We start from the raw sequence: 202,826 nt of genomic DNA, 5'->3' as shown, positions 1-202,826 counted from the left end.
CATTGTGCCGAAGGTAACGTAAACGAGCCAGCACCTATACACATGCTGAAGAACATTTAGAAGAACCCGCACCACATGCGGGTTCTTCTGCGCTATAAATATACTTCAACTTTTTTCATCAGTGGAAATTTTACGGCATATATTTCTCAGCAATGCTGGTGACATATCCGTCTTTTTTAGTGATCACACATGGGGGCATAAAATCAGTATATTGCTTGAAATATTCGATAAACTCCTGCTTGCTTACTTCTTTTAGAGCACCTGAATTAGCATCAACTATAGAATATTTGGTATCCTCTGTAACCTCTAATGGATCGGTATACGTATATTTGTTGAGGATATAAAATCCATTAGGCATATCATCATCTGGATTAATATTCAACCCTTTAAAGCGAGCGGAATCCTCCATTGTTAGCCATTCAATGTTATCAAAATCAAAGGAATGATTCTCCAGGCTAAGATTAAAAACATAGCCTATTAATATACTCTCGGGCGTGATCGCAAAATCATCAGCTGTAGCCTCATTGTCCACCACAAGCTGATCCAGCTTAACATGCTGACCCATTCCAATATCATTGCTTATATAATTCATTGCGACCTGTAAAGGATCAAGTTGTGCTGGCTCCTCCCCCTCATCAGCTAATGTCTGCAGACGGGCATAATATTCAGCTATCGTAACATCGGTTTGAGGTGTATTGTAATACTCATTTCCGTTCGAATCCTTCCAGCGCTCTACACTCCAAATCCCTGAAGCGCCTTGAATAACAGGTTGGGATAACAACAGTTGGCTTGTTTCGCCTGTAGTTAAGGGGAATTTCACTAGAATATGCTTCCCACTATAAGTTTCATGCGGAAGCTGATGGTTTGCTTCAAGAAACACACGCACTGCCATTTCTTGACCGGCTGGTGAAGACATATCATTCTCTCCGCTCCTGATGACGCCCAGATACTGCGGTGTTGAATTCATAATGGAAAAAATAAGTATCGGCTTTCCCATGCTTCCTTCTTCGGTAATAAATCCATCGACCATATTTTCCGTCATCGTCAGCTTAGTTGGATCATCCGGTTTCAAGCGATATTCTAAACTCCAAATTTCCAAGGGTGTTGCAAGCAGTTCGTCTAATGACGCTATTTTTTCAAGCTTAGTAATTTGACTATCAATTATTTTAATATCTGTACTGTTCTCATAGCTGGTAATGTTCTGCTCCATAAATTGCTCGGCATAATCCTTTACGGTTAATGGATCATTTTTTGGATTACTTATGAGCCCGACACACAGTGCAGCCACGACTAAGATTGCGACTAAAATAACCCAAAAGGCTGGTTTTTTATAATTCAGAATATTTTTAATTCGTCCTTTTGTGTTGCTCTCGCCAAAGGCAAGTGGCGAACCACCCATAAACCGTCTTCCAGTAGATAAGGACAAAAGTGATGTCGAATATTCCTTTTTAATTCCACTGCCCATCTGTCTTATGACGCTTTCGTCACAGGACTTCTCCATATCATCACTCATCAGATAAAAAGCAAGCCAAACCAATGGATTAAACCAATGTACACACAGAACAGCGAACGCTAAAGGTTTTATCATGTGGTCGCACCTGTGTATGTGCACTTGCTCGTGTTTGATGATATAAGCTTTTTCATGATCGGAAAGACCGTTTGGAAGGTATATTCTAGGCTTAAAGAAGCCGAATACAAAAGGTGTGGAGATGCCGTTATGCTCATATACATTTTCGAAAAGTGGGGTTGCGTCTCTTAAGTTTCGTGAAAGTCGAATAGTAGTAACAATGCAGTAAATGAGCAGCAGCACAATCCCAATCAACCATAGATATTGGACAATGTTAATCCACACATCTGAAGGATTTGAAGGGATGATACCACTTGGTACAGCAGATGTATAGGGGATAGGTACGGGTGATATATTATTTACGGCTTGCTCGGATGTGTTGATTACATTTGGGATTTGAGGCGTTTGTGTGTATAGCTTATTTAGAGGTGAGTTCTGGACTTCAGAAGGGATAAAACTATATATACTCTCCATCGAGAACGGACATAGAAGTCGGAACAAAACCACAGACCATAAGGCAAAGGAGAATATTTTGGGAACTTTTCTTAAGAACAGCCGCGCCACGATGATAAACACAATCACATAACTTCCCGTAATGCTCATGTTTAAAATAAGTCCAAACAGCTGAGCCACCGTTACTCCTCCTTATGCTCATGGATTAGTCTTAGAACATCATCAATTTCGCTTTCACTTAATTTCCGACTCTTTGTAAAAGCAGCCAAAAATTTGGGTAACGAACCGCCGAAGGTTTCCTTCACAAACGCCTTGCTCTGCTCCGCATAAAAGTCATCCTTTTTAATAAGAGAACCTACCACACCATTATCATTTTTAACAATCTCTTTAGCTTCAAGTCTTTTTAACATCGTATACGTCGTAGATTTCTTCCAGTTGAGCTCGGATTCACATAACTTCACCAGATTCCCTGAAGGAATCGGTTCGTGGTCCCATATTAATTCCGCAAATTTCCCTTCCATTTCGGTCATTCTGAGATCCTTCAACCTTGCACCTCCCGTTGGTCTACAATTCCTAGACCTTCCATTTGAATTAGAGTTTACAACTTGTAGACCGTTTTGTCTACAAAATATTTCCAGCAAAAAAAAGAGACTCTGTCTTTGTAAACATCGCCTCTTTGCTACCTTTATTAAGGGTAAAACACAGATAAGTCACGGAACAATAGTCCGCCCTCTTCTAGTCTGTTCAGCTCCTCTTCTACATCAGTTACAATATGGCTTTCTCGCTCATGAGCTGTATTGATTAACCACGGTTGCCCCTGTCTTAAAAAACAAAGATCATCAGGCACCCTAGTCTGCACCCATGAGTATAAGCTCGTAGAATAGGATAGTAAAATATCGACCGCATCCGGTGAACATCTAAAAAAATAAACATCTGCGTAATGTCCCATAAGCCGAGTTCCCGGCCAATAATCATCTTTGACGATCTCTTTGAGAAAAGGCTCTAACCGTTCCAATAGTTCATATCCTTCTGGCTCTAACTCCATCTGATCACGTTTGACCAAAATAAATTCATCACACACTTCCATAGCTACCTGTATCAGCGTCTTATAGGCCTGACCCGTTGGGTCCTGCAAAATAGTATTTATAATAATGTCCGCCCCTTACGTATTTGTATTATTTAAATACTCCTGATGCATCCTTCCCCAGCCACACATGCTATCCAAAACAGTAATTAGTGATTTGCCATGTTCTGAAATACTATATTCCACCCTCAATGGAAGCTCATGAAAAATCACACGATCGATAAGTTGATCCTCTTCAAGCTCCCGTAGTTGCTTAGTTAATGTCCCTTGAGAGACCTCTGGAATAATCCGCCTGAGTTCGCCAAATCGTTTGGTACCATCTATCAATAAAATAAATAAAATGAGCGGCTTCCACTTTCCACCGATCTTATCAAGCGTTGTAAGCACTCCGGCCAATCTCGGCTCCAGTAAATCCATGTGATCATCTCTTTCGATAGTTATTCTATTTAACAGCTAGTACGATCAATCGTACCTAGTACGAAAAAAGTGCGTACTGTGCAGAATTTCTTATATACCTAATAATAAAAAACAGAACTTAAAAGTCCATTTAACTATGAACGGAGTAGATAAAAATGTCCAGGAATTCATTAAAAAACCAGCGAATCGTCATTATCGGAGGAAGCTCCGGAATTGGGCTCGCGACTGCCAAACAAGCGGTTGAACAAGGCGCATATGTCATAATCGCCGGGCGTTCACAAGAAAAATTAGAAAAAGCCCAACAATTTCTAGGGTCCGAATCTAACGAAATTCATTCGCTTGATAATCAAAATGAAGAAGACTTAAAGTCATTTTTCGAAAAAACCGGCAACTTCGATCATTTGTTCACTCCCGGCGCCTCCTATGTTAGAGGACCAATTACTTCAAGCTTAGAGATTGCTCATAGCTGCTTTAATGCAAAGTTCTGGCCTCAGTATAATGCTGTGAAATACGCGATCCCCTATATAAACGCAACAGGCTCTATTGTTCTGATGTCTGGCGCATTCGGCCAACGACCACTTGCCGACGGTGCCTCCTATGCAGCTTGTAACGGCGCGATTGAGAGTCTGGGAAAAGCATTGGCTGTAGAATTGGCTCCTATTCGAGTAAATGTTATCTCCCCAGGCACCATTCATACCAACTTTAATTGGATAGGAGCAGAACAAGAAGCTAGAGACAAGTCCTACGATGAATATACAAATATGAATATCCTTGGCAGGGTAGGACATGCCGACGAAGCAGCACATACAACCCTTTATTTGATGACTAATAACTATACTACGGGAAGCACCCTATTTCCTGATGGGGGTTATATTTTACGATGAAAAATAAAAAAGCCCATATATTTGTGGGCTTTTTTTAATAAACTTAATCCTATGTAAGCGCCTGAATCGTTCCTCACTTGTTTCTTAATTAGGAATAGTATACTTTTTCTACTTTATATAATGTATGCTCGATAGTTGGGCAGAGATCGGCATCTACTTTATAAAATTTAACTCGAAAGTATAAACTTTTCAGAAAGTTCTTTATATTATTTTTTTGCCTAAAGGCAGGAAGAAACTCTGAACTTTTCTCCACATCACCAAAACTTTGAATCCATTGCTCTACATCAGTCTGACTAACTATTTTTCTATTTAAAATACTAATTATGGGTCTTACCATTCTCTCATCTTCCCCATCGGAGTAAATTCGATCTGTTATGATCATCTTTTCATAAACCAAATGGAGAATCGTTTTGAGGTCATTGTTATCCAGTTCGGAGCTTTGAGCTAAATCATCTAAAGCATCTGCTGCATGGGCTATGGCATGAGCCCAGCCCTTTTCTTCATCATACCCGCGGTAATCTCGCTCTTCTTGTACATTGTAAAATACTTTCTCTTTTATCTGATGAATTTGCTCTCTTGAGAGAAATGGTGATTCTCTATGTCTCTCTAAGACGAGTGGTATGACTAGCATTGAGAAAGATCGAGTAAAGACAGCGTCTGTATTTGTTTCACCAAGCTTAAAATGCAAATGGTTATGATCCAAAATAACTGGAAGAAGTTGTTCTAGTTCATTTGCAGTTAGAGAATTACCAGGAATCCAATGTGATAAGATTGTATAAATCAGGTCATCACGCAGCTCGGCATCCACAGAACCGATGTTATGTATCATTTCTTGTATCAACTGGTTGGTATCGGGAGGTGCTTGGTAGCCATTTTCTTTTATTACTATCAACTTTTCTTTTAAATTCATTTTACACACTCCTACTAGAAATTTCCGTATACAGCGCAATAGCGCGACAATTAACAGAGATATTAGTTTATAAAATGTCACACTATCCTTTCGGGTTGTTGGTATTTATCATGGTACTATATATAGTATTATGGGCAAACTTTTATTGTTAAGCGACACCCTTTTCACATTTTAGAATAGCCTATTCAATAACCAACCAAAGGTGGTACGAAAATGAACCAGAAACTAGGTACAACAGATTCTAAGCATCGTGTTATCCCCTTTAAAGGCGTCCTCAATTTCCGAGATATGGGCGGATACACCACCTCAGATGGCCGTAGAGTCAAATACGGTTTGTTTTTTCGATCAGCCGAATTAACAGGAATGACCGATCAAGATATAAAACTCTTAAAATCACTGGGGATAAAGACCATATTTGATTATCGGGGAATAGAAGAAATCCGTTTAAAACCAGATCCAGTCATTCCAGGAGTTAATAACATTTGTGTACCTGCACTAAAGCAAGAGGTGCCTGGAGACATGAGAGATGTGGTTCGTTCTGGATTCCTTGAACATTTTACGACAGACTTTTTGGTTAATATGTATTTGGATATGGCCTTTAATAACCCTTCCTTCAAACGACTTATGGCAACTATTATGCTTCCAGATGAATTCAGTATCCTGCATCATTGTGCCGGTGGAAGAGATCGCACTGGCGTAGGATCAGCATTCATCTTCCTGGCACTTGGGGTTCCAAGAGAGACGATTATAGAAGACTACTTGCTCTCCAATCAGACACTTGGTCCTTTGAATGAGCAAATAAAAAAGCAAGCCTCACAGCATTTGTCACCTAAGGAAGTCGATACTGTTATGGCTGCGCTTATACTGCGCAGAGAATTCATGGAAGCCATTTTCTCTGCCATCGACGCGCGTTATAAAAGTGTAGAGATTTTCCTCGAACAGGAATTCGGCATGACTGCTGATAAGCGCAAGCAGCTACAAGCCTACTGTTTAGAAGCTTAATAACTTATTGAGCCATGGACTAATCCATTAAGATAGCGATTAAAGTAGAAGAAGCGTAGCTCTTTAAGAGCTACGCTTCTTTCCATTTAATACTGACGTTCTTCCTCGTAGGATACAAACAACATTCTACGCTGTACATCCATCAACGATTTAATCACCCAAGTTGCGATCACAGAAACGACGAGTCCCGCTACAACATAGGAAATGTATTGCTGAGATAATGTCCAGTCGATATTAAATAAGGCAAACACACTATTCTCCAAAATATTCAAATCCATCGTTTGCAAGAAAATCTGATGTAACACAGGTAGTGTGATCAGACCGAGCGCAGCCGCTACCACAGTTATCGTTAATGAGAAGAAGATAATGCTGGATACGAATCGTCCCATAATCAGCATAATGTTACGTGCAAACTTTGAACCATCAAAGCCTAACTTCATGCGTTGCAGGAAGCCCGCTCCCTCTTGCTTCATATCCGTTCTACGCTCTTCATTCGGTCTTGGAATATCCAGTAGTGATCTTACTAGCTCTTGCTCAAATTTCACAATGTAGTCTAACCCTTTAGCTACTGCGAAAAATAAGGGAATACCGATAAAAATTGGTGTTAACGCAATGGATAACGCTAACCCTGTCACCATAAACACGAAATATACTATCGTAATCGGCAAAGAGATTATAAAATACAACATACTCCGATAGGTCTTGGGACTTGATCGACGTTTGCCTGGTTTAGATTGTGATTTCGATTCTACGGGAATCTGCATGGAATCTACCGCTCCGATCGGCATTGTATACAACTTATCATTCATTTCTTATGTCCTTCCTCTCACGTTATCAATTAATCTCATTATACGTGAGAATAAGAAGGCTCAAAACAGTCTTAGGACCGGAGTCTTACCAGACTAAAGGCTAGGATGGCTTTAGACCGGTAACAGCTACAAGCCCAGCTTATTTCCCTTCTCGAGCCGCACGATCTGCTGTTCTCCGCTATCTGCCAGCTCTCTGAACTGGTTAATGGTTTCACGCATTTTAGGAAGAGCTTCCTGCTTATACGTACTTATCGAATCTAAAGCAGATAGCACATCTGTAAATGCCTGTTTTAAAGTATCTACAGAAATGCTAGATTCTAGAGATTGCTTATGAATTGCTGCTCCTTGATCTTTCAGCATTTTTGAGGTGCCACTTATTAGCGTGTTGGTTGTTTGATTTAGGAGTTCAATCTTTTTCAAAACGATTCGTTGATTGTAGAGTGCACTAGCCACCGTAACGGAGATTTTCAGGGCAGAAACTGTAACATTTCTGGCTCTGTCTACCCCTCTGATTAACTCTTTGTTATTTCGAATTACTACTTCGATAGCCATAATTCCCTGCTGATTCACTACCAGCATTTGTTGCAAATCCATCACTCGCTGACGAAGTGGAAACAATACTTCCTCTGTGATGAACTTTACCCTTTCTTCGTCCTCATTGCGTAGCTTAGCTGCATCTAGCTGCGCCTCGATCTCCTGATCCATCAGCATGCCTAGCTGAATTTCCTTCTGTAATTTTTTAGTGAGCTCTCTAAGTGATTGCTGCTCGAACTCTAACGTTGTGTTATCGTTTTTCAATACGGTCTTACCTTTATCTAAAGAAATGATAATATCTGAGATTACAGCGTCTGCCTTTTGATACTTCGCGAAATAACTCCGTAATGGATTAAAGAACTTGCCTAGAAGACCACTTTTAGCAAAATCCACAGCGCTTGGGTCTAGATCTTTCAACTGGAGATTGAGCTCTGTTAAACCCTTAGCAACTTGCCCACCTTCATCCCCTGTTTTCGATAAATTCCCGACAGAAACTTGTAAAAGAGAGTTCTTGTCTGAAGATGATCTCATGGTGCTCATTCCGAAGCTGTCTATGGATTGCAGTACTTCTTTTCGTTTATCCAATGACTCTAAATCCAGCTCCAAAATCGTTGAGACATTGGTTATGGCCATTTCTTTCAGTTGCGTTACTTCCTCTGGCTCAGGTTTAACCTGAGCTTCAATCGCGGATTTCAATTTCTCTGGACTTACCACTTCCATCGTGAAAGACATAGAACCCCTCCTAACAAATTTAACTTACATTTGGACATTAAGTAGATTACCGATTTTATAGACTACGTCATCTGTATCCGCATTGATGTTAGCTGCTTCATTAATACTTGAAATGCTCTCCAGTGCTTTAATATTTGCGTTGTAGCCAATGGTGTAAATCGGAATTTTGTAGGTTTCAATTAAGCCCCTGATATCATTCAGTGAATGACCTTCATTCGTCTCTCCATCACTTAATACAAAGATTAATGGTTTGATTTCCGGGTTTATCTTCATTTCGTCTTGAAGCATTTTGAGCGCCACCACAATTCCATCAAAAGTCGCTGTTCCCCCATTCGCCTGAAGACCATCTATCGCCCCAACAAACATCGACTGCTGATTCGTGTCATATTTGCCAATTGGAAGATTTATCGTAACGTTATCGGAGTAGGAAACAAAACCAATACTATTATCTTTGCCTAAGTATTTCTGTCCATTTAATAATGATTGCTTTAAACGATTTAAAGGCTCCCCGTTCATGCTACCTGAAACATCGGCTACAAATACTGCTGCAATGGGCTTATTACCGTTTTTCTTCTCTTTCCACAGCTTTTGCGCCGAGGATAATAGATTTCCATCCACTGGATTAACTTCCGAATGATAGTCATTCAGTCCGTTAAAGCCTTTTTCCTCACCTAAACGCTGGTATTTATCCTTTTCAACAAACTCCGCGAATTTTTCAATAATGTCCAGCTTCTCTTGTGGTAGATCACCTAATGCGTAAAGGGGGCTGTCATGTCTTACACCAAAAGGAGTAAATACATAGCTCCCCTTCAGTTCAGGAGCATTTGCGAAAATTTGGTACTCTAAGACAAATGCATCCAGCTTTCCAGTTTTAGCCGCTTCGCGCATTTGTAAAGTCGTCGACGCGAGAAATGGGACATTGGCTTGGAATTTCTCAAAGCCCTGAACCGCTTGTTCTCCAAGCAAATTAGAACTGTCAAACGTCCCAAGTGCAGTCACAAGAAAGTTCAGACCTGTTGAGCTGGCAAAAGGATCCGTATAGCCCATAGATAATTCATTATTCGCTATTGCATCTGTGATCGTCTTGACGTTCAAAGAACCGTATTTCTCGACTAACTCATCATATTTCGTTTTGTTCGTAACAATACCAGCAACATTGCCAATCAGACGATTGGTTATAAGCTGCGTTTTGATGCCGTTTGCTTTCACCATCTCACCCCATAACTCATTGGATGGTGTAAACGCATCTGGTATATATTTACCAGACCTTATGTAATCCGTCGCTGTTCCTGAAGCAATATTGCGAATTTTTACTGAAACAGGTAATCCGTTCACTTCTATATTCGAACTATTAAAATCTGTCGCCACTTCATTAAGCCATCCATCATTACCCGTTCCTGATTTCTCTGTGGATGAAAAGATTTCGACAAAGCTATCCGTTGTATTGGTTACTGATATAGGAAATTTAGAAATATCCGGCAAGGAATCACCAATCGCTACAGGATCAAGGTCGATTTGTCCTTTGACCTGCTCTGCGGTGTTTACATTAATTTTTTTATAAAGTTTATCCAGTTGTTTACCTGCATCTTCCGTTGAGACCTCACTAGTGGATTTGCCTAAATTAGATGTTAAGGTGATCCCAAAATATACAAGTGCAAAAACGACTACAGTTATAATTCCGAGTACAAGAAATGTTCTCCCTTTCCTAGCCATTCGCATCGCCCTTTCATTGCTTATAGAATTTCGTCTGTTTGATCAATTCATCGATCTCCTTCATACAAGGCATTTCTTCAACATCTTTATAATTCGTGCTGTCTAGTAACGATATTTCAAGTAGCAATTGATCTAACTTCAGCAAAATTTCTTCGTTTGCTCCGAGATACCCCGTTACATAAGCCAAATACTCATGGTAAAGAGCTGTTTTTTTCTGCACCAGTTTTTCTGAGAACTGCGCAGTTCTCTGCTGGCTGGCAAAAAGAGTGAATTCTGAAGCGTCAAAAACACTCAACTTATTAAGAATCCCTCGGATATTCAAATAGAAAAGCTTCTCTACTTCATAACTAACTGCCATAAACTTCTTAAAGCTTAACTCCGACTGCTCAAATCTCTGACCAAGGACAACCATTAACGTGTTTTTCTTCTTTTCCATCCGAATGACCTGATCCAAAGCCAGCGTAATGTCCTTCTTCAGCACCTTTACATTTCTGTATTGCGATAGCGCTGCTATATAATCCTCATGCGTCTTTATCTCTTTTACAGGTGGAGCCACCGAAGGTTTAAACAGCAAATTATAACTTCCATAGAGGACAACGAGAAGACTGATCACTACTAATGTCACGCCAAAGGAGGTCTCTAGAACACTTACTCCCCCAATTTCGAGCCCTAATAGCCCTGGTGACAAAACCATAATATTCACTAACACCACACCAACGATAAGCCCTAATAGCTTTACGGATCTCGCACCGTTCAACATACACACCTCCTTAACCGATCCGGTAACTTTTTCCATCATTTGCTTTATTTTATCAGAAACTACTACGTCATACTCCTTTTATTTACAAAAAAACTAATTTTCCGCAGAGGATCTCTAACCCTTCGTTGATTCACTTCTATATATATGGAAGTATTTCTGTGATTACGTCCGTAATCGCAAAAAAACCTTAACAGGCCCATAGCCCATTAAGGTTAAGAAAACTCATTTATACCCAAGCATCATTCGAATAGCCACGTTGCTCCCAATATCCTGTATGCTCTCCCTCGATCAGTTCAATCCGGTTCAGCCACTTCACAGACTTGTAAGCGAACATTTTGGGGACAATTAGCCGAACCGGCCCACCGAGATCGCTCGGAATCGGTTTCCCGTCATGCATCACCGCGACCATAACATCGTCCATATCCGCCTGCTCCAGCGTAAGGGTATCTGTATATACTCCATCCCCTGAGTAGAATTTCACTGTCTTTGCAGTGGACTTCACACCAGCTAGTTGTAGAAGATCCTTCAGCTTGATGCCCTCCCAGGTATTCTTGTAGACGGACCAACCTGTCACGCAGTGAAAATCACTCACTTGAACCTCCCGTTGTAATTGAACGAATTGCTCCCAATTCCACGTATAGCTCTGATCAACAAGTCCATCTACCTTAAAGGACCAATTATCATTTGTGAACTCCGGAATAGGAGTTACTGTATAGACACGGAACTGACCCTGTGACCCACCTCCAAGTGGCGGTGATGATGCCGCCAGTGGCTGTGGTGCAGGCAACAGCTGATTGCGATCATTTTCAATTAATTTATCGATCGTTTCGCTGCCGCCGATGTTTCCAATCGAGCTACCTAACCATTTTACAAATGAGGGTCCGATTGTAAGGGCAAGCCCTACACCGATCGTCCCTCGAATGAAAGCTCTACGTGTATAGACTGGCTGCGGAGTATTCTGAGATGTTGTAATGACATTCCCCTCGCTCTTGATGGTCCGACGATTCGGCTCCTTCAGCCACTTCACACGAGTCAATGAGTGATAGATAATGTAAGGCAGTCCAATCCATGTCAGGACATCATGAACGACCAATGCAAGATTAGATACTTGCGGTCCTACCGCACGAAATTGCCATAACAATACGCCAGAAACGAACCACCCAAGCAACAGAAAAAGCACAACAAGTACATTAAACCGCTGCCAAGGTTTTTCCTTTAGCTGTTTCCAATGTTTACTGGCCAGCAGAAGATAATAGATCACTGGAAGGATAGATGCGATTCCTACCACAATATGCAAGCCTTTAATCCATACCCTGCCTTCACCAAGGAAACCTCGCCAGAAACCGCCTACTAGCACAAGCCCAGTCAAGGCCAATATCACGACGATCCAGCCGTTCCAGGTGTGAAGTGAACGCAGCTTTTTCCCGTATCCCTTGCGTAGCCGACCAAGTATATCACTCATAGCTTAGCCTCCTCCTCATGTGTATGATCCCGAATCCGAATTAATTTAGTCCAATAAGGTTAGAAAGGACTTTGATGCAGCAGAGAGAGGAACCCCTCGAAGCGTCGCTATCCCGATGTTACGCTCCGGAAATGGCGGATCTAAAGGAATTTCTACAAGCTCCCCACTTTTTAATTCTTCCTTTACATAATCACGAATAACAAAAGCTAAACCAAAGCCACGCAAAGCGAACTGAACAAGAAGATCTACACTGCCAAGTTCAAACTCTGGTGTTATCGTCACATGATTGGAGGCAAGAAACCCATCTATGTACTTTCTTGTGCTGCCTCCTGGCTCTAGAAATAATAATGGGTACTGCTTGATGTTTGAAAGCGGCATTGTATTATCCGCTAAATGACGGAAGCCCTTGCCTCCTACAAGACAATCTTGGAGCCGTGTACTCTTACGAAATTCAATCTGTTTGTCTGATGCCGGTAAGCTAACGATACCGAAATCAATTTTACCTTCTTTTAAAAGCGTGAGCGTTTCCGGTGTTGTTCGATTCGTAATATGAATACGTACGCTAGGATATTGTTCATGATATTGCTCGAGATAAGATAACAAGTAATATTTGCAGAGGGTATCACTTGCACCGATATGAATCTCCCCGCTATTTAAATTGTTCATTTCAGCTATCGCCCGCTCACCCATCTCCACATTCTGAAAGGCTTGCTCAATGAATCGCAGCAGTACTTTTCCTTCTGTTGTTAGATCCACCCCTCTAGAGGTACGAAAAAATAAGGGTCCGCCCATTTTTTCTTCCAATTGCTTAATCGTGTGACTCACCGCTGGTTGTGTGATATTCAGCCGTTCTGCTGCCGCAGTTAAGCTGCCTGTTTGTGCTACCCAATAAAAAGAGCGATACCATTCCAAGTTAATGTCCATTCCCAAGTAATTACCTCACCTTATAATAGATATTACATATATCAATTTTTCTAATGTTATATCTAGCATTATACTTAGACCTGTAGCCAATCACAAGCTTGGGAGGTAATTACGTGACCGTAATCGCAATTGTAGGAGCTAACTGGGGAGATGAAGGCAAAGGGAAGATGACGGATGTATTAGCCGCTCAATCCTCCTATGTAGTTCGTTTTCAGGGTGGAAGTAATGCTGGTCATACCATCATTAACCAGTATGGAAAATTTTCGCTTCATATGCTGCCTTCTGGTGTATTTTACCCTTCAGTTACAAACATTATTGGACCAGGAACAGCACTTGATACAGAAGTATTAGTAAAGGAATTGCAGGCATTAGCAGATAGAGGGGTTCCAAAACCGAAGTTGTACGTATCTGAGCGTGCTCAAATCGTACTCTCGATCCATCGTTGTTTTGATGAGCTGGAAGAGGAACGACTTGGATCACAAGGGTTCGGTTCAACCAAGCGAGGGATAGCGCCATTCTACGCGGATAAATATGCCAAGCTCGGCATACAGGTTGCGGATTTATTTGATCCTATCCAACTTGAGAAACGTCTCGAACAATTACTTGCTTCAAAAAACATATTGCTCGAACATTTGTATAAGAAAGCCCCTTTCCAAGTTTCGGAATTAATGGCTCAGTTGCAAAAGGAAGCTGCGCAATTGACACCATACGTTGCCAATACAACAGAAATACTGCAAGAAGCTTATGCAAAAGATGAGACGATTCTGCTTGAAGGGCAGTTAGGCGCTCTGCGTGATCCTGATCACGGGATTTATCCTTACTCTACCTCATCATCGACACTTGCCGGATATGCACCTGTCGGCGCGGGTCTACCTGCGGCTGCCATCACGAATGTTATCGCTGTAACGAAGGCATATTCCAGTTGTGTTGGTGCCGGACCTTTTGTATCTGAATTAGAAGGCCCTGTAGCGGATGAACTTCGCACAAGAGGTGGCGATGCTGGGGAATTCGGAGCAACTACGGGTCGTCCTAGACGTATGGGTTGGTTTGATGCTGTAGCTACACGTTATGGATGCCTGATGCAAGGTGCAACGGAGGTTGTGTTGACCAATCTGGATGTTCTTGGTTATTTGAATGAGATTCCGGTTTGCGTTGCCTATGAACTTGAAAATGGGGATATCACTGACAAGTTTCCAGCAACAAATAAGCTAAACACAGCAAAACCGATAATAACGCATTTATCTGGCTGGAACTGCGATATTTCCCATATCACGAACTTCGACGAGCTGCCAGAGCAAGCTAAAAGTTACGTGGACTTTATTGAAACGTCTATTGGAATACGTATTTCTACTGTTTCTGTGGGACCTAGACGTGATCAGGTCATTCATCGTACGCTGAAATAATTTCATACCCAGCATAGTGTGAAATGTATACTTTCTTATATTTCAAAATAAGGATGCCTAGTTGTACCTACATGCAATATGCATATAGCTGCAACTAGGCATCCTTGCGTTACTTTTTTACACCAATACTGCATCCACTTTCGTCTGTGGTGCCTTGTCACAACGCTTACAGACCTTAACGACTGACCCGTCCGTTTTTCTTTTTGGATAAAGCAGTTTGATCCGTGTGCTCTGACAGACCGGACAAGTCCCCCTCCCCCTGGATGGTAAACTCCATAGTGCATGTCCACGTTTTGACTTTGCCATGAATGAACCCCTCATTTCGGTCAACAATAGTCAACACTTCATTCTGAAAGTGCTTCTTTCAAAAGATATGCTGCAAGGACAGGTTGTATGATTAAAGACGTTCAAAAGTTCCTGTAGAATATAAAAAAGACGCCTTCGAGAATGAAGACGTCCTATTGTTTAGAATCGGATAGATATAGATAACTTAGTTCGTGTAAATCATGGAGACAACACCATTCGTAAAGGTAACATAGTTATAATTTCCATACCGCCAAGTCTCTACAGTAATTCCACTTCCGGATAGACTTGATTTGTCGATAGGGGTTCCCCAGCTTAGTTCTACTTGCTGCTTGGTCATTCCTGTCGAAATTTTACCTGCCTTAATTTTAGCCCATGTTGCATTTGACCATTTATAGATTTTGGTAGGATCAGACGTAAAGAAATACTCTTTGTTTGCTAGAACGCGAGTGACCTGATCATATTCCATATCATAAGTCTCCACAACTTTACCTGATGCCAATTTAAAAGAAATCGCAAACTCATTATCGTCGTTCACTAGAATATCAACAATCGTTGCTTTTTGGAACTTATAGTCGGAGTCAAACTGGTTGAACCAATAAGTCTTTCCGATTAGCTTAGCGAGATCCCCTTGAGATTCTCTTTTAGCTATTTTTAACGTATTTTTCGTATACGCAAATAACTCCGCTTTACCGAAATTGATGTTCAAAGACTCATAATGAGCACCAAAGTCCAACACTGCTCCCAATGAAGTTTTTAAGAGGGTTGCAGGGAATACAGCTCCTCCATCCACGGTTTGCACTTTACCAGACATTTTCACCTTATTCCCATTCACCATAGCAATATCACTGCCTAGCTGAAGCTGGATAGGCAAATCTCCCAGACGAATGCTAAAGGTCTTAGTGGCTGTGTTAGTCTGAATAGTTGCACCCAAGCTCTTAAATGTGGATTGTACAGGCAAATACATCGTGCCACTGATTAATACACCTGTTTCGATGTCCTTATCAGCACTGATAGATACCTTTAACGTTTTGGAATTAGTTCCTGAACGTACGGTTACATTTGTTTCACCAACGGCTATTGCTTTCATTGAGCCATCTGGCAGCTTTTGCAATAAGTAAGGCTTCTCGATCACCATATCTGCTTGAGACAAAGGAACACGATCGGATGAGCCATCTGGCCCTTTTGCAAAAATCTGCACAGGTACCTTGTCACCAACAGTCATCTCCGTATAATCCATTTGAAAAATCAAATCATCCGTGCTAGAAATTGACTGTTCGTTCACTACATTTGTGCTATTTGCATCTGCTGCCTTCGCTGTATGAATTGGACCATACATAGATACTGCTAGTACTGCTGCAATACTCCATTTAATAGCTTTCATTTCCCAAAATCCTCCTCTAGTAAATAAACCATTATTACTTTATCACAATTCCACTATTTTAGTAGATAAAAATGGAAGATTAGTGATCTTATATTTTTATAATGTGTAAATATTATGAAAAATAAAGGGAATCAGATGAATCTACAAGAAATTACAGAGCAAGCATTACAGAGTCTACCATTTATAAACTTAAATTAGGAGTAATCATCTGAGATAACTATTAACAATCATTGTATATGAGACACAAATCAAAGACTTAGACTAGGAGTGTTATGTTCGTGGAATTAATAACTGACAGATTAATATTAAGAGGGTATACAAGCAGTGATTCTTCTTTTTATGAAGAACTAGAACAAAATCCCCTATCCTACAAGTATGAGAACACTGCACCTGATGCCCAACAAATTAAAAATGACTTCCTTTCGATCTTGTCTCAAGCAACAAATGATCCACGGCAATATTATGATCTTGCAATATGTAGAAAGCCGGATATGAAGCTCATCGGTAATATCAGTATCAAGTTAAACTGGGAAGAAATCAGAGAATGGGAAATGGGTTGGGTCCTACTCCCGGACTATTGGAAAATGGGATATGCAACTGAAGCGGTAAAGACGCTGATTGGATACGCTTTTAAATCTCTTAATGTACATAGAGTAGTTGCTTATGCCAATGCAGAGAATATTCAGTCAGAGAAAGTAATGATTAGAGCAGGGATGATTAAGGACGGGGTACTTAGAGAAACTAGATTCTGTAATCAACAATGGTGCAACGAGATTATTTATTCTTCTTTGGAACAAGAGTGGACCTAATATTTAAAGGGAGCTGTCTCATAAGTAGTGAACGCTACTTATGAGACAGCTTTTTTCATATGATAATCCAAGCAACAGGCTCTCACTTGATGTATTAACACTAATTAGGGAAAAACTCCCTATAAATAATCGGTATTCACTAATAATGAATGAAATTAGGGAATTCCTCCCTATAAATTAGGCTAATCCCTTTGATTTTCATCAAATCAGAGGAATTTAAGGGAATTTTTCCCCGATTATCAGTCTACTGACCAATAACCTCTTAATTTTAGGGAGAAATTCCCTAATTGTTCTATTGGGGCTTCACTTGGATCATCATTTGGAACGTCATTTACAGGATAACAAGAAGAGAGCCACTCCCAAGTAGTAAAAAAACTACTTTTGGAACGGCCTCTTTTTTCTTTACACTATCAACTCACGTACAACTTCAACCTCATTCCTGCTTACTTCAACGAATCCAAGGGATGTATATAAGTTCGAAGCACGTTCGTTTTCTATTCGATGCCCAATAACGATTTTGTCGCAATGATGTTCCGCTTTTATAGTTCGAATCAAGGCATCCATTCCGGTTCTACCGAATCCTCTATTCTGAGATTTCTGATCAATCATAAAAGCCATAATCCAATTACTTCCATCCTCTGGATCTACGGAATATACTGAGAAGCCTACCAATTCTTCATCTGCGTATAAAGCCAGCGGAGTCATTCCGCAATAAGCCGATTCTGCTAACCAATAGACTACCGGTACAGGAAAAACTGTTTTTTGCTCATTGGACACCTCTAATTGCGTGCAGGCATACCAGTTATTCTCAGTAATTGTCTTCAGCGCAATATGTGGATGAAAGCCATCTCGAATACGATCACAGATTCCTTCTAATTTCGATTTAAGCTGTAGTGCCCATTCTGGACTAATAGAAACGTCCAAATTCTCTAAACTCCGAAGCAACCTAGCGAATCCATATAAATCAGAGAATCTTTGGAATTCTGGCAATAGCTTGATATATTCATCATCCAGACGCTTTACAGATCTATAGCCATTAATAAAATGATCGATGTTCTTCTTGCTCTCCTCATCATTCTGCTTGGATAGATCTCTCAACGCTGATGTGATATCCATCGCAAACCAGTGATACATAGAGTCATCAAAGTCGATCGCACTATATCGAGATTTCTCTTTCATATAAAAGATATTGTCGGTCTCAAAATCAAAATGGATCAGCCCCGTATGTCCAACGCCAAAAGAGAGCTCACTTAGCCACGCCTCAATTCGTTCATATTCCTTAAGCGCTTTATGCTCCTCGGGGTGTCTTCTTAATACGGATAAAATAAATTGAAGAGAATCGACCCAGCTTTTACGCGCGGGTGTGCTCGGAGCATAAGTTTCGGAGAAATTATGCAGTCGCGCGAGCGTTTGACCCCAATGTTGGAACTGCAGCTCCGACATCTTTTCAAGTGGAACGTACTCCCCCTGGGCTTGTTCAAAAACAACCCCGTGATATTTGCCATTACCAGTTGAAAGGGTCTCAATCCACTTCCCTTGCTTGGAGCGTGCTGGTGCTACAGTCTCATAGCCCTGTTCCAATAAGTACATCATAAAATCTAGTTCAGCCTGAATATTCTCTGCGCTATTATCCTCTTCGTGAGTAAACCTTAAATAATAGTGCTTACTATTCCATTGAAACGTATAAATAAAATTGCTGCTTGCTCTCACAAGCTTCAAAGTTCCAGGCTCATGATTCCAATACTTGATCATCTCTTTGGCAGGTAGATCGTTCTCAGTTCCCCGTAACATATTCATTAATGTCATCATTTCCGATAGTGCCTCCCGTAGTCATTGAGAGGTGTTCTTCCCTTACGAATACTGACCTCTCTCGGACTTCATTGTGGTGTTGTTCGTACTCAAACATCATCACTCCCTTTAAACGGATTAGAGACCTCAGAAAGATTTGACCTTTCTTCTCATCCCTTTAACATTATCGGTAAATTATTCTATTTAATCAAGAGATTTAGATAAAGCCTTTATTATAAGAAGAAAGGGATGGAACCCCGTACTCCCAGACCTGTAATGCCGCACCGATCATTCCACAGGAATTCCCACGATAGGCTGCTTCAATTCGAACCTTATCCAGCATCGCGGGCATCGTTCTCCTGCCTACTTCTCTTCTTATTCCTTCGAATAATAACTCACCAGCTTCAGCCACTCCACCACCAATAACAATGACCTTCGGGTTAAATATATGAATAAATGAAGCGATAGCTGAACCAAGCGCAGCGGTTGTATCTTCCATTACTTCTGTTGCTAGAGGCTCTCCTGATCTCCATCTCGTGATCACTTCCCGTGAATCTAAGTTATAAAGTGGCAAGCTGTGTGTAGTTAGTTTTTCCTGCATGCGACGAGCAATGCTTGTTCCTGAGGCATAATGTTCTAAGCAGCCTCTCCCACCACAAACGCAAGCCGGGCCGTTGAAATCTACAGACATATGCCCTAACTCTCCAGCCCCGCCCCAAGAACCATGAACAAGGCGACCTTCTACAATAATTGCTCCGCCTACACCCGTTCCAAGGGCAAGACAAATAAAATCTTCTACACCTATACAAGAACCTAAATATTTCTCTGTTAATGCCAGTACATTCACGTCATTATCTACGATTACCGGAAGCTGGAACTGATTCTGAAGCCACGCTTTCAAAGCTGTCCCAGCATAGCCAGGAATAAGCTCAGAGGCAGCGCGAATACTCCCCGACTCCCAATCGATTTGTCCTGCAGTTCCTACACCAATCCCTTTAAACTGAATGCCTGCGTGCATCGCATTAACTTCACTCATAAGCTTTTGAATAGCCTGAATAGCTCGGTCCACGGTCTTCGTAAACCCAGCCATTGTACTCAGACTTACAGTATGTACTACATCTCCCTGTGGTGTAACGAGTCCAGCATTAATTTTCGTTCCCCCGATATCCACACCGACCGCATATTCCATTAGAGGATCATAATCTTTTAACATGGACTCGCCTCCTTAAGTCTCAGCAATCGATCACGGCTTTGACATATCGTGAAGTGATTAACTGTGGCCTTGTAATCGCACTTCCTACAACTACATAAGATGCCCCAGCCCTCTTAGCACTCGCCGCATCTTCAGGTGTCCATATACGCCCTTCTGCAACTACCGGAATCTTCACGAACTCGCATAATTGCTGAAGCAAGACAAGATCTGGTCCTTCTTGTTGTGTACTGTATGGTGTGTAGCCCGAAAGTGTTGTACCAATAAAATCTACACCTAATTCTTCCGCTGCCAGTCCCTCCTCCAAGGTCGATATATCTGCCATTACAAGCACACCCATTTGATGGGCATATGCGATTAGTGGCTGAACCGACAATAAGCGACCTTCCCGATTCGTAACATCTAATGCAACAATATCCGCTTTTGCGGACACGATTGCTTTCACCTCATCCAGAGTTGGCGTAATAAATATGGCTGATCCGGGAATATCCCGTTTAATAAGTCCAATGACCGGTACATTTACTTCTTCTTTAATAGCTAGAATATCTGGAACCCCATTCGTCCGAATTCCAATTGCCCCTGATTGAACCGCCGCTCTTGCCATTTTTGCCATTGTATCTCCACCATGAAGCGGCTCATGCTCAAGTGCCTGACATGAAACGATTAGACCTTTCATCGGAAAGATATCGCTCATTCGAGTCATCATTAACCCTATCCCTTCGCTTCAAGAATATACTCTAATATTCTATTGTTGAGAGCTTCCACCCGATCCTGATCCGAAGCCTTGATGGGTAGAAGTGGCATTCTCGGTAGGCCCGTTTCAAATCCACGCAAACTCAGAATTGCTTTACATGCACCATATAATGATGGAAAGGATAATAATTCTACAATGAGATCATTGATGATGAACTGCCATTTCTGTGCCTCAGCCATATCACCTTGCCCATAACATTGTTCAACTTTTAAAAATAGCTCAGGCATAACCCCATAGGTTCCACCAATCCCGCCATCAGCCCCGATACTGCGGCCAGCCAAGTACTGCTCATCCGGTCCATTCAATACTAAAAAATCCTTCCCGCCTGCGGCTTTAAACTGCTGAAGCTCAAATGTGCTCTCCGCCGAAATTTTCACCCCGATCACTTTAACCTGAGCTGCCATCTTGATCAGCAAGCTTTTCGATAATTGAAAACCTGTAGTTTGCGGGATGTGATAGATCATAAATGGAAGCGAGGTGCTGTCAATAATCGCTTGCCAATGACTTTCAACACTATCCGGAGATAGGCGGTAATAGATCGCTGGAACAGCCGATACCGCATGTGCGCCAACTAATTCAGCATGTGCAGCTAGCTCAACACTGTCTCTTGTAGATGGAGCACCTACGTGAGCAATGATCGTAAGCTCATCTCCTACTTCTGCTATGACTGCCTCGAGCATTTGTTTGCGTTCCTCTACCGATTGCAGCATGCCTTCGCCTGAGCTTCCGCCAACATAAAGACCTTTCACACCTGTAGAAGCATAATGACGAGCTAATTTCCGCGCCCCTTCTTTATTGATATTCCCCTCGGCATCATAACTGGAGTACAAAGCGATAATAATGCCTTTAAAAGCTTCAAGATCATATGATTTCATAGATAATAGCCTCCGTCGTTTAAATCACTATTGTTAATTTACGTTGTTATGAGAAACTAACCTTTAACAGCGCCCATCGTAATTCCTTGTGTGAATGCTTTTTGAAACATTAAGAAAATGGCAATCATAGGAATCGAAGCTAACGCAGCTCCTGCCATTAGCAGTCCATAGTTCGTTGTAAATTCACCTCGAAGTGTCGCTACCCCAAGAGGCAAGGTCATCATCGAAGTTGATCTCGTCATAATAAGCTGACTGAAATAATCGTTCCACGAAGTGATGAAGGTGAATATGGCTAGTGCACCAACTGCTGGTTTTAATAACGGTAAAATGATCGTTCCAAATAATCGAATTTCAGAACTACCGTCAATTTTAGCCGCTTCAATCAGCTCACCCGGAATCGTCTGCGCGAACTGTTTCATCAGAAAAACTCCAAATGGCCAACCAATTGCCGGTAAAATAAGCCCTTTATACGTATTGACCCAACCAAAGTCAGCTAACATCGTAAACAGTGGAACGAGAATCACTTGCTTAGGCAATGCCATAGCGGCAACAAACATCGTGAAGATAATTCCTCGTCCTGGAAATGATTTCTTTGCGAGAACATATCCGGCGCAGGAAGAGACAATACAGATCGCAGCCATTTCTGCAAAAGCAATAATAAAGCTATTAAACATCCAGCGTTCTACGGGATTCTTAAATAATTCTGTCCAGTTCTGAAGCGTCGGCTTTAATGGAAACCACTCCGGTGGGATAGTCGTGGCTACCGTTTGAAGTTTAAAGGCCCCTGAAACTACCCAATAAAAAGGAAAGATAAAAAATAGTGTAGCCAATATCAACAGGATGGTAGCTATTATTTTTGGTATTGTTAATTCTTTTTTCCATACGCTTGCTTTCTTAGGCCGGACAATAGGTGCTTTCAGTTCTAGTGGATTTGTAGAATTCATGCTGTCCCCTCCTTAATACTCAACATCGCTGCCAAAGTATTTGAATTGAATGATAGAAATGATCCCAATTACAATTGCGAGTATGACACCCATGGCTGAGGCATATCCGAAATGACCTAACATAAAGGCTTGTTCGTATACACCATACATAACGGTTGAGGTGCTATATACAGGTCCACCTGAGGTAAGGAGTTGAATCAGTGCAAAGCACTGAAAGGTATTAATCGTGGTAATCACGATAATATATAAGTTCGTTGGCATCAGCATCGGCCATAATATTTTCCGGAAAATTTGCCAAGGGGTTGCTCGATCAATCTCTGCTGCTTCAATGTAAGAGGTAGGAATGTTACCAATAGATGCCACATATAAAATGATCGGTTGCCCTACAGAAGTCGTTATTAAAACCACAATAATCGCAAGTAACGCGGTTCTTGTATCCCCTAGCCATGAAACAGGCTCCAGTCCAAACAAACCTGTTAAATAATTCAGAATTCCATAGTTGGGATGATAAATCCAGCCCCACACAACGGTGATACTTACGACCGAAGATACGGCTGGCAAGTAGAACACACCGCGGAAAAATGATCTGGCAAACTCTTTTTTCTTATAGATATTCATTGAAACAAACAGTGAAAAGATAATCACGATTGGTACAGTGATCACTACGAGTAATAAAGTATTTCCCATGGACTTCATGAAATTATCATCTTTAAATAAAGAAATATAATTATCGAGACCAATAAAGCTAAAATCTCTCAACGAGTAATCAAAGAAACTAATATAAACCCCTTTTATCATCGGGTAGGCTACAAACAGAAGAAAAAATCCAAACGCTGGTAATAAGAAAAGATAACTCATCATCCAGTCGCGTATCACATAACCTTTAATTTTGCGTACCGTTGTCCCCACAACCTTCTCCCCATTTCTCTGATGAAAAATAATGATATTTATAAGGTGCGTAGCTTGTAAATATTCATTTTTTTAAAAAGAATAGAGTGCTTCCCGCACTCTATTCTTTTAAACACCATTCACTTTTTATTTCATAGCTGCTTTTGCTTTAGTAATCGCTTCGTTAGCCTTCGTAGCAAAACTATCCAAAGCTTCCTTGCCGGTTGCGCCTCCAGTTAAAGCACGTTGCAATTCAGGGAACCAGAACGTACGAATATCTGCATACCCATCGGCAATCGTTGGTGCATCTGTCGTAAACTTACGAGCATATTCAGCGTATTTATATTCTGGATCGTCATAAAGACCAGTAATCGAATTACGAACCGAGAGACCTCCTGTTTGAATCAAGTTTTTCTTACCCCATACAGGATCATTAGCAATAAAATCAATCAGCTTTTTGGATGCTGCGATTTTAGCCTCATCCCCATTATTGAATACAGCCATACCACCCAGATAAGGCTCAAGCTTAGGTTCCGAACCATCTAGTGTAGGGAATGGAAGGAGAATGTCTTCGAACTGTACCATTTTTTTAGATACGTTCTGTGCTTTTAGTACCGCGGAATAGTTAAGTGTAAAGGCCAATTTCCCTTGCAGGAATAAGTCGTTCACATCAGCAGCCGCAAGTGAAGCTGCACCGGAGACACTGAGTTTATCTTTCGTAGCTTGGACAATCCAATCTAACGCTTTAGCAGCATTATCAGTATTGATAGCGACTGCTGAGTTATCTTCATTTAAGAATCGGGATACCCCTAAGTTAGCAAGATAAGCGCGAGTGCCTTGGTCTCCAGCTTGGCTCTTCGCGAAGAATCCTGTAGGAATAACGTCTGGTGCCTTTTCTTGTACGGCTTCCAACGCCTTTTTATATTCTTCAAACGTCCAGGTTCTATCTTCCTTATCCAGAGGAAGTAAATCTAGCGCGCCAATCTTTTCAAAAATAGACTTATTAACAGCCATCATAAAAGGTGCTGTGTTGATCGGGTACATAAAGATGTTGTTGCCTACACTTGACTGCTTCCAAAAAGCTTCTGAAATATCATTCTTCACTTCATCCGTCACCATGTCGTTAAGCGGTGCAAGCAAATCCTTTTTACCCCAATCGATAATCCGTCCAGGCGCATCATAGATCACATCGGGTGCAGTATTCGAAGCAATTGCGACATTCAGTTTTTCTGGGCCGCCTTCAAAGGTGATCATCTCAAGGTTAACTTTAATTTCAGGATTCTTCTCATTAAAAGCTGCAATGATTTCCTTCTCATACTTGCCTACTTCACCATCTAAAGCTTGAAAGCTCGGAAAATTCCACCAAGTAATTTCTACTGGTTTAGCAGCAACTTCAGTTGCTGCGGGCTCTGTCTTGTCAGCATTATTACTTGGTGTAACTGCTGAATTCGCTGTGTTCGTATTTCCACATGCAACTAACTGTGTACCTAAAAGTGCGACACCAACAATACTCATTAGCCCTTTTTTCATTGCTTTCATGTGCTACCCCCAATTATTTTTTGTGGAATAGAGTACGGCTCTTATTCCTTGCGCTAATCATAAATCAATTGCAAATTCAGGAGAATCCCACTCCTTTTACTTTTAGGGTTCTTTTCTGACATATCCCTTCAAACTGTACCTCTTCAATGTTATAATACATTACACATACCACTTATTAACAATTTAATTTATAATTTTTCACTTTTCCGCCTTAATGTAACCCTTTTAATCTTACATCAAATGACATTTCCTAACGAATGATCCACTATAATTCTAGTCTTCCGGAGGGATTTCATGTACAAACTAATGATTGTAGAGGATGAGCCATTAATTCGAACAGGCTTAAAACATTATTTTGCTTGGGAGGAGCTCGGGGTTCACAACATTATTGAAGCAGAGAATGGAAAAGAAGGCATAGCCACCGCACTACGTGAAAAGCCCGATTTGGTGATCACCGATATCCGGATGCCTGAAATGGATGGGCTTCAAATGATTGAGCAGATTCGTGATCTGCTTCCTGATACATTATTTATCATTTTGACGGGATTCAACGATTTCCAATACGCTCAGAAGGCTATACAACTAGGGAATGTACATGCTTTTTTGCTTAAGCCTTTGGAATACGAAGAAAGCCTTCTAATAATACAAAAATGTATAAACAAGCTTCAGCTAAAGCGGCAAGACCGATTAAAACGTTCCACGCTGGAAGGAGCACAATTTGTAAAACTGTTACTAGAAGAAGAAGATGCAGTAATCGATGATGCTCTAATTCATAAACTATGTAATTTCAACAGTAACTACTATCTTTATCTGCCCTTTGTTTTGACAGGTATCCCTATGAGAGAAAATGCGGAGAAGTTTATTCATAACGCAGTGGGCGAGTATCTGCTTGCCACTACACCGCACTCTATTTTTACATATTCATTAAAGACAAAGCTCTATGGTCTTATTGTATTGGGATCTCCGTCTTCTACTGACAACTTCCCTCTACAAGCTCAAGTGCAGACACGAATTGACCAATATCTGAAGGCGCTTACGCTAGAACATCACCTAGGCCTCTATTTAGTAATAGGTAAGACGACGGAGAACCCTGCACAAATAAATACTTTGCTGCACGAGTCTGATCGAATGTTATATCAACGCTTTTACAAAATAGATTGCAGGTTATTCTATGTGCCACAATGGATAGAAAACTCAAATTCTATGAAACCTTCCCTGATTCAACTAGATGAGAATGATAAGAAACGAATGATTTCCTGCATAGAAAGTGCTAACGAACAAGAGACGCTTCAGCTAATGCACCGTCTGGCTCAAGATATTCTAAGTAAAACTGATGTCTCTTCTCCTGATTACTGGCTCGCATTTCTTCATGAAATCCTAAGTGTTATCATCCGCTTCGCCAATAAAAACCACATCCATATCGAAGGTGTGTACAGCGAAAAGCTCCTGAACCTTACCTTTGTGGATGATTTCGATTCGCTTGAGACGCTTTTCGACTGGCTTGGCAGATGGATGATTCATTTAGGGATTGTTTATACCGAAGGTCTGACGCATAACCACCAACAGGATGTGATCATCTTCGAACATATTAAATCCTTCATAAAAGAAAATATTGATCAAGACGTGACTCTGCAGATGGTAGCAGATCGATTCTTCTATAATCCATCTTATTTAAGCCGCCTCTTCAAGCGGAAACTCGATAAGAACTATATGCGATTTGTAACTGAAATCCGGATGGAATATGCGCAGGAATGCTTAAAAAAACCGGAGATTCTAGTGACCGATGTCTGTACGATGTGTGGTTATAAAAGCTATAAGCATTTCGTTAAAACATTCCGAAGTATCACGAATATGACCCCATCAGACTATAGAAAACAATCAGGCTGGTGACCAAATGATGCAGATTGAGCAACCCAAGCGACGATACCGGATGCGACATGTCAATCGTCAAATTTTCATGCTGATGATCTTGACCATTACCATTCCACTCCTGATCATATCCGCAATCATTTATATCTTTTCAAACCAAGCCGTCAAAAATGAATATCAGAGCAGCTCTAATCTGATCCTTAATAACCTATCATTTAATATTGACCAATATCTTCAAAGCATTGATAAAGGGACACTGAACGCACAGGTAGATAGCCAGCTCCAAACCGCACTGGAGCATTGGACGATCCATAAAGACGACGTCGGAAACGACCTGAATATTCAGTACGGAAACACGATTGAGCATTTCATCAGCGGGATTGAGATGACAATTAAAAATGTGGATAGTGTGCAGATTTTTGCAGGATCGCGTGTATTCTACTCTGCCAATTTCAACCGTGCGGATTATGATGTGAAGGATTATACGCATGAGGATTGGTATTTACAGACCCAGCAGAAAAAAGGCGGGGTGATCCTGTTTGGCAGCCATGTCCCCTTCTATCGCACCAATTCCAAACAATCCGTCATTTCTATCGCCCGGGTGATCAATAAAAAAGGAAGCAAACAGCCCATAGGCGTCATGTTAATCGATATCCGTTTGGATTCATTACGGGAAATCTTAAAGCTCTCGGAGAATAGCAAACGAAAATTCATTATTTTAGACGATAAGGGCGGTAGTGTTTACAGCTCTGATATCATGGAGACGTCACCCTTACAGCCCATCCCTATAGAACCTCAGACGCTTAATACTTTTATGAGCAATGATACGGGGAGCTTTTATGGTACTTTTGACGATAAGGACTCGTACATTAACTTTGTTACGTCTCCCTATTCCAACTGGAAGGTCATTCAGTATATTGATGAAAAAGAAATGACTAAGCAAGCTACTTTTCTCGGAAAAATCATTTTAACCTTAGCGCTCTTGTCGCTTGTCACTGCGATCTTATTCATGTATATCCTATCGGAGCGTGTCACTAAGCCCATTATTCTCTTAAGCCGAAAGGTCAAGCTGGTGGGGATGGGGAACTTTGATGTGGATTTGTATAGTAATCGTCAAGATGAGTTTGGTGTTCTATACAATGGAATCCGTAAAATGGTGAAAGACCTGCAAAATTATATCGAGCGATCTTCTATGGCCAAAGCACAGCAAAAAGTAGCTCAATATGGCGCCCTTAAAAGCCAAATCAATCCACACTTCCTTGCGAATGTACTTGAATCTATTCAAATGAAAGCCATCATTAATGGGCAAAGAGAGATTGGCGAAATGGTGGGGATTGTAGGTAGATTGTTTCGGATTCATATCCAGACCGGAAAGATAACCGTAACCTTGCGAGAAGAACTTGAGCACGTCCGGTTGTATGTAAAGATCCAGCAATTACGTTTCGGGGACAAAATTCAATATATTGAACAGCTAGAACCTAATACCGAAATCATTAAAGTCATGCACTTTTCCCTTCAACCCATCGTTGAGAATGCTATCGTCCATGGACTGGAGTGTCGAAGTGAACCGGGTCTCCTTGAAGTCTCCACGATGATTTCGGGGGATGACATGCTAATTATCGTTAAAGATAACGGAATTGGTATCGATGAAGAGAAACTTAAACAGTTACGTCTTCGTCTCTCTCAACCATCAGACACCCTAGATGAAGATCATATTGGTATAAAAAATGTTCATGATCGTATTCAATTTCATTTTGGTGAACAGTACGGAATTGAAATCACCAGTCAAGTAGGAAAAGGAACGACGGTGGTCCTCCGGCTCCCAGCATAATCCTAAACATTCTGCTCAGTGATTCCTGCTTCAGGATCGAAGGTAAGCATTTTCGTTGCTATTTTATCGATGAAGAAGCGGTCATGACTGACGGTAACTACGGCCCCCGGGAAATGAATGAGTGCCTGCTCCATCACCTGAATACTCGTCAAATCCAAATGATTGGTTGGTTCATCCAAAATAATGACAGCCGCGCCAGAGAGAAGGCATTTCGCTAACGCTACTCTGGCCTGCTGTCCACCTGACAGACTGCCGATCGTTTTGCTCAGATCTATTTCTGAGAATTGCAGCATCGATAAGAATTTGTTCACTTTTTTCCGCGGAGCGTCAAGTCCCAGCCCATACACATTGACGGCATGACTGACAGTATCCTTAACATCCAGTTCATCCCACATGCGATTGAAATAAGCATAGCTAACTCCGCGTTCCCATATCACTTCACCCGTTTCAGGCTCTTCTTGCCCAGTCAATACCTTAATAAGTGTCGACTTCCCGCTTCCGTTAGGCCCCACAATAGCTATCCGATCTTCCTTTTGAATATCAAAGCTAATGTTCTGGAATATCGTCCGACCATCATAGCTTTGTCCAATTCCCTTCACTTCACCAAGCTTGTCCGGAAACCGTAAATTACTATAGATATCGGTGATCAGCACGTTCACTGGATGAGGCTCCACGCGTTTTTTCATATCGGTCAGCTTACGTGATAAACGATCCTTAGAGGATTTTTTGGTCCCGCGAGTTTCAATGGCCTCCGACTCCATAAGCAGCAGCTCTTCTTCCCACTCGAATTGACGATCAAGCACCTTTTTGCGCATCTTCTTTTTACGAACATAGTCGGTGTAATTGCCTTCATATTCCTGAAAATGATAATTCTCGATTTCTATCGTCCGCGTGACTACTCTGTCAATAAATTGCCGGTCATGGGAGACGAGAATCATCGCCCCATTAAAACGGTGCAGCCACTGCTCCAGCCATACGATCCCTTCGATATCCAAAAAGTTAGTAGGCTCATCGAGCAATACGACATCGGGCATTTCAATTAAGACTTTAGCCAGTGCTGCACGGTTCCTCCAGCCTCCCGATAACTCATCAACAGGTTGATGCCGTGATCTTTCATTGAAGCCCAACTTCGTCAGAACAGTGTTGATTTCTACAGATACATTCCAGCCATCCAAATGATCCATTTGTTCAAAAAGCGCTGCTTGCCGCTCTAAAAGTGTATTCATCTGGTCATCATCCGTCACTTGCCCAAGTTGTTCCCCGATTTGGTTAAGCTCCTGTTCGATGAGCGCTACCTGCTCGAAGCACAATTCTAACTCTTGTTGTACAGACAAGGACCCGGAAAGCTCCGAGAATTGAGAGAAATAACTGATCTTCACATTGGGATCTAACTCTACTTTCCCTGCTGTTGGCTCCTCTTTTCCCATCATCAGTTTAAAAACAGTAGACTTCCCCGCACCATTTCGTCCGATTAACCCAATTCGTTCACCCTTGCTCACTCGAAAATATATATCTCGAAAAATCAAAGTATTCTCATATTTCTTAGTTACGTTCTCCATACGGATTACGCTCAAATCTATCACCCCTAGTTCATATAGATCAAAATACAGCTCAGAACACTCAAAGAGCTATTATAGCACTATTTTAAAAAAGGACTTTATAATCATATTTAATCTTCTAGAAAACAAAAAAAGGTCGCTGTCAGCGAACCTTTATCTGCATTACGAATTCCAGCACATTCTCACTCTCATCACTTGTTGCTTATTTTCTCAGAATATCAATATACTCTTCTTTCTCGCGATCAGGCCCCGTATCAAGCTTCAAACGCAAGGATTTCGGGTGATCCAAAACATTACTGCTGAAGTAACTTATAAAGCCATCCTCACTGCCACTACCGCCAATCGAATTATTTTTCATTTCGTGTTTCCCAATCCGTGATGTCAACTCACTAGGCGTCTCTCCAAAAATTTCATTCCTGATCTCCCAATCGGTTTTTAATGCCTCGCTTAACGTAAATTCAACTACTATACTTAAAGGAGATAGCTCCACCTGTGCAAGATTCACTTCATGCCCGTCAATCAAAAAAGGCTGATTTAGAACTACTGTCTCGGTCTTCTGCTCCCAAAATTTCGAATCAATAGCGAAGCTCACCTTTAAACGATCAGAATAGCGCATGTCAGCTAGGTCCGTTCCCGTTTTTGGTTTTGCTAGCATTCCTGGGTCCACTGATGCAATCTGAAAATTCGCCACCAACTCTTTTGGAAATGCTTTATTCTTATCTAGTGGATAGATAGTTTTTCCGAGCCATGTATAAATACTATCCACAGCATGTAAACCCATCCCACCTCTACTCCCATTTTTATCCACTACACTCTGTCCCGTCACAGCATCTGTCAGCCATACACTATTCACATCGTAAATTTCCTGACCATCACTTGTATTCCCTGTATACAGCAGTATAATTTTATTTTCATCAGCGATTACAGCATTTAGAGTGATTTTATATCCGTTTTTCTCAGCACTCTTATTCACGATTTGCACATAATCGTTTCGAATAGCAGATTCTAACGTAAGGGCATCCACATCAGATTCAGCCAACTTTTTAAAAGGCTCCAGTACACCCCAATCACTTGATTCAATACTTGTAGAGGCTTGTTGAGGCATCCATTGGGTTGGATTAAAGAAGAGTAAACCTGCAATCAAAACAGATGCAGTCAGTACAGCCATAGCGCTTCTAGCGAGCACTAGCTTTTTTCCGCGCTTTTTACCTAGTTCGAGTCCTGCTTGAATGGCATAGATTTGTGCGGCTGCACTCTCTTGTTTTTGCTCCTGTGGGATTCGTTCAGCATCGATTAACATGGCAAGCTCCTCCTGACTACTCATGGTTCCAATCACCCCGATTCTTAATGATCATTCTTAACTGCTTGAGTCCTTTATGCTGCCATGTCTTGACCGTTCCTTCAGGTTTATCCAGAATGTTAGCGATTTCGCTTAAGGTCATATCGTTGTAGTATTTAAGCAGCAGCACATGGCGATACTTGGGCTTAACCTGTTCGAGTGCCCACAACATTTCCATCCGATGATGGCCAATGTGCGTAACCCGCTCACCGATTCTCTCGTCTACAAGTGGCATGGAACGTTTTCTGCGTCTTTGTTCATCTATACAGACATAAATCAGGATCCGAATGATCCATGATTTGAACGCTTTGGGATCCTTTAATGTTTTTCTTTTGATCCAGGCCCGGCAAGTCATTTCCTGCATCGCTTCAAGCGCATCATTCCGGTTACGCAAGTAGCTATAGGCAATACTGTATAGTTGTTCTCTATGTACTAATATGGAATCGTAGAAATCCGTCTCGCTAAGTGCATCAAGAATCGTTACTTTCTTCATTTCTGCATTAGTCATTGTCATATCCTTCCCTAGCCCCCTCTCCTAAACCTCTCATAGATTAAGACGGAGAAGGTTTAGAAACGGTTTTTTTTTGTATTAACTTTTTTGGGGCTGAGCACTTTAAGATTATAACATCCTATAAAAAATGAACGATAAATGTTATGATAGATAAAATTGGACATAATCAATAGTACGCACTTAAAAGTACCATAGGCACTAAAAAGTGCCCATACATTGGAGGCTATCATGACAACAACACCAACAACATCATCAACCGTCAAGAAAAAATATAATATTTCTGTTGAAGCCACACTCGAAGTCATCGGAGGAAAATGGAAATGCGTAATTCTTTGTCATTTAACGCATGGCAAAAAACGCACATCAGAATTGAAACAATTGATGCCAGGCATTACTCAAAAAATGTTGACACAGCAGCTTCGAGAGTTAGAGGCTGATGGAATCATCAACCGAATCGTATACAATCAGGTTCCGCCAAAAGTGGAATATGAGCTTAGCGAGTATGGGGATAGTTTAAGCGATATTTTGACTTCTCTCTGTAATTGGGGAGAACAACATATCATTAAGCAGTATGGCGATAAATATGCTGTTCTGGAGGACAACATTTTAAATAAATAATTAGTGGAACCTTAAGTTCACTCTTAATAAACCCCATCCATAATGGTTGGGGTTTTTTGATGATTATATTACGCCATCTCCACCAATAGCAGTTGCTGTAAATGATATGGGTCCAAATATATTTATAGGCAAGTCGCTATCATTCTGAATTACCAGTTCATAGTTGTGGATTCCAATATAAGGACCATCAACCCACTGAACATTTAATTGAATATCAGTAGTTGTAGTAAAACGAAAAAAGGAGCTATAAATATCGACTCCAGCACGTCGGATTAAAACAAGAAATTGGCTATCAGCAAGTGCAGTAAGACTAAAACTACCATTTAACTCGACTCTGCTGGAGAAAGAGGCCGGATTAGCCGGACTAATATTTACTTGCGTGGTGGCTAGACCCGCTCCAGCTCCAGGAATCCCAGCAACCGTTATAGCAGTAGTAAACGGGTCTAACGGGATTTTTGCCTGTGACCCATAACTTATAATTGTCGCCATTGTTCATCACTCCATTTCAAGGTTATAGATTAGTATATTGTGAATCCGCAATGATAGATTGGACTTAATTCCTGATGATTATAAACATTTAAGTTATACCTTTACTAGATTATAAAACCTGGTTCCTTCGAATATCACCCTCTAATTTCCACCTATTGACAAACTCACTCATCAGAATTACAATTACCCAAATATCATGAACAACGCTGACAAAGGGTAAGTAGACAACCGAACATGGACTTCAGAGAGCCGGTGGTTGCTGCGAACCGGTGTCCAGCGCTTGATCGAATGGCCTTTAGAGTTGCTCTTCCGAACCATCTTGCTTGGATGCTGTAGGAGAAGCCGGGGTTCCCGCCGTTATCAAGGGACCTGTATCCGAGATTATCTTTAACCCTCTTTCGTACAGGTAAGAGAAGATCGTAAAGCCAACGAAACGTATGGTAACACGATCAATTAAGGTGGTACCACGACAACTTCGTCCTTATTGGATGAGGTTTTTTTGTCATTTTAAGGAGGTGATGGCCATGGATGATGGCTGGTGGTGGCGATTCAATGTTAATCAGAAGCGACAAAACAGGAGGAATTTAAATGATAAAAGAACGTGTATTAACTGGAGATCGAGTGACTGGAAAGCTGCACCTTGGCCATTACGTGGGCAGCTTACAGAACCGAGTAACTCTACAGGAGCAATATGACACTTTTGTGTTTCTAGCAGATATTCAAGCCCTAACGACTCACTTTGATCGGCCTCAACACCTTGCTCAAAATTTGAATGAAATCACACTGGACTATTTATCAGCGGGTATTAATCCAGATAAAGCAACCCTATTTATTCAATCTATGGTTCCTGAGATCGCTGAGCTGACCGTCCTATTCTCCATGTTTGTTACTGTGAATTCGTTAAGGCATAATCCCACGATTAAAGCCGAATCGAAAAATTCCAGCTTAGATGAACTGTACTACGGTTTTCTTGGTTATCCAGTTAGCCAGGCTGCGGATATAACCTTTTGTAAAGCAACGATTATTCCTGTAGGAGAAGACCAGCTTCCCCATCTGGAGTTGACCCGCAAAATCGTACGTAGATTCAACGAGCTGTACAGCCCCATCCTTGTGGAGCCTAGAGCGCTCATCAGCGGGACGCCAAGACTAGTAGGAACAGACGGCAACGCTAAAATGAGTAAAAGCCTAGGCAATGCTATCGAGCTGGACTCTACAAAAGAAGAGATCACCTTCAAGATCCGTAAAGCCATAACCGATCCAGCCCGTGTTCATAAAAATGATCCTGGGCATCCAGATATTTGTCCCATTTATGCTTATCATCGTGCTGTTCGTTCACATGGCGCCCCAGAAATTCACGATAGCTGCGAAAGTGGCAGTATAAGCTGTTCTGCCTGTAAGCAGCTTATCACGGCAGCTCTAGACCAGCTAATTGAACCAATGCGTGAGCGGCGCTCCTATTATGCTGCCAGACCCAAGGTTGTTGAGGATATCTTATTATCCGGAACTAAGCGTGCCCGCGACATCGCTCAAGAAACGATGTCTGAAGTACGCGGGGCTATGGGCCTTAATTATTTTTCAAAGTAAAACTGATCTCTAAGGGCAATAAAAAAACGCCGGACTCTCTATTGAAGAGAGCGCCGGCTGTATTTATAAGAAAATATTATCTAATATGGATTTCCTCTTACAGCACCCAATTCCCTTTACGGAATACCGGCTCAATCGTACCATCCGCCAATTCTCCATCAATATCCAGCTCAGCAGAACCAATCATGAAATCGACATGCGTTAAGCTGACATTAGCGCCTCTTGCGACAAGCTCTTCATTCGTAAGCTTTGTGCCGCCTTCAATATTGACAGGATAAGCACTTCCCAATGCAAAATGGCAGGAGGCATTCTCATCAATCCCTGTATTGTAGAAAATCCTATTTAAGCGCGAGATGGGAGAATCATGCTGCACTAAAGCCACTTCTCCTAGATAGGATGCGCCTTCATCCGTTGCCAGCAGCGAAGTCAGATGCTCACGTCCGGATTCAGCTTCATATGCTACTACTTTTCCATCTTTAAAAGTGAATGAAAGTCCTTCTACCAGACGTCCGTTCAGATTCAAAGGAAGTGTACTTCTAACTGTACCATTCACACCTGTACGATGCGGCATGGAATAGATCTCTTCCGTTGGCATATTAGCCACGAAATACACGCCTTTATCATTCTCTCCGCCGCCTCCACGCCATAGATGTCCTTCCGGAAGCTCCACATGCAGATCCGTACCCGGAGCGCGGTAATGCAGGCTTTTATAACGCTTAGCGTTCATTCTATCCTGACTTTCTTTCAATTGACCGATATGTTCTCTCCATGCGGCAACCGGATCCTCGCTTCCTACACGATTCATCTGGAATACCGCTTCCCACATCGCTTCCACTCGATCTTCCTCAGGGAGATCGGCGAACACCTTGTTCGCCCAAGCGCGCGTTGGAGCCTTAACGAGAGACCAGCTAATTTTGCTATTACGAGTGTATTTAGAGTAGTTCTTACGAGCAACCGCTGCCGCTTTAACTGCTCTTGACACTTTGGAAGAATCAATGCCATTGAACAATTCCGGATCTGGTACTTTAATATGTAAGATGGCGCCGTTCTCTTCCGCAAACTTCTCCATCATTTCTGCTTGCCACTGTGGATAGTAATCAAAGGAATCTTCTGGAGCTTTTTCGTAACGAATACGTGTAGTCGCTTCATCTTCCCAATCAACAATTACATATTTTGCACCTGCTTCATAGGCTTTACCTACAATCAAGCGAGTAAGCTCTGCCGTTTCAATAGGTGCATGCACCATCAAAACTTGTCCAGGCTGTACATTTACCCCTACTTTTACAACCAGGTTCGCATATTTCTCTAACATGACATCAAAATCTTTCATGAATTCTCTTCCTCCATCTCTATGGTTGCTTTACTGTCGCACCAAAGCACCGGAGCTCCTTAACAGCAGACGGTCAGCTTCACTTCTTATTTTAACGCAAAATGCTTAGAGTTGCGATTCGATATAATAAAGCGGCCCCCATGAAAGGAACCGCTCACGTAAATCCTTATTTTTTATCCACTTGCAGCAACGTTACGGTCTTTAAAGAATAGGTATGCCTAATCTTGTCCTCAGAGATTACGTTAAGCTTGGTCAAACTTGCTACCTTCGCGGGATCTGATTTGGAGAGCATACGCCACACTTCAGGGTCTGATAAGGTTTCATATAGCTTGAGATCATCATATTCTTTGCGATTTTGCATCACAAGCTTCACTTTGTAGCTTCCGATTTCAGTCTCGGTGGCCCCCTGCTCACTGCAATAGCTTAGAATATCCTGCCGAAGCTCTGCCAGTTCTTTTTCGATTTCCTTGTGCTTTTGCTTTAGGCGATAATACTGCTGCACCTTTTTCTCCATCACTTCACGCTCCTCTATAGACATATGTATGCCGAAAGCGCTAAATAAATAAGTTGAGTTCCCTATCATAAAATTTTATAATGAGCCGGGAAAGCTAGTTTGCAGCAGACTACATTATTCCACAAAAACAATGATTCGGCAGGTGACTTATGTTTCATTCTTACTTTTTCCCCATTTCTTATGCCTTTATGTTGTTTCCTATAGCGGCATTGATCTTCACACTCCCATTTTTAATCGTCCAATACCGTAGACACGGCTACATCCATAAGCTTAGAGCTTTAATCTTATACTTATTGCTGCTCTATCTGATGAACGCTTATTTTCTCGTTTTGCTTCCGATGCCTTCCTCAAGACATAATATGGCACCTTTGGGAAGTATGATGCAGCTCGTCCCTCTTCAATTCATACAAGATATTATTGATGGTTCTAAGATCATACCTGATCAGATTTCAACGTATTGGTCGTTACTGCGTGAGCCTGCTTTTTTACAGGTGATATTTAACATCGCTTTGACCGTGCCGTTTGGATTGTTTCTGGGCTACTATTTTCGAACGCGCTGGGGAATGTGTATTCTCTTGTCTTTCATACTTTCGTTATCTTTTGAGGTCACTCAGGTTACAGGCATCTACGGCTTTTTTGATCATCCCTACCGTCTATTTGATGTTGATGATCTTATTACCAACACGCTGGGAGGAATCTTTGGATTCCGAATTGCGATCTGGATAAACGGGTTACTGCCACGTATAGAACAACTGGATACGAATATCGATCGTTCCGCCAAAAGAGTCTCCTATACCCGCAGAGGTATTGCCTTTTTCATCGATAGTATGGTGTGGATCATTGGGTTTGGTGTACTTTATGGATTCGATATAAAAAGTGCTTTCTGGATTGTAACAGGGATTTATTTCATCCTGATTCCAGTTTTCACTGGTGGGCGGACCTTAGGCAAATGGATTGTACGTATTCGGGTGACGAACAGAGGTCATCGGGCTTCTTTCTGGGCGCTTATGATCCGATATGGTCTGCTATATTGGGTAATACTTGGACTTCATGCTATTGTTATCGATTCTGATGTGACGGGGCTTCTATCTTCACCATTGAGAACGGTCGCTTATCTCTTTGTTCTACTGGTCGATTTAGTTTTCTTTACTCATTTAATCATTAAGGTATTCAAAAAAGATGACCAGCTAATCTATGAGAAATTAAGCCGAACCTCGCATGTTATTTCATGGCCTGAGAAAAAATTGCATACCGATGCCTCAAACAGCAGCTCTATAGAGGATTGAAAATCCTCCCATTTATATAGTATTTATACAACGGGATTTGTTATAGAATAGGAAGGTAAGAATTCTCAAAATTCAGGAGATGAATGAATGGAAACTACAAGTAGCTTACAGTTATCTAGAAGTCTTCCAGAAGAGCAGGGCATTTCCTCAGCCGCAATATCCAGCTTTATTGATGCAGTCGAGACGCAAAGCTTAGGTCTGCATAGCTTCATGCTTCTACGGCATGGGTATGTGGTCTCTGAAGGCTGGTGGTCTCCTTATAAGTCCGATCTACCACATATGCTATTTTCCCTTAGCAAAAGCTTCACCTCAACTGCAATCGGGTTTGCGGTTACAGAAAAGCTAATTACGCTTGACGATGCAGTCATCTCCTTCTTCCCTGAAGAGGCTCCTGCGACTATCACTGACAATCTATCCAACATGACAATCAGACATCTATTGATGATGGGTACCGGGCATGTCGTGGATACTATGGACACACTTCATAAAAGTGCAGACGGGAATTGGGTTAAAGCTTTCTTCTCAGTCCCAGTGGAGAAACAACCAGGTACACATTTTCTATATAATACCGGCGCCACTTACATGCTGTCCGCGATCCTTCAACGAGTTACTGGCCAAACACTGCTAGAATATCTAAAACCGCGTCTGTTCGCTCCGCTCGGTATTCACGGAGCAACTTGGCAGTCTTGTCCACGTGGAATTAACACGGGGGGATTTGGCTTAAGCATTACCACAGAGGATATCGCTAAATTCGGTCAGCTTTACTTACAAAAAGGGATCTGGAATAATCAACGAATCCTGCCTGAACAATGGATTAATGAGGCAACTTCCAAACACATTTCCAATGGCGAAGGCGATCATGACTGGGCGCTCGGATATGGTTATCAATTCTGGAGATGCCAACACAGAGCCTACCGCGCCGATGGCGCATTCGGACAACTCTGCGTTGTTCTTCCTGATCAGGATGCGGTAATTGCGATTACTGCCGCCACCCAAAGTATCCAGGGCATTTTGGATACAGTGTGGGAGCATTTACTACCCAACATGAAGGATGCCCCTCTTCCGGAGGACCAAGTATTAGTAAGTAATTTGGCAGACCAATTAAAAAACTTATCAATAGACCCTCCACAATTGCAGCAGTCATCTTCTCTAGAAGATCAAATTAATGGTATAACCTACACACTCGAGGATAACCAATTTTCACTAGCTACTATCTCTATTTCCTTCAACAATGATGAAGCTGAAGTTACTTTAATCACTAAGCTTGGTGAAAAGAATGTCATTCGAGTAGGCCGAGGACAATGGCTCGAAAGCTTTGCACTCATCCTGGAGCCTTTCATGAACCGGATTATGTCCAGCTTTACTTGGTCTGCAGAAGATCAGCTTCAGTTGTCCTTGCTATTTGTTGAAATGCCTTTCTTGATTACACTTGATATTAATATTCTAGAGAACATGTTAATCCTAAAGCAGCGGATTAATGTGAATATGGGACCGCTTGAATTCGATGATATCATCGGAAGAATACAATAGGTATAGTTAGTTAATAAAAGAAAGGCCGCTTTGTCCTGTGCAGGAACTTAGCGGCCTTATATCACTTTTTTTATTCCGAAAAATCAGCTAGCTTCAACATGACTGGGCAATGATCACTACCCATGATCTGACAATCAATTTGAGCATCCATTACATTAGGTGCAAGTCTGGAAGAAGCTAAGAAATAATCAATTCGCCAGCCCACATTCCGCTCTCTCACCTTCGGCATATAAGACCACCATGAATACACTCCCTCCAGCTCCGGGTGAAGATATCTGAATGTATCTATGAAGCCCGACTCTAACAGTGTGCTCATTTTCCCTCTCTCTTCATCCGTAAAACCGGAGTTCCCACGGTTAGCCTTTGCATTCTTGATATCAATATCTTCATGGGCAACGTTTAGGTCTCCACAGACAACAACTGGTTTATGCTTGTCCAGCTCTAAGAGATAATTACGGAAACGGTCCTCCCATTCCATTCTATACTCCAATCGGGACAGATCTCGTTTGGCATTAGGTGTATAGACATTGACCATATAGAAATGTTCGAACTCTAATGTAATGATCCGCCCTTCTTCTTCTTCATCTTCTTCCATCCCATATCTCGCAGAGATTGGCTTGATTTTGGTGAATATTGCCGTACCGGAATATCCCTTTTTCACTGCGTAATTCCAGTATTGTTCGTATTCTTCACCATGCTCCAGTGTAATTTGCCCTTCTTGAAGCTTAGTCTCTTGAACACAGAAGATATCAGCATCTACTTCTTTGAAATAGTCATTAAACCCTTTTTTAACACATGCCCGAAGGCCATTAACATTCCATGATACCAGCTTTATCATCGGCTTTTCTCCTTGCATTTTGCTATAATTATTCTCAGTTTATCATAGTTTTATATCCTAATCATTCAACATCCATGATACAATAACAAAATTGACTCTATCTAAATATTATTTAATACGTGAGGTAAAGAAACTTATGAATGCACCAACACTATTACGAGGGTTTAACTTTTTGTATTTTGCGTTGCTGGCTATGTTCATTCCTTTTCTGCCAGTCTATCTAGGTGAGCAAGGTCTTAATCCGGCGCAAATTGGATTCATTATTGGTACTGGAGGGTTTGTTACTATTATTGCTCAACCCTTATGGGGGATGATCAGTGACAAAACAAGAACGATCCGCAAAGTGCTGTTAATTCTGTTGTTATGTTCTGCGGTGACCGGATACTTTTTATTCGATTCAAGCAGCTACGTGCGACTTATTCTTTTTGCGATGCTGCTCTATTTCTTCTTAATGCCTATCGATCCGCTAGCTGAGAGCCTAAATTTCCGTATCTCTGAAGCAGCTGGAATTAGCTATGGTTCAATACGTACATACGGAGCGTTGGGGTACGGTGTTATGGCCCTACTCACAGGTTATGTGATGAGTTATTTCGGTTCACAAGGGATGGCCTTGCTGTTCGTCGCGATTAGTCTTACAAGCTTTGTGGTCAGCTGGTTCATGCCAGATGCTCCGGTGACCGGTAAACCGGTCACACTAGATAGCCTGAAGCATTTTCTTAGTAACAAAGAAACACTGCTATTCCTCGTACTCATCTTTATTAGCTCCGTTCCCGCACGAATGAACGATACCTTCCTTGGGGTATATATTCGCGAGCTTGGAGGCAGTCCTGAATTAGTTGGTCAATCGTTCTTTATCGCCGCAATGAGTGAAATTATTGTGTTTGCCTTAAGCTTTTGGTGGCTTCGCAAAGGAAAAGAGCTAATCATCATTTCGATTTCTGGAGCCTTTTATTTTCTTCGGTTCTTTATTTCGGCCTGGATTTCTGATCCGCATTTATTAGCCTATCTACAGATTCTACAAATCCTAACCTTCCCGGTATTCTACTCCGCAGCTATTCAGTATCTATATAGTATTGTGCCTGTGGAATGGCGCGCTACGGGTCAAACTGTTTTGGCGCTACTGTTCTTCGGTGTATCAGGTATTCTCGCTTCTTATGCTGGTGGAGCATTATATGAAGCCTTTGGCGGTAAGGTCCTCTACTTAACAATTTCCGTGATGTCATTTATCGGTATGCTGTTCGGATTGATATTGTACAGAATCTATGGTAGTAAACACACCAATAAAAAGAATATAGCCACTCATTAATCTTTCAACAATTAAACGGGTATGTCCCATAGCCTTGTAGACGGCTACCGGACATGCCCGTTTTCTATGAATAAGTATCGTAGTGTCCGTGAAATCAATCTCCTTGTCCCCTATCAAAAAGTGCTAATTCCCCGTGTCATTCGCTCTCCCATCAATAGATTTATCGCATAGTATATCCTATCAAAAGAAAAGGAGGTCGTTACTATGGCCATCGTATTACCGCTTCAATTGTTTGTTTTAGAACCTGTCATTGGCAAATCATATTATGAAAACCTTGCAGGTGGTATTAATGCTGCAGTTACAGTAAACAATATTTCGGACCATCCGGTACAACTAGTATTAACCCGTGTGAATGCTCCAGTTATCACTTACACGATTCCAGCATTCAATAGTCTTACACTGCAAGTTCATGCACTGTTGGTTGCAGCACTCTTAAGCACTGCTGCAGGTACTACATTTGGATTTATTGAAATCTCAACATCAGATTTCTAATAGATTCATTTCACAATGCTCTCTAAAGCATCTCTAGCTGATAGTTCAGCTAGAGATGCTTTTCTATGAACTTCTACCTAAGTCATTCATTCTTTATGTTGCTCCATAAGCTGCTTCAGTTTGATTTCAGTATTTGAATCTGCGGCAGGCGTATAAATACTACAACGTAAATCTGTACTGCCTTGAACCTGTAGTGAGGTTAAATGAAATAACATTTTCCCTGCTTTGGCATGTCTGAATTCCAATAGCACATCTGGAGCAGAGCTAACACGACTTTGTTCCCATATTTCATTAAACGCTGGATGCAGTCCCTTTAATTCCTCGATAAATTCATCGTACCAACGATCCTCTACATATTGTCCGTAATACGCTCTAAAGATGGATAGATATCCACTTACGAATTGTTCCCAATTTACGGCTAAACGTCTGAATTCCTTGCGAACAAATAGCAAACGAATCATATTTCTCTCCTCGATGGGCAGTTTGGAGAAATCTAGAAACACATGTGCTGCAGCCTCATTCCAACCTACAATCCCGCAACGTCGGTCTGAAATAATCGTAGGACAAGTCTTAAGCTCCTGTAAAATTTTCTGCAAAGAAGGACTAATTATTGAGGATTCCTCTTGCTGAAATAGACCATTCCCTGTTCCAGTCTCTAGTGCTAGTGCAAAAAGATACTTCCGCTCATCACTAGTTAACTTTAAGGCAGTTGCAATACAGTCCAGAACAGACGAAGATACTTTAATATCCCTGCCCTGTTCTAGCCACGTATACCAGGTGCTGCTTACCCCTGCTAGCTGTGCAACTTCTTCTCTGCGAAGTCCAGGTGTTCTCCTGCGAGTGCCTTCTGGCAGTCCAACAGAGCCGGGTGAGATCGCAGCACGGCGTGCTTTTAAGAAATCTGATAATGCCTGCAATCTCGTCTGATTAGCCATACGCTTCCTCTCCTCTCTGTTACATTCTTTAGTATAGTACAAATTATACTAGGATAAACGCTAACTTGTAATAGGATAAAATAAGTGGAAAAATACCTATATACACTTCTTGAGGAGGTTCACTATGGAACGCGTAGTTATTACAGGTATGGGTCTAATCTCACCCCTTGGAAATACAATAGAGAAATTTTGGGATCGTCTAGTTTCTGGTGAGTCGGGTATTTCCCCAATCACTTCATTTGATACCTCTAACTTTAAGACAAAGATTGCGGGAATCGTGCATGATTTCGATGCGGAGGCCAGATTTGGCCGCAAAGAAGCACGCAGAATGGATAGATTTAGTCAGTTCGCCCTCGCAGCCGCTGAAGATGCCTGGACACATTCCGGTCTACAGCTTGATAAGATTGACAAGGAACGTCTCGGAGTTTATGTAGGATCCGGTGTTGGTGGAATTCAGACCTTGATGGAGCAAGGGAGTGTCCTAAAGGGGCGTGGACCAGATCGGGTCAGCCCTACTTTAATTCCCATGATGATCTCCAATATGGCTGCGGCGATGATCAGCATTAAATTAGGAGCCTTGGGTCCTACAATGTCTCCAGTAACTGCCTGCTCTATTGGAAATACGGCAATCGGCGAAGCCTTCCGGTTGATCCGTTATGGAGGTGCCGACATCGTAATTGCTGGTGGATCAGAAGCAGCCATTACCGAAATCTCTTTAGCCAGTTTCGGCAATGCCACCTCCTTATCCACTCGAAATGAGGAGCCGATTAAGGCGAGTCGGCCTTTTGACGGGGAACGTGACGGATTTGTTATCGGTGAAGGTGGCGGAATAGTTATTCTGGAGTCACTTTCTCATGCGCAGCGTAGAAACGCCAAGATTCACGGAGAGGTTATCGGTTATGGTGCCAGCTCTGATGCCTATCATATGGTCGCCACCCATCCAGAAGGAATTGGCGCTTATCAAGCGATGAAGCTGGCCCTGAATGAAGCTAATCTCCAGCCCGAAGAGGTAGATGTAATTAGTGCTCATGCCACAAGTACAGTTGTAGGTGACCGCTCCGAGACCCTTGCGATAAAGAAGTTATTCGGTGATCAGGCCTACCAGATTCCCGTAACCGCTAATAAGTCCATGACTGGACACGCCTTAGGGGCGGCCGGTGGCCTAGAAGCCATTGCCCTAATTAAGAGCATTCAAGAAGGAATCATCCCGCCTACCCTTAATCAGAAGGTCAAAGATTCCATCTGTGATCTGGATTATGTCCCGAACATTGCGCGAAAATCTGATCTTACTATAGGTATGTCTAACTCCTTTGGTTTCGGCGGGCATAATGCTGTCATTGTGATTCGAAAGTTTGAAGATTGACCACTCATCCATAAAACGGGGTTCCATATTAGTCATTCTCAGGACTAAGTGGAACCCCGTTTCTACTGCCAATTTCAAAAAAAATCTATTATTCCATCGTTGATACATGGCTCCCCCAGATAGAGATACCTTCCTTGGAAACCGCAGTAAACGTCATAACGTTACTAGCTGTTGCTTCATTCCACACTTTCAGGAATACCCCATTATAAGTAGAACCGTCAATGGTAAGCTCCGCAGTATGATCATCGATAAGCTTCCATTTCCCCTTTACCGCTCCTTTGATCTTACCGCTTTTAGTTAATTCGATCCGCTCCGACTGCACGATATCAGCCGTAATGTCTTTGTTATGGTTTACATATTTATATTCGCCTGAAATTTGCTCTTTCGTGTATTTCTCTATGCTCTCTCCGCCATAGCGGTGCGGGGCTACCACCGGCCAGCCCTCACTGTTCATAAACATCTGATGAACTCTTACCTCATGCTTTTCTCCACGATTCGGGAAGCGTGTATGAAAGATCAGATAATACTTGCCATTCTCTTTATCATAAAACGCTGAGTTATGACCTGGTGATACATATCCTTCTCCACTCACTGGCAGCTCGTCATCCGTATTTAGGAATTCGAAATTCCCCATTAGCTTCACTCCGTAAGGAGCATATGCCGGATCATCGAACAATACCGTAGGAGATCCTTGTGCATTAATCATATCCTGACCCTCAGAATCTTCGAAAGGTCCATCGGGCGCCTTTGAACGAGCTACACGGATGTTATATCCACCGTCTGCAGCCAGACCACCGTAGGATAGGAACAGATAGTAGTAATCCGTTTCCGGACTGTATAGCATATATGGAGCTTCTATCCGAGCATGATTCGCACCCAGGAGCTTTTTGCCATAACCTTGATCTGGTAGCGGGAAGCCTGTATTAGCATCTAGTTCCATAATAAAAATACCACCGGAGTACGAGCCATAGACCATCCACAGCTTCCCTTCTTTATCAAAGAACACGTCCGGATCAACTACATTCGGCTTTTGAGTGGCATCATATATTTCTCCATCATCACCCTTACCCATCATACCTGACTTCAGAATGACGCCCTTATTCTTATAAGGTCCCTCAATATTGTCCGACACAGCTATGCCGAGTGCAGACAACGGGGAATCCCCTTTACAAGCATTATAATACATATAGTATTTGCCATCCGCCAATTGGATAACATCGGGTGCCCATAAGGTATCCGTCTGTGCCCATTTTAATGCTTCCGCAAACTCCTCTTTGACATTAGGAATGAGTACGTTTCCTTCTACCACCCCTGAGGACAGCTGAGTCCAAGACATCAGATCATTTGATTTAGCAGATGCTAAATGAGAACCGAATACATAGTATTTATTATCTGCCATAATAATCGACGGATCATGTACAGATACATTTTTGAAGATTGGCTGCGCAGAGTCAGCTGCGTTATTTGTGTCGATGGAACTGGCTGATTTGTCATTGCACGCGGTTACTGCTAATAATGAAACACTGATCATTGTAGTTATAATTGCTTTTCTCATCGTTATACCCCCTATGTATGCCTTTTCATTTTGAAACGAAAACGAACAATAGTCAATCCTTTTATTTAATTAAGTTCGTATTAATTCATGTTTATTTAAATAATAGTGAACATTCATGCACAAAAAAAACGCCAAGCCATCGAAATGGCCTGACGTTTCCTTTTATATTTTCCGAAGAATAATCTGTTTAATTAGCGCCTTCTTGTACCAAAACCGGCTCTGGATAAGCGTTCTTAAGCACACGTTGTCTATTCTTAACAACTGCCGGCGGTTCCACCTTAGGAGCCATCGGATGCATTAGCCAAGACTTCACCATATGGGTATCCGAAACCTTATACATTGGAGGCTCTTTCTCCATATCGATTTGCATAGCGTAAGTGCTACGTAGTGCAAAAGCATCGCCCTTAGGCGGTTTGATCAAATCTGGAGGCGTACCAGGAATAGCTGTTAGCAAAGAACCTTTGCTCTCTAGACTTGGCATGGAAGCTAACAAGCCCCAAGTATATGGGTGTCTTGGATCGTAGAAGATCTCTTCCGCTGTTCCCATTTCAACAATTTGTCCGGCATACATTACAGCTACACGATCTGCCATTCTTGCTACAACCCCGAGATCATGGGTGATAAAAATAATAGCCGTATCAATCTTCTTCTGCAATTCCTTCATCAAATCAAGGATTTGTGCTTGGATGGTTACGTCGAGCGCAGTAGTCGGCTCATCCGCAATCAGAAGTTTAGGGTTCGCAGCAAGTGCCATTGCAATAACAACACGTTGACGCATACCACCACTGAATTCATGTGGATATTGATTGAAGCGACGTTCTGGAGAAGGAATACCTACAAGATTGAGAAGCTCAATCCCACGTTTATTCGCATCAGCCTTGGAGATGTTCTCATGTTTAAGCAGCACTTCAGTAATTTGTCTGCCGACCTTCATCATTGGGTTCAGAGAGGTCATCGGATCTTGGAAGATCATACCGATCTCTTTACCGCGGATTTTCTGCATCTGCTTCTCTGTCTTGCCAATCAAATCTTGTCCATCGAACAGAATCTGTCCGCGTTTATATTCTCCTGGTGGTGTAGGAACTAGCTTCATAACCGCTTGTGAGGTTACACTTTTACCAGAACCTGACTCCCCAACAATCGCTAGAGTTTCACCTTTATCTACATGGAAGCTAACACCACGGATCGCTTGTACCTCTCCGCCATGTGTTTTGAATGATATCGCTAAGTCTTTTACCTCTAAAAGGCGCTCCATCTTGTCACCCTCTCATTTCCTCGTCAATTATGATAATGATTCTCAGCATGTTGTAAGCAATAAGTATTATTTTATCTAGTTTTAAGGGTTCTAGTCAAGATTTTTCTGAAAAAAATACGGCGAACCTCACACTTTAGTACTAGATCTAATTATTGCGTGCTCAATAGGTGTGATAGTTCCACTTTAAAATACGCAAATCAGAGAATAAGGAAGAACTACTAGGTACTGCTAAATATAATAAATGGTATGGAAGGAATACTGCCATGATTCTAAAGCCCACTATCAAAATATACACGAATAATACAACCAAAGCAAAAGTTACATGGTTATGTGATCAGTAAGTAATGCTTATTATGCATAAATGATCATGAAACAAACGTAGTATCGACAGCGGCTATAGCAAACTTACAGTATCCATATGTACACTCAGCCGTTCAAATATAAGAATTCTCCCCTACTGTTGCTCAGCCTCCCTATCTTTCATATTGTAGTTGTGTCAAAAATATGTTAATTCATGAACCGCTTCCAGCCCTCAAGCAGATTATCATGCGCCCACTTCAGGTGGCCCTGGCTATCGTACTTACGCGAATAACACTCGATGAAGTAAATTAAGTCGATATATAAGTCGTAGAGTTTTTTACGGGCACATTCATTTGGACTGTCGAAACTATCTCCGTAACCTCTGCAGAAATGCTCTGAATTCTCAATATAGCGAAAATAATATTCCATAAGGGGATCGCCCCAAAGTGCCCGTTCCCAATCAATCAATGCAACAATGCGCCCCTCTCGCACAAACACATTGCCATCCCATAAATCCCAATGTATTAGACGAGGCTCAACGACTGCGTCCATAACATGTAAGCGACTTTTGATCTCTGCCTCAACAGATTCTAACGGAATGGGCATTTCTACCTTTAAACGACGTGCATCTTCAAGCAGGTTCATTATCAAATGCTTAAAAGTTTCCCGCCATGAAGTCCCTTTTACGGGTGTGGACGCACTAAATAATCCGAAACGCTCCCCAGGAATTTCATTAATTAAACGGGAATAACGACCTAACTCTTCCTCAATACTCATTCTCTGCTGCGAACTTAGCTCTTCCTTAATTTCATTATAAGGCTGGCCAACTATTTTCTCCATGAAAAAAAACTCACTTGAAATCATTTTTTTACTGTTATCATAAGCGTATACCTCTGGCACAGGTACTGTCCCATTTGACTTCATCAGTCGCATCGCCGCAACCTCTACAGACATAATATCATGCTCGTAACTAAGGGTGTCTGCTTCAGCTGACGGTGCTATCTTAAGAATCATGTCTCTTCCATCTGATAATAAAAGGTCATATGCTGCGTTAAAATAGCCACCTGTCAGTTCAGTACTTCGCTGAATGCTCACATGACTTCCAAAAGTAGCACCTACCAAATCACTCTGTTGCTCTGTCGTTAATTTTGTTTTAGTAAAGCTCTCCAAGATCTCACCACCATAATGAAATAAGTATCAAATAATAAACAACCCTTCTCCATTTGATTGAAAATTGTTAAAATTAGAACAAACGAGTCTCATTAGCCCGCTTTTCATGAAAGAGAGGAAACGATTAACATGATTATTAAACCTAGAACACGCGGCTTTATTTGTACTACCGCACATCCGCAAGGTTGCGCTCGTCAAGTAGAGCGGCAAATCGAATATATCCAGACACAACCCGAAATCAAAGGACCACGCAAGGTGCTTGTCATTGGCGCCTCAACAGGATATGGCCTCGCCTCACGGATTACAGCCGCCTTTGGGGCTGGAGCCAGTACAGTAGGCGTCTACCGCCAGAGCAGCAGCAACGGAGCCCGTACAGCCTCTGCTGGATGGTACAATTCAGCAGCCTTTGAGGAACTTGCAGAGAAAGCTGGACTTCAATCCTACAGCGTAACCGGTGATGCCTTCTCCAAAGAGACTAAGGATAGAACCATACAGCTGATTCGCAGTGAATTGGGACAAGTTGATCTAGTCATCTACAGCGTTGCTTCTGCCCGTCGAACAGATCCTGTGACGGGTGAAGTTTATAACTCCGTAATTAAACCTATAGGCGATACCTACACGAATAAAACCGTAAACTTTCATACGGGTGAAGTCAGTCAAATTTCTATTGAGCCCGCTACAGACAAAGAAATCAATGATACTATTCGAGTGATGGGTGGTGACGATTGGCAGCTTTGGATGGAAGCACTTCATCAAGCCGGAGCTTTGGCCGATCATGCTACCACCATCGCATTCTCATATATCGGGCCGGAGATCACCCAGTCTGTATATCGGAAGGGAACGATTGGACGTGCAAAAGATCATCTAGAATTAACAGCACACACTCTTAACACTCAACTATCAAGTATAAACGGTCGAGCCTATGTAGCAGTTACGAAAGGACTGGTCACACAGTCTAGCTCAGCAATTCCTGTCGTCCCCCTATACACTTCTGCGCTATACAAAGTCATGAAAGAGAAAGAACTTCATGAAGGTTGTATTGAACAAACCTATCGGTTGTTTGCAGAACGTCTTTATGCGATGGAAGGGACTCCTGTGGATGAAGAAGGGCGTATCCGAATCGATGACTGGGAGATGTCCCCGGATGTACAGAATCAAGTGGCTCAAATCTGGGAAGAACTCACGACAAACAATATCTACGAATTGACAGATCTAGAAAGCTACAAACAAGAGTTCTTCCAGTTATTTGGATTTGAGACCGAGGGTGTAGATTATGAAGCTGAGACTGATCCAGACGTAGCGCTTATCAATCAGCGGTAAACAACAATACATTATGTTGGTAACTATTTTCTAGCAGAGGTTAGTGGTTGCTCAAGTGCATACAATTCTTCTTCAATGGAAATCATCTTTTGCTCAATCACTTTACGGGCATCTGCCAGTGCCTGATTAAAAATATGAGGTGAGAGTTCTTTGAGCATAAAATCAAGAAGATTCTCACTTGCTAATTGGCCAATTTCGCTAGATAGCTCCGTTTCAAAATAATCCTGAATACTGGATGTAACTTGTAGTTTGTGTTCTCTCTGTATTTTTATCGGCTGCATGATCGTCCTCCAATTTGTATGGGTTAAATTTCGGATTATTAATACAGGAAAAATGACGTGCTTACGCACGTCATTTTTTATATTCTATGCCCTTAATCTAAACCCACCACATTTCTGCTAGTGGCTCCTCAATTAATACTTGTTGAAGATTACTTACCGCTTTGGAGAAGCCTTCTTCCACAGACATCAATCCATCTTCATGCTCAATACTGACCACATAATCGTATCCTACCAAACGAAGAGCGCTCATAATATCAGCCCAAGTCTTAAGATCATGTCCAAAACCAACCGAACGGAACTGCCATGCACGGTCAAGCATTTTGGTATAGGATTGCATATCTGTTAAGCCATGCATATTAACATTGACTGGATCAATAACTGTATCTTTGGCGTGAAAATGATGGATTGCGCCTTGGCGTCCCAATATATGAATCGCCTGCACCGGATCAATTCCTTGCCACCACATATGGCTCGGATCAAGGTTTGCTCCGATTACCTCACCCGCAGCTTCTCTCAAACGCAGTAAAGTACCCGGTGTGTGAACAGAGAATCCGCCGTGCAGCTCAAGACCAACCTTCACATCATGCTCTGCGGCAAAGGCTCCCCATTCAGTCCAGTAAGGGATCACTTTATTCTCCCATTGCCAATCCAGAATTTCTTGATAATCATTTGGCCATGGAGCTACCGGCCAGTTCGGATACTTGGCACCCTCATGATCACCTGGACAACCAGAAAACGTATTAACGACTGGAACACCTAGCTTCTGCGCCAATTTGACCGAGTTCACAAAATCCTCATGATCCTTCTGGGCAAGCTCTTTTTGTGGGTGTAGGGGATTACCGTGACAGCTCAGTGCACTGATCGTTAATCCACGGGATTCCACAGCATGTTTGAATTCTCTCAATGCTGCCTCATTCTCGAGAAGCATCTTAGGATCACAATGACTGTTACCAGGATTGCCTCCTGTACCAATCTCTACCGCCTTTAGACCTTTGGACGCTACATAATCAAGAGCATCCTCCAGCTTGCGACCCCCAAACAAGACCATAAATACTCCAAGTTTCATTGTAAGTCACCTCTTTTGCAAATAGTTTACTTACCTTCACCATACATATCGAAGTCTTTGAGCACTTGATTCTTCTCAGCAGATTCAAAAATAGCCTCAATCAAATTCTGAACACGCATGACTTCAGCATTCTTAACAATGGGTTCAGCTGTCCCCTCAATTACGGCTGCGAAATTGTCATAGAAGCTAGAACCTAGCTCCGCAGGTTGAGGTAAAGCTTCTGTAATCGTAGCCCCTTCCGAAGGAGGCGCCATCGTTTTAGTTAATCCGACACCTGCACGGATAGGCTTAGGCTCGATCTTTTCGCCTTCATTGTTTCTGGTTACTAAACGTCCAGTTAAAGACCAATCTTCGATAATACCCGTTCCTTCAATACCCTTCACATACCATCTAGGCAGCGTAATAAAGTTAGTTGTCCCAACCTCAACGATAGCTTTTATTCCATTCTCAAATTGCAGGATGGCTTCAAAGCCATCATCTACATCATTGCCTAGAATAAAGCTCAGACTGCTGCTCACACTGATGACTTTGCTATCGATCATAAATAAGAGCTGATCTAATAAATGAACGCCCCAATCCAGCAGCATTCCTCCACCTTGTGCCTTGACATGGCGCCAGTCTCCTGGAATACCATTCGCTCCGTGTACGCGAGATTCAAGCTGGAACAATGAACCAATGGTCTCTTGATCATACATTTTTTTGATCGTTAAGAAATCCTCATCCCACCGTCTGTTCTGATGTACCATGAACACACGTCCTGCTGCATCTGCAGCAGCCAGCATTTCTTGAAGCTCTACCTTCGACATAGCGACCGGCTTCTCACAAATAACATGTTTGCCAGCTTGTAGCGCACGTACAGCGATTACTTTGTGTACATCGTTTGGTGTCGCAATAAGAACAATCTCAACTGCAGGATCTGCTAATACTTCTTCATAACTTTCATATACCTTGTAACCAGCATTAATGGAGTCCGCACGACGTGCTTCAAGCAAGTCGTATGTCCCTACCACTTCAAGGGAGTTAGTCTCCTTAATTAATTTCGCGTGATAACTTCCCATTCCACCAAAGCCAACGATGACTACGGAATGTATCTTTGAGCTCATGACTTCCACTCCTACTTCCCTATTAATTATCTGATGTGCCGTCAAAATACACAGCGCGACCTGTACGTGAAGATTCATAAATAGCTTCCAAGATTTGAGTAACAACGAGGGCCTGCTCAGGTTTAACTACAGGTTCCTTGTCTTCTCTAACCGCCTCAAGCCACAAGCGAGCTTCACGATCAGATTCATTTTCCTGTCCTCCATCAAAGAACGCTACTCCACCAGCAGACAAGTCTACTTTGGTCTCATACAGACGTCCACCACGGTCACCGTTTAGGCGCAGACCATCCTTCATATCTGCACCACCTTCTGTACCTGCAAGAAGCGTCTGAGCTTCTCGATACTCAGATACATTTAGTGCCCAGCTAGATTCAAGTACAATTGTAGCACCATTTTCCATGGTAATAAATCCAAAAGCTGAATCTTCTACCTTAAATTGCTCAGGATCCCAAGGACCAAAGGCATTTCCAGCGTTCTTTCGGTTACTCAGTTTATGGAAAGACGAGCCCATAACACTGCGTGGTTTATAATTATCCATCATCCATAAAGTAAGATCAAGTGCATGCGTACCGATATCGATCAGTGGGCCGCCGCCTTGCTTTTCTTCATCCAGGAACACCCCCCAAGTAGGAACCGCACGACGACGAAGGGCAATTGCTTTTGCATAATAGATTTCACCTAGTTCGCCGTTTTCGCAGAGTGCTTTAAGGTATTCACTATCCGAACGATAACGGTTCTGGTAAGCGACAGACAACTTCATCCCCGTACGCTTCGCAGCATCCAACATTTCTTGTGCTTGGGCAGTGGTTTTAGCCATTGGTTTCTCGCACATTACATGGTTACCTGCTTCCAATGCAGCGATAGTAATCACGGAGTGACTGTCATTTGGTGTACATACATGAACAATATCAAATCCGCCAGCTTTCAAAAGCTCAGTGTAATCTGTATAAACAGCAGCGCCTTCAGCGCCATAAGTCTGAGCGGCTTTCTGTGCACGTTCTTCAACGATATCGCAGAAAGCTACCATTTCAGCATCCTTCTGACGTGACAAACTTGGCATATGTTTTCCATTTGCGATACCACCGCAACCTACAATAGCAATTTTCAACTTATTAGACATTAACTTTTCCTCCTTGATTTGCGTATGCTTTTACCCATTTCAAACTATCTTCTACACTTTCTAATGGTGAACGACTGCAGAAATCCTGCTCTACTACCGCCCACTCCACATTCGCCTGTACAGCTGCATTTAAAATTGCAGTAAGGTTCACTTCACCTTCACCTAGTACTACAGTTTCTGGAGAGCCGTCTTCATTTTTCTTCAAATCCTTCAGATGGATGATCGGCAGTCGACCTGCGTATTTATTGATATATTCAACTGGATCATAGCCTGCATGATGTACCCAGCAAGTATCCATTTCCACTTGCAACAGGTCAGCCGGCACCTCTTCAAACAATCCATCAAAAGCAGTACGGTCACTATCACCATATTTATCTGTTAACTCGAAATCATGATTGTGATACAGAAGTACTGCTCCGCCCGCTTTGCACTTTTCTCCAATAACCTTCAAATTCGCGGCAACCTCTTCATAGTTGCGTTGTTCTTCTGACAAATAAGGAACAATCAAATATGGATTTCCAATCTCAAGATTGTAAGAGATTTCTGCTTCTGTATCATTCAACAATGCGTCATATGGACGATGTGCGCCGAGCGCGACCAGTCCAAGCTCATTTAGCAATTGTTTAACTTCTGCTGCGGTGCGGCCGAAATAGTGGAAAAACTCTACGCCTTTATATCCAAGGGCTGCTACCTTACGCAGTGTCCCTTCAAAATCCTGTTCCAGTTCTTCTCTAAGCGTGTACAATTGCAGACCTATCTTCAGCATTTTCTAATCACTCCAATGGGTTTAGGGTTAGCTTACTAATTCATTTAAACTTCTTTCTGCTGCTCGTCCCCAAAGAGATCAACAGCAGCAATCACTTGAACAATAATGCTGTTGTAGAATTGACTAATCTGATTCCCATTAGTTTCCTTCAACTGCCATTCTTGTTTGCATAGCTAATATCGACTCCGTATAGCGTGGATGGTCGATTTCTTTCTTTATTGCTTAGGTACATAGTAATATGAAAGCGTATATAATAAAATGAATAATATGATTAAAACATGAACAATCTGATTATCATTTCTAGTCATCAAGGAGGACATATGAATCAATCTACTACCTGTCACGTTTTATCCGCTGGATTTTCCTTTCACCGCAAACCTTTCCATATGTCACATAGCCATGGAAATCAGAACTATTTAATTCGTCTGCAAACAGAGGGCCGAAGCCGAGCAATGATCGACGGTGTGATGACACCAGTGGAGAGCGGCGATATCATGCTGTTTGCTCCTAATGATCCTTACTATTTAATTATTGATAAGGAAGAGTATCCTGTAGGTAAGCCGCGGATTGAAAGCGGAGATTATCATATTTTTTGTGAAGGCACTTGGATTGTTGAATGGTGGGAACGTGCTCAGAGACCCTCACTCTTAAGTGTGCCACTGAGTGAGAATTTCCTCGGCTTATTTCGTCAGCTGATTCTTGAGCACAGACGTCTTTCCGATTTCTCACCAGCGATATCTGCCTGTTATTTGCAAATCCTGTGTATGGAAATCGACAGACTCATTACAGATCAGCCAGCGATTACGCCTAAAGGCTATCTAGCTTACCGAATGAAGCAATATGTTGAGGAGCATGCAACCTTACCTTTTCTGTTGGAGGATGTTGCCGCAAATGTAGATATTTCCGTCTCCCGTGCCGTTCATTTATTTAAGGAGGCCTTTGGGACCAGTATTATCAAATATGTAAATGATGTCCGGCTAGAGATGGCAAGAGAACGAATCACCTTCAGTCCAATGCCGCTGGAGCAAGTAGCAGAAACCTGCGGTTTCGCAAACTATACTTATTTTCACCGTGTATTCCGAAGTCGTTTCGGCATGTCCCCTAGACAATACCGTGTACACAGCAGAACTCAAGTATAACAAGAGATAAGGCGAATCAATGAAAATAGGGCTATCCCTAAAGTAGATAAACTCCTACTAGGATAGCCCTTGCTTCTATATTCAAAGCATAGGCATGTTAATGAGATAATTATTCTTTTTGAGCTGAAATAATCAGGAACATCGGTCTGCGATCCTCGTCCTTCATCCACGGATCATTGCTCATCTCATCAGAAGGCTTAGGCTCTTTAACTGCTTTGATAGCAAACCCGGCTCCAATCAAGTCATTGAAATAGGTTGAGATTGTGCGATGATATTTAATCACATTTTCTGTTAAGAATGTCGTTTCACGCAATCCCTCAGACTGATAATGATCTACAGGCCAATGGAGACGATTGCCTTGGTCATCCACATACCAGTCCTGTTCATTTCGAGAAGTAAAGATGGGATGCTCCACTGAAAATATAAAACTGCCGCCTGGCTTAAGGTAAGCATGAACCTTGCGACAGATGGCTTCAAAGGACGCTACATAATGCATGGCCAATGAACTAATGACCATATCAAATTGTTCGCTCGCAAATTCAATATCCTCAATCGGCATCTGGATATAAGAAATAGCTGGATCGTCTGTTTTTCCACGCGCTTCTTGAAGCATTTTTTCAGAGATATCTACGCCAACGACTGAGCTTGCCTGCTGCTCGCGTGCATATAAACAATGCCAGCCAAACCCGCAGCCTAAATCAAGAACACTTTTATTATGTAAGTCTGGGATCAGAGGTTGTAATACATGCCATTCTCCAGCTGCTTTAAGCCCGCCAATGGAACGAGGCATTTGTTTATAGGCTGAGAAGAAATTCGTATCGTCGTATTTATTTTGTTTCATTAGTTACACATCTCCTATCCTTTATGTATTCAATCAGTATATTCTTAGTGATATATTCATTTCAAATGGCCAAACAAAAAGGAGCATCATCTTGGAAGATCCGCTCCTTATATTTATTCTTATTCAGTTGCTGCTGCTTGCTCGGCATTAACCTTACATGCTGTGAAATGGCGCTATAATCCCTATTGGATCTTCGGCTTTGAGCTGCGCACCAGATACCTGAGCGCTCTGCCTTTAACAAGGCTTTTTGAGTCTTGGTTCGTGCCATGTGGCACCACTCTCCTATTCATTGATGAACTATCAGACAGCTATAGTTTAACATAATACAGACTATGAGCGCAGCCAGAATTCCGTTACAATGAGATCACTGCTTGTTTTCTAACTTATCTAAATAGATTCGGAGGTTATTAGTGATGAAATACGATGTTTTGTACGAGGGTGCTTTTGCAATGTTGAAGGTATATTTGGACCCCGGCGAAAGTGTTAAAGCTGAGATGGGCGCAATGGTTGCCATGTCTCCTAACGTAGAGTTAAAAGGAACGGCTGATGGAGGCGTGATGCGGGGTCTGGGAAGAATGCTGAGCGGTGAAAAATTCTTCTTCCAGGAACTCAGAGCTATCCGTGGTCAAAGTGAGGTCCTACTGTCTCCAGGATCATTAGGTGATATCCAAGCTATCGAATTAGATGGTTCTTATAAGCTGTTAGTTCAAAAAGACGGATTCTTAGCCGGAACGGAAGGCATTCAAGTAAATACCAAAATGCAAAATTTAACACGCGGACTTTTCTCTGGCGAAGGCTTCTTCATTGTAGAAATCAGCGGCAGAGGAACGGTATTCCTGTCCTCCTTCGGAGCGATCCACGCCATTAATTTAGCACCAGGTGAAGAGATGATTATCGACAATGGACATCTCGTCGCTTGGCCAGATTATATGGACTATAAGGTAGAAAAAGCAGCCTCGGGTTGGTTGAACAGTTTAACCAGTGGTGAAGCGCTTGTCTGCCGATTCCGCGGAGAAGGTGTAATCCTTGTTCAGAGCCGTAACCCTGGGAGCTTCGGAACGTGGATTAAATCCTTCGTACCCACTCGAAGCTAAAAAATGACATAGGCTTTCCCAAAAAGCAGGATTTCTTTCTTTTAACTGTTTCAAACGCAACATAGCGCTTCTCCGGTTTTTAAGAAGCGCTGCTTTGCGTGCGAATTAAGGAATATCTCCCTATAACTCAGAAATTTCTGCGCATTTGAATACTAATTAGGGAAACTCTCCCTATAATTCAACTGATTTGTTGTGAAATATAGATTTTCCGCCGATTTATAGGGAGGATTTCCCCATTTCCATTCATATTGGCCAATTATCACTACTTTAGACGGAGTTTTTCCCTAATTACTTTCCAAAAAAGAAGCTGCCCTCTAAGCAGTATTCACTACTTCTGAGACAGCTTCTCCTTTTAGTTAGAAAGCGGCTTAAGAAACCGCTTTGTTTGCTTTTTCTTTTTTACAGCCTGTTCGTTTACATGTGTCATAAGTGCCTTTGAAATCAAGGCGGTGATCCGTGACGTTAAAGCCGTATTCACGTTCCACTCTTTTCTCCAGCTCCACTAGCCAGTCATCCTTAATTTCCTCCAACCTGCCACACACGCTGCATATCAAATGATGATGCATGTGAGAATGATCATTCCCCCGCAGATCGTAACGAGCGACTCCATCTCCGAAGTTCATCTTTTCTACAATGTGAAGCTCGCATAAGAGCTCAAGTGTACGGTATACCGTTGCCAGCCCTAAATGCGGATAGCTGAGCTTAACAAGCATATATACTTCTTCTACGCTGAGATGATCTTTCTCATTGTCGAGCAATATGTTCACTATGGCCTCACGCTGGGGCGTTAATTTATATTTTTGCGCCGCAAAAAGCTGACTGATATTTGAAATTTGATCCATTTGATTTCCTACCTTCCCGGAATGATTTAACATCCGTATCCACTGAGACGCACCCATTTATGCATCAAAATATAAAACGTAAATAGTAATCGTTACGATATAATCATATCAAAATTAGTCACGAATGAATAGAGCCTGACATCATTATAACATTTTAGCTCTCTTATCCAAAGTTTCTTTCACCTTTTCCTGCCTATTTTTCTACCAAAATCTACTTTTTCGTGAAATATTGTAGGTTTGACCGCAACCTTTCCATATTTTTCTGCGTTAAAGGAGTTGATAGCGGCCACGAGGCCTATCCTTACAACGAGGTGAAATAAACATGAATATGAAAAAAAGAACATTAGCCGCGATTACAACCGTTACGATTCTCTCCTGCTCTTTGGGTGGCCAAATATTTGCAGCCGGAAACACCTTTAAGGATATTGACAATATAAACGGGAAAGAAAAAATTATTTCTTTAAAAAATCAAGGCTTGATCAAAGGGGTTAGTGAATCCCAATTCTTGCCCAGCTCCAAAGTTACAACAGCACAAGGGATCCAGTTCATTTCGGGTGGTCTCCAGCTTAGTCTTGCGGCTATTGATTTCAACAAAGCTCCCGTTGCTAGTGGCTTGTTCACGAAAGTCAAGGATAAAGCTTGGTACGCTGAAGCCTTTATCAATGCGTATTATAATCATGTCGAGCTTCCTAAGGATATTGATCCAACCAAAACAATAACCAAAGAAGAGTTCACCAATTATCTAGTGCAAGGGGTCGAAGGCATTGGGAATCTGCCGATGATTAATATAGTGCCCGTAGATATCGCTGACGATGCTGCGCTGAATCCTTCTTACCAAGGCAGCATTCAACGTTCGCTTAAATACAAGATCAATAGTTTAGACGCCAATGGGAAGTTTAATCCGAAAAGTGAAATCACTCGCTCCGAAGCTGCGATTATGCTCTATAATGCTTTGGAATTCCTGAAGACCGGTCTGAAATCCTAACCGATAAGCGGCATTCAACTGATCTGATTGAACACACGAAAAAGCAGTCCAGGAATGTTCCTGAACTGCTCTTTTTTGCGACTTAATCTTCTTCTATATCTCTTCTCCACTAATTCTGTTCAGAAATTGCAGCGCACGAGGATGCTGCGGATGCTCAAGAACTTCTTGCGGAGTCCCTTGCTCTAGAATATGGCCTCCATCCATCAGAATGATCCGGTCAGCCACATCAGCAGCAAATTTCATCTCATGGGTCACTATCACCATGGTCATCCCCTCTGCCGCTAACTGTTTTATAACCTTAAGCACTTCCCCCACCAACTCAGGATCAAGCGCAGAGGTTGGCTCATCGAACAACAGCACCTCTGGATCTACTGCCATGGCACGAGCGATAGCTACCCGTTGCTGCTGACCACCTGACAGTTGATGCGGATAAGCATCCGCTTTGTCCGCCAAGCCAACTTTAGTTAATAACTTAAGGGCACGTTCGCGTGCTTCGTCCTTGGATCGCTTCTGGACCGTCACCTGCCCCTCCATTACATTGCCTAGTGCCGTCATATGCGGAAAAAGATTATAGGACTGAAAGACCATCCCTGTTTTTTGACGTAACGCCAAAATGGACTTCTGGGGGATTTTCTTGTTATCCGTGAAATTAATTTTAATATCACTGAGCGATAAGCTTCCTTGATCAGGGACTTCAAGCAGATTAAAGCAGCGTAAAAGCGTTGTTTTGCCTGAACCCGATGGGCCAATAATGACCAGCACCTTGCCATGCTCCATTTCCAGATCAATGCCCTTTAATACCTGCAGCTCACCGAAGGATTTATGCAAATTAAGTATTTCAATCATAATTGTCTCCCCCTTTAGCTCGCAGAGTAACGACTCAGTCGTTTCTCCAAGTAGTTTTGCAGTGCTGACAACACAGAGCAGAACAATAAGTAGAATAATCCGGCTTCCGTATACACCAGCAGAGGCTCATACGTTGTAGAAGCTACCTGCTGCGCAGTTCTAAACATCTCCGTATAGGTAATGATTGCTGCCAATGAAGTGTCTTTGACTAAGCTAATAAAGGAATTCGATAACGGCGGTACAGAAACACGGGCAGCTTGTGGCAGAATAATGCGGCGCAGTGCCTGGGTACGAGTCATCCCAACGGAGAAAGCCGCTTCCCACTGACCTTTATGTATCGACAGAATAGCCGCACGGATGATTTCCGATGAATAAGCCCCTACACTAAGCGTAAATCCAATGGTCGCGGCTATGAAAGGGTCGAGCACAATTCCCACTGCCGGCAAACCATAAAAAATAATAAACAGTTGTACTAACAATGGGGTTCCACGAATGACCCATACATAAAAGCGGGCGATTAGCTTCGGAAGTATCCACGGGGAGAGACGAGCCAGTGCTGTCAATATCGCTAAGATCATTCCCAGTGCAAATGATATCAATGCCAATGGAATGGTAAAAGCCACCCCAGCTTTTAGCAGGGGTAGCAGTGAATCTAAGAAAATTTGTATTTTGCGGTCATCCATTTTTAGACATCCTTTTTTGGCTCCAAGCTGGTTAGCTTCTGAACCCTTGAATTATTTTGAAACGTCAGCACCAAAGTATTTCTCAGAAATCTTTAAGTACGTGCCATCGCTCTTCATTTCAACAATTGCATCACTAACTGCTTTTACCAACTCTTCGTTGCCTTTTAAGAAAACAGCTGCGCTTTGTGAACCGTCTGGAATCTCATCTACTACTTTAATTTTTACATCAGGCTTTTGCTTTTTCAGGTCTAGATAAGACAAACCATCATTTACAGTCGCATCAATACGGCCTGAGGTCAATAGGTCCATCGCTTGATTGAAGCCATCTGTAGCTACAATTTCAGCCCCGTTCTCACGGGCGATATCAGACAGGTTACTGGTCAGAGATTGTCCGGCTTTTTTCCCCTTAAGATCTGCAAAGGTTTTGATATCCTCATTGTTTTCACTCACTATCAATACCGCTTTAGATACGATATACGGTTCGGAGAAATCATATTTCACTTTACGATCTTCATTAATGGATACTTCGTTAAAAATAACATCAAACCGCTTGGCATCCATCCCAGCAAAAATACCGTCCCACTGTGTCTCAAAAAACTCTGGTTCAACACCGAGACGCTTCGCTACTTCCTCAGCAATTTCTACATCAAAGCCGGTCAGTTTGCCCGAAGCGTCATGATAAGTAAAGGGTGCATAGGTCCCTTCTGTTCCTATACGCAATTTGCCGCTAGCTTTAACAGCTTCCAGACTGTTTTGTGCAGTGGCTGTATTTCCAGCATTCGTTCCAGCTGAAGAATTCTTAGACGTACCGGTATTCGAATTATTGCCGCAGGCCGCTACAAACACCACGGTTAACGCCAATAGAATAGTTAAACTTAGTTTTTTCATAATTAATTCCCCTCTCTTTACCCGGAATTCATCCGGTAAATTGTATACTACACTGGCCGCTGTATACCGTCAATGATTTTTTCCGATTATATACATCGGAATTGTAATATTAGGTAAATCTCTACCCTTATATTACCCATTCTTAGAATAATCCTTCACAAGATCCTCTCTTTACATCTCAGAAAGATATGGTATATTTATAAACAAATTAAATATGGACCTGTTATTTCACTAGGGGAGTCGGCCGACTGAGACGGAGCTTCAAGCTCCGGACCCTTGGAACCTGATCTGGATCATACCAGCGGAGGGAAGTGGAGCAGAATTTTCATCCCATGCATTTTAGTGTTCCTATGCAGAATGAACTTTTTGACCCATTTATTTCCCTTCGGAAATGAATGGGTCTTTATTTGTTTACAATCAATCACAAAACTTAAGCATACAAGAAGTTTATCCATCACAAAACGTTTAGGAGGTTCGATCATCACGACAATCCTATCCATTCAAGGCTTAACCTACTCTTTTCCGGAATCTGAACACCCCCCTGTATTTGCAGATCTATCCTTAGATATCAGCAGAGGAGAGTTTGTCTCGGTCATTGGGGCTAGCGGATGCGGAAAAAGCACGCTTTTCAAAACTATAGCAGGCTTGCTCGAACCCACTCACGGGCAAATAATAATTCATTCGAACCCGTCATCCTCTACTCGCTTAGGTCAGATCGCTTACATGCCTCAGCAGGATTTGCTGTTGCCTTGGAGAACCGTGCTCGACAACTGTCTTTTGCCCTGGGAGATTAAACCAACGTTTAGCAAACAACAGACGATCTCTCGCATTCAAGAAATGCTTTCACGTTTCGGTTTAGCCGATGTAGAGAGGGCATATCCCCATGAGCTGTCGGGTGGCATGAAACAGCGAGTCGCATTTCTACGAACGCTTGTAGCTGGTGGCGGGACCGGTCTTATGCTGCTAGATGAGCCGTTTGGAGCGCTCGATGCTATGACCAAACGTGAGATACACCGTTGGCTATTGGAGCTTTGGGATGAGCTGGGTCAAACAGTGATGCTCATCACCCATGATCTAGAGGAAGCGCTATTACTAAGCGATCGGATTTATTTATTGTCTGGAGGAATCCATAGCGAAATCCAGGAGATTGTCGTTGATTTACCGAGGCCAAGACATTACAAGATGAACTATGAACCCCGGTTTATAGCGTTACGGGAAGAGTTGGAGCGGAGACTGTATGCAGCCCATACCTTTTAAAAAATATGTAAACAATTACGTTCCCTTCATTCTACTGCTGTTGTTCATTCTTGTGATCTGGGAGTCAGCTGTTCGTCTTCACTTGATTCCAGCCTTTATCCTACCTGCACCTTCTTCAATAGGCATCGCATTGATCGAACACAGGCAATTACTCAGACCGCATTTATTGGCCACATTGCAGGAAATATGGGTAGGCTTTGTTCTCTCAGTTATTTGTGGTGCACTGCTGGGCACCGGAATGTACTTGTTTCGTCCCCTTGAAAAGGCCATCTATCCGTTCCTTATTATCAGTCAGACGATTCCGTTAATCGCGCTATCCCCCATTTTTATTATGTGGTTCGGGTATACGCTATGGAGCAAAGTGGCTGTTGTGTTTCTAACTGCTTTTTTTCCAGTCGTTGTGAGTACATATGACGGACTTCGTACAAGTGGTCAAGCCTACAAAGACTTATTGTTAACATTTGGCGCCAACCGCTGGCAACTGCTCGTTAAAACCCAAATCCCGCTGGCGCTGCCCTCCTTTTTCTCAGGACTAAAGCTATCCATTGTGTACTCCGTGATTGGAGCGACCATCGGCGAATGGCTCGGCGGCAGCAAAGGACTCGGTTACTTTAGCCGAAGGATGGCCGGAAATTTGCAAAGTGCCGAAATGTTCGCCGCTGTATTTCTGTTATCCGCGCTTGGTATAGTGTTGTTTCTAATGATAGCTCTGCTCGAACCATTATTTTTAAAGAAAAGAGGATCTAAACAATGAATGATTTGAATTTCCAAAGAAAATGGCTTATTCCCGTATTTCTCATATGTTCAGTCCTAATCTTCACCAGCTGCGGAAAAGCATCCAATGTAAGCAATACTCCTGCTAATTCATCTAATAACGAAATTAAACAAACGCACAAGCTGACGATTATGCTCGATTGGTATCCCAATGCCGTTCACTCTTTTTTATATGCAGCTGAGCAGAATGGTTATTTCCAAGAGGAAGGTCTGGACGTAGAGATCCAAATGCCCGCAGACAGCAATGACGCACTGAAACTTGTAGCAGCGAATCAAATCGATTTAGCGCTTAGTTATCAGCCTCAGGTGCTAATGGCACGCAGTGAGAACATTCCAGTACGTTCGATTGCTGCGATTGTGAGACATCCGCTTAATCATTTAATGGTACCTCAGACTGGAGACATTCATAGTCCCAAAGACCTCACAGGTAAACAGATTGGATATTCTTCCATTCCTCTTTATGAAGCCATGATTCGTACGATGATCCAAAACGATGGGGGTGACCCTAAGGCCAGCAAATTAATCGACGTAGGCTTTGACCTTATTCCGGCGATTGCGACGGGGCAAGTGGATGCCATTATGGGAGGGTTCATTAACCACGAACAATTAATCTTGGAAAAAGAAGGACATTCCGTGAACTCGTTCAACCCCACGGATTACGGTGTCCCTGATTATTACGAGCTAGTACTTGTCGCCAGTGATCAAGGAATACAAAATTCTGAGTCCTATTTCAAAAAGTTTCTAAATGCAATTACTAAAGGACAACAATTTGTGCAGGAGAATCCGGAAAAAGCGTTGAATTTGCTGCTTGCACACGAAGATGAGACCTCTCCACTTGATAAGCAAATTGAAGAGAAGAGTCTGGCTATTCTACTACCGCTAATGTATGCGGGTGACCAAGATTTTGGATATCAAGAACCCGCGTCTTGGGAGAAGGTACGACAGTGGCTATCAGACAATGATTTACTGTCTACTGACATCAAAGCTGAGGATGCTTTTATTAATCTTTAAACATTAGCTATTCGCCCATAAAACTTGAGGAGGAATTATCATGTGTTATCTATCCAAAGTACGGGAATTCAATCCCTTGATCCACAATATCACCAATATCGTGGTAGCGAATTTTTCAGCCAACGGTCTTTTAGCGCTTGGAGCCTCCCCCTTTATGGCGGATGCTCACGAAGAAGTGGCAGATATCGCCGCATTTTCATCTGCCGTAGTTCTGAATATCGGCACACTGAATGACTACGCCATTCAATCTATGGTGCTCGCGGGACAATCTGCGAATAAGCACGGCGTTCCCTTAGTTCTTGATCCAGTGGGTGCGGGAGCCACTGCTTATCGAACAGCTGTCACTCAAAAGCTTGTGAATGAGATGCAAATTACCGCTCTACGTGGCAATGTGGCTGAAGTTGCCAATGTCATTGGTGAGAGCTGGTCTATCAAAGGGGTGGATGCTGGTGAAGGTGAGGGCGATGTCGTCGTCTTGGCTGAGACTGCTGCGCGGAAGTTAGATTGTGTGGTTATCATCACCGGAAAAGATGATGTCATCACAAATGGAGATAACACCTACATTGCCAGCAATGGTCACCCTATTCTAACAAAAGTAACGGGAACCGGTTGTTTGCTAAGTGCAGTAGTCGGTGCATTTCTTGCGGTAAGTGAAGGAGCATCTCTTGAAGCAGCAGTTGAAGCTCTCTCCTTCTATGGAGTGGCTGCTGAAATCGCCGCTGAACTAACGGCTGGACAAGGTCCGGGGAGCTTTCAAATCGAGTTTCTAAATCAATTGAGCTTGCTCACAGCTGAAACTTACAAAGATAAATCAAAAATTAAACAACTCAGATAACAACCCTAAGGAGTGAACAGAATGACTATATCCAAAGCTTTAACTATAGCCGGCTCGGATAGCGGTGGTGGCGCTGGCATCCAGGCAGATCTAAAAACCTTTCAAGAGCTTTCTGTATATGGCATGTCCGCACTCACAGCTGTGACAGCCCAAAACACACTAGGAGTTCAGGGCGTATTTCCGTTGACACTGGAAGCTATTACGCAACAGCTTGATTCCATTGGAATTGATTTGAAGCCTGAGGCCGTGAAGACTGGGATGCTATTTAACAGTGACATCATTTGTATCGTAGCAGAGAAGATCCAGCAATATGACTGGCATAATCTTGTAGTTGATCCTGTAATGGTTGCTAAAGGTGGCTCTACCTTGCTCCGGCAGGAAGCTGTTCACTCCTTAATCAGCCATCTGCTGCCCTTAGCATTGGTGACGACGCCCAATATTCCAGAGGCCGAAATGATTACTAACCGAAGCATCACCACCATCGAAGAACGTAAAGAAGCGGCTAAAATCATTCATTCCATGGGCTCTGACTATGTAGTGCTAAAAGGTGGGCATGATACCTCAACTACAGCGGTTGTCGATCTTCTATATGATGGTCAAGAGTTTATCTATATGGAGAGTACTCGGATTCAGACTAAACATACCCATGGCACTGGCTGCACCTATTCAGCAGCAATTACTGCTGAGCTAGCCAAAGGCAAATCCGTTGCTGAGGCCATTCAAACCGCCAAAGCTTTTATACAAGCGGCGATTGAAGATGAGCTGGGCATTGGGGCTGGACATGGACCTACGAATCATTTTGCATATCAGAATAGATTGCGAGGGATGAACCTTGAAGCAAATAGACAGTGATCAACTACGTAATTTATTAAAAGTCTATTTCATTATGGGCAGTGTGAATTGCCTTAAATCCCCAGCCAAGGTATTAAAAGAAGCCGTTGCTGGAGGCATAACAATGTTCCAATTTCGTGAAAAAGGTACAGGGGCATTAACTGCAGAGGTTAGATTTAATTTAGGAAGACGGCTTCAAAAGATATGTCGTGCTAACGGAGTCCCTTTTATCGTTAATGACGATATTGATCTAGCCATCGCCCTTGATGCGGACGGCATTCATGTTGGACAAGATGACACCCCCACGCTAGCAATCAGGCAGCTGCTTGGGGAGGACAAGATCGTTGGTGTATCTGCTCATTCGCTCGCCGAAGCCCAGCAGGCCATTGCAGATGGAGCTGATTATCTAGGGATTGGACCTATTTATCCTACCTCTTCCAAGGACGATGCCCAAGCCGTTCGAAGCACATTAGTCATTGAGGAAATACGAAACAGCGGCATTACGGTTCCTTTAGTCGGCATAGGAGGAATCACAGTGCACAATGCAGCACCAGTACTAGCTGCGGGTGCGGACGGTATCTCCGTTATATCAGCTATTGCGGGCGCTGAAGACATCACCTTAGCCGCCAGAGGATTTGTTCAAGAAGTTAATTTAAGAGGAACATAAGCTCACTCAGCTCTTCTCCGCTCAAATGACGCCATTGTCCTCGCTCCAAACTATCAAGTGTAATATTCATGATTCTTATTCGTTCTAGTTTAAGTACTCTATATCCTAACTCCTTGCACATTCTGCGTATTTGCAGATTAAGGCCTTGAGTTAGGATAATTCTAAACTCATCATCAGCGATCGGGTACACTTCGCAAGGTTTCGTTGTGACCCCAAGTATGTCCACACCGCTAGACATTTCATGTAAGAATTCTGGCGTCACTGGCTTATCTACGGTAACCACGTATTCTTTCTCATGCCCATTTTCGGAACGCATCATTTTGTTTACGATATCTCCATCGTTCGTTAATAAAATGAGACCTTCCGAGTGTTTATCTAATCTCCCGATTGCAAAGATTCGTGAAGGATATCCTACAAAATCTATAATATTCCCAGCCACATCAGGGGCTGCGGTACAGGTAATCCCGATTGGCTTGTTCAGCGCGAGATATACCAGCTCCCCTTTACTAGTCGTTATGGGCTCTCCATCTACGGATACAATATCCTCTGGCTCTATAAGATTATTCGCCTCACAGACAACTCCATTAACCGCGATTCGGCCAGCGGCAATTAGCCGTTTCGTTTCTCTTCTGGAACAAAAGCCAGTCTCGCTTATATATTTATCGATTCTCACAATGAACCTACTTTCTATTCATAAGCTTAGTCATATTTATCCAATAAAAAAACACCTGATTTTAACGATCAAAATCAGATGTTAACCTTCAGGAATAACCCAGTTCAAGGGAGCTATTTGGTGCTTCCGCTTTTTTTCACGTTATTGCCCTTGCTTCCACTTAGATCTTTAGCGCCTGGACCCGTGGTTGGAGCACCTTTTGCAGGTTTAACTGGCTTTGCTGTTTTGTTCCAGCGTGTCCAGCCCTTACTCCCCGTACCTCTGCCCGTGCCGCCACCTTTACTTTTTGCACCCATCATATCACTCCGTCAGTCATTCAGAATTCGTATAGTTTATACACTTCATCTATTTTACCACACTCTCAAACTTTCTGTTTAAGTAATAGCTCAGCTTCGTCTAACGATACTCTGATTAGTATTTAGCATCTTTATTCATTTCATGAATATCAAAGGTATCTTCATGTATTTCAATGGCGATGACAGTACCCTCTTTTTCGAAAAATTGCACATGCCCTAACCGCTTATCCTCCAGCTCCACCCAGCCAGCATCCTCTAATTTATTAAAATAACTGTCAGGCCGGTAAAGACCTTGTTCTCCCCCTATATTATCCAATTCGTACTTTACGCCTATTTTTATATTAGGGTTACTTGAAGTTGTCGTCACTTCGATTTCCTTGGCGTTCTTCGGAATAGGAATTTCAGCATTTATAGAAGATATTCCGTACTCTTGCTCCTCTTGAGTTGATGATGTACATCCACTTGTGAATAGTATTAAAGGTAACCATATAAAAGCTAATAAATATTTATACAGGTATATCAACTCCTTCCCTGACTTATTTCACCAAATCAATCCATTAAAAAACACCCCACCAAAGACTAGGCTTTGATGAGGTGTCTATTTCGAATCCGCTTTATAGCTCATCCAGTTTATTTAGGCTGAATATAACCTTCTGCTTTCAGAAGCTCAGCGATCAATACAGCACCGCCGGCTGCTCCGCGCAGGGTATTGTGGGAGAGGCCCACGAACTTGTAATCATAGATGGCATCTTCGCGAAGTCTGCCTGTCGACACGCCCATACCGTTCTCAATATCGCGATCCAGTTTGGTCTGTGGACGGTTCTCCTCTTCGAAATAAGTAATGAACTGTTTAGGTGCGCTAGGCAGCTCAAGCTCTTGAGGACGTCCTTTAAAACTCTTCCACAGGTTCAAAATCTCTTCTTTGGATGGCTTTTTCTCAAAAGAAACAAATACAGCAGCCATATGTCCATCCGCTACAGGCACACGGATACATTGCGAAGTAATGGTTGGCGCTTCACTTTTTACGATGCCTTCTTCTTGCACGCTTCCCCAGATGCGCAACGGCTCTTGCTCGCTCTTCTCTTCTTCACCACCAATGTAAGGAATTACATTGTCAAGCATTTCTGGCCAGTCAGCAAAAGTCTTACCTGCACCGGAAATCGCTTGGTACGTTGTAACTACAACTTTAGAGGGGTTGAATTCTTTAAGCGCATGAAGCGCAGGCACATAACTTTGAATGGAGCAGTTAGGTTTAACCGCAATGAAACCTGTTTCTGTACCCAGACGTTTTCTTTGCTGCGCAATAACCCCAAGATGCTCTGGGTTAATCTCAGGAATGACCATAGGCACGTCCGGCGTCCAGCGATGCGCAGAGTTATTGGAGATTACTGGAGTACCCGTACGAGCATAAGCTTCTTCGAGCGCTTTAATCTCTTCTTTTTTCATGTCTACTGCGCAAAAGATCAGGTCTACGTCCGCAGCTACTTCTTCTACCTTAGAAGCATCTTGAACCATAATATTCTTCACGTTCTCAGGCATTGGAGTGGATAGTTTCCATCTGCCCTTGGCCGATTCTTCAAACGTTTTCCCAGCAGATTTCGCACTTGCAGCAATTGCAGTTACTTCAAACCAAGGATGATTCTCTAGAAGGGCAATAAACCGCTGACCTACCATACCTGTGCCGCCAACTATGCCGGCTCTTAGCTTTCTTGACATCAGAAAATACACTTCCTTTTGATTAACTGTCCTATTGTGAATAATAGGCTGATAATTAATGATATACGGCTCGGGAACATTTGGCGAGTGTTAACATCAAAATAACATTAAAAAATTTAATATTTTCACTTAAACCAGCCTTTTTCCTTAAAGCGAGTGATCGCTTCAATCCGATTCCCCACATCCAGCTTATCAAGGATAACTGAGATGTAATTTCGTACGGTACCGGTAGTAATGTACAGCTCACTGGCAATTTCTTTCGTATTTTTACCATCGGCGATCAGGCCGAGCACTTCCTTCTCCCGCTGAGTCAATGGATTCACTTCACCGCTGTAGGCTTCATCCATCAGCTCCGGTGCATACATGCGTCTGCCTGCCATAACATTCCGGATAGAGAGTGCAAGCTCTTCACTAGGACTGTCCTTCAGTAAATAAGCGTGAACCCCCGCCTTGAGCGCACGTTCGAAATATCCTGCCCGAGCAAAGGTCGTTAATATCATCGTTTTGCAGCCGCTATTCTTCAAGGCTTCAGCAGCGTCGAGACCACTCATCGCCGGCATCTCAATATCCATAATGCAGATATCCGGCTTAAGCTGCTGAACCATGGCAACAGCTTCTTCCCCATTGCTTGCTCGGCCCACAACCTTCATATCCTCTTCTAAATCGAGCAAAGAGGCCAGCGCCCCGAGTAGCATTCGTTGATCCTCAGCGATTACAATTTTTATCATTATAGGATGACCTCCGGTTCCTGATGCTTAAATGCATTGGGTACTTTAATCACAATTGTAGTCCCGCTATCTCTCACAATATCCATACAGCCATTTACAAATTCAAGTCGTTCTCTCATACCTTGCAGTCCGTGACCTTTAAAATAAAGATCGTTCCCAGGTATTCCTTTCCCGTCATCTTGCACTTTTATGACTAAATCCGTTCGAGAGGGCTTAATCAGAATAGAGCAGGCTTGCGCTCCACTGTGCTTCACAACATTAGTGACTGCTTCCTTTATACACATGCTAAGTACATTTTCCGTAATCAATGAGGTATTGGTTAGCTTCGGATTTCCTTCCAATGTAAAATCAATTTCCGCAGCTGCAAGAAACTGCTGAATATGGATAAGTTCATCTTCAAGCCGAATGCCGCGCATTCGCGTAACCATTTCCCGAACCTCTTTCAGCGCACTTCTCGCCGTTTGTCGTACATCATTGATCTCTGCTTTTGCTTGGATAGGATTAGAGTCGATTAGCTTTCCTGCCAAATCACTCTTCAGACCAATTAATGAAAGCTTCTGACCTAATGTATCATGGAGGTCTCGCGAAATTCGTTGTCGTTCTTCAAGTTTAACGAGTTCGGATATCCGCTTGTTCGCATCCTCCAATTGATCTTGCAACTTGCCTTGATTATTTCGGTTATAGGTACTAATTGGAAGTAGAATCACTGCAATCATACTTACAAGCACAAACGGTAGCTGACTAATAAACACTGAATTACGTGATAGCAGCTCATAATTAATCGTAATGATCGTAGTTAACAGATGAATAGAGTACAGTGTGAAGAAACCCACTCGATTCTGTATGTTCCCAATAAAAAAGGCTAGGAAAAGTGCAAAATACATATATCCGAACAAAAGCGTCATCGTTATAGACACTATAATTTGAACACTCGTCCAGAAATAAACCAACCAGCCCTTAGATACAAAAGAAAGTACATAACAAACAAAAAATACTGCGATCATCAAGATTCCCCAAACTACTTGATAGGTTGAGGAGGAGCGAAATATAAAATAAAACGGTAGAATGTAAAAAACGACCCACACATAAGGGCTGAGACCTGTGCTTTTATGAAAAATATGATGCCACTTTTGCATGACCGCTCTCCTTTTCACCATACATTACTCTCCTTATTCTAGCATAAATTCAGTGGAAATCTGTTGTTTCACTACCCCAAACAGAAAAAGATTAGAGCCACGAATGATTTCTCCGGCTCTAACCTTTCTTTATACTGCTATTTTTTTCGAACCTATAATATTTATTCTCCTTGGAGTCTAGTCTTATGAACTTGTAGGACTTCTGCTGCTGCAGCTGCTACCTTAGGTTTGTTTAGTCTCGACTTCATCTGTTTAAAACTTATGAAGCACTTATTCTCTTCATCCCAAAGACGGAAGTGCAAAGCCTTCAAGCTAGAACTAAGTGTTATAGTCGTCGCTTTTTGCAAGGGTGGCGTGGCATTATGTGCTTTTTCTAAATTATAGTTGGGTACCTTCGGACTTAAATGATGGACATGGTGGAACCCGATGTTCCCTGTAATCCATTGCAATAGCTTAGGTAGCTTGTAATATGAACTTCCCTCTACTGCAGCCATAACATAACTCCACTCCGATTCATTCTCGAAGTAAGAATCCTCGAACTGATGCTGAACATAGAACAACCATATTCCGAGAAAACCAGATACAAAAGCGATAGGCAATTGCACCATGATAAAGGCTTGCCAGCCGATCGCCCAAATAAGCAAACCATAGAGAGCTGCAATAGATACATTTGTTAAATAGGTATTCATCCGTTCTTTACGTCTTGCGCCTTTGGCATTAAAGCGATACTGGATCATAAATACAGCGATAGGTCCTATTCCGAACATCACGATCGGATTACGGTAAATACGGTAGTAAAGACGTTTCCAGAAAGAAGCTGCTTCATATTCGTCAACAGTCATAATCCATATATCGCCAATCCCTCTTTTATCGAGGTTACTAGAGCTGGCATGATGAATAGAATGGCTATGCTTCCACTGTCGATAAGGAACAAGCGTTAATACACCTGTGATCGTTCCGATAATGTCATTTGCTTTACGGTTCTTAAAGAATGAACCATGCGTACAATCATGAAAAATAATAAAAGTTCGAATTACAAATCCTGCTGCAGGAATGGCCAACAATAGGGTGAGCCAGTAGGAAACGGATAAAGAGAAATACGCTCCGCCCCATAACAGCACAAGTGGCCCTAAAGTATTAATGAGCTGTCTTATGCTCGCGTTGCGGTCGTTTTTTTCGTAAGGGGCTACACTTTTTTTAAGACTAGAGAGCTGTGATGTCTGTTTTGTAGTCATCTTTATCGTTTCCTCCTTGATGTGTCTGGCTAAGGATCTTTTTATCTATTCTAAGTATAGGAGATAAAGTGTCATCCTATAAGTCACAAACATCAAGTAAAGGGTATGATAAATGTCATACTTATGCCCTATTTTCATCCCTTTTGCTAATCAATCCATGTACTTCTTCGCTAATTGACCTGCCTCGCATGCTCTTCTCGGTATTCCGTAGGTGTCTGACCACTAGCTTTCTTGAAGACCTGGGTAAAATACCGTGAATCCTGATAACCCACAAGCGGAGCGATCTGATACACCTTCACATTACTACTTTGCAATATATACTTCGCCTTCTCCATTCGACAGTGAGTCACATACTCCAAGAAGGTATAGCCTGTTATTTGTTTAAATAAAGTACAAAAATGACTGACACTAAGATCGGCAAGTTCCGATACTTCTTCAATACTTAAGTCTTTATGATAATTACCCTCGATATAACGTTTTGTCTTCTCGATGGAACTGCGTGTGTCCTCCCGATTTACAGGTTTACTCCCTTGATTCAATCGCACCCCAAATTCTTCCTTCAAAGCAGATATCATTTCAGTCAAGGTAACCAAATGGTGCAGCTTGCTTAGCAATCCATGTAGAGACCAGTCCGAATTTAGATTCAAATGTTCAAAATGTCTGTATAACACAACAACCATCTCCACAAGAAGACGTTCTGCTATTTCTTTAGGAATAGCTTGAGCTTCAATATATAATGCCAACTCATCAAACAAGGATGACATTTGGTTTCTATTCAAGGTACGAATACTCTCTATCAGCGAGGTCTCCAGCTCTTTTGGATATTTCACTTCTGTATTGCCTGCGAAGGCTGTTTCCTCATCTATGAACACCCCGGCAAGTCCAGAATAGAAACGTTGATACAAAGCTTTTGCAGCCAAAGGGTACACTGTGCTTAATTGATCAATGCCTTGTGTACAGCGGCTAATCCCTACTGAGCAGCTTAGCTTGGAATATCTTTTGATCCCTGTAATCAATAGTTCACCGAGTTCTCTTCTGCTCGCGCTTAGAGATCCAGGGAAGAGCAATACCCACTCTCCGTTATGAAAAGGGAAGACTGTAAGTACTCCATGCTCCAGGGACCACTCTTCAACAATATTACGGATCGCAAACAGCCACAGTCGTTTTTCTTCCACACTCCACTGCCCGGTCAACGCAGAATAATCATCCAATTGGACAACAGCCATGAAATAGCCATCTTCAAGTTCGCTATTTTCCAGCCATTTCAGATGCTCTAGAGGTCTTGCATTTCCCAGAGTGATTTCAGCAAACATCCGTTCACGAGCGAGCATTGACAGCATCTGCACGGAATGCAGCATCTGGTCGTTCTCTCTTTGGTCATCCAGTCTTGTTTTCGCTCGGTATAGCATTTCAACCAGTTCGTCATGATCGATAGGTTTTAGCAAATAATCAAAGGCTCCTTGACGCAAAGCTTCTCTCGCATATTCGAACTCCCCGTATCCGCTTATAAAAATAAATACCAGCTTAGCATTCTTTGGCAATACTTCCTTCATCAAAGTGATTCCGTCAATCACAGGCATACGGATATCGCTGATTATAATATGCGGTGTAGTTTCTTCTATTAAGCGGAGGGCTTGTTCTCCATTTCGAGCCTCTCCCACAATTTCCATCTGGAGATCATCCCATGGAATAGCTACCTTTAGACTACGAAGAATAATCGGCTCATCATCTACGAGCAGTACTTTATATTTCTCTTCTATCTCATCCATTCCAGCACCTCCATGCTTATTGAACACTTGAGTTTTGGATCAGATTCCAGTATTCCATCGATGATGCCTGCACTAGCTTTAAAGCATGATCTGCAGACATTTCTTCGTTAATCATTTTTTCGATGACACTTAGGAACATTTTCTTAACTTCAGGTGATAATACGTTATCGTAAGGCACAAAGCTCTTGCGGTTCACTTCCATCATTTCCATCACTTGCGCGAATACCGGACCGGTCTTCTCCGGATCAAAAGCAATACGAATGGATGGAATTCTCAGTCCTTCATATACAATTCGGGTCTGAACTTCCTGCGTGTAAAAAGCCTTCATAAGATCCAAAGCGGCTTCCCGTTTAGCTCCATTTAGTTCGGAGGAAAGACCAATGCCGATGGTATAACCTCCTGCAATCGAAGGCTCCTCTCCTTGCTTCAAAGCAGGAAATGGAATAACGCCTACCTCATTCTGAAAATCAGCTGGAGCCGCACTTCCAGAAAATAAATTGATATCCCAGTTCCCGTTTAAATACATTGCAGCCTTACCGCTTGCAAACAAACTTACTGCATTTTCAGTTGAAAGATCATTAGACTTGGAACTAAAAGCACCTTCTTTTATCCATTGATCCAAATGCTCAAAAGCCTTTAAATAGGCCTCATTCTGAAAGCTCGCTTGATCTTCACCTGTGATTAGCTTCTGGATCAGCTCGGAGCCAGCATAACGATCCATTAAATAATGTGCAAAAATCCCGGCGGGCCAACGATCCTCATTCCCGAGTGCAAAGGGAATGTATCCTCCGGCCTTGAGCCCCAGTATGACATCATCGAGTTCTTGCAGCGTTGTAGGCGCCCCTAGACCCAGCTTATTGAATATAGTCTTATTGTAATACAGTGGTTCAGCGTTTCCTTCAATGGGCAATCCATAAATATGGTTATCAAAGGTCCATAGATGCAGATCCTTGAATTGATTGGTTAGACCGTTCTCTCGGACAAAGTCAGTCAGATCAACAAGACGATTAGAACGCACATATGGCTCTATTTCGGCCCCACCAAATAATACAAACATATCTGGTGGCGTGCCAGTAACCATCTCACTTTTCAGCTTTTGTTCACGGTGTATCGTCTGGTCTAACCCTTCGAAATTAACTTTTATATTTGGATGCGCAATTTGGTATTTATCCACGATCTCTTCAAAGATAGCCAGCAGTGGCCGATCATGCTCTTTGATCCAGAAGTGACGGAAAGTCAGCGTTATTTTTTCTGGTGAATTATCTTCAATCGGTTCATGATCTCCTAAAGTAATAAATAGAACAGCGCCAGATATCAAGACTAGATATATCCACATCCAGCCCCACTTCAATAACCACTTCATGTCAATCTCCCCCTGTTTCCTCTGTATGATCGATTATGGCAGTATTTTTGGTATTCGGATTCGAATCGTTGAACCAAATCCAGGGGATGAACACACAAGTAAGCCATATGGACTGCCGAATCTGATAATCAGGCGCTCATGAACATTCTTAAGCCCTACACCACTGTCACTATATTTCTTCTGGCCGCCTCCCTCGTTATCCCATAGATTCATCATCTTGGCTAAGTCGAAGCCCGGACCGTTATCTTTTACGATAATAATCATATCCGTACCCATTTCATAGGCTGTGATTTCTATAATTCCAGGGTCCTCCATCGGCTCAATCGCATGGTACAATGCATTCTCTACAATGGGCTGAACAATCAGCTTTTGAGTCATAAACGTTCTAAGATTCTCAGGAAGATTTATAATATACGAAAATTTATCCTCGAAACGGAACTTCTGAATATCCAGATAATGGCGAACATGCTCAAACTCCATTTGCAGTGGTATCAGCTCTTGATTCTGACTAATGCTAATTCGCAGCAGCTTGCCGAGTGAAATGACCATTTTACTAATATCTTTATTGCCTTGCAGCACAGCCATTGAATTAATTGATTCAAGTGAATTATAAATAAAATGAGGATTAATCTGCGCCATTAAGGCCTGCATTTCTGCTTCCTTCTTCCGCCCCTGCTCCGTCTGCACCTGTACGATTAACTCGCTGATCTGTGAGCTCATTCGGTTAAAGCCATCAATCAGAAAATCACTTTCATCATCAGCACGATAACGTGTAGTGATAGGTGTAAATATCCCTTGCTTCACCCGCTTCATCCCGTTGACTGCGCTATTAATGCTATAAACGAGTCTTCTAACAAAATAGCGGTCAAATAAAATCGCCGATAACAATGAAACCGTACTCAAAATAATCGCAATATTGCGGATAGAAATGGACTCCGAAGAGATTAGATTCATCGGTGTAATCGCTGCCAAATACCAGTCTTTATTATGTGAAGGGAGGAAGGTTATGAGTGATTGTTCCCCCTGATAGTTATCGATGTAATAGTTTTGTTCCTTGGCATAATCATTTTCTAAAAAAGGGAACTCGGTGCGCTGCCCTATATGTTCACCGGATTTGTTAAAAACTATATTCCCTAGCTTGTTCACTAGCAGAATATCCCCCTTCTTCAGAGTTGCTGCCTCCCAAAAAATCTGATCTAGTAAATCGGGTTTTACGTTCACGACCAAATAGCCGATATCTTCAAGTGAATAATAATCTTTGATCACTCTGGCTTGCACAAGTACCGGATGGCCGGATAATGCTGAACCATTCTCACCGGGTCCTGACCATACAGGGCGCCCCTCCGCACTTTCCATCGCATTAAACCAACTCTGCTTCTTCATGTCCTCAAAGGACATCGGTGCATTGTATTGATAGAGCAGCCGATCTTTACCATATAAACTAAATGAAGTAATCATCGGATGATTAATCAGCAAATTGTTGAGTTCCTGCTTGCGATCATAGGTGAGCACAAAATTAGTCTGCTTAAGCGATTGTTGAATAACCGGTTGTGTGATTGCAGCATTTGTGATCGAGGAGATTTCGCTAAGTGCGAATTTGAGCTTTCGATCCGTTTCGAGCAGTGAAACCCAGTAGAAGTTGCTTGATTTTTTCTCCATAGCGTTAGAGAAATTAACATATGTAACGATCCCCATCAGGATCACTGGAATAAAGACGAGAAGAATAATAGCGAACAAGATTTTCCGGCGGAGCTTCATGGTATTCCCCTTCCCCCTGCTGTCTCTGTTCTCTAGTATTCTTCACGAAACCGCCTATTCCCTGTAAAGACCTAAAAGTAAGATCAGCTCTTGATAGCTCCTGAAGTAAGCCCCGCAATTACCCAACGACTAAATAACAAGAAGACGATTAGCAATGGCAAGGTCGCCGTAAACGTAGCTGACATGATCATTCCATAATCCAGACCGTCACGATTGGAGAATAACTGTTGGAGCGCGATTTGTATTGTAAAATGTTCTTGGTTCTTTAACACGACCAAAGGCCAAAAGAAGTCATTCCATACGGTCATAAAATTCAGTATGCCTAGTGTTGCCATAGCTGGAGTGATCACTGGAATGGCGATGTTCCAGAAGATCCGGAAATGTCCTCCGCCATCAATCCGTCCAGCTTCGATCAGTTCTGTATGTACAGCTGTAGAGATATACTGCCGCATCCAAAAGATCCCAAAAGCATTAACCATTGCCGGAACAATCAGCGCCTTAAAGGAGTCGATCCAATGGAGCTTGGCCATAATGACATAAGTAGGTAACACACCAAGCTGCTGGGGTACAAATAGAGTAGCAATTACAAAGTAGAAAAGAATATTTTTAAACGGGAATTCATATTTAGCAAAAGCATAACCAGCCAATGTACAGAAAAATACGACCGATATGGTTACCATAGACGAGACGAATAATGAGTTTCCAAGGGCTTGGAAGAAATCCGTTTTATCCAGAACCCGCTGGAAATTATCAAAAAATTGGTTTCCAACCGTAAGCAAAGGGGGGACATGGAATACTGCGCCCCTATCATTTGTGCCAACTACAAACATCCAGTAAAAAGGAAAGATGGACACGAGTGCACCAAGAATCAGAATGAGATAAAATCCTACTTTGCCGAAAATCCCAAGATCATCCGGATCTTTTTTTAATAGACGCACAGTACTCACGCTTTACCCCCTCCTGTATCTCCACCCATGCGGCTTGAAACCAGCATATTAAGGACAGAGAATATGATTGTGACCACAAATAGTAGAACTGCTGTAGCCGCCGCCGTACCAAAGAATCCATTGCGGAATGCCTCACTGTACAAATAAGTAACCATAGTGATTCCTTCCTGACGGGTAGATCCAGTTCCTGATTGCCCCAAGAATACATAAGGTTCAGTAAACAACTGCAGCGCACCAATGGTCGAGAGCAAGGTAACGAATACGATAAATGGTTTTAGTAGTGGTAATGTAATGAAGGTTAATTGTTGCCTTCTGTTCGCTCCATCAATTCGGGCTGCTTCATACAAATCTGTAGGAATACTTTGAAGTCCTGATAGAAAAATAATGGCATTATACCCTGTCCAGCGCCACATCACCATAGTTGAAATCGCGATTTTGACTCCCCACCAGCCAGAGTTGAAGGCCACATTATCAAGTCCTAAACCACTGAGCATCCAGTTGATCATCCCGTTGTTCCCAAACAGCGTACTAAACACCAGGGTAACCGCAACGATTGAAGTAATATTCGGCATGAAAAAGAGAACGCGGAACGTTTTTTTGAAACGAGTCATCCCCGAATTCAACAAAACAGCAATCAAAAGTGCCAATAGGATCTGTGGAATCGTACCAAGCAGTCCCATAATTAACGTGTTGCTAAAAGAAATCCAAAAGGTAGGGTCGCTTGTGACCAGCTCATAATTTTTCATTCCTACGAATTTCATAGGATTCAAGGCATCCCATTTAAAAAATGAAAGGTAGATCGTAAAGAAGATCGGATATAGTCCAAATATCGAGAACAGAATAAAAAAAGGAGAGATGAATGTATAAGCGGTGATGCGGCTCCTTCTTTGTTCCGTTAAAAACGGTCGTTTGCTCTCGGCATGCGGACTTGCAATAACAGGTTCAGCCATGACACACCTCCAGGTAATCTAACGTATCAAGCAAAACGTCTTCGGCGTCCTTATAAGGACGGTAATCGTTTATGCGAGAATTAAAGCATAAAGTATTGCGTGAAACTTATACTTTCTTATAATTAAATCCGAATTCACAGAGAATACTGTTCTCTATGAATCCGGACCTTCAAGGCATTGCGCGCTTTCTGTTAGAAGTCTTAGCTGCGTTCAGCTAGCTTCTTCGCTTGTTTAACAGCTTCATCCCACTCTTTAGCCGGATCAGCCTTTTTCTCCAACACGTTTTTCAGTGCATTTTTGAAGAAGGTATCGGTTTGGTCATGAAGTGGACCGTAGTATACCGGTTTTACACGATTAGCTGCTTTACCAAATTCAACTGCCGTTTGTTGACCACCGAAGAATTCATCCTTGAAATCTACGAATGCAGGATCTTCGTACAGGGCAGGAATGGAAGGCATCAACCCTTTTGTCTTGAAGGATTCCAGTTGATTATCCTTGTTATCCATCCAAGCGATGAAATCATAAGCTTCTTTCGAGTGTTTACCTTCTTTAGGCAGGGTCAGGAATGAACCACCCCAGTTTCCAGCACCTTCAGGAAGCTGAGCGATTTTCCATTTTCCAGTAGTATCTGGAGCATTACTCTTAACATTTCCCGCCATCCAAGCCGGTCCCATGACGACTGCAAAAGATCCATCGTTCATTCCTTGGCCCCATTCTGGAGACCAGAGCATTAGATTACTGATCCAACCTTCTTGGATACCTTTAACCGTAAAATCATAAGCTTTGCGAACTTGCGGGTTGGTGTCTCCGATAAAGCTGCCATCCGCTTTGCTGAAGTAGATTTCATCCGCGGATTGGTCACGCAATGCATTAAAGGTAAGATCTGTAAGATCTACAAAAGGCTTACCTGTCTTTTCCTTGAAAGCTTTGGCTACAGCAGCGAATTTGTCCCATGTATCAATGGCTCCGCCGAATCCTTCCGGGTCACTTGGCAATCCGGCTGCTTCCGCCAAATCTGTTCTGTAATAAACAACGGTCGGACCGATATCTGTTGGTAAACCCAACTGGAAGCTGCCATCTACGGAAGAGGCTTGTTTCCATTTCCAATCCAAATAGTTCGCTTGAATATCTTTGGCTCCAAGATCATTCAGGTTATAGAATTTATCCTGTGCATTGATAAAGCGCTCCATGAAACCGATTTCAAGCTGGAAAATATCTGGTGCACCCGACCCCGCCGATAAAGCTGTGGTCAAATTATTATGATGAGCCGTTTGGTCACCCGTATTTTGAACCTTGATCGTTACATTTGGATGTTCCTTCGTATACTCCTTCGCTAGATCCTCGTAGTTCACGTTGCCGAGTGTCCAGAAAGAAAGTTCAATTTTCTCAGCAGGCTCAGTACCCTCATCTTTTGTTGGTTCACTTGTGCTTGCTGCGTTGTTACCTGTATTTTTACTTGATGCGTTGTTCTCGGCGTTGTTGCCTCCGCATGCTGCCAGTGAACCTACAAGCATGATAGCGACTAACGAAAGTGCCAAGTGTTTTACTTTATTCATTCCCCTGTACCCCTTTCAAAGGTTTCTCTTACAAGATTTAGTGTACAGGGTTTATTTTCTTTTTTTGAGGAGGTAAACTTCCGATTTATGGTGGAAATACTTACGAACTCAAGATCAGCTTAAATAAATATTTCATACAGACCTATACCTACTAATAACAATCCACCGATAAGATCAGAATGTTTGCCTAGCCAGGTTTTGGACATTCGATTCCCGATTTGCATTCCGGCAGCAACAGTGAGAAACGAAAAGGCACCCACTGAGATCGCTGTGAAGGTTGCGTTCACACCGCTGATCCCTGCTCCAAAGCCTGTAGCAATACAATTGATAGCCAGCGCTACACCCAGCCACACCGATTCTTGCCATCTTAAGACATGACGATAGCCAGTATCTGTAGAAGCTGTGCTGAGGACATTGGCCTCTATATCCATGCTTACACTTGAAGTTGGTTTCTTATACACCGCTCTAATACTCCAGAGTCCCATAAACAGAATCAAGCAGCCACCAATGGCATTGCCAAGTGCCTCCGAGAAATATTCTGAAACATATTCTCCTGAGGTAATTGAAAGGAAGGTAGCCAGCATTGAAAGAACAGCAATGATCAGATTAGAGAGAGGTGTAATTTTTGTGGACCGTGCGCCAAAGGAAACGCCTATTCCTAAGTTATCCAAATTTGAAGCCAGACCAATAATAATGATGGAAAGCCAGTGCATATTTAAACCCCCTTAGTACATTCATAACTATGTTATGTCTGAAGTGGGCGCATAGAATTTTGTCCAAACAGGTTGCTCATAAAATGTTCGTCAGCTACTCTTATATTGGATTTTTCATGCTTCCGCAGGTATACTATTTTTATTTCTACCTTCATTAAATGATCAAAAGGAGTTTAATATCTATGCCGATTAACCGCCCGCTGTTTACAGACAGTGATTTCCAAGAAGCCGTTGACCGAAAATTACCTGTCCGAGTCTTTCAGGACGATCATTTGGTGAATTCAGGAGCAACCGTTGTCCGCTTCACTGATTTCGATGTCGTTATTCAGTCCAGAGTTAGTGATCTGACTTACTACTCCCGCAAGAGCTGCCAATTCTTTGAGGTTAGACCCTAAAAAAAGCCGGAACACAGTGACCCTAAGATCACTGCATTCCGGCTTTTTTCAGCAGACGTATGTAGTAGCTTTTACTTAATAATTCTGTATTTTCCATACACTTTCATTTTCTCATCCAACACTTCCTGAAAACTCTGCTTCTTCTTATTAGATCTCTCTTGCTTAGGATTGACCACGGGCTGAGGTCTAAAAAACTGATGATTGTAAGCCATAAGATGATGTACGATCACATTCATTGGATTTCAAACTCCTTCCGTGACGTTCCTGAAATTTGCAATTCTGCTAGACTGCTTATGGGTATTTACCCAGATTCTCCAAAGTTTAAACCATTTTAACACATTCTTATTAAACAAAATGAATAATGATCCCTTTTTATAATTCTCTAAATAGATCTTTGTATATCACGTATATCTGTCCACGAAATAAGTGTAATCTGCTCATTGATAATCACTTGCTTAATTTCAATATCGTTTAGTAGAAGATATTCCAATTCTCTTTCTGTATAACATGTCGTTAAGGCTATTAACTGCTCCGTTATTTTAGCTGTATGTATCGTTAATTGGGTTACTCCAGGCTTTAAATTCTTTAATCGTTCAGTTAATCCCTTTTTCATTTCACTGTACGTAGCAGTGGGGTTAATACAATAAGGAAGAGAAACTATATCATCGATTAGTAGAATGCTCCTCTCTTTTGCTGAAGAAATTCTTTTTTTAAACCTTCTCAATTGATCCATATTAAAAAACGGTTGTTCTACTATCCTAGTAGGTAAATAACCCCATAATACTTCCCCCGTGACTATCCAGATGAGTTGGATCAATGCCATGTACTATTGCACTTTGGATCTGCGCTTCTATCTCTACTCTAACCTCATCATCAGCAGCGTTTCTTTCCAGCAGTGTGGCATCTATATGAAAATTTCCTTCCTCCGTAATTAAACTATTTAAATTCCTATTTTGGAATACGGGCCTGTACGGATGCTGCTCGCCACTTGTTAAAGTTAAATGAATACCCATATTCTTTATTCCTCTACAATTACTTATCTCCATTGCTTCATTCGAGTCTGGGCAAGGCATCATAATAGATGTGGATGTTAAAGCTTTTTTTTCAAATAAATCAACAATAGCTTCATTAGTTCCTTTAGTGATTCCAAAATCGTCTGCATTAATAATTAACAAGCGCTCGTCAGCCGCAAAGCCTAATTTTTGAATCATGAACCTACCCCCTATTAATGAATGATTTATTTAAAAATAAGGACGTAAACACCGTGAAGTGTTTGCGTCCTTACTGTGTAAAGCGTTCAATCGCTCCTTAGAGCCGTGGAAGCTTAAATCTAGCGCTGTGAAGGAAATCTAGCGTTCCCAAGACCTTTATTACTATGATCAACTTGACCTCTCATCAGTTCAAGCAAATATTCGGGATCAGCGTTCATATCTAACATTTTCATTGCATGTTTAGGAGCGAACCCTTCACTTACACTATGACTGATCATGGCTAGCAGTGGATTAAAATAGCCTCTTATATTCAGCAGCCCTATCGGTTTCTGATGAATCCCGATCTGCATCCAGCATAGGATTTCAAATAACTCATCAAAGGTTCCAAGACCTCCCGGCAGGGCAATAAACGCATCAGCCATACCGCTCATAATGGCCTTACGTTCATGCATACTAGAGACCTCAATCAGATTCGTTAACCCAGAATGCCTGATTTCATCTTTAAAAAGATCCACTGGCATGATCCCAACGACTTCTCCGCCATTGGATAACACTCCGTCGGCTACCTGTCCCATAAGGCCATTTCTTGAGCCTCCATAAACCAGCCTACACCCTTGTGCAGCTATATGATAACCCAATTCTCTAGCCATTTCCGTATATTCTGAGTTAAGACCTGGATTCGATCCGGCGAACACACATATTGTAAAAGCCATACCTATCACTCCAGACTGGTTATTATGGTTCAATTGAGATTAATTCACTAATTGTACCTTAGAATATTAAAATAAGTGTTAAATGAAAGTTATCTTTTTGTTGGAACCTCACTTTTCGCTTGCGGGAGGATCATTACAGCTATAAAAGTAGAACAAACAGCTAAACTAATCATCCGTAGTTTCCTTGTTAATAAGTTCGTCTTGATTTTCCCTTCTTATGATATTATTGTAATTATTATTCATCTTACACTAAGACGCTATTAAGCTGCTCAAAGTTGTATTATTTTTAAACCCCGGGATTCAGATTGCTTTGAATTATGGTATAATTAGCTGCCTTAGATCTACCTTTTCAATCGTAATACCGGAACCAAATGATTATGGAGGGAAGTTATGCTTAAATTTATAGGTGTTTTACTGCTCTTCAGATTAGTGGGCAACCCTTTTCTGGCTATTATTATCCTGCTTCTTATCTTGTATTTCTTGGATCGGCGATATGTGGGTATCTTCCCCAGCATTACAAAGCCCTTCAAAAGAATGCGTCAAATTTCCAAGCTACGTACAACTATTTCTTTGAATCCTAATGATGTCTCATCCAAATTTGATTTAGCGCGGAGTTTGGCAGAACGTAAAAAATATAGGGAAGCGAAGGATCTCCTACTTCAAATCGAGGATCGTTATGAACAATCTGCCGAATATTGGGTAGAACTTGGACATGTGAATCTAAAGCTTGGTGCTTTGGAGGAAGGCGAGGCACAGACGCTTCGCGGTCTGGAGATCAACCGTAAGGCTCAATATGGACAGCCGTATCTTTGGTTAGCGGAAACCTTCCGCCATACGAATCATGATAAAGCATTACATTACGTTACTCAGTATCAAGAAATCCAGTCTTCTTCTTCTGAGGCGTATTATCTAGCTGGCTCGATGTATAAAGCGCTTGGCAGATCAGAGGATGCAAAACGAGCTTTCGAAGAATCCACCGCTGTTTATCGTTCACTCCCTAAATATAAAAAACGGCAGGAGCGCGGTTGGGCGTTGCGCAGCTTTTTCGCCAAGATGAAATAAACTTGACGACTCCTTAACCCAAAAACGGAGATCACTTCTGATTATCAGAAATGATCTCCATTTTTTATAATAAATTAGGGAAAACGATGTTATTAGTTCGTCACTAATTTCCAAAGCGATAATGCCGACTCCGGATTCCAGTTGGTATCACCGAAACTTCTAAATGTCACTCGAGCTTCATAAACGTTACCCTTGTATTCAACTTTTGTTCCTACAATGTACAACCCGGTGGCATTCCAAGCTGCTACATCTGGTAATACGGGTTTCACAAGGGTTGTGACTGTATACAAAGAGCTGTTGTCTGAAATATTACCAGCAGCGTCTACAGCTCTCACATGATAATTGTACGTAGTGGAAGCTTGCACCGTTAAATCCGTAAAGGAAGTTCCCTTAGTTTGGATCAATTCAATACCATCTCGATACACAACATAATGATCAACACCTACATTATCTTGGGCGGCATTCCACATTAAATTAACACTATTGTGCTTCACTGACATGGTATGCAGCCCCTCAACCATCGAAGGCTTCACAGTATCTGGTGTTTCCACTGGAGGTATAACCACTTCCGGGTTTGGTGTGCTAACAACAATAATATTACCTCCGCCTGACATGTTCCCTGCACGATCCACCGCAACAATATAATATGTATAAATTTTACCTGGTTCTACAGTAATGTCTTTAAAGCTCGTTGTTGAGGATGTTCCGGTTTGTTTCGCTATACCGACGCTATCCCCGCGATAAATCATGTAATGATCTACGCCTAAGTTATCTGTTGCAGCATTCCACATAAGCTCTACACTGCCCGATTCTACATTCATCGTGTGTAACCCTGTTACCGTTGATGGCTTCTCCGTGTCTGGTTGAACCCCAGGTCCTGATTCACCGTTCTTTAGATTCACATCAATGACTTGGTAGAAGGCATTCGCCGTATCATCAATATCCCACACCGCCAAAATAACATGGTATCCACTGCGGTCAGTTGGGACATTTACTTTATGTGTCACAGAACGCTCTGGCTGTTTACCGCCATTCTCAAAAGTTCCAATAAGCTCTAAATCGGAACGTTTAATTGGCGCATTAGGATTCCAACCTTTTTTCGTAATGTAGTAATGCCATTTTGTTGTTCTATGTTGTGCTGTAAGATACCACGTGATGTCATTTACTCCGCCAACCATATCGTGCTTAATCCAGCGATCACTGGATTGCTGATCCAGAATTCCTCCGAACATGCCACCCGCAGATGCAATTTTCCCGTCTGCAGGACCCGCCAGTGGGAAGCCCTTTGGTGCCTCTAGACTCTGTGGCTCATATTGAACAGAACCCACATTATTCGCTGCACCAAGCTTCGCACGACTTGCTGGTTCGGATACATAACCGTGTCCTAACGCTTTTCGGTATCGATAAGTCCTACTCCGGCAATAACCCCCGCTGTGATAACAAATGGAGCGACCTTCTTTGCGATACTGCTGTTCTTCATGATTACTTTCATCATTCATCATCTCGCTTTCTAGTTGTAATTTGAAGACATTGAAAACGAATCCAATGTTATTATAATTTTCAGAAAACATAATAACAATAACCTAAAGAACCAAACGACAATGGATAAAAGACTCATGACAATTGAACGGATTAGTAGTTCTCCCCGCTAATAATGTCCCATCGAAGCGATTCATTCTACTCAAATAAACAGCCAGCCACCGATAAATATATCGGTGGCTGGCTGCAAAAAAACAACTTGTGATGACTTCTGATTCATAAATGGAGTATAGTCCCATTTACATATTTAAATCCTGTCTGTTAGCTTCCCCGCTCTGTTTAACCGAAAATGGCCACCAATTTCCTCGGCCGAAGATCCGTACCATTACAGGGACAAAGAACGGCAGGAAGATTAAAGCATACAAGGCCAATCCTACGAGCACCACTGTAGCAATCTGCATCATCGACAATACCCCAGAAGGATACATCGAAGCGAAGGTACCTCCCAGAATAACTACAGCTGAAAGGATAACTGTGCCCATATTGCGCATAGCGTGTAGTATCGCTTCTTTTACGTCCCATGTTTTATTTTCGTTAAACCGGGCCATTAAGAAAATGCTATAATCCACACCTAGTGCAATCAGCATAACAAAACTAAAGAATGGCGTCGTCCAGGTAATTCCTTCAAAGTGCAGAAGATTAACGAATATAGCCTCTGTAACGCCCAACGCTGAAAAGTAAGTGATCAAAAGTGAAATAATAAGGTAAATCGGCATTACGATTGAACGAAGCAGCAACACTAATATGATGAAAATACCGCTCAGCATCAAGATTACTGTACGTGTATAGTCTTCATTGGAAATGTTCCGCAAATCGCTTTGACTGCTTGTAACCCCGCTAATAGCTGTTTCAGCATTTTCAAGCTTCGTACCTTTAACTGCGCGATCTACTGCTGCTTGAATATCACCCACACTATCTATAGCCTCTGAGCTATATGGATTCTCTGTGAATACCACGTCCAACGTCATCACCTTACGGTCATCAGACAAGTACGTATCAAATACCTGCTTTATACCTTCAGCTTTAAGTGCCTCAGCTGGTACGAAGAATCCGCTCAGTTCTTCATCCTTAGCCGCTTGAATCTGATTCAAGTATTCTTGTGCCGAGCCCAGACCGCTTGTAATTTGCTTCAATCCATCAGCACTATCGCTTAGTCCAGTGGTTAAGGCTCCAATCTGACCTGTCAATTCACTAAAACCATCTGCAAGCTGCTTCTGTCCGCCTTGCAATTGGTCAAGACCACTTGTGATAGATGGAATCTTATCTACGATCTGCCCTTGACCTGCTGCCGCCTGATCGAGTCCAGATTGCAGTTGACTCATTCCAGCTACAAGCTTAGCTAAGCCTTGTGCGAGCGCGGTTTGCCCAGCTGCAGCTTTGGCATAACCGGCATTCGCCTCATTTAAACCAGTAGCTGCACCTTTAAGCTGTTCTGAAACCTGACCAAGACCGGCTGCTAGCTGTGCTGCACCCGTACCACTTTGTGCTACTGTACCTTTGATCGTCAAATAATTTACATCCTGAACCATTTCCGGATAACTGCTCTCAAGGCCAGCAAAGGAACCGTCCAGTCCTTTTAATGCCTCTGCTACCCCTTGCAGCTGCTTCGGAAGCTGCCCGAGTCCTTCACCCAGCTGGGTTAAGCCACCACCGATTTTTTTATAGCCCTCAAGTAACTTCGCATTTGCATCTGCTAATTGTTTAGCACTTGTTGCTGCCTGCTGAAGACCGGCTTTGATCTCTCCCGCACCCGCTGAGCCACTCTTAATCCCGCTCTCAATCTGGGTGAGCCCAGCACCTAAAGCAACGATTCCATCTTTGAGATCAGCTGTGCCCTCTGTCAGCTTAGCACTTCCTGCAACAGCCTCTGTAAGTTTCGGAGCATTATCGCTAAGCTGTTTACTAGCTTCAGACAAGCCGGTTTGAATCTTGGTCAGTCCTTCATTACTCTGGTCCAGTCCAGCAGAAAGAGTACCCACCTGATTCGGAATCAAGAAATCACTAATCAGCTCACCTGTTGGACGTGACATACTCCGAACAGATTTTACGCTATCCACTTTTTCCAATTCACGGCTGATTTTCTCTGCAAGTCCCAGATATTCTGAATTGTCCATACGATCATCATTCTTGATTACGATCTTGCCAGGCATCGATTCACCTGGTCCGAAGCTCTCTGAAATAATATTAAAACCTTTTACCGAAGCATATTCTGAACCAATTTCCTCCAGGCTGTTAAAGGACAGCTTACCGCTATAGGTAACTAAGAAAGGGGCTACGATTACTGCAACAATTAGAAGAGCGGCCCACGGTCTTTTTAAAGAAAAAGAACCTGCCCATCCCCAAATACGGCTCTCACTATGCTCCAGCTTGCCTCGGGAAGGCCAGAATAGCTTTTTGCCTAGAACAGCCATAAAGAATGGAACAATTGTCACAAGTGCCAATAGCATAACTGCAATACCAACTGCAACAGCTACTGCTGAACGATAAAGAATAAATTTCGATAACCCAATCGCTACAAAACCTACAAACACTGCTAAGCCCGAATAGAACACCGTTCCTCCAGCTTTTCGATAAGTTGCAATGATTGCACTTTTAGTATCTTCTGCGGTCATCAATTCTTCTTTAAAGCGACTGATCAGCAAAATACAGTAATCCGTACCAATTCCGAACATGACTGCAACCATAAAGATTTGAGTAAAGGTAGATAAAGGAAAATCATAACGGTCCACCAAAAAAGCCACGACAGATTGGGATACAATATAGCTGATACCCACTGTCAGCAGCGGTACAAAAGGCGCTACGAACGAACGAAACACGACGAATAGAATAAGTAGGATAAAGACAACTGTAATATACTCCGACTTCTTTAGCCCTGCTTCTGAGCTAGCAATCATATCCTCAGTAATCAGACCTTCACTCGTCAAATAATGATCTGCTTTAACACCTGAGAGCATCTCATCCACTTTATCTGGCAGCGCAGTAACAGCCTCTCCTTCACCTTTTACGGACAAAGCCACCATAATGGTCTTGCCATCTTTGGCAATCAGTGTATCTTTAAGCTCACTTTGTGAAAAAGGATCAGTGATGGAATCTAACTGCAGAGATTCCTTATTCGCAGCCAGCTTCTCAACGCCTTGTTGAATACTTGCTGTTTCTTCCACTCCGATTCCCTTCGGGTTATTGAACACAAGGGCTACTTGATGGAGCGATTCGCCTCCCTTGTCGCTTGACGCTTCCTTCATGATTTCTGCTGCTCTAGATGAAGGGTATCCCTCTGGAACGGTAACCTGCCCCTTCTCACGGACAAGATCAGAGAAAGACGGGGCCGTCATCACTAGCACCACCGCTACAGCGAGCCAGATTGCGATAACCGCCCATCTTGCTTTTAGAATCGTCTTCATTGGCTCTTCCCTCCATTATCATTCTGAATTAGACTTGCCAGTTTCTCAAACATCATGATGAACGTCTCAATATCCTTCTTTTCAAAATGAAACAAATACGGGGCCACTACTTCATGTACTTGCGACTCAGCTGCTTCAAATACTTTTTTACCATGCTCTGACATCGATAAATACACCTGACGACGATCATTCTCATCACGGGTTCGCTCGATAATGCCCGCTTGCACCAGTCTGTTGATAATTGCTGTAATGGAGCTTTTACCCACGCAAAAAGTTTCTGCCAGATATGTAGATGTACATTGTTCCTGAGCATGTATTAGACGCAGAATTTGATACTGATCATTCGTTGTATCTGCAGCAATGCTATCTTTAATTCTTGCGGCTACTTGTCTAGTCACCATCATATAAGCATCCATATAACGGTTAATCCAATGCTGAACTTCATCTTCCAAAGCTTCCTACCTCCAAATATAGTTCAACTGTAGAATAGTTTCATTGTCAAACTATAATCCCATTTATTTCAAAAGTCAACTTTACAATTCTAAGGAATAATTTAAAATGTACCCCACAAAAAAACAGGCCGAGAGTTCATCTCGACCTGCCATTGTATGTCTTCTAACAACTGTTTATTCCTCATCCGCGATCTCTTCTACTTCATAAACACATCTCAGCGTTTCAATGCCTGCTGCATTTTCGCCGAGGCTATACACCATGAACCCAAGACTACGGTAGAAATCTGCAGCAATCTCATCCTCTGTTTCAGCTACCAGATAACGCGGCTGACGCGTAGTAAGCAGCTCCAGAATCATCCCCCGTGCATAACCTTTTCCTCTGTTCTCTGGCAATACAGCAATATGCCGAATATCCAAAGAACCATCTTCTGTTTCTTCGAAGCCCACAAGACCAAGCAGTAATTCTTCCTCTTCCCAGCCATATAACTTTAATCCGGCTTGTTCGCTATACTCAGACGAAGTCTGCTGTAGAGCATTCGGATCATCTATGACCGCATAAGTCAGCAGCTCATTCACCTCAGGTGTACCAATGAGGGGTTTAAGATCAATCAACATTCTTCACATTTCTCCTTCTTTGTTCCTTCTACAGCTAATCACTCGAAACAATCCGTAGCCTGTCCACACACCCAGCATGTTTAAAAGTAAATCATCGATATCGAAGCTTCCCACATGCAGCAGCATTTGCAAGCACTCCAAAAGCAGTATACAAGGGACAGCATAGAACGAAATCCTAAGCCAAGAAACCGGACGTACCTTTACTAATGGCGATAGAAAACCAAATGGAATAAAAACTACAACATTTCCTAGCAAATTTACTAGCCGATTGATAAGTGATAAACCGTTATCCAAGTTGAAATAAAGTGACACCGTGCGAAATGGAACCAGATTATACTGAAGAGGACCTCCGGTATGTACCTCACGTCCAAATCCGATAAACATCCAATAGATAACAGTAGCACTATACAGAGTTAGCACTACCCGTGTCAATCCTTTTAGCGGCCATGAACGGTAAGTTTCTTTATGTCTGCGGTTAATCAATTCTTAGGCTGAGCTTCAATAATTTCGATACTTCCATCAAGTTTACCTACGATCGCCATCGCTGCAATTCCAATAAATAGGCCATGATCTACAACACCCGGGATGTTTTGGATGGTCCGCGCAAGCTTTGGTGCAGCTTCTATCGCTTCAAATCGGCAGTCTGCAATGTAATTGCCATTATCCGTCTTGTACAACTCTTCTCCGCTGCGACGCAATTCAGGTTGGCAACCCAGTTTGGCAAGCTCTGCCACAGTCCATTCCCACGCGAAAGGAACGATTTCCACCGGCAATGGAAATTTTCCCAGCGTGTTTACAACTTTACCTTCATCGGCAATCACAATCATTCGGGTACTATTACTAGCTACAATCTTCTCACGAAGCAAAGCGCCGCCGCCGCCTTTAATTAGTTGCAGACTGCTGTCTAGCTCGTCCGCTCCGTCAATGGTTAGGTCCAGACTATCAATATCACCAAAAGCAACAAGTGGAATCCCTAGCTCTCGTGCTTGCTCTTCGGAAGCGCGTGAAGTAGCTACTGCGGTAATTTTCAAGCCTTCACTGACTCGTTCACCGAGCTTGCGGATTGCCCAGTAGGCAGTTGATCCCGTACCCAGACCTACCTTCATTCCATCTTCTACATATTCCACTGCTTTTTCAGCTGCTAGTTGTTTAACGTTGATACTCATTTTAATACCCCCATGTTATCCATTATAAAGTTCTATAGTATTTTGCCGTAACAAAGACTATCCGGATCACCTATGTAGGGTCCAAATAAATCAATCGGTTGGTAGCCATGCTTGATGTAAAGCGCAATCGCTTCTGGCTGCTTGATTCCTGTCTCCAAGCGGATCTCCTTGAACCCCGCCGCTATTGCTTGTTCTTCAAGAAATAACAGCATATTTGTAGCTAAGCCCATTTTACGATAACTAGAATCTACATAAAAGCGCTTCAACTCCATCGTTGCAATCTCTATTCCGATATAATCCAGTGGACGAAGCCCGCCACAGCCCACTGGTGTTCCGTTTAAGTAGGCTACTACGAAAGTCATTTCTTTAACTTTGGGATCCTCGAAATCAACAACATAGATCATCTCATGCGGATAACGCATCTTCAGTTCCTCATCCAGAAACGTAATTAGCGCTCTTAAATCAGCGTTCTCTGGATCAACCACTTCAAATTTCACTTCCGTTACGGGTGGCACTCTATTTCCTCTTTTCTTGTATCCAATTTCGTATTATCCTTCTTGCAGCCGAAAAAATCAATATTCTTCATTCTGTCTTATGTATATTGCAATTTCACTACATCCTCTAAATTTAGGATCATCTCTTTTTCAGCATGGTTAGCAGCCCTATGTAAGTAAGCTTTATGCTCAATGAAAGCATCTGAGGGGGCTGTCAATTTAATGTACTCCAGCACACTACGTTCGACATCAGCGAGAACTAGATTGCCTCTACCCGCACTTACTCTACATAGATTAATGATTGCTAAAGGCTTATTCACAACGGCCTGCCCGCTGGACTCCACAAAAACTGTGTATTGAACTAAAGGAATTACGTCTGGATCTTCCACACTAGCAGTGCAAGACTGGTCAAAGATAGAATACATTAGTGAAGGATTGCGTGATAAAGCTCCTAATTTATTCTGATTAGATACCAATTTGCTGTTCTGGTAGGCCAAGAATCCGGCAACTGACAACACGAGCACAAGCAAAATAACTAATATCGAGTACATTTCATCACGTCCCACCCAATACTCCATAATAACAATACCGATTATATATTATCATGGATAACTGCATAGACCAATCCTATATTATCAACACTTTAACAAGTCTAAACGATATTCAATCTATAAAGTTATTTTGAAATATTCAAAATAACAGTTGAAACTTCGTTTGACATGTCTCATAATGAAAATATGAATATTGTTTGTCAATCCATATGGAAATCAAGGGAGGAAACTTAAAATGAAGTTTTTCTTGGACACCGGAAATATTGAAGAGATCAAACGTATTACTCGCCTCGGACTAGTGGATGGCGTAACGACTAACCCGTCACTCATCGCTAAAGAAGGAAGATTGTTTAAAGATGTTATCAAAGAAATCGTAGCCATCGTTCCAGGTCCAGTAAGCGCAGAAGTAATCGGACTTACAGCAGAAGAAATGCTTAAAGAAGCATATGAAATTGCTGAGTGGGCTCCAAACGTTGTCATTAAACTCCCTATGACTGAAGATGGCTTGGAAGCTTGTTATGAGCTTACAAAAAAAGGTATCAAAACTAACGTAACGCTTGTCTTCTCAGCGGCTCAAGGCTTGATGGCTGCAAAAGCAGGCGCAACTTATATTTCTCCTTTCGTAGGACGTCTGGATGATATCGGTGTTGACGGAATGAAGCTGATCAAGGATCTGAAGACCATCCTAACTAACTACGGTATGACTTCCGAAATTATTGCAGCATCCATCCGTAACATTGCGCATGTTGAGCAAGCCGCTCTTGCTGGTGCTCACATTGCTACCATCCCAGGATCGCTCCTGCCTACCCTCTGGAAGCATCCGCTGACAGATAACGGTATCGAACGCTTCCTGAAGGATTGGGAATCCGTACCACAAGCTTAAGTGTCTTTCATTCTTTTATCAAAGGGCTATCCTGCAAGCTACGGCAACGTAGCTTAAGGATAGCTCTTTTTTCCATCTAAATTCCTTGCAGAAGTCTGACGAACACGATTTGACAAGAGGCGCGGATTTACCTGCTCCTTTTCTTTCACGCCAGATTCTCCCTTGCTCCCCTTGCTTGGCGTTACTGCAAATAAGGTCAGCAAACCACCAATTGCGCCGACTGTTGCCATCAAAGCGAATAACACCCAATGGCCACTGCTTAACAGCAGCGATACCACTGGCGGTCCTGCGGCTACCCCTATAAACCTCATACTGCTGTAGAGAGCGGTAATCGTACCGCTGTTCTCTTTCTCAATTCCCTCCGTGATTAAAGCATCCATACAAGGAAGCACAATCCCGATTCCGACACAACCTAAGCCCATAAACCCGACTAAGAAGTAAATACCTTTATTGAACCCCGCAAAGATCATTGCTGCAGTTAGTAATACCATACCTCCAAAGCCCAGCCATTTCATTAGCGTTTTGTTCTGACCAATGATCTTTCCTGTTCCATATGAAGACAGACATAACAAGGCTAATGGTATTGCCAGCACAAATCCCTTCATTGCGCCATGCATATTAAATTTAGATTCCAGCATTTCCGATAAATAGAATTGAACGCCAAAGGTTACAAACATACAGATACCGCCTATGGCAAAAATAGCATACAACCATCGTCCTTTTTCACGCAAAATGCTCATAATTCCGGATAAAAATTCTCTTATCCCCTGTTTCTCAGGTTGTTCCTTCGCTTCCGGCTTTCGAACTAGAAACAGAACTAAAGCAAATGAAATTAGACATAGAACAGGAATAGCGATAAAAGGTGCAAACCAGAGCCATATTCCAAGATAAGCACCAAGGATCGGACTGAGTACTTTACCAAAGGTATTAGAGGTTTCAATAATTCCCAGACTTTTGCTTACATCCTCTTCTTCCTTGAATAAATCACCAACGAAGGGCAGCACAATAGGAAAAGCACCAGCTGCACCTATCCCTTGTAACAAACGTCCGGCCAGAATGACCCAATAGGCGCTAACGCCCTTCATAAACCAAGCCGCCACCACGCAGACGACTCCACCAATAGCAGCAATGATTAGACTCGGAAGAATCACCTTTTTTCGTCCATAAGCGTCAGACAGGTACCCTGCAATAGGAATCATCACGATAGCCATCAATCCATAAACAGTAATCAGCATACTCACCTGAAAAGAGCTAATGCCTAGTTCTTTAGATATCTGCGGCAAAATAGGGAGCAGCATGGAGTTACCGAGGGTCATAATTAGTGGAATGGATGCCAGTGCAAGCAGATCCCATTTTCTTTCCTTCATGAACTGACCACCTTTGTCATTGTTTGCGACGACTCTCTATATTGTGGTTTGTTCATCCCTCTTTATTCATACATATAAAAAGACCGTCCTCCGCCAATGCGAAAGGACGATCTTATGATCAGAAAATTGGGCTTTACAGCGAATTTGTTATCATGGTCTTTGCTTTTACAGATGGAAGAAACCGGTTTGGTTCTCCTAGACTAAAAATATGCAGCAAGTGCATCGCTCGAGTGCAAGCTGTATAGAACAGTTTACGCTCACTTTCTCTGCCATATCGTTCAGCTGAACCATCGTAGATGATGACAGCATCAAACTCCACACCTTTAGCTAAGTAAGCAGGTAACACCAATGTTCCCTTCTGGAAATTCGGCGTTTCTTTCGTAACGAGCCTTACGGGTAGCCTACTATGTAGTTCATCATGAACTCTTGCGCTTTCTTCTGCTGTTTTACAGATGACAGCCACGTAATGGTACCCCTTGGATTGCAAATTCCGGATATCCATTTCAACTGCATTCACAAGCTCATCCTCACTAGACACCACACTTAGCTGAGGCTCTTCTCCTCTTCGATTAAACGGCACAATTCTTTCCCCTCCAGGAATCATTGAACGCGTAAATTCTACAATCTCAAAAGTGGAGCGATAGCTTCGGGTTAACGAGATCACTTCTGTGTTTTCTTCCCCATAAATGCTTACCAAACTAGACAAATCACCGAGCACCTCACCTTGTGCATAGATCGCCTGATTCAGATCACCCAATACGGTCATTTTTGCCCTTGGAAATAAACGGCGCATGAATTCTAATTGGAAAGGTGAGTAGTCTTGTACTTCATCCACAATCACATGACGAATCAGCGTATTGGTACGGAAGCCTTGGCTTAACTCCTTCAAATAAAGGAATGGTGTAGCATCTTCGTAGGCAAGCTCGTTTACTGCGATTGATTTTAGTGTTTGCTCACAGATCTCATCCCAGATTTCCGGCAGAGAATTAACACCATTTAGACGTTCCATAAGCTCACGATCCGTAAACAGCGCACTGTACAACCCCTTAACATCCACAAAACGGCCTCGTTTAGTCCATCCGCGCAGTGGTTTTAAGCGTTGGCTGACTACATACCGGGATAACACTTCTTTTTCAGTATCAAAATCATCAAAACTATCCTGCGTGGCTTTCTTCTTACGTCGTAACATCTGATATGCACGATGGTAATCACTGGAGTCCAATAGCTCAATTTGATCTTCAACCCATGAAGCGTTTCTTTCCTCATGACTAAAATCAGCAATCTTCTTCAGTAACCAGCGTGTCATTAAGTCTACGCGGTTCGCAAGCTTAATGGTGGAATCATAGGCATAGAAATGACGTTCCATTTCTTCTTTACTGACTACCGCTCTACCTTGAAACATTAAAGGCTTGAACAACATGCCCTCATGTTCCAGCATCGTAGCATACCGACGAATCACATCGAGAAAAGGTACGGATGATTTATAAGCGATGCCTTCTCTGCGTATCCCCACTTCAGGACCATCAGGGGCATTCAATAGGTTTTCTGTCTGACTAAAGACATCTTCCAGCTGGAATTCATGTCCTAAACGATGCTCAAGATACATTTGAAAAGTGGTTTGTTGCATATTTTCTTCACCTAGCTCTGGAAGCACGGTTGAAACATAGCTATTAAACAGCGGGTTCGGTGAGAACAACAACATCTGGTCAGCTTGCAGAACTTCACGGTATTTATACAAAAGATAAGCTACCCGCTGCAATGCAGCAGAGGTTTTCCCGCTCCCTGCGGCACCCTGAACAACCAGCATTCGGCTTTTGTCGTTGCGGATAATCGCATTTTGCTCTTTCTGGATGGTAGCTACAATACTCTTCATTCGATCATCGGCACTATGGCTAAGCACTTGCTGTAAAAGCTCGTCACCGATCGTTACCCCAGTATCAAACATAACTTCAATGACACCATCAGAAATCACAAACTGACGCTTAAGATTCATTGTACCGGAAACAAGTCCACCGGGTGTTTCATAAGCTGCTGGGCCAGGAGCACCATCATAATATAAGCTCGAAATAGGCGCACGCCAGTCATAGATCAAGAAGGTGCCATCATCCTCCATCAAGGATCCAATCCCTAGATAAATCTTTTCCGTTTCTCCATTTGGTGCTTCTGTAAAGTCAATACGCCCAAAGTAAGGAGAAACGAGCAGCTTTTTATATTTTTTTAAAGCCTTGCTCGACTGTAAATGATGGCGTTCACGTTCATTCAAGATTTGGGATTGTTGGCGCAGACTTGTTGAAGTTTCCCCTAAATCATCTGGACTACTGAAGTTTACCGTTACCTCTTCCCAGAAATCTTTACGCATATCCACCACATCACTGCGATGGAGTCCAAGCTCCTCAGATAATCGCCGGATATGGGCAGACAAAAGCTTAGTCACTCCGTCAACCCGCTGCTGTTCCTCTTTCCATTCAATTTCATGATTCTCCACTACATTTCATCCCCTTTGGAGTTTCACCCTGAACATAACCCTTAAGCTTATATGTTGCACATCACAAGGTTATGTTTTAAGCTTCGTGATCCGTTTCTTTTTCCTCAGTAGCTATACGATTCATCTGATCTGCCACTTTATCAAGCCGTTCTAATTGATATCCGTAATCGTAAATAGCTGCGGCTACAACATACAATCGTAGTTGACCTATTTTCTCCGCATTATACCTCAGGATCGTTGAATTCAAAAATCCATCATTCTCTTCTCCCAAGGGTTCCGATTCATTAGTGTTTGGTTTTAGTTTATCTTCAAATTTCAGCAAGATCAGTTGATGATATTTGATTAGCTGCTCCAAATGACTGTCAAACAATGCATCTGTCTCTTCACTTCGATCCGCTTGAAAATAATGCCGATCCACAGCCTCAAGAACATCGAAGCCTTTTTGCAAAGAAGATAACAGGTTCTTATAGACAACCATTTGTCTAGTCTGACTGTACTTCGCCCTCTTTAGCTGTTTCTGCTCCTCCTCAAACAAAGCGTATTTATCGGCTAAAGATTTAATAGATGACTCTAGCGCAAGTTTTTCATCACGAAACACACTTTCCTTCATCTCATGAGATACAGCCGTTCTAAGCAGCAAGGAAAGACTGGCAAAGACGTTCTCGATTTGCTTGATGTACTGTTTCCGTGGTTTCGGAGGAACTACTATAATATTGATTAGAAAGGCAGAAACAATCCCTGTCAATGTTAATAAGAAACGATTCAGCGCGAACTGCCACTCTCCAGAAGCCTCCATCACTGTTATAACAGTGACGAGTGTCAGGCTAATAGTATCCGCTCGGTTAATTTTCATACTGATCATAATGACAAGAATGCAGACCAACCCAACCGCAATTGGACTATTGGATAACAGCATTCCCCCCAGAAGAGCGAGTACCGCACCCATTGTAGTCGTTGTCAGCTGATCAAGAAAATAACGCCAAGAGCGATAAATAGATGGCTGCATAGCGAAAATTGCTGCAATCGCAGCGCCCACAGAAGATGGAAAATGTAGCAGTTCGGCTAAATACAAGGCAAGCGTGACTGCCATTCCTGTTTTAAATATGCGAGCTCCAAAAGCCAAAAATATCCCCCCTAAAAATTGGCCCACTCTGCAATATGGACATCTACGAATTCCTCATTCCTCTAATTACCCAAGCCTAGAGTTGATGAATTTTATGATCATTTAAGCTCTCGCTTATGATTCTTTCAGCTTTCAGGGAATACTAATTCAAGTAAGTACCTATCACATATAACATACGAGGTGAGTGAATGAATAACAACATCAAAAAATTAATGACCATCACAGCTGTTCTTGTCCTCAGTCTGTCTCCGGCACTTGCTCCTACTCGGAGCGTGTCAGCTGAGAATGTAGCCTCCACTGCACCTGATTCTGGGCCTTCGGAAAACGGTCATAGACCCCCACCAGGGAAAGACGGGAAATTCAGAGCCGGCGGACATTTCATTATTTTCGAAACAGCCAAGCTGCTTGAGATGGATCGTACGGAGCTAATCAATAGCCTTAAAACAGGCAAAACGCTCCCCGAGCTTGCTCTTGAGAAGAAAGGCTGGACCGAAGATCAATATATTCAAAAGCTCAGCGAATCTGCAAGTAAGCGGCTGGATCAAGCCCTCAGCGAGGGACGTCTAACAAAAGACGAAGCTCAAAAGCTAAAGGCTGGACTTCCGTCTATGCTGAAGAAAAAAATAAGCAAAATGGGTCATTTCCAAGATCATAAATCTTCGGAACATCATGTGATGAAGCCTCAAGCAAAAACGCCTTCGGCGTCCTATTTAGGACGGTAAGTGTTTATGCGAGAAATATAAGGATAGTGTATAGCGTGACACATATATATTCTTATATTTTAAAATATCCCCACAAAGACGGGTATCTTCATTTCTTATGAGGATATCCGTTTTTTATAGGCTTCAAATAGACTGATGGATAACATCAGCCACGCGCCACTTGCAGCAAAACCACCAATTACGTCGCTAGGATAATGAACTCCCAGGTAAATACGACTCCAGCCAATGCCCACAGTCATGAATACCGCAAACATTATTAACAGGATTCTTTCACTTCTTCGAGGCAAATGACGCCACAGTAAATAGGCAATTACCCCATATAGGGAGAAGGCTGCCATGGAATGTCCACTTGGGAAACTATAACCGAGCTCTTGGACAATACGATGGAAATTTGGACGCTCCCTTTGAAACCATAATTTCATAAGTGTATTCAACAGCTGTGAGCCTAGTCCAACCCATAGGAACAGAATTAGCTCAAGCCGATGTTTCAGCAGATAATACAGCAGTACCATCGTGCCGATAGATATGCCAATCGCTACCTTGGAGGAACCTATCAGAGATAGTCCTTTGGCGAATGTGGTCAGTCCAGGTGATTCAGCGGATTGAACAAAATGAATTATATAGTTATCAAATGATGATACCTTATTCATATGAACTAGAATCGCAATAACGACGAAACAAGCAGCAAACCCTATAAAATAACGAAAACCTCTAGACCAGTTCTGATAATAAAGCATAAATACCTCCGTGTCTATTTTTGTGCCAGTCGATCACATTTCCAGAGAAGCTATAACCCGTGCTATAATTATAGAGAAATAAATATACAAAAAGATGGAGTGCTGCCAAAGTGGAGAGTCTAAAATTGCAGGAACGTTTGTTGAACCAGTTTATTTCCACAAAGGTGCCCGTGACGATTTTTACAACAAATGGTGTAAAAATGCAAGGCGTCGTAACCTCGTATGATGCATTCACAATCACTTTACAGGGGCAAGGTGATGGCAGACAGAATGTGCTCTTCAAATCTGCAGTATCCACTATTGTACCTCTTAAGCCCGTCTCACTCAAATAGTTCACACATTTATTAAACTTCTTCATCCTATTTTCAATAATAAAGGGAACACCGGTCTACATCTCCGGTGTTCCCTTTATTATTTTCTTAAATTGTCTTATTCACTCTTCATAAACGAGTTTCTTTTAAACAGGGAAAATCACAGGCTTCACACACACCGGCTTGGATACCTCAGCAGTATTTCCAGTAAAGACGAGACGGCCACTGGTCTCTTCAATTGAGAACACAACCAGGTTATTACTGTCACGATTTGCAACAATAAGGTAAGCCCCATCCGGAGTTAATGAGAAGTGTCGCGGATGCCCTCCACGAGTAGAGACATATTCAATTAGTGTAAGCTTGGCAGTAGCGTTATCCACTGCAAACACTGCGATGTTATCCGCTCCACGGTTAGAAGCGTAAAGATATTTTCCATCTACTGAAGTAGCAATTTCAGCGCAAGTATTCTCTTCCTTAAAATCCTCAGGCAAAGTTGAAACTGTATCTACCGTGTGAAGCGTCCCTGTAGCACTGTCATATGTAAACGATGTTATCGTGGAATCCACCTCGTTTATAACATAAGCAGACTTTCCATCTGGATGAAAAGTAAAATGACGAGGTCCCGCCCCTGGATGAAGCGCAGTATCTCCGTGAACTTCTAGTTTGTTCAAGTCCCTATTGATTCTATAGGACCGAATAATATCAAGCCCAAGATCAGAAACAAAAAGATACTGTCCGTCCGGACTGAAAATAGCCGAATGGGGATGCGGGCGATCCTGACGTTCAGGATGGTGACCATGACCGGAATGAATCGCGACATCTGCCAGTTGATTTGCAACTTTTTCTTCATCTAATGTGATCAAGCCTACACTGCCACCATGATAACTACATACAACAATGTATTCATCGCTTAGATCTCTAGAAATATGGCATGTAGTCGTTTGACCATTACCTGAGGCAGGCATTGAGGTCATACGGTTCAATTCGCTCAATTTCCCACGCTTAGCATCGATAGCAAAGGTAACGACTTCTCCCTCTTTTCCACCCTCACCATTTGGCTTTTCTCCTATGGCATATAAACGTTGGGCTGAAGCATCTACATTAACAAAGGTGGGGTTAGTTAGACCCTGAACCGAGTCGATTAATTTTAACGTACCTCCTGCTTCGCCATCGAATTCAAATACCTGCACACCGCTTTCCGTGGCACTTGCATAGGAACCCGTAAACAGCAATAACTTAGTCTGCTTTTTCATCTCTACATCCTCCTCCAAAGTATTGCTATTATATAATTTACAATTTTTAAACGTTAAAGACAAACTATAAAGTAAAAAGTGTGACAAATAGTTCAAAAATAAGGCTTTCCAATGATTAGGGATTGTGCTATAATGAAAGCGCTAACATTAGTCTTTTATTAAGTACAAAGGGGGAACATGAATGAGTAGCATCCTGCTGGAAGCCAGAAATGTATACGAGGACTTCGAGGTGGAAACAGACATTCTGTTCTTTAAGGTCGGGGACCATGATTTGGTCATTTTTCACGGCAGAAACTACAACATAAAAAAGAGAATGACTGCCGAGCAATTAAAACGATTGTTATCCAATTCTACTTACTATCATGTGTATGGTGGCTGTTATGTCAATCTGAACAAGATCAGTTCTATCGAAGACGACTGCATTTATTTCGGAGAAAAAGGCCTATTCGCTAAAAACGTACGGGTCCCAAGACGGAAACAGGAAAGTATTCGTCATCTATTGAAAGGACTGAAGTAAACATCTTATTCCCATAAGCCGGAAGGGCATGTTACCGATGCCATTTCCGGCTTTTTGCTTTTTATTAATAGAAACTTAAAAAGATCCTATCTTTTTTTATACTTTCTTAAGGTTTAGGATCAGGATTTCTGTTAAAGTTGTAAATAGACAAGCAACACCTATATTGAAGGGAGTCATTACTAATAATGGACAAAAAAGATCTGAATGGAAATGAGAACTTAGAAAACAACGGTACTCCGGAAGAAGAATTGAACACTACCGAGAATACCAATGAAGTAAAAGAAGTGGAGGTCGTAGCTGCTGAAGAACCTGTGAATACAACAAAAGAGGAAGGTATTCCAGTAATGAACAAAGTCAGCAGTAATAATAATACGACACCACCTGCTCCACCAGTTTCTCCTAAAGGTAACAAGGGCTGGATGATTGCCTCTGTGGTTCTGGCTGCGGCACTCATCATTGTACTGATAAAGCCTCCATTCCAAAGTGGCGGCGACAACACAGCTGTTGCAAGCGTTAACGGAACTAACATTACTAAAGAACAACTTTATGATAAATTGATCGAAGCAGGCGGAGAAAGCACGCTGCAAGCTATGATTACTACTGAACTCGTTGATCAAGAAGCTAAAAAAGCCAACGTAACCGTTACTGATGAAGACATCAATGCTGAATTAGAAGACCTTAAAGCACAATTCGGCGGAGAAGCTGCATTTAATGCTGCATTGCAACAAAGCTCAATGACTGTTGATGACTTGAAGAAGCAAATGCCATTGCAAGTAAAACTACGTAAGATTCTTGAGCCGCAAGTAACGGTAACGGATCAAGAAATCAAAGACTACTATGAAGCAAATAAAGCTACTTTCAATGAAGAAGAACAAGTTCGTGCTTCCCACATTCTCGTTGAGACTAAAGAAGAAGCAGATGCAATTCTGAAGCAATTGAAAGATGGAGCAGATTTCGCTGAACTAGCTAAAGAAAAATCTTCGGATACTGGTTCCAAGGCTAATGGTGGAGATCTAGACTTCTTCAAACGTGGAGATATGGTAGCTGAATTCTCCGATGTAGCCTTTAAACTTAAAGTTGGGGAAACAAGTGGTGCTGTGAAATCCGATTATGGTTATCACATCATTAAAGTAACCGACCACAAAGACGCTAAAAACTACACTATGGAAGAAAAGAAAGATGAAATCAAAAAGACCCTTGTGTCTCAAAAGGTTTCCACTCTTTCCAACACTTGGTTGACAGATACAACTGCAAAAGCAAAAATCACAAATTCACTTACGGATGCCAAAAAAGATGCAACAGCTTCTCCTGAGCCATCTGCAAGTGCAGAAGCAGAAACTGAATCCGCTAAATAATAAGATAGTAAAAAGCAGGACAAGCGTTAATAAACGCTGTCCTGCTTTTTTTGTGCCTACTTTCGAACTTTTAATTAATGTCCTTTTTTACGGACCTGCTTATCACGATTCTCTCCCCACTCTTTCGCTTGTGCGGTAGCAATAGAGATGGCTCTTCCCTCTTCATATCCATCTTCTAGCAATGCATTAGCAATATCAATCGCCTTATTACGAATAGGTGCAGTGAAGTTTTTGAGTGAATCTGGATAATCTTCTTTGTTCCACGGCATACAAAAAACCTCCTTAACCTGACTATATAATTAATTAGCCTGGTCTAGGAGGTTTTAAACACTCACTTAAGCTTATTTAAAGACTTTAACGCGATCTTCAACCGGTTGGAATTGTTTCTCACCTGCTGGAGTTACCGTCTTGCCAAATGGCAATTGAGCAATCAGTTTCCAGTCTTGCGGGATACCCCAAGCTTCTTTTACTTCGTCATCAATTAGTGGATTATAGTGCTGCAGCGACGCGCCTAAACCTGCTTCAGAAAGCGCAGTCCATACTACGAACTGCAGAATGCCTGAAGATTGGTTAGACCAAACTGGGAAGTTCTCAGCATACAATGCGAAGTTTTCTTGCAGGTTCTTCACTACAGCTTGGTCTTCAAAGAACAATACGGAACCGTATCCTGCTTTGAAAGATGCTAATTTTTGCGCTGTTCCTTCAAATTGTTCAGCTGGAACAATTTTGCGCAAAGTTTCTGTAGTGATATCCCATAATTTATCATGCTGTTCACCTAAAAGAACAACCGCTCTGGAGCTTTGGGAGTTGAATGAAGTTGGGCTATGCAAAACCGCTTGCTCAACGATTTCAATAATTTGAGCATCGGCTACAGTGGATTCTTTACTGATGGCATAGATAGAACGTCTTCCTTTAACTGCTTCAAGAAAATTGTTAGACATAAAATAACTACCTCCATTTATTTAAGTAACTTACTTTTGTACATCTTATCACCTTTTTTCTGAAAACACAACATCTATTCACAACTTATTTTGTCGGATATACAATTAGCCTCGATTAGTAACATCTCCCCTTCACTTTTCCGATATACATTCCGGCTAAAAATAAGCTACAATAGTGCAGCAAAAATACAGAAGGAAGGTTATATAAATGAATTTTTTAACAGGTAAAGTTCTTATTCCACATAAAAAAATGGTCATATTCTCTTGTGTAGTACTCTTTTTCCTTAGCTTGGCACTTACTGGCTGTAAAGACACAAAATCGTCTAATTTAAACGCTGGGGAACTTGATCAAGCTGAGCTAAAACCTCTCTCTTTCTGGGTCGCCACAGACACTCACTTTTTGGATAAGGCTCTTCAGGATGGTGGACAGGCCTTTCAAACTTATGTCACTGGAGGCGATGGAAAAATGCTGCCCTACAGTGATGAAATGGCTGAAGCTTTGGTCTATGACGCTGAACAGAAAAAACCTGCATTTATCATCCTCAGTGGCGATTTAACTAATAATGGAGAACGCAGCAGCCATCAAAAGCTAACCGAAAATTTAAAACGAATTGAACAACAAGGAACCTCTGTTTATGTCATTCCAGGCAATCACGACTTATTTAATCCTTGGGCTAGATCCTTCAGTGGCGATAAACAGCTCCTTACGGATTCAATTACAGATAAGGATTTCGTCAAAATGTATGCGGATTTCGGCTACAAAGAAGCTGCATCACGTGATAAGGAATCACTAAGCTATATCGTCAAGGCTGCCCCCAACTTATGGATTCTCATGATAGACAGTAGCCAATATCTTAATAATAAAAAATACGGTTTCCCTCAGACTGATGGGCGTATTGCTTCCTCTACGCTTTCATGGATGGATGAATCCGTTAAGCTCGCAGCCAAAGAGCACGCTTCTGTGATCACGGTGATGCATCATAATTTATTAAGTCACACTTCTATGTCCGTTTCAGGCTTCAAGCTTAATAACAGCCAGGAAGCTATAAAATCCTTACGGAAGAATGGACTAAATCTAGTTCTCTCAGGACATATTCATATGCAGGACATTCAAGTAGATCCAGCAGACGCGAATCAAGATACAGCATCCTCTGAACAATTGCCAATCTATGATATCGCTACGAGTGCGATGGCCGTCAATCCGCATCAATATGGAGCCATGACCTTCGATCCCGTCTCGCGAACCGTAAATTATATAACAGCGTCTTTGAACGTAGAAGGTTGGGCTGAAGCTAACCAGATTACAGATCACAATCTCTTAAACTTCAAGGCATATGCCGAAGAAACCTTTGCTACTAACTCCTATGACAAAGCTATGGATAGTCTTAAGGAAAGTCCTTTAACGGAGTCTGAAAAAGAATCCATGGCGAAGGTAATGTCCAAGCTGAATGTACAATACTTCGCCGGAACTGCAGGTACCTTTGCGAAGGATATTAAAGCGTTGCCGGGCTACAAGCTTTGGGAGGAACATCAGGACGGTTTCTTAGGAGGGTATGTCCAAAGTATGGCTGAAGAAAAATCGTTAAGTAATGTCGACCTAGAGGTGGTTTTAACGAAGCAATAAAAAGCTGCCCTATTTCATATAAAAAACCCAGCTTCACCCGCATTTCTGCGAAGTTAGAAGCTGGGTTTGTTTCTGTTAATTAGCCAATGAGGATCGAACTAACTATTTACGTGTAATAGTAATCCAACCATCTTCATCTACATACACAGTAGCATGAAGTGCTTCAGCTAGCAGACGTAGCGATACATAGGCATCACCATATTCGTCAACAAATACAGGCTCTGCAAGCTTCACTTTGTTACCGTTAATCACTGCTTCGGAAGAACCGATTTTGAATACCAGTTTATCACCGTACACACCATCAGTTACGATAATAGCACGATTGACTGTATCCCATTCCACAGTAGCATCTAAATCTTCTGCAAAATACCGAAGAGGAATGTACGTCGTATTATTGTCAACGATCGGATAATAATATTCGTCGTCTGGTTCGATGACAATCGTTCTCTTGGTGATACCAAGATCGTCTTTCAAAATACGATAAACGTTAGAATTCGGATCAAAATTGTTCAAAGTCTCTCCAGGAGTCAGGTCACCGGAAGAAACATCAAGAGCTCCTTCTGTGCTGATTGGATCTGCCGTTACAGCCCCACCAATATTCCAAATCTGACTGGAAGCCTTAAGAGAGAAGCTCTTTAATGGCATATCTTCTGTACCTGGAAGCGCCACTTTCAGATCAACATTCTGTTTACGAACATGTAGTCCACTGTCTACAAAAATATCGACAGCAAGCTTCGTATCCTTACTCAGGACCGTCTTAAGCTCAGGGGTTGATTTGTAAAGACTGTCTAGTTGATTGTCATAAACCAGTAGTAAAGCATCCACAGCTAATTTTGCTGCATCATGCAGTACGGTTACAACAGCTTCTTTATCACCCAGAGGAATGACTCCAATACCTGGAATTTCATAATCACCGGAGCCTTTTTCGTCCATAGCTTTGATTACTGGATACAGATAGTCATATAGACCACCAACTAATTCTGTAAAGCCTTCCGTATCTTTAGAGATCGATTTCAGGAATCCTTTTAACAATGCCGGAAGCTCATCACCCGTCACTTCGGTATGTAACTTCGTCATATTCACCTGCTGGCCATAAACAGCCTCACTAACTGGTGTTACGCTAATTGCACTTGGATTAGGAAGATTCTTCACCACAAACTTCGTTAGCAGCTTACTAAGATCTTCAGCTTTAGTCAGATCCAATCCAACTTCAGCTAAGACCTCATCATAGCCTTGAACCGGGAAGTAAAATGGTTGTTTTGCTCCTTCAACCGTAAAGACTAAAGTTTGTTTGTCCATAAACAATGAGAATGGAATATTCAATTGTTTATAGCCAATCGTTCCATCGGCAGATACATTACCATTCTCTTGCAACTTTGCATGGCTAATACTCAGGGAAAAAGAATTTATGAGATCTACCATTTCCTTATCTTCTGCGCTCAGTCCTTCTGCAGGCTCAGCGTTCATAGAAAACGTCATGCTGGATTCTGATGATTTAACATCGACATCCCCAATCAATGCCTTATTAACATCGAAACCTCCAACCGATTGACATCCGGCCAGAACAAGCAGCAGCGCGACAAAAGGAATAAACCATTTTGTTTTAGCTATCATTTTCCTCATAGCAAGTCTCCTTTTTAAGATTTTTTTAAAATCAATCCATTATCTCAGCAAAGGTAACATTTGTAAATCAAAGGATGAGTTATTGTAAAAATACTATAAATTCAACAAACTTCGCCATTCGATAGAAACCCATTCATTGTAAATCAAGCCTTTTAATACTGCCAAAATCAGTAAATGCGCAGGATAAAAAGACCACCAAACCCAGCGTTTCACCCGGTGACGCTCTAAATATCCCCAAAGTGCAGGTATCAAAGCAATCAACAATGTCGGTAAAATACTAAGCATTTGGACCACCCAATAGTTATAGAACATGTAAAACAAGTTTAATGCCAGATGTGCCATAACAAGCCAGTATGACCTCGTATAACGGAATATCAATACTAGCAGCAGGCCGTACGCATTATAATCTATCGGGAAGTAATCCATTAACGCGATAGCTGCAATGACAACAGGTATACCAAGCCATAGAGTAGGAAGTTTATCTAAAACAACTAATACAATTCCAGATAATAAAAGCGTAAACACCACATTCCATCCACCAGGATTAATCGCTAAATTGTATGGGATCTGAGCAATAATAGCGATTATAAGCAGTCGGAATAAATATTTCGGTCTGGATGATGTATGGATATGCCCCTGCACAAGCCCGTAACAGTAGATTGGAAAGGCTATTCTTCCTATATATCTCCAAGCGATATCCTCTGGAAAAAAGATATAGCCAATATGATCGATTAGCATCGTCAGCATGGCGAGAATCTGCATATCAAACCTCCTTAAAATAGGTTGATATCATACATTCGCCAAAGCGTACTTCATCTCCTTCGCTAATACTCAAATGATGACCGCAATAAAAGAGATCTGAATTTCTGGTTTCTCGCCTCTTGACTTTATAGGGTGCAATTGAGTACTATGAACGAGCAACATCTTATGGCAATGATCAAAGACAAGATTTCCTATACGAACTGTCCAGAGAGAGAGGTCTAGGCTGAAAGCTTCTCCAGTAAACGATTGTGGAGTTACCCCTTTGTAGCTGTGGCGCTGAATCCGTAGATCTAAATTTTACGGTAGTATGTGGCACCGACTTATCCACGTTAAAGGATACCAATGAGGTCCTATCCTTGTGATAGGTCGAATTAGGGTGGAACCACGAGCTGAACGCACTCGTCCCTTTCTGGGAGAGATGCGTTTTTTTGCGTTCACCACTAACAATTTTTGAGAACTGGAGGCTAACAATCATGGAGATCAAGGTAACACTGCAAAACGGAACAATTAGAGAGGTACTACAAGGAACGACGATTAAAGAAGCAGCAGGTGTCATAAGTACCAGTCTGAAAAAAAGTGCTGTAGCTGGAATAATCGATGGAAGATCCGTTGACCTAAACCAAACGATCGATCATGATTGCCAGCTCGAAATTGTTACGTTGGATAGCAAAGAAGGCCTGGAAATTTATAGACACAGTACAGCACATATCATGGCGCAGGCCATAAAACGTATATATGGAGATAAGGGTGTCCAGCTTGGCATAGGTCCAGTAATCGAAGATGGCTTTTATTATGACATTGATATTGAAACACCTCTATCCACGGATGATCTTGTAGCAATCGAACAAGAGATGGCGAAAATTATTCAAGAGAATCACCCGATTGTCCGCCGTGTCGTTCCCCGCGCTGAAGCAATCAAGCTTTTTGAAGCGATGAATGAGCCCTTAAAGCTGGAGCTTATCCGTGATCTACCTGAAGACACAGTATTATCTATTTATGAACAAGGTGAATTCTCGGATCTCTGTCGAGGCCCGCATCTTCCCTCAACTGGATTGGTCAAGGCCTTTAAGCTGTTGAATGTAGCAGGTGCCTACTGGCGTGGAGATTCCAATAATAAAATGCTGCAACGTATCTACGGAACTGCTTTTCCTAAGAAAGCTCAACTTGAAGAGCACCTACTCTTTCTTGAAGAAGCAAAGAAGCGTGATCACCGTAAGCTTGGCAAGGAACTGGAATTGTTCATGTTCTCTGAAGAAGCTCCAGGCATGCCCTTCTATCTTCCAAAGGGAATGACTATCCGTACAGAGCTTGAGAATTTCGCACGTGAACTACAAAGACAGAGAGATTACGATGAAGTTCGTACACCGCTGATGATGAATAATCGGCTTTGGGAGCAATCCGGGCACTGGGATCATTATAAAGACAATATGTATTTCACCAATGTAGACGAAACAAAATTTGCACTCAAGCCGATGAACTGCCCAGGTCATATGATGATCTATAAAAATAATCTACATTCTTACCGAGAGTTGCCTATCCGTATTGCCGAATTTGGTCAAGTACATCGCCATGAATTCTCTGGGGCACTTAACGGGATGATGCGTGTTCGTACTTTCTGTCAGGATGATGCCCATCTCTTCGTATTACCAGAGCAGATTGAGGATGAAATAAGCCGGGTAATCTCACTGATTGACCATATTTATCAAGTGTTTGGCTTTGAGTATAAGATTGAATTATCTACTCGCCCGGCAGATTATATGGGATCAAAAGAACTATGGGATCTAGCTGAACAATCTTTACAAAGTGTATTAGACAATCTCGGGATCGAGTATCGTGTGAATGAAGGTGATGGCGCGTTCTACGGACCAAAAATTGATTTCCATATCTTAGATGCGCTAAAACGAAGCTGGCAATGTGGAACCATCCAACTAGATTGGCAAATGCCAGAGAAATTCGATCTTACTTATATCGGGGAAGATAACCTTAAGCATCGCCCGGTCGTAATCCATCGCGCCGTTTATGGGTCAATTGATCGATTTATGGGTATTATTACGGAGCATTATGACGGCGCATTCCCGCTATGGCTAGCACCCGTTCAAGCGAAGTTATTGCCCGTCTCTGAGAACTACGTTGCTTATGCATTTCAGGTGAAACAATCCTTAGAACAAGCTGGCATTCGTGTAGAGGTTGATATCCGAAATGAGAAGCTAGGATACAAAATTCGTGAAGCTCAGCTGGAAAAAGCACCCTATATGCTCGTTCTCGGTGAGAATGAGAAAAACTCTGGCAGTGTATCTGTAAGAAAACGTGGTGAGGGGGATCTTGGTTCAAAGAGTATCCATGAGATTATTGAACAGATTAATAAAGAAATAGTTAGTAAAAATTAAAGTTCTGCTCCTAATAAAACGTTAAAGGGCTGTCTATTCGTAGAAATCTACGAACAAGACAGCCCTTTCTTTGATCACATATTATTATTCAAATGAACACTATTTCACGTACAGACGACTGCTTTCTTCCCAATATTCGCCTGGTTTGAGGCTGAACAAGCCAATCTCATCAGCCGGTAGATCCACCATTGGTGCGTTAACCAAGTTAATTTGCGGTTCAGGACAGAAGAACTGTTCTGTAGCACCATTGTTCCAGATCATCCATTGTTTGTACGAAGTCCCTACATCGTATACCAAGGTTATTCCAGCTTTACTGTCAGTAAGCTCCATCCGATTGCGTCCGTTTTGAGGTACAGCGGTGTAGTGATTATCCATTGATGCAAAATATGGACTCACACCTTCATCACGAAGCTGAACTTCTCCTGGCTCCAGCGCTTGGAATTTACCTGTTGGCAGCATGCGGTCATCCAGTTCCCAACGCTCGCCGATAGTTGCTTTTACACGGTAATCTTGTGGAGAACTTTCCGGTGCGAATGGTGCATTAATCGCGGTATGGAATGCCAACAAGCAAGGCATCACATCATCACCATCATTATGCACTTGCACCTGTTGAGATAAGCCACCTTCACCAAGGGTGTAACGTAGTTTCATCGTATATTTATGTGGCAAGTATTGATAAGAAGGATGATTCTCATCCACTTTAATGAATACGGTTACGAAGCTTTCTGTCTTACCGCTACCGAACTCTTCCACTTCCCAAGCTGCCGTATGTAAAAAACCATGCAAATGGTTGCCCGTAGCGACTTCATTTACTGGGAATTGATAAGTTTGACCATTCCATGGGAATTTGCCATCCTCATAACGATTCGGAGGAAATAATACAGGAATTCCATGGATACCTGGACTTGCCTTGAAGGCTTCCATTTCCTCAGCTCCCGGTTCATGCAAGAAACGGTAACCGTTTTCGGTATCACGGAAACAGATCAAGTTGCCACCGATACCCGGTAGTATAGCTGCCTCATAACGGCCAGCTTTTAACCAGATGGCTGCTTCTCCTTCATATTGTCCTTCATAGGCTGTGATAGACATAATAATATGTTCTCCCTTCCAGTGTCTGATAATTGTCTCTACTTGATAGATTACCACATCTGGTCATGACGTGACATGCCCTTTTTTACAGCTGTTCCACTTCAACGCTCATGACATGATCAATTTTCTTCACATCATAATAGATTTCTGTTGCGTAATCTTTATCCGGTGCTGAAATCACCATATCGATCATTTGCCTTCCATCTTCCAAATCCTTAATTTTCATTCTGCGGATCGCTCGGGAGGGGCTTCTAGTACTTCGTTGGGTACTAACCTGAGGCCGCTCGATTTTTTGGATCACTTCAGTAAGTACAAAATTAGCTTCCATGATGATTCTCACCGAAACTTCATGCTTGTTAAGCACCTCAGGGCCAATCGAACGAATTAAATGAGGAACCAAATTCACCGCAAACATCAAAAGAATAACTGCATACGCAGCTTCAATATAGAATCCTGCACCCACAGCTATCCCAATTCCAGAAGCTGTCCAGATGAGTGCTGCTGAGGTCAAACCTGATATCGCATCTCCACCTCTACGCAATATAACCCCGGCGCCCAAGAATCCTATTCCACTGACAATTTGAGCAGCGAGGCGCATCGGATCCATATTCGGATGCTCTGGACCCGCAAACTTATCAAAGGCATGAATGGACACTACGGTTACAAGACACGAGGCAATGCTTATGACCATACTGGTCCGAATCCCCAGCGGTTTCTGCTTGATCTGTCGGTCAATCCCGATGAACAGCCCGAACAGCATGGCCACTAGCAGCTTAATTAATGATTCAATATGAAAATCCATCATTCATTCTCCTTTCTCCAAGATACTCCATTATAACGGAAAACAGAGATAAAGATTAGCTTTATTTTACAGCAAAAAACGGCACTCCTATCCTCAATGTATATGCGCTCTAGATCAATTAGATCCCGCATAACAAAGAGGATAGAATCCGTTTTAAAGGAAGTGATTATTTACGAATATTTAACCATGAAGCAACGATTCAGCACCGTCACAATAAATCTCAGTTCCTGTAATATGATCGGAATCCTCGGAGGCCAGAAAAAGTGCCAGCTTCGCAACTTGATCAGGACGCCCGGGACCTTCCTCTAGCGGTTGATCCCCTTCCGGAAATTCAACAGGGATCTTTACCTCTTTCAGATCCTCGGATGGAAAAGTGTTGTCATCTATATTGGTCTTAATAGCTCCAGGACAGATCGCATTTACGCGAATTTGAAATTGAGCCAGTTCTAATGCTGCCATTTTCATAAAAGCAACCTGACCTGCCTTTGTCGTACTGTAAGCAGAAAAACCGATGTTAGAAAATACACGATTTCCGTTAATGGAGCTGTTAATCAGAATGCTGCCGCCGCTTTCTTTTAGATGCGGTATCGCATATTTAACCGTCGCGAAGGTTCCACGAAGATTGATGTGAATCGTCTGGTCCCAAGACTCAATATCCATCGTTTCAATGGGGGTCATGGCTCCATTAATCCCTGCATTAGCAAAAACAATATCAAGACGCCCCCATTTTGCGGCCGCCTTGTTTATAGCAGCTTCCACTTGCGGGGGTTCAGCAACATCGCATTCAATTACAAGTGCTTCTCCGCCTTCTTTCTCCACTTGTTTTCTAACCTTTTCTGCGTTCTCAACAGTTCTATCCAGCAACACAACTTTGGCCCCGTTACGGGCAAACTCAAGCACAGTTGCTCGTCCAATGCCGGAACCACCTCCTGTTACAATCGCTACCTTACCTTCCAGCTTCTTATCTGCCATGTTTAAGTATCCTCCTTCTTGTCATGCAAGCCTTTCCAGTTAAGTTCTTTCCTTAACCTTAACCTCGCATACAGAAGTTGAATCGGTAGATCTTTACTTGTCCTTATTCGCCTTGTCGAAGATGAATAATAAGATCATTTAATCCGGCCTCACGGATACCTTCTACGATTAAATCAGCAAGCAGACGCGCTCCTAAAATCTGAAAATGTGTATTGTCCTGTACACCGACTGGATGCAAGATATATTCTCCAGGATAACTCCACATGAACAGATCCTTCGTTCCTTCCACACCGTATGCTTCAAATAGCTTACGACTCTTCTCCGCCAAATCGATCAGTGGGATTTGCTCATTCTCGGCCAGCTCCTTCATTGCCGTTAAATAATCACCATGGCTGTCTACTATAGCTTCTAGATGATCAAATCTCCGGCGATGTACAGGAGTTACAAGTACCGGATAGGCTCCCGCTTCCCTAGCGACTGTAATCATCTGTAGCAAATATTCTTTATATGTAGTGAAAGGTTCGGTATGTCTACCTTCATCCCCTTTCGAATCGTTATGTCCAAACTGTATGAAAATATAATCTCTTGGCCGAAGCGCAGTAGAAATATTGTCCAAATGCCCTTCCTCAATAAAGCTCTTGGAGCTTCGACCAGAAATGGCTCGATTGTCCACTACAAGACCTGCTTTGAAGCAGCGAGGCAGCAACTGGCCCCAGCCAGCATAGGGATAACCAGCTTCTCCTTGATCGGTCACCGTAGAATCACCAGCCAAATATAAGACGAGCGCTTCGTTGTCAGGCTCAATGTCGAGAGCATTTATTCGAGGCGCAATACCTGAGAAGGAGAGCTTTAGCTGACCATCCATGATTCGCATCGCAAATGATTCACGTACGTACTGACCTGCCGGAACATTCAATATGTCTAATACGTACTTCCCAGCGCCTGCTCGAATTACTGTACTCGTATCTGCTAAGGAGTCACCAAGTACCAAAGAAATCCGGTAAATCCCATCAGGAATATCTAACAGGAAGACTGCCTTCTGCGGAATGCAGAAATCACTTCTTAATGTCTCTGATCCTCCCCTGGAACGCCCGAATACTGTCGAGTCTGAAGTAAAACCAAATCTCGTTTCCGGAGAGTATCGTGAGTCCGGCCGAATTTTGGTGTAGCCGGGCGCTGTATCTTTAATCCCAAAGTCAAAATGATAGCTATCCAAATTCAGCCGCACCTTTCTTCATTAGATATTTTATCCTTTCAAACCACTGGTGCTGATTCCTTCCACAATCTGCTTTTGAAAGAGAAAGAAAATAATCATGACGGGTGCCAAGCTAAGAACGGACATGGCGAACATGGGCCCCCAGTTGGACACGGACTCACTATCGAGGAACATTTTCAGCCCCATAGAAACTGTATATTTAGATGGAGAGTTCAGGTACAACACTGGCCCAAGCAGATCTTCCCAGCGCCAATAGAAGGAAAAGATCGCTGCAGTAGCCATAGATGGACGGATGAGTGGGAGAATGATTCTGAAGTACAGACCAAATTTCCCGCACCCATCAATCGTAGCCGCTTCGTCAAGTTCAACAGGTATCGTCCGAATAAACTGCAGCATTAGGAAAATAAAGAACGGAACACCGAAGAACTGTGGAATCACGATCGGCTTGATACTATCGAGCCATTCCAATTTGGCATAGATAATATATTGCGGGACTAGTACTACATCTGAAGGAAGCATAAGGGTCATCATCATGATGCCGAACCATAAACCATGCCCTACAAACTTATTGCGTGCAAATCCGAAGGCCACTAGTGAAGAAGAGATCACTGCCCCAAGCGTTGCTACAACGACGATAATTAATGAATTCTTTATGAAGACACCAAAGGAATATCCGGCAATCCCTTCCCAGCCTTTAGCATAATTCCCCCACACCCATGGATCGGGAAGAAGCTGCTGAGCGGTAACAAATACAAGCCGGCTCTCTTTAAAAGAGCTCATGATCATCCACAAAATCGGATACAGCATAATGATAGCGAGGCCACCGATAAGAATGTGATACAGCGGCCATTTCAGTTTCATTTTCGCCATGGATTATTTTCCTCCTTCCGATTCGTAGAAGACCCACGATTTGGATGTCTTGAACAAAATTCCGGTCATGATGCCGACTAGCAATAACATCACCCACGCCATAGCTGAAGCATATCCCATATTATTAAACATAAAGGCCTGACGGAATAGATATAGAGAATACAACATCGTACCGTCCATTGGCCCGCCTTCACCTTTAGAGATAATATAAGCTGGAACAAAGGTCATAAATGCACTGATCGTCTGCATGACTAGATTGAACAGAATAACTGAGCTTAGGAGGGGCATTGTAATCTTAAAGAACTTTCTGAAAAAGCCTGCTCCATCTACACTAGCTGCCTCGTACATTTCACCAGGAATATTTTTTAGACCCGCCAGAAAGATCAACATGGATGAACCAAACTGCCACACGGATAAGGTGATCAACATTATAAGCGCAGCGCTCGGATTACCAAACCAACTTACTGGACCCAGTCCGAAAAAACCGAGCATGCCATTAATAATTCCAGTATCACTAAAAATATTACGCCACATGATGGATACCGCCACACTGCCACCTATAATAGAAGGTAAATAATAAGTTGTACGATAGGCTCCGATCATGCGCGATTTTGTATTTAGAATCATAGCTACAAATAATGCAAAGGTGAGACGTAAAGGCACACCAATAAATACGTAAAGCAGCGTCACCTTTAGTGAATGTAAATATTTCGGGTCATTCGAGAACATTTTGATGTAATTATCAAATCCGATCCATTTAGGTGGAGCGAACAAATTGTATTTGGTAAAAGAAAGATAAAGAGAAATGATCATCGGGATCAATGTGAAGCAAAGGAAGCCAATGACGAATGGACTGATAAAGGCATATCCTGTAAGGTTGCTTCGTAAACTCCGGCCTTTTAGCTTCTTTTTCTTAAAAGCCAGCGGATTCGAAGGAAGGGGATTCGTGGATGCCAAGGGTCTCCAACTCCTTTTTATGTGAATAATAAGGGAAACGGACTGCCGCCTAACCAAATGGCATGCCGTTTCCCATGTTAGACGCAGTATAGTTATCTGTTACCTTCTATTACCGGCTGGAGAGAATAGCGTTCGCTTCTTTTCGGAACTGTGCGGCGGCTGCAGCTGGGTCAATTTTGCCGAAGTTCATTTGTTCAGCAAGGTCTGTAAGGAGTGCTACTACCTCTGGTGATCCAACTGGCGGACTCATTGGAGAAGTAGTTGGCTCCATGTCAGCTACGAATTTAAATACTTGCTTACCGGAATCCGTTAATTGTGAGGCTACAGATTCTTTGATTTTGCTTGAAATTGGCACACCACGTTCGCCTTTGATTAGATTGTTGGCTTCGGGATCATTAATCCAGAAATCAACGAACTTCGCTGCTTCTTCCTTCACTTTTGAGTTAGAAGTAACCGACCAATACATACTTGGCTGCATGTAGAGTCCTTTTTCCATATCTGGGCCCGGCATTTGTGCCAGTGCCATAGGACGATTTACAGCGATTTGCAAAGCAACATATTGGTTCGACCATTGCCATACGCCGATACCTGTTCCTTTAACAATATCAGACTCTTCGATAACGCCTTTGTTTTGGCTCAGTTTGTCTTGGGATGGAACCGCTCCATCTTTAATTAAACCAGACAGCATTCCGAAAAAGTCAGCGAACAAGGCATCATCCTCATATCCAAGTGCTGAACCATCATTGTTATAAAGTGCCAGCCCTTTTGTACGCAGATAATAGTTGAAGAATACGTCAGCTGCCATAGAACCGTCGATATACAGTCCAGCCGATTTAGCTTTCGCAGCAAGTTCTTTGTACTGATCCCAAGTCCAGTTCTCAGGAATGGAATCCACCCCTGCCTTCTTTAGCAATTCTGGGTCATATTGAAAACCAAGTACGTTAACGCCTAGTGGAATTCCGAATTGCTTCTCATGAATCACCCCAGTACTAAGTACGTTCTCATTCACATCACCGACTTGTATCTGAGCGTTTAAATATGGCTTCAAATCTTCGAGCTGTCCGTTAGATCCATATTGATTAATATAAGAAATATCCATTTGAACGATATCAGGAAGTCGATTCGCCGCTGCTTGAGGGGCAAGCTTCTTCCAGTAATCATCGAATGAAGCATATTCAGGCTCAATCGTTACATTCGGATATTTAGCTTCATACATATCAATTACTTGTTGTGTATAAGAATGTCGTGTGTCTCCACCCCACCAAGCAATACGCAGGGTTACCGGTTCTGCTGAGGTCGTAGCTGCAGGCTTCGTTTCCGAAGGAGCATTTGTAGCAGAATCCGTAGCGGCAGCACTGTTATTGTTGTTCCCTCCACCACAACCGGCTAACATGGATGACAGCAACAATGGTACGGCTAATAAAGCGAATCTCTTTTTCAAATTCATGTCCCCTTTTCCTATAATAGTGTAAAGGCTCTGATCCCTTTAGGTAGCGCTTTCATGTTTAAATCTTCTCAAATATTCAGTAATTGTTGAATACAAAAAACCGTCTTGTTTGTTCAATAATCAGTTCGCTTGAGGGGGTTTCATGAAATCTGTGGGTGTCTGCCCAGTTACTTTTTTGAACACTTGACTAAAATACTGTGCATTCCCACCGAAGCCGAACATTTCAGCGAGTTCAAATACTCTTACATCACCACTATGCATAATATGTTCCGATGCTTTAGTAATCCGGTAGTTGGTAACGTAGTTAGAGAACTTCTCCCCTGTAATTTTCTTAAATATCTTCCCAAGATAATCAGGATTCATATATAACATTTCAGCAGCTACTGAGCTAAGTGACAGCTCTGCATTTTTATAATCGTCAGCAATAATCTTGAACATTTTATCTACGATTAACGATTGGCGACTCCGAAAATGACGATCATACATCGCTGTCAACCGAGCAGCAGCATCTTTTACATAGGTTTTAAGACCACTTAAAGTCCTGATCTCAGCCAGTTCCACCATACTTGAAGTAAAGTTATTTCTTTCATCAGGGACGGCTAGACGTATCATCGCAGAATACAATTGCAAAACATAAGAACGCGTTACATTAATATCCACACGCTGTTCAGCTAGCAGATTAAATAACCGTTCTAATTCAAATTCTACTGCACTTTGTTCGCCCGCCTTAATCAGCAGACAGAGTTGCTCTTCATCTAGTTCAATGTCATTTCTTCCGCTTAGTTCATCGCTAGGAATATCACTTCCTGTGATTAGACCTCCCTCTTCCATATAAAAACAGTGGTTAAGACATTGCAGGGTCTGACGATACAATCTCCGTGAATGTATCATGAAGTCCGCGTCACTAATCGCAATGGTTACATCCACTTTATAAAATTTGTAGAACATTTTCCTTACATCAGAAATTCGCTCAAGCAGTGTACTATTCAGCGCAGTCTCTCCTTCGACTTCCATTAGTGTCAGAATAAATCCGCCTATCCTTGTACTAAGCAACGTTTCTTGTAGCATATCCTGTGCAATATTTTGCAAAGCAAATAGTTGCTCATATTCATAAGAACCTTCTAATCTGAACAAGATCATACGCACCACTTTGTCATTTAATTCGATGCCAAGCAGCTCCTGATAATACACTAAATCTTGACTCCCGTATGTCTTGTTAGAGATCCATTCCTTCAAAAATTGTTCCTTCACATGCGGCAGAACTTTAGTAAAACGCTGCTTCATATCAATTACAAATTCCGTCCGGCCTTTTAGTTCATTCAGCTCTGCTACCAGTTCAACTAACGCATCATGAATTTGATTCTCGTTGCAAGGCTTAAGCAGATAATGCTTCACTCCATGCTGCATAGCGATACAGGCGTAGTCAAAATCCTTATACCCCGTCAACATAACGAACTTCACCTCAGGAAACCGTTCACTGCATTTCTGCACCAAGCCTAGTCCATCCAATCCGGGCATGGAAATATCAGTAATCACGATTTCAGGGCGAAGCTCCTCTATTTTCTCCAAGGCTTCTATCCCGTTTCGCGCAGTACCCACAAGTTCCGTTCCTGCCTGAGCCCAGTCCACTACCTGAGATATGCCTTCTAGTATCAACCGTTCATCGTCAACCAGCAGTAACTTAAACATTCTCTTGCACTCCTTTTAAATAAGGTATACGTACATGTATTGTCGTTCCTTGACCTGGCTCACTTTCAATCACTGTACCCCATGCTGGACCAAATACGATTTGAATACGCTCTGCGATGTTCGCTAACCCAATGCCTTCGCCACGTGTCTTAACTCTTCCCTGCTGTAAATCTTTGATGAACTCGGCACTCATCCCCGGCCCGTTATCACTAACACGAATATCAAGGCCCTGTTCTTCCTCACTCACGGTTATAGAAATCGTGCAAGGCTCGATATTAGGCTCCAAAGCATATCGGATCGCATTCTCGATCAACGGCTGAAGCGTCAGCTTCGGGATTAAAGCGTCATGCAAATGTTCAGGAAACTCCATGCGGAAATCCAGTCTATCGTCAAATCGTGTCTTCTGGATAATGACATAATTACGTACAATGGTGAGCTCTTTTTCAATCGTAATCAAAGGGTCTTTAAGACCGATCGAACTCCGAAACAAGTAGCCGAGAGCTTCTACCATTTCTGAGATTTTAGCTTGTTTGTTCATCTTCGCTAACCAATTGATCGACTCAAGTGTATTGTACAAAAAATGCGGATTGATCTGTGCCTGCAGTGCTTTAAGCTCGGTCTCTCTAATAATGAGCTGCTTCGCATAATTCTCATCGATAAGTTCTCTGATTCTGCGGATCATCATTTTAAAGGTTCTGTTAAGCTGACTTACCTCGTCCTGCGCAGTCTGCGAAACGACACCAAGCGACTGTTCCTCCAAATTATCCAGATCTCCCTTTTCAATTTGTTTCATATTTTTGGTCAGCTTTGAAATCGGGCGTACAATACTTCGGGCTAATCGATAGCCTAAGAGTAATCCAATGAGTAAGATGAGCGCGAATATGATGACAACCAATTTTTTTACAAAAGTAATATGTTTGAACATCTCATTGAAGGGGGTCGCATTGATATACATCCATTCCATATAAGATGATTTAGTCTTCGTTATAAAGTATGTTCCTTCTTCATACTTAGCCGTACGATAAAGTTCGGAACGTTCCGTTTCCGCTTTAAGCTCATTTGGCAGCAACATCGGAGTTTGGGGATAAACCGCTAGCCCTGAAGTGGCATCTGCAACAATCAACTGATCGCCATCCGAAGTGTTACTAGTGCTATCTGCAATAATACGATCAATCCGAATTCGAATGACTAACGTCCCTAAATCGTCCAGCGTAAAGGTTGATCCGGTGTAAGATTTAATCTGCCGAACAGCCAGGAGTGAATTCTTATTACCTTGGGGATACCACACAATACTACCGCTAGCTTCCTTAGCCAGAGGCTTTAATTGATCCTGAAGATCCTGTGATACACCTTCCCGATTCCCCGCAGTCATGGCACCGCCATTCGTATCCAACAACATCATGGAATAGACGTATTTCTCTGCTCCTGCAAAGGCAACCAACCTGTTTATGATTTTATTATGTAGGACCTGCCGCTCATACGGTTGAGGATCATCCTGCAACTGGCGAAGACATTCCTGAATTTGCTCATCAGAGACCACTGTAAAAGAAAGTTGTTCCAGCTCTCTTAAAGTACTCTCTATACTGATAGATGACATCCCCAGCACTTCAGATGCCTTTTCATAGATTTGCTTGTCATAAATTCGATAAACATACTGCAGGACGGTTAAAGAGAACAGAAAGGACAGCAGCAGCAAAAATGAAATGATCAATATCATTTTATTAAAAATACCCGAACTCCTGTAAGCGCTAACATTCCTCCAAAACATAAGCATCCTCCAATTCACTCTAAAGCCTTATTATGGTATTTAATATTTATCGTCACTATAACCTATCATAAATGATATTGAATCATTTGGGAAAACTTACAACAAAAAGGACTTAAAGTGAAATCCAGAGTCAGAATTCACTTTAAGCCCTTATCCTGAGCCTAAGACACTCCTATAGAAGACTATCCAAGCATCATTCGATCATCCGCCAGTTTATGACCACTGATGGTCTCAAATTCTCCAAGCAGGCGTTCTACCGTAAGATCCTTTTTCCTTGTTTCATCAAAATCTAGGATAATACGGCCCTTATCCATCATGATAAGACGATTGCCAAGACGTATAGCCTGTTCCATGTTATGGGTAACCATAAGCGTAGTCAGCTTCATCTCACGGACGATAGACTCTGTCAGTTTAGTAATCAGCTCCGCTCGTGAAGGATCAAGTGCCGCTGTATGTTCGTCTAATAACAAGATTTGCGGCTGGGTAAAGGTTGCCATTAGCAAACTCAGCGCTTGTCTCTCCCCACCAGATAATAATCCTACCTTAGCTCGCAGACGATTCTCAAGTCCGATCCCAAGACGGCTTAACTCCTCACGAAACATCGTCCGTCTCGCTGCATTTACACCAAACGATAATCCTCTACTCTTCCCTCTTTTAAAAGCCATCGCTAAATTTTCTTCAATCGTCATCCGTGGAGCCGTACCTGCCATCGGGTCCTGAAAAACCCGTCCGATCCAGCGACTGCGCTGATATTCTGCTAAATGGCTAATCGAATTCCCTTCAATACTCGCTGAACCAAGATCCGGCTTCATCACACCAGAAATAATGTTCATTAGTGTCGACTTACCAGCACCGTTACTTCCAATAATGGTGACAAAGTCACCGGGAAGAAGCTCCAAATCAATGCCAAGTAGCGCGATCTTCTCATCCGGTGTCCCAGGATTAAACAGCTTAGATACGTTATCCAGTTTAAGCATCGATGGTGCCTCCTCTCTTGCTGCTAAGCGCTTGTTCAGCTAATTCAAGCGAACGTTTACGCGCCATATTCTTCTGCTTCAAGAAACGCTGAATCGATGGGAATATAAGTGCGAAAATAACGATAATTGCCGTAATCAGCTTAAGATCCGAAGGTCTCAACCATGGTACATACAAGGCTAGTGCAACTACGATTCGGTAAACAATAGAACCCAGAACAACTGCCAACGTCGCACGGAATACATTTCCAGCACCGAAAATGGCTTCACCAATGATTACCGAAGCTAAGCCGATAACAATCATCCCTATACCCATGGAGGAATCCGCAAAAGTAGAATACTGAGTGATCAATGCACCTGAAAGTGCCACCATTCCGTTGGATAAGCTGACGCCGAGAATGGTCGTATTATCTGTGTTTACACCCAGACTACGGATCATTCTTGCATTATCTCCGGTAGCCCTTAAAGCAAGCCCAAGATCTGTACGCAAGAATAAATCCATTAGAATTTTCACAAATAAAACAACAAAAGGAAGAACAAGAAGTGGATTGATGGACGTGAACAACGTGGTATCACCCATTAGTGACCAGTTAGGCTTACCGCCAAAAATTCTCAGATTGATGGAATAAAGTGCGATCATCATTAGAATACCGGATAACAATCCATTAATCTTGCCCTTCGTATGTAATAGACCCGTACACATTCCTGCCAGCATCCCACCTGCAATAGCAGCAAGCGTGGCTAACCAGGGAGCATAACCATTGGTAATCATAACGGCAGCAATTGCACCGCCAGTAGTAAAGCTTCCATCTACAGTCAAATCAGGAAAATCCAAAATGCGAAAAGTAATATACACCCCTAAAGCCATAAATGCATAGAGCAATCCCATCTCCACAGCCCCGAGCATTGAATCATACATAGAAGTCTTCTCCCTTCAAGCGTCAAGGGGCGCCCTTATGGAAACGCCCCTATATAATGTCTTATTGAATAATATTGTTAGCTTGATCGGCAACTTCTTTTTTCATCGCATCCGTCACTTCTATCCCTTGTGCGGCAGCGGCTTTAAGGTTAAGGATAAGATCGAGCTTTTCTTGCATCGTTACTTTCATATCTGCTGGCTTTTTACCATTCTTCAGAATGTCCACTGCCATTTGTCCAACTTGGTATCCATGATCGAAATATTTGAACCCAACGGTTGCAAATGCGCCTTTTTCAACGGTATCCCGGTCACTGGAGAAGAACGGAATTTTCTTATCATTAGCCGTTTGAATGATCGTATCCACAGCACTCACAACTGTGTTATCCAAAGTAATATAGAATGCATCTACACGACCAGCAAGTGATTCAGCAGCTTGCTTCACTTCAGAAGTATTCGTGATGGCTGCTTTCACAAGCTCAATGCCATGTTTATCCAGCTCTTTCTTAGCAATATCCGCCATAATTACAGCATTCGGTTCACCTTCATTGATAACAATGCCCAGCTTCTTCACATTAGGAAATTGAGTAGCAATAAATTGCATTAATCGATTGATAGCTTCAGGATTCGTGTCAGATACACCAGAAACATTTCCCCCAGGATGCTCTAGATCAGTAACGATCTTTGCATCGATTGGATCAGTCACAGCTGCGAACAGAATCGGAGTATCCTTACTTGACTTACTAAGTGCTTGAACAACAGATTGAGCAGAAGGTGTCGCAATAGCTACTACCAAATCGTTGGTGTCTCCAGCAATCTTCTGAGCAATGGTCAAGTTATTCGCTGGGTCAGCTTGAGCATTCTCAAGGTCAACCTTCAGGTTTTCTCCTTCAACAAGCCCCGCATCCTTTAAAGCAGCAAGAATACCTTCGCGTGTAGCATCAAGTGATGGATGTTCTACGTATTGCGAAATTGCGATTTTGTACGTTTTGGAATCAGCAGTTCCAGCATTCGTTGGCGCATTACCAGTGTTTGTTGCGTTGCCTGAGTTTACAGCGGCGTTATTGTTGCCACAGCCAGCAGCTACTAACATGAAGCATAAGCTTAAACCCATTAAAATGTTTTTCTTTTTCATTAAAGTACCCCATTTCATTAGATTATTAACGCGTGCATCAAAGTGAGCGACTCAGCATTATCACTTTTATCGATAAAAGCATTAAAGCATAAGCTTACACGTACCTCACAATAATGATGGAAATCTATTAAACCTATATTATATGGAGGTTGTTTATCCGTCAATCACTTATCCTACTTCCATAGATTACAAATTTTATAGCGCATAACTCACCAATATAGGAAGGACTTGGTTATGTCTTACAGTGATTGCCTTGGTCCTCATTACATAAAAAATAGCCCCCTGCACAAACTTAAACTACAGTTTGAACATGGAGCGTGTCATATGCCTAATAACCACAAAAAATTACTATCCACTGCTACTGTATTGCTCGCTGCCGTTTTATCAAGTACCGCATGCGGTTACTCTTCACAATCACAAAAGCCCAAGGTAAACGCTGTAACTCCCGATGGCATGCAAGCCTCAAGTTATTATGAAAAGTCCGCCATCACCGATGCTCAAGGAAAGTACTGGGTTCCACTCAAACCTGCGATCACTTCACTCGGCTATCGAATGAAAGATGATACTACTCATGGTGGATACACCAAAATTGGCTACAGTGATGTTATGTATATGCTGCGCCCTGGCTCTACTCAAGTCTTCTCCCTAGGTGAGAAAATCACACTACCGCAGGCACCTAGACGACAAGAAGGTCAAATCTATATCACACCGCTAGCGCTATCCAAATTTCTTCAAACAGAAGTGGGTTGGAATCCTCAGTCTGGTGAAATCAACATAGCCACACCGACCGACCATGAGGCTATTATAAAAACGCCATCTGCTAAATCACTAAATGAAGCTAAACCATTTCGCATTCAAAGTATTTCTGAAGCAGACAAGAAGGAATTAGTTACTTATGCCAAAAAATTCTTAGGCGTACCTTATGAATTCGGTACCGGGCCTTATGAAGAGACTAAGAAATTTGATTGTTCTTCTTTTACAAGGCATGTATTCAAACAATTCGGTGTAAACTTACCGCGTCTTGCCAAGGATCAAGATAATATAGGTTCTCGCGTACAACGCAATGCACTAGATGTCGGCGATCTTATATTCTTCACTGTCCCAGGTCGGTTTGAAAGTGATGCTATACCAGGGCATGTTGGTATTTACATTGGGGACGGCAAGTTCATTCACACCTGGGGTGATCCCGGCGTTCAGATCAGTGAACTCGACTCAGGGTATTGGAGCAACGTAATCCTGCATATGCAGCGCATTCTGTAACCACATTCGCTGACTAAAGGCACCTATAAAGAAGCCTGAATCCTCCGCTATGGAAGGGTTCAGGCTTCTTTGTTGCAGCATAAAGCGGTATTCTTAATCCCAGTTCTTGCCCTTGCCACTTAAACGTACAAACAGCTTTACAAACTCTACAATCACTATAATCGCCAGTGCTGCAGCAATTACAATTCCCCACTGTAACCCGCTTAAATGTGAGACACCAAACCAATCATTCAGTCCTGGGATGATGATCACCAGCACCAGCATAAGTGTTGAAATCAGTGATGCCCACAGCATATACCGATTGCTGAACCAGCCAATCTGGAACAACGATTTCGTATTGGATCTGACGTTAAATGCATGAGAAATTTGCAGTAATCCTAATGTGGCGAATGCCATCGTAACCGCAATTCCCTCATTGTAATGGGTATGTGCCCACTGGTATACAAACAGCGTAAGAGCAGCCTCTAATATACCCTGGTAGATGATCCCGATTCCCACGCCACCAGCAAAGATACTGCTACTGGCTTTGCGTGGTTTCTTGGACATCAAATCATCCCCCGCCTTCTCAAGCCCAAGAGCTAGTGCCGGTAGGGTATCGGTAACAAGATTAATCCATAGAATATGAATTGGCTCGAGGATACGCCAGCCGATCATGGTTGCAATGAATAGCGTGAGCACTTCCCCAAGATTGGCCGAGAGTAGGAACTGGATTGCTTTACGGATATTGCTGTAAACCTTCCGCCCTTCCTCAACAGCAACAACTATGGTCGTAAAGTTATCATCTGCTAGCACCATGTCTGAGACGCCCTTGGCTACATCCGTTCCTGTGATCCCCATCCCGACGCCGATATCTGATGATTTAAGCGCAGGAGCATCATTTACACCGTCACCCGTCATGGCAACAATTTTCCCTTTTTTCCTCCATGCCTTAACGATCCGAACTTTATGTTCAGGAGATACACGTGCATAAACCGAATAGTTAGTGACTTTCTCAGCAAATTCCTCTTCACTGAATTTATCCAGCTCACTGCCGGTCAATACGCCCGTCTCATCTTCGATAATACCTAATCTTTTAGCAATGGCCGCTGCAGTATCTCGATGATCTCCTGTAATCATTACAGGTCTAATCCCCGCTTTACGACAGATAGCTACCGCATCTCTTACTTCCTCTCTTGGAGGATCAATCATACCAACTAAACCGATAAATACAAGTTCTTTCTCCGTAGCTTCCGGTGAAAGGTTAGTCGGTAGCTGCTGTTCATCTCTGAAAGCAAATGCCAACACTCGCAGTGCATCATTCGCAAGCATTGTATTACATTCCATGATATGTCGTGAATGTTCATCCTTAAAAGGAACAATCTCTCCATCCACGTAGATATGGCTGCATTTGGACAAAAGCACATCTGGTGCACCTTTCGTTAACACACGATAACGTCCGTTCTCAACTTCATGAATCGTCGTCATCAGCTTGCGGTCCGAGTCAAATGGCAGTTCATTTTTACGTGGGAATTTCTTTTCTAAATCCCTTTTGTCAGTACCTATACTGAGCGCGTAGTCCACTAACGCTGTTTCCGTAGGATCCCCGATAATCGCTTTACCACTCTTAGTTTGTGGGTCCTTAGCTCCTTCATTCCCTCCAGGTTCTTCAGAGGAATTCCCTTCGTCAATGCTGGAATCATTACAAAGCGTCATAGCCTGAAGCAATAGTTCACCACCCGGTGTCCCTTCAAGACCTTCAGCAGCTTCTTTCGTAGTTCCATTGACATGCACTTTTTCGACAGTCATCTTGTTTAGAGTCAAAGTACCTGTCTTGTCAGAGCAAATAATTTCGGTGCTTCCGAGTGTCTCTACAGCGGGGAGTTTGCGAATAATCGCTTTTCGTTTAGCCATCCGCTGCACACCGAGTGCCAAGATAATCGTAACAATGGCTGGCAGCCCTTCAGGAATCGCTGCAACTGCAAGTGAGATCGAGGTGAGAAGCATATCCAGCAGCTCTCTACCCTCAAATATACCGACGGCAAAAATGACTACACAGACACCAAGAATAATAAAGGTGAAATATTTTCCTAGTTCATCCAGTTTCTTTTGCAGCGGTGTTACATCATTCTCTTCCTCCGAGATAAACCCAGCAATCCTGCCGACTTCAGTCTGCATTCCTGTAGCTGTGACTACACCAACAGCTCTACCGTAAGTTACATTGCTGCTCATATAAGCCATATTGGTGCGATCGCCGATAACAATATCTGTTCCCTCAAGCACACCTACCTTCTTTTCTGAAGGCAATGATTCTCCGGTTAATGCGGCTTCTTCCGTTTTCAATGAAGCAGCTTCTAATAGTCGAATATCCGCCGGAACTACATTTCCAGCTTCCAGCAATACGATATCCCCAGGTACAAGGTCTTCACTTTTAATTTCAGAGACCTGACCTCCACGTCGCACCCTGGCATGTGGAGAAGACATACTTTTCAGGGCATCTAGCGCCTGCTCTGCCTTATTTTCCTGAATAACGCCAAGTACCGCATTCAGGATGACTACTAACAAAATAATGACTGTATCTGTCCATTCTCCCAAAACCCCAGACAATACTGCCGCTACTAGCAAAATAAAGATCATTACATTTTTAAATTGTTCAATAAATTTCCCTAGCAGAGATTTGGTTTTTGCTTCTTGAAGTACGTTCTTCCCATACTGCTCCAGAAGTTTAGCGGCTTCACCGGAAGACAAACCATCTTTCCTTGTTTCCAGCCTTTTGAGCACTTCTTCCTCACTTAGTGTATGAAAAGGTACCTGCCCCTGCGATTTTGGATCCTTTGAGTTCAAGACAATAGCCTCCTTCCGGGATTGAGATTATGGTAAAACCTCTCATATGAGTCTTACCCAAAAAAGGCATAGTGATTCTAGAACGTTATGTACAATTTTAGAAATTAAGCCGTTCAGTCTCCTTGACTCGATCAAAGCTCTTGAATCTAGTCCCTTGATAAAGGAGTTCTCCTCGATCCCCTTCTACAATCAGACCGTAATCCTGATCTCTAACCTGCAATTCCAAACGTCCACCATCCTCAAACTCAAATGTCACATAATAGCTAGTATGTGCGCTCGATTCACCCGATCCACCCCATACCTCAGTCCTTTTCGTCACAGCTTTAGAGCTAGCTTTTATCAAGGGACTTGCGTTGTTGGACATCCAGCTTCTCACTGATTTATATATTATAAAAACGAAAATACCTAGAATTAACAAAGCAAATAATTTAAAAAATAGGGGCATCTCATGAATGAAATTCCCGAAAAAGCTTTGTTCATCAAAACCGTTAAAATCCTGCCATTCGCTCAAATTTATTCCTCCTGACTGATAGAAGATAATAAAAGTCTTCTTTTCTACGAAATACGTCATTATTCCCGTTCGGTTTCATGTTTTCATCGTTTTCAAATGAATTTTTTTCACAAAACCATTTGGAATCAAATGAAAAGGTATGGTATGCTTTTTATACTACATACGGTTGGGAGGTGTTATTTCGGTGCAATATATAGCGCGTTTGTCACTACATTGGTTTCTTCGTATAGTCCTAATTCTAGGAATGATGTTTTCTTTTCCGCCGGTTTGGTCTGGAGGATTACTCACTACGGAGCAAGAATCAACGACAACCGAAATTGAACGCTACGAGCGAAAGTTTATACCTCCCGTAAGGACGGCACCCCAAATAACTCCTCAAATAGGAGCCATCAAAATAACTGAACAGTGGGGAACTAAATCTATTGCAGTAGCTGCAATACTCCCTGCACTTTCTTTAGTATTCCGTCCTGTGATCTATAAATTTTTGCTTCGACTGCGGCTGTACCTGCTAAAATTCACTTCTCACTTTCTAATATCAATACGCCATGCGAAGTTCATCTCTGCCTTAAATGAATGTTAGCTGAAAGGCATTTAGAACTTCCATTGATAAATATTCGAAGAAAGTGAAATGATTATAAGACACCTAAATGTAGGTAACGAAAATGAATAAAGTTGTTTCCCCTGCTAAAGGAGGAAAAACATTGCAGACTAAGACAACACAACATAAACAACTACGTAAAAATTCAGTATTCCGAGTTCTAACCGTTATTGCAGGAGCACTACTTGCCGCAGTAGGATTAGAGTTATTTCTCATACCACATGGGCTTGTAGTTGGTGGAATCACAGGTTTATCGGCATTATTCGCTCATACCACTGAAATGCGGCTGGGATTGTTTCTTTTCCTATTCAATCTGCCTTTTATATTCATGTCTCGAAAGCAAGTGAATCTTCGCTTTGCTCTGTATACCGTTCTAGGATTGACTTGCTTGACCATCGCTTCTCTTGCTCTACACCGTTTTCCTGCAGTGATTAGTGATCCTTTACCTGCTGCTATGGCAGGTGGGATCTGTTTAGGACTTGGTATCGGTATATCTGTCCGATTCGGTGGTGTGAACAAACATGCAAGTGATCAAGGATATTCACTTCTGAGTGGTGGACCGCCAAAGTCAACCGAAGTCATCATCATGATTCTGAACTGTGCTATTTTACTTATAGCAGGCACACTATTTGGCTGGGAGCAAGCCATGTACTCCATTATTGCTTACTTATTGGCCTTCGAAGGTGTGAGATTCTCACTCCGAGGCTTGTCCGATTCACGCGCTGCATGGATTACCAGCAATCGTTGTAAGGATGTCCAGGAAGCGCTCGAAAACTCACTACATCGAGAAGTCGGCCTTGCTGAAGGCTCAGGGCAAAACGGAGAGCTTAGCACATTGTTTTGTCTCATCAACAAAATGGAGGAACATCAACTGCGGACCATCGTCCTTGATTGTGATCCCAACAGCCAAATTGTGCTCAAATCAGCTGCCAGTGATCAAAGATTGAGTAACCTGCCATCATAACTGACAATCAAGTGATGACCCCTCTTATTTACCCATTTCTTTCACTAGAACAGAGAATTTCTGCAAAAGTACAGGAATATCCTCAATTATCGCTCGTAAGCTTCTTCTGAGGCAAGAATTCCTGCAGATTTGCATAAATCAAAAATAGAAGCTGTCCCAAGTAGCATTCACTACTTTGGAGACAGCTTCTATTTTTTTGAGCTAGCACACTTTCCTAACGGAACATTCCCCATAAACGGATCAAGTGGAAGGTGTTGTTCGGATCAATTTTCTGAGCGATAATAAATTTCACAATTTGGTCTTCCTGCGTCGAGGTCAATTTCTCGTTCAGTACACCTGACGCATTCCGTACCAGCCTGCGAACAACCGCAGTGTCCTGTAATTCTTGTTTCGAGACGCCGTTAATCATATTTTTAATACGATCTTTGACAGTCGCGTTTTTCATCTTCAGCTTGATGCGTTCCACGAGCTGAGGGCTAATTCCGAATTGTTGATAACCCAAGTGTAGCACCTCCCGTCATATCCAATCTTTCACAGTATATGAGGCTTAGGTGCTGGATGTGCCTACTTAGTCAATTAATTCCCCTTGGAAAATTTGCTCGCCTTGTAAATAATGCCGAAGAGGTGCATATTCAGGAGATGTCCAGAACTTCTCATCCTTGAGCAGCTCTGCCACATCATCACGCGCCTGCTCCAGCACTTCAAAATCAGCGGTCATATCCGCCAAGCGGAACTCCGGTAACCCACTCTGCTTGGTTCCAAAAAAGTCACCTGGACCACGCAGCTCCAAATCTCTCCGCGAAATCTCAAATCCATCATCGGTGTCCGTCATGGCAGTCATTCGTTCACGCCCGATTTCAGATTTTGGATCAGCCACTAGTACACAATAAGAGGCATGCTGACCTCTACCAACCCGTCCACGAAGCTGGTGCAGCTGTGATAATCCGAACCGGTCTGCATCCATAATAATCATCAACGTGGCATTAGGAACGTCTACACCTACCTCTACAACCGTTGTGGATACTAAGAGTTGCAGTTCATTGTTGTAAAATGCTCGCATCACTTCATCTTTTTCAGCTGGAGACATCTTTCCATGCAAAAGCCCAACTTTATAGTTAGGAAAAGCTTGGCTCATCTGAATATGTAAATCTATAGCATTCTGTACATCCAATTTCTCCGATTCTTCAATGAGCGGACAGATCAGATAAGCCTGACGTCCCAGCTCTATTTCACGCTTAATGAGATTCAGGACACGATCCATGAGATCATGCTTGACCCAATAACTGGTTATAGGTACTCGACCTTTCGGTCTTTCCGACAGCGTGGATACATCCATGTCTCCAAAAACAGAGATCGCGAGTGTTCGTGGAATAGGCGTTGCAGTCATTGTAAGTACATCCGGATTGTATCCTTTACGCCGCAATACACCTCGTTGGTTGACACCAAACCGATGCTGCTCGTCCGTAACAACAAGACCCAGATCACGGAAAAATACATCCTCCTGAATCAATGCATGCGTCCCTACCACAATATCGAGCATCCCCATTTGTAGTGAAGCTAACAATTCTTTACGTTTCCGTCCAGTTACACTCCCTGTTAACAGACCAACCGTAATTCCAAACGGCTCAAACATCTTCGTAAGTGAACGCATATGCTGCTCTGCTAAAATCTCAGTGGGCACCATAAGCGCACCCTGAAAACCAGATCGCACGGTAGCAAAAAGCGCGACGGCAGCTAGTACCGTTTTGCCGGAACCGACATCACCTTGAAGCAGCCGATTCATACAATAGGGCGATCGCAGGTCATGTAAAATCTCCAGTTCCACTCGTTTCTGAGCATCTGTAAGCTCAAAAGGCAAGCTGCGAACAAACTGACGAACGGTTGCGTTATCCACAGTATGAACTACACCATCCATCCTACCGCGATTGAGCACCCGGAATGCCTGCATCTTCAGTTGGAACAGAAACAACTCCTCATACACCATCCTGCGGCGTCCCTGCTGCCCTTCACGCGTATCCTCTGGCCTATGAATGGTAGCAATCGCCCGTTTGCGGGGCATAAAATCATATTGGCGCATAATAGAATGTGGCAATATCTCGGGAATTAGATCTCCATACTGTTGAAGCGCCTGATTAATACTTTTCCTGATCCACGACTGCGTGATCTTTCCACCGACGGAATAGACTGGCTGTAGTGTCCCTGTCTTCCCTTCCCCACGATCGGGAAATTCAAAATCCGTCACTGTAATTTGATTTCGCTTCTGATCCCATTTACCTGTGAGTACAATTTCTCTTCCCACAGTAAGCTGCTCACGCACATAATGACGATTAAACCATGTAGCTGTGAACATCCATGGCTCAGCAACCATTTTACAACTAAGTCGTGATTTACCTCCAAAACGCTGCAGCACAGGGATACCGATCACTTTAGCCTCTGTAGTCACTTTATCCCCATGTTTGGTTTCACTCAGCGAGCGCGGGCGATAATCCTCATAACGAAACGGATAATATTCTAACAAATCCTTTACTGTAAAGACGCCAAAGGCGTGAAGCTCGCTTTGCTTTTGAGCACTCACGCCAGTTATGTTTTTTACTTCAATTTGATTTAATGACAGTGTCATATTGATCCCTCATTTTGCAGGCCAAATGAATACAGCTAATGTACCGTTTCCGACATGACTGCCCACGACAGGGCCGACGTTCGTCAGCACTTTCTCTTCCAGTGTAAAATGTCCTGACAGCTCTTTCAGGAACTCTTCACCAGAAGACGGTTCAGCCGTATGACCCACGGCCACATTGATTTTGTCTACACCTTGAATATCCTTCTTAAATAATTCAATCATACGGGCAATAGCCTTCTTACGGCCTCTAACTTTCTCGACCGCATATATTATTCCTTCTGCATCAATAGAAAGGATCGGCTTAATATTAAGAAGCGTTCCCAGAATGGCCGAGGCCTTTCCGATTCTCCCGCCTTTTTGTAAATATTCAAGTGTATCTACCAAGAAGTAAAGCTTACGAGATTGGCGCAGACTTTCTACAGCTTCAAGAATCGCTTCGGGACTCTTATCTTCAGCAGCCAACCTGGCGGCTTCCACCACCATAAATCCAAAACCGTAAGAAGCGGAGAGAGAATCTACTACAGTGATCCCTTCTCCCTCTTCCTCCAACATCGATTTAGCCAATAGTGCTGATTGATACGTACCGCTTAGTCCAGAAGAAATATGAAACGAAAGGATAGGACTTCCCGGGGAACGTTCCAGAATATCTCGATACACATTCATGTATTCAACCGGTGAAGGTTGAGAAGTAGTCGGCAACTGTGACGAGCGGGGAAGTCGCTCATAGAACTGCTCCGGCGTCATATCCAGATTGTCCCGGAAAGCCTCTTCGCCGAACATCAAGGTCAAAGGGACGACCTCAATGCCATACGTTTCCGCCATTGCTGGCGGGATATCAGATGTGCTGTCGGTGACGATAATGGTACGATTCATGGATTATCTCCCCCATACTATAATTTTGCCAACTACGTAATTAGCAAGTTGCTTCTGAACTGTTATAGAACCCTCAGCATCTATCTATGGCTCTACGGAGAAAAGATAATAATAAAGGGGTTGGCCACCCTCATGAATCTCTACTTCCACATTCGGGTAAGTCTCTTCCAGCCAATCTCTTAAGGAATCTGTGACCTCAGAATCAGTTTCTGCTCCAATAAGGATCGTAACGATTTCATCGCCATTCTCAAGCATGTTGGACAGCAGGGCCTGACTTGCAGCTAACAGATCATCTGCGGCAGCGACAATTTTGGAATTTGAAATTCCGATAAATTGCCCGGATTTAATCTCCAGATCATCAAAACTTGTATCACGGACAGCATTTGTTACTTGTCCTGACTTGACCTGTGAGATTGCTTCTAGCATGTTCCCAGAATTAATTTCCACGGAATCCTCTTCTTGGAACGCAAAGGCTGCAGCGATTCCTTGAGGAATGCTTTTACTTGGAATAACCGTAATCTCACGTTCGCCCTCCAAGAGATCTTTAGCTTGCTGAGCGGCAAGAACAATATTGGAGTTATTCGGCAGAATATATACATGCTTCGCAGATATAGAAGAAATCGCGTTCACGAAATCCTCTGTACTAGGGTTCATAGTCTGACCTCCAGCTAGGACAACATCCACACCGAGACTTTTGAATATATCTGCAATCCCAGCCCCTGATGATACTGCGATGAATCCGTAAGGTGCCAAATCATCTGCTGGTGGTTCGGCTGGAGCTGATTGTACCCGGCTCTGTTCATCCGGCATATCAGCGAAAACATCTGGCATAGGTGCAATATCCATTCCTGCTGTTAGCAAGTCACGGTGTTGCTCACGCATATTGAGAATATGAATCTGCGTAATTTCCCCATAGAGGAGTGCCAGATTCAAAACTTCACCTGGAGCCTTGGAATGCACATGTACTTTAATGGTTTCATCATCCGAAATTACAATAATGGAATCTCCATTTACTGACAACGCTTTCCTAAAGGCTTCCTCATCAAAATCCGTTCTCACGTTACCGCCTAACTGGCGATTAATGAAGAACTCCATATCATATAGAAATTCTATGTCTTCTGTAGAAAGCTGTGATTGTGCAGAAGACTGTACAGAAGACAGTTCGCTTTCAGGTTTCTTTAACACCGGTACCGGTGTTGGCACGACTGGTGCCTGAGGTTGTCCTTTTACAGTTTCAGACACACCGGAGCTTCCGCTCGTCAGATGCTGGTGAAACCCTTCATAAATATAGACCAACCCTTGACCTCCAGAATCTACGACACCGACTTGCTTCAAGACAGGCAATTGTTCCGGTGTATAGGCTAAGGCTTCCTTTGCTTTGGCCAATACCTCTGTCATGAGCTCTGTAACATCTGTAGTTCGGCGAGCATAGTAGACAGCATGTCTCGCAGCCTCTTTAGCCACTGTAAGAATAGTTCCTTCTACAGGCTTCACAACTGCTTTATAGGCTGCGTCCACTCCGCTTTGCAGTGCAGCAGCAAATTGCTGTGTGTTTAGCTCATCATGCTGAGCTGCAGATCTGCTAAATCCTCTGAACAATTGAGATAAAATAACACCGGAGTTCCCCCGCGCGCCCATTAACAAGCCCTTAGAGAGTACACCTGCACATTGACCGACAGACATTGTATTATTTTTCTTCAATTCATTCGCACCTGCGGTCATCGTCAAATTCATGTTAGTTCCGGTATCTCCGTCTGGAACCGGAAAAACATTTAGGGAATTGACGTGTTCTGCATGCTGTTGCAGCTTATCCGCTCCAGCCAATACCATAGCGGTAAAATCTGTTCCGTTTATAGAACGCTTACTCAATTGAGAATTCCCCTTCCTAACTTCATGCCTAATCATTCTATGATTAACAGGACATAATGCACTAATTTACATTGTACTATAAGTATTAAAAGAAATAAATGTTTTTGAATCGGTTGACGTAGCAAAATTTGCTGTGATATTATAGATAAGTATTGTTTTATGCAGGTGTTAGGAATAAGGAGGTGTAATCTATGTCCCGCAAATGTGCAGTAACAGGCAAGAAACCGAGCAGCGGTAACAACGTGTCTCACGCCAATAACCGCAACCGTCGTACTTGGGGAGTTAACGTTCAGAAGGTCCGTATCCTCGTGAACGGTAAACCAAAACGCGTGTACGTCAGCACCCGTGCTTTGAAAGCCGGTAAAGTTGAACGCGTTTAGTCTTTTGCAATTTTAAAGACCGAGCGATCACTCATATGAAGCAAAAAGCACCCTTTACATTTGTAAGGTGCTTTTTTTCATGTTTTCTTTTCTGTTCCAAGCCCAAGATCAACTCTTCTGAAATGTGTTCAAAATCGCTTTAACAAAACCTCCCAAAAACCTTGGCAGCTTAAACGTGTAAAATTTCATGGTTTACCCTCCCATCAATTCATGCCGTACGCAGGAGACTTTCTTCTTGTTCTAACGGTAACGTACTGCAGTCCTCCCTGCCAAAACAAAAAAGGCTACATGAGATTTCTGCTCATGTAACCATATTTATGCGTCAAGGACTTGGCCTATACCTTTAGTCGTAATAGCCTATTTTTTTAACGAAGTGCCGCTTCCGCTGCTTCTCGAATTTCAAGGATCGCTGCAGCACGGTCACTCCGGCCAAAAACTGCATTTCCTGCAACCAAAACATCTGCCCCTGCACTAACAACCAATGGCGCAGTGGCTTCCGAAACACCACCATCGACTTCAATAAGTAAATCGGGATTAACTTCATTCGCCCATTCTCTAATTTGAGTAATTTTACGCAAAGTGTTAGGAATGAATGCTTGACCTCCAAAGCCAGGATTAACAGTCATCACGAGAACCATATCCACATCCTCAAGCACCTCACGCACCGCTGATGCCGGAGTGCCCGGATTAATAGCTACTCCTGCCTTAAGACCCAATTCCTTGATCTGATGCACCACACGGTGTAAATGAACGCAAGCCTCAGCGTGCACAGTAATCACACTAGCGCCTGCAGCAGCAAAATCAGAAATATAACGTTCTGGAGACTCAATCATTAAGTGAACGTCTAGTGGAAGTTTGGTATGTAACGAGACTGCTTTTACGATTGGTGGACCAAGCGTTATATTCGGCACAAAATGCCCGTCCATTACATCCACATGGATCCAATCTCCACCACTGACCTCAGCTTCTGCAACTTCTGAACCTAAACTCGCGAAATCGGCAGACAATATAGATGGTGCTATTCGTATCATAACTTAGTACCTCCGCTTTTTATCTTTCATTTCATTAAAAAATAATTTGTAATGTTCATACCGGCTATCAGCAATAGTTCCGGCCTTCCATGCCTCGATAACTCGGCAGCCTGGTTCATGCTGATGACTACAACCACGGAATTTACAATCCCCAGCATAGTTTGCGAATTCACGGAAACAAGTAGAGAGCTCTTCAACCCCAAGCTCAAGAAAATCAAGCTGACTAAAACCAGGGGTATCCGCTACAAATCCCCCCCCGCCAATATCCATCAATTCTACATGGCGAGTAGTATGACGACCACGGCCCAGACGTAAGCTGATCTCACCTGTCTCCAGTTTAAGTCCTGGCACAATACGATTCAATAAGGTCGACTTTCCTACCCCAGATTGTCCGGCAAATACACTGATGCCACCCGTAAGCCGCTCTCTTAGTTCATCACTGCCAGCTCCTGTAATTGAGCTTGTAACCATCACTTCATAACCAATATCTTCATAGAGCTCTTTAACATACTTAGTGGCTTCACCATTATCATTAGCCAAATCCTGTTTGGTCAGAACTATTAAGGGTTCCAGTCCCGAGTGTTCAATATGAACCAGGAACTTGTCCAATAGATTCAGGTTCATATCAGGTTCCCGCACAGAAAATAGTAGAACGGCAAGGCTTACATTCGCTACAGGTGGACGAATTAACTCAGATTCTCTAGGGAGAAGCTCATCCACCATCCCTTCACCATGCTCAGTCAGCATATACATCACACGGTCTCCTACAAGAGGAGCGATCCCCTTTTTCTTAAGTATGCCTCGGCCTCTGCATTGAACTGAATCTTCCTCTGTTGCAATTAATCCTTCACGAAGCGGTTTTACGTAATAATATCCGCTTAACGCCTTTACTATTATTCCTTCAGGCATACATAGTGAGCCTTCCTCTCCTGATTTTGCGAAAATGACCCAAGTTTGAAAATCCCCCGGGTCACTTCGCTGCCACAACTATTCATGTACTTCTACCCTGATTAGTTATCGCTTTTATCTTTAGATTTGTCTTTGTTTTTATTATTATGCTTGTCATCATTTTTATTACTGTTCTTGTTGTTACCACTATTGCTCGATTCATTATTCACCGAATTGTTAGTAAGGAATCCCGTCTGATTGACTGATCCAGTATTATTAGACCCATCGTTGTCTGAACTTGGAGGCAGAATCTCAGGTTCAATGGTCGGTTCAGCAGTAGGTGTAGGATCTGTCGGTGTCTGAGTCGGCTGCGGAGTCGGAACCGTCGGTGGTTCAGGTTCTTGCACCGTGCCATTCTTCGCATCAATATATGGGATCACATAAGTGTCTAACAGCACACCATCTCGGGTAACAATAACAGAGCCATCTTTATTCGGAGCAAGCACTAGATTAACGGACAGCACTTGGCTCTTTCCAATGGTACGCGTTCCCCAATCTTGTTTCTCACCATTATTGCGCGCATCAACGAACTCAATTCGAATCTTGCTCTTCTTTCCATCCTGTGCAGGAGCTACTGGTACATTAAAGGTATAATTCAGGGCTTCAGGTGGATAACCTGTACTTAAGTAAATCGTAATCGCTGTTCCAGGTGGAACAGAGGTACCTTTCTCAAAAGCCCAAGTTTTCGTTACCTTGCCTTCATCAACTGTGAAGCTGGATTCTTCCTTTACATCTCCTAGCACCAGCTTGTATTGTTCCAAAAGCGCCTTAGCTTCACTCTCCGTCTTACCGATGAGGTCTGGCATCGTGACACTTTCTTCCCCTTTGCTAACGTAGAGGGTGACTGAAACCGTCTCAGGATCAAACTCGCTTTCAAAGGCCGGATCTGATTTTATAACCTTACCCACCGCCGTATTTTCATCGAAGAGAGGTTCATTCTTAATTTGATTCTGGGGTACACCCTTTGCCATCAGCGCTTTAACCGCTTCGTCGAAAGTGTAATTCGTTACATCTGGCATCTTAGTTAATGGTTTTGCCGTATTCACAGTTAGAATTAGGGAGGCTCCCTTTTTCACTTTGGCGTCCTTTTCCCTACTTTGCTTCATAACCACATTCTCTTCGAAATTCGGACTGTAGTCATACAGTATAGGATCAGCAACCTCAAGCCCCAAATCCTCAAGTTCAGTCTTGGCTTGTTCCAGCTGTTTACCGACCACGTATGGCACCGATACCTCCGGAACAACTAATTGGGATTTAACGTACCACACGAGACTGGCCATGGCCAGCAATAACACTAAAGTTAGGCCAATCCATATCGCAGGCTTAGTCCATTGTTTTTTACCTTTTTTCACAGGTACCGGATCGTCATCGTCGTCTTCATCAGTATCCATCCGGTCGTGGCGATGATTACGATTGCCATTACTTCTTTGGATCGGTTTAATCGCTGGTATTACCCGCGTTCGATCCTCGTCTTCCTCATCGTTAAAAAGAACTTTTGCTTCACTACGCCGCTCAGGCAGCAAGCAGGTTTCTAAATCCTGCAGCATTTGCTTTGCAGACTGATAGCGCTCTTCCGGATTTTTACGCATCGATCTTAGAATTACATTCTCAACGCTTTGCGGAATAAGTGGGTTCAAGAGCCTTGGTTCTTCAAACTCTTCTTGCAGATGTTTTAGAGCTACGCTAATCGGACTCTCCCCTAAGAATGGAAGACTTCCGGTAAGCATTTGATAGAGTACAATCCCTAATGAATACAGGTCGGATTTCTCTCCTGTTGAGACACCTTTAGCATGCTCTGGTGAGAAATAATGAACGGAACCTACTACAGAGCCTGTCTGAGTAATGGTAGTAGATGTTACCGCACGAGCAATACCGAAATCCGTCACCTTCACCCGGCCATTGCGCCCGATCAATATATTATGTGGTTTAATATCCCGATGAATAATTTGATTCTGATGAGCGTGATCAAGTGCATCACAGATTTGTGAAGCGATCCTTACGGACTCGTCAACCTGTAATGGCGCTCGTTCTTTTATAATTTCATTAAGATTCTTGCCTTCAATATATTCCATAACAATATAATGAATTTCGTCTTCTTGCCCTACATCGTAAATACTAACCACATTCGGATGAGACAAAGATGCAGCTGATTGCGCCTCACGCCTAAAACGGCGGATAAATTCCTCGTCATGAACAAATTGATTACGCAATACTTTTATGGCGACGTTTCGGTTTAAAAGAATGTCATGTGCTCTATAGACGAGCGCCATTCCACCTCCGCCGATCCGTTCGATGACTTGGTAACGGCCGCCCAGTTCGTGACCGATCATCAATCCCACTCCTTTGTTTCGGGCACAGCGGCCTCTCCATGATGTTCTAACAAAGCGACGCTAATATTATCGCCGCCGCCAGCAAGCAGTGCCAACTGAAGTAAGCGGTCCGCTCTTTCCTCTAACGGTATCTCATGTATTCCCGCTACCTTGCCCAAATGCTCATTGTTAACAAAATTACTTAAACCATCACTGCACAGAAGCAAAAGTTCCCCAGGTAGCAGGGTAACAGGGGCTAAATCAACCAGCACCTCAGCATCTGTTCCAAGTGCTCTCGTCAGCACATTCCGTCTAGGATGATTATCTAATTCCTCCACACTGATCTGACCGTTCTTGAACAGCTCATTGACTAGCGTGTGATCTTCGGTTAATTGAACTGCTGCACTGTCCTTTATTAAATAGGCTCTGCTGTCTCCGATATGGCCAATATATCCGTTTGAACCATTCATCAGGGCAGCAACGACTGTAGTACCCATATTGTGGTACTTATCGTCGCTGGAAGCCTCCTTGAAGACAGTGCTGTTAGCTTCCAAAATAGCAGCTGATAACGCATCACGCAGTGCTTCGTCCTGAAGCTCAGGCAGGAGCCCGTCCAGGGTATTCCTCATCGTCTCCAAAGCAAGCCTGCTCGCGGTTTCACCAGCCTGATGTCCACCCATCCCATCGGCAATTATGCCGAGTGTATAACCGTGGCGCGTCGCGCCGATCCAGACCGAATCCTCATTGACAGAGCGCACTCGGCCAATATCGCTGGCATGAACTGTTCTGATCAAATATCCTCACCCCAACTCCATATGTTTGGCACGCAGCTGTCCGCATGCGGCCGCGATATCATGGCCTTGCTCACGGCGAATGGTAACATTCACGCCGTTGTCAGCCAAAATACGTTGAAACTCAAAGATATCATTGCGTGAAGTACGTACATATTTCCGCTCTGGCACGTGGTTTACTGGAATTAAATTGACGTGGCACAGCATGTTCTTAAGCACGCCTGCTAATTCCTCAGCATGCTCCGGCTGATCATTCACCCCGCCGATGAGTGCATACTCAAAGCTGACCCGTCGACCCGTCTTAGCTTGATAATAACGTAAAGATTCAATCACATCATCAAACGGAAAGCGGCGGTTAACTGGCATTAGCTTCGAACGCAGTTTGTCGTTAGGTGCATGAATCGAAATCGCTAAATTTATTTGTGTATCTTCTTCTGCAAATTTATAAATGCTCGGCACAATCCCGCTAGTGGAAACAGTAATATGCCGTTGTCCGATATTTAGACCTTTCTCATGAATCATAAGACGTAAGAATCTCATAGTTGCATCATAGTTCTCAAACGGCTCACCAGTACCCATGATAACAATACTGCTGACACGTTCACCCCGCTCATCCAAGATCTGTTGAGAGCGTACAACCTGAGCTACAATTTCACCTGCGGTCAAATCACGTTTTAATCCACCAAGCGTGGAGGCGCAGAAAGTACAGCCGATTCGGCAGCCTACTTGAGTAGTTACACAAACGCTATTTCCATAATTATGTTTCATGATAACTGTTTCGATCGCATGATCATCATGCAATCCAAACAGAAATTTTACTGTTCCATCTTTGGATTCCATTTTAGTAATCTCAGTAAGTGCTGCAATGGAGAATTGCTCGTTCAGCTTCTGACGAAGTCCTTTAGACAAATTGCTCATGGATTCGAAGTCACTTACACGTTTTACATACAACCAATCAAAAATCTGTCCACCACGAAAAGCAGGCTCACCGTTATCTTTCGCCCACTGCTGTAACTCTTCTAAAGAAAAATCATATATTAAAGGTTTCATTATTATTAGCACCTGTTCTTTCATAAGGATATGCGTATTATTTCTCATTCTTCCTATTTTAACACAAATTTCAGAGACGGTAAAAGAAATAGCCCGCCGTACGTTAGCCCGGCGGGCGGAAGATACAACAATTGTCAGTAAATCTGCTATATTACAAGACTCTTTGAAGCTTGGAGATATAGAACCCGTCACTGCCATAATGGTGCGGTAATATCTGAATTCCCTCACCTTCAGCCAGCGCAGTACCTTCCAATCTGTCCCACAACGGGGAAGCAAATGTTATAGAAGTGAACTCAGGATTTTGTTTCAAAAAGGAAGCTACTACTTCACTATTTTCCGCTTGTTCAGTCGTACAGGTACTATAAACTAGAACACCACCTGGTTTCAACAGTTTAGAGACTGATTGCAGTAATTGACCCTGCAGTGACGCTACACTGACAACATCCTCAGGCTGCTTACGCCATTTGAGATCTGGCTTACGGCGGATGACGCCAAGCCCAGAGCAAGGCGCATCCAATAGAATTCTGTCGAAGGAATAATGCTCAAGTGTATGCTCCAGCTCCAGTGCATCTGCACTGCCTGTTACTACGCTTTCGAGGCCTAACCGTGCAGCTTGATCCGAGATAAGCTTAGCTTTATGCGGATGCAAATCGTTAGCGAGAACAGATCCTTCATCTTTCATCAGCTCGCCCATATGGGCTGTTTTGCCCCCAGGCGCGGCGCAGCAATCAAGCACTCTCATTCCAGGCTCAGGTGCAACAGCTTCAGCTACAAGCATGGAGCTCTCATCCTGAATAGATAAATATCCATCCCGATACCAGGATGAAAGAGCAAGATTCCCGCCGCCTTTTACAACAATACCATAAGGACTTACATCAGAAGCAGAAGCTTGCAGACCTTGTTCAATCATCTGACTCAACAGCGCTTCACGGCTGATCATCGTAGTATTTACGCGTACACTGACAGCGGGTGGCTCATTGTTAGCAGCGCAAATAGCTTCCGCAGCGTCAACACCATACTCGGTAATCCAGCGCTTCACTAACCATATAGGATGGGAATACTGAATAGATATCCGCTTCGCAGGACTCAATCCATCAGGTATTACCGGCAGATCTCCAGCGCGCAGCACACTACGAAGCACGCCATTAACCATACCCGAAATTCCTTGATGGCCCTTTTTCTTAGCTATATTAACAGCCTCGTTTACAGCTGCATGAGAGGGTATGCGATCCAGGTACATAATTTGATATAAACTTAGACGCAGTAAGTTACGCACCCAGGGCTGCAATTTAGCGGTCCCTTTGCTAACAAATTCCTCGAGCACATAATCAAGTGTATTCATCCGAGAGATGGTACCATAGACAAGCTCTGTAACTAATCCAGCATCTTCCCTGCTGAGTGCAGACTTCTGCAGACTGCTGTTCAGCAATAAGTTACTGTAAGCCCCTTGCTGTTCGACCTTAACCAGGATATCGAGTGCGATATCGCGGGCAGAAGCTGTAACAGCTTTACCTTTATTTCCCGTGCCGCCCTTATTACCACCCGCGCTCAACCTAGCACCGTCCCTGGTTTCATGACACCGCCACGGCTAAAGTCCGCAGCGCTCATCGCTTTTTTACCAGCAGGTTGAACCGTAGTTAGCAGCAGACTTCCGTCTCCAGTCTTAACCTCGACACCCTGTTCAGAGACCGAAAGTACCGTTCCTGGCACAGTATCCGTTGATTTCTGCTCAGCAGGAATTTTTGAAGCCCATACTTTGAAGGTCTCTCCATTCCAAAGCGTAAACGCACCGGAAAAAGGTACTAATCCACGAATTCGATTATAGTTATCACGTGAGCCAGCGTTCCAATCCAAACGCTCATCCTCACGATTCAGGTTAGGAGCAAAGGTCGCTTGACTGTCGTCTTGCGGAGTCGCGTGAACAAGGCCGTTTACTAATCGCGGCATTTCAGACTTCAAGAGATCACGTCCAGCAAGACTAAGCTTCTCGAACATCGTGCCGGAAGTATCCTCATCCTCGATAGCCACCTCGACGCGCGAGATCATATCTCCAGTGTCAAGTCCTTCAGCCATATACATCAAGGTAACACCGGTAACTTTCTCACCGTTAATGATGCTGCGTTGAATCGGTGCGCCACCCCGGTATTTAGGAAGCAGTGAACCATGAACATTCACACAACCATTACGCGGCAAATCCAATACAGCTTTCGGCAAAATCTGACCATATGCAGCGGTCACAATTAGATCAGGCTCATATGCAGCTAGCTCTGCGACAGCCTCAGGCTTGCGCATCCGTTCAGGCTGGAGCACAGGTAAACCTAGAGATAATGCGGCTTCCTTAACTGGTGAAGGAGCCAATATCTTTTTACGTCCTTGCGGTCGATCTGGTTGGGTGACGACGGCTACAACTTCATAGCCCTCATCCATCAGCATTTGCAAGCTTGGCACCGCAAAGGCTGGGGTTCCCATGAATACAATCTTCATATTCTCACTCCTCAGTCTCGCTCAGTTCAGCTGTCATCTCATATACTTTTTCTGCGATATCCGTAAACAATACTCCGTTCAGATGGTCAATCTCATGTTGAAAAGCCCGAGCAAGTAAACCACTGCCGGTAATGGTAATTTCTTTTCCCTCACGGTTAAGACCACGTACGGTAACTGTCTCTGCACGGCGTACATCACCATTCAATCCAGGAATACTAAGACATCCTTCAGGTCCAAGCTGTTCGCCTTCTGTACCGATGATTTCCGGATTAATCATTTTGATCAGCCCGTGCTCTTCATCTGCATCTACCACAATTAGGCGCTTCAAAATACCAACTTGCGGAGCCGCCAGCCCTACACCTTCAGCGTCATACATCGTATCAGCCATATCATCTAACAATTTCTTCACATTAGGTGTAACTACAGTTACTTCTTTTGCTATTTTGTGCAACACTTCATCCGGTTCCTTAACGATCATACGAATCGCCATTACAAACACCTTCCCGTTCTGTACATCTCTATATTTAGAGTTTATTGATCTAGCTCTTTTTTTACATTGTAACATGATAACGATTTACATCAACATTTGCGGATCAACATCAATGCTGATCTGGAGCCCTGTATCCCGTACAGAATCCTCCAACTCCTCAGCCACTTGCCGAACAAGCCCTATCACATCGATGGCGCCGCGCCATTTTATCATACATTGGAATCTATATCTACCCTTTAAGCGAGGGATTGGAGAAGCTACAGGACCTAACAGATCTAGTACATCCGTAGTTAGCTTATCTAGACTCCCATACCATCTTAGATTTCTAGCCTTCCCCTGCAGATTCATAGCGTAATTCTCTGCCATCCGGAGGAGTAGCGGTAACTGCTCATGAGATAATGTAACGAGTATTAGTCTGCAATAAGGCGGATAATGTAGCCCTCTGCGATGCTTCAACTCTTCCCTTACAAAAGAGAGATAGTCATGCCCGCTAGCATGAATAATAGAATAATGCTCCGGTGTATAAGACTGAACAACTACCTCACCCGGTAGCTGATGCCGACCCGCTCTTCCCGCAACTTGTGTAAGCAATTGGAATGTCTTCTCCGCTGCTCGAAAATCGGGCAAGTTCAACGCGGAGTCTGCTGTAATTACACCTACTAGAGTTACGTCAGGAAAATCCAACCCCTTCGCTACCATCTGAGTACCCAGCAGAACATCCGCTTTTTTGTCTCTGAATTGATTCAGCAGCTTCTCATGAGAACCCTTTTCAGTCGTTGTATCCACATCCATACGAATCACCCGTATTCCCGGGAACAACTTACCAAGCTCTTCTTCCACTCGCTGCGTCCCCGTTCCGAAGAAGCGGATATGCTCACTTCCACACTCTGGACAAAGTTTCGGTGCTGGCTCTGCATGACCACAATAATGACAACGCAAATTGTCACTACGGCTGTGGTACGTCAACGAAATATCACACTCTGGGCAGCCTGCTACATAACCACAACTCCGGCACATGACAAACGTTGAGAAACCTCTACGGTTAAGCAATAACACTGTCTGTTCTCCACGTTCCAGCCTTTCAGCCAATGCAGAATGAAGCTTCCGACTGAACATGGAGCGGTTCCCTTCTTTGAGCTCTTCCCGCATATCCACAACATTTACCTTGGGCAGCTCGTTGCCAAGCGCGCGCGTAGGCATCTCAAGAAGTACTGGTGAAAAATGAATATCACTCTGCGCTCTAGCAGCATGATAGCTTTCTAACGAAGGCGTGGCGGAGCCTAAAATCACGGCTGCCCCACACTGTTCGGCTCTGCGAATCGCAGCGTCACGAGCATGATATTTCGGATTTTCTTCCTGCTTATAGGAGGTCTCATGCTCCTCATCCATAATAATCAAACCTAGATTAGAGAACGGTGCAAACACCGCCGACCGGGCGCCAACGGCAACCGTAGCTTTTCCTTCACGGATTTTCCGCCACTCATCATAACGCTCACCGACAGATAATCGGCTATGCATTACCGCCACACCACTCCCGAACCGCCCTTTAAAACGCTCCACCATCTGTGGTGTTAATGCGATTTCCGGGACGAGAACGACGGCCTGTCTCCCCTGATCCATACAACGTTTGATGCATTGCAAATAGATCTCAGTTTTACCGCTCCCTGTAACGCCATGTAACAGAAATACTTCATGCATCTGTTCTTCTAGCGTTCGTGAAATACGATTGTATACAACCTCTTGCTCTGCTGTAAGTGGCAGAGGCGTAGTAGGCTTAAAATCACGTCCTTGATAAGGGTCGCGATAGACTTCAATTTCACTGATTTCGATAAAGCCTTTTTCCTCTAACCCCTTCACGGTACTTGCCGTGACTTGAAGCGCTGATAAGACTTCCTTAAGCGCCATGGGGAGTGTGGCTTCCCTTTCGATCAGAAAGCTTAGTACTTCCTTCTGTCGCGCCGATTTTTTCGGGAATTTGTTCAACGCTTCACGAGCAGCCGTAATTCCTATTGCAAGATCTACCGCTTTCAGTTTCTTCTTGCCCATCTTATCTTTGATCGATTGGCTCTCTACAAGCACTCCACGCCTTAGCATGAACTTCACCGTCTCCGCAGCCTCTGGAAATGCACGGGTAAGTTGCTTCATGGATACTTCGCCATTACGTCCAATAAATTCAGTAATTAGTCGTTCCTCATTCCCTGTATCGACAAACATAGGGAATAATTCATCATCCGGAAAGGCTGTCTCTTCCTCCACATCTCCCAGCGAGATCAGTCGTTCTGCCTTCCCCTTTAGAGCGGTAGGCAGCATCGCCTGCAGGGCTGATATTCGTCTGCATGCATATCTTTTACTCATCCAGTCTGCTAGCTCAACTAATTCAGGAGATAAAGGCGGAAGCAAATCCAGCACTTCTTGAATAGGCTTAAGACCCGGATTCACTAGTGTTTCTCCTGACTCCAGTGAAACGACAAAACCTTGCACTGTGCGGTGTCCGAACGGGACCGCTACCCGGCTGCCCACTTCAATCCATAACTTTAGTGATTCAGGAATACTATAATCAAATGGCCGGTCAGTGCTGCGTACAGGCACATCCACAATGACCTTGGCAATATCCATTATAATGAAGCTCCAGTAATTCGCTCTGCCACGAGTGTCAGCAAACGACGAGCAACCTCATCTTTGGACAATTGTGGCAATTCGAGCACCAATCCATCTACATCGTATATCGATACAATATTCGTATCCGATCCGAATCCGGCTCCTGCAGCCGCTACATTGTTCGCAACAATGAGATCGCAGTTTTTACGGACCAGCTTGTCCTTTGCATAAAATTCTGTATTTCCTGTCTCCGCAGCAAAGCCGATCAAGAACTGCTTATCCTTACTCTTACCTAACGTTTCCAAGATATCCGTTGTTTTTATAAGCTCAAGAGTTAGCGTATCTCCATTTTTTTTAATTTTGGATGTTTCACTATGCTTAGGTCGATAATCTGATACAGCCGCCGCCTTGATCATAATGTCGCAGTTGTCCCACAGCGCAGTAACCGCATCATACATCTCTTGTGCGGATTGAACACGAATAACGGAAAGATCCGGGTCTTGAGGAGGTTCTTCATCTGTTCGAGCAGCAATTAAAGTAACCTCAGCCCCCATAGCACGTGCAGCACGCGCCAAAGCAAAACCCATTTTACCGGAGGAATCATTGGAGATATAGCGTACCGGATCAATCCGTTCTACTGTACCTCCTGCTGTGATGACGATCTTTTTACCCTTAAGAGGTTTAGACTTCACACTTTCTTGCAGCGCAAAAAACTCCTCAACATGACTTACAATCGTCTCCGGCTCCTCTAAACGACCTTTACCCACGTAACCACATGCCAGCAAACCTTCCCCTGGCTCAATAAACTGAATTCCTCGTTTAGCAAGGGTATCCAAATTGCTTAGTACAGCGGGATGCTGATACATATGGACATTCATAGCCGGTGCCACCATTATAGGTGCAGTAGTAGCGAGTAACGTAGTGGATAACATATCATCCGCAATGCCATGCGCCATTTTAGCAATAATATTCGCAGTTGCAGGTGCTACTATTACAAGATCGGCTGAATCAGCCAAATCAATATGTGAGATAGAGGATGGATCCCGTTCCTGGAATGTATCGCTGTATACTCGTTGCTTCGACAGTGACTGTAGAGTTAATTCTGTAATGAACTGCTTTGCCGAAGCTGTCATAATGACATGAACTTCAGCTCCTTTTTGGACAAGCTTACTGGTCAGGGCCGCTGCTTTGTAAGCAGCAATTCCTCCTGTAATCCCAAGTAAAATAGTCTTCCCCTTCAAGCTCTTCAACATGATCTCCCCCCTGTTCCCTACTCTTACAACGAATGATCTATTTCTTTACTACTTATATTTTATATTTTGAGAAAAAAATAACAACCTTCCGGTTGTCAGAAACAGCCCGGTCTTGGGCTATCATCATTCATTAAAGACCCATAAATGCTCCATAACCCAAGAAGAAACGGCATCGCCTAATTACAAATAGGCGGTATCCGTTTCTACAAAGGGTCTTATTTAAATAGGCTTGAGACTACTCTTCACCGCGGGTAAGAGTAATGCGATCTTCGTAAATTTCTTCAAGAGCAACACCGACAAATTTATGCGATTTAGGGTTCTTCACATCTGTCTTGCCACCTTCACGCAATTGTCTAGCACGACGTGCTGCCGCTACAACGAGTGAATACTTACTGTCAACCTTGGTCATCATTTCATCAATGGATGGATATAGCACAGGGACACCTCTTCATAGTTTACTGGTAATACAATTTGGCCTTCAGCATACATTACCTAACTTTACAATGTTCGGCGATAATAATGCTTTCTATTCTCTTACAGGCCAGATCAATCTCATCATTCACAACAGCATAGTCGTAATGCTGCATTAGATTAATCTCATCCTCCGCTACAGTCATGCGGTGATCGATTACATCTGGATGTTCCGTACCCCGTCCGCGTATGCGATCCTTCAACTCATCCATAGAAGGTGGAAGAAGGAACACAAAAATACCTTCAGGGAATTTTTCTTTGACTTTGAGAGCTCCCTGAACCTCAATTTCGAGAATAATATCTTTGCCGCTATTGAGAGTTCTCTCTACAAAATCACGTGGAGTACCGTAAAAATTACCTACGTACTCCGCATATTCAAGCAGTTGGTCAGCTTCTATCATTGCCGCAAACTGCTCTTTACTTTTGAAAAAATAATTCACACCGTCTTCTTCACCCGCACGCGGACTGCGGGTAGTAGCAGAAACTGAGTAGACAAGCCCGGGCATCTTCGGTCGTAGTGCAGTACATACAGTACCTTTACCCACGCCGGAAGGTCCGGATAATATGATGAGCAATCCTTTTGACATAATACACTCCATTTAGTTGTTATTCGTCGTTGTCGTCATCTTTACTGGATAAGCGATGTGCCACAGTCTCCGGCTGTACAGCCGACAGAATGACATGATCACTATCTGTAATGATTACGGCACGAGTCCGTCGGCCATAGGTGGCGTCGATCAGCATATGCCGATCTCGAGCCTCCTGGATAATACGTTTGATTGGTGCAGATTCCGGACTGACGATGGAAATAATGCGGTTGGCAGACACAATATTCCCAAAGCCAATGTTAATAAGTTTGATTGCCATGTTCCGGTAGTTCCCCCCATAAAGTTCTATGCTATTACCTGTTCCCGGTTACTCTATGTTTGCCGCTTGTTCACGAATCTTCTCCAGCTCCGCTTTCATGTCTAGCACAAGACCCACGAGAGTTAGATGATTACATTTCGATCCGATTGTATTCGTCTCCCGGTTCATCTCCTGAATGAGAAAATCCAGCTTGCGACCTACCGGTCCTTTCCCCTTCAGGAGGGTTCTGCATTGTTCGAAATGACTATACAACCGGGTCAATTCTTCATCAATATTACAGCGATCAGCAAAAATAGCGATTTCCATCCCGAATTTATGCTCATCAAAAGCGAACGTCCCATCATTTAACTCATTTAATCGATGACGAAGCTTGTCACGATATTCAATGATTACAACAGGTGCAAGTTCAACCATTTCAGCATGCATGGTCTCGAGATGATTGAGGCGCTGTTCAAGATCTGCGGCTAGAAAACTGCCTTCACGGGCGCGCATCTCCAGCAGAGACTGCAAACTCTGCTCAAGTCCCGTCTCCAACATTTCAGAGTAGTCTTCTAAGGCCGCGGACACGGCACCCGCAGCCTCATCTTTGCTTTCCATAATACCGGGTATAGAAAGTATATCACGTAGAGTCAACTCACCGGACAAACCATACTCGTTCTTAAGCTGATCTGCCGCCTTAAGATAAGACATGACAGCAGAGCGATTCAGAACCGGTCCGGAAGACGACTCATCGTGCTCTCTATTGATGGTAACATCTATCCTTCCCCGTTTGACGTGCTGCTGAACCTTTCTTCTCAGCACATCCTCATAACCCGTCCAATCCCGGGGCATCCGCAGTACAACTTCGCAGTACCGGTGATTCACCGATTTCACTTCGAACATAATTTTGTAGCCGCCGAATTGCAGGGACGATTGACCGTATCCGGTCATGCTAAATGACAACGGAATCACATCCATTACACTATTGTAATTGATTATTACTAGCGAAACAAGGGGGACAATTTACGTCCTGATTTCTCCCATACATACTCCATCAGCTGTGCGCTCATATCATAGAACATGAACGGTGTCATCAAATAGATCCCATTGAAATGGGCTGTAGCAACATCTAGCAGCTCCTTAGCGATGGCAACCCCTTCAGCTCTTCCTGCTTCCCCTTCAAGTCCCTTCATGCGGTTCCGAACTTCATCCGTAAGCTGGATGCCTGGAACCTCATTATGAAGGAACTCTGCATTACGTCCACTAGCAAGTGGCATCACACCAATAAACACGGGGATTTCCAGATGTGCTGTGGCTTCAGCGATCTTCACGATCAGTTCCTGATCATAGACAGGCTGAGTCATAATATAATCTGCACCAGAGGCAATTTTCTTCTCTAGCCGCTGTACTGCCTTATCTAAATGTTTGACATTCGGGTTAAAGGCAGCACCAATTACAAAGTTTGCTTTCTGCTTCAAAGGTTTACCAGAGAAGGAGATGCCATCATTCAACTGCTTAATCATCCGAATAATCTCAAAAGAGGTTAAATCGTAAACCGAGCTTGAGCCAGGAAGATCCCCGAATTTTGCTGGGTCTCCAGTCACCGCCAGTACATGATCAATCCCAAGCGCATCAAAACCCATCAAATGCGATTGCGTACCGATCAAATTTCGGTCCCGACAAGCAATATGTACCAGCGGACGAAGTCCCGTTTTTGCGTACACCAAATGGCCCAAGGCCATATTGCTCATCCGTGTAACAGCTAGAGAGTTATCGGCGAGCGTAAGCGCATCCGCGCCTGCTCTTCTCAACGCTTCTGCACCCTTCATGAACTTAGCAATATCCAAATCACGAGGTGGATCAAGCTCAACGATAACCGTATGACGTTCCTTTACTAGATCAACCAGATTCGGCTCACGACCATTTCTTCCCTCATCTTCGCCAAAATGCTCCTGCAAAGATACACGCTCCACAGTCGGAAGTGTCGGTTCTGGAAGTGGCTGAGGTACATAACCTTTCAATGCAGAGGAAATTTCAGCAATATGCTCCGGAGTAGTACCACAGCAGCCTCCGATAATTCTGCAACCCATGTCTGCAAAAGTCACTGCCATCTGTCCAAAATATTCAGGTGAAGCCCCATACCGGTATTCTCCGTCTACATAGTCCGCAACACCCGCATTCGGATAGACCGAGGTAGGTAAAACCAGATTACCCTGCACAGCTTTTAGCGCTCTCTTAATTCCATTTGGACCCGTATTACAGTTAAATCCGATGACATCCGCTCCGTCAGCTTCTAAAATGCGAAAGGCGTCTGGCAACGTCAGTCCATCTAATGTCCGTGCCGATTCATCCACAGCAAACTGGCAGATGACTGGGAGAGTGCTATGTTTACGTACTGTTCTTAGTGCGAGATGCAGTTCTTCGACATCATAGAAAGTTTCTAGCATAATACCGTCTACTTCTTCTTCAAGCAATGCGGTAATCTGTTGTGTGAAATACTTCTTCAACTCTGTTGATGAGAGATTTGCACGTTTACCGGCACGAATAGAGCCTACAGCACCTAATACATAACCATTATCTCCTGCAGCTTTACGAGCGATTCTTACGCCAGCGCGATTAATTTCTTCAACCTTGGACTCCAGACCATATTTGGACAGCCTGTCAAAATTTGCTGAGAACGTGTTACTTTCTAGCAGCACCGCCCCTGCATCGATATAGCTGCGATGGACATCTTCAATAACACCTGGAGAAGTCAAATTTAATTCTTCATAGGAAATGCCAACAGGGAAACCCTTCTGATATAAATAGGTACCCATCGCTCCGTCTCCGACCAATACTTTGTTTCCCCATGCGGAACGTAAATCCGGCTTCACTGCAAGATCCTCCCTTGACACAATAGTTTCATACTAATGTATCATAAATCGGTATGGATGATAAGCTTTCACTATAAAAGATAGTAACAACATTTATACGCATTGCATGGTCACGGATTAAATACTACATACTAATAATAAATCTGTTATTTACGTAAAAAAGAAGGGATGAATCAGATGAAGAAAAAAAACAGAAAAGTGTTACTGCAAAAATATCTGATCTTAGTATTTCTGACCACGCTCTCTTTGCTTTATCTTTATTTGGTGGACTGGATGTTCGGATATGGCTTTGGGAACATTGGATATATTTTAAATTACTTACTGTATACTGCATCTGAAAAGACAACAGCCGTCTTCTTATTGCTCTGTCTGCTTGTTCCTGACATCATTTCTTGGATTCGAGGAAGTCAACCCGGTCGTGAAGCTGAAAAGTGACTTTTTATAGCGGCAATAATCACAAGTATAACCGGTATCAACACCATGAACAAAGGATAAACCGTGTATAATAATCTCCCCCCCTCATTAAGATGTTCAATAAAACTGCGAGCATTCAGCATAGAACTAAACAAAATAATTAAAGCTGTCGGATAGATCATTCTCCGATAAGGAATCTTAAATAACTCCGATATGCCTATAAGCGCTGCCGCGAAAAAAACAGACATTTTGAAAAACACACCTATAATTAATACCATGACAACTAGAATGTCAACGCGTTGGATGAAATCTGATATGGAGATTTTGCTGATCGTCGGCATCAGCGGCAGTGGTGAACGTTTAATAATATCTGACCCCAGTACCGATATATTCAAAACCATAGTAAGGCTGAGAAGTAACCCAGAAACGAAAATTGCCGCGGCAATCACCCAAGGTCCTTTTTTCGTATGGTTCAAATAAGGCATAAGCATAGTAAAACAGATCATTTCACCAAATGGAAACATATAACTCTGTTTGACTACAGAAGTTAATACAGGCTTAACACCATTCTCAAAAACGGGCTGCAGCTGTTGTAAATGAATAGACCCTGAAAACATCAGCATCATCGAGCAAAAGATACCGATCAAAATCACCAGAGCTGCAAAAACCAAAGAGGTTCTGGAGAGGACTTCTACACCTTTATGAAGCACATATGCACTGGATAATATCATCAGGGAAGAGACGATAAACAACGGCGTATGATGCATAGTAGCCATTACCAGCATAGAGCTTCCGTCCCTTAAATCACGACCCGCCAAATTGATAAACAGAATAATGTAAAGCACCGAGATCACCGAACCCAAATATTTTCCAACTAATTTTCGGGTATACGCAGTTAGCGGCAGCTTCGGGAACTTTCTATATAAATAGGCATATCCAGCAAAAACTACAAGACCTATTACATTTCCAATCAATATTGAAATCCATGCATCTTTCCCCGCTTCCATTCCCAGATTCACCACTAACGCTGTCCCCATTTCGAACAATAATGTTAAGGTGAAGAATTGGAGCAAACCAATTTTTATACTGCCACTATGCATATACGCCCCTCCTTTTAGCTTCATTATTACTTATTGATCTGAAAAGAATCGCTACGCATGTCGGTGTGTCTGATTACAACATCCTCTTCCACTTTAATCTCGCATGTTGCAAATATATTCTCCCAATGATCTTTGACTTTTTTCCACCCTTGTGGATTTTCACGTTCTACTATTTCCCCGAAACCTATATAGTCACTCTTTAATGCTCGGGACTTGGCTATTGCTTTCCATACTTGATCACGAATGTTTTTTTCCAGAAGCTCCGTAAGATCATTTACCACATCAGGCTTCGTCAACTCCAAAGGATTGGGCGATTCTTTTAACCCTGCTTGCTGTGTAATTTTTATCGTAAAGACTGGATGTTCAGTATCCTTAGCATCAACAACGATACGAGCCTGAGAAAGATAAATATTAAAAGACAAATACTTATTCTCTCCGATAGATACGAATGCCGGCATTTGTGTAATTTTATTTTTTAAAAGCGAGGTGCCGATCGCTTCTTCTCCTTGAAGCCAACCCACCAGCTTGTCCTCTTTAAAAACTGCGATTCCTGTCACCCTCAAAGTAGCTTTCGGTTTTATCGCTTTTAAATTATCGTTCGAGTCTCTCTGCTCGACATCTCCTATGACTTCAACGCCATTAATCAGCGGTCCCCCGCTTGGCATCTGAATCCCACGGACTACATCATCCACCTCCATTCGATAATTGTATCCAAACTGTTTAGAGGTAGTTTCCAGCTTTTCCACCAGATCGTTAGCTGGGATCCTTCCGAACACGGTCATAGTTGTCATACTGTCACTTGCCGGTTGCCCCTTGGAAATAAAGAGAAGGCTCGTCAGACGAGTCTCACTTTCTCTTTCCAGCACATCCATAATATCCTTAATCCCCTCCCGGGCAAATTTCTCTGAAATCACTATTACTCGAATATGCCCTAATGACAAAAATCGCGCGGTTTGCCGCGAAGCATCAGCTAAGGCTTCAAACATAGTGCGACCAGTCCCTTTATATATAGCAACAGGAGAAGTCCCCCTAGCGTTCTCACCTGAAATTTCGTCTGCAACAATAATTTGGAACGATAAGACATATTTATCTGCTTCCGTTGCCCCCCTATCAATCGCCACACCCGAAACAATCGCTCTTCTGTTTAGTTCAACGCTGTCCCAGCAGCCAGTAAGCATAAGGAACATCACTAAGGTTAACCCGATTCTTATATACACTGATTGTTTATCCTTCATCAAGAGCTCCTTTCTTTTGCCTCCCTGTATCATCAGCCTTATCTTCGATGACTGGAGCAAGATTCTCTGGATGACTTGCGTTTATCTTCTCACCTTCCGGCGAATTTCTGCGCTTACCTTGAGTTGATGATTGATCCACACTGTGTGTCCACATAGGTAATCTTAAAAAGGTATCTTTTTGCCGCTTCACAGATAAAGGCACTATAGGTGACAAATAAGGAATACCAAATGAACGCAAGCTGTTCATATGCGCAACGAGTATAATAAGCCCCAGTGTAATTCCATAAAATCCAAACATTCCGGCAAATATTAAAAAAGCAAAACGAATAAGCCTGCCCGCAATCGCCATGTTATACGAAGGTATAGCAAAACTTGCGATACCGGTCAGCGCTACCACAATAACCATAACCGGTGTGATAATTCCGGCCTCTACGACAGCCTGACCTAGAATCAGAGCACCTACAACAGAAACGGTTTGCCCCACTGCGCGAGGCATCCGCACCCCAGCCTCTCTGATGATTTCGAACGCACCTTCCATCACTATTGCCTCCACGAAGGCAGGAAAGGGGACATTCTCCCGCTGCGACAATAAATTAATCAGTAAGGTTGTCGGGATCATCTCATAGTGGAACGTGGTCAGTGCTATATATATGGAAGGTCCAAGAATTAGAATAATAAAGCTGATATACCGGATGAACAGCATTAATATAGAAATATCAAACCTTTCAGCATAATCCGATGAAGACTGAAAGAATTGTGTGAATACCGCCGGCAAAATCAAAATAAAAGGGGTTCCGTCTATAACCAGCACTACTCTACCCTCTAACAGATTAGAAGCAGCGACATCTGGGCGCTCACTGTTATTAATGGTCGGAAATGGAGTAAAGGTTTTATCCTGTATCAATTCTTCAATATACCCAGATTCCAAGATCGCATCGATTTGGATTTCATTCAGCCGTTCTCTAACCTCATTGACCAGCTTTTCATCAACGATGCCTTTAATGAACAGCATACCCACATATGTATGAGATACCTCACCAATTTTCATATACTCCAGTCTTAAATTAGGGGTCTTTAATCTCCGCCGGATTAAGGAAATATTCGTGGCTAGGGATTCTACAAAACTGTCTTTCGGGCCACGGACAACAAGCTGAGAGGACGGTTCAGTGACTGAACGTGTTTCGCCACCTTGGGTACCACACACAATGGCACTGGCATACCCGTCAATTAAAATCACTGTTTCTCCCGAAAGAATTGCAAGCAGAACCTCTTTCCAATCCTCTTGTATCACCGCATCACCAATTTCCAAAGTGCGATTCAAAATAAACTCTATTAAACTTCCAGACGCAGGGACTTTTTCATTTATCAATTCGCTCGTTACCCCGACTAATGAACCCACGATGAATTCATCAACAACTTCTTTCTGCACTAGACCACTGAGGTAAAGTGCCGCTACCGATACAGAAGAATCTTCCCCCACTTTTAAATGGCGTATTTTTAGATCGGGACTATCTCCTAGCTCGTTTATTATTTGTTCTAACGTTTGTGTGAGAATGATCGATAATCTACCCAGCGATGGCAGAGAATCTTGTTGGCTTTTACCGGATTTATATCTTCTATTTAATCCTTTGATGTTCAACAAGATCCCTCCCTTTTGTTCTCAAGCTTGGAAGTATTATTCTCGGTTATGTCTTCCATTATTCCAATTCCAGTTCCAGCTCCAGTGTTTTCATTTATACAAAACAAAAAACGGCAATCCAAGAACGATCTCTTAGACTGCCGTTTATTCCAATGATATGATTCGAAAATAGAAATCTTTAAAGAGCCACACTGCCTGTGAATACAACTTCAGCCGGTCCCGTCATATACACATGGTTATCCTCTTCATTCCATTCAATGTAGAGATCACCACCCTTAAGACTAATCCAAGCCGCTCGGTCTGTCAGACCGTTCAGCACAGAAGACACTAGAGTTGCGCAGGCTCCAGTCCCACAGGCTAAGGTTGGTCCAGCTCCACGTTCCCATACCCGCATATCTACTCGGCCTCGATTCAGAACCGTCGCGAATTCAACGTTAACCTTTCTTGGAAACAATGGATGCACTTCTAGTTTCGGCCCCCATGTCGCAAGATCAAAGGCTACGGCATCCTCGACATATATAACGCAATGAGGATTACCCATAGACACTGCAGTAAACTTAAATACGGTTCCGTCTGATTCAATCGGCTCTGAGAGCACTGGTTCTGCATCAATCGCTACCGGAATTTGAAGTCCGGACAATACAGGTTCACCCATATCCACCGTTACTGTTTCAACTACACCGTCTTTCACATTCAAGGTAACCTTTTGTTCTCCGGCACCAATCGTTTCTATAACAATCTGCTCGGAGTTCACCAAGCCATGCTCGTAGACATATTTGGAGACACATCGAATGGCGTTTCCGCACTGCTCCGCTTCCGAACCATCAGAGTTCATAATGCGCATCATAAAATCGCCACGTTCAGACGGCAGGATGTAGACAAGTCCGTCCGCACCAATTCCGAAGAACCGATTGCATAGTGTTATAGCAAGTTCCGCTGCATTGCTCGGAAGCTCTTGCTCACCAAAAACTACGATGAAGTCATTACCAAGGCCGTGCATTTTTGTGAATTCCATTAAACGTCCACTCCTAAAGGTTATGTTATGTTAGCATTCGCTTAGGCTTAATGATCTGTGTAATATAGCCCAGCGCACGTATACGAGCTGTTAACTGCAACAAGTATACCTTTAGGAATGGAGCATTAGTATTGACTTTATGCTGAAATTTTTGTACTTTTTATCATCGAATTACTGCCGCTACGTCCTTTGTTACGTTTACCACCCCAAACACTTCCGGCACCCATCAAGAAGGTCGGGATCCCCGCTGTCACAAATACTAGACACCATTCGCGGAAATTAAGCGGCACCGTTTTGAAGACAGGCTGGAGAAAGGGTACGTACATCACAGCCAGCATCAGAATTACGGATGACAATACTGCAAGAACCAGGTACTTATTCTGGAACGGATTTCGATGGAACACCGAACGGGAACTGCGGCAATCAAAGACGTGAATCAACTGAGCCATAACGAGTGTCGCAAAAGCTACGGACTGTGCTCGAATCAGCTGCGCTGGATTCTCTGGTGCCACTCGTAAGGTTAGCCAAAATGCACCTAACGTACATAAACCGATTAAAAAACCACGGCTTATGATCTTCCAGCCTAAACGGCGGGCAAAAATATTTTCCTTCGCACCACGCGGTTTATGCTCCATCAAATCCTTCTCGGGCTGGTCAACACCAAGCGCCATCGCTGGAAGTCCGTCTGTCACCAGATTGACCCATAAAATTTGAATAGGCACTAACGGTAGAGGCAGACCGAGCATCATCGCAAAGAACATGGTCAAGATCTCTCCTACATTCGATGCGAGCAGGTAACGAATGAACTTACGAATGTTCTCATAGATGTTTCTACCTTCTTCAATAGCGGCAACAATGGTTGAAAAGTTATCATCCCCTAGAACAAGTGAAGATGCTTCCTTGGTCACATCTGTACCGGTGATCCCCATAGAAATACCTATATCTGCTGCTTTAATCGCTGGCGCATCATTGACACCGTCTCCGGTCATAGCCACAACATGACCCCGGCGCTGCAAAGACTTCACGATACGAAGCTTATGCTCAGGAGATACGCGGGCGAATACAAACACATTATCCGATACTTTATCCAGCTCATCATCATCCATCCGAGTCAGTTGAGCCCCTGTCAGTACCGTGCCCCCACGTTGTAAAATTCCTAATTGATGCGCAATGGCCTCTGCAGTTGTTCCGTGGTCCCCGGTAATCATTACAGTCTTAATCCCTGCTCGGCGTGTGATGCTAATGGCATCACGAACTTCACGCCGCGGTGGATCAATCATTCCAGCCAATCCGATAAAGACGAGTTGGCTTTCTGCATCTTTTTCACTATTTACATGTTCACTTGGGCGCATATCACGATAAGCCATACCTAGTACACGAAGCGCGCCCGAGGCCATTTGCTCATTCGCTTCAAGCACCTTCTGCCGTAAAGTTGGCGTTAAAGGCACCACACCGCCCTCCCAGAGCATATAAGAACAGCGATTAAGCAGTACATCAGGCGCACCTTTCGTACATACCATTCGTCCTCCGGGATGACCAATAATCACTGACATTAACTTCCGCTCGGAATCAAAAGGAAATTCCTTCTCCCGGGAGTAAGTGACGGCTAACGTCTGGGCGGTTAAACCCATCTTCCCTGAAAGTGCCACAAGCGCTCCTTCGGTTGGATCTCCCTTGAGTTCCCAGATGGACGAGCTGTCAGATGACTTATCAACGACAATATCCTTATCCTTTCCTTTACGCTTACCCCTTACTTCGGCAGGAAAGGTCTCGATAATCTCCGCATTACTGCACAAAGCACCAACCTGTAGCATCCGTCGTAAACTTTGATCATTTTTGAGATCTACAGGCTTCCCTTTCTCCAGAACCTGTCCGTTCGGAGCATAACCTTCACCTGTTACATCAAGCCCACGTCCACCCGTCCACAATCGGGTCACCGTCATTTTGTTCTGAGTCAATGTTCCCGTCTTGTCCGAACAGATTACGGATGCACAGCCCAAGGTTTCGACCGAAGGCAATTTACGAACGATGGCCTTACGTTTTATCATCCTTTGAACGCCCAGCGCAAGTGCAATAGTTACAATGGCTGGAAGCCCTTCGGGAATCGCAGCGACTGCCAAGCTTACCCCAGCCAAGAACATAGCTGTGGCAGGCTGTCCATGTAAAATACCGGCGGCTACAACCACAATCGTTAAACCTAGTGATACATAGATCAAAATTTTCCCTAACTGTTCGAGCCGATGCTGAAGCGGGGTCTCCTGAGATTCCGTATTTTGGATCAGATCTGCAATCTTACCCATCTCTGTGTTCATGCCCGTTCGAACCACGATAGCTTTACCAGTCCCCCTGGTTACCATTGTGCCCATGAACCCGAGATTCTTTTGATCGCCAAGCGGAATCTCTTCTGCGTGGATCACATCCGAATGCTTCGAGACAGGCAATGATTCCCCAGTAAGCGCGGATTCCTCCACATATAAAGAACTGCAATCCAGCCATCGTATGTCCGCAGGAATTCGATCACCGCTCTCCAGCAAGACAATATCACCAGGGACTAACATCTTGGCTGGAATTACCTCGCTATTCCCCCCGCGCAGCACTTTGGCAGAAGGTGCGGAGAGCTGTTTTAAAGCTCTTAGCGAACGTTCGGCGCGAAACTCCTGGACAAACCCAAGGGCTCCGTTGAGAAGGATAATTGCGATGATCGTGATGGCATCCAAATATTCGCCAAGCAAGCCGGACACGAGCGTCGCACCCATGAGCACAAGCACCATGAAATCCTTAAACTGGTTCAACAGCAGGGTAAACGGGGATACCGTCTTTCCTTCGGACAGCTCGTTAAACCCATTTTGCTTCCGTCGCTCCGCGGCATCCTCTCCACTGAGGCCCGTCCTCGGATGGACATTGAACATTTTCTGCAGCTCTTCTGCACCGAGCCGGTGCCAACTGTTTTGTTCCATGACTTTTCTTTCCCTCCCGGTCGTTTCTTGACTTCCGGCGGCGCACAGCTTTTCCACCTGTTCATGACCAAGTGTATTCAAGGTCGTCCAATAATATCACCGCTTAACCAATTCCCCTTTTGCACGAATGTCCCAAAGTATGGCATCATAGAGAGGTAAGCTTTAACGACCTCGTCGTTCTTATAAGGACGATAAGGGTTTAAGCGAGAAATATAAGGGATAAAGTAATGTATGAAACTTATACTTTCTTATATTTCCAGAAATTCATTTCACGTCGACAGGAGAACTTTATCATGGCATTAGACGGCATTGTTACCCGAGCTATCGTGCACGAACTGCAATCATTCATCGGTGCGCGCATAGGCAAAATATATCAACCGAATAATCACGATCTAATCTTCAACCTGCGGGGTGCAGGCGGCGGTGGCAAGCTATTGCTCTCTGCTAATCCGACATATCCGCGTCTGCATCTTACAGAAAGAAGCAGCATAAACCCATCAGAAGCCCCTATGTTCTGCATGCTCATGCGTAAGCATTGTGAAGGTGGGGCTATCGAGAGTATCACTCAGGTAGGCATGGAACGAATTATTCACATAAACGTTAAGACTAGAGATGAGCTCGGAGACGTCTCCGCCAAAAAGATCATCATAGAGCTCATGGGACGTCACAGTAATATCATCCTTACAGATCTTAGCACTAGTACGATCATAGACGGCATTCATCATGTTACTCCATCGATCAGCAGCTACCGGATTGTAATGCCCGGCGTCGCTTACACAGAGCCTCCCCAGCAGCATAAGCTGAACCCTCTGGAAATTGACAAAGAGCAATTTCTCAATTTAATCTCGGCTGCTGAAGAAGCCGCTTTACTGGAAGATGATGCGAAGGAGAGCGAACCGGAAGAAATCATAGAAGGCGAACTGGCTAATCTGATTACAAAAGAAGAAGTTGAGCAAAAACCAGACGGCTCAGGCGGTCCCTCCCCATCGGCTGACCCTGTAGGCTGGATGGTGCACGCCTTCAGCGGAATGAGCCCACTTGTTGCCGGAGAGATTGCTCTGCGCCTCAGAAATGACCTGGCGGCAGGCGGTACACAGGGATCTACAGCAGAATTTCCAACAAAATTATGGGACAGCTTCCAATCTGTTATGGGACCCGTACATCGTTGCGAATTCTCTCCAGTTTCAGGTGCGAATGCGAAAGGAAAAATGATATTCTCCGCGATTCCTTTAACTCTATTGGGTGAAAATGCGAAGACATACAACTCGATCAGTGAGTGCATGGAGGACTATTACGGGGATAAAGCCGAACGTGATACGGTGAAACAACGGGTCAGTGATTTGATCCGATTCCTGAGCAACGAAAGAAGTAAAAATGTTAAGAAGCTTGCCAATCTGCAGAAGGATCTAGACGAAGCGCAGGACGCAGATCGCTATCGCATTTGGGGTGAGCTGCTGTTCGCGTCATTACATGTCGTGTCCAAAGGAGATAAAGAAGCCTCATTGGTCAATTATTATGACGAAAATCAGGCTGAAATGGTCATTCCACTCGATCCTTTATTAAGCCCATCGGATAACGCACAACGTTATTTTAAAAAGTACAACAAATATAAGAACAGCCTTCTAGTCATTAATGAGCAGTTGATTAAGACCCATGAGGAAATCACCTACATGGAAAGTTTACTTCAGCAGCTTGCTCATGCCTCATTGAATGATATTGAGGAGATCCGCGACGAGCTTGTAAGTCAAGGATATTTACGCGACAGAAGCAAAAAAGGAAAGAAGAAGAAAAAAGCAACCAGACCTACATTGCAAGTCTTCACCTCGTCTGAAGGCATCGACATTTATGTCGGAAAAAACAATTTACAGAACGAATACGTCACCAACCGACTGGCTTCACCCAATGACACTTGGCTGCATACCAAGGATATCCCTGGCTCTCATGTGGTCATCCGAAGTGAAGAGTTTGGGGATGCCACCCTGGAAGAAGCAGCCCAGATTGCGGCTTATTTCAGCCAGGCGAAGCAGTCAAGCAGTGTACCTGTAGACTGCACGCTGATCCGCCATGTCCGTAAACCAAGTGGCTCCAAACCCGGATTTGTGATCTATGATCATCAGAAGACGTTGTTTGTCACACCGGATGAGGATCGAATTAAGCGACTTCCCAATACTTTGAGAAGCTAAACAACAAAAAGAACCGGTTGTCATCCTGGTATGGATGACAACCGGTTTTCTTTTTTCAGTGTATTATGTGCAACTGAATGAACTTAGTTTTAACGTAACATGCCAGCAACCTTCTTCAACTGCTCCAACACTTCAACAGATACCGTAACACTACCGATATCTCCGTGAAAAACAACCCCTTGGCGGGCACCGTGAAAATCCGAACCACCAGTTATAATCAGGTCATACTGTTCAGCCATTGTTAGGTAACGCTCTGATTCAGCGGGTTCGTGATCCGAATGATAGACCTCAATCCCTTTAAAAGTCCCCCGCTCCACAATTTCTCGTACCAGCTGATCCTCACCGTATAAGCCTGGATGTGCCAATACTGGAGACCCACCCGCCTCTATAATCCAATCACAGGCTTCCTCGGGCGTGATTCGTGGAGGCGATACGTAAGCTGCTGCACCTTCGGCTAAATACTTATTGAACGCATCTCTCATATCCGTAGCTGCTCCAAGACGAACAAGCTCATCAGCAATATGTGGTCGACCAATACTCTCATCAGGCTTCAGTTCCCGTCCTATCCCAGCGACAACTGCCTCAAGCGTAATTTCAATCCCAAGTCCACGTAATTTAGAGATGATCGCCTCATTCCTTAGTGCCCGGGTTTCTCTTAGCCCTTCCAAACGGGAAAGAAACAACTCATTTGCTGGGTCTATGTAGTATCCCAGGACGTGAATATCTTTTTCTCCAGCACGAGTGCTGATCTCTACACCCGGTACAACAGTGATTCCGTACTTCTCTCCTGCTTCGAGAGCTTCCTTCACACCAGCCACAGTATCATGATCCGTAATGGCAACTGCGATTAGTCCCTTCTCTTTAGCGAGACGTACATTTTCCTCCGGTGGCTGCATGCCATCAGAGGCTTGAGTATGCGTGTGAAGATCACATCGTGAGGCGTCAATATTCTCCATTCTGTCGCCCTTCAGTTCATCCACTCTAGTTTCATTCTCCATTTCTATCACCTCTACCGCTAGTTTCTAAGTTTCCTGCCTCTGGTCATATAACTTTAGTTATCATTCGAATGCTCGCGCAGAAAAGTCAAGAACGTCACCGCAGAAATTGGCAGCAGTGTCGATTTTAGATGAATGGCGTAGAATTGTCTTTTAAATGAGGCATCCGAGATATTCACGATATTCAGTAGTCCAAGCGCAACCTCATGTTTAACAGAAGAAGTCGAGATAATAGTAACCCCAAGACCCGCCTCCACTGCCGACTTCACAGCCCCCGTACTACCAAGCTCCATCACTATTTTCATTGATCCCGGATCAAGCCCCTTCGAGAACAGCTGTTCTTCCATCACACGCCGCGTTCCCGAGCCCTGCTCACGCAGGACGAAGGGATGCTGAAGCACATCCTCCAAAGTGACCTCTTGCTGCTCTGCAAGCGGATGATCATGGGGCACAATCAACTTCAATTCATCCCCCATCACCGGCTCAATCACCATATCAGGATGTGTTACCGACGCTTCAATTAAACCAAAATTCAACTGATGTTTTAGGATTTCCTCCATAATCTGCGAGGTATTCATAACTTTCATCATGATTGAAATGTTCGGATATTGCTTTCCAAAAGGACCTAAGAGCCGTGGGAGCATATACTCCCCAATGGTAAGGCTTGCCCCAAGCTGCAAGCGCCCTTCCAACATATGCGTAAACGCCGACATCGCTTGATCTGTCTCACGCATCAATTGAATACTGCGCAGCGCGTATGGCATTAACGTATGACCAGCTTCGGAGAGCACGATTTTTTTGGTAGAACGATTGAAGAGTTTGGTTCCAAAATAATCCTCCAGCGCCTGTACTTGCATGGTCACTGCCGGTTGAGTCATATGTAATGTCTGTGCCGCTGCCGAGAAGCTCCCTCGCTCTAAGACAGTATAAAAAATATGTAATTGATGAAAGTTCATGCTCTGCAACTCCTTGTGCTATCTATAAAAGAATCTTAAGGATTCAGTACGATATAAAGCTTATAAAAGTGCTTATTTTCAAAAAGGACATGCAGCCAACGCCGCATGCCTCCTGTCTGTTCTTTATACACTATTTGCGTTTACGCTTCTTCTTCGTTAGCTTAGTGCGGCGGGAATTGCGCAGCAGCGAAAAGTAAGTTTTTAAATCTCTCAACTGAGGTGTCGCAGAGATTCTCCCAAGAAACGAAACGATGATCATAGAATATAATGGCTGACCTGAAATATCTTTTTCACCTATCAATTCCGTGAACTCAGCGATTACTACAGAGTCATCGTCAATTAAATACGCGTTAAAATCACTGTCTGAAAAGGGCTTGAGCCGATTCTGCATCAGGCATTGCCACATCCATGCGGCGACCTCTTCGTCATTGCTTACACCTTTACTGATCCGGTCCAAATAACGACTCTTCGCATGATTTGTTATAACGATGTCAGCGACCCTGTAGTCGTTCAGCATGATGTGGAAGGGCTCGTAAGAGCTGGGCCAATCCGTCCCTTTGTTGCGCATCATCATCACACTCCACCATAAGGGTCTTTGTATGTACTTAATGTTGTCATCTTACCTCATTGCTGAAAGTTGTACAAGTTCCATACCACGGTAGAAACCGTGTTCGCTCCAGATCAGAGCATAAAAAAACAGGTGCTACTTAAGCACCTGTTCATCTCCAAGAATTACATACCGTAATTACGGGACTTGTCCGGCCCATTACTAGTATACTCTGTCTTAATTTCGTTACGATAGGATCTTTCGATCTTACGAACGTAGGAGAGTCTGCGGACATTCTTCATAACTTCCTCGGCACGTTCTGCATTTACATACATCACTGCATAATGCATTTTCCGAGAAACATAATGTAATGTTCCGTATTTTTCAAGGTTACGTGCCGCTTTAACGTCACTTACCCAAATGATGTATCCTGTCCGTTCCGCAAACATAAGCTAAACCGCCTTTCTCTCTCTAAATCCTAAGGGAAGCTTATCCGCAGGAGCATTTTCCCCCGCTACCGCATCCACCTTTAGGGGAAGGATCATTGCTTGGTACTTTAATGCTATCCGATACTGAAAAAGCAATCGCTTCCGACATAGAATGCAGAATGTCATCAAGAGTCATCTCTGCCAGCTTAAAACGAGCAACCTCTTCAAACTTCTCCAATTCCGCTTCTACTGCCGAAACCTCATCCTTCGCTGAATGATAATTCGGATGAAAATGTCCGAATCGCTGTGTTTCTTCAAACAGCTCCTTCTTGGCTTGAAGTTGTTTGACCATGGCCTGAATTTCCGGGTTCGAATCAACCCGTCCTTTCCAGTATAAGTAATCCGACACTTCAGCGGATTGATTAATCATATCGCCTAATTCATAGGCGTATGTCAGCACTTCAGTCATATCGACCGTATTTAATTCCGCTACGCTCATGAACTCAGCTCTTTTCTACGTTAATGTTCTACCGAATTCAGTAGACTTTTCTATCATACCATAATCACTCGCTTCAGCAGAAGAGGAATTTCTTCGTCTTTTGGGAATTACTAACTTCATTTCCTTCCAATCTTCAGGAGTCAGCTCTATTTCCTCAACCGTTTCACCATCGTTATACAGCAGATACCCTTCCACTTTCCAAGGATTACCTTTTATTCTGGAGGGAATGAAATCTAACATTTGGTCCTTTAAGGAAAACCGCACCTTAATTCCCCATTTCAGCCCTTGCTCCATTACTTTCTGAGCGGTTGAGCTATGATAATGGCGCCATTCCTTGCTCCAGATCTGTGGCACATTTTCTCCACCTAATAAGATATCTTCCTCCTGCTCAGGAGAAATTACAGGTAGGTTTAAAAAGGGATTCCCTCTGTCGAGTAGCCTAAGTTCAACATTTAGTACTGGAAGTGAATACAACTCTGGCTCGGTTTCGGTTGCTTGATGAAATGAAGACCAATCAGTGTCCACCTCTTCCTCACGTTCTCCAATCATCCTGGAAGGGGCCAATCCTGCTAAGAACAGCTCCTTACGCATCTGCTCCACAGATTCCGGAGCTACAAGGAAATGAAGCGGTCCAATACGTTTAAGGCTACCTTGCAGTCGCGGATGGGCGGCAATAGCCGCTCCGTCCTCCTCCGTCTGGCAAGTCAACATAATCACTTCAGAGAGTGATGTTCGGCCAATGCTCTTTCCCCATTGCGCTAAAGACAGCTCCACCACAGATGGCAGACCACCCAGTGCATGTTCTTTAATCCAAGCTATCGCTTCTTCTGGAGGCATCCCTCGTTCTGATGCATGCACTAGCATCTCACGAGTCAGCCGGAAGCTCCACATCGTATCTGTTTGCAGAAGTTCAGCGCATTCAGCTAAAACCCAGCGCACAGTATAGAGAACATCAGGTGGAATCAGGACTTCAAAATCGGGCTGCACAATAAACTGGTCATTCGAATGCTCTGACACAGAATCAGGGAAGGACTCGCTACTGTACAACAGCTTCGGTTTTGAAGCAGTCCAGCGAAAACACTGGATACCCTCAGGCGTGCTCCCCAGTTCACACCATCCAAAGCCTGTTAGACAACGAAGCCAGTTCAAGCTTGATTGTTCCAGCTCTTTTCGGGTAACTGTTCCAGTTAAATTCATTTCTGCCATCCAGTCCAGAAGCTCAGGCAACGCTGTCCATTTCTCTGATATAAAAGCATTGCTGGATATTAAATAGCGAAAATGCTGATCGGCAGGCCCAATGCTTCCAAAACGATGAATACCAATCCCATACAGGATGTCAGTCATTCTTGTCTCAGGAAGTTGCAACCAACGTCTCAGCATATCCTTGTCAAGTCTATAGCCGGTTTTCAGTCTGGTAATAAGCCCAAGACACAACATAATATCTACTACAAGAGCCGCTGACAGAGCATCCATTTCATTCGATGGAGCGCCCATAGAGAGCCCCGCTAAATGCTTTTCCTGAAAAGAAAGCTGAGACGCTAAACGATTTAAATTCTTTTTATGAATAATTCCCTTAGCGGTTAAAGGTAAGCCTTCACAAGCGGTGAACAGCAAAGCCCGAAACAGATCTACTGCCAGTCCAGCACCCGCCTCCATGGATAGATTCACTGAATAACCCTCAATAAACTTAGGTTGGTATGGGAAGAATTCTTGCTCTAGAGCTGATAGTTGTTCAACAGGAATCTGATACAGCTTCTCCCCCAATATTTTATGCCTCGCAGTTAACAGCCCTGCGCGCCGCAGTTCATTCATTGCAAGCTTTTGCTCTGCCCGGCAGAGCGACGCAGGACGCAAACGCTCTTCTTTTCCCTCGTCAAAAGGCTGGGACGCGTGAGCAGCACATAATCGCTTTAAGACCTCTAAGGCTTCCGCTGATAGCTGGTTCAATGGATCGTTAGCCCCTTTCCGTTCGGCACCATTTTAACGACATATTCATACCCCTGTTCTGTCAAAAACATCCGGCGGCGCATAGCGAAATCCTGCTCCCGGCTATCTTCAGATACCAGCGAATAGAAGTACGCCTTGTTCTCACCCGCCTTCGGACGCAAGATTCGTCCCAAACGCTGGGCCTCCTCCTGCCTGGATCCAAAAGCTCCTGAAACCTCAATAGCAATCGTCGCGTCTGGCAAATTCACCGCAAAATTCGCTACTTTAGAGACAACAAGCACCTGTATTATTCCCTCGTTAAAAGCTGCATACAACTCATCTCTTTCCCGCTGCTTCGTTTTACCCGTAATCAAAGGTGCACCGATCTTGTCTGCCAGTTCAATTAATTGGTCGAGATACTGTCCAATAACCAGAACCGATGATCCCTGATGAGCTTTTAGAAGCTCGACTATAACCTCAGCTTTTGCAGGATTGCATGAGGCCATACGAAATTTCTCTTTCGCTTCAGCATACAAATACTTCTGTCTCAGCTCAGAGCTCATCGGTACGATCATCTCGACACATTCTACCTCTGCAATCCAGCCCTGCTGCTCCAGCTCCTTCCAAGGCATGTCGTAACGCTTGGGCCCGATCAATGAGAATACGTCCCCTTCCTTCCCGTCTTCTCTAACCAGAGTTGCAGTGAGACCTAGTCTTCTAGTTGCCTGAATATCTGCTGTAGCCCGGAAGACTGGAGCTGGAAGCAGATGAACTTCATCATAAATAATCAAACCCCAGTTGCGTTCATTGAACAGCTTCATATGGAGAAAAGGACCGCCTTTGGATTGACGGTGCGTTAATATCTGATAGGTAGCTATAGTAACAGGCCGCACTTCTCTTTTTTCACCGGAGTATTCACCAATAGACTCATCATCCAAATCGGTTCGCTCAAGCAGCTCGTCTACCCATTGTCTTACCGAAGTTGTATTTGAAGTTAAGATCAGTGTTTCGCATTGTAGACTTTCAAGAACGGCCAATCCCACTACCGTCTTACCTGCTCCACAAGGCAACACAACTACCCCGCTGCCCCCCTGCCCTTCTATGCCTTGAAACATCTGAACAGCCTCCTGCTGATATTCACGCAGTCCAAAAGCTTCACCTTTCGCTCCATCTTTTACGTGATCTTTAGAATCCTTCCAGGCCAAACTTAGAGCTTGTCCGACATGATAACCAGCATAATCCAGTACAGGATAGCCTAGTCTTATCAGTTCTTGCTTTAAAAGCCCTCTGTTCTCCGCACGGCATGAGCTTTCTAGTGAATTTATTCTCTGCAAACCTAACGCCTTTAGACCTGATTCATTAACTAGTCCATTCAGAATTTCAGCTGTCTCAGCCTTAAGCGTAATGATCTCATTCGTAGTCTCCTGACCGTGAAGGGTAAGCTTCCCATACCTAGAGAGAAGAGCTGCGATCTCATCCTCCAGCCCGGCAGGAACACCCCAGCGCGCGAGTTGATGCAGACTTGAAATAATCGTTTCAGCTGTATAATTAAGCGCTGCTGCATTCCATAATGATAATGGAGTGATTCTATAGGTGTGATAAGCCGGGGGACTCTTTACGAGCTCTGCAAAGGTTCCTAGTTCTTTTCTTGCCTTCTCAAAACCAGGATGTGCACATTCCAGTAAAACCGTCCGATCCCTTCGCACAATGCAAGCCCCTGTTTCATTCATAACGTTCCCTCCCCAATCATTCGTTTTATTCAAGCTTGCGCTATGTAATCTGCTTACATTCATACAAGCAAAAGCGCATTCGACGCCCCCAAAGGACGGAAAGCGTTTATGCGAGAAATATAAGGATAAAGTATTGTGCGAAATCTATATTTTCTGATATGTGAACAGGAAAAAGCTCATCCCCGCATAACGGTCATGAGCTTCCCTATTAAACTATTTAATGTAAATGCTGCTGCGAAATATCATGAAGTGCTTCGCCAGCCTCGTCCGCAAAAATGTTGCGCACAGCCAAATCACCGATGGATACTACACCCATCAGCTTCTGGCCACTAGTCACAGCCAATCTGCGAATTTGCCAGCTCGACATCCGTTCTGCAGCCTCATCTACAGATGTATTCTCAGAGACGGACTGAATTTCTCTACTCATTACCTTTTCCACAGCTGTTGATCCAGGGTGTTTAGCCGCGTAACCTCTAATTACTAGATCACGATCTGTAATTACACCGAGTAATGTCTTATCGTCTTCATTATCAATGACCGGTATAAATCCAGTGTCATGATCTCTCATTTTAACAGCGACTTCATATACATTATCCATTAGTGTGACTGTTACAGGCTCCTTCGTCATAACCTCTTTCACTGTCTTCAAGAACGAACCCTCCTAAACATAATCTCCATGTTATGGAATAGGTTCTCCTCTATGAAACGAAATTATACGATTGTCTTCTCTTGCAAACAGGAATTCGCCATAGCGATCAATAATTTCATCCCATGCAACATAGCATCCTCGTCAAAATCAAATTTGCTATGATGATGCGGGTAAGCTGCATTTTTATCCGGATTCCCAGCCCCTACGAACATAAAACAGCCAGGAATTTCTTTTACATAGTAGGCAAAATCCTCAGCTGGCATCAGCTTTTCCATCCGAATCACTTGAACAGCTTCTCCTAGTGCTCCTGGTGCCACCTCGGAAAAACGCTGGTATTCCCCCTCGTGATTTACGAGTGGCGGATATCCCATAACATAGTCTATCTTAGCTTCTGCACCGTATGCGCCAGCTATTGAAACTGTCATTTCTTCGATTCTGCTGCGGATCAGATAACGGGTCTCCTCGTCGAACGCCCGTACGGTTCCAGTAATGCGACAATGCTCAGCAATGACATTCTGGGCGAATCCCCCTTGAATGGTTCCTACACTAAGAACAGCGGGCTCCAGCGGGTTCACAGAGCGGCTTACGATGCTCTGAAGCTGAGTCACAAGCGCCGCCCCGGCCACAATACTGTCTACCGTACGATTCGGCATACCACCATGTCCGCCCCGGCCGATAATATCAATGAAAAATTCATCAGCAGATGCCATAAGAGGTCCTGGCGCACTGCCCACAGTCCCCATTGGAAGCGGAGTCCACAAATGCAAACCATACACCGCATCCGCGCCTTCCAGCATACCCTCGGCAATCAACCCCTGTGCACCACCCGGGCATACCTCCTCCGCTGGCTGAAAAAGAAAACGCAGCTCCCCTTCTAACTCTTCAAGGCGGCTGCTATAGTATGAGGCTACACCCAGCAGTATTGAAGTGTGTCCATCATGCCCACAGGCATGCATAACCCCTTCATTTTGCGAAACGTAGTCATTCTTATTCTCCTCTTTAATAGGTAGTGCATCCATATCCGCGCGAAGGACTACCGTTTTCCCCGGCCGACGTCCTCGCAATATACCTGTTACACCATACCCAGACGTGCTTCTCCTAACTTCAATGCCGAATTCTGCTAACTTGTCTGCTATAAATGCTGACGTTTCCTTTTCATGAAAAGACAACTCCGGATGACGGTGTAAATGGCGTCTCCATTCCACGATCTCCGGCATGAGAGAATCAACCGCTAAGCTCTTCATACGTTCTCCATCCCCTTCTTCATAAACCCGCATCAACAGCATGCGACAGCAGTCCTGGACACTTTGTTCCAGCCGTACACGGCTATAATTATTTTATTGTAGCAGAAACGCAAAAAACTGGGTATCGTTAGGAAGTAGCTACTCTTGCACAACGTTTAGAAACATACTATCATGAGGTAGAACATCAGCAAACGGATCATGAATTCATCATTATACTTCATAAGGGGGATGTGCGTGCTATGATTTTTGAGAACACGGGCCTCGTAGGATTGAAGAGTGATCTTCTCTATCTGGACGAGAGTGCGACAAAGGCTGGCTTCATTCGCTGGCAATGGGAATACTATCGTGCCACTTACGACTGCAAAATTGAAGACCCTCAGGATGGCGGCGAATACTTTCTACGCATCAACACTCGCGCTGTCGAGGGGAAGCTGGAGAAAGCTGATGCCGTACTTGCAATTGAAGCCGTATACTTAGGGAAAGCAACATTCCCCCATGGCCTCGATTATGACTCCCCGGTACCTAAACCAGTATTGGACACTGCTGCTACTCGGATTCTCGAATTAAAGCAGCTGTTGGAGGCTTGAGTAACAGAAAGGGAAAGACGAAACAAAATGTCAGCCTGCCCAAAAGAGGAACACCCGATTTCCAACTACTTATCTTAACACTACTACTTGTGGGTTTCGGTCTAGTCATGGTCTTCAGTGCTAGCTCCAGTTTGACTTTAGCAAGCTCGAAGTTCAGTAATGACCCTCTATATTTCATGAAACGCCAAATGATCTGGATCGTACTTGGAATCGTTGTTATGTTTACAGCCATGAACATTCACTACAGTAAATTCAAGAAGTGGTATGTACCTATCTTTATCATCACCGTGATCCTCCTGCTATTTGTAGCCTTCTCCGAAAGAATCAATGGCGCCAAAAGCTGGTTAAGTATCGGAAAGCTAGGAATCCAACCTACCGAGCTCGCCAAAATATCGATTATCCTGTATCTCTCCGCACTGATTACCAAAAAAGGTGAAAGGTTTAGAGATTTCCGTACTGGATATATCCCTGTAATGGTTATCGTAGGTATAGTTGCCGGGCTTATTATGATGCAGCCAGATTTGGGGTCTTGCCTTATTCTCGTGGCTACCAGCGGACTTGTCATTTATGCAGGCGGTGCCAGTATGAAGCATATCCTAGGTTCTATCGCTCTCTTGGTGTTAGGTGTAGGAATAGTTATGGGGGCTAAAGCGGCGATTGATTCTCTTGCCCCTGCCTCCGAAAAAGTAGTCGCTAATCAAGACTATAAAAAAGGTCGAATTCAAGCTTTCATAGACCCCTATCAGGATCCTGAAGGTGAAGGGTATAATATTATTCAGTCTTTGACCGCTCTCGGACAAGGTGGAGTCAGTGGCTCTGGCTTTGGCAAAAGCATTCAAAAGCTGGATTATCTTAAATACCCGTATACGGACTTTATTTTTCCTGTGATTGGTGAGGAATTTGGATTTATAGGAACGGCATTATTTCTGATGATATACCTGTATTTTATCTGGCGAGGTATTCTAATCGCACTAAGGTGTAAGGATCCCTTTGGTACGCTCGTTGGCATTGGTATTATGGGGCTTATTGCTATTCAAGCCTTTGTCAATATTGGTGGTGTAACGAAGACCATTCCGCTTACCGGTGTAACTTTGCCATTTATCAGCTATGGCGGCTCTTCACTTCTTGTGAGTATGCTGTCCATGGGAATAATGCTGAGCATTTCAAGAGAAACCAATCTTCCGGCTAAAGAGGAAGTCACGAAATCTGTAACTACAGTTAGACAAGTTCGTTCCCGGTAAGATTCATAAATCCGGATATGACGGCATATATAAAAAAGCAGTCCAAGTTAAATTTCTTGGACTGCTTTTTTATGTACAAGCTCTTTAGCATTAAGCAATTTCATCGTTCTTAAAGGCTACGCCTTCAACTTTGACATTCACCTCAACAATATGAAGTCCAGTCATGCTCTCCACAGCCTCGCGTACGTTCTGTTGAAGCATCCGGCACACTTCATGTATCGGTGTTTCATAGAGAACTATAATACGCAGATCCACAGCTGCTTCTAGCTGTCCCACTTCAACGGTAACGCCCTTTTGAACGTTCTTACCACTTAGACGCTTCGCCCAGCCTTCTGATAGGCCACCTGACATGGCTGCAATTCCTGGAGTCTCCAAGGCAGCCAATCCGGCAATTTTCGAGACGACGTCATTTGAAATTCGAATATTTCCCATTTCCAATTGAAGTTGTTCTGCCATGCCATATCCCCCCTAAACTCATTATCAATTATTGTAATTCCTAAACAGGCTAAAAAGCAAATCAGTTTCTCGCTTTCTCGTTTACACTTAGGAATAATTTGGGTATATTGATTATGAATTGATCCTGAATACATAGATTGGAGTGTACTTTACATTGAAAAAATGGATTTCACCAGCTTTGCTGGCAATCACCTTTATCCTTAGTGCCATAGGCCATTATGCAGATTGGGACCACACGCTTCAGTTCGTTCTCTCTGCAGTAGCCGTTGTGTTCGTGGCTGGCTTTCTGGGCCGCGCCACAGAAAGTGTGGCACATTATGCTGGACAGCGGTTAGGCGGCTTCCTAAACGCTACCTTCGGTAATGCCGCAGAACTAATCATTGCCTTTTTCCTTGTGAAGGAAGGACTGTTCGACATGGTGAAAGCCAGTCTTACCGGTTCCATTATTGGCAATCTGCTGCTTGTCCTAGGTTTAAGTATTTTCGCTGGTGGGATGAAGTTCAAAGTGCAGAACTTTAACGTAACCCTCGCTGGTATGAACGGTTCCCTTATGATCGTAGCGGTGATCGCTTTATTTGTACCGGCTATGTTCTTCAATACCCATTCCATTACTGAAAAAGATACAGACGTGCTCAGTTTAATCGTTGCCGGGCTGCTCATCGCCTCCTACATGGCCTGGTTAATCTTCTCTATGATTACGCACAAGAAACATCTAGAGGACGTTACAGAAGACGGTAAGGAAGAAATGGCTCATGAGCATGCGCCTAAGTGGTCCAGAAACCGATCCATCCTTTATCTGCTTCTTGCTACCGTAATGGTAGCCTTTGTGAGTGAGTGGCTGGTAGGGACGCTTGAGACACTAACTGAGCGCTTTGGATTTAGTGAACTGTTTGTAGGCGCCTTCCTCGTGGCAATCATCGGTAATGCCGCAGAACATAGTGCAGCCATTATGCTGGCTATGAAGAATAAAATCGGTGCAGCAGTAGAAATCGCCGTCGGGAGTAGTCTTCAAATTGCACTATTTGTAGCGCCTGTACTTATCTTCGCCAGTTATTTTATGGGTGACACTATGGACATTGTGTTTACAACGATCGAAATTGTCGCCATTGGCGTCGCCGTCTTTATTGCCAAATCAATCACTCAGGATGGTTCGACCAACTGGTATGAGGGTCTCTTGCTATTAACGGTTTATCTAATTCTTGGAGTCTCCTTTTATCTAGTATAAATACTCCCCATTCATTTCTATAATTCTCAAAAAAAAAACGCACATGAGTGACGATCTGTCCTCATGTGCGTTTCTATGAATACTATAAATCAAAACTTATTCTTCTTTTGCTTTGTTATTCAATGCCTCATAGAGTACTGCTAAATTCCGCTCCAGCTTACTCAGCACCATTTTACCGGTAATCTCTGGCACCAAACCTGCTCTAACCGCAAAATCGACCTCTCTTGAGAAACCGTACATTTGGGTATCGAGCACTTCCTCATAGAGAGGGCAGTAGCGTGTTGCCAGATTTTCCATCTGCACTTCAATAAGTTGCTGAATTTTATCGGCATCTTCTTGTAGAAGATTGATCGCTTTAAGATTAAACTGTTCCTGTAATTCCGACGAAGTCATGCCTCTTCCCCCCCATGTCCAAAAGTTAAGCTGCTTTTACTATTTTACTTAATATTAGTCGAAATCGGATATCAATACAACAATTCTGTTTATACTAACCATTTATTTGAAAGAAGCAGCTATGTTGTTTATAAGGGATAGCATTAGTTCCTCATCTATTTCTAGTAAAAACGCCCCACCGTAAATCGGTAGGACGTCTTTACATACAACTATTACTCAGCTACAACTGTAAAGTTCAAACCGTGTTTAGCAAAAACTTCACTCATTGCCTTCTTAGCTTCTTCTGCATCTGTTCCGTGAACATGAAGCTCGTAGCTTTGGCTTGATACCAAAGTCGTGAACAAACCAAGGATACTCTTAACATCAATGTACTTGTTGTCCGCTTGAAGAACGATTGAAGAGTTGAACTGGCCTGCCGTTTGAGCAATATCAACGATTGCCGCATTGTTACTGGACATAGAAATCCCTCCGCAACTTGATTATGAAACATAAGTCATTTGTAATCATTTCTTATGATACCTTGAATCCGCTTACTTGTGCAAGGTGTTTTCTTACTTTTACAGCTTATTTCAAGTTTTCAGGATTCAGACCTTCCAGTTCTGGTAACACGAAGATTCCATCTTTACGGATTAATACATCGTCAAAATAAATCTCCCCGCCGCCATAGTCTGGACGTTGGATTAATACAAGATCCCAGTGAATGGAGGACCGGTTTCCGTTATCTGTAACATCATATGCTTGTCCTGGTGTAAAGTGCAGGCTGCCTGCAATTTTCTCATCAAACAGAATGTCATTCATTGGGTGCAAAATATAAGGGTTAAAGCCTATGGCAAATTCTCCAATGTGACGTGCGCCGTCATCTGAATTCAGGATTTCATTCAAGCGAGCGGAGTCATTGCTAGTTGCTTCAACAATTTTACCATTCTCGAATTTGAATTTGATATTTTCAAAAGTTACTCCATTATAAACGGACGGTGCATTATAACTGATCATTCCATTTACAGAATCACGAACAGGAGCGCTGTAAACCTCGCCATCCGGAATATTCTTTTGTCCAGAGCATTTCTCTGCACCGATTCCTTTGATGGAGAACTTAAGATCTGTTCCAGGACCTGAAATATGTACCTTATCTGTTCTGCGCATGAGATCAGCCAATGCATCCTGAGCCTTGTCCATTTTGGCGTAATCCAAATTACACACTTCGAAATAAAAGTCCTCAAATGCCTCTGTACTAATATTTGCAAGCTGAGCCATACTCGCATTGGGATAACGTAATACTACCCACTTTGTATGCTTCACGCGTTGTTCACTATGCACTGGATGGGAATACAAAGAATTATACAATTTCATATTTTCTTCTGGAACATCGGACAGGTCATTTACATTCTCACCTGCACGGATGCCGATATAGCAATCCATTTGCTTCATCCGGTTCAAGTCAATGTCAGCCCATGTCTGAAGACTCTCACGTGTTGCATATTTAAGCATGCTGCGTAGGACGGTACGATCTGTCAACTGTACAAAAGCATGACCGCCAGCTTTACCGATTTCCTCAACAACAGCTTTGATTAAATCTCTTTCATTGCCAATCATTTCTACAAGCACGTTCTCACCTGGCTGAACATCTACGGAATAACCTACAAGATTTGCCGCCAGCTTTTGAATTCTGGGATCTTTCATTGTGTACTCTTCCTTCCTCTGTCTGAAAAATAAGCATGCTGTTCTATTGTAGCACGCCCTTTATGGAGCGCAAGACCTGCTAAACAATGTAAAGATTAACGGTAACCTGTGAAATCCACTTTAGATACATAAGTTTCATTTTCAGATTTATTCATCATTTCACCGGAATAGCTTACTTTTCGATTCAAGGTAAGCCTTCTGGGAAGATTATGCTTCTTATCAACCGTTAGGTGGTAGACCGTTTCTACATTAGCCTGTTTCAGCTTTTGCTGTAGCTCATTATTTTTCTTCTGCCACAGCTTCTCCAAAGCTTCCGTCACTGCCTGATCAGCCTCTGCGTTGTTCTCTGCGGATTCAGGAACTTTAGGACGAAGGTTCTGCATTTCTTTCTCCAATTCAGCAGACAGCTGCTTCCTAGCTTCTGAAGGCGTCAATTCGATTCGCAGCACACTTGTCCCTCTGCCAGCTCCTGCCTCTTCGGTTACACTCTTCTCCATGGACTCAAGTTCCTCGAGTTGCTTTAACGGATTTAGCGCAGGTAATGGATTTCCCTCCTCCGAGGAATTTTCAGTGGTCTGAAGTTCCCATCTGCCCTCTTTTTTCTCTAACTGACTGTAATAAGGTTTCATAGCATATGCGTTACTCTTTAAGTCTTTAACGCCACCAGCAGCTGTTTTTTGGATCGTGGATTTATCTGGAAGAAGGGTGTACAACTTTACTTTTTTATGATCCTGCACTGTGCCTCCGTAGAACAATAAGGATTCAGGAACCGTTGTTCCCCCTCGTGTCAGCATATTCGCCCCTTCAAAAACAACCTCATCACTTCCAGCCATCCCTGCCAACGCCAAACTTAAATCTTCCTTCGCAGGTTTGTCTCTTATGACGCTACAGCCGCTAAATAACAGGCAATACAGTGTCAGAACTATAGGGAGGAGTCCTCCCTTAAGTAATAATAGCTTTCTCACGGACCTCAGGCCTTTCTCGGAGTATTTTACTTAAGTACAACCCACGCGTATAGGGTTCTCCCTTCCTGCAAGCCTTATACCGCAATTAGAGCCATAATAACTGCGCATATAAAAAAGAACCCCTGAGACTTTCCTCACGAGTTCTTAATATTGCTATCATTTTCTTTGGTATCAAAAACAACTTGGTTCCGACCGTTATTCTTAGCTTTATACAGCGCCATATCCGCTCGATAAAATAATGACTCAACACTTACTCGATCGTCCATCCAGCTCCATTCCGCTATTCCGCAGGATACCGTTACACTAGGTTCAGTTTCTTCCATAACGCGTTTGCGTATACGCTCAGCTACATAACCCGCCTGCTGCATTCCCATCAACGGTAAATAAACGGAGAGCTCCTCCCCACCCCATCTCGCGGCAATATCCCCTTGACGGATGGAAGATTTTACAATTTCACTAACCTCTTTTAGAATCTTATCGCCTTTTTGATGACCATAGGTATCATTCACGATTTTGAACTGATCAATATCCACAACAATTAAACAGCCGCAGAAGTCCGTAGACTGTCTTTCTTTTATCTCTTCGTCCAAATAATGACGAGCATAGAGACCTGTTAGGCTATCTCTGTTCGCAAGACGTCTGACTTCAGCATGTAGCCTGGCGTTACCTACTGCTAGACCTATATGTCCCGCCATCGCCTGCAACAGCCTGTAGTTGTCATAGGAAAAATAATGTGAATCTCGATGTGCCAGCATAATCGCACCTCGCACTTCTCCCCCCACACTAAGAGGTGTAGCAATCAGCGACTGTGAACCGGTAGCATTCATTAGTCGGGAAGTTGTCTTAGGATTATCTATGTAGTCAGACATAATCAGTGATTCACCTGTGGAATATACCTTTCCACCTAAACCTGCCCCTACTTCTAATACTTCATTCTGCAATGAGGGATGGTTGCAGGCAATAACTTCTAGGCCACCCTTTTCCTCATTCATATGTAAGATACAACAGTAATCTGCACCAAACATTTCAAGTAGCTCTTCAAACGCAAATTGAAAAATATCGCCTAATCGCAAGCTTTGATTCAAACGCTGGGTAAGCTCGTTACTCATGCGAAGCTCACGGATCAGCTGATTGGAGCGCTCATAAAGCTTGGCATTCTCAAAAGCAGTTCCAGCCGTATCGGCTACCATTGTGAGAAACCTTAAATCAACGTCAGGGAAGATTGGATTATCCATCACCATATGGAATACCCCATAAACCCCCTGCTTACCACCTAACGGAAGCCCTATTTCTACATTTCGGTGATCTTCATCACTAGTGTTCAGTGCAACACGTCCATCCTTGAACGCCCTGGCACAGACATCATCACTGGACATGTGGAAAGGTAAGGGTTTGACCTGCGGATTAGTGCTGCGATGATCTTGTGACATATACAGGTCGAGTCTGGCTCCAGGGTACATCGCAGAGATGCTATCAATAACTTCCGAAAGTACAGCATCAACATCAATATTGTCATGCATCCGCTGGACAATCTGAAATAACAATGAACGACGATTGCTTTCACGTTCTGCATGAATATGGGTACTTGCAAGATCAGCTACAAATATATGTTCAAACTTATGATAAAAACAGGTGCGGTAATGCAGCGACATAGCTTCTGCAGTATCTCTTCCACCCATTTCATATTGTTGCGTTGGCATAGAACAGCCCAAAAATGCAAAAATTTCATTATCGACGCGAGTGAATAGCGGTATAGTAAAAAAACTTAGATCCTTACCTTCTACGGTTAACGGAATGGCAGAGATTGATCCTGAAATTAAGCTGGAAGCCGCTGCCTGTTCCCAGTGCTGCCTCCATAGTTCTTGTTGACCCAAATTATTATTTAAATATTTACCTTCAAAATTCAGTACACACCATTCCCATGATCTGGAGAATGGGAGGACATCGAGCCCACCAAACCATTCATTGAAACTGTCTGCAATCAGATTTGCTAGATAAGGGAAGTCATGCGTTACTATTTCCGTTTCCCTAAGCCAGGCGGTGGGATCTTCGGAATCTCTACTAGCGTGTATGTTGTCCTGTAACAGCATACGGCTGTCTTTATGGACGTATGCTTTCTGCTCTGACATAACGAAGATCCCCTTTGCATCTTGATTAAGAAAACTATCTTCCCTAGTAACAACTAATTAACTATATTTTACTCCCTTTCTTTGTGCATTGCATTATATTTTCATCATTTCCGGGACTTTTTTTTAGGACCAAAGAACTATCGACAAAGATTGACAAAAACTCTTTTAATAAGCGCTTGACTTTGTATACTGTATTCATATAATATTTATTGTTGAACAAGACTGTAACAAGTCTTACTTGGGCGTAACGTTGTGTCACCCTCACGCATTTCGTTACTGCCAGGGCAGCGGCTGAACTTCCCTGGCAGTGTGGAAGCCATTAATGCTAATCACGGATACGAAATGCGGCGCAAATAGGCCCTACCCTGAAATTTCAATTATAAAGGAGTCTACTATAACATGGCACGTTACACCGGACCTAAATTCAAACTCAGCCGCCGTCTGGGCATTTCCCTAAGCGGTACAGGAAAAGACTTGAAACGCCCTTTTCCACCAGGACAACACGGAGCTAACCAACGCAGAAAAGTAAGTAACTACGGAATGCAGCTTTTGGAAAAACAAAAACTGCGTCACATGTATGGTTTGGGAGAGAAGCAATTTAAAACTCTCTTCACTAAAGCACAAAAACTTCCAGGTCTTGCAGGCGAAAACTTCATGTTCTTGCTTGAAAGCCGCTTGGACAACCTAGTTTACCGTCTTGGATTTGCTAACTCCCGTGCAGGTGCACGTCAGTTGGTATCCCATGGACACGTAACTGTTAACGGCAAAAAAGTCGACATCGCTTCTTACCGTGTAAGCTTGGGCGACGTTATCGGTCTTCGCGAAAGAAGCCAAAGCATGGCTTCCATCAAAGAAGCTCTTGCTAACCGTTCCCACCTTCCAGCTTACCTGGAATATGCTGAAGGATCTTTCGAAGGTAAATACATTCGTTTGCCAGAACGTTCCGAGCTTTCCCAGGATATCGATGAGAAACAAATCGTCGAGTTCTACAACCGTTAATATCTCGCTTATAGCGAGTATGGCCAAAGCCTCCGGATTTATCCGGAGGCTTTTTGTTATTCTAATAGGTAATGAACACTCCGACTGCATTCAAAATCGCCAATTTGTGCTATAATAATTCCGTTAAAAGGAGGAATTATCGTCGATGGTTCAAGAGAACAAGAAAAAAAACGTAAAGAAGCCTTCACCCCGCAGATCTGGGCTTAGCAGGTTCGGCTCTGTAGTTAAGTGGATGTTTATTCTTGGCATAATAGGCATTCTGTTCGTCGGTGGTGCAGCAGCAGGATATGTCACTTCCATGGTGAAAGATGAACCTGTTCGCTCTGAGGAAATGATTCAACAGCAAGTCGGGCAAAATGCGATCACCGGATTCGCATACTTCCGTGATGGCGCACCGATCGGCCAGCTTCGTACAGAAGAAGATCGAAGGCTCATTCAATACAACGACATCCCCCAGATTATTATTGATGCAGTTCTCGCTATAGAGGACAATAATTTCAATGAGCATAATGGCGTGGATTTCAAAGGCACCTTACGTGCCGTCAAACAAAAGATATTAAATGAATCTGTTCAGACCGGAGGCAGTACTCTTACTCAACAGCTCGCAAGACGTGTATTTCTCAATCTGGATCGAACAGAAGACCGCAAAGCAAAAGAAATTCTACTTTCACTTAGACTAGAGCGCTTCTTGACCAAGCAAGAGATTTTAACGGCTTATCTGAACAAGGTTCCGTTCGGTAATGGCTCGAATGGCTATAACGTATTTGGGATTAAAGCTGCATCCAAAGGTATATTCGGTCTGGATGATCTAGACAAGCTGAATATTGCCCAAGCGGCGTATTTGGCCGGCCTTCCACAGCTCCCTTCCGCTTATTCAGCATTCAATGGCGTTGGAGAATTTAACGCAAAGGCGTTCAACAGAGCTATGGATCGTCAACAGCTTGTACTTCGTCGTATGCTGGAGGAGAACAAGATCACAACCTCCCAATATGATGAAGCACTCAAATTCGATATTAAAAGCTCTCTCGCTCCTCACACTAAGAAAGCCTATGCTACATATCCATACCTGATGATGGAGACGGAGCGTAAAGCAGCTGAGATTATTTTGTCACTAAATGAAGAGAAAAACAGTACAACCGATACCACTAGCTCTAGTGATAATGCCATACTTCTTGAGGAAGCAAGACAACAGTTAATGACTGGCGGTTACCGAGTCTATACCACGATTGATAAGAAAGTATACAGTGCAATGCACAGTATTTCCGAAGATAGCAGTAATTTCACCAAGGACAGCAAAACAAAAGGTATTGAACAGACGGCTGGTATATTGATCGACAACAAGACCGGAGCCATTCTGGGTATGATTGAGGGCCGCGATTTTAATATCGAGCAAATGAACTATGCAACCCAAATGGTCCGGCAACCTGGCTCAACGATGAAGCCGATTTCAGCATACTTACCTGCCTTAGATGCAGGACTGATTCAACCTGCCGGGATCTTAGATGATGCTCCAATCATTTTGAAGGATGGCGGGAAAGGCTTCCATATTCCTAAAAATGCAAACAATCGCTATCAGGGTTTAGTTACGGCTCGCTATGCACTTAATAAATCCCTCAACCTACCGGCACTTAAACTATTTAACGAAAAGGTCGGAATAGAGGATGCTTGGGCCTTTACTAAAAAGCTAGGGATCACTACACTCACTGAAGATGATTACAGAGCGCAGACTGGGGTTATAGGTGGTCTTCGATACGGTACATCCGTTGAAGAATTAACCAATGCCTATTCCGCCATTGGCAATCAGGGAGCATTTAATGATGCTTATATGATTGAGAAGATTGTGGATTCGGAAGGCAAGATCGTTTATCAGCACAAGGTTAATCCTGAACAAGTATTCTCTGAGCAGACTGCTTATCTAATGACCGATATGCTGCGTACAGTAATTACAGAAGGTACTGCAAGTACAGTAAGAAGAGATTATAAACACTTTAAAGACGTTCCGATTGTAGGTAAGACTGGCTCCACTCAGAACTACGGAGATGTCTGGTTCATGGGCTACACCCCTGATGTCACACTTGGCATGTGGGTTGGTTATAAGGAACAAATTAATACCCTTACAGGAGATACACAGAAACGACAAGCACAGACCTTATGGGCTAAAGTCCTGAATGCTGTTATTGATAAGCAGCCAGACTTGTTCGTTACAGACAAATTCGCACAACCTGAGGGAATTATCAAAAAGACAGTTTCCGCATACAGCGGTAAACTGCCAACGGCCCTAACTGACAAATTCACAACGGATCTTTTCAATGTGAAATATGTACCTAAAGAGAGCGACGACGGGATATCCAAAGCCAAATATATTACTTACAATGGCGTCAATTATATCCCGCTCGAAGGTACACCGGAGGATTTCCTAAAAGAAAAAATCGTAGTTAAACGCGATAAACCGATCCAGGAATTAGTTAAGGAGCTCTTGGCAGCTTTCCCTAAAATGAAGGAGCATAAATCGCTGGAGTATTATATGCCAGCGGATGCCAAAACAGATTTCCCTACTGAAGTCGATCCACGCGTGGACGATGGCTCTGCTCCTACTGCCCCTGGAAATGTCAGTGTCTCTTACAGCACTGGAAAAGCTGTGATCAGCTTCTCTCCAAGCGGCTCTCCAGATGTCGTCGGATACCGCTTATACCGTTCTTTAAACGGCGGGTCATTCCAGAAGCAAGCTGTAATTATGGCTGACGAGAGCAAGGTATTCTCGCCAGGAACGCCTGCAAGTGCCAATGCAACATTCTATGTCAGTGCTGTTGATGTCGCAGGTAATGAGACAGCTTCTGGCAGCGTTGCTGGAGGCACTACACCAACTCCGGAAGCAACACCAACTCCGGATCAACAACCGGAGACAACGCCTCCTACAGACTCTGAGAGTACACCAGGAGAGGATATTGAGATTCCAGGAACCATTCTTCCTACGCCTACTTCAACACCATCTGGCGAAGGTAGCAGTAACGGAAACAGTAATAGTGGCAAAGCCGGCAATACGACTGGAAACCATTAACCGGTAGTCAAGAGAATAACTTTACACAGCAAAACACCGTTCCCTTTAATTCATAAGGGAACGGTGTTTTTTTATGATCCATTCTAATCTTCTATCGTTGATAAATCACCAGTTGGGAGATGAAGCTCCCAAGCCTTTAATACGCGCCGCATGATCTTACCTGATCGTGTCTTAGGAAGTTTATCCTTAAATTCGATCTCTCTCGGTGCAGCATGCGCAGATAGTCCGGCTTTAACAAATGCCGCGATCTCCTCTTTGAGAGCAGCTGTAGGAGTATAGCCTTCTCTCAGCGAAATGAAAGCCTTGATAATTTCCCCACGCACCAGGTCTGGTTTACCAATTACACCCGCTTCCGCCACAGCTGGATGCTCTACCAATTTACTCTCCACTTCAAAAGGTCCTATACGCTCACCAGAAGAGTTGATAACGTCGTCAATCCGTCCTTGAAACCAGAAATATCCATCATCATCCATATAAGCAGAATCACCAGAAATGTACCAACCAGGAATGCGGAAATACTCCTCATACTTCGCCTTATTGTTCCAGATCGAATTCATCATGGATGGCCAAGGCGTCCGTATTGCAAGATTCCCCATTGAGAATGGTGGGAGAACATTGCCTCGATCATCTAAAATCGCTGCTTCAATGCCTGGCAACGGACGGCCCATAGAGCCTGGTTTGATATCCATTCCAGGATAGTTGCAGATTAGTTGCGCTCCCGTCTCTGTCATCCACCAAGTATCATGAATGCGCTGGTTGTAGAATTTATCTCCCCACCGCACCACTTCAGGATTTAATGGCTCTCCAACAGACAGGACATGGCGCAGGCTGCTCAAATCAATTCCCTGAATGGAACTCTCGCCCGCACCCATCAACATACGAAATGCTGTAGGTGCACTGTACCAAACACTAACCTTATTTCGTTCAATCGTCTTATACCAATCCTGAGGACTAAAACGTCCTCCTCTCACGACATTCGTTACGCCATTTAACCAGGGTGAAAATATTCCGTAAGATGTTCCTGTCACCCAGCCCGGATCAGCTGTACACCAGTAAATATCATCCGGACGTAGATCCAGCACCACTCTACCTGTATAATAATGTTGAATCATTGCTCTTTGCACATGATAAACGCCTTTAGGTTTTCCTGTAGAACCAGATGTATAATGCATGATAAGGCCATCGTCCAGGTCAAGCCATTCCAATTCGAGCTCAGAAGATGCGTTATCCATCTCCTCAGTAAAACCTAAGTTACCTTGCTCGATATCAGTGGTGCCGCCTACTAGAAAAATATGACGCAAATTCGGAAGCTCATCTCGCTTCACACGATGAAGTAGCTCCGGTGTAGTAACCAAAGCAACCGCACCACTATCTTCCAGCCGGTCCTTAACTGCTGTCTCCATAAAGGCTTCGAACAGAGGACCCGCTATTGCCCCAATCTTCAGAATGCCTAGTAAACTAAAATATAGTTCCGGTTGACGAGGCATAAAAATAAATACCCGATCTCCCTTACCGATACCATATTTACGCAATACATTTCCGAACCGATTCGACCGTTCCTGCAGATCGGCAAATGTATAGGATTCATCCCGCACCGCATCACTGTAGAGCAGGGCCGTTGCCGCTCCCCGTCCTTCTTGAACGTGGCGATCCACTGCTTCATGTGCCATATTAACCTTTCCAGTGTCATACCATGAGAAGTTACGTTCAACATCCTCCCACTTAAAATTGGCTACTGCCTGGGTGTAATCAGACATATTGGAGCTCTGCACACGGCCAGGCAAAATTTCGCTATGGACTTGACCCATCACTCTTGCCTCCCTCACTCGTTTGATTTAAGCTTTAAGGGTAAGACTCTTTTCTTAGATAATGATGTCAATGCACTGAATGTGAATTTTTTATGTCTGAATTAGTATAACATAGCAAACGTTTACATTCCATATTTTATCATCCGGAAGGAGCACGGCTATGGAACATCGTAAAATCCCTGTTTCCCATACGCTTTCATATAAAGGCAGGACACTAACAATAAGTGGCCCCCGATCTCCACAGGACCTCAAAGCCCTCCACATGCATCATGATCTTGATGCCTTCCGCAAGCCGATTGAACAGCATGAAGCTCTCATAGAGATTGCTAGCCTGCCAGAAGGACGAATAATTACAGCTGTAGAGGATGGCACTATAATAGGCTATGTAACCTTTCATTATCCGGATGAAATGGAGCTTTGGTCACAGGGTGGAATGATGGATCTAATTGAGCTTGGAGCTATTGAGGTGAGTAATGATTATAGGGGAGCCGGACTAGGCCGGCTGCTGATTTCCACTGCTTTTGAGCAAGAGCAATTAGAGAATTGTATCGTCTTTACAACAGAGTATTATTGGCACTGGGATTTAAAAGGAAGTGGACTTGATGTGTGGGCTTATCGTCAAATGATGGAGCGGCTAATGAAAACTGTAAATATGGTTTGGTATGCTACAGATGATCCCGAAATCTGTTCACATCCAGCAAACTGCCTAATGGTTCGTATTGGACAAGAGGTACCTATGTCCTCACAGGAGACTTTCGACAGAGTACGCTTTAGACAGCGCTTCATGTACTAAACGAGTATTAAAGATGCTGCAGCATATATTCTAATATAGAATGTGAGCGCCCCGAGGCTTCCACCGTGAACTCCTTAAAACTCACATTTGCTGACCCGTCAGACTTATCAGACATCGAACGAATTATAACAAAGGGAGTGGCGTTCATCACACACACTTGTGCAACCGCCGCCCCTTCCATCTCCACGCACGCTCCGTCCAATTCCTCTCTTAATTTGGCTACAATCTCCGCATTAGAAATGAATTGATCACCTGAAAGTACTTTGCCGATCAAGTACTTTTGGCCTAGCTCGTTACACGCCCTCTCAGCAAGGCGTACCAATGAAGAGTCTGCCTGAAAGACAGAATGATCCTGATAAGGGATTTCACCTTTTGAAAAGCCAAGTGCTGTAGCATCCATATCATGCTGAACACAAGTAGATGATATAACAATATCTCCAATATTCAACTCAGGGTGCACAGCACCAGCAACCCCAGTAAACAACACACGAGTCACACCAAAAGAATCAATTAGAATTTGTGTTGTAACTGCCGCATTCACTTTACCTACCCCAGATTTACACAGCACTATAGACTTTCCAAATATATTTCCTATGTAATAATGAATGCCTGCCTTGACCTTCGTCTCCTGATTTTCCATCCTTTCTAGTAGTAGCTTAATCTCTTCATCCATCGCACCAATTAATCCGATTATTTCAGGCAAAGATAACGCCTCCTCCGATGATTTACTCTGTAAAAAACATAAAAAGCTCCAAAAGGAGCTTTTTACGGAAATACTGTTTAGTTCTTAAATTACTTATTCAGATGATTAACAGACAGGCGGAGAATCGTTTCATGAGGCAGGATAACCCGCGGATTCTCAACCGTCTCTTTCTTCATGAGTTTCGTCAAAAGTCTCATTGCTACCGCACCTAGGTCATACATAGGCTGGGCTACTGTCGTCAACAATGGACGAACCATCGAAGCCATACGGATGTTGTCCACACTAATAATGGAGAAGTCATCCGGTACTTTCAGACCTTCATCTTGAATACTGTGAATTGCACCAATAGCCATCTCGTCGGTTGCGGCAAAAATAGCGGTTGGCTTCTTCTTGAGTCCAAGGAAATACTTCATGGCTTCGACACCAGATTCATAGCGGTAGTTACCGATACGAACTAAATCCTCTTGGTATTCGATTCCAGCCTGTTCAAGGGCTTTCTTATAACCATGGAAACGCGCATATCCATTCGCAGGATCCTGCAATGTACCACTGATCATTGCGATTTCACGGTGACCGTGACGAATCAATGTATTCACTGCATCAAAAGCAGCGGTTTCATGATCGATGTCAACGGAAGGATAAGTCCCCTTCTCATCCCGTGTAGCACATAGGACAATCGGAACTGCAGAAGTCTGGAAAGCTTGAATATGTTCATCAGTTACCGTACCACCCATGAAGAGCAGACCATCGACCTGTTTCTCCAAAAGGGTATTGATGACACGGATTTCCTTTTCTTTACGCTTATCCGCGTTACACAATATAATATTGTAATGATACATATTCGCGATATCTTCAATCCCGCGTGCAATTTCTGCAAAAATCGAGTTTGAAATATCAGGGATGACAACCCCAACGGTTGTCGTTTTCTTACTGGCAAGTCCTCTCGCCACGGCATTGGGACGATATCCCAAACGCTCAATCGCTTCAAAAACTTTCTTCCGGGTCTGCGGTTTCACGTTAGGGTTATTGTTCACAACCCGTGATACCGTAGCCATAGATACGCCTGCTTCTCGAGCTACATCGTAAATGGTTACCGTCAAATTACTCTCTCCATTGCGATAAATTTTATCGTTCGACTAATTAAAAATATGATACGACACTTTGTACAATTGTGCAATGATAACGCTTCATTTTCCTTTCAAAATTTCTTTCAAGGATGAAGACGTAACCCCTAATTACAATTTTTGACTAGTGTAGGTCTCCCTATTCACGAGCACAATAATGTAACTTCTATCTATCGTAACAAAAAGTGAGTGAAAAATCCAACATTCCGTGAAAGTTTTTCATTATTTTCACAGAATGTTTTAATAATTTGCGTTTTTAGTCGTTTGGAACGTTAATTGAGACAGCCTTCGACTAGTTTCTTCCATCCAATTCTGGTCTTCGAGCCCCTCAGCAAGTCGGTATAGATCAAGTAACATATCCACTCTAGCCTGAATTGTCTCTCGGATAGCCAACTCTAATTCTTGAAATCCGCCGACAATAAACTCTGTCAAAGATTCTTTTAGGACACTAGCTAATTCATTTCTTTGAGTAAACGAAAAATCTTGTCTTGGCAAATCCGCATTCAGTTCTTTCACTAGCTTTCCTAGATCTGCTTTAATAAACAACAAGGGCTCGTAACTAGTACATTTCGGACAAGTATAGACAGGGACATTTGTAATCTTCACCTTCGTATTAAAAATCAATGAATGCATATGTAAGTTCATGAGGCCACCACAGCTGCACAACTTTTCCATTAAATTATCTGTATACATCTTCTACACCTCTTGCAAGAAATGAATTAAGTACAAAGTATGACTTTTCAATTTCTATATTCGACCTCTCTCGATTAAAACCCTCCTTAATTGCATATAATGATTAAATTGGCAATTCGTCTATAATTTACAACACTCCAGATGACTTCGTATTTTAAATTTGATAGAATATGAAGGATCATGTGATACGAAAGGAGCTTTACAAAATGAGACTAGCTGGCAAAAAGGTCATAGCACTCGTAGACGATGAATTTGAAGATTTGGAGCTCTGGTATCCCGTGTACCGAGTAAGAGAAGAAGGCGCTGAGGTTCACTTGGCAGGTTTGGAAAAAGATAAAACATATATCGGCAAATATGGTGTGCCTGCAAAAGCAGAGTACTCCTGGGACGATCTTAATGCCGCAGATTATGACGGGATTTTAGTTCCTGGCGGCTGGGCCCCTGATAAAATCCGCAGATACAGTGCCGTACTAAAGCTTGTGCAGGATTTCAATGCAGCTAAGAAACCTATTGGGCAAATCTGCCACGCAGGTTGGGTATTAATTTCTGCTAAAATTCTCGAAGGTGTAACCGTCACCTCTACACCTGGCATCCGTGATGACATGGAGAATGCCGGAGCGATATGGAAGGATGAAGCTGTGGTTACGGATGGACATATTATTTCTGCTCGCCGCCCGCCAGATCTGCCGCCTTATGGTAAAGCTTTTTGCGATGCGTTAGCTGGGGAATAAAATACGGAAGATTTATACTCTAACAATTAAACAAGCCCTGTTTCTCACTAAACGTGAAGAACAGGGCTTTAGATTTAATTCGCTCGACATCCGAGTTACTTACTTCATTCGAATGGACGCTTTCTCCTTGATTACGTTTGGATAAGAATTAAACCAGAAAGTCAACGGTTGGGGTAACTTCTCCTTACCTACATTGAAGAAATAGGTTATTGTAGTTCCCTTACTACTTTCATTAAACTCTCTATACCCTGAGTAATCATTTTTGATAGTTTCCATCATATGCCCGCTTCCAGAGCTATCTTCAAAATAATCGCTCAATCCAAAACCTCTATCATTAAGCGAGTCCTCCTCTTCTTTAGGAATAAAGTAATCTAACACCAAAATTCCCTGCTCTTCGTTCTCCATTCGTTTGGAAATCGTCAGATTGTTATCGGGTACCTTCAGAATCTGCTGTGTTTCGGTATTAATCACAAGCTCCAGCTTAGATAGATCTAGAGCAGAAATCCCTTCAATTTCAAACTTAATCGGATCATCAGGTCTCATATTATCATTATGATAAATATTCGATCCACTTACCCACATTAACTCCTCTTGTTGCTCTCCTTTTCCGATGACAAGCGTAGGTGAAAGCATATTAAATATCCTCATTGTATTCTTTTGGTCATATCTTTCCCGCATATAAATACCCGTAGGTCCAATATAGATATTCTCCATGTTAATTTGCTGTCCGGCGATGGACAGATTATCCTTTAGATCAACTCTTTTTCCTTGAATATAAACCTTGTTGGTATCCATTAGAATCTGAATGTTTAAAGATTTAAGCTCACCGCTTGATAAAGCTGGATCATCAGGTGCCGGAAGCAACCTTAGAGAAATATTCAACGGGTCTTCCAACTCATCCTGATATTCATCCCATACGATTTGCTCGTACATACGAGTTGTCCCAGGAGATCCAACCTCTTGTGCGTTAATAGTGCTAAACCCGCTGTATCCTGTGCGATAAATATTACTTTCAGGAGTCTTTTTCAAGGATAGTCCAAACAGTTGCATTTTCCGATCTGTATTGTTTTCAATTGTATACAGAACCGCAATTCCTCTTCGATCGGCCATAATTCCGTTAACCGTCCACTTTATTCCGTCCACCTCAGCTGAAGAAATATTTACTTCCTTCATTATTCCCGCATCAAGTGCTGATGTTATAGTCAGATTATTAGCGATAATGGGTCTAAATACCTCAAGCTTCCCCCAGCTTTTTGGTGGTAACTGCGCACGAACAGGATTGGCCATCTGATGTACCCATGGGACAATAATCAATAAGGCGATAGTTAAGACCGCCAACGCAACAACAGCGTATCTTTTTCTAAAAGCCAACCTTTTACGGTTACCTTGTAACATCCCCTTACGGATCGCCATGTCCAGTTTAACTTCCGGGATTTCCTCAGCCTCAATATTGATTTTCTGAAAATAATCGTTCAGCAGCTGTTCTTCCGACTCAGCCATAAAATAGCTCCCCCTTCCGTTTCATTTTGTCACGCAGTTGTTTTAGTCCCTTGTTCAGCCAAGTCTTCACGGTACCCTCCGGTTTATCGAGAACCTCTGCTATTTCTGAAAGAGTCATATCCTTGTAATATTTGAGTATAAGCACCTGCCGATACTTCGGCTTAACCCCATCCAGCGCTTGTTCCATATCCAACCTGCGGTCACTCTTCATCTCCATAACCCCTACATCACTTCGAGCAACTTCTGCGACAGCCTTCCTATTTCTGCGCTTCAACTCATCATTACAGCAATTGATCAGAATACGAGTTAACCAAGGAGCAAACTTCTCGGAGTCCTTTAAGCTTTTACGTTTAATCCATGCGCGGCAGGTTGCCTCCTGCAAAACTTCTAAAGAATCCGCTTCGTTTCGCAAATAGCTGTAAGCAATGCTGTATAGCTTTTTTTTCTGTTCAGCTACCAGCTCGTAGAATGTATCTTCTTCCGTAGCAACTATTTCCATTTCGTCTTTAATAATGTGTTCCATGCTTGTTTTGTCCTCCCCCCTTGCTTTCACGCATAAATCATTCCTGTACAACATGCTCTATGTATAGACTGCGCCGAAGCGCAAACGGTTTTGTTTTTTTATAACAATCTAGTACAAAAGAAAAAGGCCCGGCAAGAATGCCGAACCTTGATGTGAACTTGATGATGTAGCGCTTGATAACCTATGAAGAAGCTTTCTCCTTTGTTTCCACGCTTGATCCAAGTGTAATACCACTTTTTTGAGCATAAGCACTTAGGATTTCTTCCGTCTCCGAGCTTGTACGATGATGGAAGCAAGCTTTGGCAACCCTTGTAGCGTCTATAGCCAGTGTATTCAGGGTACGGTGTTTAACCTTAAGCAGTGCCTGCGGCGACATGCTAAGATCACTAATCCCTAGCTCCAGCCAAAGTGGCAAAGAACGTTCATCTGCTGCCATTTCACCACATACACTTATATCTATTTTTGCATTACGCGCTGCTTCTACAGTCATACGGATCATTCGCAGAACCGCTGGATGATATGGATGATACATATGCGCAATTTGTTCATTCATACGGTCTACGGCTAGTACATATTGCACCAAATCGTTCGTACCAATACTGAAAAAATCTACTTCCTCAGCCAGTAAATCCGCAATCATAACCGCAGCTGGAACTTCAATCATAATACCGACTGGAATATTCCGATTAAAAGGTATGCCCCTAAGCTCCAGTTCAGCCTTCACTTCTTCCAATACAGCTTTTGCCGCTTGTACTTCTTCTACGGAAGATATCATAGGGAACATTAGCTTTACATTCCCATATGCACTCGCCCGCAAAATGGCGGTTAGCTGAGTTTTGAACATATCTTGTCGATTCAAGCTGATTCGAATGGCACGATAGCCAAGGAACGGATTCTGCTCTTCTGGCAGCTGGAAGTAATCCAGATGCTTGTCCCCGCCTATATCCAGCGAACGGATCACAACCATATTGCTGCCTACCTTCTCGACAACCTGTTTATACACTTCGAATTGTTCATCCTCCGTCGGAAAAGAACTGCGATCCATATAAAGAAACTCTGTACGGAATAGACCTACACCCTCAGCTCCATACTTGAGCGCTAAATTCAGTTCTTTGACGGAGCTGATATTACCGGCCAATCGCAGGTTAACGCCATCTTTAGTGACGGCATCGACTGTAGCAAGCAATTCCAGTTGTTCTTTCTTTTTATGCTGCTTATTTCGAAGAGACACATATTCATTGATCGTTACCTCATCAGGATGAATTTGCACAGATCCGGTGTCTCCGTCTATCACGAGCATGTCTCCGGTCTGAATTGGGTTAGACAAATTATTCTCCAAGCCTGCTACGAGCGGAATGCCCAGCGCACGAGCCATAATGGAGGAATGTGAGGTTTTACCGCCCATCATAGTAACAATACCTAGAACATAAGTTGGGTTCAAGTGAGCTAACTGGGAAGGAGACAACTCCTTCGCGACGAGAATATATGGCTGTGTATCCGATGGCAGCGTGACTTCAGGAGCACCTAAAAGATGCTTTAACAGACGGTTACCGACATCCTTGATATCAACCGCCCGCTCCTTCATGTATTCATCATCCAGCAGATCAAACATCGCTACAAAATGATCAATCGCTTCCTTAACAGCTACTTCCGCCGCCTTATACTGGCGTTCAATAATCCCCCGGATTTCACTCATAAACACCGGATCATCCAAAATCGCCAGATGAGCATCAAAAATGCTGGATTCCTCTGGACCGACTACTTCTCTGAATTCTTTTTTGATGAATTCAATCTCGTCCTTAGAGGTACGGATACCTTCGTATAAACGCTCAAACTCCTTAGCTAGATCCACTGGGTTCACTTGTGTGTCTGGTAAGCTCCACTCCCAGTTCGGTAAGACAAAGGCCTTCCCGATAGCTACACCTGCTGCTGCGCCTATGCCTTGTATCATCCTTCTATCCCTCCAACGTTACTTTCATGTAAGACTACGGACATTACTGAAGATTGCCCCTTTTTAACATTTTTAAATGGAGCATAGCTCCATGATTTTACTCGATCAGGATTCGTAATCACCATTGGTGTAGCCAGTGAAGCTGCATGCTCACGCAAATAAGCGAGGTCGAATTTAACAAGCAATTGACCTGGTTCCACACTGTCGCCTTCTTTTACAACCGCCTCAAATGGCCCTTTAAGCTGCGAAGTGTCGATCCCTATATGCATAAGTACCTCCAGCCCTTCCGGTGTAGCAATACCAACGGCATGCATTGTAGGGTAGACGTGCATAACTTTCCCGAATACAGGTGATGTAAGCTCCCCTTTTTCCGGCAAAAATGCAACTCCATCACCCACTAGCTTCGCTGCAAAGATGTGATCCGGTACTTCCTCAATGGGCATCATTCTACCCTGCATCGGAGAACTGAACAACACCTGCGGCAAATCACGAAGCATTAGCTTATTAATCTCCTCGCGGATAAGCTCTGAATACGTACCAAATACTACCTGAACATTCCCGCCACCGAGCTTGATAATCCCAGCAGAGCCAAGACCTTTTAGCGCCCCCGTATCTATATATCGATCATTATGGACGGTTAGCCTCAAACGAGTGATACAGGATTGTACTTGTACGATATTCTCCTTGCCACCAAGCGCCTCCAAGATCAGTGGTGCCTGATATGGGATATTGCCTGCCCAATCACCAAGTTCGGAACCTTCTTCACGCCCTGGTGTCGGGATCTGAAAACGGCGAATCGCCCAGCGGAATAAATTATAATATACAATTCCATAACCAATACCGATCGGAATCAAAAGCCAAGCCCTCTGCGACAGATGCATATTCAAAAAGAAGTCAATCGCTCCTGCCGAATAAGAGAACCCGTGATGAATTCCCAGCATATAGGTCAGTACCATAGCAAGACCAGACATTACAGTATGTATCGCGAATAAATACGGAGAAGCAAACAAAAACGCGAATTCAATCTGCTCTGAAACCCCGGTCAGAAAACAAACCAAAGCCGCTCGCATGAAAGTCTTTTTAATTTTAGGCTTCAAGTCCTCGCGCGCTTCCTGAATAATTGCAAAAGCAATGGCTGGCAGTGCGAACATCATAATCGGAAACAAACCCGCCATAAAAATACCCGCCGTAGGATCGCCTGCAAAAAAACGTGGCAAATCCCCCTGAACGACAGTGCTACCATCAGGAGTTGTAAAGTTTCCAAACTGAAACCAAAACACATTGTTGAGAATATGGTGAAGACCGAAGGCTGTTAGTACTCTATATAGCACTCCATAAATAAAAACGCCAAATCCGCCTGTCTGCAATATTCCTTGAAAAAGATCATCCAATCCTCTTTGCAGCAGTGGAGAGATCCCTAACATCACCCATGCAAAGCCAGCCGAAAACAATCCCATAAACAGCAAAACAAAACGCGACCCTCCAAAGAACTGTATCGCCTCTGGAAGCTTGATATTTTTGAACCGGTTTTGAGCGATACCGGCAACTATACCCAGCAAAATTCCGATAAGTGTTGCAGGTTGTACAAGCCCGTCTCCCATATGGGTAACAATCCGGTCGTAAGTGAACATTCCAGCCAATGCGGCAAGACCCGCCGTTCCAGCTTGATTGGATAATCCCCATGCTACACCCACAGCGAATAAATAAGGCATAAAATAAAAGATTCCCTGCCCAGCGTATGTAGCCACTTCGGATACCGAAGAAAGTCCCCATGCAGACCAAGGTAAGCTGCCCAAACTAAGCAAAATGGCTGCCGCCGGCAGTACCATGGTAGGAAGCATTATGGCTCTGCCCAATTGCTGCAATGATCCGAGCCAATTCAAGGCTACCCTCTCCTTTCTTTCTATATTGAATGGTAAGCGCTGCGGGGGTTTTTGTCAAAATAAACTGAAGGAAAAGTTCAGGGTATATTTAAAACAAATACACACTCACTCCTCAATAAAATCACCTAGAAACACCATTCTCTGGGCTCGGGATTCCAAAGCACTAAAGCAAACAATGCTAAAGTTGGTTAAAACCGATAAAAAGTTGCTCTAAATGAATGTGCGTCTCTAATAATGCTTCAAGTGTATAGTTATATTTATTGAATGAAGTTTTGTATGCTGACTGAGTCTCTTTCTTTTGCTGCCGATGATTATAAAAGAAATTAATTGTACTTTGTGCAACTATTTATATCCTAGAAGCACTGAAATCCATATAAGTGTACTTTGTGCAATTATTTTTAATAATTTCGCCCTTTTTCTTACCTTTGGTGTGTAATAAGTGTACAAAGTACAACTAAACCACAATAGAATAGAGGTATTTCCGATATAGTTGTATATAGTGCAATTAATCTACCTCTCCTACCATATTTGATCTGGCCGCATAGCTTTCACCTCGTATTGTCGAACCCGTTCTCCCGTAATTACAGGCTTTATTAGTCCCTTCTCACTCAACGAGTGCAACAATCTGCGCGCCGTTCGAAAGTTAATGCTGAAATGGGTGGTCACATCCTTTGGACGGATTGCCCTACCCAGTCGCCAAGCCAACCGCAGAACCTCCTTCTCCTCAGACAAAATATCCACGCCTGCAGATTTGCGCGCTAAATGAGGTGCCAGCACCAATTGCAAAAGCATCCGGCAGACCTCGGGGCGGTGCTGAAGATCATCAACAGAAAAATGAACCATCTTCCACCCCATTCCGGTCAGAAAAGTGTCCCGATTAGCTGCATAGTTGAATCTCTCTCGGTCCATGTCCTTCACATGGCTTTGAAACCCGTCGCACTCAATCCCGAGAATACCGCCGCTCTGCGGAAGAAAAGCGAAGTCCAGAAATTGAGATTTACGGTTCCAGTCGTACACTTCGTATTCTGGATGCAAATCATCAAGGCTCTCAAACAATGGCCACCATACATTCTGCAAGAACAACTTCTCCGCATAATTATGACCTCTAACCAACCTCCCCTTTCTTTCTCCTGATCTTTCCTTCAAGTGCTTGTTAATGAACAACCCATGTGCTTCTTCAAATTCCATTATGGTATCCTCCCCTATAAAAATAAAAAAAACGCCCTTCACCGCAAATCATGCGGATAAAGGACGTTCTTCGTCTAACTTCAGTATATCAAGTTTAAATGGTGATTTGCATTAGAAATTGTATAGGCTGTACAGCCGTCGTAATCAAACAACGCTTATTTACGCCCATGCATCGTGATTGCTTCCTCGACCTTGATACAGCGGTCCATAATTGCCGTCATACCGTGCTCAGCAGCGATTTCAGCGGCTTCCTGGCTAATGATACCCTGCTGGAGCCAGAGCACACGTGCGCCGATGTCAGCGGCCTCCTGTGCTACCTTTGCGCAGTATTCGCTTCGACGGAACACATTGACAATGTCCACCGGCTCTGGAATTTCCGCTAACGTATGATAGCACTTTTCTCCCAATATTTCACCATCAACCAATGGGTTTACAGGGATAATCCGATATCCCCGACTTTGCATAGCACCCGCGACCATATAGGAGGTACGATCTGTTTTGTCAGACAGGCCAACAACTGCAATATTACCTGCAGAAGCAAGGATATCTCCGATCTGTTCCCGACTTGGATTCTCAAAGCTCATACATAGTGCCCCTTTCCATAGTTACACTTTATGATCCTTATATAACTGAAGCTAAATTCACTAGCTCCCTTACTTCTATTGTACCCACTCCACATTCGCACCAAGCGCACGCAGATGATCAAAGTATTGTGGATACGACTTAGCGACATGGTGAGCATCCTTGATCAAAAGTGGTTTTCGCGCTCGTAAACCTACTACGGACAACGCCATAATTACACGGTGGTCGTAATGCGCGTTAATGGTCACACCACCTTCAACGCCTTCAGGCATGCCGTGAACGATAATTTCATCGCGGCGTTCCTCAACATTGGCTCCAGCACGAGTCAATTCTGCCAAGTAATCAGTTATACGATCACATTCCTTATACCGAAGGTTCTCAACATTATAGAATCGTGAAGTGCCTTCAGCAAATACTGCAGCAGCTACCATAGCCAGCACTGCATCGGTGGCAGCATCTCCGTCGAATTCAACAGCTTTTAGAACGCCGTTCCCTTGTACGTGAACTGTTCCCTCGTTATGAGTAAGTGGTACTTCCATCATTCGCAACACATCAACAATGGCTCTTTCTCCCTGCTTACTCTGTTCCACAAGTCGATGTACCTTAACATCTGATTTGGTAACAGCAGCAGCCGCAAGAATAGCCGCAGAGCCAGGATAGTCACCTTGAACAGTATATGTCTTTGCCGCATAGGCTTGACGACCTGGTACTTTAAAGGTCATATAATCATCCGCCGCATGAACCACAATTCCAGCCTGCTCCAATACTTCTAGCGTCTGACCTACGACAACCTTTGATTTCAAATCATCAAGGACAATAATTTCACTATCTTCTTCAAGCAATGGTGTCAAGAATAGTAGAGCGCTTAGGAACTGGGAGCTGACAGCACCTGAAACTGTAATTCTCCCCCCAACAGGTTTGCCACCGCGGATCGTGATCGGCAGCTTACCTTCATTATGCTCTACCTTCACACCAAGCTGTTCTAGAGACACGATCAGGTCGTCATGTGGACGTTTGCCCAAAGAGTCAGGATACGTATTTACGAATGTGACCTCAGGGCTTAAAGCAGCTACAGCCATTAGAAAACGTAATACGGCTCCAGCATTCCCCACATTAAGTTCCTTAACATCCTTAGGTTTACGTCCAAAGCCCTGAATCACAATCTTCTCATCATCTTCTGTGAGTACAGCTCCCAAATCTGCAATACAACGACGGATGGCATCGCTATCTTCACTATGTGCCGGATGATAGATCGTACTTACGCCTTCTGACAATGCAGCAACCAGCAAATAACGAGTGGTATAGTTTTTGGAAGAGAGGGCCCCAAATTCTCCTTGCAGGGATGGCGTTGGCCTAACAATAACGTCCATAATATAAACTCTCCTTAGTAGATATAGTTGTATGTAGTGCTTGTTTGACAGGGTATTCTATGCTTGTGTTATCATTAAACCATTCTTCTGATGAAAAGAGGTCACAACCATGCATAATGTTCCACAAATCACACCGCAAGAATTGCGGCAGTGTCTAGAGACAGGGGAAGACCTTGTACTCATCGACGTTCGTGAAGACGAAGAGGTCGCCTTCGGGATGATTCCCGGTGCACAGCATATCCCCATGGGAGAAATTCCACACCGCACTGAGGATATTCCAAGTGATGCCAAAGTGATCTTCATCTGCCGTTCCGGTGCTCGAAGCCAACGTGTCTGCGAATATCTACAGCAGTTTGGCATTCATGCTACAAATTTAAACGGCGGTATGATTGAATGGAATGAAACACTCTCTTAAAAGCTCAGCCGCGGTAATGCATTAAAATATGTTGCGACACTTCTGCCGCTGTCAGTCCCGTTGTATCGACCGTGTAATGCGCGAACAGGTAAGCTTCATGGCGGTCTTCCATGATACGTCTAACCCGTTCTTCTGCATTGCCGGCGAGCAGCGGACGATTCTGATCTCCGCTAACGCGGGCAATAATCTCTTCTTCTGTTGCCGTTAGCGCAACCACATGCCCTTTACTCAGCATTAAATCTGTATTCCCCGGCGCCAATACCGCGCCACCACCCGTAGATATTAATTTATTCTCAGATTCTAGCATACGCTTTAGTACTGCTGTTTCCACGCTTCGAAAGTAATGCTCTCCATCTTCCGCGAAAATTTCTGCAATGCTTCGGCCTTCAGTTTCAACAATGACATGATCCAAATCAACCAGCTCATAGCCCAGTTCCTCGGCCAAAATAGCACCTACCGTTGACTTTCCCGTTGCCATCATCCCTACTAAAATAATGTTCTTATTTCTTTGCTCTTCGTTCAACTTTTTAAATTCTTCAGTATCCCCAGCCATGTCTATCCTCCAACCGCGATATTTGTCATATCATAACACAGGGTCAAAACATTAGACAATCTGCTTCACATAGTAAATACACATCAAAATTTCAACAAAAAAGGCCCGAAAGCCTCCCCATTTCTGGTGAAGCAATTCGGGCCACTTTTCTAACCTATAAGAAAGTATAAGTTTCACGTTATACA

Annotated in this window: 187 protein-coding genes, 1 pseudogene, 1 riboswitch and 1 other annotated feature; of the genes and pseudogenes, 46 read left to right on the top strand and 142 right to left on the bottom strand. The window is 43.2% G+C overall.

Annotated features, from left to right (window positions below):
• Positions 1-130 precede the first annotated feature (130 nt).
• From CA600_RS01975 to CA600_RS01960, 4 genes are all read right to left on the bottom strand, one after another.
• Entirely contained in the window at positions 131-2,200 is a 2,070-nt protein-coding gene (locus CA600_RS01975) for a M56 family metallopeptidase (protein ID WP_094868654.1), read from the bottom strand.
• Between the two features lie 2 nt (positions 2,201-2,202).
• Positions 2,203-2,565, bottom strand: coding sequence for a BlaI/MecI/CopY family transcriptional regulator (locus tag CA600_RS01970; RefSeq protein ID WP_094868653.1), 363 nt, complete (start codon positions 2,563-2,565; stop codon positions 2,203-2,205).
• A gap of 143 nt (positions 2,566-2,708) precedes the next feature.
• Positions 2,709-3,101, bottom strand: coding sequence for a hypothetical protein (locus CA600_RS01965; RefSeq protein ID WP_179281488.1), 393 nt, complete (start codon positions 3,099-3,101; stop codon positions 2,709-2,711).
• Between the two features lie 81 nt (positions 3,102-3,182).
• Positions 3,183-3,521 (bottom strand): winged helix-turn-helix transcriptional regulator, encoded by a 339-nt coding sequence (locus CA600_RS01960; protein ID WP_094868651.1) that lies wholly within the window; start codon positions 3,519-3,521, stop codon positions 3,183-3,185.
• Positions 3,522-3,676: 155 nt separating this feature from the next.
• Between CA600_RS01960 and CA600_RS01955 the strand changes: the two genes are divergently transcribed.
• The gene (locus CA600_RS01955) at positions 3,677-4,405 is read left to right on the top strand and encodes an SDR family oxidoreductase (protein WP_094868650.1); all 729 of its coding nucleotides are present in this window, start codon (positions 3,677-3,679) and stop codon (positions 4,403-4,405) included.
• 88 nt (positions 4,406-4,493) lie between these two features.
• On the opposite strand, the gene CA600_RS01950 is transcribed toward CA600_RS01955, so the two are convergent.
• Positions 4,494-5,315, bottom strand: coding sequence for a DUF2785 domain-containing protein (locus CA600_RS01950; RefSeq protein ID WP_094868649.1), 822 nt, complete (start codon positions 5,313-5,315; stop codon positions 4,494-4,496).
• A gap of 213 nt (positions 5,316-5,528) precedes the next feature.
• Here CA600_RS01950 and CA600_RS01945 point away from each other — a divergent pair, with 213 nt between their 5' ends.
• On the top strand, positions 5,529-6,317 hold the full coding sequence (locus tag CA600_RS01945; RefSeq protein ID WP_094868648.1) for a tyrosine-protein phosphatase: 789 nt from the start codon (positions 5,529-5,531) through the stop codon (positions 6,315-6,317).
• Between the two features lie 86 nt (positions 6,318-6,403).
• On the opposite strand, the gene CA600_RS01940 is transcribed toward CA600_RS01945, so the two are convergent.
• The 6 genes from CA600_RS01940 to CA600_RS01915 all read right to left on the bottom strand — a co-directional run bounded on the left by CA600_RS01940 (position 6,404) and on the right by CA600_RS01915 (position 13,251).
• Positions 6,404-7,126, bottom strand: coding sequence for a sensor domain-containing protein (locus CA600_RS01940; protein WP_094868647.1), 723 nt, complete (start codon positions 7,124-7,126; stop codon positions 6,404-6,406).
• Positions 7,127-7,252: 126 nt separating this feature from the next.
• Complete coding sequence (locus CA600_RS01935) at positions 7,253-8,392, bottom strand: toxic anion resistance protein (RefSeq protein ID WP_094868646.1); 1,140 nt, start codon at positions 8,390-8,392, stop codon at positions 7,253-7,255.
• Positions 8,393-8,416: 24 nt separating this feature from the next.
• A complete protein-coding gene (locus CA600_RS01930; RefSeq protein ID WP_094868645.1) occupies positions 8,417-10,105 on the bottom strand; it encodes a vWA domain-containing protein in 1,689 nt (562 codons plus the stop codon).
• A gap of 13 nt (positions 10,106-10,118) precedes the next feature.
• Positions 10,119-10,865, bottom strand: a complete 747-nt coding sequence (locus CA600_RS01925; RefSeq protein WP_306440368.1) for a hypothetical protein — start codon at positions 10,863-10,865, stop codon at positions 10,119-10,121.
• A gap of 226 nt (positions 10,866-11,091) precedes the next feature.
• Entirely contained in the window at positions 11,092-12,327 is a 1,236-nt protein-coding gene (locus CA600_RS01920; protein ID WP_094868644.1) for a molybdopterin-dependent oxidoreductase, read from the bottom strand.
• 45 nt (positions 12,328-12,372) lie between these two features.
• On the bottom strand, positions 12,373-13,251 hold the full coding sequence (locus CA600_RS01915) for a LysR family transcriptional regulator (protein WP_094868667.1): 879 nt from the start codon (positions 13,249-13,251) through the stop codon (positions 12,373-12,375).
• Positions 13,252-13,364: 113 nt separating this feature from the next.
• Here CA600_RS01915 and CA600_RS01910 point away from each other — a divergent pair, with 113 nt between their 5' ends.
• A complete protein-coding gene (locus CA600_RS01910) occupies positions 13,365-14,654 on the top strand; it encodes an adenylosuccinate synthase (protein ID WP_094868643.1) in 1,290 nt (429 codons plus the stop codon).
• A gap of 117 nt (positions 14,655-14,771) precedes the next feature.
• On the opposite strand, the gene CA600_RS01905 is transcribed toward CA600_RS01910, so the two are convergent.
• Together CA600_RS01905 and CA600_RS01900 are read right to left on the bottom strand one after the other, a co-directional pair.
• The gene (locus tag CA600_RS01905) at positions 14,772-14,960 is read right to left on the bottom strand and encodes a hypothetical protein (protein WP_076121390.1); all 189 of its coding nucleotides are present in this window, start codon (positions 14,958-14,960) and stop codon (positions 14,772-14,774) included.
• Between the two features lie 184 nt (positions 14,961-15,144).
• Positions 15,145-16,341 carry a copper amine oxidase N-terminal domain-containing protein gene (locus CA600_RS01900; protein WP_094868642.1) on the bottom strand — a complete coding sequence of 399 codons (1,197 nt, stop codon included), beginning with the start codon at positions 16,339-16,341 and terminating at the stop codon, positions 15,145-15,147.
• A 278-nt stretch (positions 16,342-16,619) separates the two neighbouring features.
• Here CA600_RS01900 and CA600_RS01895 point away from each other — a divergent pair, with 278 nt between their 5' ends.
• On the top strand, positions 16,620-17,150 hold the full coding sequence (locus CA600_RS01895; protein ID WP_179281487.1) for a GNAT family N-acetyltransferase: 531 nt from the start codon (positions 16,620-16,622) through the stop codon (positions 17,148-17,150).
• Positions 17,151-17,552: 402 nt separating this feature from the next.
• Here CA600_RS01895 and CA600_RS31645 read toward each other — a convergent pair whose 3' ends face one another.
• The 7 genes from CA600_RS31645 to CA600_RS01860 form a co-directional block, all read right to left on the bottom strand.
• Positions 17,553-18,959, bottom strand: a complete 1,407-nt coding sequence (locus CA600_RS31645; protein WP_094868640.1) for a GNAT family N-acetyltransferase — start codon at positions 18,957-18,959, stop codon at positions 17,553-17,555.
• Positions 18,960-19,155: 196 nt separating this feature from the next.
• Positions 19,156-20,151: an ROK family protein gene (locus CA600_RS01885; protein WP_094868639.1), complete on the bottom strand. Its 996-nt coding sequence runs from the start codon at positions 20,149-20,151 to the stop codon at positions 19,156-19,158.
• A gap of 19 nt (positions 20,152-20,170) precedes the next feature.
• Entirely contained in the window at positions 20,171-20,854 is a 684-nt protein-coding gene (locus tag CA600_RS01880; protein ID WP_094868638.1) for an N-acetylmannosamine-6-phosphate 2-epimerase, read from the bottom strand.
• A 5-nt stretch (positions 20,855-20,859) separates the two neighbouring features.
• Positions 20,860-21,777 carry a dihydrodipicolinate synthase family protein gene (locus CA600_RS01875; RefSeq protein ID WP_094868637.1) on the bottom strand — a complete coding sequence of 306 codons (918 nt, stop codon included), beginning with the start codon at positions 21,775-21,777 and terminating at the stop codon, positions 20,860-20,862.
• 56 nt (positions 21,778-21,833) lie between these two features.
• A complete protein-coding gene (locus CA600_RS01870) occupies positions 21,834-22,721 on the bottom strand; it encodes a carbohydrate ABC transporter permease (RefSeq protein ID WP_094868636.1) in 888 nt (295 codons plus the stop codon).
• 12 nt (positions 22,722-22,733) lie between these two features.
• Positions 22,734-23,630, bottom strand: coding sequence for a carbohydrate ABC transporter permease (locus CA600_RS01865; RefSeq protein ID WP_440962122.1), 897 nt, complete (start codon positions 23,628-23,630; stop codon positions 22,734-22,736).
• Positions 23,631-23,756: 126 nt separating this feature from the next.
• Positions 23,757-25,148, bottom strand: coding sequence for an ABC transporter substrate-binding protein (locus CA600_RS01860; protein WP_094868635.1), 1,392 nt, complete (start codon positions 25,146-25,148; stop codon positions 23,757-23,759).
• Between the two features lie 294 nt (positions 25,149-25,442).
• Between CA600_RS01860 and CA600_RS01855 the strand changes: the two genes are divergently transcribed.
• Both CA600_RS01855 and CA600_RS01850 read left to right on the top strand, forming a co-directional pair.
• The gene (locus CA600_RS01855) at positions 25,443-27,038 is read left to right on the top strand and encodes a response regulator (RefSeq protein WP_094868634.1); all 1,596 of its coding nucleotides are present in this window, start codon (positions 25,443-25,445) and stop codon (positions 27,036-27,038) included.
• Positions 27,039-27,042: 4 nt separating this feature from the next.
• On the top strand, positions 27,043-28,848 hold the full coding sequence (locus CA600_RS01850) for a cache domain-containing sensor histidine kinase (RefSeq protein WP_094868633.1): 1,806 nt from the start codon (positions 27,043-27,045) through the stop codon (positions 28,846-28,848).
• A gap of 2 nt (positions 28,849-28,850) precedes the next feature.
• Here CA600_RS01850 and CA600_RS01845 read toward each other — a convergent pair whose 3' ends face one another.
• From CA600_RS01845 to CA600_RS01835, 3 genes are all read right to left on the bottom strand, one after another.
• The gene (locus CA600_RS01845) at positions 28,851-30,422 is read right to left on the bottom strand and encodes an ABC-F family ATP-binding cassette domain-containing protein (RefSeq protein ID WP_094868632.1); all 1,572 of its coding nucleotides are present in this window, start codon (positions 30,420-30,422) and stop codon (positions 28,851-28,853) included.
• Between the two features lie 187 nt (positions 30,423-30,609).
• Entirely contained in the window at positions 30,610-31,731 is a 1,122-nt protein-coding gene (locus CA600_RS01840) for a DUF4179 domain-containing protein (RefSeq protein ID WP_094868631.1), read from the bottom strand.
• Complete coding sequence (locus CA600_RS01835) at positions 31,724-32,260, bottom strand: sigma-70 family RNA polymerase sigma factor (protein ID WP_094868630.1); 537 nt, start codon at positions 32,258-32,260, stop codon at positions 31,724-31,726. The genes CA600_RS01840 and CA600_RS01835 overlap by 8 nt, the downstream gene beginning before the upstream one ends.
• A 225-nt stretch (positions 32,261-32,485) precedes the next feature.
• Between CA600_RS01835 and CA600_RS01830 the strand changes: the two genes are divergently transcribed.
• Complete coding sequence (locus CA600_RS01830; protein WP_094868629.1) at positions 32,486-32,875, top strand: winged helix-turn-helix transcriptional regulator; 390 nt, start codon at positions 32,486-32,488, stop codon at positions 32,873-32,875.
• Positions 32,876-32,938: 63 nt separating this feature from the next.
• Here CA600_RS01830 and CA600_RS01825 read toward each other — a convergent pair whose 3' ends face one another.
• Positions 32,939-33,364 carry a hypothetical protein gene (locus CA600_RS01825; RefSeq protein ID WP_094868628.1) on the bottom strand — a complete coding sequence of 142 codons (426 nt, stop codon included), beginning with the start codon at positions 33,362-33,364 and terminating at the stop codon, positions 32,939-32,941.
• 197 nt (positions 33,365-33,561) lie between these two features.
• Positions 33,562-33,850, top strand: a binding site (T-box leader).
• Between the two features lie 102 nt (positions 33,851-33,952).
• On the opposite strand from CA600_RS01825, the gene trpS reads away from it, so the two are divergent.
• Positions 33,953-34,948, top strand: a complete 996-nt coding sequence (gene trpS, locus CA600_RS01820) for a tryptophan--tRNA ligase (RefSeq protein WP_094868627.1) — start codon at positions 33,953-33,955, stop codon at positions 34,946-34,948.
• Between the two features lie 97 nt (positions 34,949-35,045).
• Here trpS and CA600_RS01815 read toward each other — a convergent pair whose 3' ends face one another.
• Positions 35,046-36,278: an aminopeptidase gene (locus tag CA600_RS01815; RefSeq protein WP_094868626.1), complete on the bottom strand. Its 1,233-nt coding sequence runs from the start codon at positions 36,276-36,278 to the stop codon at positions 35,046-35,048.
• A gap of 166 nt (positions 36,279-36,444) precedes the next feature.
• Positions 36,445-36,792, bottom strand: a complete 348-nt coding sequence (locus CA600_RS01810) for a hypothetical protein (protein ID WP_094868625.1) — start codon at positions 36,790-36,792, stop codon at positions 36,445-36,447.
• A 149-nt stretch (positions 36,793-36,941) separates the two neighbouring features.
• On the opposite strand from CA600_RS01810, the gene CA600_RS01805 reads away from it, so the two are divergent.
• Positions 36,942-38,078: a VanZ family protein gene (locus CA600_RS01805; RefSeq protein WP_094868624.1), complete on the top strand. Its 1,137-nt coding sequence runs from the start codon at positions 36,942-36,944 to the stop codon at positions 38,076-38,078.
• 87 nt (positions 38,079-38,165) lie between these two features.
• Positions 38,166-39,608 carry a serine hydrolase domain-containing protein gene (locus CA600_RS01800; RefSeq protein WP_094868623.1) on the top strand — a complete coding sequence of 481 codons (1,443 nt, stop codon included), beginning with the start codon at positions 38,166-38,168 and terminating at the stop codon, positions 39,606-39,608.
• A 70-nt stretch (positions 39,609-39,678) separates the two neighbouring features.
• On the opposite strand, the gene CA600_RS01795 is transcribed toward CA600_RS01800, so the two are convergent.
• Complete coding sequence (locus tag CA600_RS01795; protein ID WP_094868665.1) at positions 39,679-40,443, bottom strand: exodeoxyribonuclease III; 765 nt, start codon at positions 40,441-40,443, stop codon at positions 39,679-39,681.
• A 139-nt stretch (positions 40,444-40,582) separates the two neighbouring features.
• On the opposite strand from CA600_RS01795, the gene CA600_RS01790 reads away from it, so the two are divergent.
• Together CA600_RS01790 and CA600_RS01785 are read left to right on the top strand one after the other, a co-directional pair.
• Positions 40,583-41,752, top strand: a complete 1,170-nt coding sequence (locus CA600_RS01790; protein WP_094868622.1) for an MFS transporter — start codon at positions 40,583-40,585, stop codon at positions 41,750-41,752.
• A 204-nt stretch (positions 41,753-41,956) separates the two neighbouring features.
• Positions 41,957-42,244, top strand: coding sequence for a hypothetical protein (locus tag CA600_RS01785; protein ID WP_094868621.1), 288 nt, complete (start codon positions 41,957-41,959; stop codon positions 42,242-42,244).
• Positions 42,245-42,330: 86 nt separating this feature from the next.
• Here CA600_RS01785 and CA600_RS01780 read toward each other — a convergent pair whose 3' ends face one another.
• Complete coding sequence (locus CA600_RS01780) at positions 42,331-43,179, bottom strand: helix-turn-helix transcriptional regulator (protein WP_094868620.1); 849 nt, start codon at positions 43,177-43,179, stop codon at positions 42,331-42,333.
• Positions 43,180-43,303: 124 nt separating this feature from the next.
• Here CA600_RS01780 and fabF point away from each other — a divergent pair, with 124 nt between their 5' ends.
• Positions 43,304-44,542 carry a beta-ketoacyl-ACP synthase II gene (gene fabF / locus CA600_RS01775; RefSeq protein ID WP_094868619.1) on the top strand — a complete coding sequence of 413 codons (1,239 nt, stop codon included), beginning with the start codon at positions 43,304-43,306 and terminating at the stop codon, positions 44,540-44,542.
• 88 nt (positions 44,543-44,630) lie between these two features.
• Here fabF and CA600_RS01770 read toward each other — a convergent pair whose 3' ends face one another.
• The 3 genes from CA600_RS01770 to CA600_RS01760 all read right to left on the bottom strand — a co-directional run bounded on the left by CA600_RS01770 (position 44,631) and on the right by CA600_RS01760 (position 48,822).
• Positions 44,631-46,097: a glycoside hydrolase family 43 protein gene (locus tag CA600_RS01770; protein ID WP_094868618.1), complete on the bottom strand. Its 1,467-nt coding sequence runs from the start codon at positions 46,095-46,097 to the stop codon at positions 44,631-44,633.
• A 187-nt stretch (positions 46,098-46,284) separates the two neighbouring features.
• Positions 46,285-47,352, bottom strand: coding sequence for an ABC transporter ATP-binding protein (locus CA600_RS01765; RefSeq protein ID WP_042187548.1), 1,068 nt, complete (start codon positions 47,350-47,352; stop codon positions 46,285-46,287).
• 507 nt (positions 47,353-47,859) lie between these two features.
• Positions 47,860-48,822, bottom strand: a complete 963-nt coding sequence (locus CA600_RS01760) for a phosphotransferase family protein (RefSeq protein WP_094868617.1) — start codon at positions 48,820-48,822, stop codon at positions 47,860-47,862.
• 129 nt (positions 48,823-48,951) lie between these two features.
• Between CA600_RS01760 and fabV the strand changes: the two genes are divergently transcribed.
• Positions 48,952-50,142, top strand: coding sequence for an enoyl-ACP reductase FabV (gene fabV / locus CA600_RS01755; RefSeq protein WP_094868616.1), 1,191 nt, complete (start codon positions 48,952-48,954; stop codon positions 50,140-50,142).
• Positions 50,143-50,165: 23 nt separating this feature from the next.
• Here the strand turns inward: fabV and CA600_RS01750 are convergent, their stop codons facing one another.
• The 5 genes from CA600_RS01750 to CA600_RS01730 all read right to left on the bottom strand — a co-directional run bounded on the left by CA600_RS01750 (position 50,166) and on the right by CA600_RS01730 (position 54,478).
• Positions 50,166-50,423, bottom strand: coding sequence for a DUF2164 domain-containing protein (locus CA600_RS01750; protein ID WP_094868615.1), 258 nt, complete (start codon positions 50,421-50,423; stop codon positions 50,166-50,168).
• A gap of 97 nt (positions 50,424-50,520) precedes the next feature.
• Entirely contained in the window at positions 50,521-51,489 is a 969-nt protein-coding gene (locus CA600_RS01745) for a sugar phosphate isomerase/epimerase family protein (RefSeq protein WP_094868614.1), read from the bottom strand.
• 26 nt (positions 51,490-51,515) lie between these two features.
• Complete coding sequence (locus CA600_RS01740; protein WP_094868613.1) at positions 51,516-52,592, bottom strand: Gfo/Idh/MocA family protein; 1,077 nt, start codon at positions 52,590-52,592, stop codon at positions 51,516-51,518.
• Positions 52,593-52,614: 22 nt separating this feature from the next.
• Positions 52,615-53,712: a Gfo/Idh/MocA family protein gene (locus CA600_RS01735; RefSeq protein WP_094868612.1), complete on the bottom strand. Its 1,098-nt coding sequence runs from the start codon at positions 53,710-53,712 to the stop codon at positions 52,615-52,617.
• Positions 53,705-54,478, bottom strand: coding sequence for a sugar phosphate isomerase/epimerase family protein (locus CA600_RS01730; protein WP_094868611.1), 774 nt, complete (start codon positions 54,476-54,478; stop codon positions 53,705-53,707). The genes CA600_RS01735 and CA600_RS01730 overlap by 8 nt, the downstream gene beginning before the upstream one ends.
• Before the next feature lie 320 nt (positions 54,479-54,798).
• On the opposite strand from CA600_RS01730, the gene CA600_RS01725 reads away from it, so the two are divergent.
• Positions 54,799-55,617 carry an AraC family transcriptional regulator gene (locus tag CA600_RS01725; protein ID WP_094868610.1) on the top strand — a complete coding sequence of 273 codons (819 nt, stop codon included), beginning with the start codon at positions 54,799-54,801 and terminating at the stop codon, positions 55,615-55,617.
• Positions 55,618-55,726: 109 nt separating this feature from the next.
• On the opposite strand, the gene CA600_RS01720 is transcribed toward CA600_RS01725, so the two are convergent.
• The gene (locus CA600_RS01720) at positions 55,727-56,458 is read right to left on the bottom strand and encodes a class I SAM-dependent methyltransferase (protein WP_094868609.1); all 732 of its coding nucleotides are present in this window, start codon (positions 56,456-56,458) and stop codon (positions 55,727-55,729) included.
• A 61-nt stretch (positions 56,459-56,519) separates the two neighbouring features.
• Positions 56,520-56,726: a hypothetical protein gene (locus tag CA600_RS01715; protein WP_094868608.1), complete on the bottom strand. Its 207-nt coding sequence runs from the start codon at positions 56,724-56,726 to the stop codon at positions 56,520-56,522.
• Between the two features lie 145 nt (positions 56,727-56,871).
• Between CA600_RS01715 and CA600_RS01710 the strand changes: the two genes are divergently transcribed.
• Entirely contained in the window at positions 56,872-57,552 is a 681-nt protein-coding gene (locus CA600_RS01710) for a TIGR00266 family protein (RefSeq protein ID WP_042187527.1), read from the top strand.
• 368 nt (positions 57,553-57,920) lie between these two features.
• On the opposite strand, the gene CA600_RS01705 is transcribed toward CA600_RS01710, so the two are convergent.
• Positions 57,921-58,394, bottom strand: coding sequence for a Fur family transcriptional regulator (locus tag CA600_RS01705; RefSeq protein WP_094868664.1), 474 nt, complete (start codon positions 58,392-58,394; stop codon positions 57,921-57,923).
• 322 nt (positions 58,395-58,716) lie between these two features.
• Here CA600_RS01705 and CA600_RS01700 point away from each other — a divergent pair, with 322 nt between their 5' ends.
• Complete coding sequence (locus CA600_RS01700) at positions 58,717-59,379, top strand: S-layer homology domain-containing protein (protein WP_094868607.1); 663 nt, start codon at positions 58,717-58,719, stop codon at positions 59,377-59,379.
• A gap of 93 nt (positions 59,380-59,472) precedes the next feature.
• Here CA600_RS01700 and CA600_RS01695 read toward each other — a convergent pair whose 3' ends face one another.
• From CA600_RS01695 to CA600_RS01685, 3 genes are read right to left on the bottom strand one after another with little or no spacing between them, the layout of a single operon-like run.
• A complete protein-coding gene (locus CA600_RS01695) occupies positions 59,473-60,225 on the bottom strand; it encodes an amino acid ABC transporter ATP-binding protein (RefSeq protein WP_094868606.1) in 753 nt (250 codons plus the stop codon).
• Between the two features lie 14 nt (positions 60,226-60,239).
• Positions 60,240-60,908, bottom strand: coding sequence for an amino acid ABC transporter permease (locus CA600_RS01690; protein WP_094868605.1), 669 nt, complete (start codon positions 60,906-60,908; stop codon positions 60,240-60,242).
• Between the two features lie 51 nt (positions 60,909-60,959).
• Positions 60,960-61,796 (bottom strand): amino acid ABC transporter substrate-binding protein, encoded by an 837-nt coding sequence (locus CA600_RS01685; protein ID WP_094868604.1) that lies wholly within the window; start codon positions 61,794-61,796, stop codon positions 60,960-60,962.
• A gap of 223 nt (positions 61,797-62,019) precedes the next feature.
• A riboswitch (TPP riboswitch) is annotated at positions 62,020-62,123 on the top strand.
• 39 nt (positions 62,124-62,162) lie between these two features.
• Between CA600_RS01685 and CA600_RS01680 the strand changes: the two genes are divergently transcribed.
• Genes CA600_RS01680 through thiE form a run of 6 tightly spaced genes read left to right on the top strand, consistent with a single transcriptional unit; the run spans position 62,163 to position 67,171 of the window.
• Positions 62,163-63,053, top strand: a complete 891-nt coding sequence (locus CA600_RS01680) for an ABC transporter ATP-binding protein (RefSeq protein ID WP_256989681.1) — start codon at positions 62,163-62,165, stop codon at positions 63,051-63,053.
• Positions 63,034-63,807, top strand: coding sequence for an ABC transporter permease (locus CA600_RS01675; RefSeq protein WP_179281486.1), 774 nt, complete (start codon positions 63,034-63,036; stop codon positions 63,805-63,807). Before CA600_RS01680 ends, CA600_RS01675 begins: the two co-directional genes overlap by 20 nt.
• Complete coding sequence (locus CA600_RS01670; RefSeq protein ID WP_094868603.1) at positions 63,804-64,838, top strand: ABC transporter substrate-binding protein; 1,035 nt, start codon at positions 63,804-63,806, stop codon at positions 64,836-64,838. The genes CA600_RS01675 and CA600_RS01670 overlap by 4 nt, the downstream gene beginning before the upstream one ends.
• A gap of 40 nt (positions 64,839-64,878) precedes the next feature.
• On the top strand, positions 64,879-65,673 hold the full coding sequence (thiM, locus tag CA600_RS01665) for a hydroxyethylthiazole kinase (RefSeq protein ID WP_094868602.1): 795 nt from the start codon (positions 64,879-64,881) through the stop codon (positions 65,671-65,673).
• Positions 65,674-65,694: 21 nt separating this feature from the next.
• Positions 65,695-66,525: a bifunctional hydroxymethylpyrimidine kinase/phosphomethylpyrimidine kinase gene (gene thiD / locus CA600_RS01660; RefSeq protein ID WP_094868601.1), complete on the top strand. Its 831-nt coding sequence runs from the start codon at positions 65,695-65,697 to the stop codon at positions 66,523-66,525.
• On the top strand, positions 66,506-67,171 hold the full coding sequence (gene thiE / locus CA600_RS01655) for a thiamine phosphate synthase (RefSeq protein ID WP_094868600.1): 666 nt from the start codon (positions 66,506-66,508) through the stop codon (positions 67,169-67,171). Before thiD ends, thiE begins: the two co-directional genes overlap by 20 nt.
• Here the strand turns inward: thiE and CA600_RS01650 are convergent.
• The 14 genes from CA600_RS01650 to CA600_RS01585 form a co-directional block, all read right to left on the bottom strand.
• Positions 67,152-67,844, bottom strand: a complete 693-nt coding sequence (locus CA600_RS01650; protein WP_094868599.1) for a pseudouridine synthase — start codon at positions 67,842-67,844, stop codon at positions 67,152-67,154. The genes thiE and CA600_RS01650 overlap by 20 nt on opposite strands.
• A 113-nt stretch (positions 67,845-67,957) precedes the next feature.
• Complete coding sequence (locus CA600_RS01645) at positions 67,958-68,140, bottom strand: DUF3934 family protein (protein WP_094868598.1); 183 nt, start codon at positions 68,138-68,140, stop codon at positions 67,958-67,960.
• A gap of 115 nt (positions 68,141-68,255) precedes the next feature.
• Positions 68,256-68,456 carry a hypothetical protein gene (locus CA600_RS30780; protein ID WP_179281485.1) on the bottom strand — a complete coding sequence of 67 codons (201 nt, stop codon included), beginning with the start codon at positions 68,454-68,456 and terminating at the stop codon, positions 68,256-68,258.
• Positions 68,457-68,770: 314 nt separating this feature from the next.
• On the bottom strand, positions 68,771-69,856 hold the full coding sequence (gene asd / locus CA600_RS01635) for an aspartate-semialdehyde dehydrogenase (RefSeq protein ID WP_094868596.1): 1,086 nt from the start codon (positions 69,854-69,856) through the stop codon (positions 68,771-68,773).
• Between the two features lie 125 nt (positions 69,857-69,981).
• A complete protein-coding gene (locus CA600_RS01630; RefSeq protein WP_042126995.1) occupies positions 69,982-70,584 on the bottom strand; it encodes a response regulator transcription factor in 603 nt (200 codons plus the stop codon).
• A complete protein-coding gene (locus CA600_RS01625; protein WP_094868661.1) occupies positions 70,584-71,720 on the bottom strand; it encodes a sensor histidine kinase in 1,137 nt (378 codons plus the stop codon). Before CA600_RS01625 ends, CA600_RS01630 begins: the two co-directional genes overlap by 1 nt.
• Before the next feature lie 161 nt (positions 71,721-71,881).
• Positions 71,882-72,955, bottom strand: a complete 1,074-nt coding sequence (locus tag CA600_RS01620) for a fatty acid desaturase (RefSeq protein ID WP_094868595.1) — start codon at positions 72,953-72,955, stop codon at positions 71,882-71,884.
• A gap of 170 nt (positions 72,956-73,125) precedes the next feature.
• Positions 73,126-74,724 carry a response regulator gene (locus CA600_RS01615; RefSeq protein ID WP_094868594.1) on the bottom strand — a complete coding sequence of 533 codons (1,599 nt, stop codon included), beginning with the start codon at positions 74,722-74,724 and terminating at the stop codon, positions 73,126-73,128.
• 16 nt (positions 74,725-74,740) lie between these two features.
• Entirely contained in the window at positions 74,741-76,087 is a 1,347-nt protein-coding gene (locus CA600_RS01610; RefSeq protein ID WP_094868593.1) for an ABC transporter substrate-binding protein, read from the bottom strand.
• Between the two features lie 33 nt (positions 76,088-76,120).
• Positions 76,121-77,845: a sensor histidine kinase gene (locus CA600_RS01605; RefSeq protein ID WP_094868592.1), complete on the bottom strand. Its 1,725-nt coding sequence runs from the start codon at positions 77,843-77,845 to the stop codon at positions 76,121-76,123.
• A gap of 83 nt (positions 77,846-77,928) precedes the next feature.
• Entirely contained in the window at positions 77,929-78,792 is an 864-nt protein-coding gene (locus CA600_RS01600; RefSeq protein WP_094868591.1) for a carbohydrate ABC transporter permease, read from the bottom strand.
• Positions 78,789-79,742: a carbohydrate ABC transporter permease gene (locus CA600_RS01595; RefSeq protein WP_094868590.1), complete on the bottom strand. Its 954-nt coding sequence runs from the start codon at positions 79,740-79,742 to the stop codon at positions 78,789-78,791. Before CA600_RS01595 ends, CA600_RS01600 begins: the two co-directional genes overlap by 4 nt.
• 200 nt (positions 79,743-79,942) lie before the next feature.
• A complete protein-coding gene (locus CA600_RS01590; protein ID WP_094868589.1) occupies positions 79,943-81,298 on the bottom strand; it encodes an ABC transporter substrate-binding protein in 1,356 nt (451 codons plus the stop codon).
• Between the two features lie 119 nt (positions 81,299-81,417).
• Entirely contained in the window at positions 81,418-82,011 is a 594-nt protein-coding gene (locus tag CA600_RS01585) for a manganese efflux pump (RefSeq protein ID WP_094868588.1), read from the bottom strand.
• A gap of 182 nt (positions 82,012-82,193) precedes the next feature.
• Here CA600_RS01585 and CA600_RS01580 point away from each other — a divergent pair, with 182 nt between their 5' ends.
• Positions 82,194-82,406, top strand: a complete 213-nt coding sequence (locus CA600_RS01580) for a hypothetical protein (RefSeq protein WP_042126976.1) — start codon at positions 82,194-82,196, stop codon at positions 82,404-82,406.
• Between the two features lie 71 nt (positions 82,407-82,477).
• Here CA600_RS01580 and CA600_RS31065 read toward each other — a convergent pair whose 3' ends face one another.
• From CA600_RS31065 to CA600_RS01565, 3 genes are all read right to left on the bottom strand, one after another.
• Positions 82,478-82,642: a hypothetical protein gene (locus CA600_RS31065; protein ID WP_179281484.1), complete on the bottom strand. Its 165-nt coding sequence runs from the start codon at positions 82,640-82,642 to the stop codon at positions 82,478-82,480.
• Between the two features lie 522 nt (positions 82,643-83,164).
• Entirely contained in the window at positions 83,165-83,617 is a 453-nt protein-coding gene (locus tag CA600_RS01570; RefSeq protein ID WP_094868586.1) for a ChbG/HpnK family deacetylase, read from the bottom strand.
• 119 nt (positions 83,618-83,736) lie between these two features.
• Positions 83,737-84,330, bottom strand: coding sequence for a TIGR00730 family Rossman fold protein (locus CA600_RS01565; protein WP_094868585.1), 594 nt, complete (start codon positions 84,328-84,330; stop codon positions 83,737-83,739).
• Between the two features lie 390 nt (positions 84,331-84,720).
• Here CA600_RS01565 and CA600_RS01560 point away from each other — a divergent pair, with 390 nt between their 5' ends.
• Positions 84,721-85,392, top strand: coding sequence for a tetratricopeptide repeat protein (locus tag CA600_RS01560; protein ID WP_094868584.1), 672 nt, complete (start codon positions 84,721-84,723; stop codon positions 85,390-85,392).
• 92 nt (positions 85,393-85,484) lie between these two features.
• Here CA600_RS01560 and CA600_RS01555 read toward each other — a convergent pair whose 3' ends face one another.
• The 8 genes from CA600_RS01555 to CA600_RS01520 form a co-directional block, all read right to left on the bottom strand.
• Positions 85,485-86,963, bottom strand: coding sequence for a lytic polysaccharide monooxygenase (locus CA600_RS01555; RefSeq protein ID WP_256989680.1), 1,479 nt, complete (start codon positions 86,961-86,963; stop codon positions 85,485-85,487).
• Between the two features lie 207 nt (positions 86,964-87,170).
• Positions 87,171-90,332, bottom strand: coding sequence for an MMPL family transporter (locus CA600_RS01550; RefSeq protein WP_094868583.1), 3,162 nt, complete (start codon positions 90,330-90,332; stop codon positions 87,171-87,173).
• On the bottom strand, positions 90,329-90,784 hold the full coding sequence (locus CA600_RS01545) for a MarR family winged helix-turn-helix transcriptional regulator (RefSeq protein ID WP_094868582.1): 456 nt from the start codon (positions 90,782-90,784) through the stop codon (positions 90,329-90,331). The genes CA600_RS01550 and CA600_RS01545 overlap by 4 nt, the downstream gene beginning before the upstream one ends.
• 174 nt (positions 90,785-90,958) lie before the next feature.
• Positions 90,959-91,399, bottom strand: coding sequence for a GNAT family N-acetyltransferase (locus CA600_RS01540; RefSeq protein ID WP_094868581.1), 441 nt, complete (start codon positions 91,397-91,399; stop codon positions 90,959-90,961).
• A gap of 3 nt (positions 91,400-91,402) precedes the next feature.
• Positions 91,403-91,882, bottom strand: a complete 480-nt coding sequence (locus CA600_RS01535) for a VanZ family protein (protein WP_094868580.1) — start codon at positions 91,880-91,882, stop codon at positions 91,403-91,405.
• The gene (gene rpiA / locus CA600_RS01530; RefSeq protein ID WP_143812083.1) at positions 91,879-92,559 is read right to left on the bottom strand and encodes a ribose-5-phosphate isomerase RpiA; all 681 of its coding nucleotides are present in this window, start codon (positions 92,557-92,559) and stop codon (positions 91,879-91,881) included. Before rpiA ends, CA600_RS01535 begins: the two co-directional genes overlap by 4 nt.
• Positions 92,560-92,597: 38 nt before the next feature.
• The gene (locus CA600_RS01525; protein WP_256989679.1) at positions 92,598-93,080 is read right to left on the bottom strand and encodes a GNAT family N-acetyltransferase; all 483 of its coding nucleotides are present in this window, start codon (positions 93,078-93,080) and stop codon (positions 92,598-92,600) included.
• Between the two features lie 77 nt (positions 93,081-93,157).
• Positions 93,158-93,610, bottom strand: a complete 453-nt coding sequence (locus tag CA600_RS01520) for a hypothetical protein (RefSeq protein ID WP_143812081.1) — start codon at positions 93,608-93,610, stop codon at positions 93,158-93,160.
• A 235-nt stretch (positions 93,611-93,845) separates the two neighbouring features.
• On the opposite strand from CA600_RS01520, the gene fsa reads away from it, so the two are divergent.
• Entirely contained in the window at positions 93,846-94,493 is a 648-nt protein-coding gene (gene fsa, locus CA600_RS01515; protein WP_042126959.1) for a fructose-6-phosphate aldolase, read from the top strand.
• Between the two features lie 53 nt (positions 94,494-94,546).
• Here fsa and CA600_RS01510 read toward each other — a convergent pair whose 3' ends face one another.
• The 3 genes from CA600_RS01510 to CA600_RS01500 all read right to left on the bottom strand — a co-directional run bounded on the left by CA600_RS01510 (position 94,547) and on the right by CA600_RS01500 (position 99,468).
• Entirely contained in the window at positions 94,547-95,860 is a 1,314-nt protein-coding gene (locus tag CA600_RS01510) for an MFS transporter (protein ID WP_094868577.1), read from the bottom strand.
• 133 nt (positions 95,861-95,993) lie between these two features.
• Positions 95,994-98,345 (bottom strand): RNA polymerase recycling motor HelD, encoded by a 2,352-nt coding sequence (gene helD, locus CA600_RS01505; RefSeq protein ID WP_094868576.1) that lies wholly within the window; start codon positions 98,343-98,345, stop codon positions 95,994-95,996.
• Between the two features lie 76 nt (positions 98,346-98,421).
• Positions 98,422-99,468 (bottom strand): FUSC family protein, encoded by a 1,047-nt coding sequence (locus tag CA600_RS01500; RefSeq protein WP_094868575.1) that lies wholly within the window; start codon positions 99,466-99,468, stop codon positions 98,422-98,424.
• Positions 99,469-99,656: 188 nt separating this feature from the next.
• Between CA600_RS01500 and CA600_RS01495 the strand changes: the two genes are divergently transcribed.
• On the top strand, positions 99,657-100,190 hold the full coding sequence (locus CA600_RS01495; protein ID WP_094868574.1) for a hypothetical protein: 534 nt from the start codon (positions 99,657-99,659) through the stop codon (positions 100,188-100,190).
• A gap of 95 nt (positions 100,191-100,285) precedes the next feature.
• On the opposite strand, the gene CA600_RS01490 is transcribed toward CA600_RS01495, so the two are convergent.
• Entirely contained in the window at positions 100,286-100,927 is a 642-nt protein-coding gene (locus tag CA600_RS01490; protein ID WP_094868573.1) for a phosphatase PAP2 family protein, read from the bottom strand.
• Between the two features lie 110 nt (positions 100,928-101,037).
• Between CA600_RS01490 and hfq the strand changes: the two genes are divergently transcribed.
• Positions 101,038-101,259, top strand: coding sequence for an RNA chaperone Hfq (gene hfq / locus CA600_RS01485; RefSeq protein WP_042126951.1), 222 nt, complete (start codon positions 101,038-101,040; stop codon positions 101,257-101,259).
• 125 nt (positions 101,260-101,384) lie between these two features.
• Here hfq and CA600_RS01480 read toward each other — a convergent pair whose 3' ends face one another.
• Positions 101,385-102,491, bottom strand: coding sequence for a lactonase family protein (locus CA600_RS01480; protein WP_094868572.1), 1,107 nt, complete (start codon positions 102,489-102,491; stop codon positions 101,385-101,387).
• 181 nt (positions 102,492-102,672) lie between these two features.
• Between CA600_RS01480 and CA600_RS01475 the strand changes: the two genes are divergently transcribed.
• Complete coding sequence (locus CA600_RS01475) at positions 102,673-103,008, top strand: hypothetical protein (RefSeq protein ID WP_042126947.1); 336 nt, start codon at positions 102,673-102,675, stop codon at positions 103,006-103,008.
• Positions 103,009-103,193: 185 nt separating this feature from the next.
• On the top strand, positions 103,194-104,363 hold the full coding sequence (locus CA600_RS01470) for a peptidylprolyl isomerase (protein WP_094868571.1): 1,170 nt from the start codon (positions 103,194-103,196) through the stop codon (positions 104,361-104,363).
• A gap of 107 nt (positions 104,364-104,470) precedes the next feature.
• Here the strand turns inward: CA600_RS01470 and CA600_RS01465 are convergent.
• A pseudogene (locus CA600_RS01465) lies at positions 104,471-104,632 on the bottom strand (DUF2188 domain-containing protein); the annotation flags it as partial.
• Between the two features lie 72 nt (positions 104,633-104,704).
• On the bottom strand, positions 104,705-105,304 hold the full coding sequence (locus CA600_RS01460) for a nitroreductase family protein (protein WP_042187439.1): 600 nt from the start codon (positions 105,302-105,304) through the stop codon (positions 104,705-104,707).
• A 208-nt stretch (positions 105,305-105,512) separates the two neighbouring features.
• Here CA600_RS01460 and CA600_RS01455 point away from each other — a divergent pair, with 208 nt between their 5' ends.
• Entirely contained in the window at positions 105,513-106,928 is a 1,416-nt protein-coding gene (locus CA600_RS01455) for a metallophosphoesterase (RefSeq protein ID WP_094868569.1), read from the top strand.
• Between the two features lie 102 nt (positions 106,929-107,030).
• Here the strand turns inward: CA600_RS01455 and CA600_RS01450 are convergent, their stop codons facing one another.
• Positions 107,031-108,551: a copper amine oxidase N-terminal domain-containing protein gene (locus CA600_RS01450; protein WP_094868568.1), complete on the bottom strand. Its 1,521-nt coding sequence runs from the start codon at positions 108,549-108,551 to the stop codon at positions 107,031-107,033.
• Between the two features lie 93 nt (positions 108,552-108,644).
• Entirely contained in the window at positions 108,645-109,313 is a 669-nt protein-coding gene (locus CA600_RS01445; RefSeq protein WP_094868567.1) for a TraX family protein, read from the bottom strand.
• A gap of 473 nt (positions 109,314-109,786) precedes the next feature.
• Between CA600_RS01445 and thrS the strand changes: the two genes are divergently transcribed.
• Complete coding sequence (gene thrS, locus CA600_RS01440; protein ID WP_094868566.1) at positions 109,787-111,700, top strand: threonine--tRNA ligase; 1,914 nt, start codon at positions 109,787-109,789, stop codon at positions 111,698-111,700.
• 99 nt (positions 111,701-111,799) lie between these two features.
• Here thrS and CA600_RS01435 read toward each other — a convergent pair whose 3' ends face one another.
• The 12 genes from CA600_RS01435 to CA600_RS01380 form a co-directional block, all read right to left on the bottom strand.
• Positions 111,800-112,789 (bottom strand): aldose 1-epimerase, encoded by a 990-nt coding sequence (locus tag CA600_RS01435; protein ID WP_094868565.1) that lies wholly within the window; start codon positions 112,787-112,789, stop codon positions 111,800-111,802.
• Between the two features lie 85 nt (positions 112,790-112,874).
• A complete protein-coding gene (locus CA600_RS01430; RefSeq protein ID WP_042126933.1) occupies positions 112,875-113,591 on the bottom strand; it encodes an MgtC/SapB family protein in 717 nt (238 codons plus the stop codon).
• 180 nt (positions 113,592-113,771) lie between these two features.
• On the bottom strand, positions 113,772-114,563 hold the full coding sequence (locus tag CA600_RS01425) for an SDR family oxidoreductase (RefSeq protein ID WP_094868564.1): 792 nt from the start codon (positions 114,561-114,563) through the stop codon (positions 113,772-113,774).
• A gap of 103 nt (positions 114,564-114,666) precedes the next feature.
• A complete protein-coding gene (locus tag CA600_RS01420) occupies positions 114,667-115,779 on the bottom strand; it encodes a rhamnogalacturonan acetylesterase (protein ID WP_094868563.1) in 1,113 nt (370 codons plus the stop codon).
• A gap of 30 nt (positions 115,780-115,809) precedes the next feature.
• Positions 115,810-116,649 carry a carbohydrate ABC transporter permease gene (locus tag CA600_RS01415; protein WP_094868562.1) on the bottom strand — a complete coding sequence of 280 codons (840 nt, stop codon included), beginning with the start codon at positions 116,647-116,649 and terminating at the stop codon, positions 115,810-115,812.
• Positions 116,650-116,652: 3 nt separating this feature from the next.
• Complete coding sequence (locus CA600_RS01410; RefSeq protein WP_094868659.1) at positions 116,653-117,573, bottom strand: carbohydrate ABC transporter permease; 921 nt, start codon at positions 117,571-117,573, stop codon at positions 116,653-116,655.
• A 142-nt stretch (positions 117,574-117,715) separates the two neighbouring features.
• Positions 117,716-119,053, bottom strand: a complete 1,338-nt coding sequence (locus tag CA600_RS01405; RefSeq protein WP_094868561.1) for an extracellular solute-binding protein — start codon at positions 119,051-119,053, stop codon at positions 117,716-117,718.
• Between the two features lie 120 nt (positions 119,054-119,173).
• Complete coding sequence (locus CA600_RS01400; protein ID WP_094868560.1) at positions 119,174-120,742, bottom strand: response regulator transcription factor; 1,569 nt, start codon at positions 120,740-120,742, stop codon at positions 119,174-119,176.
• On the bottom strand, positions 120,735-122,510 hold the full coding sequence (locus tag CA600_RS01395; protein WP_094868559.1) for a sensor histidine kinase: 1,776 nt from the start codon (positions 122,508-122,510) through the stop codon (positions 120,735-120,737). The genes CA600_RS01400 and CA600_RS01395 overlap by 8 nt, the downstream gene beginning before the upstream one ends.
• A gap of 182 nt (positions 122,511-122,692) precedes the next feature.
• Positions 122,693-123,487, bottom strand: a complete 795-nt coding sequence (locus CA600_RS01390; protein ID WP_094868558.1) for an ABC transporter ATP-binding protein — start codon at positions 123,485-123,487, stop codon at positions 122,693-122,695.
• On the bottom strand, positions 123,480-124,403 hold the full coding sequence (locus CA600_RS01385) for an ABC transporter permease (RefSeq protein ID WP_094868557.1): 924 nt from the start codon (positions 124,401-124,403) through the stop codon (positions 123,480-123,482). The genes CA600_RS01390 and CA600_RS01385 overlap by 8 nt, the downstream gene beginning before the upstream one ends.
• Positions 124,404-124,464: 61 nt before the next feature.
• A complete protein-coding gene (locus tag CA600_RS01380; RefSeq protein WP_094868556.1) occupies positions 124,465-125,535 on the bottom strand; it encodes an ABC transporter substrate-binding protein in 1,071 nt (356 codons plus the stop codon).
• 234 nt (positions 125,536-125,769) lie between these two features.
• Between CA600_RS01380 and CA600_RS01375 the strand changes: the two genes are divergently transcribed.
• On the top strand, positions 125,770-126,795 hold the full coding sequence (locus tag CA600_RS01375; protein ID WP_256989678.1) for a C40 family peptidase: 1,026 nt from the start codon (positions 125,770-125,772) through the stop codon (positions 126,793-126,795).
• A gap of 93 nt (positions 126,796-126,888) precedes the next feature.
• Here the strand turns inward: CA600_RS01375 and CA600_RS01370 are convergent, their stop codons facing one another.
• Together CA600_RS01370 and CA600_RS01365 are read right to left on the bottom strand one after the other, a co-directional pair.
• Complete coding sequence (locus CA600_RS01370; RefSeq protein WP_094868554.1) at positions 126,889-129,615, bottom strand: calcium-translocating P-type ATPase, SERCA-type; 2,727 nt, start codon at positions 129,613-129,615, stop codon at positions 126,889-126,891.
• Positions 129,616-129,712: 97 nt separating this feature from the next.
• Positions 129,713-130,126 (bottom strand): DUF2500 domain-containing protein, encoded by a 414-nt coding sequence (locus CA600_RS01365; RefSeq protein WP_256989677.1) that lies wholly within the window; start codon positions 130,124-130,126, stop codon positions 129,713-129,715.
• Between the two features lie 184 nt (positions 130,127-130,310).
• Here CA600_RS01365 and CA600_RS01360 point away from each other — a divergent pair, with 184 nt between their 5' ends.
• Positions 130,311-130,706 (top strand): hypothetical protein, encoded by a 396-nt coding sequence (locus tag CA600_RS01360; RefSeq protein WP_094868553.1) that lies wholly within the window; start codon positions 130,311-130,313, stop codon positions 130,704-130,706.
• A 121-nt stretch (positions 130,707-130,827) separates the two neighbouring features.
• A complete protein-coding gene (locus CA600_RS01355; RefSeq protein WP_179281483.1) occupies positions 130,828-131,688 on the top strand; it encodes a YitT family protein in 861 nt (286 codons plus the stop codon).
• A 214-nt stretch (positions 131,689-131,902) separates the two neighbouring features.
• On the opposite strand, the gene CA600_RS01350 is transcribed toward CA600_RS01355, so the two are convergent.
• The 4 genes from CA600_RS01350 to CA600_RS01335 form a co-directional block, all read right to left on the bottom strand.
• Positions 131,903-132,190, bottom strand: coding sequence for a stage VI sporulation protein F (locus tag CA600_RS01350; RefSeq protein WP_042187408.1), 288 nt, complete (start codon positions 132,188-132,190; stop codon positions 131,903-131,905).
• A 66-nt stretch (positions 132,191-132,256) separates the two neighbouring features.
• Positions 132,257-134,308: an ATP-dependent DNA helicase RecG gene (recG, locus tag CA600_RS01345; protein WP_076282907.1), complete on the bottom strand. Its 2,052-nt coding sequence runs from the start codon at positions 134,306-134,308 to the stop codon at positions 132,257-132,259.
• Between the two features lie 9 nt (positions 134,309-134,317).
• Positions 134,318-135,181: a DegV family protein gene (locus CA600_RS01340; protein ID WP_094868551.1), complete on the bottom strand. Its 864-nt coding sequence runs from the start codon at positions 135,179-135,181 to the stop codon at positions 134,318-134,320.
• An 84-nt stretch (positions 135,182-135,265) separates the two neighbouring features.
• A complete protein-coding gene (locus CA600_RS01335) occupies positions 135,266-137,050 on the bottom strand; it encodes a DAK2 domain-containing protein (protein ID WP_094868550.1) in 1,785 nt (594 codons plus the stop codon).
• A gap of 191 nt (positions 137,051-137,241) precedes the next feature.
• On the opposite strand from CA600_RS01335, the gene rpmB reads away from it, so the two are divergent.
• Positions 137,242-137,430, top strand: a complete 189-nt coding sequence (gene rpmB / locus CA600_RS01330; RefSeq protein WP_042187400.1) for a 50S ribosomal protein L28 — start codon at positions 137,242-137,244, stop codon at positions 137,428-137,430.
• Positions 137,431-137,538: 108 nt separating this feature from the next.
• Here rpmB and spoVM read toward each other — a convergent pair whose 3' ends face one another.
• The 16 genes from spoVM to CA600_RS01250 form a co-directional block, all read right to left on the bottom strand.
• Positions 137,539-137,619, bottom strand: coding sequence for a stage V sporulation protein SpoVM (gene spoVM, locus CA600_RS01325; protein WP_020431362.1), 81 nt, complete (start codon positions 137,617-137,619; stop codon positions 137,539-137,541).
• A 176-nt stretch (positions 137,620-137,795) separates the two neighbouring features.
• Positions 137,796-138,461 carry a ribulose-phosphate 3-epimerase gene (gene rpe / locus CA600_RS01320; protein WP_094868549.1) on the bottom strand — a complete coding sequence of 222 codons (666 nt, stop codon included), beginning with the start codon at positions 138,459-138,461 and terminating at the stop codon, positions 137,796-137,798.
• Positions 138,462-138,464: 3 nt separating this feature from the next.
• Complete coding sequence (gene rsgA, locus CA600_RS01315; RefSeq protein ID WP_094868548.1) at positions 138,465-139,370, bottom strand: ribosome small subunit-dependent GTPase A; 906 nt, start codon at positions 139,368-139,370, stop codon at positions 138,465-138,467.
• A 101-nt stretch (positions 139,371-139,471) separates the two neighbouring features.
• The gene (pknB, locus tag CA600_RS01310) at positions 139,472-141,739 is read right to left on the bottom strand and encodes a Stk1 family PASTA domain-containing Ser/Thr kinase (protein WP_094868547.1); all 2,268 of its coding nucleotides are present in this window, start codon (positions 141,737-141,739) and stop codon (positions 139,472-139,474) included.
• Complete coding sequence (locus CA600_RS01305; protein WP_094868546.1) at positions 141,739-142,512, bottom strand: Stp1/IreP family PP2C-type Ser/Thr phosphatase; 774 nt, start codon at positions 142,510-142,512, stop codon at positions 141,739-141,741. The genes pknB and CA600_RS01305 overlap by 1 nt, the downstream gene beginning before the upstream one ends.
• 6 nt (positions 142,513-142,518) lie before the next feature.
• Complete coding sequence (gene rlmN / locus CA600_RS01300; RefSeq protein WP_042187390.1) at positions 142,519-143,559, bottom strand: 23S rRNA (adenine(2503)-C(2))-methyltransferase RlmN; 1,041 nt, start codon at positions 143,557-143,559, stop codon at positions 142,519-142,521.
• 151 nt (positions 143,560-143,710) lie between these two features.
• Positions 143,711-145,111 carry a 16S rRNA (cytosine(967)-C(5))-methyltransferase RsmB gene (gene rsmB, locus CA600_RS01295; RefSeq protein ID WP_094868545.1) on the bottom strand — a complete coding sequence of 467 codons (1,401 nt, stop codon included), beginning with the start codon at positions 145,109-145,111 and terminating at the stop codon, positions 143,711-143,713.
• Positions 145,108-146,043, bottom strand: coding sequence for a methionyl-tRNA formyltransferase (fmt, locus tag CA600_RS01290; RefSeq protein ID WP_094868544.1), 936 nt, complete (start codon positions 146,041-146,043; stop codon positions 145,108-145,110). Before fmt ends, rsmB begins: the two co-directional genes overlap by 4 nt.
• A 4-nt stretch (positions 146,044-146,047) precedes the next feature.
• Positions 146,048-146,533 (bottom strand): peptide deformylase, encoded by a 486-nt coding sequence (def, locus tag CA600_RS01285; protein ID WP_094868543.1) that lies wholly within the window; start codon positions 146,531-146,533, stop codon positions 146,048-146,050.
• 84 nt (positions 146,534-146,617) lie between these two features.
• The gene (gene priA / locus CA600_RS01280; RefSeq protein ID WP_094868542.1) at positions 146,618-149,149 is read right to left on the bottom strand and encodes a primosomal protein N'; all 2,532 of its coding nucleotides are present in this window, start codon (positions 149,147-149,149) and stop codon (positions 146,618-146,620) included.
• Positions 149,149-150,384, bottom strand: a complete 1,236-nt coding sequence (gene coaBC / locus CA600_RS01275; RefSeq protein ID WP_094868541.1) for a bifunctional phosphopantothenoylcysteine decarboxylase/phosphopantothenate--cysteine ligase CoaBC — start codon at positions 150,382-150,384, stop codon at positions 149,149-149,151. The genes priA and coaBC overlap by 1 nt, the downstream gene beginning before the upstream one ends.
• 235 nt (positions 150,385-150,619) lie before the next feature.
• A complete protein-coding gene (gene rpoZ / locus CA600_RS01270; protein ID WP_094868540.1) occupies positions 150,620-150,820 on the bottom strand; it encodes a DNA-directed RNA polymerase subunit omega in 201 nt (66 codons plus the stop codon).
• Positions 150,821-150,872: 52 nt separating this feature from the next.
• A complete protein-coding gene (gene gmk, locus CA600_RS01265) occupies positions 150,873-151,442 on the bottom strand; it encodes a guanylate kinase (RefSeq protein WP_094868539.1) in 570 nt (189 codons plus the stop codon).
• Positions 151,443-151,461: 19 nt separating this feature from the next.
• Complete coding sequence (remA, locus tag CA600_RS01260) at positions 151,462-151,722, bottom strand: extracellular matrix/biofilm regulator RemA (protein WP_006209218.1); 261 nt, start codon at positions 151,720-151,722, stop codon at positions 151,462-151,464.
• 48 nt (positions 151,723-151,770) lie between these two features.
• Positions 151,771-152,664, bottom strand: a complete 894-nt coding sequence (locus CA600_RS01255; RefSeq protein ID WP_094868538.1) for a YicC/YloC family endoribonuclease — start codon at positions 152,662-152,664, stop codon at positions 151,771-151,773.
• A gap of 38 nt (positions 152,665-152,702) precedes the next feature.
• Complete coding sequence (locus CA600_RS01250; RefSeq protein WP_094868537.1) at positions 152,703-154,574, bottom strand: bifunctional homocysteine S-methyltransferase/methylenetetrahydrofolate reductase; 1,872 nt, start codon at positions 154,572-154,574, stop codon at positions 152,703-152,705.
• A gap of 177 nt (positions 154,575-154,751) precedes the next feature.
• Between CA600_RS01250 and CA600_RS01245 the strand changes: the two genes are divergently transcribed.
• On the top strand, positions 154,752-155,009 hold the full coding sequence (locus tag CA600_RS01245; RefSeq protein WP_094868536.1) for a hypothetical protein: 258 nt from the start codon (positions 154,752-154,754) through the stop codon (positions 155,007-155,009).
• On the opposite strand, the gene CA600_RS01240 is transcribed toward CA600_RS01245, so the two are convergent.
• From CA600_RS01240 to CA600_RS01220, 5 genes are all read right to left on the bottom strand, one after another.
• Positions 154,982-156,088 carry a GerAB/ArcD/ProY family transporter gene (locus CA600_RS01240; protein ID WP_094868535.1) on the bottom strand — a complete coding sequence of 369 codons (1,107 nt, stop codon included), beginning with the start codon at positions 156,086-156,088 and terminating at the stop codon, positions 154,982-154,984. The genes CA600_RS01245 and CA600_RS01240 overlap by 28 nt on opposite strands.
• Before the next feature lie 26 nt (positions 156,089-156,114).
• A complete protein-coding gene (locus tag CA600_RS01235; protein WP_179281482.1) occupies positions 156,115-157,323 on the bottom strand; it encodes a Ger(x)C family spore germination protein in 1,209 nt (402 codons plus the stop codon).
• Positions 157,313-158,962, bottom strand: coding sequence for a spore germination protein (locus CA600_RS01230; protein ID WP_256989676.1), 1,650 nt, complete (start codon positions 158,960-158,962; stop codon positions 157,313-157,315). The genes CA600_RS01235 and CA600_RS01230 overlap by 11 nt, the downstream gene beginning before the upstream one ends.
• 178 nt (positions 158,963-159,140) lie before the next feature.
• Entirely contained in the window at positions 159,141-159,977 is an 837-nt protein-coding gene (gene dapF, locus CA600_RS01225) for a diaminopimelate epimerase (protein ID WP_094868532.1), read from the bottom strand.
• A 137-nt stretch (positions 159,978-160,114) separates the two neighbouring features.
• Positions 160,115-162,934, bottom strand: a complete 2,820-nt coding sequence (locus CA600_RS01220; protein ID WP_094868531.1) for a calcium-translocating P-type ATPase, SERCA-type — start codon at positions 162,932-162,934, stop codon at positions 160,115-160,117.
• 293 nt (positions 162,935-163,227) lie between these two features.
• Here CA600_RS01220 and CA600_RS01215 point away from each other — a divergent pair, with 293 nt between their 5' ends.
• Positions 163,228-165,117: an Rqc2 family fibronectin-binding protein gene (locus tag CA600_RS01215; protein WP_094868530.1), complete on the top strand. Its 1,890-nt coding sequence runs from the start codon at positions 163,228-163,230 to the stop codon at positions 165,115-165,117.
• Positions 165,118-165,206: 89 nt separating this feature from the next.
• Here the strand turns inward: CA600_RS01215 and CA600_RS01210 are convergent, their stop codons facing one another.
• From CA600_RS01210 to CA600_RS01170, 9 genes are all read right to left on the bottom strand, one after another.
• Positions 165,207-166,073, bottom strand: coding sequence for a PHP domain-containing protein (locus CA600_RS01210; RefSeq protein WP_094868657.1), 867 nt, complete (start codon positions 166,071-166,073; stop codon positions 165,207-165,209).
• A gap of 95 nt (positions 166,074-166,168) precedes the next feature.
• Complete coding sequence (locus CA600_RS01205; protein ID WP_094868529.1) at positions 166,169-167,068, bottom strand: selenium metabolism-associated LysR family transcriptional regulator; 900 nt, start codon at positions 167,066-167,068, stop codon at positions 166,169-166,171.
• 130 nt (positions 167,069-167,198) lie between these two features.
• A complete protein-coding gene (locus CA600_RS01200) occupies positions 167,199-167,636 on the bottom strand; it encodes a hypothetical protein (RefSeq protein WP_094868656.1) in 438 nt (145 codons plus the stop codon).
• A gap of 164 nt (positions 167,637-167,800) precedes the next feature.
• On the bottom strand, positions 167,801-168,064 hold the full coding sequence (locus CA600_RS01195; protein ID WP_042126853.1) for a YlbG family protein: 264 nt from the start codon (positions 168,062-168,064) through the stop codon (positions 167,801-167,803).
• Between the two features lie 40 nt (positions 168,065-168,104).
• Positions 168,105-168,542, bottom strand: coding sequence for a YlbF family regulator (locus tag CA600_RS01190; RefSeq protein WP_094868528.1), 438 nt, complete (start codon positions 168,540-168,542; stop codon positions 168,105-168,107).
• A gap of 15 nt (positions 168,543-168,557) precedes the next feature.
• Entirely contained in the window at positions 168,558-170,489 is a 1,932-nt protein-coding gene (locus CA600_RS01185) for a helicase-associated domain-containing protein (RefSeq protein ID WP_094868527.1), read from the bottom strand.
• Positions 170,486-172,198, bottom strand: a complete 1,713-nt coding sequence (locus CA600_RS01180; RefSeq protein WP_094868526.1) for a DNA repair helicase XPB — start codon at positions 172,196-172,198, stop codon at positions 170,486-170,488. Before CA600_RS01180 ends, CA600_RS01185 begins: the two co-directional genes overlap by 4 nt.
• 217 nt (positions 172,199-172,415) lie before the next feature.
• Positions 172,416-172,847, bottom strand: a complete 432-nt coding sequence (locus CA600_RS01175; protein ID WP_094868525.1) for a CBS domain-containing protein — start codon at positions 172,845-172,847, stop codon at positions 172,416-172,418.
• Between the two features lie 62 nt (positions 172,848-172,909).
• Entirely contained in the window at positions 172,910-174,133 is a 1,224-nt protein-coding gene (locus CA600_RS01170) for an amidohydrolase (RefSeq protein WP_094868524.1), read from the bottom strand.
• 197 nt (positions 174,134-174,330) lie between these two features.
• Here CA600_RS01170 and CA600_RS01165 point away from each other — a divergent pair, with 197 nt between their 5' ends.
• Both CA600_RS01165 and ftsW read left to right on the top strand, forming a co-directional pair.
• Positions 174,331-174,678 carry a YugN family protein gene (locus CA600_RS01165; RefSeq protein WP_094868523.1) on the top strand — a complete coding sequence of 116 codons (348 nt, stop codon included), beginning with the start codon at positions 174,331-174,333 and terminating at the stop codon, positions 174,676-174,678.
• Positions 174,675-175,919 (top strand): putative lipid II flippase FtsW, encoded by a 1,245-nt coding sequence (gene ftsW / locus CA600_RS01160; RefSeq protein WP_094868522.1) that lies wholly within the window; start codon positions 174,675-174,677, stop codon positions 175,917-175,919. The genes CA600_RS01165 and ftsW overlap by 4 nt, the downstream gene beginning before the upstream one ends.
• Before the next feature lie 90 nt (positions 175,920-176,009).
• On the opposite strand, the gene CA600_RS01155 is transcribed toward ftsW, so the two are convergent.
• The gene (locus tag CA600_RS01155) at positions 176,010-176,375 is read right to left on the bottom strand and encodes an Asp23/Gls24 family envelope stress response protein (RefSeq protein ID WP_042126837.1); all 366 of its coding nucleotides are present in this window, start codon (positions 176,373-176,375) and stop codon (positions 176,010-176,012) included.
• A gap of 154 nt (positions 176,376-176,529) precedes the next feature.
• Between CA600_RS01155 and cax the strand changes: the two genes are divergently transcribed.
• Positions 176,530-177,600, top strand: a complete 1,071-nt coding sequence (cax, locus tag CA600_RS01150) for a calcium/proton exchanger (RefSeq protein WP_094868521.1) — start codon at positions 176,530-176,532, stop codon at positions 177,598-177,600.
• Between the two features lie 96 nt (positions 177,601-177,696).
• Here cax and CA600_RS01145 read toward each other — a convergent pair whose 3' ends face one another.
• The 5 genes from CA600_RS01145 to CA600_RS01125 all read right to left on the bottom strand — a co-directional run bounded on the left by CA600_RS01145 (position 177,697) and on the right by CA600_RS01125 (position 182,767).
• A complete protein-coding gene (locus CA600_RS01145; RefSeq protein WP_042126833.1) occupies positions 177,697-177,993 on the bottom strand; it encodes a YlaN family protein in 297 nt (98 codons plus the stop codon).
• A gap of 212 nt (positions 177,994-178,205) precedes the next feature.
• A complete protein-coding gene (locus CA600_RS01140; RefSeq protein WP_042126831.1) occupies positions 178,206-178,451 on the bottom strand; it encodes an HPr family phosphocarrier protein in 246 nt (81 codons plus the stop codon).
• Positions 178,452-178,557: 106 nt separating this feature from the next.
• A complete protein-coding gene (locus tag CA600_RS01135) occupies positions 178,558-179,673 on the bottom strand; it encodes an aminopeptidase (RefSeq protein WP_094868520.1) in 1,116 nt (371 codons plus the stop codon).
• Positions 179,674-179,768: 95 nt separating this feature from the next.
• Positions 179,769-180,521, bottom strand: a complete 753-nt coding sequence (locus tag CA600_RS01130; protein ID WP_094868519.1) for a hypothetical protein — start codon at positions 180,519-180,521, stop codon at positions 179,769-179,771.
• Between the two features lie 251 nt (positions 180,522-180,772).
• Positions 180,773-182,767, bottom strand: a complete 1,995-nt coding sequence (locus CA600_RS01125; RefSeq protein ID WP_094868518.1) for a sensor domain-containing diguanylate cyclase — start codon at positions 182,765-182,767, stop codon at positions 180,773-180,775.
• Positions 182,768-183,166: 399 nt separating this feature from the next.
• Between CA600_RS01125 and rpsD the strand changes: the two genes are divergently transcribed.
• Positions 183,167-183,766, top strand: a complete 600-nt coding sequence (rpsD, locus tag CA600_RS01120) for a 30S ribosomal protein S4 (protein ID WP_042126823.1) — start codon at positions 183,167-183,169, stop codon at positions 183,764-183,766.
• Positions 183,767-183,911: 145 nt separating this feature from the next.
• The gene (locus CA600_RS01115) at positions 183,912-186,824 is read left to right on the top strand and encodes a transglycosylase domain-containing protein (RefSeq protein ID WP_094868517.1); all 2,913 of its coding nucleotides are present in this window, start codon (positions 183,912-183,914) and stop codon (positions 186,822-186,824) included.
• Positions 186,825-186,907: 83 nt separating this feature from the next.
• Here CA600_RS01115 and acsA read toward each other — a convergent pair whose 3' ends face one another.
• Positions 186,908-188,632: an acetate--CoA ligase gene (gene acsA, locus CA600_RS01110; protein ID WP_094868516.1), complete on the bottom strand. Its 1,725-nt coding sequence runs from the start codon at positions 188,630-188,632 to the stop codon at positions 186,908-186,910.
• Between the two features lie 160 nt (positions 188,633-188,792).
• Between acsA and CA600_RS01105 the strand changes: the two genes are divergently transcribed.
• Positions 188,793-189,425, top strand: coding sequence for a GNAT family N-acetyltransferase (locus CA600_RS01105; protein ID WP_094868515.1), 633 nt, complete (start codon positions 188,793-188,795; stop codon positions 189,423-189,425).
• 7 nt (positions 189,426-189,432) lie between these two features.
• On the opposite strand, the gene CA600_RS01100 is transcribed toward CA600_RS01105, so the two are convergent.
• The 3 genes from CA600_RS01100 to CA600_RS01090 all read right to left on the bottom strand — a co-directional run bounded on the left by CA600_RS01100 (position 189,433) and on the right by CA600_RS01090 (position 191,945).
• The gene (locus CA600_RS01100) at positions 189,433-190,128 is read right to left on the bottom strand and encodes a 5'-methylthioadenosine/adenosylhomocysteine nucleosidase (RefSeq protein WP_094868514.1); all 696 of its coding nucleotides are present in this window, start codon (positions 190,126-190,128) and stop codon (positions 189,433-189,435) included.
• 89 nt (positions 190,129-190,217) lie between these two features.
• Positions 190,218-191,228 carry a catabolite control protein A gene (ccpA, locus tag CA600_RS01095; protein ID WP_036686140.1) on the bottom strand — a complete coding sequence of 337 codons (1,011 nt, stop codon included), beginning with the start codon at positions 191,226-191,228 and terminating at the stop codon, positions 190,218-190,220.
• A gap of 264 nt (positions 191,229-191,492) precedes the next feature.
• The gene (locus tag CA600_RS01090; RefSeq protein WP_094868513.1) at positions 191,493-191,945 is read right to left on the bottom strand and encodes a hypothetical protein; all 453 of its coding nucleotides are present in this window, start codon (positions 191,943-191,945) and stop codon (positions 191,493-191,495) included.
• A gap of 206 nt (positions 191,946-192,151) precedes the next feature.
• Here CA600_RS01090 and CA600_RS01085 point away from each other — a divergent pair, with 206 nt between their 5' ends.
• Complete coding sequence (locus tag CA600_RS01085) at positions 192,152-192,676, top strand: type 1 glutamine amidotransferase domain-containing protein (protein ID WP_042126813.1); 525 nt, start codon at positions 192,152-192,154, stop codon at positions 192,674-192,676.
• A gap of 99 nt (positions 192,677-192,775) precedes the next feature.
• Here CA600_RS01085 and CA600_RS01080 read toward each other — a convergent pair whose 3' ends face one another.
• From CA600_RS01080 to aroA, 7 genes are all read right to left on the bottom strand, one after another.
• Positions 192,776-194,176: a DUF4179 domain-containing protein gene (locus CA600_RS01080; protein WP_094868512.1), complete on the bottom strand. Its 1,401-nt coding sequence runs from the start codon at positions 194,174-194,176 to the stop codon at positions 192,776-192,778.
• A complete protein-coding gene (locus CA600_RS01075) occupies positions 194,169-194,699 on the bottom strand; it encodes a sigma-70 family RNA polymerase sigma factor (protein ID WP_094868511.1) in 531 nt (176 codons plus the stop codon). The genes CA600_RS01080 and CA600_RS01075 overlap by 8 nt, the downstream gene beginning before the upstream one ends.
• A gap of 181 nt (positions 194,700-194,880) precedes the next feature.
• Positions 194,881-196,650 (bottom strand): phosphoenolpyruvate--protein phosphotransferase, encoded by a 1,770-nt coding sequence (ptsP, locus tag CA600_RS01070; RefSeq protein WP_094868510.1) that lies wholly within the window; start codon positions 196,648-196,650, stop codon positions 194,881-194,883.
• Entirely contained in the window at positions 196,647-198,533 is a 1,887-nt protein-coding gene (locus CA600_RS01065; protein ID WP_094868509.1) for a glucose PTS transporter subunit IIA, read from the bottom strand. The genes ptsP and CA600_RS01065 overlap by 4 nt, the downstream gene beginning before the upstream one ends.
• Before the next feature lie 519 nt (positions 198,534-199,052).
• A complete protein-coding gene (locus tag CA600_RS01060; RefSeq protein ID WP_094868508.1) occupies positions 199,053-199,721 on the bottom strand; it encodes a hypothetical protein in 669 nt (222 codons plus the stop codon).
• Positions 199,722-199,876: 155 nt separating this feature from the next.
• Complete coding sequence (locus CA600_RS01055) at positions 199,877-200,305, bottom strand: CoA-binding protein (RefSeq protein ID WP_094868507.1); 429 nt, start codon at positions 200,303-200,305, stop codon at positions 199,877-199,879.
• Positions 200,306-200,380: 75 nt separating this feature from the next.
• Positions 200,381-201,673 carry a 3-phosphoshikimate 1-carboxyvinyltransferase gene (aroA, locus tag CA600_RS01050; RefSeq protein ID WP_094868506.1) on the bottom strand — a complete coding sequence of 431 codons (1,293 nt, stop codon included), beginning with the start codon at positions 201,671-201,673 and terminating at the stop codon, positions 200,381-200,383.
• Positions 201,674-201,782: 109 nt separating this feature from the next.
• Here aroA and CA600_RS01045 point away from each other — a divergent pair, with 109 nt between their 5' ends.
• The gene (locus CA600_RS01045; RefSeq protein WP_094868505.1) at positions 201,783-202,088 is read left to right on the top strand and encodes a rhodanese-like domain-containing protein; all 306 of its coding nucleotides are present in this window, start codon (positions 201,783-201,785) and stop codon (positions 202,086-202,088) included.
• A gap of 4 nt (positions 202,089-202,092) precedes the next feature.
• On the opposite strand, the gene CA600_RS01040 is transcribed toward CA600_RS01045, so the two are convergent.
• Positions 202,093-202,641: a shikimate kinase gene (locus CA600_RS01040; protein ID WP_179281481.1), complete on the bottom strand. Its 549-nt coding sequence runs from the start codon at positions 202,639-202,641 to the stop codon at positions 202,093-202,095.
• Positions 202,642-202,826 lie beyond the last annotated feature (185 nt).

The sequence above is a fragment of the Paenibacillus sp. VTT E-133280 genome (assembly GCF_002264385.1).
Lineage (GTDB): Bacteria > Bacillota > Bacilli > Paenibacillales > Paenibacillaceae > Paenibacillus_AQ > Paenibacillus_AQ nitricinens.
Note: the sequence above shows the minus strand (reverse complement) of the source record. Positions and strands in the feature narration are given on the sequence as shown.

What these genes read in the sequence shown, in the direction of transcription:
- CA600_RS01960 (WP_094868651.1), bottom strand. Translation starts at nt 3,521, where the DNA reads ATGGATTTACTGGAGCCGAGATTGGCCGGAGTGCTTACAACGCTTGAT.
- CA600_RS01955 (WP_094868650.1), top strand. Translation starts at nt 3,677, where the DNA reads ATGTCCAGGAATTCATTAAAAAACCAGCGAATCGTCATTATCGGAGGA.
- CA600_RS01950 (WP_094868649.1), bottom strand. Translation starts at nt 5,315, where the DNA reads ATGAATTTAAAAGAAAAGTTGATAGTAATAAAAGAAAATGGCTACCAA.
- CA600_RS01945 (WP_094868648.1), top strand. Translation starts at nt 5,529, where the DNA reads ATGAACCAGAAACTAGGTACAACAGATTCTAAGCATCGTGTTATCCCC.
- CA600_RS01940 (WP_094868647.1), bottom strand. Translation starts at nt 7,126, where the DNA reads ATGAATGATAAGTTGTATACAATGCCGATCGGAGCGGTAGATTCCATG.
- CA600_RS01935 (WP_094868646.1), bottom strand. Translation starts at nt 8,392, where the DNA reads ATGTCTTTCACGATGGAAGTGGTAAGTCCAGAGAAATTGAAATCCGCG.
- CA600_RS01930 (WP_094868645.1), bottom strand. Translation starts at nt 10,105, where the DNA reads ATGGCTAGGAAAGGGAGAACATTTCTTGTACTCGGAATTATAACTGTA.
- CA600_RS01925 (WP_306440368.1), bottom strand. Translation starts at nt 10,865, where the DNA reads ATGTTGAACGGTGCGAGATCCGTAAAGCTATTAGGGCTTATCGTTGGT.
- CA600_RS01920 (WP_094868644.1), bottom strand. Translation starts at nt 12,327, where the DNA reads ATGAGTGATATACTTGGTCGGCTACGCAAGGGATACGGGAAAAAGCTG.
- CA600_RS01915 (WP_094868667.1), bottom strand. Translation starts at nt 13,251, where the DNA reads ATGGACATTAACTTGGAATGGTATCGCTCTTTTTATTGGGTAGCACAA.
- CA600_RS01905 (WP_076121390.1), bottom strand. Translation starts at nt 14,960, where the DNA reads ATGGCAAAGTCAAAACGTGGACATGCACTATGGAGTTTACCATCCAGG.
- CA600_RS01900 (WP_094868642.1), bottom strand. Translation starts at nt 16,341, where the DNA reads ATGAAAGCTATTAAATGGAGTATTGCAGCAGTACTAGCAGTATCTATG.
- CA600_RS31645 (WP_094868640.1), bottom strand. Translation starts at nt 18,959, where the DNA reads ATGATGACATTAATGAATATGTTACGGGGAACTGAGAACGATCTACCT.
- CA600_RS01885 (WP_094868639.1), bottom strand. Translation starts at nt 20,151, where the DNA reads ATGTTAAAAGATTATGATCCTCTAATGGAATATGCGGTCGGTGTGGAT.
- CA600_RS01880 (WP_094868638.1), bottom strand. Translation starts at nt 20,854, where the DNA reads ATGATGACTCGAATGAGCGATATCTTTCCGATGAAAGGTCTAATCGTT.
- CA600_RS01875 (WP_094868637.1), bottom strand. Translation starts at nt 21,777, where the DNA reads ATGAAATCATATGATCTTGAAGCTTTTAAAGGCATTATTATCGCTTTG.
- CA600_RS01870 (WP_094868636.1), bottom strand. Translation starts at nt 22,721, where the DNA reads ATGAATTCTACAAATCCACTAGAACTGAAAGCACCTATTGTCCGGCCT.
- CA600_RS01860 (WP_094868635.1), bottom strand. Translation starts at nt 25,148, where the DNA reads ATGAAAGCAATGAAAAAAGGGCTAATGAGTATTGTTGGTGTCGCACTT.
- CA600_RS01855 (WP_094868634.1), top strand. Translation starts at nt 25,443, where the DNA reads ATGTACAAACTAATGATTGTAGAGGATGAGCCATTAATTCGAACAGGC.
- CA600_RS01850 (WP_094868633.1), top strand. Translation starts at nt 27,043, where the DNA reads ATGATGCAGATTGAGCAACCCAAGCGACGATACCGGATGCGACATGTC.
- CA600_RS01840 (WP_094868631.1), bottom strand. Translation starts at nt 31,731, where the DNA reads ATGAGTAGTCAGGAGGAGCTTGCCATGTTAATCGATGCTGAACGAATC.
- CA600_RS01835 (WP_094868630.1), bottom strand. Translation starts at nt 32,260, where the DNA reads ATGACAATGACTAATGCAGAAATGAAGAAAGTAACGATTCTTGATGCA.
- CA600_RS01830 (WP_094868629.1), top strand. Translation starts at nt 32,486, where the DNA reads ATGACAACAACACCAACAACATCATCAACCGTCAAGAAAAAATATAAT.
- CA600_RS01825 (WP_094868628.1), bottom strand. Translation starts at nt 33,364, where the DNA reads ATGGCGACAATTATAAGTTATGGGTCACAGGCAAAAATCCCGTTAGAC.
- trpS (WP_094868627.1), top strand. Translation starts at nt 33,953, where the DNA reads ATGATAAAAGAACGTGTATTAACTGGAGATCGAGTGACTGGAAAGCTG.
- CA600_RS01815 (WP_094868626.1), bottom strand. Translation starts at nt 36,278, where the DNA reads ATGAAAGATTTTGATGTCATGTTAGAGAAATATGCGAACCTGGTTGTA.
- CA600_RS01810 (WP_094868625.1), bottom strand. Translation starts at nt 36,792, where the DNA reads ATGGAGAAAAAGGTGCAGCAGTATTATCGCCTAAAGCAAAAGCACAAG.
- CA600_RS01805 (WP_094868624.1), top strand. Translation starts at nt 36,942, where the DNA reads ATGTTTCATTCTTACTTTTTCCCCATTTCTTATGCCTTTATGTTGTTT.
- CA600_RS01800 (WP_094868623.1), top strand. Translation starts at nt 38,166, where the DNA reads ATGGAAACTACAAGTAGCTTACAGTTATCTAGAAGTCTTCCAGAAGAG.
- CA600_RS01790 (WP_094868622.1), top strand. Translation starts at nt 40,583, where the DNA reads ATGAATGCACCAACACTATTACGAGGGTTTAACTTTTTGTATTTTGCG.
- CA600_RS01785 (WP_094868621.1), top strand. Translation starts at nt 41,957, where the DNA reads ATGGCCATCGTATTACCGCTTCAATTGTTTGTTTTAGAACCTGTCATT.
- CA600_RS01780 (WP_094868620.1), bottom strand. Translation starts at nt 43,179, where the DNA reads ATGGCTAATCAGACGAGATTGCAGGCATTATCAGATTTCTTAAAAGCA.
- fabF (WP_094868619.1), top strand. Translation starts at nt 43,304, where the DNA reads ATGGAACGCGTAGTTATTACAGGTATGGGTCTAATCTCACCCCTTGGA.
- CA600_RS01770 (WP_094868618.1), bottom strand. Translation starts at nt 46,097, where the DNA reads ATGAGAAAAGCAATTATAACTACAATGATCAGTGTTTCATTATTAGCA.
- CA600_RS01765 (WP_042187548.1), bottom strand. Translation starts at nt 47,352, where the DNA reads ATGGAGCGCCTTTTAGAGGTAAAAGACTTAGCGATATCATTCAAAACA.
- fabV (WP_094868616.1), top strand. Translation starts at nt 48,952, where the DNA reads ATGATTATTAAACCTAGAACACGCGGCTTTATTTGTACTACCGCACAT.
- CA600_RS01750 (WP_094868615.1), bottom strand. Translation starts at nt 50,423, where the DNA reads ATGCAGCCGATAAAAATACAGAGAGAACACAAACTACAAGTTACATCC.
- CA600_RS01745 (WP_094868614.1), bottom strand. Translation starts at nt 51,489, where the DNA reads ATGAAACTTGGAGTATTTATGGTCTTGTTTGGGGGTCGCAAGCTGGAG.
- CA600_RS01740 (WP_094868613.1), bottom strand. Translation starts at nt 52,592, where the DNA reads ATGAGCTCAAAGATACATTCCGTAGTCATCGTTGGCTTTGGTGGAATG.
- CA600_RS01735 (WP_094868612.1), bottom strand. Translation starts at nt 53,712, where the DNA reads ATGTCTAATAAGTTGAAAATTGCTATTGTAGGTTGCGGTGGTATCGCA.
- CA600_RS01730 (WP_094868611.1), bottom strand. Translation starts at nt 54,478, where the DNA reads ATGCTGAAGATAGGTCTGCAATTGTACACGCTTAGAGAAGAACTGGAA.
- CA600_RS01725 (WP_094868610.1), top strand. Translation starts at nt 54,799, where the DNA reads ATGAATCAATCTACTACCTGTCACGTTTTATCCGCTGGATTTTCCTTT.
- CA600_RS01720 (WP_094868609.1), bottom strand. Translation starts at nt 56,458, where the DNA reads ATGAAACAAAATAAATACGACGATACGAATTTCTTCTCAGCCTATAAA.
- CA600_RS01715 (WP_094868608.1), bottom strand. Translation starts at nt 56,726, where the DNA reads ATGGCACGAACCAAGACTCAAAAAGCCTTGTTAAAGGCAGAGCGCTCA.
- CA600_RS01710 (WP_042187527.1), top strand. Translation starts at nt 56,872, where the DNA reads ATGAAATACGATGTTTTGTACGAGGGTGCTTTTGCAATGTTGAAGGTA.
- CA600_RS01705 (WP_094868664.1), bottom strand. Translation starts at nt 58,394, where the DNA reads ATGGATCAAATTTCAAATATCAGTCAGCTTTTTGCGGCGCAAAAATAT.
- CA600_RS01700 (WP_094868607.1), top strand. Translation starts at nt 58,717, where the DNA reads ATGAATATGAAAAAAAGAACATTAGCCGCGATTACAACCGTTACGATT.
- CA600_RS01695 (WP_094868606.1), bottom strand. Translation starts at nt 60,225, where the DNA reads ATGATTGAAATACTTAATTTGCATAAATCCTTCGGTGAGCTGCAGGTA.
- CA600_RS01690 (WP_094868605.1), bottom strand. Translation starts at nt 60,908, where the DNA reads ATGGATGACCGCAAAATACAAATTTTCTTAGATTCACTGCTACCCCTG.
- CA600_RS01685 (WP_094868604.1), bottom strand. Translation starts at nt 61,796, where the DNA reads ATGAAAAAACTAAGTTTAACTATTCTATTGGCGTTAACCGTGGTGTTT.
- CA600_RS01675 (WP_179281486.1), top strand. Translation starts at nt 63,034, where the DNA reads ATGCAGCCCATACCTTTTAAAAAATATGTAAACAATTACGTTCCCTTC.
- CA600_RS01670 (WP_094868603.1), top strand. Translation starts at nt 63,804, where the DNA reads ATGAATGATTTGAATTTCCAAAGAAAATGGCTTATTCCCGTATTTCTC.
- thiM (WP_094868602.1), top strand. Translation starts at nt 64,879, where the DNA reads ATGTGTTATCTATCCAAAGTACGGGAATTCAATCCCTTGATCCACAAT.
- thiD (WP_094868601.1), top strand. Translation starts at nt 65,695, where the DNA reads ATGACTATATCCAAAGCTTTAACTATAGCCGGCTCGGATAGCGGTGGT.
- CA600_RS01645 (WP_094868598.1), bottom strand. Translation starts at nt 68,140, where the DNA reads ATGGGTGCAAAAAGTAAAGGTGGCGGCACGGGCAGAGGTACGGGGAGT.
- asd (WP_094868596.1), bottom strand. Translation starts at nt 69,856, where the DNA reads ATGTCAAGAAAGCTAAGAGCCGGCATAGTTGGCGGCACAGGTATGGTA.
- CA600_RS01630 (WP_042126995.1), bottom strand. Translation starts at nt 70,584, where the DNA reads ATGATAAAAATTGTAATCGCTGAGGATCAACGAATGCTACTCGGGGCG.
- CA600_RS01625 (WP_094868661.1), bottom strand. Translation starts at nt 71,720, where the DNA reads ATGCAAAAGTGGCATCATATTTTTCATAAAAGCACAGGTCTCAGCCCT.
- CA600_RS01620 (WP_094868595.1), bottom strand. Translation starts at nt 72,955, where the DNA reads ATGACTACAAAACAGACATCACAGCTCTCTAGTCTTAAAAAAAGTGTA.
- CA600_RS01615 (WP_094868594.1), bottom strand. Translation starts at nt 74,724, where the DNA reads ATGGATGAGATAGAAGAGAAATATAAAGTACTGCTCGTAGATGATGAG.
- CA600_RS01610 (WP_094868593.1), bottom strand. Translation starts at nt 76,087, where the DNA reads ATGAAGTGGTTATTGAAGTGGGGCTGGATGTGGATATATCTAGTCTTG.
- CA600_RS01605 (WP_094868592.1), bottom strand. Translation starts at nt 77,845, where the DNA reads ATGAAGCTCCGCCGGAAAATCTTGTTCGCTATTATTCTTCTCGTCTTT.
- CA600_RS01595 (WP_094868590.1), bottom strand. Translation starts at nt 79,742, where the DNA reads ATGGCTGAACCTGTTATTGCAAGTCCGCATGCCGAGAGCAAACGACCG.
- CA600_RS01590 (WP_094868589.1), bottom strand. Translation starts at nt 81,298, where the DNA reads ATGAATAAAGTAAAACACTTGGCACTTTCGTTAGTCGCTATCATGCTT.
- CA600_RS01585 (WP_094868588.1), bottom strand. Translation starts at nt 82,011, where the DNA reads ATGCACTGGCTTTCCATCATTATTATTGGTCTGGCTTCAAATTTGGAT.
- CA600_RS01580 (WP_042126976.1), top strand. Translation starts at nt 82,194, where the DNA reads ATGCCGATTAACCGCCCGCTGTTTACAGACAGTGATTTCCAAGAAGCC.
- CA600_RS31065 (WP_179281484.1), bottom strand. Translation starts at nt 82,642, where the DNA reads ATGAATGTGATCGTACATCATCTTATGGCTTACAATCATCAGTTTTTT.
- CA600_RS01570 (WP_094868586.1), bottom strand. Translation starts at nt 83,617, where the DNA reads ATGATTCAAAAATTAGGCTTTGCGGCTGACGAGCGCTTGTTAATTATT.
- CA600_RS01565 (WP_094868585.1), bottom strand. Translation starts at nt 84,330, where the DNA reads ATGGCTTTTACAATATGTGTGTTCGCCGGATCGAATCCAGGTCTTAAC.
- CA600_RS01560 (WP_094868584.1), top strand. Translation starts at nt 84,721, where the DNA reads ATGCTTAAATTTATAGGTGTTTTACTGCTCTTCAGATTAGTGGGCAAC.
- CA600_RS01555 (WP_256989680.1), bottom strand. Translation starts at nt 86,963, where the DNA reads ATGTTTTCTGAAAATTATAATAACATTGGATTCGTTTTCAATGTCTTC.
- CA600_RS01550 (WP_094868583.1), bottom strand. Translation starts at nt 90,332, where the DNA reads ATGAAGACGATTCTAAAAGCAAGATGGGCGGTTATCGCAATCTGGCTC.
- CA600_RS01540 (WP_094868581.1), bottom strand. Translation starts at nt 91,399, where the DNA reads ATGTTGATTGATCTTAAACCCCTCATTGGTACACCTGAGGTGAATGAG.
- CA600_RS01520 (WP_143812081.1), bottom strand. Translation starts at nt 93,610, where the DNA reads ATGTACTCGATATTAGTTATTTTGCTTGTGCTCGTGTTGTCAGTTGCC.
- fsa (WP_042126959.1), top strand. Translation starts at nt 93,846, where the DNA reads ATGAAGTTTTTCTTGGACACCGGAAATATTGAAGAGATCAAACGTATT.
- CA600_RS01510 (WP_094868577.1), bottom strand. Translation starts at nt 95,860, where the DNA reads ATGAAGGAAAGAAAATGGGATCTGCTTGCACTGGCATCCATTCCACTA.
- CA600_RS01495 (WP_094868574.1), top strand. Translation starts at nt 99,657, where the DNA reads ATGAATAACAACATCAAAAAATTAATGACCATCACAGCTGTTCTTGTC.
- CA600_RS01490 (WP_094868573.1), bottom strand. Translation starts at nt 100,927, where the DNA reads ATGCTTTATTATCAGAACTGGTCTAGAGGTTTTCGTTATTTTATAGGG.
- CA600_RS01480 (WP_094868572.1), bottom strand. Translation starts at nt 102,491, where the DNA reads ATGAAAAAGCAGACTAAGTTATTGCTGTTTACGGGTTCCTATGCAAGT.
- CA600_RS01475 (WP_042126947.1), top strand. Translation starts at nt 102,673, where the DNA reads ATGAGTAGCATCCTGCTGGAAGCCAGAAATGTATACGAGGACTTCGAG.
- CA600_RS01470 (WP_094868571.1), top strand. Translation starts at nt 103,194, where the DNA reads ATGGACAAAAAAGATCTGAATGGAAATGAGAACTTAGAAAACAACGGT.
- CA600_RS01460 (WP_042187439.1), bottom strand. Translation starts at nt 105,304, where the DNA reads ATGTCTAACAATTTTCTTGAAGCAGTTAAAGGAAGACGTTCTATCTAT.
- CA600_RS01455 (WP_094868569.1), top strand. Translation starts at nt 105,513, where the DNA reads ATGAATTTTTTAACAGGTAAAGTTCTTATTCCACATAAAAAAATGGTC.
- CA600_RS01450 (WP_094868568.1), bottom strand. Translation starts at nt 108,551, where the DNA reads ATGAGGAAAATGATAGCTAAAACAAAATGGTTTATTCCTTTTGTCGCG.
- CA600_RS01445 (WP_094868567.1), bottom strand. Translation starts at nt 109,313, where the DNA reads ATGCAGATTCTCGCCATGCTGACGATGCTAATCGATCATATTGGCTAT.
- thrS (WP_094868566.1), top strand. Translation starts at nt 109,787, where the DNA reads ATGGAGATCAAGGTAACACTGCAAAACGGAACAATTAGAGAGGTACTA.
- CA600_RS01435 (WP_094868565.1), bottom strand. Translation starts at nt 112,789, where the DNA reads ATGTCTATCACAGCCTATGAAGGACAATATGAAGGAGAAGCAGCCATC.
- CA600_RS01430 (WP_042126933.1), bottom strand. Translation starts at nt 113,591, where the DNA reads ATGGATTTTCATATTGAATCATTAATTAAGCTGCTAGTGGCCATGCTG.
- CA600_RS01425 (WP_094868564.1), bottom strand. Translation starts at nt 114,563, where the DNA reads ATGGCAGATAAGAAGCTGGAAGGTAAGGTAGCGATTGTAACAGGAGGT.
- CA600_RS01415 (WP_094868562.1), bottom strand. Translation starts at nt 116,649, where the DNA reads ATGGCGAAAATGAAACTGAAATGGCCGCTGTATCACATTCTTATCGGT.
- CA600_RS01405 (WP_094868561.1), bottom strand. Translation starts at nt 119,053, where the DNA reads ATGAATTTGAAAAAGAGATTCGCTTTATTAGCCGTACCATTGTTGCTG.
- CA600_RS01400 (WP_094868560.1), bottom strand. Translation starts at nt 120,742, where the DNA reads ATGTTTAAGTTACTGCTGGTTGACGATGAACGGTTGATACTAGAAGGC.
- CA600_RS01395 (WP_094868559.1), bottom strand. Translation starts at nt 122,510, where the DNA reads ATGTTTTGGAGGAATGTTAGCGCTTACAGGAGTTCGGGTATTTTTAAT.
- CA600_RS01390 (WP_094868558.1), bottom strand. Translation starts at nt 123,487, where the DNA reads ATGCTTAAACTGGATAACGTATCTAAGCTGTTTAATCCTGGGACACCG.
- CA600_RS01385 (WP_094868557.1), bottom strand. Translation starts at nt 124,403, where the DNA reads ATGTATGATTCAATGCTCGGGGCTGTGGAGATGGGATTGCTCTATGCA.
- CA600_RS01380 (WP_094868556.1), bottom strand. Translation starts at nt 125,535, where the DNA reads ATGAAAAAGAAAAACATTTTAATGGGTTTAAGCTTATGCTTCATGTTA.
- CA600_RS01375 (WP_256989678.1), top strand. Translation starts at nt 125,770, where the DNA reads ATGTCTTACAGTGATTGCCTTGGTCCTCATTACATAAAAAATAGCCCC.
- recG (WP_076282907.1), bottom strand. Translation starts at nt 134,308, where the DNA reads ATGACACTGTCATTAAATCAAATTGAAGTAAAAAACATAACTGGCGTG.
- CA600_RS01340 (WP_094868551.1), bottom strand. Translation starts at nt 135,181, where the DNA reads ATGAATCGTACCATTATCGTCACCGACAGCACATCTGATATCCCGCCA.
- rpmB (WP_042187400.1), top strand. Translation starts at nt 137,242, where the DNA reads ATGTCCCGCAAATGTGCAGTAACAGGCAAGAAACCGAGCAGCGGTAAC.
- spoVM (WP_020431362.1), bottom strand. Translation starts at nt 137,619, where the DNA reads ATGAAATTTTACACGTTTAAGCTGCCAAGGTTTTTGGGAGGTTTTGTT.
- rpe (WP_094868549.1), bottom strand. Translation starts at nt 138,461, where the DNA reads ATGATACGAATAGCACCATCTATATTGTCTGCCGATTTCGCGAGTTTA.
- rsgA (WP_094868548.1), bottom strand. Translation starts at nt 139,370, where the DNA reads ATGCCTGAAGGAATAATAGTAAAGGCGTTAAGCGGATATTATTACGTA.
- pknB (WP_094868547.1), bottom strand. Translation starts at nt 141,739, where the DNA reads ATGATCGGTCACGAACTGGGCGGCCGTTACCAAGTCATCGAACGGATC.
- rlmN (WP_042187390.1), bottom strand. Translation starts at nt 143,559, where the DNA reads ATGAAACCTTTAATATATGATTTTTCTTTAGAAGAGTTACAGCAGTGG.
- fmt (WP_094868544.1), bottom strand. Translation starts at nt 146,043, where the DNA reads ATGAAGATTGTATTCATGGGAACCCCAGCCTTTGCGGTGCCAAGCTTG.
- def (WP_094868543.1), bottom strand. Translation starts at nt 146,533, where the DNA reads ATGGCGATTCGTATGATCGTTAAGGAACCGGATGAAGTGTTGCACAAA.
- priA (WP_094868542.1), bottom strand. Translation starts at nt 149,149, where the DNA reads ATGGATATTGCCAAGGTCATTGTGGATGTGCCTGTACGCAGCACTGAC.
- coaBC (WP_094868541.1), bottom strand. Translation starts at nt 150,384, where the DNA reads ATGTTGAAGAGCTTGAAGGGGAAGACTATTTTACTTGGGATTACAGGA.
- gmk (WP_094868539.1), bottom strand. Translation starts at nt 151,442, where the DNA reads ATGTCAAAAGGATTGCTCATCATATTATCCGGACCTTCCGGCGTGGGT.
- remA (WP_006209218.1), bottom strand. Translation starts at nt 151,722, where the DNA reads ATGGCAATCAAACTTATTAACATTGGCTTTGGGAATATTGTGTCTGCC.
- CA600_RS01245 (WP_094868536.1), top strand. Translation starts at nt 154,752, where the DNA reads ATGAAGAAAAAAAACAGAAAAGTGTTACTGCAAAAATATCTGATCTTA.
- CA600_RS01240 (WP_094868535.1), bottom strand. Translation starts at nt 156,088, where the DNA reads ATGCATAGTGGCAGTATAAAAATTGGTTTGCTCCAATTCTTCACCTTA.
- CA600_RS01235 (WP_179281482.1), bottom strand. Translation starts at nt 157,323, where the DNA reads ATGAAGGATAAACAATCAGTGTATATAAGAATCGGGTTAACCTTAGTG.
- dapF (WP_094868532.1), bottom strand. Translation starts at nt 159,977, where the DNA reads ATGGAATTCACAAAAATGCACGGCCTTGGTAATGACTTCATCGTAGTT.
- CA600_RS01220 (WP_094868531.1), bottom strand. Translation starts at nt 162,934, where the DNA reads ATGGAACAAAACAGTTGGCACCGGCTCGGTGCAGAAGAGCTGCAGAAA.
- CA600_RS01215 (WP_094868530.1), top strand. Translation starts at nt 163,228, where the DNA reads ATGGCATTAGACGGCATTGTTACCCGAGCTATCGTGCACGAACTGCAA.
- CA600_RS01210 (WP_094868657.1), bottom strand. Translation starts at nt 166,073, where the DNA reads ATGGAGAATATTGACGCCTCACGATGTGATCTTCACACGCATACTCAA.
- CA600_RS01205 (WP_094868529.1), bottom strand. Translation starts at nt 167,068, where the DNA reads ATGAACTTTCATCAATTACATATTTTTTATACTGTCTTAGAGCGAGGG.
- CA600_RS01200 (WP_094868656.1), bottom strand. Translation starts at nt 167,636, where the DNA reads ATGCGCAACAAAGGGACGGATTGGCCCAGCTCTTACGAGCCCTTCCAC.
- CA600_RS01195 (WP_042126853.1), bottom strand. Translation starts at nt 168,064, where the DNA reads ATGTTTGCGGAACGGACAGGATACATCATTTGGGTAAGTGACGTTAAA.
- CA600_RS01190 (WP_094868528.1), bottom strand. Translation starts at nt 168,542, where the DNA reads ATGAGCGTAGCGGAATTAAATACGGTCGATATGACTGAAGTGCTGACA.
- CA600_RS01180 (WP_094868526.1), bottom strand. Translation starts at nt 172,198, where the DNA reads ATGAATGAAACAGGGGCTTGCATTGTGCGAAGGGATCGGACGGTTTTA.
- CA600_RS01170 (WP_094868524.1), bottom strand. Translation starts at nt 174,133, where the DNA reads ATGCTGTTGATGCGGGTTTATGAAGAAGGGGATGGAGAACGTATGAAG.
- CA600_RS01165 (WP_094868523.1), top strand. Translation starts at nt 174,331, where the DNA reads ATGATTTTTGAGAACACGGGCCTCGTAGGATTGAAGAGTGATCTTCTC.
- CA600_RS01155 (WP_042126837.1), bottom strand. Translation starts at nt 176,375, where the DNA reads ATGGCAGAACAACTTCAATTGGAAATGGGAAATATTCGAATTTCAAAT.
- CA600_RS01145 (WP_042126833.1), bottom strand. Translation starts at nt 177,993, where the DNA reads ATGACTTCGTCGGAATTACAGGAACAGTTTAATCTTAAAGCGATCAAT.
- CA600_RS01140 (WP_042126831.1), bottom strand. Translation starts at nt 178,451, where the DNA reads ATGTCCAGTAACAATGCGGCAATCGTTGATATTGCTCAAACGGCAGGC.
- CA600_RS01135 (WP_094868520.1), bottom strand. Translation starts at nt 179,673, where the DNA reads ATGAAAGATCCCAGAATTCAAAAGCTGGCGGCAAATCTTGTAGGTTAT.
- CA600_RS01125 (WP_094868518.1), bottom strand. Translation starts at nt 182,767, where the DNA reads ATGTCAGAGCAGAAAGCATACGTCCATAAAGACAGCCGTATGCTGTTA.
- rpsD (WP_042126823.1), top strand. Translation starts at nt 183,167, where the DNA reads ATGGCACGTTACACCGGACCTAAATTCAAACTCAGCCGCCGTCTGGGC.
- CA600_RS01115 (WP_094868517.1), top strand. Translation starts at nt 183,912, where the DNA reads ATGGTTCAAGAGAACAAGAAAAAAAACGTAAAGAAGCCTTCACCCCGC.
- acsA (WP_094868516.1), bottom strand. Translation starts at nt 188,632, where the DNA reads ATGGGTCAAGTCCATAGCGAAATTTTGCCTGGCCGTGTGCAGAGCTCC.
- CA600_RS01105 (WP_094868515.1), top strand. Translation starts at nt 188,793, where the DNA reads ATGGAACATCGTAAAATCCCTGTTTCCCATACGCTTTCATATAAAGGC.
- CA600_RS01090 (WP_094868513.1), bottom strand. Translation starts at nt 191,945, where the DNA reads ATGTATACAGATAATTTAATGGAAAAGTTGTGCAGCTGTGGTGGCCTC.
- CA600_RS01085 (WP_042126813.1), top strand. Translation starts at nt 192,152, where the DNA reads ATGAGACTAGCTGGCAAAAAGGTCATAGCACTCGTAGACGATGAATTT.
- CA600_RS01080 (WP_094868512.1), bottom strand. Translation starts at nt 194,176, where the DNA reads ATGGCTGAGTCGGAAGAACAGCTGCTGAACGATTATTTTCAGAAAATC.
- CA600_RS01075 (WP_094868511.1), bottom strand. Translation starts at nt 194,699, where the DNA reads ATGGAACACATTATTAAAGACGAAATGGAAATAGTTGCTACGGAAGAA.
- ptsP (WP_094868510.1), bottom strand. Translation starts at nt 196,650, where the DNA reads ATGATACAAGGCATAGGCGCAGCAGCAGGTGTAGCTATCGGGAAGGCC.
- CA600_RS01060 (WP_094868508.1), bottom strand. Translation starts at nt 199,721, where the DNA reads ATGGAATTTGAAGAAGCACATGGGTTGTTCATTAACAAGCACTTGAAG.
- CA600_RS01055 (WP_094868507.1), bottom strand. Translation starts at nt 200,305, where the DNA reads ATGAGCTTTGAGAATCCAAGTCGGGAACAGATCGGAGATATCCTTGCT.
- aroA (WP_094868506.1), bottom strand. Translation starts at nt 201,673, where the DNA reads ATGGACGTTATTGTTAGGCCAACGCCATCCCTGCAAGGAGAATTTGGG.
- CA600_RS01045 (WP_094868505.1), top strand. Translation starts at nt 201,783, where the DNA reads ATGCATAATGTTCCACAAATCACACCGCAAGAATTGCGGCAGTGTCTA.
- CA600_RS01040 (WP_179281481.1), bottom strand. Translation starts at nt 202,641, where the DNA reads ATGGCTGGGGATACTGAAGAATTTAAAAAGTTGAACGAAGAGCAAAGA.